Source organism: Psychroserpens mesophilus, from assembly GCF_050617655.1.
Lineage (GTDB): Bacteria > Bacteroidota > Bacteroidia > Flavobacteriales > Flavobacteriaceae > Psychroserpens > Psychroserpens mesophilus_A.
On sequence record NZ_JBODQC010000003.1, the window covers coordinates 57,672 to 288,357 of the forward strand.

The 230,686-nt window shown below is 33.0% G+C and carries 195 protein-coding genes, 1 tRNA gene, 2 pseudogenes and 1 riboswitch (2 of these 199 only partly in view); of the genes and pseudogenes, 86 read left to right on the forward strand and 112 right to left on the reverse strand.

What is annotated here, in order from left to right; genetic code table 11:
- Together ACRHNM_RS07000 and ACRHNM_RS07005 are read right to left on the reverse strand one after the other, a co-directional pair.
- Positions 1 to 1,965 carry the 5' portion of an amidohydrolase family protein gene (locus ACRHNM_RS07000; protein WP_431135053.1) on the reverse strand. It extends 1,014 nt beyond the left edge of the window, so 1,965 of the gene's 2,979 nt are visible here — the first part of the coding sequence; it begins with the start codon at positions 1,963 to 1,965; its stop codon lies off the left edge, out of view.
- A gap of 78 nt (positions 1,966 to 2,043) precedes the next feature.
- Complete coding sequence (locus ACRHNM_RS07005; protein WP_431135055.1) at positions 2,044 to 3,114, reverse strand: DUF3810 domain-containing protein; 1,071 nt, start codon at positions 3,112 to 3,114, stop codon at positions 2,044 to 2,046.
- A gap of 52 nt (positions 3,115 to 3,166) precedes the next feature.
- Here ACRHNM_RS07005 and ACRHNM_RS07010 point away from each other — a divergent pair, with 52 nt between their 5' ends.
- The gene (locus tag ACRHNM_RS07010; protein ID WP_431135057.1) at positions 3,167 to 4,630 is read left to right on the forward strand and encodes an aminoacyl-histidine dipeptidase; all 1,464 of its coding nucleotides are present in this window, start codon (positions 3,167 to 3,169) and stop codon (positions 4,628 to 4,630) included.
- 153 nt (positions 4,631 to 4,783) lie between these two features.
- On the opposite strand, the gene ACRHNM_RS07015 is transcribed toward ACRHNM_RS07010, so the two are convergent.
- Genes ACRHNM_RS07015 through ACRHNM_RS07025 form a run of 3 tightly spaced genes read right to left on the reverse strand, consistent with a single transcriptional unit; the run spans position 4,784 to position 7,567 of the window.
- Positions 4,784 to 6,007 carry a peptidylprolyl isomerase gene (locus ACRHNM_RS07015; protein WP_431135059.1) on the reverse strand — a complete coding sequence of 408 codons (1,224 nt, stop codon included), beginning with the start codon at positions 6,005 to 6,007 and terminating at the stop codon, positions 4,784 to 4,786.
- 7 nt (positions 6,008 to 6,014) lie between these two features.
- Positions 6,015 to 6,551: a gliding motility-associated peptidyl-prolyl isomerase GldI gene (gene gldI / locus ACRHNM_RS07020; RefSeq protein ID WP_431135061.1), complete on the reverse strand. Its 537-nt coding sequence runs from the start codon at positions 6,549 to 6,551 to the stop codon at positions 6,015 to 6,017.
- Entirely contained in the window at positions 6,551 to 7,567 is a 1,017-nt protein-coding gene (locus ACRHNM_RS07025) for a DHH family phosphoesterase (protein WP_431135062.1), read from the reverse strand. The genes gldI and ACRHNM_RS07025 overlap by 1 nt, the downstream gene beginning before the upstream one ends.
- Positions 7,568 to 7,742: 175 nt before the next feature.
- Here ACRHNM_RS07025 and ACRHNM_RS07030 point away from each other — a divergent pair, with 175 nt between their 5' ends.
- The 7 genes from ACRHNM_RS07030 (at position 7,743) to ACRHNM_RS07060 (ending at position 12,209) form a co-directional block, all read left to right on the forward strand.
- Positions 7,743 to 8,162, forward strand: coding sequence for a nucleoside-diphosphate kinase (locus ACRHNM_RS07030; RefSeq protein ID WP_431135064.1), 420 nt, complete (start codon positions 7,743 to 7,745; stop codon positions 8,160 to 8,162).
- 173 nt (positions 8,163 to 8,335) lie between these two features.
- Positions 8,336 to 8,761: a DUF2141 domain-containing protein gene (locus ACRHNM_RS07035; RefSeq protein WP_431135066.1), complete on the forward strand. Its 426-nt coding sequence runs from the start codon at positions 8,336 to 8,338 to the stop codon at positions 8,759 to 8,761.
- A gap of 4 nt (positions 8,762 to 8,765) precedes the next feature.
- Positions 8,766 to 9,389 (forward strand): tetratricopeptide repeat protein, encoded by a 624-nt coding sequence (locus tag ACRHNM_RS07040; protein ID WP_431135068.1) that lies wholly within the window; start codon positions 8,766 to 8,768, stop codon positions 9,387 to 9,389.
- 6 nt (positions 9,390 to 9,395) lie between these two features.
- On the forward strand, positions 9,396 to 10,742 hold the full coding sequence (locus ACRHNM_RS07045) for a histidine kinase (RefSeq protein ID WP_431135070.1): 1,347 nt from the start codon (positions 9,396 to 9,398) through the stop codon (positions 10,740 to 10,742).
- Between the two features lie 12 nt (positions 10,743 to 10,754).
- On the forward strand, positions 10,755 to 11,093 hold the full coding sequence (locus ACRHNM_RS07050) for a 2TM domain-containing protein (RefSeq protein ID WP_431135072.1): 339 nt from the start codon (positions 10,755 to 10,757) through the stop codon (positions 11,091 to 11,093).
- Entirely contained in the window at positions 11,093 to 11,416 is a 324-nt protein-coding gene (locus ACRHNM_RS07055) for a 2TM domain-containing protein (protein WP_431135074.1), read from the forward strand. The genes ACRHNM_RS07050 and ACRHNM_RS07055 overlap by 1 nt, the downstream gene beginning before the upstream one ends.
- Positions 11,417 to 11,453: 37 nt before the next feature.
- Positions 11,454 to 12,209, forward strand: coding sequence for a LytR/AlgR family response regulator transcription factor (locus tag ACRHNM_RS07060; protein ID WP_431135076.1), 756 nt, complete (start codon positions 11,454 to 11,456; stop codon positions 12,207 to 12,209).
- On the opposite strand, the gene ACRHNM_RS07065 is transcribed toward ACRHNM_RS07060, so the two are convergent.
- Entirely contained in the window at positions 12,206 to 12,646 is a 441-nt protein-coding gene (locus ACRHNM_RS07065) for a J domain-containing protein (protein ID WP_431135078.1), read from the reverse strand. The genes ACRHNM_RS07060 and ACRHNM_RS07065 overlap by 4 nt on opposite strands.
- A gap of 63 nt (positions 12,647 to 12,709) precedes the next feature.
- Positions 12,710 to 13,894 (reverse strand): LETM1-related biofilm-associated protein, encoded by a 1,185-nt coding sequence (locus ACRHNM_RS07070; protein ID WP_431135080.1) that lies wholly within the window; start codon positions 13,892 to 13,894, stop codon positions 12,710 to 12,712.
- A 150-nt stretch (positions 13,895 to 14,044) separates the two neighbouring features.
- Between ACRHNM_RS07070 and ACRHNM_RS07075 the strand changes: the two genes are divergently transcribed.
- From ACRHNM_RS07075 to ACRHNM_RS07090, 4 genes are all read left to right on the forward strand, one after another.
- Positions 14,045 to 14,737: a DUF4331 family protein gene (locus ACRHNM_RS07075; protein WP_431135082.1), complete on the forward strand. Its 693-nt coding sequence runs from the start codon at positions 14,045 to 14,047 to the stop codon at positions 14,735 to 14,737.
- 27 nt (positions 14,738 to 14,764) lie between these two features.
- The gene (locus ACRHNM_RS07080; RefSeq protein ID WP_431135084.1) at positions 14,765 to 15,334 is read left to right on the forward strand and encodes a DUF4331 family protein; all 570 of its coding nucleotides are present in this window, start codon (positions 14,765 to 14,767) and stop codon (positions 15,332 to 15,334) included.
- 84 nt (positions 15,335 to 15,418) lie between these two features.
- A complete protein-coding gene (locus tag ACRHNM_RS07085) occupies positions 15,419 to 16,717 on the forward strand; it encodes a tetratricopeptide repeat protein (protein WP_431135086.1) in 1,299 nt (432 codons plus the stop codon).
- Positions 16,714 to 18,948, forward strand: a complete 2,235-nt coding sequence (locus ACRHNM_RS07090; RefSeq protein WP_431135087.1) for a TonB-dependent receptor — start codon at positions 16,714 to 16,716, stop codon at positions 18,946 to 18,948. Before ACRHNM_RS07085 ends, ACRHNM_RS07090 begins: the two co-directional genes overlap by 4 nt.
- Positions 18,949 to 19,086: 138 nt before the next feature.
- Here the strand turns inward: ACRHNM_RS07090 and ACRHNM_RS07095 are convergent, their stop codons facing one another.
- The 8 genes and pseudogenes from ACRHNM_RS07095 to ACRHNM_RS07130 all read right to left on the reverse strand — a co-directional run bounded on the left by ACRHNM_RS07095 (position 19,087) and on the right by ACRHNM_RS07130 (position 26,239).
- Complete coding sequence (locus ACRHNM_RS07095) at positions 19,087 to 19,299, reverse strand: helix-turn-helix domain-containing protein (protein ID WP_431135089.1); 213 nt, start codon at positions 19,297 to 19,299, stop codon at positions 19,087 to 19,089.
- 3 nt (positions 19,300 to 19,302) lie between these two features.
- Positions 19,303 to 19,839, reverse strand: a complete 537-nt coding sequence (locus tag ACRHNM_RS07100) for a DUF2975 domain-containing protein (RefSeq protein ID WP_431135091.1) — start codon at positions 19,837 to 19,839, stop codon at positions 19,303 to 19,305.
- Positions 19,840 to 20,071: 232 nt separating this feature from the next.
- Positions 20,072 to 20,494 (reverse strand): lipocalin family protein, encoded by a 423-nt coding sequence (locus tag ACRHNM_RS07105; RefSeq protein WP_431135093.1) that lies wholly within the window; start codon positions 20,492 to 20,494, stop codon positions 20,072 to 20,074.
- Positions 20,495 to 20,519: 25 nt separating this feature from the next.
- Positions 20,520 to 20,906 carry a hypothetical protein gene (locus ACRHNM_RS07110; RefSeq protein ID WP_431135095.1) on the reverse strand — a complete coding sequence of 129 codons (387 nt, stop codon included), beginning with the start codon at positions 20,904 to 20,906 and terminating at the stop codon, positions 20,520 to 20,522.
- Between the two features lie 54 nt (positions 20,907 to 20,960).
- Positions 20,961 to 24,497: a T9SS type A sorting domain-containing protein gene (locus ACRHNM_RS07115; RefSeq protein WP_431135097.1), complete on the reverse strand. Its 3,537-nt coding sequence runs from the start codon at positions 24,495 to 24,497 to the stop codon at positions 20,961 to 20,963.
- A 282-nt stretch (positions 24,498 to 24,779) separates the two neighbouring features.
- Complete coding sequence (locus ACRHNM_RS07120) at positions 24,780 to 25,034, reverse strand: hypothetical protein (RefSeq protein ID WP_431135099.1); 255 nt, start codon at positions 25,032 to 25,034, stop codon at positions 24,780 to 24,782.
- A 152-nt stretch (positions 25,035 to 25,186) separates the two neighbouring features.
- Positions 25,187 to 25,315: pseudogene (locus tag ACRHNM_RS07125) on the reverse strand (DUF6090 family protein); the annotation flags it as partial.
- Positions 25,316 to 25,483: 168 nt separating this feature from the next.
- Positions 25,484 to 26,239: a DUF6090 family protein gene (locus tag ACRHNM_RS07130; protein ID WP_431135100.1), complete on the reverse strand. Its 756-nt coding sequence runs from the start codon at positions 26,237 to 26,239 to the stop codon at positions 25,484 to 25,486.
- Positions 26,240 to 26,697: 458 nt separating this feature from the next.
- Here ACRHNM_RS07130 and ACRHNM_RS07135 point away from each other — a divergent pair.
- Positions 26,698 to 27,024 (forward strand): annotated as a pseudogene (locus tag ACRHNM_RS07135) (transposase); the annotation flags it as partial.
- A 45-nt stretch (positions 27,025 to 27,069) separates the two neighbouring features.
- On the opposite strand, the gene ACRHNM_RS07140 reads toward ACRHNM_RS07135, so the two are convergent.
- The 4 genes from ACRHNM_RS07140 to ACRHNM_RS07155 form a co-directional block, all read right to left on the reverse strand.
- The gene (locus tag ACRHNM_RS07140) at positions 27,070 to 29,001 is read right to left on the reverse strand and encodes an AAA family ATPase (protein ID WP_431135102.1); all 1,932 of its coding nucleotides are present in this window, start codon (positions 28,999 to 29,001) and stop codon (positions 27,070 to 27,072) included.
- A gap of 106 nt (positions 29,002 to 29,107) precedes the next feature.
- Complete coding sequence (locus tag ACRHNM_RS07145; RefSeq protein ID WP_207778464.1) at positions 29,108 to 29,851, reverse strand: sulfite exporter TauE/SafE family protein; 744 nt, start codon at positions 29,849 to 29,851, stop codon at positions 29,108 to 29,110.
- 12 nt (positions 29,852 to 29,863) lie between these two features.
- On the reverse strand, positions 29,864 to 30,577 hold the full coding sequence (locus ACRHNM_RS07150; RefSeq protein ID WP_093978379.1) for a VIT1/CCC1 transporter family protein: 714 nt from the start codon (positions 30,575 to 30,577) through the stop codon (positions 29,864 to 29,866).
- A gap of 168 nt (positions 30,578 to 30,745) precedes the next feature.
- Positions 30,746 to 32,953, reverse strand: a complete 2,208-nt coding sequence (locus ACRHNM_RS07155; protein WP_431135105.1) for a S41 family peptidase — start codon at positions 32,951 to 32,953, stop codon at positions 30,746 to 30,748.
- A gap of 487 nt (positions 32,954 to 33,440) precedes the next feature.
- Between ACRHNM_RS07155 and ACRHNM_RS07160 the strand changes: the two genes are divergently transcribed.
- A complete protein-coding gene (locus ACRHNM_RS07160; RefSeq protein WP_431135107.1) occupies positions 33,441 to 34,082 on the forward strand; it encodes a DUF6266 family protein in 642 nt (213 codons plus the stop codon).
- Positions 34,083 to 34,226: 144 nt separating this feature from the next.
- Here ACRHNM_RS07160 and ACRHNM_RS07165 read toward each other — a convergent pair whose 3' ends face one another.
- The 4 genes from ACRHNM_RS07165 to ACRHNM_RS07180 all read right to left on the reverse strand — a co-directional run bounded on the left by ACRHNM_RS07165 (position 34,227) and on the right by ACRHNM_RS07180 (position 36,852).
- Positions 34,227 to 34,505 (reverse strand): helix-turn-helix domain-containing protein, encoded by a 279-nt coding sequence (locus tag ACRHNM_RS07165; RefSeq protein ID WP_431135109.1) that lies wholly within the window; start codon positions 34,503 to 34,505, stop codon positions 34,227 to 34,229.
- Between the two features lie 299 nt (positions 34,506 to 34,804).
- Positions 34,805 to 35,602, reverse strand: coding sequence for an anti-sigma factor (locus ACRHNM_RS07170; protein WP_431135111.1), 798 nt, complete (start codon positions 35,600 to 35,602; stop codon positions 34,805 to 34,807).
- 1 nt (position 35,603) lies between these two features.
- Positions 35,604 to 36,134 carry an RNA polymerase sigma factor gene (locus ACRHNM_RS07175; protein ID WP_431135112.1) on the reverse strand — a complete coding sequence of 177 codons (531 nt, stop codon included), beginning with the start codon at positions 36,132 to 36,134 and terminating at the stop codon, positions 35,604 to 35,606.
- 88 nt (positions 36,135 to 36,222) lie between these two features.
- Complete coding sequence (locus ACRHNM_RS07180) at positions 36,223 to 36,852, reverse strand: superoxide dismutase family protein (protein ID WP_431135114.1); 630 nt, start codon at positions 36,850 to 36,852, stop codon at positions 36,223 to 36,225.
- A gap of 199 nt (positions 36,853 to 37,051) precedes the next feature.
- Between ACRHNM_RS07180 and ACRHNM_RS07185 the strand changes: the two genes are divergently transcribed.
- Positions 37,052 to 37,885, forward strand: coding sequence for a universal stress protein (locus tag ACRHNM_RS07185; RefSeq protein WP_431135116.1), 834 nt, complete (start codon positions 37,052 to 37,054; stop codon positions 37,883 to 37,885).
- A gap of 76 nt (positions 37,886 to 37,961) precedes the next feature.
- On the opposite strand, the gene ACRHNM_RS07190 is transcribed toward ACRHNM_RS07185, so the two are convergent.
- The gene (locus tag ACRHNM_RS07190; protein ID WP_431135118.1) at positions 37,962 to 38,381 is read right to left on the reverse strand and encodes a CBS domain-containing protein; all 420 of its coding nucleotides are present in this window, start codon (positions 38,379 to 38,381) and stop codon (positions 37,962 to 37,964) included.
- A gap of 120 nt (positions 38,382 to 38,501) precedes the next feature.
- Here ACRHNM_RS07190 and ACRHNM_RS07195 point away from each other — a divergent pair, with 120 nt between their 5' ends.
- A complete protein-coding gene (locus tag ACRHNM_RS07195) occupies positions 38,502 to 40,364 on the forward strand; it encodes a CBS domain-containing protein (RefSeq protein WP_431135120.1) in 1,863 nt (620 codons plus the stop codon).
- Positions 40,365 to 40,367: 3 nt separating this feature from the next.
- Positions 40,368 to 41,534 (forward strand): aspartoacylase, encoded by a 1,167-nt coding sequence (locus ACRHNM_RS07200; protein WP_431135122.1) that lies wholly within the window; start codon positions 40,368 to 40,370, stop codon positions 41,532 to 41,534.
- Here ACRHNM_RS07200 and ACRHNM_RS07205 read toward each other — a convergent pair.
- From ACRHNM_RS07205 to ACRHNM_RS07255, 11 genes are all read right to left on the reverse strand, one after another.
- Complete coding sequence (locus tag ACRHNM_RS07205; protein WP_431135124.1) at positions 41,527 to 41,988, reverse strand: pyridoxamine 5'-phosphate oxidase family protein; 462 nt, start codon at positions 41,986 to 41,988, stop codon at positions 41,527 to 41,529. The two genes, ACRHNM_RS07200 and ACRHNM_RS07205, sit on opposite strands and share 8 nt — an antisense overlap.
- 18 nt (positions 41,989 to 42,006) lie before the next feature.
- Complete coding sequence (locus ACRHNM_RS07210) at positions 42,007 to 42,837, reverse strand: universal stress protein (RefSeq protein ID WP_431135126.1); 831 nt, start codon at positions 42,835 to 42,837, stop codon at positions 42,007 to 42,009.
- 86 nt (positions 42,838 to 42,923) lie between these two features.
- Positions 42,924 to 43,625: a sulfite exporter TauE/SafE family protein gene (locus ACRHNM_RS07215; protein ID WP_431135127.1), complete on the reverse strand. Its 702-nt coding sequence runs from the start codon at positions 43,623 to 43,625 to the stop codon at positions 42,924 to 42,926.
- Positions 43,626 to 44,072 (reverse strand): FixH family protein, encoded by a 447-nt coding sequence (locus ACRHNM_RS07220; RefSeq protein ID WP_431135129.1) that lies wholly within the window; start codon positions 44,070 to 44,072, stop codon positions 43,626 to 43,628.
- A 266-nt stretch (positions 44,073 to 44,338) separates the two neighbouring features.
- A complete protein-coding gene (gene ccoG / locus ACRHNM_RS07225; protein WP_431135131.1) occupies positions 44,339 to 45,763 on the reverse strand; it encodes a cytochrome c oxidase accessory protein CcoG in 1,425 nt (474 codons plus the stop codon).
- A 52-nt stretch (positions 45,764 to 45,815) separates the two neighbouring features.
- On the reverse strand, positions 45,816 to 46,784 hold the full coding sequence (locus ACRHNM_RS07230) for a cbb3-type cytochrome c oxidase N-terminal domain-containing protein (RefSeq protein WP_431135132.1): 969 nt from the start codon (positions 46,782 to 46,784) through the stop codon (positions 45,816 to 45,818).
- The gene (locus ACRHNM_RS07235; protein WP_431135134.1) at positions 46,781 to 46,966 is read right to left on the reverse strand and encodes a CcoQ/FixQ family Cbb3-type cytochrome c oxidase assembly chaperone; all 186 of its coding nucleotides are present in this window, start codon (positions 46,964 to 46,966) and stop codon (positions 46,781 to 46,783) included. The genes ACRHNM_RS07230 and ACRHNM_RS07235 overlap by 4 nt, the downstream gene beginning before the upstream one ends.
- Positions 46,967 to 46,972: 6 nt before the next feature.
- Positions 46,973 to 49,162 carry a cytochrome-c oxidase, cbb3-type subunit I gene (ccoN, locus tag ACRHNM_RS07240; protein WP_431135136.1) on the reverse strand — a complete coding sequence of 730 codons (2,190 nt, stop codon included), beginning with the start codon at positions 49,160 to 49,162 and terminating at the stop codon, positions 46,973 to 46,975.
- Positions 49,163 to 49,168: 6 nt separating this feature from the next.
- On the reverse strand, positions 49,169 to 49,357 hold the full coding sequence (ccoS, locus tag ACRHNM_RS07245; RefSeq protein WP_431135138.1) for a cbb3-type cytochrome oxidase assembly protein CcoS: 189 nt from the start codon (positions 49,355 to 49,357) through the stop codon (positions 49,169 to 49,171).
- A 76-nt stretch (positions 49,358 to 49,433) separates the two neighbouring features.
- Positions 49,434 to 50,798 carry an oxygen-independent coproporphyrinogen III oxidase gene (hemN, locus tag ACRHNM_RS07250; RefSeq protein ID WP_431135139.1) on the reverse strand — a complete coding sequence of 455 codons (1,365 nt, stop codon included), beginning with the start codon at positions 50,796 to 50,798 and terminating at the stop codon, positions 49,434 to 49,436.
- On the reverse strand, positions 50,795 to 53,173 hold the full coding sequence (locus ACRHNM_RS07255; protein ID WP_431135141.1) for a heavy metal translocating P-type ATPase: 2,379 nt from the start codon (positions 53,171 to 53,173) through the stop codon (positions 50,795 to 50,797). The genes hemN and ACRHNM_RS07255 overlap by 4 nt, the downstream gene beginning before the upstream one ends.
- Positions 53,174 to 53,280: 107 nt before the next feature.
- On the opposite strand from ACRHNM_RS07255, the gene ACRHNM_RS07260 reads away from it, so the two are divergent.
- Positions 53,281 to 53,958 carry a Crp/Fnr family transcriptional regulator gene (locus ACRHNM_RS07260; RefSeq protein WP_431135647.1) on the forward strand — a complete coding sequence of 226 codons (678 nt, stop codon included), beginning with the start codon at positions 53,281 to 53,283 and terminating at the stop codon, positions 53,956 to 53,958.
- A 48-nt stretch (positions 53,959 to 54,006) separates the two neighbouring features.
- Here ACRHNM_RS07260 and ACRHNM_RS07265 read toward each other — a convergent pair whose 3' ends face one another.
- Positions 54,007 to 57,213, reverse strand: a complete 3,207-nt coding sequence (locus tag ACRHNM_RS07265) for a VPS10 domain-containing protein (protein ID WP_431135143.1) — start codon at positions 57,211 to 57,213, stop codon at positions 54,007 to 54,009.
- 211 nt (positions 57,214 to 57,424) lie between these two features.
- On the opposite strand from ACRHNM_RS07265, the gene ACRHNM_RS07270 reads away from it, so the two are divergent.
- From ACRHNM_RS07270 to ACRHNM_RS07380, 23 genes are all read left to right on the forward strand, one after another.
- Entirely contained in the window at positions 57,425 to 57,925 is a 501-nt protein-coding gene (locus tag ACRHNM_RS07270) for a cytochrome c (RefSeq protein ID WP_431135145.1), read from the forward strand.
- Between the two features lie 9 nt (positions 57,926 to 57,934).
- Positions 57,935 to 58,516 (forward strand): fasciclin domain-containing protein, encoded by a 582-nt coding sequence (locus ACRHNM_RS07275; protein ID WP_431135147.1) that lies wholly within the window; start codon positions 57,935 to 57,937, stop codon positions 58,514 to 58,516.
- A 27-nt stretch (positions 58,517 to 58,543) separates the two neighbouring features.
- On the forward strand, positions 58,544 to 60,514 hold the full coding sequence (nosZ, locus tag ACRHNM_RS07280) for a Sec-dependent nitrous-oxide reductase (protein WP_431135149.1): 1,971 nt from the start codon (positions 58,544 to 58,546) through the stop codon (positions 60,512 to 60,514).
- Positions 60,515 to 60,631: 117 nt separating this feature from the next.
- Positions 60,632 to 61,222, forward strand: a complete 591-nt coding sequence (locus tag ACRHNM_RS07285) for a hypothetical protein (protein WP_431135151.1) — start codon at positions 60,632 to 60,634, stop codon at positions 61,220 to 61,222.
- 42 nt (positions 61,223 to 61,264) lie between these two features.
- Positions 61,265 to 61,702: a nitrous oxide reductase accessory protein NosL gene (locus tag ACRHNM_RS07290; protein WP_431135153.1), complete on the forward strand. Its 438-nt coding sequence runs from the start codon at positions 61,265 to 61,267 to the stop codon at positions 61,700 to 61,702.
- A gap of 4 nt (positions 61,703 to 61,706) precedes the next feature.
- Positions 61,707 to 62,942, forward strand: coding sequence for a nitrous oxide reductase family maturation protein NosD (locus ACRHNM_RS07295; RefSeq protein WP_431135155.1), 1,236 nt, complete (start codon positions 61,707 to 61,709; stop codon positions 62,940 to 62,942).
- Entirely contained in the window at positions 62,936 to 63,643 is a 708-nt protein-coding gene (locus tag ACRHNM_RS07300) for an ABC transporter ATP-binding protein (protein ID WP_431135157.1), read from the forward strand. The genes ACRHNM_RS07295 and ACRHNM_RS07300 overlap by 7 nt, the downstream gene beginning before the upstream one ends.
- Complete coding sequence (locus ACRHNM_RS07305) at positions 63,636 to 64,418, forward strand: ABC transporter permease (protein ID WP_431135159.1); 783 nt, start codon at positions 63,636 to 63,638, stop codon at positions 64,416 to 64,418. Before ACRHNM_RS07300 ends, ACRHNM_RS07305 begins: the two co-directional genes overlap by 8 nt.
- A gap of 28 nt (positions 64,419 to 64,446) precedes the next feature.
- Positions 64,447 to 64,842, forward strand: a complete 396-nt coding sequence (locus ACRHNM_RS07310; RefSeq protein WP_431135161.1) for a hypothetical protein — start codon at positions 64,447 to 64,449, stop codon at positions 64,840 to 64,842.
- 112 nt (positions 64,843 to 64,954) lie between these two features.
- Positions 64,955 to 65,818: a hypothetical protein gene (locus ACRHNM_RS07315; protein WP_431135163.1), complete on the forward strand. Its 864-nt coding sequence runs from the start codon at positions 64,955 to 64,957 to the stop codon at positions 65,816 to 65,818.
- A gap of 114 nt (positions 65,819 to 65,932) precedes the next feature.
- Positions 65,933 to 67,933, forward strand: coding sequence for a TonB-dependent receptor (locus ACRHNM_RS07320; RefSeq protein ID WP_431135165.1), 2,001 nt, complete (start codon positions 65,933 to 65,935; stop codon positions 67,931 to 67,933).
- Between the two features lie 193 nt (positions 67,934 to 68,126).
- Positions 68,127 to 69,569, forward strand: a complete 1,443-nt coding sequence (nirK, locus tag ACRHNM_RS07325) for a copper-containing nitrite reductase (protein ID WP_431135167.1) — start codon at positions 68,127 to 68,129, stop codon at positions 69,567 to 69,569.
- A gap of 4 nt (positions 69,570 to 69,573) precedes the next feature.
- Positions 69,574 to 70,347 (forward strand): formylglycine-generating enzyme family protein, encoded by a 774-nt coding sequence (locus ACRHNM_RS07330; protein ID WP_431135169.1) that lies wholly within the window; start codon positions 69,574 to 69,576, stop codon positions 70,345 to 70,347.
- 6 nt (positions 70,348 to 70,353) lie between these two features.
- Positions 70,354 to 71,076 carry an SCO family protein gene (locus ACRHNM_RS07335; RefSeq protein WP_431135171.1) on the forward strand — a complete coding sequence of 241 codons (723 nt, stop codon included), beginning with the start codon at positions 70,354 to 70,356 and terminating at the stop codon, positions 71,074 to 71,076.
- Between the two features lie 21 nt (positions 71,077 to 71,097).
- On the forward strand, positions 71,098 to 71,532 hold the full coding sequence (locus tag ACRHNM_RS07340) for a c-type cytochrome (RefSeq protein ID WP_431135173.1): 435 nt from the start codon (positions 71,098 to 71,100) through the stop codon (positions 71,530 to 71,532).
- 14 nt (positions 71,533 to 71,546) lie between these two features.
- Complete coding sequence (locus ACRHNM_RS07345) at positions 71,547 to 72,890, forward strand: cbb3-type cytochrome c oxidase subunit I (RefSeq protein ID WP_431135175.1); 1,344 nt, start codon at positions 71,547 to 71,549, stop codon at positions 72,888 to 72,890.
- A gap of 18 nt (positions 72,891 to 72,908) precedes the next feature.
- Positions 72,909 to 74,186, forward strand: coding sequence for an alginate export family protein (locus ACRHNM_RS07350; protein WP_431135177.1), 1,278 nt, complete (start codon positions 72,909 to 72,911; stop codon positions 74,184 to 74,186).
- Between the two features lie 85 nt (positions 74,187 to 74,271).
- Complete coding sequence (locus tag ACRHNM_RS07355; protein WP_431135179.1) at positions 74,272 to 75,045, forward strand: CbbQ/NirQ/NorQ/GpvN family protein; 774 nt, start codon at positions 74,272 to 74,274, stop codon at positions 75,043 to 75,045.
- A 71-nt stretch (positions 75,046 to 75,116) separates the two neighbouring features.
- A complete protein-coding gene (locus ACRHNM_RS07360) occupies positions 75,117 to 76,892 on the forward strand; it encodes a nitric oxide reductase activation protein NorD (protein WP_431135180.1) in 1,776 nt (591 codons plus the stop codon).
- Between the two features lie 29 nt (positions 76,893 to 76,921).
- Positions 76,922 to 77,857, forward strand: coding sequence for a quinolinate synthase NadA (gene nadA, locus ACRHNM_RS07365; RefSeq protein ID WP_431135182.1), 936 nt, complete (start codon positions 76,922 to 76,924; stop codon positions 77,855 to 77,857).
- On the forward strand, positions 77,850 to 79,400 hold the full coding sequence (nadB, locus tag ACRHNM_RS07370) for an L-aspartate oxidase (RefSeq protein WP_431135183.1): 1,551 nt from the start codon (positions 77,850 to 77,852) through the stop codon (positions 79,398 to 79,400). The genes nadA and nadB overlap by 8 nt, the downstream gene beginning before the upstream one ends.
- 1 nt (position 79,401) lies before the next feature.
- A complete protein-coding gene (locus tag ACRHNM_RS07375) occupies positions 79,402 to 79,983 on the forward strand; it encodes a cytochrome c oxidase subunit 3 (protein WP_431135185.1) in 582 nt (193 codons plus the stop codon).
- Between the two features lies 1 nt (position 79,984).
- On the forward strand, positions 79,985 to 80,224 hold the full coding sequence (locus tag ACRHNM_RS07380; RefSeq protein ID WP_431135187.1) for a cytochrome C oxidase subunit IV family protein: 240 nt from the start codon (positions 79,985 to 79,987) through the stop codon (positions 80,222 to 80,224).
- 12 nt (positions 80,225 to 80,236) lie between these two features.
- Here ACRHNM_RS07380 and ACRHNM_RS07385 read toward each other — a convergent pair whose 3' ends face one another.
- The 4 genes from ACRHNM_RS07385 to ACRHNM_RS07400 all read right to left on the reverse strand — a co-directional run bounded on the left by ACRHNM_RS07385 (position 80,237) and on the right by ACRHNM_RS07400 (position 83,267).
- Positions 80,237 to 80,701 (reverse strand): hemerythrin domain-containing protein, encoded by a 465-nt coding sequence (locus tag ACRHNM_RS07385; RefSeq protein ID WP_431135189.1) that lies wholly within the window; start codon positions 80,699 to 80,701, stop codon positions 80,237 to 80,239.
- Positions 80,673 to 81,884, reverse strand: a complete 1,212-nt coding sequence (locus ACRHNM_RS07390; protein ID WP_431135191.1) for a hypothetical protein — start codon at positions 81,882 to 81,884, stop codon at positions 80,673 to 80,675. The genes ACRHNM_RS07385 and ACRHNM_RS07390 overlap by 29 nt, the downstream gene beginning before the upstream one ends.
- A 168-nt stretch (positions 81,885 to 82,052) precedes the next feature.
- The gene (ric, locus tag ACRHNM_RS07395; protein ID WP_431135192.1) at positions 82,053 to 82,784 is read right to left on the reverse strand and encodes an iron-sulfur cluster repair di-iron protein; all 732 of its coding nucleotides are present in this window, start codon (positions 82,782 to 82,784) and stop codon (positions 82,053 to 82,055) included.
- Between the two features lie 48 nt (positions 82,785 to 82,832).
- Positions 82,833 to 83,267 (reverse strand): RrF2 family transcriptional regulator, encoded by a 435-nt coding sequence (locus ACRHNM_RS07400; RefSeq protein ID WP_431135194.1) that lies wholly within the window; start codon positions 83,265 to 83,267, stop codon positions 82,833 to 82,835.
- Positions 83,268 to 83,403: 136 nt separating this feature from the next.
- Here ACRHNM_RS07400 and ACRHNM_RS07405 point away from each other — a divergent pair, with 136 nt between their 5' ends.
- Positions 83,404 to 84,531, forward strand: coding sequence for a vWA domain-containing protein (locus ACRHNM_RS07405; protein ID WP_431135196.1), 1,128 nt, complete (start codon positions 83,404 to 83,406; stop codon positions 84,529 to 84,531).
- Position 84,532: 1 nt separating this feature from the next.
- Complete coding sequence (locus ACRHNM_RS07410; RefSeq protein ID WP_431135649.1) at positions 84,533 to 85,999, forward strand: magnesium chelatase; 1,467 nt, start codon at positions 84,533 to 84,535, stop codon at positions 85,997 to 85,999.
- A gap of 17 nt (positions 86,000 to 86,016) precedes the next feature.
- Here the strand turns inward: ACRHNM_RS07410 and ACRHNM_RS07415 are convergent, their stop codons facing one another.
- From ACRHNM_RS07415 to ACRHNM_RS07425, 3 genes are all read right to left on the reverse strand, one after another.
- Entirely contained in the window at positions 86,017 to 86,580 is a 564-nt protein-coding gene (locus tag ACRHNM_RS07415) for a PepSY domain-containing protein (RefSeq protein WP_431135198.1), read from the reverse strand.
- Positions 86,581 to 86,661: 81 nt separating this feature from the next.
- Positions 86,662 to 87,228, reverse strand: coding sequence for a YdeI/OmpD-associated family protein (locus tag ACRHNM_RS07420; protein ID WP_431135200.1), 567 nt, complete (start codon positions 87,226 to 87,228; stop codon positions 86,662 to 86,664).
- 14 nt (positions 87,229 to 87,242) lie between these two features.
- Entirely contained in the window at positions 87,243 to 88,544 is a 1,302-nt protein-coding gene (locus tag ACRHNM_RS07425) for a DUF6265 family protein (RefSeq protein ID WP_431135202.1), read from the reverse strand.
- A 102-nt stretch (positions 88,545 to 88,646) separates the two neighbouring features.
- On the opposite strand from ACRHNM_RS07425, the gene ACRHNM_RS07430 reads away from it, so the two are divergent.
- A complete protein-coding gene (locus ACRHNM_RS07430) occupies positions 88,647 to 89,027 on the forward strand; it encodes a BlaI/MecI/CopY family transcriptional regulator (protein ID WP_431135203.1) in 381 nt (126 codons plus the stop codon).
- Entirely contained in the window at positions 89,027 to 90,439 is a 1,413-nt protein-coding gene (locus ACRHNM_RS07435) for an N-acetylmuramoyl-L-alanine amidase (protein ID WP_431135205.1), read from the forward strand. The genes ACRHNM_RS07430 and ACRHNM_RS07435 overlap by 1 nt, the downstream gene beginning before the upstream one ends.
- A gap of 173 nt (positions 90,440 to 90,612) precedes the next feature.
- Here the strand turns inward: ACRHNM_RS07435 and ACRHNM_RS07440 are convergent, their stop codons facing one another.
- From ACRHNM_RS07440 to ACRHNM_RS07485, 10 genes are all read right to left on the reverse strand, one after another.
- The gene (locus ACRHNM_RS07440; protein ID WP_431135207.1) at positions 90,613 to 92,421 is read right to left on the reverse strand and encodes an acyl-CoA dehydrogenase family protein; all 1,809 of its coding nucleotides are present in this window, start codon (positions 92,419 to 92,421) and stop codon (positions 90,613 to 90,615) included.
- Between the two features lie 28 nt (positions 92,422 to 92,449).
- A complete protein-coding gene (locus ACRHNM_RS07445; RefSeq protein WP_431135209.1) occupies positions 92,450 to 93,640 on the reverse strand; it encodes an acetyl-CoA C-acyltransferase in 1,191 nt (396 codons plus the stop codon).
- A 100-nt stretch (positions 93,641 to 93,740) separates the two neighbouring features.
- A complete protein-coding gene (locus ACRHNM_RS07450; RefSeq protein WP_431135211.1) occupies positions 93,741 to 96,149 on the reverse strand; it encodes a 3-hydroxyacyl-CoA dehydrogenase/enoyl-CoA hydratase family protein in 2,409 nt (802 codons plus the stop codon).
- A gap of 22 nt (positions 96,150 to 96,171) precedes the next feature.
- Positions 96,172 to 96,606, reverse strand: coding sequence for a MarR family winged helix-turn-helix transcriptional regulator (locus ACRHNM_RS07455; protein ID WP_431135213.1), 435 nt, complete (start codon positions 96,604 to 96,606; stop codon positions 96,172 to 96,174).
- A gap of 166 nt (positions 96,607 to 96,772) precedes the next feature.
- Entirely contained in the window at positions 96,773 to 97,174 is a 402-nt protein-coding gene (locus tag ACRHNM_RS07460) for a hypothetical protein (RefSeq protein WP_431135214.1), read from the reverse strand.
- Positions 97,175 to 97,461: 287 nt separating this feature from the next.
- Complete coding sequence (locus ACRHNM_RS07465) at positions 97,462 to 97,908, reverse strand: hypothetical protein (protein WP_431135216.1); 447 nt, start codon at positions 97,906 to 97,908, stop codon at positions 97,462 to 97,464.
- 38 nt (positions 97,909 to 97,946) lie between these two features.
- Positions 97,947 to 99,716, reverse strand: coding sequence for an AMP-dependent synthetase/ligase (locus ACRHNM_RS07470; RefSeq protein ID WP_431135218.1), 1,770 nt, complete (start codon positions 99,714 to 99,716; stop codon positions 97,947 to 97,949).
- Between the two features lie 333 nt (positions 99,717 to 100,049).
- Positions 100,050 to 103,736 (reverse strand): phosphoribosylformylglycinamidine synthase, encoded by a 3,687-nt coding sequence (gene purL, locus ACRHNM_RS07475; RefSeq protein ID WP_431135220.1) that lies wholly within the window; start codon positions 103,734 to 103,736, stop codon positions 100,050 to 100,052.
- A 166-nt stretch (positions 103,737 to 103,902) separates the two neighbouring features.
- Positions 103,903 to 105,807, reverse strand: coding sequence for an endonuclease (locus ACRHNM_RS07480; RefSeq protein ID WP_431135222.1), 1,905 nt, complete (start codon positions 105,805 to 105,807; stop codon positions 103,903 to 103,905).
- Positions 105,808 to 105,813: 6 nt separating this feature from the next.
- Entirely contained in the window at positions 105,814 to 107,028 is a 1,215-nt protein-coding gene (locus tag ACRHNM_RS07485; RefSeq protein WP_431135224.1) for an RsmB/NOP family class I SAM-dependent RNA methyltransferase, read from the reverse strand.
- Positions 107,029 to 107,278: 250 nt separating this feature from the next.
- Between ACRHNM_RS07485 and ACRHNM_RS07490 the strand changes: the two genes are divergently transcribed.
- A complete protein-coding gene (locus tag ACRHNM_RS07490) occupies positions 107,279 to 108,277 on the forward strand; it encodes a YHYH protein (protein ID WP_431135226.1) in 999 nt (332 codons plus the stop codon).
- A 351-nt stretch (positions 108,278 to 108,628) separates the two neighbouring features.
- Here the strand turns inward: ACRHNM_RS07490 and ACRHNM_RS07495 are convergent, their stop codons facing one another.
- The 7 genes from ACRHNM_RS07495 to ACRHNM_RS07525 all read right to left on the reverse strand — a co-directional run bounded on the left by ACRHNM_RS07495 (position 108,629) and on the right by ACRHNM_RS07525 (position 115,645).
- Positions 108,629 to 109,078 (reverse strand): hypothetical protein, encoded by a 450-nt coding sequence (locus ACRHNM_RS07495; protein WP_431135227.1) that lies wholly within the window; start codon positions 109,076 to 109,078, stop codon positions 108,629 to 108,631.
- Positions 109,079 to 109,080: 2 nt separating this feature from the next.
- Positions 109,081 to 109,581: a hypothetical protein gene (locus ACRHNM_RS07500; RefSeq protein WP_431135229.1), complete on the reverse strand. Its 501-nt coding sequence runs from the start codon at positions 109,579 to 109,581 to the stop codon at positions 109,081 to 109,083.
- Positions 109,582 to 109,644: 63 nt separating this feature from the next.
- Positions 109,645 to 110,187, reverse strand: a complete 543-nt coding sequence (locus ACRHNM_RS07505) for an RNA polymerase sigma factor (protein WP_431135231.1) — start codon at positions 110,185 to 110,187, stop codon at positions 109,645 to 109,647.
- 283 nt (positions 110,188 to 110,470) lie between these two features.
- Positions 110,471 to 112,312, reverse strand: coding sequence for an ABC transporter ATP-binding protein (locus tag ACRHNM_RS07510; RefSeq protein ID WP_431135233.1), 1,842 nt, complete (start codon positions 112,310 to 112,312; stop codon positions 110,471 to 110,473).
- The gene (locus ACRHNM_RS07515; RefSeq protein WP_431135236.1) at positions 112,312 to 114,042 is read right to left on the reverse strand and encodes a phospho-sugar mutase; all 1,731 of its coding nucleotides are present in this window, start codon (positions 114,040 to 114,042) and stop codon (positions 112,312 to 112,314) included. Before ACRHNM_RS07515 ends, ACRHNM_RS07510 begins: the two co-directional genes overlap by 1 nt.
- An 81-nt stretch (positions 114,043 to 114,123) precedes the next feature.
- On the reverse strand, positions 114,124 to 115,071 hold the full coding sequence (locus tag ACRHNM_RS07520; protein WP_431135238.1) for a glycosyltransferase family 2 protein: 948 nt from the start codon (positions 115,069 to 115,071) through the stop codon (positions 114,124 to 114,126).
- A 43-nt stretch (positions 115,072 to 115,114) separates the two neighbouring features.
- On the reverse strand, positions 115,115 to 115,645 hold the full coding sequence (locus ACRHNM_RS07525; RefSeq protein ID WP_431135240.1) for a DUF4199 domain-containing protein: 531 nt from the start codon (positions 115,643 to 115,645) through the stop codon (positions 115,115 to 115,117).
- Between the two features lie 161 nt (positions 115,646 to 115,806).
- Here ACRHNM_RS07525 and ACRHNM_RS07530 point away from each other — a divergent pair, with 161 nt between their 5' ends.
- The 3 genes from ACRHNM_RS07530 (at position 115,807) to ACRHNM_RS07540 (ending at position 118,370) form a co-directional block, all read left to right on the forward strand.
- Positions 115,807 to 116,058: a type B 50S ribosomal protein L31 gene (locus ACRHNM_RS07530; RefSeq protein WP_431135242.1), complete on the forward strand. Its 252-nt coding sequence runs from the start codon at positions 115,807 to 115,809 to the stop codon at positions 116,056 to 116,058.
- 213 nt (positions 116,059 to 116,271) lie between these two features.
- Positions 116,272 to 117,453, forward strand: a complete 1,182-nt coding sequence (locus ACRHNM_RS07535; RefSeq protein WP_431135243.1) for a GlmU family protein — start codon at positions 116,272 to 116,274, stop codon at positions 117,451 to 117,453.
- An 11-nt stretch (positions 117,454 to 117,464) separates the two neighbouring features.
- The gene (locus ACRHNM_RS07540) at positions 117,465 to 118,370 is read left to right on the forward strand and encodes a TolB family protein (protein WP_431135245.1); all 906 of its coding nucleotides are present in this window, start codon (positions 117,465 to 117,467) and stop codon (positions 118,368 to 118,370) included.
- A gap of 6 nt (positions 118,371 to 118,376) precedes the next feature.
- On the opposite strand, the gene ACRHNM_RS07545 is transcribed toward ACRHNM_RS07540, so the two are convergent.
- Entirely contained in the window at positions 118,377 to 120,017 is a 1,641-nt protein-coding gene (locus tag ACRHNM_RS07545) for an ABC transporter substrate-binding protein (RefSeq protein WP_431135651.1), read from the reverse strand.
- An 82-nt stretch (positions 120,018 to 120,099) separates the two neighbouring features.
- Between ACRHNM_RS07545 and mtaB the strand changes: the two genes are divergently transcribed.
- Positions 120,100 to 121,422: a tRNA (N(6)-L-threonylcarbamoyladenosine(37)-C(2))-methylthiotransferase MtaB gene (gene mtaB, locus ACRHNM_RS07550; RefSeq protein WP_431135247.1), complete on the forward strand. Its 1,323-nt coding sequence runs from the start codon at positions 120,100 to 120,102 to the stop codon at positions 121,420 to 121,422.
- Positions 121,423 to 121,546: 124 nt separating this feature from the next.
- On the opposite strand, the gene ACRHNM_RS07555 is transcribed toward mtaB, so the two are convergent.
- Positions 121,547 to 121,843: a GNAT family N-acetyltransferase gene (locus ACRHNM_RS07555; RefSeq protein WP_431135249.1), complete on the reverse strand. Its 297-nt coding sequence runs from the start codon at positions 121,841 to 121,843 to the stop codon at positions 121,547 to 121,549.
- Between the two features lie 119 nt (positions 121,844 to 121,962).
- Here ACRHNM_RS07555 and ACRHNM_RS07560 point away from each other — a divergent pair, with 119 nt between their 5' ends.
- The 3 genes from ACRHNM_RS07560 to cls are packed head-to-tail and all read left to right on the forward strand — an operon-like array spanning position 121,963 to position 125,080.
- Positions 121,963 to 122,631: an alpha/beta hydrolase gene (locus tag ACRHNM_RS07560; RefSeq protein ID WP_431135251.1), complete on the forward strand. Its 669-nt coding sequence runs from the start codon at positions 121,963 to 121,965 to the stop codon at positions 122,629 to 122,631.
- Positions 122,632 to 122,671: 40 nt separating this feature from the next.
- Positions 122,672 to 123,625 carry a lytic transglycosylase domain-containing protein gene (locus ACRHNM_RS07565; protein WP_431135253.1) on the forward strand — a complete coding sequence of 318 codons (954 nt, stop codon included), beginning with the start codon at positions 122,672 to 122,674 and terminating at the stop codon, positions 123,623 to 123,625.
- Positions 123,626 to 125,080: a cardiolipin synthase gene (gene cls, locus ACRHNM_RS07570; RefSeq protein WP_431135255.1), complete on the forward strand. Its 1,455-nt coding sequence runs from the start codon at positions 123,626 to 123,628 to the stop codon at positions 125,078 to 125,080. It abuts the gene before it with no gap.
- A gap of 7 nt (positions 125,081 to 125,087) precedes the next feature.
- Here the strand turns inward: cls and ACRHNM_RS07575 are convergent, their stop codons facing one another.
- Positions 125,088 to 125,666, reverse strand: coding sequence for a DUF2892 domain-containing protein (locus tag ACRHNM_RS07575; RefSeq protein WP_431135257.1), 579 nt, complete (start codon positions 125,664 to 125,666; stop codon positions 125,088 to 125,090).
- A 158-nt stretch (positions 125,667 to 125,824) separates the two neighbouring features.
- Between ACRHNM_RS07575 and rpmH the strand changes: the two genes are divergently transcribed.
- The 3 genes from rpmH to ACRHNM_RS07590 all read left to right on the forward strand — a co-directional run bounded on the left by rpmH (position 125,825) and on the right by ACRHNM_RS07590 (position 129,912).
- Positions 125,825 to 125,986, forward strand: coding sequence for a 50S ribosomal protein L34 (rpmH, locus tag ACRHNM_RS07580; protein WP_298903370.1), 162 nt, complete (start codon positions 125,825 to 125,827; stop codon positions 125,984 to 125,986).
- Between the two features lie 99 nt (positions 125,987 to 126,085).
- Complete coding sequence (gene carB, locus ACRHNM_RS07585) at positions 126,086 to 128,938, forward strand: carbamoyl-phosphate synthase large subunit (protein WP_431135259.1); 2,853 nt, start codon at positions 126,086 to 126,088, stop codon at positions 128,936 to 128,938.
- 71 nt (positions 128,939 to 129,009) lie between these two features.
- Positions 129,010 to 129,912: a T9SS type A sorting domain-containing protein gene (locus ACRHNM_RS07590; protein WP_431135261.1), complete on the forward strand. Its 903-nt coding sequence runs from the start codon at positions 129,010 to 129,012 to the stop codon at positions 129,910 to 129,912.
- Positions 129,913 to 129,988: 76 nt separating this feature from the next.
- On the opposite strand, the gene ACRHNM_RS07595 is transcribed toward ACRHNM_RS07590, so the two are convergent.
- Complete coding sequence (locus tag ACRHNM_RS07595; RefSeq protein WP_431135263.1) at positions 129,989 to 130,750, reverse strand: T9SS type A sorting domain-containing protein; 762 nt, start codon at positions 130,748 to 130,750, stop codon at positions 129,989 to 129,991.
- A 174-nt stretch (positions 130,751 to 130,924) separates the two neighbouring features.
- Entirely contained in the window at positions 130,925 to 132,001 is a 1,077-nt protein-coding gene (locus ACRHNM_RS07600) for a hypothetical protein (protein ID WP_431135264.1), read from the reverse strand.
- A 114-nt stretch (positions 132,002 to 132,115) separates the two neighbouring features.
- Between ACRHNM_RS07600 and ACRHNM_RS07605 the strand changes: the two genes are divergently transcribed.
- Genes ACRHNM_RS07605 through ACRHNM_RS07615 form a run of 3 tightly spaced genes read left to right on the forward strand, consistent with a single transcriptional unit; the run spans position 132,116 to position 135,873 of the window.
- Positions 132,116 to 132,640: an RNA polymerase sigma factor gene (locus ACRHNM_RS07605; protein WP_431135266.1), complete on the forward strand. Its 525-nt coding sequence runs from the start codon at positions 132,116 to 132,118 to the stop codon at positions 132,638 to 132,640.
- A gap of 46 nt (positions 132,641 to 132,686) precedes the next feature.
- Entirely contained in the window at positions 132,687 to 133,598 is a 912-nt protein-coding gene (locus ACRHNM_RS07610) for a FecR family protein (RefSeq protein WP_431135268.1), read from the forward strand.
- Entirely contained in the window at positions 133,582 to 135,873 is a 2,292-nt protein-coding gene (locus ACRHNM_RS07615) for a TonB-dependent receptor plug domain-containing protein (protein ID WP_431135270.1), read from the forward strand. Before ACRHNM_RS07610 ends, ACRHNM_RS07615 begins: the two co-directional genes overlap by 17 nt.
- On the opposite strand, the gene ACRHNM_RS07620 is transcribed toward ACRHNM_RS07615, so the two are convergent.
- The 9 genes from ACRHNM_RS07620 to ACRHNM_RS07660 form a co-directional block, all read right to left on the reverse strand.
- Entirely contained in the window at positions 135,870 to 136,421 is a 552-nt protein-coding gene (locus ACRHNM_RS07620; RefSeq protein ID WP_431135272.1) for an acyl-CoA thioesterase, read from the reverse strand. The two genes, ACRHNM_RS07615 and ACRHNM_RS07620, sit on opposite strands and share 4 nt — an antisense overlap.
- Positions 136,422 to 136,429: 8 nt before the next feature.
- Positions 136,430 to 137,827 (reverse strand): DNA recombination protein RmuC, encoded by a 1,398-nt coding sequence (locus tag ACRHNM_RS07625; protein WP_431135274.1) that lies wholly within the window; start codon positions 137,825 to 137,827, stop codon positions 136,430 to 136,432.
- Positions 137,828 to 137,945: 118 nt separating this feature from the next.
- Entirely contained in the window at positions 137,946 to 138,878 is a 933-nt protein-coding gene (locus ACRHNM_RS07630; protein ID WP_431135276.1) for a hypothetical protein, read from the reverse strand.
- A 14-nt stretch (positions 138,879 to 138,892) separates the two neighbouring features.
- Entirely contained in the window at positions 138,893 to 139,849 is a 957-nt protein-coding gene (locus tag ACRHNM_RS07635) for a DUF6175 family protein (protein WP_431135278.1), read from the reverse strand.
- A 21-nt stretch (positions 139,850 to 139,870) separates the two neighbouring features.
- Positions 139,871 to 140,392, reverse strand: a complete 522-nt coding sequence (locus ACRHNM_RS07640) for a hypothetical protein (RefSeq protein WP_431135280.1) — start codon at positions 140,390 to 140,392, stop codon at positions 139,871 to 139,873.
- Positions 140,393 to 140,404: 12 nt separating this feature from the next.
- Complete coding sequence (locus ACRHNM_RS07645; RefSeq protein WP_431135281.1) at positions 140,405 to 141,637, reverse strand: hypothetical protein; 1,233 nt, start codon at positions 141,635 to 141,637, stop codon at positions 140,405 to 140,407.
- 119 nt (positions 141,638 to 141,756) lie between these two features.
- Positions 141,757 to 142,548: an ABC transporter ATP-binding protein gene (locus tag ACRHNM_RS07650; protein ID WP_431135284.1), complete on the reverse strand. Its 792-nt coding sequence runs from the start codon at positions 142,546 to 142,548 to the stop codon at positions 141,757 to 141,759.
- Entirely contained in the window at positions 142,549 to 143,559 is a 1,011-nt protein-coding gene (locus tag ACRHNM_RS07655; protein WP_431135286.1) for a FecCD family ABC transporter permease, read from the reverse strand.
- A 143-nt stretch (positions 143,560 to 143,702) separates the two neighbouring features.
- Positions 143,703 to 144,857 carry an ABC transporter substrate-binding protein gene (locus ACRHNM_RS07660; protein ID WP_431135287.1) on the reverse strand — a complete coding sequence of 385 codons (1,155 nt, stop codon included), beginning with the start codon at positions 144,855 to 144,857 and terminating at the stop codon, positions 143,703 to 143,705.
- Between the two features lie 192 nt (positions 144,858 to 145,049).
- A riboswitch (cobalamin riboswitch) is annotated at positions 145,050 to 145,255 on the forward strand.
- Between the two features lie 66 nt (positions 145,256 to 145,321).
- Between ACRHNM_RS07660 and ACRHNM_RS07665 the strand changes: the two genes are divergently transcribed.
- Positions 145,322 to 147,253, forward strand: a complete 1,932-nt coding sequence (locus ACRHNM_RS07665; protein WP_431135289.1) for a TonB-dependent receptor plug domain-containing protein — start codon at positions 145,322 to 145,324, stop codon at positions 147,251 to 147,253.
- A gap of 48 nt (positions 147,254 to 147,301) precedes the next feature.
- Here ACRHNM_RS07665 and ACRHNM_RS07670 read toward each other — a convergent pair whose 3' ends face one another.
- Positions 147,302 to 148,744 carry a S41 family peptidase gene (locus tag ACRHNM_RS07670; RefSeq protein ID WP_431135290.1) on the reverse strand — a complete coding sequence of 481 codons (1,443 nt, stop codon included), beginning with the start codon at positions 148,742 to 148,744 and terminating at the stop codon, positions 147,302 to 147,304.
- Between the two features lie 269 nt (positions 148,745 to 149,013).
- Here ACRHNM_RS07670 and ACRHNM_RS07675 point away from each other — a divergent pair, with 269 nt between their 5' ends.
- The 4 genes from ACRHNM_RS07675 to ACRHNM_RS07690 are packed head-to-tail and all read left to right on the forward strand — an operon-like array spanning position 149,014 to position 151,165.
- Positions 149,014 to 149,523 carry an RNA polymerase sigma factor gene (locus tag ACRHNM_RS07675; RefSeq protein WP_431135292.1) on the forward strand — a complete coding sequence of 170 codons (510 nt, stop codon included), beginning with the start codon at positions 149,014 to 149,016 and terminating at the stop codon, positions 149,521 to 149,523.
- Positions 149,510 to 150,016: a hypothetical protein gene (locus ACRHNM_RS07680; RefSeq protein WP_431135293.1), complete on the forward strand. Its 507-nt coding sequence runs from the start codon at positions 149,510 to 149,512 to the stop codon at positions 150,014 to 150,016. The genes ACRHNM_RS07675 and ACRHNM_RS07680 overlap by 14 nt, the downstream gene beginning before the upstream one ends.
- Before the next feature lie 23 nt (positions 150,017 to 150,039).
- Positions 150,040 to 150,612: a DUF4252 domain-containing protein gene (locus ACRHNM_RS07685; protein ID WP_431135294.1), complete on the forward strand. Its 573-nt coding sequence runs from the start codon at positions 150,040 to 150,042 to the stop codon at positions 150,610 to 150,612.
- Positions 150,613 to 150,619: 7 nt separating this feature from the next.
- On the forward strand, positions 150,620 to 151,165 hold the full coding sequence (locus ACRHNM_RS07690; protein WP_431135296.1) for a DUF4252 domain-containing protein: 546 nt from the start codon (positions 150,620 to 150,622) through the stop codon (positions 151,163 to 151,165).
- Positions 151,166 to 151,223: 58 nt separating this feature from the next.
- Here the strand turns inward: ACRHNM_RS07690 and ACRHNM_RS07695 are convergent, their stop codons facing one another.
- Positions 151,224 to 151,406 (reverse strand): hypothetical protein, encoded by a 183-nt coding sequence (locus tag ACRHNM_RS07695; RefSeq protein WP_431135298.1) that lies wholly within the window; start codon positions 151,404 to 151,406, stop codon positions 151,224 to 151,226.
- Between the two features lie 2 nt (positions 151,407 to 151,408).
- Positions 151,409 to 152,752 carry an adenylosuccinate lyase gene (gene purB, locus ACRHNM_RS07700; RefSeq protein ID WP_431135300.1) on the reverse strand — a complete coding sequence of 448 codons (1,344 nt, stop codon included), beginning with the start codon at positions 152,750 to 152,752 and terminating at the stop codon, positions 151,409 to 151,411.
- Between the two features lie 184 nt (positions 152,753 to 152,936).
- Between purB and ACRHNM_RS07705 the strand changes: the two genes are divergently transcribed.
- Entirely contained in the window at positions 152,937 to 153,857 is a 921-nt protein-coding gene (locus ACRHNM_RS07705) for a YihY/virulence factor BrkB family protein (protein ID WP_431135302.1), read from the forward strand.
- 1 nt (position 153,858) lies between these two features.
- Positions 153,859 to 154,287, forward strand: coding sequence for a DUF2147 domain-containing protein (locus ACRHNM_RS07710; RefSeq protein WP_431135304.1), 429 nt, complete (start codon positions 153,859 to 153,861; stop codon positions 154,285 to 154,287).
- 1 nt (position 154,288) lies between these two features.
- Here the strand turns inward: ACRHNM_RS07710 and ACRHNM_RS07715 are convergent, their stop codons facing one another.
- Together ACRHNM_RS07715 and ACRHNM_RS07720 are read right to left on the reverse strand one after the other, a co-directional pair.
- Entirely contained in the window at positions 154,289 to 155,026 is a 738-nt protein-coding gene (locus tag ACRHNM_RS07715) for a LytR/AlgR family response regulator transcription factor (RefSeq protein ID WP_431135306.1), read from the reverse strand.
- Position 155,027: 1 nt separating this feature from the next.
- Positions 155,028 to 156,818: a tetratricopeptide repeat-containing sensor histidine kinase gene (locus ACRHNM_RS07720; protein WP_431135308.1), complete on the reverse strand. Its 1,791-nt coding sequence runs from the start codon at positions 156,816 to 156,818 to the stop codon at positions 155,028 to 155,030.
- 172 nt (positions 156,819 to 156,990) lie between these two features.
- Between ACRHNM_RS07720 and ACRHNM_RS07725 the strand changes: the two genes are divergently transcribed.
- The 4 genes from ACRHNM_RS07725 to priA all read left to right on the forward strand — a co-directional run bounded on the left by ACRHNM_RS07725 (position 156,991) and on the right by priA (position 162,192).
- Positions 156,991 to 158,106 carry a hypothetical protein gene (locus tag ACRHNM_RS07725; protein WP_431135310.1) on the forward strand — a complete coding sequence of 372 codons (1,116 nt, stop codon included), beginning with the start codon at positions 156,991 to 156,993 and terminating at the stop codon, positions 158,104 to 158,106.
- Between the two features lie 8 nt (positions 158,107 to 158,114).
- The gene (locus tag ACRHNM_RS07730) at positions 158,115 to 159,104 is read left to right on the forward strand and encodes a T9SS type A sorting domain-containing protein (protein WP_431135312.1); all 990 of its coding nucleotides are present in this window, start codon (positions 158,115 to 158,117) and stop codon (positions 159,102 to 159,104) included.
- Positions 159,105 to 159,108: 4 nt separating this feature from the next.
- Entirely contained in the window at positions 159,109 to 159,651 is a 543-nt protein-coding gene (locus ACRHNM_RS07735) for a hypothetical protein (RefSeq protein ID WP_431135313.1), read from the forward strand.
- Between the two features lie 87 nt (positions 159,652 to 159,738).
- Positions 159,739 to 162,192, forward strand: coding sequence for a replication restart helicase PriA (priA, locus tag ACRHNM_RS07740; protein ID WP_431135315.1), 2,454 nt, complete (start codon positions 159,739 to 159,741; stop codon positions 162,190 to 162,192).
- Positions 162,193 to 162,247: 55 nt separating this feature from the next.
- Here the strand turns inward: priA and ACRHNM_RS07745 are convergent, their stop codons facing one another.
- Complete coding sequence (locus ACRHNM_RS07745) at positions 162,248 to 162,943, reverse strand: LytR/AlgR family response regulator transcription factor (protein WP_040254020.1); 696 nt, start codon at positions 162,941 to 162,943, stop codon at positions 162,248 to 162,250.
- Between the two features lie 199 nt (positions 162,944 to 163,142).
- Between ACRHNM_RS07745 and rpsF the strand changes: the two genes are divergently transcribed.
- The 4 genes from rpsF to ACRHNM_RS07765 all read left to right on the forward strand — a co-directional run bounded on the left by rpsF (position 163,143) and on the right by ACRHNM_RS07765 (position 164,871).
- Complete coding sequence (rpsF, locus tag ACRHNM_RS07750; RefSeq protein WP_230937135.1) at positions 163,143 to 163,481, forward strand: 30S ribosomal protein S6; 339 nt, start codon at positions 163,143 to 163,145, stop codon at positions 163,479 to 163,481.
- A gap of 2 nt (positions 163,482 to 163,483) precedes the next feature.
- Positions 163,484 to 163,780: a 30S ribosomal protein S18 gene (gene rpsR / locus ACRHNM_RS07755; protein ID WP_033961670.1), complete on the forward strand. Its 297-nt coding sequence runs from the start codon at positions 163,484 to 163,486 to the stop codon at positions 163,778 to 163,780.
- A 13-nt stretch (positions 163,781 to 163,793) separates the two neighbouring features.
- The gene (gene rplI, locus ACRHNM_RS07760) at positions 163,794 to 164,255 is read left to right on the forward strand and encodes a 50S ribosomal protein L9 (RefSeq protein WP_431135318.1); all 462 of its coding nucleotides are present in this window, start codon (positions 163,794 to 163,796) and stop codon (positions 164,253 to 164,255) included.
- Positions 164,256 to 164,397: 142 nt separating this feature from the next.
- Positions 164,398 to 164,871, forward strand: a complete 474-nt coding sequence (locus ACRHNM_RS07765; RefSeq protein ID WP_431135320.1) for a DUF6495 family protein — start codon at positions 164,398 to 164,400, stop codon at positions 164,869 to 164,871.
- A 65-nt stretch (positions 164,872 to 164,936) separates the two neighbouring features.
- On the opposite strand, the gene ACRHNM_RS07770 is transcribed toward ACRHNM_RS07765, so the two are convergent.
- On the reverse strand, positions 164,937 to 166,172 hold the full coding sequence (locus tag ACRHNM_RS07770) for an ABC transporter permease (protein WP_431135322.1): 1,236 nt from the start codon (positions 166,170 to 166,172) through the stop codon (positions 164,937 to 164,939).
- A 310-nt stretch (positions 166,173 to 166,482) separates the two neighbouring features.
- Here ACRHNM_RS07770 and hisS point away from each other — a divergent pair, with 310 nt between their 5' ends.
- On the forward strand, positions 166,483 to 167,853 hold the full coding sequence (gene hisS, locus ACRHNM_RS07775) for a histidine--tRNA ligase (protein WP_431135324.1): 1,371 nt from the start codon (positions 166,483 to 166,485) through the stop codon (positions 167,851 to 167,853).
- 92 nt (positions 167,854 to 167,945) lie between these two features.
- On the opposite strand, the gene ACRHNM_RS07780 is transcribed toward hisS, so the two are convergent.
- The 6 genes from ACRHNM_RS07780 to ACRHNM_RS07805 all read right to left on the reverse strand — a co-directional run bounded on the left by ACRHNM_RS07780 (position 167,946) and on the right by ACRHNM_RS07805 (position 192,856).
- On the reverse strand, positions 167,946 to 175,001 hold the full coding sequence (locus ACRHNM_RS07780) for a choice-of-anchor D domain-containing protein (protein WP_431135326.1): 7,056 nt from the start codon (positions 174,999 to 175,001) through the stop codon (positions 167,946 to 167,948).
- Positions 175,002 to 175,176: 175 nt separating this feature from the next.
- Entirely contained in the window at positions 175,177 to 177,573 is a 2,397-nt protein-coding gene (locus ACRHNM_RS07785) for a M14 family zinc carboxypeptidase (protein WP_431135328.1), read from the reverse strand.
- A 341-nt stretch (positions 177,574 to 177,914) separates the two neighbouring features.
- A complete protein-coding gene (locus ACRHNM_RS07790; RefSeq protein WP_431135329.1) occupies positions 177,915 to 187,913 on the reverse strand; it encodes a BspA family leucine-rich repeat surface protein in 9,999 nt (3,332 codons plus the stop codon).
- A 1,077-nt stretch (positions 187,914 to 188,990) separates the two neighbouring features.
- Positions 188,991 to 190,835 (reverse strand): cystathionine beta-synthase, encoded by a 1,845-nt coding sequence (locus ACRHNM_RS07795; RefSeq protein WP_431135331.1) that lies wholly within the window; start codon positions 190,833 to 190,835, stop codon positions 188,991 to 188,993.
- Positions 190,836 to 191,115: 280 nt separating this feature from the next.
- Positions 191,116 to 191,562 (reverse strand): hypothetical protein, encoded by a 447-nt coding sequence (locus ACRHNM_RS07800; protein ID WP_431135333.1) that lies wholly within the window; start codon positions 191,560 to 191,562, stop codon positions 191,116 to 191,118.
- 430 nt (positions 191,563 to 191,992) lie between these two features.
- Positions 191,993 to 192,856, reverse strand: coding sequence for a hypothetical protein (locus ACRHNM_RS07805; protein ID WP_431135335.1), 864 nt, complete (start codon positions 192,854 to 192,856; stop codon positions 191,993 to 191,995).
- Between the two features lie 331 nt (positions 192,857 to 193,187).
- Here ACRHNM_RS07805 and ACRHNM_RS07810 point away from each other — a divergent pair, with 331 nt between their 5' ends.
- The 6 genes from ACRHNM_RS07810 (at position 193,188) to ACRHNM_RS07835 (ending at position 207,365) form a co-directional block, all read left to right on the forward strand.
- The gene (locus tag ACRHNM_RS07810; protein ID WP_431135337.1) at positions 193,188 to 193,361 is read left to right on the forward strand and encodes a hypothetical protein; all 174 of its coding nucleotides are present in this window, start codon (positions 193,188 to 193,190) and stop codon (positions 193,359 to 193,361) included.
- Between the two features lie 34 nt (positions 193,362 to 193,395).
- A complete protein-coding gene (locus ACRHNM_RS07815; protein ID WP_431135338.1) occupies positions 193,396 to 195,060 on the forward strand; it encodes a tetratricopeptide repeat-containing sensor histidine kinase in 1,665 nt (554 codons plus the stop codon).
- A 2-nt stretch (positions 195,061 to 195,062) separates the two neighbouring features.
- The gene (locus tag ACRHNM_RS07820; RefSeq protein WP_431135340.1) at positions 195,063 to 195,728 is read left to right on the forward strand and encodes a response regulator; all 666 of its coding nucleotides are present in this window, start codon (positions 195,063 to 195,065) and stop codon (positions 195,726 to 195,728) included.
- Between the two features lie 429 nt (positions 195,729 to 196,157).
- Positions 196,158 to 200,066 (forward strand): T9SS type A sorting domain-containing protein, encoded by a 3,909-nt coding sequence (locus ACRHNM_RS07825; protein WP_431135342.1) that lies wholly within the window; start codon positions 196,158 to 196,160, stop codon positions 200,064 to 200,066.
- A gap of 518 nt (positions 200,067 to 200,584) precedes the next feature.
- Entirely contained in the window at positions 200,585 to 206,353 is a 5,769-nt protein-coding gene (locus ACRHNM_RS07830) for a PKD domain-containing protein (RefSeq protein ID WP_431135344.1), read from the forward strand.
- A gap of 10 nt (positions 206,354 to 206,363) precedes the next feature.
- Positions 206,364 to 207,365, forward strand: a complete 1,002-nt coding sequence (locus tag ACRHNM_RS07835; protein WP_431135346.1) for a PorP/SprF family type IX secretion system membrane protein — start codon at positions 206,364 to 206,366, stop codon at positions 207,363 to 207,365.
- Between the two features lie 443 nt (positions 207,366 to 207,808).
- Here the strand turns inward: ACRHNM_RS07835 and ACRHNM_RS07840 are convergent.
- Positions 207,809 to 207,882, reverse strand: a tRNA-Met gene (locus ACRHNM_RS07840).
- Between the two features lie 130 nt (positions 207,883 to 208,012).
- Between ACRHNM_RS07840 and ACRHNM_RS07845 the strand changes: the two genes are divergently transcribed.
- Together ACRHNM_RS07845 and ACRHNM_RS07850 are read left to right on the forward strand one after the other, a co-directional pair.
- Positions 208,013 to 208,405: an START-like domain-containing protein gene (locus tag ACRHNM_RS07845; protein ID WP_431135348.1), complete on the forward strand. Its 393-nt coding sequence runs from the start codon at positions 208,013 to 208,015 to the stop codon at positions 208,403 to 208,405.
- A 57-nt stretch (positions 208,406 to 208,462) separates the two neighbouring features.
- The gene (locus ACRHNM_RS07850; protein WP_431135350.1) at positions 208,463 to 209,308 is read left to right on the forward strand and encodes an aminotransferase class IV; all 846 of its coding nucleotides are present in this window, start codon (positions 208,463 to 208,465) and stop codon (positions 209,306 to 209,308) included.
- On the opposite strand, the gene ACRHNM_RS07855 is transcribed toward ACRHNM_RS07850, so the two are convergent.
- The 5 genes from ACRHNM_RS07855 to ACRHNM_RS07875 form a co-directional block, all read right to left on the reverse strand.
- Complete coding sequence (locus tag ACRHNM_RS07855) at positions 209,305 to 209,865, reverse strand: YqgE/AlgH family protein (protein ID WP_431135352.1); 561 nt, start codon at positions 209,863 to 209,865, stop codon at positions 209,305 to 209,307. The two genes, ACRHNM_RS07850 and ACRHNM_RS07855, sit on opposite strands and share 4 nt — an antisense overlap.
- A 148-nt stretch (positions 209,866 to 210,013) precedes the next feature.
- Positions 210,014 to 210,286 carry an HU family DNA-binding protein gene (locus tag ACRHNM_RS07860; RefSeq protein WP_431135354.1) on the reverse strand — a complete coding sequence of 91 codons (273 nt, stop codon included), beginning with the start codon at positions 210,284 to 210,286 and terminating at the stop codon, positions 210,014 to 210,016.
- Between the two features lie 195 nt (positions 210,287 to 210,481).
- Positions 210,482 to 211,435 carry a methionyl-tRNA formyltransferase gene (gene fmt, locus ACRHNM_RS07865; protein ID WP_431135356.1) on the reverse strand — a complete coding sequence of 318 codons (954 nt, stop codon included), beginning with the start codon at positions 211,433 to 211,435 and terminating at the stop codon, positions 210,482 to 210,484.
- Positions 211,432 to 213,336, reverse strand: coding sequence for a RecQ family ATP-dependent DNA helicase (locus ACRHNM_RS07870; RefSeq protein WP_431135358.1), 1,905 nt, complete (start codon positions 213,334 to 213,336; stop codon positions 211,432 to 211,434). Before ACRHNM_RS07870 ends, fmt begins: the two co-directional genes overlap by 4 nt.
- A 2-nt stretch (positions 213,337 to 213,338) precedes the next feature.
- On the reverse strand, positions 213,339 to 213,878 hold the full coding sequence (locus ACRHNM_RS07875; protein WP_431135360.1) for an AAA family ATPase: 540 nt from the start codon (positions 213,876 to 213,878) through the stop codon (positions 213,339 to 213,341).
- A 90-nt stretch (positions 213,879 to 213,968) separates the two neighbouring features.
- Between ACRHNM_RS07875 and ACRHNM_RS07880 the strand changes: the two genes are divergently transcribed.
- The 3 genes from ACRHNM_RS07880 to murA all read left to right on the forward strand — a co-directional run bounded on the left by ACRHNM_RS07880 (position 213,969) and on the right by murA (position 216,330).
- A complete protein-coding gene (locus tag ACRHNM_RS07880) occupies positions 213,969 to 214,262 on the forward strand; it encodes a DUF493 family protein (RefSeq protein ID WP_431135362.1) in 294 nt (97 codons plus the stop codon).
- A gap of 90 nt (positions 214,263 to 214,352) precedes the next feature.
- On the forward strand, positions 214,353 to 215,003 hold the full coding sequence (locus tag ACRHNM_RS07885) for a DUF4290 domain-containing protein (protein WP_431135364.1): 651 nt from the start codon (positions 214,353 to 214,355) through the stop codon (positions 215,001 to 215,003).
- A gap of 10 nt (positions 215,004 to 215,013) precedes the next feature.
- Positions 215,014 to 216,330 carry a UDP-N-acetylglucosamine 1-carboxyvinyltransferase gene (murA, locus tag ACRHNM_RS07890; RefSeq protein WP_431135366.1) on the forward strand — a complete coding sequence of 439 codons (1,317 nt, stop codon included), beginning with the start codon at positions 215,014 to 215,016 and terminating at the stop codon, positions 216,328 to 216,330.
- A 157-nt stretch (positions 216,331 to 216,487) separates the two neighbouring features.
- Here the strand turns inward: murA and ACRHNM_RS07895 are convergent, their stop codons facing one another.
- The 19 genes from ACRHNM_RS07895 to ACRHNM_RS07985 form a co-directional block, all read right to left on the reverse strand.
- On the reverse strand, positions 216,488 to 216,850 hold the full coding sequence (locus ACRHNM_RS07895) for a SnoaL-like domain-containing protein (protein WP_431135368.1): 363 nt from the start codon (positions 216,848 to 216,850) through the stop codon (positions 216,488 to 216,490).
- Between the two features lie 77 nt (positions 216,851 to 216,927).
- Positions 216,928 to 218,232 (reverse strand): cryptochrome/photolyase family protein, encoded by a 1,305-nt coding sequence (locus tag ACRHNM_RS07900; RefSeq protein WP_431135370.1) that lies wholly within the window; start codon positions 218,230 to 218,232, stop codon positions 216,928 to 216,930.
- Between the two features lie 15 nt (positions 218,233 to 218,247).
- Positions 218,248 to 218,715: an SRPBCC family protein gene (locus tag ACRHNM_RS07905; RefSeq protein WP_431135372.1), complete on the reverse strand. Its 468-nt coding sequence runs from the start codon at positions 218,713 to 218,715 to the stop codon at positions 218,248 to 218,250.
- An 86-nt stretch (positions 218,716 to 218,801) separates the two neighbouring features.
- Positions 218,802 to 219,263, reverse strand: a complete 462-nt coding sequence (locus ACRHNM_RS07910; protein WP_431135374.1) for a TspO/MBR family protein — start codon at positions 219,261 to 219,263, stop codon at positions 218,802 to 218,804.
- A gap of 5 nt (positions 219,264 to 219,268) precedes the next feature.
- Positions 219,269 to 219,436, reverse strand: coding sequence for a Lacal_2735 family protein (locus ACRHNM_RS07915; protein WP_431135375.1), 168 nt, complete (start codon positions 219,434 to 219,436; stop codon positions 219,269 to 219,271).
- An 8-nt stretch (positions 219,437 to 219,444) separates the two neighbouring features.
- The gene (locus ACRHNM_RS07920; protein WP_431135377.1) at positions 219,445 to 219,957 is read right to left on the reverse strand and encodes a glutathione peroxidase; all 513 of its coding nucleotides are present in this window, start codon (positions 219,955 to 219,957) and stop codon (positions 219,445 to 219,447) included.
- Between the two features lie 22 nt (positions 219,958 to 219,979).
- Positions 219,980 to 220,663 (reverse strand): SDR family NAD(P)-dependent oxidoreductase, encoded by a 684-nt coding sequence (locus ACRHNM_RS07925; protein ID WP_431135379.1) that lies wholly within the window; start codon positions 220,661 to 220,663, stop codon positions 219,980 to 219,982.
- 82 nt (positions 220,664 to 220,745) lie between these two features.
- On the reverse strand, positions 220,746 to 220,970 hold the full coding sequence (locus tag ACRHNM_RS07930) for a hypothetical protein (RefSeq protein WP_431135381.1): 225 nt from the start codon (positions 220,968 to 220,970) through the stop codon (positions 220,746 to 220,748).
- A 4-nt stretch (positions 220,971 to 220,974) separates the two neighbouring features.
- Complete coding sequence (gene folE / locus ACRHNM_RS07935) at positions 220,975 to 221,670, reverse strand: GTP cyclohydrolase I FolE (protein ID WP_431135382.1); 696 nt, start codon at positions 221,668 to 221,670, stop codon at positions 220,975 to 220,977.
- Positions 221,671 to 221,725: 55 nt separating this feature from the next.
- The gene (locus tag ACRHNM_RS07940; RefSeq protein ID WP_431135384.1) at positions 221,726 to 222,028 is read right to left on the reverse strand and encodes a TIGR03643 family protein; all 303 of its coding nucleotides are present in this window, start codon (positions 222,026 to 222,028) and stop codon (positions 221,726 to 221,728) included.
- Entirely contained in the window at positions 222,000 to 222,425 is a 426-nt protein-coding gene (locus ACRHNM_RS07945; protein ID WP_431135386.1) for a hypothetical protein, read from the reverse strand. Before ACRHNM_RS07945 ends, ACRHNM_RS07940 begins: the two co-directional genes overlap by 29 nt.
- A gap of 127 nt (positions 222,426 to 222,552) precedes the next feature.
- A complete protein-coding gene (locus tag ACRHNM_RS07950; protein ID WP_431135388.1) occupies positions 222,553 to 224,037 on the reverse strand; it encodes a deoxyribodipyrimidine photo-lyase/cryptochrome family protein in 1,485 nt (494 codons plus the stop codon).
- On the reverse strand, positions 224,027 to 225,559 hold the full coding sequence (locus tag ACRHNM_RS07955) for a cryptochrome/photolyase family protein (protein WP_431135390.1): 1,533 nt from the start codon (positions 225,557 to 225,559) through the stop codon (positions 224,027 to 224,029). The genes ACRHNM_RS07950 and ACRHNM_RS07955 overlap by 11 nt, the downstream gene beginning before the upstream one ends.
- Positions 225,560 to 226,870, reverse strand: coding sequence for a DASH family cryptochrome (locus ACRHNM_RS07960; protein ID WP_431135392.1), 1,311 nt, complete (start codon positions 226,868 to 226,870; stop codon positions 225,560 to 225,562).
- On the reverse strand, positions 226,846 to 226,989 hold the full coding sequence (locus ACRHNM_RS07965; RefSeq protein WP_431135394.1) for a DUF2256 domain-containing protein: 144 nt from the start codon (positions 226,987 to 226,989) through the stop codon (positions 226,846 to 226,848). The genes ACRHNM_RS07960 and ACRHNM_RS07965 overlap by 25 nt, the downstream gene beginning before the upstream one ends.
- Positions 226,982 to 228,406 carry an SDR family oxidoreductase gene (locus ACRHNM_RS07970; protein ID WP_431135396.1) on the reverse strand — a complete coding sequence of 475 codons (1,425 nt, stop codon included), beginning with the start codon at positions 228,404 to 228,406 and terminating at the stop codon, positions 226,982 to 226,984. The genes ACRHNM_RS07965 and ACRHNM_RS07970 overlap by 8 nt, the downstream gene beginning before the upstream one ends.
- A 9-nt stretch (positions 228,407 to 228,415) precedes the next feature.
- Positions 228,416 to 229,030: a flavin reductase family protein gene (locus ACRHNM_RS07975; protein WP_431135398.1), complete on the reverse strand. Its 615-nt coding sequence runs from the start codon at positions 229,028 to 229,030 to the stop codon at positions 228,416 to 228,418.
- A complete protein-coding gene (locus tag ACRHNM_RS07980) occupies positions 229,030 to 230,340 on the reverse strand; it encodes an ABC1 kinase family protein (protein WP_431135400.1) in 1,311 nt (436 codons plus the stop codon). The genes ACRHNM_RS07975 and ACRHNM_RS07980 overlap by 1 nt, the downstream gene beginning before the upstream one ends.
- 10 nt (positions 230,341 to 230,350) lie before the next feature.
- A protein-coding gene (locus ACRHNM_RS07985; protein WP_431135402.1) for a TetR family transcriptional regulator C-terminal domain-containing protein crosses the window boundary here: on the reverse strand, positions 230,351 to 230,686 show its 3' portion. It continues 321 nt past the right edge of the window; only the last 336 of its 657 coding nucleotides appear in the window; the start codon falls outside the window, past its right edge; the stop codon is at positions 230,351 to 230,353.

A 230,686-nucleotide genomic window follows, 5' to 3' on the forward strand; every position in this document is an offset into this window, starting at 1 on the left:
GTCTTCGTCATCAATAACATCTTCAATGCTCACTTCTGCTGAAGAATTCTGACCACCTTCATTTATAGATGCCGCAGCAATATGTGAATGTTCATCAATAACTCCAGACGTTAAATGTTTTCCTGTTGCATCAATAATTTGCGCATTTGAATTTGATAAGTCCTTTCCGATTTTTACTATTTTTCCATTTTTAATTAACACATCTGTTTGTTCTAAAATGCCTTCAGCTTCATTAGTCCAAACAGTTGCATTTTTAAATAATAATGTTTCTTGCTTTGGTAATTCTTTAAAACCATAAGCCATATTAGGGTAGGTTACAGGAGCGATGTCTTTAACTTTTAAACTGTCTTCTTCTTTAGAGTTTTTGTCTTGTTCTTTATCAGACTCTAACTTTTTAGCATAAAATGTCATTTCATTACCATTGGGAAACAAGGCTTTTCCATTTAAGTTATCTCCTTGAGCAACATTAGCCATTAATCTAATAAATTCTTGTTGTGTAGAGTCTTTACTCGTCATGGTAATTGATAACCAATCATCATTGTAACTTACTTTTGAACCACGCTTTTTCTCATCACTGGTAATTTCAGAATTTAGTTTGCTCAATTCCCCTTTCAAGGTCATTTTGTAAGATTCACCAGCAAGATTAAACTCATAGTCACCTCTAATGTCTTTGGTGTTCATATCGTTTATAACCATTTGTGTGCCTTGAACCCAGTTTTCATAAACAGTTGTTTTTTTGTCAAAAACATCTCCAGAAGTAATCAAAAAGTTAGCATATGCACCTTTGTTAAGGTTACCAATTTCGGCTTGTTTTCCTAGTAATTTTGCTGGAGTTGTCGTTAAGGCTTCTAAAGCTTTTTCTTTTGAAAGTCCATATGCAATGGCTTTCATTAAGTTGTCTTTAAATTCTTTGGGTGATTTTAAATCGTGCGTCGTAAACGCAAAAGGCACATTGTTATCTGCAAGAATTTTAGGATTTGAAGGTTCTTGGCTCCATGCTCTCATATCACTTAATGCAAGTGATTGAGATAAATATACATTTTCAACATCATAAGCATCTTGAAAGTTTATCGGAATTATAAAAGAAGCATTAGTCGCCTTAACTTCATTTATGCGTTCGTATTCATCACCACCTCCAAGAATAATGTATTGAATGCCAAATTGATCTCCAACTTTATCTGCTCGTAATCCGTTAGCTCTGCTACCAGCATCAAAGATTTGAACCAGATTTTTATTCTTGTTTAAAGCTTCAATAGACAAGTCTTTGGTCTTACTATTTCCTTTTGCATACCAATCAGCGTCAATGTATAACTGACGCAGTAATGCCATACTGCCCATGATAGAGCCAGGATACGACTGACGAGAGGTAACGCTTTTACTAAACGAAAAGTATTGTCCTGAATTCTGCTCAATAATAGCCATGTCATTTCCACCTTCAGTATTAAGAGCTACCAGAGTTCCTGTGCCTCTTACAATACCATCTTGAATATGAGTGTTTACGACACCAAAGCCAGCATTTAGTAATTCTTTCGCACTCTTATTATCAAAATTAAATTTAGAAATGGCATTATTTTCAGGCATCACATGATCGTTCCAATAATAACCTGTTCGAGATGGATTATACTGCGGACTTCTACCACCTCTACTTTCACGCTTCGGTTTTTCTACTCCAAAATCAGAATACATATCTATAAATGAAGGATAAATATGTTTTCCTTCAACATTTATAATTGTCGTGTTTTCTGGAATGGTTACTTGTGCTCCTGAAGCAATAACTTTACCATCCTTGATGAGAAGTGTCCCGTTATCTACAATTTGAGTAGGAGTGATGTAAATCTTTGCATTTGTAAATGCTGTGTAATTGGAGTTAATGGTTTTTACACCATCATTTTTCGGAAAATACTCTTGTGCTAAAAGTGAAAAACTACATAAAAACAACAAGAGTCTTAAAGGGATTTTAAACATATATTACAATTATTAATTAGTTGCTCTAAAGATAAAAATTAAAGGGGAAGCTGAGTTGTAAATAATAGTATTTTAACGTTATTCTAACGCATTAAATTTGTAGTAATTAACTAATAATGCAACAACATAGCTGTAGCTTTTCATTCCTGAAGATTGATTATTAGCTTTTAGAATACGATCAAAAGTTTTTTCGAATATAGGCTCCAGAGGATTTTCATATGAAAACCAAAAGTTCTGGACTTCCTGATAATTTTTTATAACACCAGTATTAACTTTGGAAGACATGGCTTTATAAAGCTCTAAATCTCTTCTGTAAATCTCATTGAGACAATGTCGTAATGCAAACGCATATCCAGAATATTGAAAATAGACATTTGGATGTTGCATGGCAGCCATACTTCCAATAAAATTAGCTTCGTTTTCTGCAGCATAACCTAATTGATGAGCAACTTCATGACTTCCAGTAGTTGGAAACTTGTATAATGGAATCAGTTCGTCAATTTGAGCTTCATTAGTAAACGGGTTTAAGTAGCCCGAAAACCCCATATATGTCAGTGGTAAGCTATATATAGAGGTTTTAATACTTCTTGGATGATACGCTAAATATGGAAACGTTTTTGAAAGTTGGTCATAACCATCAGGAATCATTTGTAATACTTGAGCTTTTGAAAAAGGGATCTCAACTTTTACAGAATCATTGTTTGTAACGCTTAAATGAATGGTGTTGACCTTGGTTATTAATTGTTCGGTTAAATGTACCAATTCCTCAGTGGTGTAATCGTTATCTATGTTTAAAGATTCATGAAGTGGTAAGCGATAATAGTTAAAAGCCCATAATATATGAAAGGCAAAATAACCAATTGATAAAGCTGAAAGAACATCTAAAAACCAGTGTTTTGTATCTTTTATAATCCGCTTTCTGTTCATAATGAGCCACCTAATAATGTACAAACTTAAAACTGTATATAAAATGTCTCCAACCGAAAAAGGTAGCCAGCCAAACACATAACGCATGCCTTTTGATATGTAAATATAAATCCCGTGACTATATACAGATTCCACAAACTCAGGATAGTTTGCCAGTACCTTCAGGAGTAAAATCTGAGGAATGATAGAGAAGGCAATGAGGCTTTTTTTATGTTTCAGCATGACTCAAAAATACTAAAAAGATGTACCTTTGCGAAACTAAAAAACGAATAACATGAGCGCAGAAATAAGAGTACTAGAACCAAAAACACTTTGGAATAAATTTGCAGATCTAAACGCAGTACCAAGACCTTCAAAAAAGGAAGAACGTGTAATTCAATTCATGAAAGACTTTGGAACCAACTTAGGTTTGGAAACGATTGAAGATGAAGTAGGAAACGTCATCATTAAAAAGCCTGCAACATCAGGAATGGAAGATAGAAAGACCATTGTGATGCAATCGCACTTAGATATGGTTCATCAAAAAAATAATGACACTAATTTCGATTTTGATACACAAGGAATTGAAATGTATGTTGATGGCGATTGGGTAAGAGCTAAAGGCACAACTTTAGGAGCAGATAATGGATTAGGTGTTGCAACAATCATGGCTATTTTAGAAAGTTCAGATATTGAGCATCCAGCAATTGAAGCCTTATTTACAATTGATGAAGAAACAGGAATGACTGGAGCAATGGGCTTAAAAGGAGGTCTGCTTTCAGGTGAGATTCTCCTAAATCTGGATACCGAAGAAGATGATGAAATTGGTGTAGGTTGTGCAGGTGGTGTAGATGTGACAGCTACAAGAACCTACGAGCAAGAAGAAACACCAGAATTTAAAATAGGGTATAAAGTCTCTGTTAAAGGGTTGCAAGGTGGTCATTCAGGAATGCAAATTCATGAAGGTTTAGGCAACGCAAATAAAATGATGAACCGTATGTTGTTTGATGGTTTTGAAAACTTCGGATTGCGTATTTCAGAAATTGATGGTGGAAGTTTACGTAATGCTATTCCAAGAGAAAGCAACGCTATTGTTGCTATTGATGCCATAAACGAAGAATCATTTGTTTCAGAAATGAACGATTTAGCAAATGAAATAAAAGTTGAATACAAAACCATAGAACCAGATTTAGTGATAACTATTTCTAAAACTGATACACCAAAATACATTATGGATTTGGGTGTTCAGGAAGGTTTAACAAGAGCTATTTATGCTGCATTAAATGGCGTGTTCAGAATGAGTCCTGATATTCCAGATTTGGTTGAAACCTCTAATAACATTGCTCGTGTAATAGTAAAAGATGGTCATGTTAAAATTGGATGTTTAACTCGTAGTTCTGTTGAAAGTTCAAAATGGAATTTAGCTAATGGTTTAAGAGCAACGTTTGAATTAACGGGTTGTGAAGTTGAGTTTGGTGGTGATTATCCAGGTTGGAAACCTAATATGGATTCTGATATTTTAAAAGTAATGGTGCCATTGTATAAAGAACTAAATAATGGTGAAGAACCTCATGTGGCAGCTTGTCATGCTGGTTTAGAATGTGGTATATTGGGAACAAACTATCCAGATATGGACATGATTAGTTTTGGGCCAAACATCAAGGGAGCACATTCACCTGATGAACGCGCACAGATTTCATCAGCACAAAAATACTGGAACTTTGTTTTAGAGATTCTAAAACGTATTCCGAAGAAATAATGATAGATTCTCTTTACTAATGCATGTCATTTCGAGCTTGTTGAGAACTCTATATTAATTGTAAGTGAGATTCTTTAATTGCTGTAGAAATGACAATTAGTAATATAAAAAAAGCCTTTCAATTTGAAAGGCTTTTTTTGTTTTGATGCTTAATTATTGAGCTATTTCAGTCATTTCTAAAACAAATGTCAAATCTGTATTTGGCGGAATACCACCTCTGCCACGTTCACCATAAGCCAGATGAGAAGGAATGTAGAAAAATGCTTTTTCGCCAACTTTCATAGACGCAATAGCTTCTTTAAATCCGGCAATCATTTGCTCGTCAGGACTTATTTTCATTTTAATCGGACCATAAGCACCAGCAGCTTTACGTTGCGGATTTAACATGCCATATTTCTCTGCTACAGCTTCCAGATTACTGTCAAATAAGCGTCCATCAACAAAATAACCTTCATAAGCAATCATAGCAGATTGACCCGATTTAGGTTTTACTCCAGAACCTTCCTCTATAACGAATTTCTTAAGTCCAGAAGCCAAAGTTGTCGTTTTAGAGGAGTACTCATCAAGTATTGGTTTCATATCTTTGGCAGCAGCAGCAATTTTTTCTTCTCTGATTTTTTGTTCTTCTTCAGCTTTTTTACGTGCTTCTTCTTGAATATCTGCAATGCCTTGTTCGACTTTAGGCAATTCTTCTTCAAATACTTTAGCAGCATTAAATGCTTTAGCTGCAGATCCTTTTCTGATGATATTCAACTTGGTTATAATAACATCTTCAAGAGGTTTATTACCTGGACCTGTTTTTACATTAGAAATAGAGTCTTGTACTTCAATGCCTTTTACTAATTCTCCAAATACTGAATGACAGCTCACTCTGGGTTGATCACATGGTTTTAAAGTGCCATCAGGATTAAAAGCGTCAAGACTAGGATAAGGAACTTCAGTGATGAAAAACTGACTTCCATTAGTGTTAAAACCTCCAGCGTTAGCCATTGATAATATACCAGGTTTATCATGTTTTAATTCTGAACTAAAATCAGCCGTAAATTTATAACCAGGATTTCCAGAACCTGTTGCCGTATGATCACCACCTTGAATCATAAAGTTGTCCATAACTCTGTGAAAGGTTAAGCCATCGTAATATGGCTTTCCTTTAAATTCTTCAGATACCATAGGATGTGTGCCTTCAGCCAAAGCGACAAAATTTGCAACCGTTACAGGTACTTTATTGTAAAATAATTTAGCAATCATCGTGTCTTTAGTTGTAATAAATTCAGCATAAAGACCATCTTCTAAATCAGGATACTCTTCTTTACATGAGGCAGCTGTGATGAGTAAAAACAGCACTAAAAGTTGTAGGGTTTTGCTAATCAATTTCATAAGTTTTCTATTGGTTTTGTATAATTGTGTTTAAAGTTACTTTGCAAATTAATGGAATATTTGTGCCAATGCGATTGGTATCTCCATAATAGCCATAGGCTTTTTGAGAAGGAAATAAAAAGGTAACTACTTCTCCAGGTTTCATGAGTTTTAAACCTTCGCGTAGACCTGTAAATAATTCCTCTTTATCCATAACATAATTTTGAGTTCTTAGGTCATCTTCCGAATAAATGGTGTTCTCATCAAGATCTTTGACATTATATTTAAAACTAATAATATCACCAAATTGAGGTGTGATGGTGTCTTGTTCTACTTTTGTATTGTAATAATACCAAAATCCACTTTCTGAAGCAATATAGTCATGCTCAGGATTACGGTCTATAATGTTTTGTATTAATGCTTGCTCTTTTTTGTTTAATTTAATATTTCTTTCAGCAGAAATTTTATAGAAAGATCCAGACTGAACAGATTCTGGTCGTCTGGCATCTGGAGATTTACAGCTAAAAATTAAACTTATTATGAGTAGAATGAAAATAGGCTTCATTAGATTTTGAGGTCTTGTTTATATTGAGGCAAGATACTAATAAATTTATCAATGGTTTCTTTGAGGTTCAATTCACTTCTTCCACCTGCAGCATTTGTATGTCCACCACCATTAAAATGTGTTCTCGATAATTCATTTACAGAGAAATCACCTTTACTTCTTAATGATATTTTTATAATGTTATCTTGATGACTTTCAATAAAAATAGCAGCAAAGATAATGCCTTTGAGAGATAATCCGTAGTTCACAAAACCTTCGGTATCTCCTTTTTTGAAATCAAATGTATTTAGTTCTTCTTGCGACAAGCTAATATAAGCGGTTCGATATTCAGGAATTACTTTTAAGTTACTTAATGCTCTTCCGAGTAGCTGTAATCTAGCGTAACTGTTGGTATCATAAATTTGATTGTGAATTTCAGAATTGTTTGCGCCTTTCTGAATCAGTTGCCCAACAATATGATGTGTAGCGCTTGTGGTGGAAGGAAAACGAAACGAACCTGTATCAGTCATAATGCCTGTGTATAAACAGGTAGCAATATCACGATCAATTTTATTTGCTTCGTCCAGCATTTCAATAAAATTATAGACCATTTCGCATGTTGATGACATGGAAATGTCAGAATACATGTAAGTCGCATAGTCATCTGGTTGCTGGTGATGATCAATCATGATTTTAATAGCTTCAGAATTAGAAACAATTGTTTCCATATCACCTATGCGGCTTAAGGAATTAAAATCTAAAGTAAAAATAAGATCAGCATGATAAATTACAGCATCACAATCTTCTTTTTGGGCGTCATATTTTAAAATAGAAGACTCTTTAGGCATCCATTTTAAAAAATCCGGATAATCATTCGGAGCAATAATACTTACATTATGATTGTTTTGTTTCAAATAATGATACAATCCCAATGCAGAACCAATAGCATCACCATCTGGATTTTTGTGCGGAATGATTACAATAGCTTTAGGTGAATTTAAAAGCGTTTTTATACTGTTAATATCGTCTTTATTCATAGATGACGAAGATACAATTTTTTAATATTGGATTATATCGAATTATTAAAGAAATATATTACTTTTGCACCAAAATTGCTATAAAGCAAATTTGTTCACACAGATAGTTTTTGATGCAATTTTATGATGACCTGTTTATTAAATAAAATTATCTGAATAAATTTAAAATATACAAATGGCAACAAATAGAACATTTACAATGCTTAAGCCAGATTCTGTTGAAAAAGGGAATATTGGTGCAATTTTAGAGAAAATCACAGCTTCTGGTTTTAGAATCGTAGCTATGAAATTAACTCAAATGACAACTGCTGACGCACAAGAATTTTATGCTGTTCATAGTGAAAGACCATTCTTTGGAGAATTGGTTGAATATATGACACGTGGACCAATTGTAGCTGCAATCTTAGAAAAAGAGAATGCTGTAGAAGATTTTAGAACCTTAATTGGTGCTACTAATCCTGCTGAAGCTGCAGAAGGAACGATCCGTAAATTGTATGCTGCTTCCATTGGAGAAAACGCAGTTCATGGTAGTGATAGTGATGAAAATGCAGCTATTGAAGGTGCTTTTCATTTTTCTGGTAGAGAGATGTTTTAATTAAGATTGACCTCAACATATTTAAAAGCGCAACTCAATGAGTTGCGCTTTTTTATTGCTGTATAGTTCACTTTTACAATTCATCTATAAAAAATTACAATTCGGTAAATCCTTTTTTATAAATAGACACTTCTATTGGATATTTGTTTCATCAACAATTAAATATTTGAACCATGAACACACTAGCCAAAATTTTAGTTTTCATTTTAATTAGTCAAACATTGACCCATGCACAAGAATTAAACGGTCAAGAAATTACTGTGGTAATAGAAAATCTTAATAGTAATAAAGGACAGGTTTACATCTCGTTGTATAATACTGAAAGTTCATTTTTAGATAATGGCTATAAGTCAACCATAAGTAACATTCACAATAAGAGTTGTACAATAAAATTCGAAGATATTCCAAATGGAACTTACGCTATTTCTTTCTTTCACGATGAAAATGAGAATAAAAAAATGGATACTAATTTTTTAGGAATACCAAGTGAAGACTATGGATGCTCTAATAATGCTAGAGGATTTATGGGACCACCAAAATGGGAAGACGCAAAATTTGAAATTAACAATACATCATTAACACAAACTATAACACTTTAATATCATGAAAAACATTATAATTATCGCAATTGTATTAGTTTCAGGAGTAGTAACTGCTCAAACTAATTTTGAAAAAGGAATGGAAAAAGCATTTTCGCTTTGGCAGGAAGGCAATATGGATGAAGCCGAAAACATGTTTGAACGTATCTCAAATGCTGAAACAGACGAATGGTTGCCTCATTATTACATTGCTCAAATTAACAGTATAAAGAGCTGGAAAGAAAAAGACGAAGCCAAGTTAAAAGCACAATTAGACAAAGCTCAGGAACATCTGGATTTGGCCAAGGCTATCAGTAAAGAAAATCCTGAGATTATGGTATTGCAGGCACATGTATTAACCAATTGGGTTGCCTTTGATGGTATGACTTATGGGATGAAATATTCTGGAAAAATTACAGAAATATATAATAAAGCATCTGCCATGGCACCAGAAAACCCAAGAGTTGTATTTAGTAAAGCAGAATGGGGAATGGGAAGTGCTAAATATTTCGGACAAGACACAAAGCCGTTTTGTGCAGAGATCGAAAAATCTATAGAACTTTTTGCTAACTTTAAACCAGAAAGTGAATTTCACCCAAATTGGGGGAAACAACGCGCAGAACAAGTTGTAACATCTTGTAACGAATAAAACACCATGACAAAATCAGCTAAAAATATTATAATCACTTTTATCATTGGATCTATTGTATTCGTAATTGGTAATTTACTTTCAGGAGGATTTGATTTCAATTCGGTTAATGAGTTTTTAGTTGATTTTGGGTTTTACCAACTGTATGCTTTTGTTTTAGGGTATTCAAATATGGCATTCTTCGATTATATGGAACGCCGAACCTGGAAAAAAGGAGACACAATTAAGCGAGTAATCAATGGAATCATAGGTTCTACACTAATAACGTTAATAGGCTTATTCTTTTTAAGAACATTTACATCAGTAATCATATATGACATTCCCTTTGATACATTCATTAAAAATGAAACCTGGAGTGGTTACTCTTTTGGATTGTGGATTACCTTAACCATCGTATCTGTCTTTCATGTTATCTATTTCTATAACAGATATCAGAAAAATAAAATTAAAGAACAAAAGGTTATAGCAGGAACAGCAAGCGCAAAGTTTGATGCTTTAAAAAATCAATTAGATCCACATTTTTTGTTCAATAGCTTAAATGTATTAACCAGTTTAATTGAAGAAAACCCAAAAAATGCACAAAAGTTTACCACATCGTTATCAAAAGTGTATCGATATGTTTTAGAACAAAAAAATAAAGATTTAATTACTGTAGATGAGGAATTAGATTTTGCCAAAACGTACATGTCACTATTAAAAATGCGTTTTGAAGATAGTATTGTTTTCGAAATTCCAGACAAGGCATCAAACCCAGAAAGTAAAGTAGTTCCTCTATCGCTACAATTACTTTTAGAAAATGCAGTAAAACACAATATGGTGACCAGTAGTAAACCTTTGCATATTAAAATTTATGAATCTGAAGGCATGCTCATTGTAGAGAATAATCTTCAGCCTAAGCAAATTGTTAAGAAGAGTAGTGGTGTTGGACTGGAAAATATTAAGCAGCGCTACCAGTTATTATCAAATAAAACAGTATCAATCAATCAACAAGCAACCAGTTTTGCAGTCGCAATTCCAATGCTTACAAAACAAGTATCAATCATGAGACCAATAGAGCCAAAATCAAAATTTGACGACAGTTATGTTAGAGCACGTAAACGTGTTGAAGAAATGAAAGAATTTTATTATAGTTTAATCTCTTACTGTATCATTATACCATTTTTAATCTTTATCTGGTTTAGGTACACGCCACATACCATTCAATGGTTTTGGTTTCCAATGTTAGGTTGGGGAATGGGATTAGCTTTTCATGCCTATAAGGTGTATGTAAACGATGGTGTATTGGGTAGTGGATGGGAAAAGCGCAAAATTGAAAAATTTATGCGTGAAGAGGAAGAAGAGCGTTGGAATTAAAATTTAAATATCATGGAAAATAATATAGAACCTTACGAAAACAATAGTGCTCAAAGATCCTTGAAAAAAGAAGAAGCGTATTTAAGAGCTCAGAAAAGAGTAAAAGCAATTATTGGGTTTTATTGGCATCTGGCTTCTTATGTGATTGTGAATATATTTATAATCATTTTGATCACTAGTAATGGCGTGAAGTTTTTTAGCTTCGGAACATTCTCTACTGCATTTTTTTGGGGAATTGGACTCGCCTTTCATTTCATTGGAGTTTTTGGACCTAATTTGTTATTCGGAAAGAATTGGGAAGAGCGAAAAATTAAAGAGTTAATGGATAAAGATAAAAAACATTGGGAATAATGGATAATAGCAGTTTCAATCACAAAGAACGATACCAGATTGCCAAAAAAAGAGTAAAAAGAATTAAAGGGTTTTACACACATGCATTAATTTTTACCTTTGTTAATCTTGTCTTTGTTTATATTAATATTCAAAATTTAGAGGAAGGTGAAAGCTATTTTCAATGGCGAAATTTTATCACGTTTTCTTTTTGGGGAATAGGTTTGTTATCTCATGCTGCTTCCGTGTTTTTGCCAAGTTTAATCTTTGGTAAGAATTGGGAAAGTAGAAAAATTAAGGAGCTTATGGATAAAGAATCTAATGAGCTTAATCGTTACGAATAATAAAAATAATTTTTACAATTAAAAATAATCTATATAGATGAGTATCATTATAATAGAAGACGAAAAGCCTTCAGCAAGACGACTACAACGCATGTTGACAGAATTACAAATGGAAGCTGAAGTGATGTTGCATTCTGTTGAAGAATCAATAGATTGGTTTCAAAATAATGAACATCCAGATTTGATATTTTTAGATATTCAATTAAGTGATGGTTTATCCTTTGAGATTTTTGAAACTATTGATATAAATTCCGCAGTAATTTTTACTACAGCTTATGATGAATATGCATTGCAGGCTTTTAAACTTAATAGTGTCGATTACTTATTGAAGCCTATTGATGAAGATGATTTGGAAAAAGCAGTTTCAAAATATAAAGAACGTGTTCCCAGCCAGCAACCAGTTACATTAGATTTTAACGACATCAAAAAACTACTGGTAAATCCTATTGAACGAGAATACAAAAAGCGGTTTTCAGTAAAAGTCGGACAGCATTTAAAACTCATTAATATTGACGATATTGAATGTTTTTATAGTGAAAATAAGGGGACTTATGCATACACAACTGAAGGTCGAAATTATTTACTGGATACCACTTTAGAACAATTAGAAGACGAACTAGAACCTCATAAGTTTTTTAGGATTAGTCGTAAGTTTTTTGTCAATGTGAATGCTATTAATGACATGGTAAGCTATACAAATTCCAGATTGCAAATCAAACTAAATACGTTTAAAGAGCAAGATGTGATTGTAGCCAGAGAACGTGTTAAAGACTTTAAAGATTGGCTGGCTTAAAACATGTCTAGGAGATCTTCAAGCGAGTCTTCTAGACCATCAATTAAAGTATTGGTTTCAGAAAATAAGCCACTTACACCTAGATCCAGAAAAAGATCAAGTAGGAGTAAATCAGATAAATCGGTTAGCCTGAAGGTGTCCGATTTTTTCTTTGCTTCTTTTTTCCACTCGGTATATTCTTCTTGCTTTTTTTGTTCAACACTAACAGGCTTGCTAGTTAATGAAGTTTTCAGCATGCTATCATAAGCCTTTCTTTTTTCTGGATTAGATAAAATATCAAAAGCTTCAACCAGTAAGTTAAAGTGTGCTTTTGCACCTTCAGATTTATTTTTGTCTGGATGATATAAGGTAATCTCTTCTCTGAATGCTTTTTTTATGGTATCTAAATCTGCTGATTTATCAACTTTTAAAATGGTGTAATAGTTTATCAGTTCCATAACCTTTAGTTTGTATGTTATGAGTCCATTAGAAAATTAATTTGTTACAGCTTGGTAAAAAAATTACTTTTCAATACGATTATCATCAAATGATGATGGTAGTAAATTAGGAATTAGTTTTGCAAATATTGGTAATAAAATAGCACCTCCAGGAAGCATAAAAATCGCTAAACTAGGAATGGTTTTTAACACATCGATAAGCTGACTTTGCAATTTCTTTTGTTCCTCTTTACTTAAATCAGAATGTGTAGATTTTGTAATAAGTAACATTAGTTCCTTGCTTTGGCGCATTTCTTTTATAATCCGTTTACTATTACGTCTGATTAGTTTTGTAACTAAATGTGACGAATTTTCGTAAAAATTTGAAATAGGATTTTTTTGCTGAAATAATAGGACTTCCTTTTGATGTGCTTTATGAAAATTAAATACACTTACAATAGAGTCTTGAATCTCATCTGCATTAATATCTAATCGCTTTGCTAATTGAATCAAGAACTGATATTCTGTTTTTTCAAGAATTTCATCATCCCAAATAGACAAACACATCAAATCGACCAGGTATTTTTTTTCATTGATATTAATGTCATAATCAATATCGTAAATAAGGTCTTCAATATCTACTTCTAAATCAGATAAGGAGGTTGAAGCTTCAATAATGTCTATAATCTGTTTATCATAATCTGTAATCTTACTTTTTGAATTAAGAGATTGATACAAGGTACCCGTTATGATACTTTCCAGATGAGCTGCATACGATTTTGGTTCTATCTCATGCGTTAAGTAACTGTCAAAGGTTAAAACATCTACAAATAATAAAGAATTGGTAATGGATTTATTGAAATTTCTGGTAATGATATTATCGTCAATTTGAATTCTGTCGTGAATTAAACGTTCTAACATTGAAGATTCACTCTTGCCAATCACTAATTTGTCCCAAAGAGATAAATCTGAAACCTCAAGCGATTTGTAAAAGCCGAGTAAAATCTCAACAAACGCTTTTGCTTTAACTTCTCCTTTTCGGAAATAATAGACGTGATATAATCCTGTGATGAGGTTTATTTTAGCTAATTCATCTTCAGAATACGTTAATGTTTGATCTACTTTATCTGTTATGTTAACATTTACTCCATAAATAAAACCGTAGTCTTTTAAAAAAAGATACATCGATGGGTAATTCTCAAACGGAACTCCCTTTTTAGAAATTTGCGAGCAAAATTTTTCTATCCAGCCAGCAGTAGATGGATTCATACTTTAATTTTAAAGACACTGCAAAGTTAATTTTTTATCTGTTCTGTCAACGATTTTATTTTGTTAACAAAATTTTAACAAAACTGCAATGGTGATTTTCTCGTAAGTGTTACCAGAAACAAATAAATAATTAACAAAAACCTCATTATTATGAAAAAATCAAAAATCTTAATTGGAGCAGCAGTTATTGCAATTGCAGGCTTTCTTACAATTGCAGCCGATCACATCGATGCTCCTGCAGTTGCTGGTGGTTCAAGTGACATCACCGACATCTATGGTTTTCAAGGCCAGGAAACAGACAACGTTGTTTTTGTTGCCAATGTACAAGGACTTATAAGTCCAGCAAATACATCAGCAGCAGCATTTGACGAAAATGTACTATTTGAATTTAATATCGATAATGATGGTGATGCTATTGAAGATTTAGTTATTCAAGCCACTGCAAAAGATGGTAAAATGTACTTTTTTGGTCCAACAGCACCATCACAGACAGGGTTGAACAGTACAATTGTAACTACTGCCACAACCAATTCAGTAGATATTACACCTTATGGAACGACTGCAATTGTAGAATCAAATAACGATATGCGCTTTTTTGCTGGACCTAGGGATGATCCATTTTTTATGGATTTCACACGTTATACACAAATTGTAACACCTGGTGATGATGATGGTGATGGTATGGAAGAAGGTGCGTTTTTGCCTGAAGGAACAGGAGATGGTTTTGCTTCAGACACCTTTGCTGGTACCAATGTACTTTCTATAGTAGTCGAATTACCAAAAGCAATGGTTGGTAGTGGTGACTCTGTAAATCTTTGGGTAGAGTCAAAAAGAAAACAATAAAAATTTAAACTTTTAAAATTAGAAATTATGAAATTCAACACTATAAAATTAGTAGCAATTGCAATGCTTGTATCTTTTACAGCTTACAATTGCAGTAATGACGACGATACAGGAACTATTCCAACGCTACAAACTCCTCCAGATTTTTCAGGAACGTTTGTACAGGAAGATCAAATGGGTAGACCTGCTATAAATACAGTTTTTGTAAGCATGGCAGATAAAAACACATTTAATGTGACAGTACCTTCAAATCAAGATGCAGCTTTTCAAACAAAGTTTCAGGATAAGTTAGAGGCTTTAAATCCAGCACATGCAGATCCAATGTATACAAATGCTTTAGGATTAAATGCAGAGCAATTCACAGGTGCCTTAGCAACAGATGTTTTAACGGTTTCATTAGTTGGAGCAACAACGTTTTTTGATGGTACTAATGTTTTAACTGGTCGTGCTCTAGCAGACGATGTTATTTCAACAGAATTACTTTTAATATTTGGTGGTCCTAATGGTTCTGATAATCCAGGATTAACAAATGATAATGTAAGCTCAAATGACAAAACATTTTCTGCAGCATTTCCTTATCTGGCTTCGCCTTGGTAGATCATTATTCATTCTAAAACAAGGTGTCATAATCTTGTTTTAGAATGTTTTAACAAAAAAACACTCACTCAAAAATACTCTATAATGAACTCAAAATACAATATATTATTTTTCGTATTTGTGGCAGTTCTTTTTATAAACTGTAAAGAAACTACAAAAACACCAATAACGAATCCAGGCGATTATAATGCTTATTTAAATGTTTCAGAGAATGAAGCTCTTAAGCGCGCTAAAGAAAATGAAATGTTTTGGTCTCAAAAACTAGAACAAACTCCTAATCAATATCCTTATATTGGTAAATTAGCATCTACCTACTCTAATTATTTTTCAGCAACAGGTGATGTTAATTATCTTAAAAAAGCGGAAGAACAATTAATCAAGGTTAATGAGATTACCAAGTATAATAATCCGTCTTACCTTAAGAGTCTTGCTTATAATTATATTTCTCAACATAAATTTAAAGAAGCTCTTGTTCATTTAACAAAAGCTGAAATTCTTGGTGAAGATCTTCAGGAGACACGTAAAATGCTATTTGATGTGCATCTGGAACTTGGGAACTACGAAATGGCTCATACTTATCTCTTAACATTTAAAAGCTTTAGTGATTTTGATTATCTTATTCGTTTATCAAAATGGAGTGATCACAAAGGAAATCTTGACGCTGCCATTACCTATATGGAAAAAGCCTTAGCTATAGCTGAAGCTTCCAATTTAAAGCCTTTGAAACAATGGTCATATACCAATATAGCCGATTTTTATGGTCATGCAGGTGATATTGAAAAATCGTATACACATTACCTAAAAGCCTTAGCATTAGATCCAAATGATGCATATGCTAAAAAAGGAATCGCTTGGATTGTGTATTCGTATGAAAAAAATCCAAATGAAGCTTTACGAATTCTTAATGCAGTAACAGATACCTTTTTTGCCCCAGATTATTTCTTATTAAAAGCTGAAATCGCTCAATTTATGAATAATGAAACTTTAGCTGAAGAGCAACTGACATTATATGAAAATGCGATGCAGAATGAGTCCTATGGTGATATGTATAATAAGTATAAAGTGTTATTATACACCGATTCTAAAACTAATTTAGAAAGAGCCATTGCTATAGCTGAAACTGAAGTTGAAAACAGACCTACACCACAATCCTACGACTTGTTAGCTTGGGCTTATTTTAATAAGGGAGATTTAAATAAAGCACTTCAAATTGTAGATCAACATATCATTAATAAAACCTTTGAGCCTGAGACCTTGTATCATATTGCTGAAATTTATAAAGCAGCTGGGAAAAACAAAGCTATGAAACCGTTAAAAGAAGAGTTGTTGAGCAGCATTTATGAATTAGGTCCAGGTATGGAGGTTAAAATTAATAGCTTATGAAAACTTCAAAAGCCATTAGTTTGTTTTTGTTGATAATGTTTTCAAGCGCTGGAATTGCTCAGCAACTAAAAGGCAAAGTTATTAATAATGAAAATCAACCTTTAGAAGCTGCTTATGTTTACAACATGTCATCAAAAAGTCATGCGCATACTTCTGAAGATGGTGTGTTTGTCATTGAAAATACGAAAGTTGGTGATTCATTACAAGTTGGATTAATGGGTTATACATCAAAACTGATTGAGATTAATCCTTCAAACTTCGAAACATTACTTGAGCTTACTTTAGAAGATAAAGCGTATCAATTAGAAGAGATGGTAATTACTGAAGAGCTTAATGCCTTGCATACGATTTCAAGACTTGATTTGAATACAAATCCTGTTAATTCATCTCAAGAAATATTGCGTAAAGTACCAGGTTTAATCATAGGTCAACATGCAGGAGGAGGAAAGGCAGAGCAATTATTTCTTCGTGGTTTTGATATCGATCATGGTACAGATGTCTCAATTACTGTTGATGGTATGCCTGTAAATATGGTGTCTCATGCTCACGGACAAGGGTATAGTGATTTACATTTCTTAATTCCTGAAACCATTCAAAAGATTGATTTTGGGAAAGGACCTTATTATGCTGATCAAGGCGACTTTAATACGGCAGGTTACGTAGACTTTTCAACAAGAGATTATTTAAAAGAAAGCCAGATTAAGATGTCTGTTGGCGATTTTAATTCTATAAGAACTTTAGGGCTTTTTAATTTATTTGAAAAAAGAAAGCGTCAAAATGCGTATGTTGCAACAGAATACATTGCAACTGATGGACCATTTGAGTCGTCTCAAAATTTTAATCGTTTAAATATTTTCGGAAAGTATGTGGCATACTCAAAAGATAACGATAAGTTTAGTTTAACAGCATCACATTTTACAAGTCGTTGGGACGCTTCAGGACAGATTCCGCAAAGAGAAGTTGATAATGGTAATATCACACGGTTTGGAGCAATAGACGATACTGAAGGTGGAGAAACCCAACGAACCAATTTTAATGTAGAGTTTAGTAAATATTTGCCAAATGATATGCGTTTAAAATCTAATGTGTTTTATTCTCATTATGCTTTTGAGTTATATTCTAATTTTACCTTTTTCCTTGAAGATCCAGTTAATGGAGATCAAATTAAACAACAAGAAGACCGACATATTTTTGGAGCTAATACTTCAATTTCTAAAAGCCTATTTTTAGGGGAAACACTGCTAAATGTAGAAGCAGGTTTAGGCTTTAGACATGATATTGTAAATGATGTAGAATTATCAAGAACATTGAATCGTCAAACAACTTTGGAAAATATTCAATTAGGAGATATCAATCAAACCAATATTGATGCTTTTGTCAATGCAGAATTTGATTTTGGAAAGTTACGTATTGCGCCTTCATTACGACTGGATTATTTTAAATTCTTATATAATGATAAACTTCAAACCGCTTATACTTTAGAGTCTGAAACAAAAACTATTGTGAGTCCGAAACTAAATTTCTTTTATGATGTAAAAGATAACTTTCAGGTATTTCTGAAATCTGGTATTGGATTTCACTCAAATGATACCAGAGTTGTAGTGAATAATTTAGGGAAAGATATTTTACCAAGAGCTTATGGTGTAGATGTTGGTACTATCTGGAAACCAGTTAAAAAGATTGTTGTAAATACAGCCTTATGGTATCTCTTTTTAGAACAGGAATTTGTTTATGTTGGTGATGCAGGAATTGTTGAACCAAGTGGAAAAACAGAGCGTTTAGGTGTCGATTTAGGTTTGAGGTATCAGGTAAACGATTGGTTGTATTTAGACACAGATGCGACGTTTACTAAAGCAAGGAGTCTTGATGCTTCAGATGGAGAAGATTACATTCCTTTGGCACCTGATTTTACTATGGCAGGTGGATTGTCTGTTAAAGGCTTAAGCGGTTTTTCTGGAGGTTTACGCTATCGATATATTGATGATAGACCAGCCAATGAAGATAATAGTATCGTGGCTGAAGGTTATTTTGTAACCGATTTTAATGTCAATTACAGTTTTAACAATATCACTTTAGGCCTTACGATTGAAAATGTATTTGATGTGGAATGGAATGAAACGCAATTTGCTACTGAATCTCGATTACAAAACGAGTCGCAACCTGTAGAAGAAATTCATTTTACACCAGGCACTCCTTTTTTTGCAAAAGGAAGTATAAGTTATCGCTTTTAAAGATTGAAATTTTATGAAAAGAACTAACATTAATCAATCTAATAATTTATAAGGGTTTACCATATGGAGATATGGTAGTTTTAGAGTTTTTTTGTTAGTGGAAAGCACTTGTTCATTTTAAAAGGACAGGTGTTTTCTTTATTCTTCTTCTTTTGAATATTCCAAAATATCTCCTGGTTGACAATCGAGTGCTTCACAAACAGCTTCAAGTGTGCTAAATCGAATAGCTTTTACTTTTCCTGTTTTGAGTTTTGATAAATTAGCTAAAGTTATATTTACGGCTTCTGATAGCTCGTTAAGTGACATTTTTCGTGTAGCCATCATCACATCTAAATTTACAATAATACCCATAATTTATACCGTTTCTTCTAATTCTTCTTGATATTCAACTCCTTTTGAAAAAATAATTGCAATCACATAAATTACTGCTGCCATTAAAATAAAGGCTTGACTGTCTGACCAAAAATGGTGTAATGTGTCTACACTATATCCATGGTGTTGTAAATTCTTAGTGATTTGTCGTGCTATGTAACTCAAAAGACCAATAGAAAGTGTGTAGTAACTAAGTAACGAAATTTGTTTTGCAACATAGGTATTGAATGGTTTTTCTAAATTTATTTTAGTTAGTAATCTTATAACGATATAAAAAAGATAGGCTTTTAAAATCGAGATCAACAATATAAAACTATACATGCTGAAAAAAGCCCATTTGTTGCTAATATACATTTGGCTTAAATCTAATTTTTGATATAAATTTTGAATAAACTCAGGATTGTACATGCTGAATATAAAATTTACAATCAAGCTACCAGCTTCAATACATAAACCAACGAAGATGATCCAGGCAACAATTTTCAGGCTTATAAATACAAAGTTATTTGTTTTTGACATCATTATATGAGTTAAAGTTATTTAACAAATATAAATAAAAATTTGTCGATAAACAATAAATAAATGATTCCTTTCAATAAAATTAAAAAAAGATGAGCATACTAAATCCAAAATTATAATAGCCTTTGGTTGATATTGATATTTAAAAAAAAATTGGCTTAAATGATTTTATCCCATGTTATCTTTAACTAGGAGTATAGCATTACCCATCTTTACTTTAACAACGCGTTAATTACCTTACAAACGTTTCTGTTAAGGTGCCTTCTCCACTAATTTCGGTTTCCCATTTTAGTGAATTTTCAGTTAGTTCACTGATTTGTAAAATATAGGTTTCATTGTCTGAGTCGGCGTCATCCCAGATTATGGTTAATGTATTTCCGTTTTTTGACCAATCTCCAAATTCAGATATATCTTCTCCGTTATTTCCGAATCCTTCGTAAATAAATTCAGTTCTGTTATCAGAAGTGAATTTTACAATGTTATTATCAGGAATGCCAGCATTTTGAGAGTTGAATGTACTTGCTGTTCCATTCCATGTACCAATTAATGAAGCATTAGTGCTGTTGTTGCTATTGCTATTGTCATCATCACTTGAGCAGCTTATAAATGGTAAAATAGTGATTAGAATTCCGTAGATTAAGATTCTTTTTTTCATTTGTAATGTTTGATCTTTTATGGGTTTATTGTAATGTTAATATTTCACCATCTAAAGTAAGTTTGTTTCCAGAAATGGTAAAGTTTTGTGTTCCGATGTTGTTATCATCAAATTCTGCGGTTCCATTGCCTTGAGAGTACACATAGGTGAAATCATAAGTTTGGTTAATATTTGTTCCGGCAGCATCTGTTTCAGCTTGTAAATATCCTGTATCAGAAGTTTCAAAAACTAAATAAAAGTCTATTTCAAATGTCTGACCAGATTGAGTCTCAGTGTCTTGCCTGTACCATGTTGTTCCGTTAACACTTTCGGGATAATTTGAACCATTATTGTTGTCATCATCACTACTACAACTAAATGTAAATGCTGTTAAGATTATAACGAGAAGGAATTTTTGGAAAAGAGTTTTCATAAATTTTAATATTTGTTAATTGCTAGAGAAATTATATTCTTTTGAAAATCGTTTTTATTGCTTAATAAATCGTTTGATAATTTGAGTATTGTTAGCACTCTCAATTTTTATAAAGTACAAACCAGTAGATAAGTTCTCTACATTTATAACAGGTTGATTACTTTCTGTCATTTTTTGTCCAAGAAAACTATATACAGTAGCCTTTGTGTAAGGTAGAGTTGTTTTAATTTGGATTTCAGTTGTTGCTGGATTTGGATATAGTCTGAATTTCGACGTTTCAAACTCATCAACAGAAAGGTTGTTTCTATAATGAACAATGCCATCTTCTTCAGTAAAACGAGTGATTAACCCATCTCTTTCATTGGTTAGTGGAATAGGATTACCAAATGTTTCATAACCACTAGCTGCTGAAGGATAATAGCCAATATTCATACTGGAGTAGTAATCATCATCATCTCCTTTAAAAAAATCTATATTTCCATAGTACTGAATGGTGTAACCTGGATTATCACCATTAGTGATAAGACGTTTTAAAACACCATCTTCATCATATATAGAGATGAAATAATCGCCTACTGAAATGGTAAGATCATAATTATTATTATCGCTACTTGTAAACTCGGATGTACAAATAGATTCATTGTTATTCTTTACTATACCTAACACACATATCTCGTCTTCATTTTTAATCACTTTATAACCATAACCGTAATAGGTAGATCTGGCACTTTGAATCCATTGGCAAACACCATTAGAATCAATTTTAGCTACAAAATATGGACCTGCATTTATTTCGGTTGTGGTTCCATCGGTATTTTCAAAAAGATGTATATAATCCATAGAGACAAAAGTATCTCTAACACCATTACTTCCAGAGATATAGGAGTTTCCGTTTTCATCTGTTACCATGGAGCGTGCTTGAGTATCATCTGTAAACTCTGTTTCAGTATAACTCCTTAGTTTCCAAAGTAATTGACCATTTTCATCAAATTTTGTTAGAAATAATTTCTGTCCGTAATTATTGTATTCTCTCCATAAGGTTTCTGGTGTGGTGCTATTTACAGAATATAAATCTATATAAATTTCATAGAAACCAGAGATATATAAATTATTGTTACTATCGAAACCAATATGAACAATTTCTCCACCATTGGTATTATTATTATAAAAAGAGGTATCCCAAATAACGTTGCCGTCAGGTGCAAATTTTATGATGGCATTATTTCTTTGATCGCCATTTACATTATCACTTACAATATGCGAAGGATTTCCGTTTAAGTATATTTGGTTATTTCCATTCGCAATATATCCAGAGCTTACTAGATTGTTGTCTTTATCTATAAATAATCGTTTTGCAACAAATACACCATGTACATACCATAATAATTCACCTTTAGAATTGAGTTTCAGAAGAAAACTATCGTTCGCAGATTGTAAGTTGAGATCAAGTACATTGCCTCTGGTATCATAAAACAGTCCTTCTGAAGCACCACTTACATAGATGTTACCCAGTTGATCTTCTACGGTTGAGAACATTGAATCTCTATCTGAAAAAGTATTAGTGGCTTGAGTTTTAACCAACCATTTAAGCGCACCATCTTTATCATACTTAGTTAAATAACAACCCATTTGACCTTCTTCAAAGGTGAATGAATTTCCAACATTAGATTCCAGAGTTTGATTTTCATTATAATAGCCACATGCCAAAAATCCATCCTGGGTTTTTTCAATATCTGCAATATCATTATAATAATACCCAGACCAAACAGGATCAGTGCCATCATTCAAAATTGTCCAGCTAGTTTGATTAATAGGAGATTCATAAATATACGGACCAGGTTTTTGGACATCATCATAACATCCATTATCTGACCAACATTCAAAATTCACAGTAGTGTTACCTAAATTAGAGAAGGTTACCTGAGGGTTTTCTATAGTTGAATTTAACGGAGTGGCATTTGGTGAAAAATTCCAGCTATAGTTTTGAGCATCTATTGAATAATTACTGAATTCAACCAACTCATTTTGCTTTGCATTTATAAGTGATTGAAAATAAACGGCCTCCGTTTTCTCAACGTCAATATGAAATTGTTCCGTGAAGTTTGCATTGCAATTGGCTAGTTCATGTTCTGCTCTTAAATAATAATCTCCAGTAGAGTCTATAGGTGAGCTCACTAGTGTTATCAAACCACCATTACCTAACGGACTAGTTCCATATGTTCCGCTTTCGCCTACCATTTTTAAAACATATCTAACATTTGGTTCAGAATTCTCAATTTGGATTTCAATGGATTCTTCCTTACAAAGTAAATTGTCTGAGATTGTTGTTGGCTTGTTGGTTTCTGGAGGATTTACAATATGAATTGTTGTGGTTAATGTAGTTTGTTCACTAAAACTGTTTTCAGCAATTACAGTAACATCATAGCTTCCAATAGTGTCAAAAGAATATGAGAAATCATTACAACTAGTGTTAAACTCAGTACCATCAATTGTCCAGCTGCAGGTACTGGAAGAGCCTCTGAAGAAATCAAAATTAACTGATGATCCTACACAATTTCCACGAGCGTCTATAGCTATGTAAGGTTTTGTTGAGCCTCCTAGGTTTGTAGTTTTAAGCAGTACTCCATTGTCTCCACAAGCATAAATTAGTGAACTATCATTTGGGTCTTGCCAAAAACTATTGATGGAAAAAGTATTAGAACTAGGTTGCCATTCTAGAAAGGTATTAGATGAAGTTGATTTAAAAATACCATGATCTGTACCTACCAGGTGTATGTTGTTTGACGTCATTAAAGTTTGAGCATTTAAGTCGCCATAATCATATCTGTTATTATAGGTCACTCCAGTTGAAATAGAATGTTTAGTATAATTATCGCCAACAGAATACATGTTATAATTACTTCGGTAATCTAATCCTATATGGTTGATGTTTGGTGTTAAATAACTTGTTAGATTGATATAATTATTTGAACCATAGTGAGAGCCTGTAAAAATTTTTCCGTTTGTTCCCAGCCATAAGCTATTATAATAAAAACCCACAGTATTGAAATCGTCATTGTTATACTCTGTACTTGAAGGATTAATAATAAAACCAGTTGTACTGGTATCTGAAAAACCAATTATCAACCCATTATTACCTACAGCATAATATGTGTCTGTATAATCATTAAAAGCAATTTTATTTATGGTTGTGTTTACCTCACCACTATAAATGATTTCATATGCCATAGATGGCAAGTTCAATTTAAAAATAACAGCACGATTAGTTAATGTGTTCACGCCAGAAGCATAAACAAATCCCGAATTAATACCATTGTCATCATTTCCGTAGCAATGTGAAAACACTGTGTTTTCATAAATTTCAGAATCACCAGGATTAGAAGTTATTTCAAACCGTGTCCAATCAGAGGCAGTATTACCATAATTAGAAGTATAATACAAACCATCATTACCTGCCAAAAGTCCATTGTTATCTAAAAAAACAACACCAGTAAAATTGTCATCAATATCAGTATTGATAGCTTCCCATTGACTGTATGAAAACTGAATTGAAATTAAAAAAATCAAAGTGGATATGGTTGTAAATTTCATAAAAAAAGTTTTTGCTAAAGTAAGAATTATTATGTTTTATCAGCTGAATTCAGGCTTTTCTTCTTAAATGTCTTGCCCTTAAATAGGGCTACAGGTTAAAATTGAATGTACTCTGTTTTTTCAATCCCATATTTTAATCATTTATTTTCCACAAGCGATTATCTCAGTTCTCTGTTGTGCTTCTGCTGTTCCTTTTAAGCTTATTATACCTATAGACATCTTTTAATCCAACTCAAGCTCAATAAGCGCTTTGACTTCTACTATCATTTCAAGTATGTGTTCTTACAATTCAATTAAAGTGTCTTCTAGACCATACTTATTTAAATAGATGGATTCTACAGCATACATTAAGGTAATTTTCTTTTCATCGTTGAGGATGTACTTATTTGCCAATTCGTTCATGAAAGCGTTTTTTCGTATTCTACGATTTGTTCTATTCCAACCTAACCTACCAATCACTTTTAGCTCTTCTAGATACTGTGCTGTATTTCTCTTAATAATGTGTTCCGCATACACTTGCTCTCGATATAAGTCCATTGCTTTATTTTTTGCTATGGCCTTAGCCCATTCAGTAAAGGTTTGATTTTTTGTACTAAACTTTTATTCAAAGCGCTCATATTCAGTTATATATTCTTTTGCGTAGATGATTCGGTCTTGAATTTTTGCCGAGTCTTGTTCTAAATCACTGTATTGATTTGAAGTGCAATCAAAATACCGATAACGACAAGGATAATTTCGCCGATGGCGTATTTAAAGTACTTTCCAGTTTTGTTTTCCATTAGCAAGTTTTGTCTAATTTTTCTAAAGAATTTAATCATTTCTTAGCGGTTGCTTATAGTGAAGCACAATGTGTTTGTGTTATGGCTAGTTGGGTGGCGAGAACTAATTTAGTAAAAGAAAACAAACCAAAGGAAAATCCTAAGGATTTACCGAGTAGACACAGGCCGTACAATTAATTATATACGTTGTATGTGCTTTCGTTAATTTTATTCGCTTATTTCATTTTTTATCAATACAATTAATTCTCCAATCTCTTTATCAAGATTTTCTCTTCTGTCAATTACATCTTGTGTGAATGTCAATTTCATACCTAAAAGATTCCTAATTCTTTTAATTTTCAACAATTCATAATAATCATTTTCTGTTTCATTTAGAATGTTTATTTCTGGAACATTTGACTTTACTAAAGGAATGAAATTAATGTCTTTTTCTAATATATTGTCAATACGAATTTGATGAACACTTAATCTGTCTTCGAGAATATCATTGAGTCTGTTCAATCGGAATTCCAAATCCGTAAACTTTTCGTTAACGCTTTTGTTTTTTATTAAGCTCAGTTTGTTAGTGTTTTTTAAATTACTGTAAGCATTAAATGTTGGTTGGTCACTTTGTAAATCCCAGACAGCACTTTTAAAAATTGAATCAGGAATGATTTGATTGACATTTACATTTGGATTGGATTCAATTCCAAGAATTCTTATTAGTCTTTTCTTTAATGTGTCTTCTTCAGAAATCAAGAACTCAGATTGAGTTTTGGCTAAATGTAAATTTTCCAACAAACTCCTCAAAACTATTTTTTCTTGAATTGAGTCTTTTCTGTTTTCGTTCCAATTGTTAATTCCAAGTGCTATTAAAATACCAATGACCACAAGGATAATTTCTCCTATAGCATACTTAAAATACTTTCCAGGTTTGTTTTTTTCCATAAGGTCGTATCGTATTTTTCGAAAGAATTTTATCATTTGTCAAGGTTTCTCGTAATGAAGCACAACATCTTGTATATGATTAGTTGTGTTGGCTAGAACTAATTTAGCAAAAGAAAATGAACCAGAGGAAAATCAGTAGGATTTTCCGAGTACAAGTTTTACCAGCAATTAGTTATACACGTCTTAAGTTTGTCTTTTAATACATTTGGTAAAAAATCAGAAAGAACAAAAGAGAGTATTAAGGTTAGTATACACGGTGAAGCTTAAGACTTCGACAACATTGATAATCCACTCTCTTTATCTACCTAAATTTCGTTCAGTTCTGTGAGACCTAGATCTCGATTTTAAGTTGTTGAAATAGAAGTAGAATGTTCTTTCCAAATTCAGTTCTTATGACTAAAGATAAAAAAATTTATGGTATAGACATCAGCAAATCAGTGTTTGATGTTTACAGCGAAGATGAAGGACATTTTCAATTTACAAACAGTGAAAAAGGCTTTAACAAGTTTGAAACATCATCACAATTATGTAGTTATGTTGGTATCACACCAACCATTAGGGGGTCTGGAAGCAGTGTAAGAGGTCGGAGTAAGATTAGTAAAGTAGGTAACAAGAAATTAAGAAATCTCTTATTTTTAGCAGTTTTTTCAGCGTGTAAATACAACAAAGCATGCAAAGCATTATTTGATCGATTGGTGGCTAAAGGAAAGAGTAAAAAACTAGCACTCATTGCAGTAGCAAATAAGCTACTAAAACAAGCTTTTGCTATTGCGAAAAGTGGATTGGCTTACGATGATAATTTTGTTTCTAAATTAAGTTAAAATTGCTTGTTTTTTAACTCAGTTCTTTGTTGACAACTGTATGGTCTATTTCTTCATTCCTTCAAGTGCTAATTGTGCATTTATGTATAGTTGAGTTTGGTTAGCATAACGTCTCCCTTGGTCTATATTTTTTTTCTCTTTTTTAATTTTTTTCAAGTTGTTAAATGAATTTTCTTTTAACTTATTCAAGGCATTTAATATTGATTCACTGTTTGGATTAATATTTTGTTTAGTAAAAGCATTGAATAAAATTCTTTCTTTAAACCTTTCTTCTTGAAGTTTTAATTCTAACACATCACTAGAGTTTAAAAGGATTTTGGTTTCTTCTGTTCCTAATATTAAATAACCAAACTGATGTGCATTTTCACCTTTAGGTAAATACTTATCTTCTATAATTAGCAAATAACCATTATCTTTTAGAGTTCTTTTAATAGTATTAAATGATTTAATCCAGTCAATAGGTGATATTTCATGAAGTACATTACAAAGCAGAATACAATCAAATGTGTTATCAGGAATTTCTTCACTATTTGAATATGTTTTGTTGATGTTAGGAACATTATTTAACTGTTCATAATTACCCTTGTCAGGTTCAAAAGCAGAATATATAATCTGATTTGATACTTCCTCATCTTCTTTAATAGTGTATCCTATTCTACCTTTTCCGGCACCAAAATCTAAAAGTTGTGTTGTCGTTTTTTTTTCTAGAAATTTTTTAAATAACTTGAATTGTGGGTCGTTTGGATCATTACCAAAAATGACGTCAGGTTCTTTAAAACATTGAAGCATAAAGTTTCCATAAGCCCAATCAGATATTGAGTTAATAAATTCTATTAATTTTGAAATATGATGTTCCAAACCCATTAATGAATTGAATGATTTTCCTGGAGTTGTTCTTGAAGGTGGAATAATTTTGTTGTCTTCAACCATCATAATTTCATCATAATCTAAATGTGATAAAATATGTACTGAATGCGTTGCTATCCATAATTGTCCTGATTTTTCAATTATACTTTTTAGTGCATTTATCAATGAAATTTGTGCTTCAGGATGTAAGTGTTTTTCTGGCTCATCAATAATAATTATACTTTCTCTAATATTTGTTTTTGAATTAACATCTAAATAAAAGAACAAAATAGCATAAGCGAATAATGTTTTTTGCCCTGGGGAAAACTGATTTATATTAAAGGGTTGATCGTTATAGTGTAAAGTACTACTTACAGTATTTCCTTGCACAGTTTGTTGATAAGAAAAGTCTTTCCCTAAAAACTTTTTCACGTAATCTTGAAATACAGTAAATAATTGAAATGATTTTTTCTTTTTGATTTCTGGGTTTACTAGTTCTGGAGTTTCTCTATTTTTCAAATATAAATTGAATTCGTCTGTTGCAATTTCGTTAGTTAATTTTGTAAGATACTGGATGGTTGACTGACTATTGAATTCATTAAATTCATTTATAATAGGAATTTGATTTCTTTGAGCAGGATTATTTTGTGTTAAATTGGTAAAGTGTCTGTTGCTAAGAATTTGTTCAAATGATAAGTTATTATTTGTCGCTGCTTTAATGTTTTTTAAATCATCATTATCTACTAGTTTAATATAAGCTTTGCTTAATCTTTGAAAGTTTTTGAAAATAGGATTAATGTTTTGATTTGCTTGAGATTTAAACTGATTTCTTTGTGCGTCATTAATTCGTTTAGAACCAAATTGCCTCATTGACTTTATAGCAGCATCAAGATTTGTTTGATATTTACCTATTATTTCTGAAGGTAACTTTTCGATATGACCATTTAAAAGATTATCTACGGTTATCGTTTGGATATAGTTTTGTACAAATTCCAAGATTCTTGATTTTCCTGCACCATTTTTTCCAACCAATGCCACAGTTGAACCTAGAGGCTTTTTAGTTAAATCAATTTCTTCTAAATTTTTTGATTTAGTAGTTGATTCTGGCACATGAATTTTAGATATTCTCATTTATCTATTGTGTTTTAATATTGTTGCCAACGTCCCCGTATATGCGCCGTGCCGACCGTATGGGAGGGATGGACGTATATACATTGTTGTGTGTAGTTTTTAATTTTTATCCCCAATTCATCAGTTTAGGTAGTACGGTCACTATGCCAATAATTAATATCAAAGTAAGTGAAATCTTTTTAAACTTATCTTGTGGTATATAGGTCAAGATACGCTTACCAATCATTGTCCCGACAAATCCAATTACTATTAGAAATGGTAGGTAAATAATATCGTGCTTGTGGATGTATCCATTTTGGAAATAAACGAAAGTTCTTGTAAAATCGATAAGGAAATCAATAAAGGCTGATGTTGCAATGAAAACACTTTTTTCTAAATTAAAAGCTGCCATTGTTAGCCCTCTTATTGCCCCGCCAGTACCTAAAAGTCCTGCTGAAAAACCGGACAAAATTCCGCCTGTGATGGCATTTTTGTTGTTTGGTTTTATGATTAGATTCTTTTTTATTAAAAATAGCAGGCTAAATCCTACCAAGAAGACTCCAAGAATAATTTCTAAATACTGACTATTAACATATTTTGTTAAAAACCCACCAATAATGACAAATATGACCGACGGTATTCCAATATTAAACAAAAGTCGTTTATCTATTCCCTTTTTAAACAAAACGATTTTACTAACATTACTTGACAAATGATAGATGGCTGTCAAACCTAAAACAGATTGGAAGTCGAAGTAAAAATTGGCAATTGGAACAAAAAAAACGGAGGAACCAAATCCCCCTATAGTACCAAGAATCTCTGCAAGCATTGCCAACAGTAAAAAGATATAACTTATGTCTCTAAAATTCATGTCAGATAGTATTTATACGCTTACCCCAAATAGGTAACCAACTAATGCCGTAAGTCCCATTGCAATTGTTCCCCAAAATGTAATTCTAATAATTGCCCTACCTATACTTGAGCCGCCTGTTTTTGCAGCTAATGCTCCTAAAATAATTAGAAAAATAATTGCGAATACATATAGGTAGTATTCCATGTTTTTTAGTGGTAAAAAGAGGGCTACCAAAAGAGGAAGTATTCCTCCAACAGTAAAGGCTGCACCTGAAGCAAAAGCGGCTTGAATGGGTTTAGCTTGACTTATTTCATTTAGTCCCAATTCATCTCTTATGTGTGCGCCTAATGCATCTTTTTCTGTAAGTTCTTTGGCTACGATTAATGCTGTTTCTTTCTTCAATCCTCTTTTTTCATAAATTTCGGCTAATCGTTTTAATTCTACTTCGGGCATTTCTTTTAATTCTTGTTTTTCCCGCTCAATATCCGCACTTTCAATATCTGTTTGAGAACTTACCGAAACATATTCCCCTGCTGCCATTGATAATGCCCCCGCAACCAACCCCGCCAAGGTTGCCAAAATAATTGGTTCTCGTACATCGCTGGCAGCAGCTACACCAATTGCAAGACTTGCGGTTGATAAAATTCCGTCATTTGCTCCAAGAACAGCTGCTCTTAACCAATTACTTCGATGAATATAATGATTGTCTAAATAATCGTCTATTTCTTCTTTTTTATCTGTCATTATGGATGTTTTTGTTTTTTTTCTAATTACACACAACGGTTAGTATATGAAAAGTAGGCGATTTCGAAGCACGAAACTTTCGGTTACACACAAAGTTTGATATGAGCCTAAACCCTTGAATTTACTACTGTTTCGCCTATTTTTTATATACATTGTTCTCTGCAGGTTTTATTCCTTCACGATGATTTCAATCGCTTTTTCAAGTAATTCATCTTTTCCTTGTCTTATTCCTTCAATGGTTGGATGTACTTCTATGTCTGGAACAATTCCAATTCTTTGCGTTTCACCGCCATTTGGATAGTTAACCCCAATTCCTGAAATCATTGTTCTTAATCCTCCGGGAAGCATTATTTCTGATACGTTTCCGTCTGCTCCTGCTGTTGTACTTCCTATAATTTTAGTATTATCGCCTGCTCGAAATGCCATTGATGTGTATTCTGCCTGACTTTGAGATAATTCATTAACTAAAACCACTAACTTCCCCTTGTAAGTTTTGCCTTTACTTGGAATTTTTAATTCTCTTGCGAAAGAAAATTCGCCTGGATTATCAACATTACCATTAGTAAACTTAACAAATGGTGTCATAGACGAAACAAAATAAGAACCCAAACTAAATGGAACAAAAGTTGACGGATAATTACGTATATCAATGATGATTCCTTTAGTGTTTTTAAATTCATCTTTGATTTGTGCAATATCATCTTCTTTGATTGTTTGAAGTGTAACATAGCCTATATTGTTATCCAACATTTTAAAGGATTTACCATCACTTTTTCTGTACCAACGATAAATGTCAAGGCTATCTTTTGGGTATAGTTTAAGATTCTTTTTCTGAGGTTTGGAATTACCCGAAACAAACTCAATTTCAATATTATTCGAGTTTGAGCGTAAAAGGTCTGCCGAAATATCTCGTAGTCTTGTTGGCTCATTAGAAGCTGGATAATATTTAGATTTTTCATTTACGATTTTGTCTATTGGGTTGCCATTTATTTTGGTAATTACATCACCAATTTTTAATCCAACTTCGTTTTTTAATTCTTGATTATAATAATCTGTGACAACCAAATGATTTTCGATAAAACGAACGTGTATTGGTGGATAGTTTGAGCCTTTCCATTCATCAATTTTGTCCGCTCCACCCCAAAGATTTGCGTGAGTATCTTGTATATCTCCAATTATCTGAACTGTTGCCAATTCATATTCCAACTCATTTTTTGCATTTATGAATAGCGGAATATATTCTTTTAATTTTTTGTTCCAATCTTCATCCATTAAGTGTTTGTAAGGAAAAAAGTAGTTTATCATATTCCAATACCGATAAAGTGATAGTAGTCTAAAGCCATCATCTGGATAAGGAATATTTGAATATGGATTTTCATTTTTAAATTCGGGGTTGCCAACATTTGTAGTCATCCCGATATAATAGTGTTTACCTTGGGAACGGTTGTTGTAAACGTGAAGCAATTTGTTTTTCAAATCTGCACTTTGATTGTTAATCCATTTCATATCGGGTTTTAGAAAAGCATTTTCATCTGTCGGCTGACATTTTGCACATTCTTTTACTTGACCAAATGAGTCAATCCAATCAACAAGATATTTATCTCTTTCAATAGTGTTTTCTGCCTTTATGTATTTTGGTAAAAATCTAAAAAGTTCATAGTCGAAATTGTAGTTCCCTTCTGCAATTTCAGGATGATGATACTTAAGAAAACCCCAAACTCTGCCTAACAATTCAAGGTTCTCAGTATTTTCAGAAGTCAAATTAGAAATCTCTATTAATGTCCCATTATCAAATTCTTTGTCAAGTTGTGCTTTTGATAATTTTTTTTCTACTTCTTTTAAAGTTTGTACATTTTTACCATCAATTGATAAAACAAAATCATCAAACCAAGCTTCGCCTCTGCCTGTAAGTATTCCTGCAATAAATATATTTTCTGCTCCCTCTGGATAGTTGAGAGTTATATTATACTTCTGCCAATCCCTAGTTCCTGTTATATTTTGATTTTGCATATTGTCAAATGCCAAAGAAGTACCATTTCCGTCAACTCTTAGCAACAAACCTGCAAATCCGTTTTCAACATCTTTGATTTTCATAAAACCCTCAAGTCTTATTTCTTTTCCTTCGTAGTTCGCTGGGATTTTGTATGCAATACTTCCAAAAGAACTTCCTGTTTGGTCAGAAGTGATTTTTCCTGATTTTGTGCCTGAATGAGCAACGGAATCTGTTGTTAATTCATAATTACCCCATTTAATCCACCCGTCAGAAAGTGATGCACTCTCGCTCTGTTTTTCAAAACCGAGATTGTATTTTTCAGGTTTTTGGGCTTGACAACCGATTGAAACAATTGTCAGTAATACTATTAGTGTTTTTTTCATCGATTCGTTTTTTTTTTAACTTGCAGAGAACTCGTTATATAAGATATAAATATACTTATATCCATAATATTATAACATATAAACCTATTTTTTTACTGTTTTTAGAGCGGTACTTATTTGTATATTTAGGTTGTATTTAGTGGCTTTTAAAGGCTTTATAAGCTGTGCTTTAACATCGCTTAGGGTGTTCTTCTACAAAATCAAATTTTTAAAAAATACATAAAAGCGTTTCTCGAACAAGTCTCGAACAACACTCGAAGAAAACCTATTAAAATTTGGGTTTTTGCATCAATTTGTGTCAATCTGTGTCAAATTGCGTCAAATTGCGTCAAATTGTGTCAATCTGAATCAAATTGCGTCAATCTGTGTCAAATTGTGTCAATGTGTATCAATATGTATCAATGTGTGTCAATGTGTGTCAAGCATTTGGTAGTTATGGGTTTAGCCATTACTTTGGCACTATTATTAACCCCAAAATCTATGTATTATGGCCACATTTGAAAAAGGCATACTAGGAGGTTTCTCTGGGAAAGTTGGCAATGTTGTCGGCTCTCGCTGGAGAGGTAAAAATGTGATGCGTAGTTTACCACAGCGTGGCAACTACACACCAACTGAACTACAGTTATTACAACGCGAGCGTTTTAAAACTGTCATTACTTTTGTAACGCCTATTAAAGGCTTATTAAGTAAATATTTTGGTAAACCGCAAGGTGATAAGTCTAGATATAATCTAGCAACGTCTTACCATTTAACCGAAGCACTAATTGCTATTCCTGGCGGCTTTACTATTAATTACCAAAAGGTGTTAATTAGTAAAGGCGATTTAAGAGGCTTGCAACAGCCTGTTATTAACGCGGCTCCCAATCATGTGTTAGACTTAACATGGGATGATAATAGTGGGCAAGGTAATGCCGCTGCAGACGATGTACTGTTTATGGTGGTTTTTGCGCCTAACGAGCAATTGTATCAGGTGTTTAATCCTGCTTCTACGCGAGACCAAAGAAGTGTTCAGCTTACTTTGCCGGCTTTTATGGCTGGTTTAGAGGTTGAGATCTGGGCTGGTTTTGTAACTCAAAATGGTAAGGAAGCTGCTGTTAGTAGTTACTTAGGTACACTTACGGTGTTGTAATTGTTAGCCCTTTGTTGGTTTAAAAAGAGACTGTTTAAAAGTTGTAAATATGGCTTTTTTAACAGTCTCTTCTTGGTTTAGTTTTAGGGTGTCGTGTAATGTAATAGGGATTATAAATATAATAGGCTAAACTTATTTAAGTCATTAGTGGTTGTACTCACTTATATCTAGGTCTTTTAACGATTGGTTTTGGAGAATGTTATTGATTAAATGCTTCGGAAACACTAAGGTGCCTCCCAATTTTATACTCGGTATTTTATTGCCTTGTACCAATCGGTTTACGGTACTTCGGCTTATATTTAAATAACGCATAATGTCTTTTATGCTTAGCCACTCTTCGTCTTTTATTATCGATTTGTCTAAGGGTAGTACACTTAAATTTGGGTTTTGAGGGAGGGTAAGGTCGTTTTGCTGTTTCTTCATGGTACACCTGTTTTGTTGATAATACTAAAATAATTAGGATATATAGATTATTTTCTAAATACTTAAATTAGTTATTAACAGACTGTTGTTTATAAGTTGCTGATTGCTAGTGTTTAAAAGTGCTATTTAACTTATAGTGCTCGTCTGGTATATAGAGGTTTTGAAACGGCTTAGAGTTTAAAAAAATAGTCTTTTAAAACGGGTTGTTGTCATCATGGTTCAGTTTTATAAAACCTTGTAATGGCAATGGTGTGTAATTACAAATGCCATTGTAGTGAACGGTAAGTGTTACTATTTATTTACGGGCTAACAACACCTAGGGTATATAACTGTTCCATAGTAGGAGAGTCACTTCCGCCTTCTGGTTCTAGTGTGATCCCAAATGCCTGACTTTCGTTTTGGTTTGCTATGGCAAATATTTTGTTGTCGTCTGTATTAAAATTATCTATGGTTCCTAAACTTGTTGGAGTTAATGGGTTGAGCGTTAACGACCATACTTGCCATACTTTTCCTTCTGGAGCGTCTGGTAAGCCTTGGGCATCCAGATAAATACTGTTATCGGCTTTGTTCCAATATACTTTAGCGTAGGAGTCGGCAAAGTTACCTTGACCACCTAATGGTACGGCAATGATATCTCTGTCACGTAACACATTCAATAAGTTTTCTTTGGCCGCTAAATTGTTTTTTGCTTGTTCTATTTGCGTTTCTAAATAGGCATTTTCAATATCGGCATCAGATAGCTGTACCTCCAATTGTTTGTTTTGGTTGAGTGTCCATAACAATCCTGCTCCAACAAATAAGGCTGCAGCCCAACCTGTGTAAGCAAACCAATTACGTCTTGTGGTTGGCATTTGAACCACTTTGGTATCATTGCCAAATGTTAACTGGTTTTTAATACGTTGTAGTGTGTCTTCACCAGTTTGTGGTGAGGTTGCTGCGGTTAATTTTAATATGGCAGCTTCAATAGATAGTACTTCTTCTAATACTTCGGGATGTTTGCGCATAAGTTGATAGACGTCCTGATTTTCTTTTTCAGAAAGCTGGCCTGCAACATACAGTTCTAAAATTCCAGAGTCTATGTAAGCGTTAACATCCATATTATTGTAGTATCATTTTGCGTAACTCTTTGATACAATTTCTGTTTCTTGTTTTTATAGTTCCTATTGGCATGTCTAATGTTTCAGAAGCTTCTTTTTGAGTGTAGCCTTTAAAGTAAAGGATTTCAATAACTTCAATACATTTTTTAGCCAACTTGCCTACGAAATTCTTAATTCCGATTGCATCAGTTTTATCGTTCAAGTTTTCACTTGTTTCCAAAATATCTACGAAAAATTGTGCGTCGAGGTTTTTTCCAGAGTTTTTAAAGGCTTTAGATCGTGTTTTGTCTATAGCTGCATTTCTTGAAATATTAAGAATCCAGGTAAAAAAGCGTCCTTTACTGGCATCATAACTACTTGAATTATGCCATACTTTTACAAATACATCTTGCATGACTTCTTCTGCAATGTCATGGTCTCTAACAATATTATAAATAACACCATGCATACTATCACTATACATATTGTATAGCTGCTCAAAGGCTTTCTCATCCTTTTGCTGAAATTTAGAAATTAGTGTTTCTAATTGCATGTAGTGTTTTTAAAATAAGATGTTGTAAATATAATAAAGAAAAGAGCTACAGCATGATATTGTAGCTCTTTTTAAAGAATGTTTTATTTTATTCTATAATGCCACCACAACTTATTCTTGTGCCAGCAGCACCAGATGGCTGAGATGTAAAATCGTCAACACCTTCGTGCACTATAATGGCTTTTCCAAGGATGTCTTTAGTGTCATCACCACAACCAATACACCACTCACTAGTCACTTTAGTAATGGTTCCGTGGCCTTTGTCATTGGCTACAAAGTTGCCAATATCTCCTTTGTGATAGCCGTTTGCATCTCCCCATTTACCATGAGGTTGAGCCGTAGGATTCCAGTGTCCACCAGAAGACTTACCATCGTCTGACGTACAATCTGCCTTTTCATGAATATGAATAGCGTGTTCTCCAGGTGATAATCCGTCAAGTACAGCCATCATAGTAACTATGCCATCTTCCTGAGTAAATACTATATTACCATTAGCATTACTACCACTTTTAGATTCTAAACTCAGCCTTACTTTTCGTTTTTCAGAAAAGTAAGCTGGTTTTTCTTTCATTTCTGATGCATCACGTGTTTCTGTGGTGCTATTCGTTTCTTCAGTTACCTCTTCTTCAATAACCGTTTCCTTTTCCTTTTTATCGCTTTTACAGGATACAAACAAACATAACGCAACGAGCGCAAGTCCTAAAATTTTGTGATTCATTGTATAGTGTTTTAATAATTATTTTAAACTGAAAGATAATGATAATTTAATTCGCACTAAAATAAATTACGGTTAAAATAGCTGTATGACAAATGTCATTTTTATTTTAAAGGCTAATCAGTACATTTATAAAATAATAAAACGCAAGATTTATTGATTATATTTAATAGCTTTAAATCAAAACACTAAAACTGAAATTATGAATAAAATAATAGTACCTATCGACTTTTCTAAACATTCAGATTATGCACTTGAAACTGCTGCTATTTTGGCAAAACGCAATAATGCTGAAATTTTGGCATTACATATGTTAGAAATGGCTCAAAATGAGCTTATAGATTCTGATGAAGAACAAGAAATGCAAACCGTATTTTTTATGAAACTTGCTGAAAAGCGGTTTAATGAGTTTTTAGAAAAGGACTACTTACAAGGGGTAACCGTTACACCAGTTGTAAAACATTTTAAAGTGTTTCGAGAAGTTAGTGATGTTGCCAAAGAACATAATGCCGATTTAATTGTTATGGGTTCTCATGGTTCTAGTGGTCTTACAGAAATATTCGTAGGTTCAAATACTGAAAAAGTAGTGCGATATTCTGATATTCCTGTGCTTATTGTCAAACAAGAACCAGTAGATGTAAAATTTGAAACGGTTGTTTTTGCTTGTGATTTTTCTGAAGAAATGGTTCAACCTTATTTGAAAGCGTGCCAGTTTTTTGAAAATTCTTCGTCTACTTTAAAACTTTTATATGTGAATTTGCCAGGTGCATTTTTTAAAAGCTCTACTGAAATGGAAGCTACTGTAGCTAATTTTCTAAAAAAGGCAGATGGAAATTTAGATAAACTAAACGATATACATTATATAGCAGATTATACTGTTGAAGAAGGTGTGCTCAATTTTGCAAATGTTGTAGGAGGTGATTTAATTGCTGTGCCAACTCATGGTCGAAAAGGAATCAGTCATTTTTTTAGCGGAAGTATAGGTGAAGATATTGCTAACCATGCTACCTTACCTGTAATTACATTTAAAATCTAAGTGTGATTATAAATTTAAAGACAAAAAAAAAAGAGTTAGAAAACTAACTCTTTTTTTTTGTGAAAGCCTTTTATAATTAAAACTGTTTCAGTAAATAATTAATTAAATCTGTACTGGTAACAATACCTACAAGCTCACCTTGATCAACAACAGGTAAGGCATGAAATTCGTTTTTAGTTAAAATTTCTGCAACATCTTTAATTGTAGTTTCAGAGTTTACAGTCACTACGTTTTTGGTCATTACTTGGTCAATGCTAAACATGTTATACACAACGGTATCTATTTCTGTTTCATCTTCACTTACAGCATCAGCAAAACTAATGCGAAGTAAATCGGTATAACTTAACATGCCAATAATGACATCTCCAGATACCACAGGAATGTGTCTTATGTGGTGCTTTTTAAATAGTCGTTCTGCAGTTTCTAAATCATCTGTTCTATTTAATGCAATAATATTCTTGGTCATTATAGCTGACACTGGTGTGCGTTTTTTCATAATGTTTTAGTTTTTAATTTCTTTATTAAAGGTAGTTATATACACTATTAGAAACTATGATAAAAGTCATAAAAAATACCTTACTAATGTGTTATATTTGAGCATATTGCACAAAAAATTATGGGAACGCAATCGGTAAAGCCTATTACTAACAAATCACAACGAAAGCAGTTTATAAATCATTTGTTAAATGATGTAGAAGCGCTAGATATGATGATTAAAACAGATGCCTTCGAAAAAGGGATTCAGCGTATTGGTGCCGAACAAGAATTGTGTATTGTAGATAAATATTACAGGCCTTCTTTTAATGCGCTTGAGATCTTAGATACAATTAATGATCCTCATTTTACCACTGAGCTTGGTCTTTTTAATTTAGAAGCCAATCTCGATCCTTTGGAATTGAATGGAAAATGCTTTTCACAACTGGAAAGTGACCTGTATGATTTACTAGATAAGGCTCATAAAGCAGCAGCGTCTATAGATTTCAATAAAATAATTCTTACAGGTATTTTACCAACTTTTAAACGTAAAGATCTCGTGTTTGAAAACATGACACCTTTTCAACGTTATAAGGTATTAAATGATGTGATGAAAAAGGTAAGAGGTAGCCATTTTAGAGTAAAGGTAAGAGGTGTAGATGAACTTATTATAGATCATGAGTCTATTCTGTTTGAAGCGTGCAACACAAGTTTTCAAGTGCATTTACAGGTAGGTTTAGATGCTATTATTGACCAGTATAACTGGTCGCAAGCCATTGCTGGACCAGTATTATCTGTAATGACTAATTCACCTATGCTCTTAGGAAGAGAACTTTGGAGCGAAACACGTATTGCTTTGTTTCAGCAGAGTATCGATTTACGAAATTCATCACAATTGTTAAGAGAGCAAAAGGCACGAGTGAGTTTTGGAAGTGATTGGGTAAGAGATTCTATATTAGAAGTCTTTACAGATGATGTGGCTCGATATGCACCTTTGGTTACAGCAGATTTATCTGGTAATCCTATTGAAGATTTAAAAAATGGTATTAAACCAGATTTAAAAGCGATTGGCTTACATAATGGAACACTTTATAAATGGAACAGAGTGTGTTATGGTGTTCATAAAAACATTGCGCATTTACGAATTGAAAACAGGTACATCCCATCTGGACCAAGTATTAAAGATGAAATTGCCAATGCGATGTTTTGGATTGGTGTGATGGTAGGCATGCCAGATGATTGTAAATCGATATGGAAACGCATGGCGTTTAAGGATGCTAAAGGCAATTTTATAAAAGCTGCCAGAACAGGTATGGACACCTATTTTAATTGGTTTGGAAAAGGTATTTCAGCTAAAAAGTTAGCACGAAAAATCTTGTTGCCAATGGCTCATGACGGACTTATAAAAGCGAATGTTGATCCTGTAGATATTGCCTTTTATCTCAATATTATAAAAGAACGTATTGATAAAAACACTTCTGGAAGTCAGTGGTTAGTAAGAAGTAGTCGTATGCTGCAAGAAACAGTTTCTAGAGAAGAGGCCAATATTTTGATTACTTATCACATGCATAAAAATCAACAGGAAAACCTGCCTGTTAGCCAATGGGAACTGGCAAAGCCTTTAGCAAGAAAAGATGCCAATTCTAATGATAAGATTCATAAAGTGATGTCCACTCAAATTTTTACAGTCGATGAAAATGATGCTATGCGACTCATCAAAAATGTAATGCAATGGAAACATATTAATCACATTCCTGTAATAAATTCTAAACATAAAATTGTCGGAATCATTTCTGCAAGTGACATTTCTAATGTCGACAAGTTTGATGATTATTCGGCTTCTCAGGTGATGCAAAAAGACATCAAAATAGCACATCCAGATATGCTTATTGAAGAAGCCAAAGCCCTTATGATTAAAAACAATATACGATGTTTACCTATAGTAGATCATGACGAATTAGTAGGTATACTCACCAAAACAGATTTAGATAAACTTAATTTATAACCCATGATTAAAGAAGCTACCAAAAAAACTATCTCACATTTATCTGAAGATAGAATTTTCTACAGTCAGAATAATGACGTCAATGGTACGACATTAATCTGTATTGGAGGCATTCATGGCAATGAGCCAGCAGGCGTTTATGGATTGCAAAAAGTCATTAGTGATATCGTTGTAAATGATACTAAAATTAAAGGAAATTTTTATGCTTTAATAGGTAATATAAATGCTTTAAAAGCAAGTGTAAGATACCAGGATTTTGATTTAAACAGACTATGGACTAAAGATGAAATTGAATCTTTATGTGATGAAGATGATTATTATGAATTCGAGGAACAAAAAGAACAATGTGAGCTTTATAATACGATTAAAACTATTTGTAACACGAATCATGGTGACTTTATATTTGTAGATTTACATACCACATCTTCTCCAACGGTTCCTTTTATCACCATTAGTGATTCGCTAAATAACAGAACTATAGCCAGTAAGTTTCATATTCCAATAGTATTAGGTATTGAAGAGTATTTAGATGGACCTTTGTTGTCTTTTATCAATGAATTTGGCCATGTTTCTATAGGTTTTGAAGCCGGTCAGCACGATGATGAAAATTCGGTATTGTATTGTGAAGCTTTTATATGGATGATGATGGAAAAAATTGGAATTGTATCCAAACACGAATTCAATTATAAAGCCATTAGCAAAATATTAAACATCGAAAGCGGGTTTTATGAAATTGTTTACCGACATTCTTTATCAGAATCCAATCAGTTTAAAATGAAACCTGGTTTTAAAAATTTTGTATCCGTAATGAAACATCAATCATTAGCAAATGATGGTATAAGCGAAATTAAGAGTCCGTTTAACGGCTTGATTTTTATGCCATTATATCAAAAGCAAGGAGAAGACGGTTTTTTTATTGTTAGAAAGTTGTCTAAATTTTGGTTGGTTGTTTCAGCGGTATTGCGAAGTTTGAAATTTCATCAGTTTTTGAAACTGCTTCCAGGTATTAGTAGGCATCCAGACAATGATTATTCATTAATAGCCAATCGAAAAATAGCTTTGTTTTTAACAACAAAGATCTTTCATTTATTCGGCTACAGAAAAAAAATTATTGTTGATGATAAAATTCATTTTATGAAGCGTGACAGAAAAGTGATTCCTTTTATTTAGAGCTTTGTTTACGACGCATTTTTCCTGTGATATCTTCAATGTGTATTACAAAAACAATAGGCATATCGTTGGTTGCAATTTTTGCAGAGAACTCGCTGATAAAGTTTAAATCTCTATGTTCTTTATTGAGAATGATGTCTTTAATGCCTAATGAAAAATCATGAAGTAAGGCTTTTGCACTACTGCCTTCAAATTCTTCATAGTTGCCATGTACGGCTATAGACTGCCAGTGGTCTACAGAGGTTATATCTGAAACTTCTAGCGTAATTGGCGCATGTTTTCTCATGGCATCTATTTTATGACCTTCGCCAGAATAGCATATAATTTTATGGTCTTTGTAGAAATAGGTAATAGGTATGACGTAAGGCCTGTCTTTATATATATAACCTAAATGACCAATGTAATTTTGTTTTAAAATGAGTTCGCAATCTGCTTTGTCTAAATTCTTAATCATAACGAATGATGTTTTTAATTAATGTTTTTCATGATGGAAAATCATTAAAGGGACTTTAATAACCTTGCTTAGTTCTATTGTTGGTGATTGAGTAAACAACCGTTTTATAAAAGATTTATCATGAACAATTAGACCTGTCATATCAATGGTATGTGTTTTGAGATAATTAGTGACTGCTTGATAAAAAGTAGTGTCTTGTTCAACTAAATAATTACAATCATATGTTTTTAAGATGTTTTGATCGGTTGTGACATAATGAGTAGATTCATTATTTTTACATACTCTCAATACATGTAATTTGAGATTATAGTGTTTTGTAAAATCATTGATAACATTTAATTGTTCAGTATCAATAACATCATCAAATTGCAATGGCAATAAAAAATGAGTGATGGGTTTAAAAGTATAATCCTTAGGAACCACAAGTGTTTTGCAAATAACTTGCCTGATTACATTTATGGTATTGCTTCCAAAAACAACTTCAATGGCACCTGTAGCACCATTAGAGCCCATAACGACATAATCAATAGCTTTATTTTTTATGGCTTGATTAACAGCATCTGTAAACACGTCAAAATCAACACTGACTTCAAAAGTATGATTAGGATTTTTATAAGTTGCTTTTAAATCTTCAACAATAGCATTCAGTTTTTCTTTAGGAACTTTAGTAAAAGATTCATAAATGTTTTGAGTTGGAGATGTCATTAAATCGTCTGAAATAAATGTGCCAGCTTTATGAATGTTCATAATATGAAACACACAGGTTTCAGATTCAAAAAAACGCATCGCATAATGGATAGCGTTAGTTGCACTCTTTGAAAAGTCTGTTAATAGTAATATCGATTTCATTTACATAGAAGTTATAAAATAAAATTACAGAAATTGACTTAAATAAACTATGATGAATATCACTTTAACACAGAAAGTAACGCAATTTAATGACAATCAATAGTACTGGTAGCTGTATCAACAATTGGAGAAGGAGACAGGTAAGGAATGCCTAAGCCCAATCCACGAATAATAAATAATAATCCGATAAGAATTACAAAAACAGGAATCGCTTTTTGAATGCGTTGTTTAACGGTTGTGTTTAAAAATTTTCCTAAATATATGGCTGTAGTCATTAACGGAATGGTTCCCAATCCAAAAAGCATCATGTATATACTGCTTTCAAAAGCACTCTGCATTGCAAGTGAAGCAAAAACAGCCATATAGACTAAGCCACATGGTAAAAATCCGTTTAAAAAACCAATGGTTAAAAAGGTGTCTGCAGTTTTCTTTTTAAGGGCTTTTCCTAAAGATGATTTTACTTTAGAGATTAGTTTATAAATGGGTTTAGAAAAGTTGTATTTGTTAAAGGTTTGTACTGGAATAAGCACAACGATAATCATTAAAATTCCAATAGCAATAGATAATTGTTGCTGAATTCCAAAGATATAAAGGCTTTTACCAATAAGTCCAAAACATAAGCCTATTAAGGCATAAGCTAATAACCGACCAATATGATACGTTGAAATCTGTGAGATTTTTTTTATAGAATTACTTCGGTCTACAGGTAACATAAAAGCAATCGGACCACACATTCCAACACAGTGGAAACTGCCTAAAAGACCGAATATGACGGCAGACCATAGCATTTAGTAAACAATTTCTTTTTTGTAGAGATACGATTTTCCGTTATATTGCCAGTCGACTTTAATGTTCCAACGACCATCCAACAAACGATTGTCAGGTATGAGCAAATTATGGTCAGACAATGAAATTGAGCTTTCAAAGTCTACTTGTTTGTTAGATGGTCTATAAAGGAACACTTTACCTTCAATATTTTCTACGTTTAAGTCTTTTGGAAACGAAATAACCAATCCTTCATCAGTGCGTTTCCAGCTAATATTTGATGCTAAATCTTTAGCGTTTTTTTCTTTGTTTATATCTGTTTGGTATTCCAGTTCAGCCTTATAATAGTCTTCTGTAACCAAGTCATGATCGTATTTGTCACTTGTATTCATGCGTACCACAAAAAACATTATAAAGCTTATAAAGCCTATAAATGCTAGTACGATTCCTGTTCCCCAATTTATTTTCATAGTCTTGTTTTTTTGGGCATTACCCTTTTTCATTACAATCAAAAGCGTCAGGCTTTCGGTAGTCGCTTTTTATTTTTTAATCTTTTTAGCTTGCTTTATGAGTTAACGTGAAATACATATATTTTTTCTCGAGCAAACTTCAAGTTGCAACATAAAAGAGCTTCAACAATACCTCAATCCTTAATGCGATTTAGAATTAGAAGTAAAAAGGCAAAACTTGTAAGGCATAAACTTACTAATCTCTTATCTCTAATCCTTTTTTGTTATTAATTATAACTTCTAGGACCTAAAAAATTAACTGTTGTTGTTTCAATGAGTTCTTCACCACTGTACACTTCAATCATTAATTTGTTTTTATCGCCTTTAAGTTCACTTTTATCAATTTCAATAAACAAAGTCCCTTCTGCTAATCCTTGTTCGGGAACTTCAACTTCTCCTGTATTAGAAACCAACTTGATTTTACCTTTGTACTTGCGTAACTTAAAATTAACATCTTCAATCTTTTCGTTGGTTTTATTGATGAGTTTGTACGTAAATACATTACTGATAATGGTTTCTCCTTTATGTTCATAAAGTTGTCCTGGTAATCGTAATACTCTGGCTTCAACATCATTTCGTAATAACAACATGCCAATTAAGACACCAATCAAAATAACTAAAACTGCTGTGTATCCTTTTAATCTAGGTGAAAATTCAAATTTCTTTTTCTTTTCAATATTCTCTTCACTGGCATATCTAATCAATCCTTTAGGAAGATTAATACTTTCCATAATGTGATCACATTCATCAATACACGCTGTACAGTTCACACATTCTAACTGTGTGCCATTTCTAATGTCTATTCCAGTAGGGCAAACATGTACGCATTGTAAACAATCGATACAATCACCATAACCCAGTGCTTCTCGGTCTTCATTTTTTCTAAACTTTTTTCTGCCATTTTCAGCTTCACCACGTTTGTGATCATAAGCAACTACTATAGATTTGTTATCTAAAAGCACACCTTGTAATCGACCATACGGACAAGCAATGATACAAACTTGTTCTCTAAACCAGGCAAATACAAAATAGAATACTGCGGTAAAAATAAGCAATGGAAACAGGGTTCCTAAATGCTCAAAAGGTCCATCAGTAATGTATTTTATCAGTTTGTCACTTCCAATCAGATAGGCTAAAAAAATGTTGGCGATTAAAAAGGAAATCACTAAAAAAATAAACCATTTTAAAACCCGTTTTCTAATTTTTTCAGCATCCCATTTTTGTCGCTGTAACTTTCGTTGTTTATTTCTATCACCATCAATCCAGTATTCTATGCGTCTGAATACCATTTCCATGAATATGGTTTGCGGACAAATCCATCCACAGAAAATACGTCCGAATCCTACTGTAAATAAGGTGATGAAAATCACACCAATTAACATTGAAATTACAAACAAATGAAAATCCTGAGGCCAAAACGGAAATCCGAAAATATTAAAGCGTCGCTCTAATACATTAAACATTAAAAACTGATTGCCATTAACCTTAATAAAAGGAGCTGCAAATAAAAATGCTAATAGTACATAACTTACTATTTTACGCTTTTCATAGTACCACCCACTAGGTTTTTTAGGAAAAACCCAGGCACGTTTTCCATCTTCATTGATAGTTCCAATAGAATCTCTGAATGTTTCGTTTTCAGGTGTGTTCATGACAGTTTTGTTTTGAGGCTCAGCAGAAATTAATCTGTAAAGTCAATAAATATCAATCTTCTTTTAATTCAGGCGTTTCAACCTCAATGGTAGAGTTTGTTTTAATCTCCATAGCTTCCGTTGGGATATCTTCAGCTGGAGCATCTTCAGAAACCCAAATATCACCTTCAGGTTCTTTGGGTTCAGCTGGAGTTGTGCCTCCAAATTGAAGTACATAACTTGCTACTTGAGCCATTTCGGAAGGTTTCAAACTTTGTTTCCAGGCAATCATACCTTTACCATCACGACCACCTTCAGAGATGGTTTTAAAGACATTTTTAATACCACCACCTAGAATCCAATGTTTATCGGTTAGGTTTGGACCAATACCACCTCCACCATCGGCTTTATGACACGCTACACAATTCACTTCATATATCGCTTTTCCAGCCTTAATATCACCAGCATCAGTTAAAACTTCAACAGTATTAAAATCTACCAAGTCTTTGGCGGTTTTCTTGTATTCTTCAATTTCAATCTTTGCTTCTGCTAAAGTGGCTTCAAGTTCTTCATATTGATTTTCACCATTGAACACATGGAAACGTACCAGATAAACAGCTCCAAAAATGATACTGGCATAAAATCCGTACAGCCACCATGGTGGAAGATTATTATCTAGCTCTTTAATACCATCGTAATTATGGTCTAAGATAATTTCATGTTCTTCTTCCATAGGTTTGCTACCCAATAACTTGTTGTAAGTCTCAGAAACCCATTTTACAATTTTAGGAGTATTTGTTTTCTGAGCATTAAAACGTGCTTTAGCCTCTTCATCTAAACTTTGGTATAGCACGTTGTTAATTGAAGACACAATAGCTTCAATAGCAATAATGATTAATAATACTAATAGTAAGAATAATAGTACCATTGGTTTTTCAATAAATGCTGGCTTATCACCAGAATCAATTGTGTATTCTACGATACCCATTATCAAAAAGAATACGACAGGTACTCTTATCCAAGAAGGAATTGAATTTCTCATAATTCTGTAGTGTTTTGGTTGTCTAAAGGAAGGCTACTCACCTTGTTAATATAGTCTTTTTTTGCAGTAATAACCCACCAGAAAAGGACGACGAAAAAACTGAAAAATATAAGTAAGGAGATTAAGGGGTAGATTTCTATTCCTGTAATGCTTTCCATATGGTTTTTTACAAATTTTAGCATGATAATTTAGTTTTGAGTTGATGTGACTTCAGCATCTTTGACTTTAATATCTGTACCTAATCGCTGTAAGTATGCAATGACTGCAACAATTTCACGATTACGCATTTCTACGAAATCTTGACCACCAGCTTGTTTGTCGGCTTCATAGGTTGCTGCAAAGTCTGGATCTGAATACAGGTTTTTTTCGATTTGAGTACCTTGCTCTAACATAGATTGCTGTGCATTGGCAATATCATCTTCAGTATAAGGAACACCAAGGGTAACCATGGCTTCCATTTTAGCTTCGGTTAAAGATTTATCAAGTTCATTTTTAACTAACCATTGGTAAGCTGGCATGATAGAACCCGATGACGTACTTTGTGGATCATACATGTGATTAAGATGCCAGTTATCTGAATACTTTCCACCTACACGATGTAAATCTGGTCCAGTACGTTTACTTCCCCAAAGGAATGGATGGTCATACACAAATTCTCCTGCTTTAGAATATTCACCATAGCGTTCAACCTCACTTCTAAATGGTCTTACCATTTGAGAGTGACAACTTACACAGCCTTCTCTTATATAAATATCTCTACCTTCAAGTTCTAAAGGAGAATATGGTTTTACACTACTAATAGTTGGGATATTGGATTTAACCATGATGGTTGGTACAATTTGTACAATACCACCAATTAAAATTGCTATAGTTGCATAAATGGTTAATTTAATAGGCTTACGTTCTAACCAGGTATGCCATCCTTCACCAGCCACACGTTTTTTAGATACGTTTTGTAATGCTGGAGCTTCAGCTAATTCATCAGTAACAGGACTACCTTTTCTAATAGTTACAATTATGTTATATACTAAAATTAGCATACCTGTTATGTATAAAGTACCACCAATAGCACGCATCCAGTACATTGGAATGATTTCAGAAACTGTTTCTAAGAAGTTACCGTATACTAATGTTCCATCTGGATTGAATTGTTTCCACATACTTGCTTGTGTAAATCCAGCAACATACATTGGTAAGGCGTACATAATGATACCAAGTGTACCTATCCAAAAGTGAAGATTAGCTAAGGCTGTAGAATGTAATTTTGTTTTTACTAAACGAGGAATTAAATAATAGATCATACCAAAAGCAAGGAATCCATTCCAAGCTAAGGCTCCAACGTGAACGTGAGCAATAATCCAATCTGTAAAGTGAGCAATGGCGTTTACGTTTTTAAGTGACAACATTGGTCCTTCAAAAGTCGCCATACCATAACCAGTAATCGCTACCACCATAAATTTGAGAACAGGATCTGTACGTACTTTATCCCAAGCACCACGAAGTGTTAGAAGTCCGTTAATCATTCCTCCCCAAGAAGGCATCAGTAACATGACAGAAAAAGCAACACCTAAATTTTGAGCCCATTCTGGTAAAGCTGTGTACAGTAAATGGTGAGGTCCAGCCCATATGTATATGAATATTAACGACCAGAAGTGCACAATAGATAAGCGGTATGAATATACAGGTCTATTAGCTGCTTTTGGTACAAAGTAATACATTAACCCTAAGAATGGTGTGGTTAAGAAAAATGCAACGGCATTATGACCATACCACCATTGTACTAGCGCATCTTGAACACCTGCATACACAGAATAGCTTTTCAATCCGCTTACAGGGACTTCTAAACTATTAAAAATATGAAGTACGGCAACAGTTACAAATGTGGCCAGATAAAACCAAATTGCGACATACAAATGACGCTGTCTTCTTCTAAGAAGTGTTCCTATTAAGTTCCAGCCAAAAACAACCCAAATAACAGCAATCGCAATGTCAATAGGCCATTCTAATTCGGCATATTCTTTAGAGGTTGTATATCCTAAAGGAAGTGTTAATGCGGCTCCAACAATAATTAATTGCCAACCCCAAAAATTAATTTTACTTAAAAGGTCGCTAAACATTCTAGCTTTTAGCAAACGTTGTGATGAGTAGTACACACCAGCAAAAATAGCATTACCTACAAAGGCAAAAATAACCGCATTGGTATGTAAAGGTCTAAGACGACCAAAACTTAGCCATGAAATGCCATCGGTTAAATTTGGGAATAAAAACATAAATGCGAGTAGTAAACCCACTAACATTCCTACAACTCCCCAAAGCATTGTTGCATAGAGGAAATTTTTGACGATTTTGTTATCGTAATGAAACTGTTGGACTTCCATAATAATTTAATTAGTCTTTTTTTGTTTAATAGATGGTTTTGGTTGCTCTTTAACGAGTTCGTCTTCAAAAAGCATTCTAACAGAAGGTGTATAGCTATCATCATATTGTCCGCTTTTTACTGCCGAAATAAAAGCTATAAAAAACACAACAGCTACAATAATGCTGATACTCAATAAAATATATATAACACTCATACCTAATAGAAGTTATGATTCAAAATTACGTTCGTTTTTGTTCATAGAACATGATAAATGTCATGTTTAAAAAAAATTAAATGGTCATCGAAAATACTTGAGTTTCTGGTCGACTTTCGTGAAGTCTTACATCAAATCCCATGCATATATTTCTAATAAATGGTTTAGCCTCTTCAGGAACTTTTAAAGACTCTTTATCGACAATAATTAAACCATCTTTTTGAGCTTCTCTCAAAGCTTCTAAAACAATGTCAATTTTTGAAAATCTAAGATTTTTATTTTCCCATGAGGTTTCTAAATGACACATAATATTAAGGATATGTTGTCTGATTACCAAATCTTCTTCTGTTAAAATATGACCTCTAAAAACAGGAATTTCTCCAGAAGCAACTATAGATTCATACTCCTTTACGGTTTTAACATTTTGAGCAAAACCATACCAACTGTCACTTATGGCAGACATACCTAAGCCTATCATCAGTTGCGTTGTATTGGCAGTATAACCCATAAAATTTCTGTGTAAGGTTTTATTTATAGTAGCTTTATAGAGATGATCTGTTTTTAATGCAAAATGATCCATGCCAATTTCTTCATAGCCTAAATCTGTAAGAAGTTGCTTTCCAGTTTCATATAAAGCTCTTTTTTCATCTCCTTTTGGTAAATCATCTTCATTAAAACCACGCTGACCAACACCTTTTACCCAAGGCACATGTGCATAACTGTAAAATGAAATTCGATCAGGACGCAACAGTTTTGTTTTAGTAATACTTTCGGTCATGGTTTTTATAGTTTGAAAAGGCAATCCGAAAATTAAATCATGACTTATAGATGTATAGCCTATTGCTCTTGACCATTCCGTTACTTTTTGAACCTGTTCAAAAGACTGGATACGATGAATGGCTTTCTGAACGGTTGCATCGTAATCCTGTATTCCAAAACTAACTCTTGTAAACCCTAAATTATAAAGTGTTTGAAGATGCTCTTTTGTGGTGTTATTTGGATGTCCTTCAAAGCTAAACTCATAATCATTATGCAATTCTGAAGGTTCTAATAAACCATTAATTAGTTTACTCAAATTATCACTTGAAAAGAAAGTTGGCGTTCCACCTCCCAAATGGATTTCTTTTATGATGGGTTTTGTTGACATCAAATCAACATATAATTGCCATTCTTTTAACACCATATCGATGTAATTGTCTTCCATAGAATGTCGCTTTGTAATGTGTTTATGACACGCACAAAACGTACATAAACTTTCACAAAACGGAAGATGAATATATAGGCTTATACCTTGTTCAGTATTACTTTCTTCAAATGAGGTTTTAAAAGTTTCCAGCCATTTATTCTTAGTAAATTGAGCCTCATCCCAAAACGGAACTGTTGGATAACTCGTATATCTTGGACCTGGAATGTTATATTTTTGAATTAAAGATGTGTTCATGATTTTGATAATTTTCTACCAACAATATTTGTGGCAATGGTTGTAAATACGACGATACTTATAGAACTTAAAGGCATTAAAATAGCTGCTACAACTGGAGCTAACTGACCAGTGACTGCAAAATAGAGTCCGATGATATTATAAATAAATGATAATGCAAAACTCCATTTTATAATGGTAATAGCACGTTTTGAAGCTTTTATGAATTTGTACAGCTGGTTAAATTTTGAAGCATCTAAAATAGCATCACAAGCAGGAGAGAAGACATTTACATTTTCAGAAAGGGCAATACCAACATTACTTTGTGCTAATGCTCCAGCATCATTGAGTCCGTCACCAATCATAAGTACTTTTGCGCCTTCAGTTTGGTGGTATTTAATGTATTCCAGTTTGTCATCTGGCTTTTGATTAAATATTAATTTTGTTTTTGAAGGCAAAAGTTTCTTTAAATTTTCAAATTCACCTTCATTATCACCAGAAAGGATGACCAAGTCATATTGTTTTTTTAATTTGTTGAATAGTTTAGACAGACCTTTTCTGTAGCTATTATAAAACGTATATTTTCCTTTATATTGATTATTTGTGCTGATATGTACGGTTGTATTCAGCACAGACGATTCTTGAGCACCAACAAAACTTGCAGAACCGATTTTAATGTGTTCATTGTTATGTGTTGCTTCAATGCCTTTACCAAGATGTTCTTCAAAGTGATTTAATGTAACAATATTATGTTCGTCTAATATATCATATAAAGTTCGGCTTAATGGATGGTTAGAACCGCGAAGTGTATTCTTTAGGAGTAGTTCTTCGGAAGGTGTTAACGCAATCCCATCGTAATTGGCCGAACTGCTTTTATTAGAGGTTATCGTTCCAGTTTTGTCAAAAATAATCGTATTTATTGCTGCTAATTGCTCAATAACAGAAGCATTTTTGACATAGAATTTTAACTTTCCAAAGATGCGAAGCAAATTACCAAAGGTAAATGGAGCAGATAAGGCGATCGCACACGGACAAGCAATGATGAGTACAGCCGTAAACACATTCATGGCTTTAGAAGCATCAGTAAATAACCAGAAAGTAGTGGCAATAACAGCAATGCTCAATATAATGTATGTAAAACGCTTGCTAATGGCATTGGTTAAGGTCGTAAAGCCATCTTCTTTATTTTTACTGAATACATCATTACTCCACAATTGAGTGAGGTAACTTTGCTCAACCGATTTGATGGCCTCCATTTCAATAACACCAGAGGTTTGTTTGCCACCAGCATATAATTTATCTCCAGAGATTTTACTAACGGTTTCAGATTCACCAGTTACAAAGCTGTAATCGATTTTTGCTTTTCCGTTAATAAGAATACCATCTACAGGAATTAATTCTTCGTTTCTAATTAATAAGCGGTCTCCTTTTTCAATGTCGTAAACCTGTATTGGTGTTTCTTCACCATTTGCATTTAGTTTTGTGATTGCTATTGGAAAATAGGATTTGTAATCCCGTTCAAACGATAAAAAGGTATAGGTTTTTTGCTGGAAGAATTTTCCGAGTAATAAAAAGAATACCAATCCTGTTAGACTGTCAAAAAAACCAGACCCTAAGTCGAATATAATTTCAACGGTACTTCGTATAAATAAAACAGCGATACCTAAAGCAATAGGCACATCGATATTTAATAAATTAGAGCGTAATCCTTTATATGCTGAAACAAAATAATCACTTCCAGCATAAAAAACCACAGGAATAGAAAAAGCAAACATGAGCCAGCGAAAGAGATGTTTGTATTGTTCTAACCAAAATTCACCAACTTCAAAATATTCAGGAAATGACAAAAACATGACGTTCCCAAAAGCAAAACCAGCAATACCTAATTTATAAATAAGGCTTCGGTTTATATGTTGTGTTCCTGTTTTAAAATCGTCTAATGAAATGTATGGTTCGTAACCGATAGAACTTAAAAGTAATACGACCTCTTTCAACGAGCAGTATTTAGATTTATAAGTTACGCGAATGGTTTTCTTACCAAAATTGACTTGTGATGAGGTGATATGTGGATTTAACTTGTTGAGGTTTTCTAAAATCCAGATGCAGGAACTACAATGAATATGAGGTATGTACAAGGTCGTAATTTGTGTGCTTCCATCATTAAACTCCGTTAGTTTTTCAATTATATTTTCCTGAGAAAGAAAATCGTATTTTCCTTCTATTTCTTTAGGAATAGCTCCAGGAGATGATTCTAAATCATAATAACACGTTAAGTCGTTTTCTGAAAAAATTTCATAAACAGTTTTGCAACCGTTACAACAGAAATTTTTATCATCAAATGCTATTGGTGTTGTTTTGCAATCATCACCACAGTGGAAACAAGTTGTTTGTCCCATAATTATATGCTCATTTATACCTGAGGCAAAGGTTGAAAAAGAGGTTCTTTTAAACTATGATTTTTATCATGTTTTTAGTACTTTTGAATTTAAAGATTTTTTTAGGTATGAGCAAATGCGAGCAATGCATTATTAGGCAGTTTAATTCTCTTAAAGCCTTAACTAGAGAGGAATTGGTCAGGATTTCTGGATGTAAAACATCCAGAATGGTTAAAAAAGGAGAGGTTATTTTTGAAGAAGGAGAGACTGTTAATGGCGTGTTTTGTGTTAAAGATGGTGTTTGCAAATTATCAAAATTAAGTGCGAATGGTAAAGATCAGATTGTAAAATTAGTAGTCAAAGGTGATTTGTTAGGACAACGATCTTTAATAGGAGAGGAGTCGGCAAATTTAAGTGCTGTTGCACTCAATGATATGGAAGTTTGTTTTATCCCTAAGAGTGAGATTATGAATGATCTTGAAAATAATCCAAAGTTCACATTGGATATGTTACAGCAAATGGCTCACGATTTAAAAGAGTCTGACAATATTATAGTGGACATGGCTCAAAAGTCTGTTAAGAATAGATTGGCAGATGTGTTACTTTATATGAATGAGCATTTTGGTGTTGATGAAAATGGCTTTTTGTCTATTACACTTTCACGAGAAGACTATGCAAGTATTGTTGGAACAGCTACTGAGTCTGCAATTAGAATACTTTCACAATTTAAAAAAGAAGGTATGATTTCCACGAAAGGCAAACAAATAAAAATAGAAGATATTGAAGGCTTAAGACGTATAGAATAAAAAAAGCCCTAATTCTTTAGAGCTTTTTTTATTTAATTGAAGTCTTGATTAATCTAGTTTAAAAGTACTAATTTCCTTAAACGGATTTGTTTGAATTGTTGCCATTTTGGTTTGATATTGTTTCCACGAGTCCTTAAAAAATAAATTCGTTTCTTCCAGTGCACCATTTGTAGCATGTTCTGCTTGTTTAAGTAATGTATTTTCTGTTGCTGTTAATCCATTTTGTCTAGAGCTTACATACCAATCTGCAGCTCCTAATCGATCTGAAACAGAAACTACTGACGTATTGGTAATACCTTGACGATCATCTTGTTTTCCAAGGTATATATCAATAAGTGCATCTATCTCTTTAATGATGTCCTTAGACGCTTTGATTTCACCTTTATAAGTTTCTTTATTGAGATTGCTTAAATCGCTTTTATACTTATTAGCGATCTCTTTGCTTTCTACTAATTGCTTAACAGCATCAGCAATAGTTTGCTGCATCTTTTCAAGTCTTTTAGAAGCATTGTAAACTTCATTTATATTGCTTGGTGAGATTTCTAATCTTGGATCTGATTTAACCATTATCATTTCTTCGGAAGTTTGATCTCCAAAATGCAAAACGGCTTTATAAGTGCCAGGTTTTACAGATACACCACTAGGCTCTCTAGTTTGTTTTCTAATCATTCTTGATGGTCTGGAAGCACCTGCTTCATCCATGTTCCATGACCATTTGTAAATACCTGTAGAATCTGGAGCCTTTCTTTTCAATGTTCTCATTAAACGCTCGCCATCATAAATCTGCATAGTTAGCGAATCCCACTTTACTTTTGTTTCATCTTTCATATCGTCATTTTCTGACTCATCTTCATCATTTTCTGTTTTATCGTCTTTTTTCTTTTCATCTATTTTTACATAATATGAAAACACAGCTCCATTGCTTCTATTTTCGCCATGGTACATAGCATCTGCACCAAACCGACTTCCTGTTGGTTGCTGGTAAGCTGCCTGATACGCTGTAGGAGGTGTAAATAATTCTAATTTCTGATTTACAATTTGTTTGTTTTTAGCCATTTCTCTCAGTGGACGAATATCATCTAAAACCCAGGCAGCACGTCCAAAAGTTCCTATGATTAAATCGTGTTCTCTGGGATGAATTACTAAGTCTTTTACAGATACTGTTGGAAAACCTTGGGTCCATTTTGTCCATGTATTTCCAGCATCTATAGAAACATATAAACCATCATCTGTTCCTAAAAACATTAAGTTTTTCTCAATAGGATCTTCTATGATTGATAAAGTATAGCTTTCTACATCAGTAGCATCAACAATGCGTTGCCATGTTTTACCATAATCTTTGGTTCGGTAGGCATAAGGAGTATAGTTGAAGCGTCTGTAATCGTTAGCAATTAAAAGTGCTTCACCTTTATTTTTGTTAGAAGCTTTAATTTGTGGAATCCAGCTTCCAGCTGGTAAACCTTTAATGTTTTTGGTGACATCTGTATAGGTTTGTCCACCATTTTGAGTGTAATGTACTTTGCCATCATCAGTACCAACCCAAAACATGTTCTGTTCTACTGAAGAAGGTTCAATAACTAAAATAGAACAATGATTTTCAGCTCCAGTTGCATCCATAGTTAAGCCACCACTTTCGTTTTGTTTTAATTTTTCAGGATCATTGGTAGTTAAATCATCTGAAATGACTGTCCATGTTTCTCCTTTATCAGTTGATTTATGAACAAACTGACTTCCGAAGTAGAGTGTGTTATTATCGAACGGATCAATATTAATTGCTGAATTCCAGTTAAAACGTAATTCTACGTCAGGATCAGGATGGATTGGTCTTACCGTATAATTATTTCCAGTTTGCCAATCGTATCGGCTCACATAACCTTGCTGACTCATAGACCAGCCATAGCGAGAGTTGTCTTTATCTGGAACCACATCAAAGCCATCACCAAAACTAATTTCCTGCCAATAGCTATTTCTAATCCCTTGATCTCTCCAAACATAAGCAGGTCCTCTCCATGAACCATTATCTTGCATGCCTCCATAAACATTATAAGGAATTTCGTTATCAACATTGATGTGATAGAATTGAGCCACAGGTAAATTACCAATAAAACGCCAGTTTTTGCCACCATCTTTAGTGATATTCATCCCACCATCATTACCATCAATCATAAAATTTCCGTTGTCAGGATGAATCCACCAAGCATGATGATCTGGATGAACACCATTGCTAACACCATAAGCAGGCATCAGCTGTGTAAAGTTTTTTCCACCATCTTCAGAAACATTTACATAGGTATAAATGGAGTATACACGATTCTCATTTTTCGGATCTACGTAAATTTCAGAATAATAAAACGGACGATTCCCAATATCGCTTTTATCATTTATTTTTTTCCAGTTGAAGCCACCATCTTCACTTTTGTAAAGGGCATTTTTTTTAGCTTCAACTAAAGCATAAACTATATTTGGTTTATGAGCAGCAATAGCGACGCCAATACGACCTAATTCTCCATCAGGAAACCCTTCTTGTTCGGTGATTTTTTTCCATGTGTTTCCACCATCATGTGTGATGTGTAGTGCAGAACCCTCACCACCAGATTTAAAAAACCAAGGATCACGTTTGTGTTCCCACAGAGCTGCAATTAATTTATTCGGATTTGTAGGATCCATTACTAAATCGGCAGCACCAGTTTTGTTATTCGCGAACAATATTTTGTTCCAGGTTACACCTCCATCAGTGGTTTTAAAGACACCTCGCTCAGGATGTTCTCCCCAAGGAGATCCAATTGCCGCGACATAAACCGTATTTGGATTTGTTGGATCTATAATGACACGATGAATGTGTCGTGTTTTTTCAAGTCCCATTAAATGCCAAGTTTTACCAGCATCAAGAGATTTATAAATTCCGTAGCCACCATTTAAACTATTTCTAGGATTGCCTTCACCAGTTCCAACCCAAATCACACTAGGATTAGACTGCTGTATGGCAACAGCACCAATAGAAGCCGTTACTTGATTGTCAAAAATAGGATTCCAATTGATGCCACCTGATGTCGATTTCCATAAGCCTCCAGAAGCTGTACCAACATACAGGATGTCTGTATTATTGTGAACAACATCAATAGCTGTAACACGACCAGACATTCCACCAGGACCAATATTGCGTGGTTTTATATTTTTTACTAAATCCATGGATAATTTCTGAGAAAAAAGAGAAAAGGGTACCAGAAGTAACAAAAAGAGAACAGTTTTTTTCATGTGTAAAAATTAACGTTTTTTAAAGTTGCATAAAGATAATCAAAAGTTGTTGGCTTATGATTTTACAGGCAAACCTTTGAAAATATTTAACAAATTTACTAATATATTGTTCTCTGAAATTTTAAATAAGATGTTTTTATCCGAAATATGATAATTATCATATTTATTGTGTTTTTTGATGCATACTTTTGTGGAATAAAATTTAAAAAAAATGAAAACAACACTAAAACTTATGACTGTATTATTTGTAACACTACTAATGAGTTGTGGAGGCAAAGAAGAAAAGAAAAAAGAACCTATCTCTTATGGTAGAAAAGAAGCTCCTGCGAAAACAGAAACTCCGAAGGAAGCAGCAACACCACCATCAAAAAAAGTAGACTTAACCAATAAAGGTGTTGGGCCTATTACATCTGTAACATTAGATGCTGAAATTGATCAGAAAATGGCAGCTGAAGGAGGAGAAGTTTTTAAGAAAATGTGTACTGCTTGCCATAGAACAGATAAGAAATTTATTGGACCACCTCCAACAGGAATTTTGGAGCGTAGAACTCCAGAATGGGTAATGAATATGATTTTAGATCCAGAAGGAATGGTTAAAAATGATCCATTAGCAAAAGAATTATTAATGGAATTTAATGGTTCACCAATGGCAAATCAAAACCTTACTGAGGAAGAAGCTAGATCTGTATTAGAATATTTTAGAACATTATAAAAACATATTATGAAAACAACCAAAACAATCATGTTAGTTTTTGCACTTATGACATTTATATGCTCGTGTAAAAATGAAAGCAAAGAAGATGCCTCAACGAATACTACAGTTTCAGAAACTGAATCTGTTTCAAACGAAAAAAAAGGACAAGCCTTTATCGAAGATGATGAAGGAAAACCAACAGTATTAAGCATCGCAATTGGGTCAAAAGACCATACTACTTTAGTGGCAGCTGTACAAGCAGCTAGTCTTGAAAACGCATTAGTGAATGCTGGACCTTTAATGGTTTTTGCTCCAACTAATGAAGCGTTTGCAGCTTTGCCAGAAGGAACAGTTGAAAATTTACTAAAACCTGAAAACAAAGATGCATTGGCTAATATTTTGAAGTATCATGTAACTCCGGGAAATTATTCAAAAGAGTTTTTAACGAAATTCAAAAAGTTAGGTCAAGCAAATAATCAATATGTTATGGTAGAGGTTGTGGATGGAGAGCCTATGATTGGAGGTGCTAAGATACTTGGAAGTGTAAAAGCTGGTAATGGTATTGTACACGTGGTAGACAAAGTTTTGTTGCCACCAACAGAAGAATAAAAAACACTAATTTAAATTTATAAACTAATGAAAAATATATTAAAATCAACTATTGCAATAGTAGCTGTTTTTGCAGCATTTACAAGTTGTAATAATTCAAAAACAACAAACAATAAATCGGGAGCATTGGCAAGTAATGTCGCTGAAAAAGTATATGTTGCACCAGGTGAACACGATGAGTTTTATGCTTTTATCTCTGGAGGATATAGTGGTAATTTAACTGTTTATGGATTACCTTCAGGAAGAATGTTTAAAGAAATTCCTGTTTTCTCACAATTTCCAACTTCTGGATATGGCTATTCAGAAGAAACAAAACCAATGTTAAATACGTCTCACGGATTTATACCTTGGGGAGATTCTCACCATCCAGACATTTCACAAACTAATGGAGAAATTGACGGACGTTTTATTTTTATCAATGAAAATAACACGCCTAGAATCGCTAAAATTGATTTAAAAACATTTGAAACGACTGAAATTATTGAAGTACCAAATAGTGCTGGTAATCACAGTTCTTCTTTTGTAACTGAAAACACTGAATATGTGGTTGCAGGTACACGTTTTTCTGTGCCAGTTCCACAACGAGATATGCCAATTAAGGATTATAAAGGAAATTTTCAAGGTGCTTTGTCTTTTATTAGTGTAGAACCAGAACATGGTCATATGGATATAAAATTCCAAGTACTTATGCCAGGATTTAATTATGATTTATCGCATCCAGGACGTGGAAAATCTCATGGCTGGTTTTTCTTTACAACTTATAACACAGAGGAAGCAAGCACACTTTTAGAAGTTAATGCATCTCAAAACGATAAAGATTTTATCGCAGCTGTAAACTGGAAAAAAATTGAAGAGTATGTTAATAATGGTGGAGGTACTATGATGCCTGCTGAATATGCTCATAATGTTTATGATGAAGCAACACACTCTGCTACGTCTACCATGAAAAAAGAAGTACGTGTGGTAAAACCATCTGAAGTTCCTGGAGCTGTATTTTTATTACCAACACCAAAATCACCACATGGTTGTGATGTTGATCCTTCAGGAGAGTATATCGTAGGTAACGGAAAGTTATCTGCTAATTTAACGGTTCACTCTTTTACAAAAATGTTAGATGCTATCGAAAATGAAAAATTTGATGGTGAAGCATATGGTATTCCTGTTTTAAAATTTGAAGATGTTTTAGCAGGTTCAGTAGAACAACCAGGTTTAGGACCTTTACATACTGAATTTGATGATCAAGGAAATGCTTATACAACATTCTTTATCTCTTCTGAAGTTGTAAAATGGAAACTAGGTACATGGGAAGTTTTAGACAGACAACCTACATATTACTCTGTTGGTCACTTAACCATTCCTGGAGGAAACTCCAGAAAACCTCAAGGTAAATATATGTTTGCAATGAACAAAATCACAAAAGACCGTTACTTACCAACAGGTCCAGAATTAGAACACTCTGCACAGTTATATGATATTTCTGGAGATAAAATGGAGTTGCTTCTAGATTTTCCTACACACGGAGAACCTCACTATGCAGCAGCAATGCGAGCAGATCTTATTAAAGAACGTTCTCAAAAGATTTACAATTTAGAGGATAACAAACACCCTTATGCAGCTTTTTCTGATGCAGACTCTAAAGTGGTAAGAGAAGGTAATGAAGTACATATTTATATGACAACTATTAGAAGTCACTTCTCACCAGATAATATTGAAGGTATTAAAGTTGGAGATAAGGTGTATTTCCATGTAACAAACTTAGAGCAAGATTTTGATGTGCCTCATGGTTTTGCGGTCTTAGGTCAAAATACTTCAGAGTTATTAATTATGCCAGGACAAACTAAAACTTCAGTTTGGGAGCCTACTAAAGTTGGTGTCTGGCCATTTTACTGTACAGATTTCTGTTCAGCATTACACCAAGAAATGCAAGGTTATATAAGAGTATCTCCTGCAAATAGTGATACACCATTAAAATGGTCACTCGGAGAAGATATTGAGTAAACAATCTAGGGAAATTTTGTTTTAGTGTTTATTTTCCTATAAAAAGGCGAGAGTCAATTTTTCGCTCTCGCCTTTCTTTTTAAAACTAAAACACTAAAATCACTAAATAAAATTAAGATGAAAAAGTCAAATATCATCATGTTGCTCGCAGCAATTCTACCTTTAGGATTATTTCTCTTTCCACTATGGAAAATTACTTTAGAAGCACCACAATATCCTACTCCTTTGGGAATGTATATTCATATCAATGATTTTGCAGATGCCAATCCGCATGACATCAAAAACATCAACTTGATGAATCATTATGTTGGGATGAAATACATACCAGAGGCTATTCCTGAGTTTAAAATATTTCCTTTGGGAATTATCATAACTAGCGTCATAGGTCTTTTAATTGCTTTTAAGGGCAATTATAAATGGTTTTTAGGATGGTTTATTTTAATGATGGTTTTAAGTGCAGCAGGTATGTATGACTTTTATTTATGGGAACATGATTATGGTCATAACCTAGATCCTAAAGCGATTATGAAATTTACCAATCCAGATGGTACACAAATGGGATTTCAACCACCACTTTTTGGTAGCAAAGATATTTTAAACTTTAGAGCACATTCATATCCACAATTAGGTGCATTATTTTTAACTTTAGGCATTATCGCAGGATTTGTAGCCTATATCATTGGAAAGAAAAATTATAAAACGTCTTAGACTATGTAGCAAAAAAAAACAAAACACTAAAACACTAAAATCATGCAAACACTAAAACACTATTCAATCTTAGCATTGCTACTGCTTATCTATAGCTGTAATGTATCACCAAAACCCATCGATTATGGTCATGATGGTTGTCATTTCTGTAAAATGACCATCGTTGATAAAGTCCATGCTGCTGAAATAGTAACTCAAAAAGGAAAAGTCTATAAGTTTGATGCTACCGAATGTATGATCAATTTTATGGATGAGTTTGATACTTCAGAAATAGCATTGTACTTATCAAATGACTACATGACGCCTGAATCGTTAATCGATGCTACAAAAGCCACATTCTTAATAAGTGAAAATATTCCGAGTCCAATGGGCGCTTTTCTATCAGCTTTTAAATCGAAAGCAGATGCTGAAAAAATGCAAGCGGAAAAAGGAGGTACACTATATAACTGGAATGAACTACTGGCACATTTTAAAGACTAGTAGTATGAAAACAATATTAACATTTTTGTCTGTCATTTTATTGACTGGTTCTTGTTATGCATTACAAATTGAGGTTTGTAAAAGTTGTCCTGTTTCTACATTAAAAGAAGCTATTAGTCAGGCTAAAGACTTCGATACAATTTTTGTTAAAAAAGGAACGTATAAAGAGCACAATATTCTGGTCAATAAACCCTTAACGATTATTGGTAAAAACTATCCGGTAATTGATGGTGAGCTCAAAGGAGAGATCATCACAATTATATCAGATCATGTAACGGTTGATGGGTTATTTATCATTAATGTTGGTACAAGCTACACTGAAGACTATGCTGCTATTCGTGTTAGAAAAAGCAAGCATTTTGTGATTAAGAATTTGGTGTTAGAAAAGTTGTTCTTCGGAATATATATCGAAAAATCAAGCTACGGAAAAGTATTTCATAATAAAGTTATAGGAGATGCTGTTGAAGAATATAACTCAGGAAACGGAATACAATTATGGTATAGTAACCATATTGAAATTGAACATAATTATGTTGAACATGTACGTGATGGTATTTATTTAGAGTTTTCAGACGATTGTCTTATTAAAAATAATGTTAGTGCATTAAATGTACGCTATGGTTTACATTTTATGTTTTCAAATGACGATACTTACCAGGATAATATTTTTGAAAATAATGGAGCTGGTGTTGCAGTCATGTTTTCTAAAAAAATTAAAATGTACAATAATACATTCAAAGAAAATTGGGGAACTGCTTCATACGGAATGTTGCTAAAGGAGATTAATGATGCTGAAATCATAGGCAATACATTTGAAGAAAATACAATAGGAATTAACATTGAAGGCTCTAACCGAATCATTTATAAACACAATAATTTCAAAAATAATGGCTGGGCAATTAAAGTGAAAGGTGCTTGTTATACCAATTCATTTATTGAAAACAATTTTTTATATAATTCTTTTGATATTGCCTATAACAGTAAGATTAACGATAATAAATTTGATAGAAATTACTGGAGCAGTTATACAGGTTACGATTTAGATAAAGATGGTGTTGGAGATGTGCCTTACAGACCTGTTAAATTGTTTTCGTACATCGTAAACAGAACACCAGAAACCATCATTTTATTACGCAGCATGTTTATCGATATTATTGATTTTTCTGAAAAAGTTTCACCTGTGTTTACACCAGATAACCTATTGGATAATAATCCACTAACAAAACAAGTCAAATGGTAAGTATTGAAGGTTTACATAAAAAATTTGGAAAAAACCATGTGTTAAGTGGTTTAGATCTAACTATAAATGAAGGCGGAATTTTCGCTGTCCTTGGTCCGAATGGATCTGGAAAAACAACATTAATCAAGTCCATTCTCGGCATGGTAATACCTGATAAAGGCGTAATTCATGTGTTGGGAGAAAACATTAAGAAAAACTCAGAGTATCGACACAAAATTGATTACTTGCCACAGATTGCAAATTTTCCTAGTAATCTAAAAGTGAAAGAGTTGATTAAAATGATTAAAGATTTGCGTCAATATACCAATGAAGAGAGTCGCTTAATCGAACTTTTTAGATTAGAACCGTTTTTAGATAAAAAGTTAGGAAACCTTTCTGGAGGAACTAAACAAAAAGTGAATATCGTTTTAACCTTTATGTTTAATAGTCCGTTAATTATTTTAGACGAACCAACTACAGGATTGGATCCAATTTCGCTCATACGATTAAAAGATTTAATTCAAGCTGAAAAAGCTAAAGGAAAAACGATTTTAATCACGTCACACATTATGAGCTTTGTAGAAGAAGTTTCAGATGAGATTGTCTTTTTGCTAGAAGGTAAAATCTACTTTAGAGGAACAATTTCAGAATTAAGAACCAAGACCAATCAGCCAGATTTTGAACATGCTATTGCGTCTATATTAACCGACAACCATGCTTAAAATATTAAAATATAGTTTTTTCGATTTAATGCGTAGTCGTTGGAGTTACGTCTATTTTGCATTCTATTTATTATTGGGTATTGTACTCCTGTTTCTAAACAACGACTTGTCGAAAGCTGTCATTACCTTAATGAATGTTATTATTGTTTTGGTACCATTAATAGGAACCATTTTTGGTGTGATGTATTATTATAATTCTAAGGAATTTACAGAGTTGCTTTTAGCACAACCTTTAAAACGGTCTTCTATATTTCTCGGACAATATTTAGGTGTGGCTTTATCGCTCTCTATTAGTTTGGTTCTCGGACTTGGAATTCCATTTGTGTTTTATGGACTGTTTGAGAGTAGTGCGATTTGGGATTTTTCATTGTTACTGATTACCGGAACATTTTTGACCTTAATTTTTACGGCTTTAGCTTTTAATATTGCCCTGTCTAATGAGAATAAAATAAAAGGTTTTGGTTATGCAATTTTATTATGGCTGGTACTAGCGGTTATTTATGATGGTTTATTCTTAATGACTTTAATAATGTTTGAAGATTATCCGCTAGATAAACTGTCTTTAATTGGTACCATGATGAACCCAATAGATCTGTCTCGAACGCTTATTCTGTTAAAATTAGATATTTCAGCTCTATTAGGATACACAGGAGCAGTTTTTAAACAATTTTTCGGTACAAATTTCGGACTCATAGTCTCTTTTGTGATGTTAACAATTTGGGTAGTTTTACCTGTTTTGAGAATTGTATTTAAGTCGAAAAAGAAAGATTTTTAATTATGTTTTATCATAAACATATAACAAAATGATACCACTAATAGCCAGGAAAATAACATCTTATGTTTTAGTGTTTATATTATTTGCACATAATATAAATACACTGGCTATTATTGGAGATTTTGTAATCAACCAAGAGTTTATTGCTAAAACCTTATGTGTTCAAAAGGAAGCACAAAAAGGCTGTAATGGTAAATGCCAATTACGTAAAGAATTATCAGAAAGTAATACCACTTCACATTCTGATATACCATTTCAGCAAACTAAACAATTAGTATTAGATGCGTTTTTTATTTCAGATATTAATGAAGTTAATACACCCAGTTTAGAGTTTCAATCTCAAAAACAAAAATCGATTAGTAATGTGCAAAAACTAATCAAAATGTATCTCGAAATAGATACACCTCCACCAAACATTTGTTAATTTTTTAAATAAAAAAAATCAATTAGATTTTTCTCAAATTCTTACTTGAATTTTCAAGTGAGCAAGGCGGTTTAAACCCTATTTTAAACATTATTCATTAAAAATTAACATTATGAAATCTATTAAATTTATATACGTACTGGTACCAATACTATTTTTAGCACTACTAACAACATCTTGCTCTAAAGATGATGACGATGATAATCCCGTAATTACAAGTGAAGTTGAAGGACTTGTGAAAATTCAAGAGCTAACTAATGCAACACATACACTTGAATTGTTTAACGAAGAAGGCGATTTTTATACAGGTTATAATTCTGTTAGTATCAGATTAAAAGATAATGCAACGGATTCATACATTGAAGACGCATCATTTTCATGGATGCCGATGATGCAAATGCCAACAATGCAGCATTCTTGTCCAAGATCTGCTATTTCAAAAGCCTCAGGAAAAAATACAGTTTTTCAGGGCTATATCATATACCAAATGACAAATACAGATGGTTCAGGTTGGTCTTTAACAATTAATTATAGCGTTGATGGTGTAGATTATACTGCTACTGATACCATTGTTGTGAGACAAAATGATAACCAAAACGTCACTAGTTTCATGGGTAACGATGATAACCGCTATATCATTTCATTAATTAAACCAAACAACCCAATTATTGGTATTAATGATTTAATGGTTGGTGTGCATAAAATGGAAACTATGATGTCATTTCCTGTTGTTGAAGATTATACCATTGCATTAGATCCTAGAATGCCTGGTATGGGAAATCACAGTTCACCAAATAATACAGATTTATCGTACAATATTTCAGATCAAATGTATCACGGAAATTTATCTCTAACCATGACAGGATATTGGGTTCTTAATTTAAAATTGATGAATGCCAATGACACCATACTTAAAGGGGAAGACGTAACCGAAGATAATACACAAAGTTCTCTGTATTTAGAATTAGAATTCTAAAATTCTCGCAACTGTTTTATTGAACACAGTCGAAGTGTATCAAAATATATACTCACAATACTTCGACTGTGCTCTATGACAGCTTGTATTCTTTCATTTTTTAATATTGTACTGATGAAAAAAATCATTTTATATAGTTTTTGTATGCTTTTTAGCGGAATTATAGTTGCTCAGGAAGAAGAACCTGAAGTAAAAAAAGATACAACCAGGTTAACTGAAGTCATCGTTTTAAGCAGACGCAAATTGAATAATCACCGACAAGAAAAAACCTTGTCAAGTATTGATGATTATTTAGAAAAATCTAACAAAGTTGCCATGGTAAAACGTGGTAGTTATGCATGGGAACCTACGTTAAATAATATGAATAGTGAACGCTTAAATGTTACTATTGATGGTATGCAAATTTTTGGAGCATGTACAGATAAAATGGATCCTATTACTTCGTATGTTGATGTGTCAAATCTTGAAAAAGTAAGTATTGGCTCTGGGCAAAATGGTACCGAAAATGGACATTGCGTTGGAGGTGGTATTGATTTGCAATTGTCTTCAAGTAAGTTCTATCAATCAGGATTAAAAACCAACGTGGATTTAGGCTATGAAACCAATGGAAACTATAGAGTAGCAGGTTTGGATTTAGAATATTCTGGAAATACATTTTACATGAATGCTGATGGGATTTTTAGAACATCTGATAATTACGATGCTGGAAACAATACTGAAGTTTTGTATTCTCAGTTTCAAAAGTATAATGTCTCATTACAAACAGGCTTTAAACTTTCTGAAAGTCATTCTATTGATGCTAATATTATTTATGATAAAGCGACAGATGTTGGTTATCCTGCCTTACCTATGGATGTGTCGCTGGCTGAAGCTTTAATTACTTCAGTAACACATAACTATACCAATGATTCTACCTTTATAAAAACTTTAGAAACGAAGTTGTATTTTAATACAATCACACATATCATGGACGATTCTAAACGTCCAGACGTGCCAATTAGAATGGATATGCCAGGATGGAGTGATACTTTTGGGTTTTATTCTAAAGCAGCAACAACGTTAAAAAAGCATCATTTACTGTTTAATATAAATGGGTATTATAATCGCTCATTAGCAGAAATGACCATGTATCCAAATGATCCGAATCAGCCAGCAATGTTTATGTTTACCTGGCCAGATATTAGAACATTTTATACGGGAATTTTTGCAAAAGACATCTATGTTTTAAGTGATAAAGAACAACTTTCAACCTCTTTACGTTTTGGATACCAGAATAATACAATAGCAGAAGAAGTCGGTTTAGAAAGTCTCAAAATATTTTATCCTAATCTCGAAGATTCAAAAAATAGATTTTTAACGAGTCTGTCTTCAGATTATGCCTATAAAAAGAGTCATTACGATTGGTCTTTTGGCTTGGGTTATGGTGAAAGAGCGCCTTCTGTAAGTGAAGGTTATGGGTTTTTTCTATTCAATAGCTTTGATAATTATGACTATATAGGAAATCCAACGCTTGACAATGAAAAAGCTGTTGAGATCAATGCTAAGGCTAATTATCACAAAAACGGATTTCATATTGGAGTTGAGGCCTCGTATTTCTATATTATGGATTATATCATTGGTGACATTGATACGACTTTAAGTGCGATGACTATTGGTGCCACTGGTGTTAGAGTTTTTAAAGCCTTGTCAAATGCGTCAATATTTGATGTATATTTAAATTCGTCTTATGATTTATCAAAATCATTTTCTGTCAATGGTACTATAGGTTATAATTACGGTCGAGGTAGCAACGGCAAATCTTTACCACTAATCAGACCGTTTACGTATCTGGCTGAAGTTAACTATAAAGCAAAACAATTTAATGCTGCACTTCAATTACAAGGTAATGCCAACCAAAGTAATTATAGTAGTTTTTATGGAGAAGATGAAACACCTGCTTATGGCGTTTTAAACCTTAATTTTGGTAATGTGTTTTACTCTAAAGACACTAAATTCATTGTGAAATATGGCATTGAAAACCTCTTAGATACAAACTATTCTACATTTGCAGACTGGAATAATATTCCGAGACAAGGACGTAACTTCTATGTGAATATGTCTTTGGTATTACAATAATATATGTAAAAAGAACTTGAGATAAATAAATATCATGTGTTAGGTTGTCTGCTTTAAATAAACAGTATATCTAATTACTATAGTTGGCTTATTGAATCAAAAATTTAATTAAGATAAATTTATCCGAATTATGACATTTGTCATGCTTTTCAACTTCTCTTAACTCTATTTTTGTACCATAAATCAATTAAACATGAAGACAACCCTAAAACTATTAGTAGTATTAATCGCACTATCGATGTATAGTTGTATTGATAACAAAGAAAAAGTATACGAACATGCAGAAGATATTCCTGTAAGTAGAGAAATGACTGCAGAGTTAACATCACCACCTAATGTACCAACACCTGTAGGACGTAGAAAAGCTAAGAAACTTATTGTTGAAATGGAAATTCTTGAGAGAGAAGGCGAAATGACAGATGGTGTAAAATATGTGTATTGGACGTTCGGAGGCACAGTTCCTGGAAGTTTTATAAGAACTAGAGTAGGTGACGAAGTTGAGTTTCATTTACAAAACCATCCCGATAATAAATTACCACACAATATTGATTTACATGCTGTCACTGGTCCTGGTGGTGGAGCAGAATCTTCTTTTGTAGCTCCAGGACATGAAAAGGTATTCTCTTTTAAAACCTTAAACCCTGGACTATATGTCTACCATTGCGCTACAGCTCCTGTTGGGATGCATATTGCAAATGGTATGTACGGATTAATCTTGGTTGAGCCAGAAGGAGGTTTACCACTTGTTGATAAAGAATATTACATCATGCAAGGTGATTTTTATACTAAAGGAGCCAATGGAGAACGTGGTTTGCAACCTTTTGACATGCAAAAAGCAGTTGATGAAAAAGCAGATTATGTGGTATTTAACGGTAGTGTTGGAGCTTTAACAGGCGACAATGCCATAACAGCAAAAGTAGGAGAAACAGTAAGATTATTTGTGGGTAATGGTGGTCCAGGTCTAGTATCTTCCTTTCATGTTATTGGCGAAATATTTGATAAAGTATATGTAGAAGGTGGTGATTTATTAAACGAAAATGTTCAAACCACTTTAATTCCTGCAGGTGGCGCAGCTATAGTTGAATTTAGAGTTGATGTTCCTGGAACTTTTATTTTGGTAGATCATTCCATTTTTAGAGCTTTTAATAAAGGTGCTTTAGGAATGTTAAAAGTTGAAGGAGAAGAAGATAAGAAAATTTATTCTGGTGAAATTCGTGATGACATTTATTTACCTGAAGGACCTGGGATTCAATCCATGCCTACCACAGATGAAATTGTAGCATCTGAAGTTCCCGCAAAATCCTTCGATGAGCAAATGGAATTTGGAAAACAAGCTTATATGCAAACCTGTTTTGCTTGCCATCAGGCTGAAGGTCAAGGCGTACCAAACGCATTTCCACCATTGGCAAAATCAGATTATTTAAATGCAGATGTCGATCGGGCTATTGGAGCTGTACTTAACGGATTAACAGGTGAAATTACGGTTAATGGTGAAAAATACAATAGTGTGATGACACGCCAAATGCTTTCTCCTGATGAAATAGCAAATGTACTGACCTATGTTTACAACAGTTGGGAAAATTCAGGAAAAGTGGTTACAAAAGAAATGGTACTTAAAGTAAAAAACAAGAATTAATAGCATGAAAACCCAAGCCTTTAGACTCGTGTTTGTTTTATTAGTATTTCAAACAATGCTTTATGCACAGTCTGAAGACATGGTTTTTATTAAAGGAAGTCGTTATTTGCCATTATACGGAAGAGATTCTACAGTGGTTGAGGTCAAAGATTTTGAAATGGATATCTATCCTGTAACCAATGCCGAATTTGTTGATTTTGTAAAACGCTATCCAAAATGGGAAAAATCTAAAGCCTTAAAATTATTTACCGATAAAAGCTACCTGACAAATTGGAAATCAGATCAGGAATTAAAAGCCTCTGAAGATCCTAACAGTCCTGTAACTTATATTTCCTGGTTTGCAGCTAAAGCTTATTGTGAGTGTCAAGGCAAACGATTACCAACAGTAGATGAATGGGAATATGTAGCCATGTCTGATGAAACAACTAAAGATGCACGAGTTAAAGCCTCCTACAACGAACAAATTTTAGCATGGTATGAAGCACCTCGGTCTAATGAAAACAGGATTGGTGAAAATGCTAAAAATGTTTGGGGTGTTCATGATTTACATGGCTTGGTCTGGGAGTGGACTCTAGATTTTAATTCAGTTTTAATTACTGGTGAATCACGAAAAGATGTCGATAAAGACAGTAATCTATTCTGTGGAAGCGCGTCTGTTAACGCTACAGATTTAATGAATTATGCAGCTTTTATGCGTTACGCTATCAGAGGTAGTCTTAAAGCAAAATATGCAATGAAAAACCTTGGATTTAGATGCGTAAAAGATATTAATCAATAAAAAAATATGAAATCTTTAAAATATAGTGTCGTATTACTAATTACAGTTATAGCATTTTTAAGTTGTAATTCTGAGAAGAAATCTGGTGCTAATAATAGTGCTGAAATGTATCAGTGTCCTATGAAATGTGAAGATGATAAATTATATAATGATCAAGGAAGTTGCCCAGTTTGTAAAATGGATTTAAAACAAATTGAAACTGTTTCCGAAGCAAATTCAAGTACTGAAATCTCTGAAACTTCAGTTTTTAATTTAACCAGCAAATGGCATACTGAAGAAGGTGATGAGATTCAACTTCAGGATTTAAAAGGAAAAACTTTGGTTATGGTTATGATCTACACCTCTTGCAAAGCTGCATGTCCTAGGTTAGTAGCAGACATGCGAAATATTGAAGCTCAAATTCCAAGGGAGCAACTTCAGGATTTAAATTTTATACTGGTTAGTATCGATCCAAAAACAGATACACCAGAACGTTTAAAAGCATTTGCTATAGAAAACTTAATGGATGATGCACAATGGACTTTTTTACAAGGTTCAGAAAGTGGTGTTCGAGAATTTGCCAATGTGCTGGCTGTAAAATACAAACAAATTTCACCTATAGATTTTTCTCATTCTAATATTATTAGTGTGTTTAATTCAGAGGGTGAATTAGTGCATCAACAAGAGGGATTGGGTGTAGATAATAAAGAAACAGTACAAGCCATTCTAGAGTTAACAAATAAAAAATAATACTAATCAAAACTAAATACTATGTTATCAAAAAAACAAGCACGTGCTTTTTTTCTGGGAGGAACAGTTGTCACTTTTCTGATCTTTATTGTACTGACTATTTTTTCTTTTAGTAAAGCTCAAGACCAATCTAATGATGGAAACATTACAGAAGCAGTTGTAAGAGGAAAACAAATTTGGGAAGACAATAATTGTATGGGTTGTCATACTATTATGGGAGAAGGAGCTTATTATGCTCCAGAATTAACGAAAGTAATTGAAAGAAGAGGTAAAGGTTACATCAAAGCTGTATTAATGACACCTGTTGCTTGGGAACCAAATGGAAGAAAAATGGTGGCTTATGGCTTTTCGGAAGAAGAAGCTTTAGATCTTATTGAATTTTTTGATTGGATAGATAATATTGATTTAAATGGATTTGACACTGTAGTTTCACCATTAGCAAAAGACGATAATTAATTAAATAGATACTCATGAAATATAAATCACAAAAGGTAGCGTATTGGTTTTTTGCCCTTTCAATGTTGTTATTTGGGCTTCAAATTGTATATGGTTTTATAATGGGATTTGCCCATGCAGGATTTGATGGACTGCATAATGCTATTCCTTTTAATACAGCAAGAGCAGTGCACACAAACTTATTAGTAGTTTGGTTGTTATCTGGATTCATGGGAGCGGCTTATTATATCATTCCCGAAGAAGCACAACGCGAATTAGTAAATGTTAAGTTGGCCTATGTACAATTAATTAGTTTAGCATTAGTTGGAGTAGTTGCAATTGTTGGGTATCATTTTAATTATTGGGAAGGACGTAAGTTTTTAGAAATCCCTAGACCTTTAGATTATTTAGTTGTTGTAAATGTCCTTTTGTTTTTAGGACTTATTTTAACAACATTATTTAAAGGAAAACGTAAAACAACAACAGCCTTAGTGCTTTCAATGGGATTATTGTTTGCGGCATTATTATACTTGCCAGGAATGTTGCCTTTTGATAGTCAAGTTAAAGATTCTTTCTTTAGGTGGTGGGTTGTTCACCTTTGGGTAGAAGGTGTCTGGGAATTAATTATGGGTGGTATTTTATCATTCTTATTAATCAAATTAACTGGTGTTGATAGAGAAGTTATTGAAAAATGGCTATATGTTATTGTAGGATTAACATTCTTATCTGGTGTTTTAGGAACTGGACATCATTATTATTATATAGGAGTGAATAAAATTTGGTTAATCGTTGGTGGTATTTTCTCAGCTCTTGAACCTTTAGCTTTCTTGGCCATGGCATTATTTGCTGTTAATATGTACAGAAAAGGTGAGAAGAAACATCCTAACAAATTAGCTCTCTATTGGACACTTGGAGCAGCTATTGTATCTTTTATTGGTGCAGGATTATTAGGATTTGCTCATACATTACCACAAACAAATCTATATACACACGGAACTTTAGTTACAGCAATGCATGGTCACCTTGCATTTTGGGGAGCGTATGCCATGATTGTATTGGCGATTATTAGTTACAGTCTACCAAATATGACTGGAAGAAAACTCTATGAAAGTACCAGAGGACGTATGGCATTTTGGATGTCTAATATTGGGATGATAGGTATGACAGTTGCTTTTGGTGTTGCAGGTGTTGTTCAAGTATATCTAGAAAGAAAGTTGAAAATGGAATTTATGGAAGTGCAAAAAGAAGTTGAAATCCATTTTATTGTACTTATCATTTGTGCCACATTATTTATGACTGGTATTGTTTTATTTTTTGTTGATTTCTATAAACATGGAAGACCAACAGATGAAGCATTAGAAACATCATTTACAGACTAAAAATAAACTTAGAAAAAAATGAACAGACATATTTTTTGTTTCACCATAATAGTGTTAATGGCACTAAGTACTTATGCTCAAACTTTTGATTTGACAGCAGAACTTAGACCACGTTACGAAAACAAACATGGATTCGGAACTTTATTAAATACAGATGAAGATGGTTCAAATTTTGTGTCTCAACGTACACGATTAAATTTTGGATTTGTAAATGAAAAAATGGAATTCAAAGTCGTTTTTCAAAATGTTAGAGTTTGGGGAGATGTCAGTACTTTGTCTAGTGACGACAAAGCAACAGCATTACATGAAGCTTGGGCAACCTATATACTAAACAGTAAGATGTTTTTTAAGTTTGGTCGCCAGGAAATAGTTTATGATGACCATAGAATTTTTGGAAATGTTGATTGGGCACAACAAGCAAGAAGTCATGATGCCTTTTTGTTTAAATATGTGCCTAATGCCAATCATAAAATAGACATTGGTTTGGCTTTAAATTCAGATTCTGAATCGAATATTGACAACCTATATAGTAATGCTGCTGGATACAAATCATTTCAGTACGCATGGTATCATGGACGTTTTAATAAATTTGAATTGAGTGTTTTAGCTTTAAATACCGGAATTGAATATCTTGAGAATGAAGCAATGCCTAATGAAAAGCAAAGTATAGATTATATGCAAACCATTGGTCCAAGATTGACTTATGTGTCTGGTAAATTTAATGCTGATGCAACAGCATATTTTCAAACGGGAAAATCGTTAGACACTAATGTTAGCGCTTCTTATTTTTCAGGTAATTTAGGTTATAAAATAAGTGATAATTTTAATGTTGGTGTTGGAGCAGAATTCCTTTCAGGTAAAGATATGGATGATACAGATACTGATATAAAATCCTTTGCACCTTTATTTGGTACAAATCATAAGTTTAATGGTTTAATGGATTATTTTTATGTTGGTAACCACGCAAATAATGTTGGTTTGACTGATGTTTATGGGTCAATTTCTTATAAAAAGAATAAGTTTTCTGCTAAAATAATGCCTCACTTTTTCTCATCTGCAGGAAGTGTATTTAATGGCTTAGATAAAATGGATAACAATTTAGGAACAGAATTAGACCTGACAATTGGCTATAAATTAGCCAATGATATTCATTTAAATGCAGGATATTCCAATATGTTCGCAACAAATACAATGGAGGTTTTAAAAGGAGGAGATAAAGATGAAAACAATTCTTGGGCTTGGATCATGATTACGTTTAAACCAAAATTGTTTACGCATACAATACAAAAACAATAAATCTAGATAATTACATTTAAAACAACCAGAGTTTGATTTTTAAAAGAAAGTTTGACTCTGGTGTTTAATTCATAATAAACGAAAAATGAGTAAACCATTTTATCAGGCAGTTGGAAAGGAAATCACAGTTTTTGAACATGCCTACACATGTAAGATTCCTTTTTTATTGAAAGGACCAACAGGAACAGGAAAGTCTAGGTTTATTGAATTCATAGCTCACAAATTAGAGACAAAACTAATTACCATTTCATGTCATGAAGAGACCTCATCAACCGATTTAATTGGACGATTTATTATTAAAGGCGCAGAAACAATCTGGTTAGATGGACCATTAACAAAAGCTGTTAAAGAAGGTCATATATTGTATTTAGATGAAATTGCTGAAGCAAGACCAGATGTTATTGTTGCCATTCACTCCTTAACAGATCATCGTAGAGAACTATATATTGATAAGTTGGGTGAAACCATACAAGCGCATGAAAATTTTATGCTTGTAGCGTCATTTAATCCAGGATATCAACGTGGCTTTAAAGAATTAAAACCTTCAACCAGACAACGCTTTGTGGCAATTTCTTTTGATTATCCTGAAGAAAAATTAGAAGCAGAGATATTAGTGTCTGAAACCAGAATTCAATTTGACATTGCAAAAAAATTAGTAAACATAGCAACTAAAATTAGAAACCTTACAGAATTAGGTCTAACTGAAACAGTTTCTACCAGGTTATTGGTGGATGCTGCTAAATTAATTCAAGCAGGTTTACCAAAACGATTAGCAGTACATGTTGCAGTTGTAGAGCCTTTAACAGATGATTTAGAAGTTATTCAGGCTTTAAAAGATTTAAGTGATTTAATGATATAGTATAGCAGCCAGTGCAAATTCTTCAATAGGCAGTAGACTATACGACAAACTGAAAATTAAAAATAGAGGAAATGTTTGAGTTTGAGCCAGATGAATATATTTTTACCAAGTTGGCTTTCTTTTTTAAAAAACGAAAAAGGAAAAAGAAAGCAGAACTTCAACATGCTGTATTTTTAAGTGATCTCAAACCTCGATTGACTATTTTTGCTCGTGCTATTACTGGTGAAGCAATTGAGATATTTGAAGCTGAAAGAGAAGGTGGTTATAGAAACAATAACTTTTTTTTACCTTCAAAATTCTATGATTTTTCTACCATAGACGAGAATGTTTCTTTTCTTCTGTTTAGAATATTGTACCTGTCAATTCAGAAGAATTTAGACTTGAACTGGAAGGATAATGTAGAGCATGATCTTCAGGAATCTCAACAAAAAGCTGAAGAAACGTCTACAAAAGTGCTTCAGAGTTTATTTGAACAATTTCCAATAGCTAAACATCATTACAACACTTTTATTTCGCATTATAGAAGTAAAGAAACCCCTAAGCTACCTGCAGATTATTCCTTTATCTATGGAAAATGGATGAAAGATACTCTTAATAATGATGTTAATAATCCTTTAGAAAACTTTACCGATAAGGTTAAAGAAACTAATCAAAACCTAGCAAAAACAATTATTAAATCTAAGGCGGTTGAAGAAATTATCTCAGTTCAACTAGATCAAAAGCAAATGGATGACGCTGTATTGCAACATCAGTTTGAAAAGGTAGAAACAGCAGAAGAATTTGGTGGAAATTTTAGAGACATGGATGGTGATGATGATCTTGAAGACCATTCAAATGCGTTAGATGAAGTTAATATGAAACATACAGTTCGTGTAGATGATACTGCGCATTCTGTATATCAGGCCGAGTTTACAGAGAATACTACTATTGCAGAAAGTTCTAAACAGGATGGTTCGGGATATCATATCACTTATGACGAATGGAATTATGCTGATAGGCGTTATAAAGAAGATTTTTGTAAAGTTTATCCAAAAACTCAGTCGCAAACAGATGTGAGTTATTATAAAAAAACCTTAAACGATAATAGATCTACCTTAGTTGGTCTACGAAAAATGCTAACAACAGTTAACAATAAATATCAGCAGCAACGACGACAAATGCAAGGTGAAGAGTTTGATATTGATGCCATAACCGATCTGTTTATAGACGTGAAATCTGGACATACACCTTCAGAAAAAATTTACATGTCTAAACGAAAAAAAGAAAAAGACTTATCAATAGTTCTACTTCTAGATGTGAGCTTGTCTAGTGATGGTTATACAGCAGGAAATCGAGTAATCGATGTAGAAAAGCAGGTCTCTATTTTATTTGGTGAAATTTTAAACGAATTTAATATTGATTTTTCTATCAATTGTTTTTATTCAAAAACACGAAATCATTCTACATATTTAACGCTTAAAGGTTTTGATGATGATTGGAGTACTTCAAAATACAGAGTAGGAGCAATACAACCAAGTGGTTACACTAGAATTGGTGTTGCGTTGCGTCATTCTGGAGCTTTGTTAGATAAACGAGATACCAAAAACAAATGGGTAATTTTAATTTCTGATGGTAAACCAAACGATTATGATAAATATGAAGGTAAATATGGCATTAATGATGTTAAGCAAGCTTTACGAGAATTAAATGAACGCCAAATCAACTCCTATGCTTTGGCCATTGAAGCACAAGCTAAATATTATTTGCCGCAAATGTTTGGACAAAATCATTACCAAATTCTTACTACTCCAGTTGAATTGCTTCAATCTTTAGTAAAACTGTATGAAAAAATTAAACATCAAAGTTAAGGTCGTATAATAAAGTAAATAGTTAGAAAATGACATTACAAGAAAAAATTATCAAGCTTAAAAAAGAAAAAAAGGCTGTGATTTTAGCGCATTATTATCAAAACCAAGACATTCAAGATATTGCAGATTACGTTGGTGATAGTTTGGGTTTGTCACAACAAGCTGTTAAAACCGATGCCGATATTATTGTATTTGCAGGTGTACATTTTATGGCAGAAACAGCAAAAATTTTAAATCCAAATAAAATAGTTGTTTTGCCAGACTTAAATGCAGGCTGTTCCTTAGCAGATTCTTGTCCTTCAGATACTTTTGAAAGTTTTACAAAATCACACCCTAATCATACAGTTATTACCTATATAAATTGTAGTGCAGAAGTAAAAGCACTAACAGATATTGTTTGTACCTCGTCTAATGCACTTAAGATTGTAAATTCTATTCCTAAAAATAAGCCAATAATTTTTGCTCCAGATAGAAATTTAGGAAGATATATTATGAGCCAAACAGGTAGAGAGATGTTATTATGGGATGGTAGTTGTGTTGTGCATGAAGCTTTTTCTATAGAAAAGCTAATTGAGTTGCATAAAAAGTATCCAAATTATCTCATTATTGCACATCCAGAATCTGAAGCACATATTTTAAAGATAGCCACCTACATTGGTTCTACTGCTGGAATGATAAATTATGTAAAAAAAAATCAAGACAAAGGGTTTATTGTTGCTACTGAAGCTGGTATTTTACATAAAATGAATCAGGAAGTTCCAAATGCAGAACTAATTCCTGCTCCAGCAAAAGAAGACAATACTTGCGCATGTAGCGAATGTGCTTTTATGAAAGTAAATACATTAGAGAAACTGTACAAGTGTTTAAGAGATGAAAATCCTCAAATACATGTTTCTGAAGAGGTTATAAAAAAAGCATTAGTTCCGATTCAGCGCATGTTAAAATTATCCGCACAAAATGATTAAAACCAGTTTTTTAATAATAGGAGCAGGTGTTGCAGGACTTACTTTTGCTGTTAAAATGGCAGAAAAATTTCCAAATAAAAGAATTATTATCGTAACAAAAGGGAATGAAGATGAATCAAACACTAAGTATGCTCAGGGAGGTGTAGCTGTTGTTTTAGATAATGAAGCCGATTCTTTTAACCAACACATACAAGATACTCTTGTAGCTGGAGATGGTTTATGTGATCCTTTAGTTGTAGAAATGGTTGTAAAAGAAGGTCCTAAACGGCTTATGGAACTTATAAATTGGGGAGCAAATTTTGATCTAAATGCCAAAGGTAATTTTGATTTGGGAAAAGAAGGTGGTCATTCTGTATACAGAGTTGTTCATCACAAAGATATTACAGGCTTTGAAATTGAGAAAACGTTATTACTACGCGTACATCAACTTTCTAATATTAGTTTGATGTCTCATCACTTTGCCTTAGAGTTAATCACAGAACACCATCTAAAAATTAAAGAAACTAAAGTATTATCATGCTATGGAGCTTATGTTTTAAATCAAAAAACAGGAAATATTATTACAATTAAATCTGAAAACACCATATTGGCAACTGGAGGAATAGGAACCGTTTATGGTCATACAACAAATCCTAGTATAGCCACGGGAGATGGTATTGCAATGGCATACAGAGCAAAGGCAAAAATTGAAGATATGGAGTTTGTTCAATTTCATCCTACAGCGCTTTATAATGCAGAAGGAGGAACTTCATTTTTAATTTCTGAAGCAGTAAGAGGTTTTGGAGCGTATTTAAAAAATAAAAGTGGACAGCGGTTTATGTTGGATTATGATGCTCGTGGAGAATTGGCTTCTAGAGATATTGTTTCACAAAGTATCGACTCCGAATTAAAAAAATCTGGTGACTCACACGTCTTTTTAGATTGTACTCATTTAGATAGCAAAGCTTTTAAAAAACATTTTCCAAATATATACAAACACTGTCTTGAAAATCATATAGACATCATTAAAGACTGGATTCCTGTCGTTCCAGCTGCACATTATTTATGCGGAGGAATTGTTGTTGATAAACATGGAAAAACGTCTATTAACAATCTATTTGCTTGTGGTGAGTGTACTAAAACTGGTTTGCATGGTGCAAATAGATTGGCTTCAAATTCATTATTAGAAGCTTTAGTTTATGCTCATAATATTTTTAAATATGTAAGTGTCAACACACCAAAAGCAAATGATTTTTTAATTCCTGTATGGAATGATAAAGGAACACATATTCCTAAAGAACATATTTTAATAACACATAATCTTAGCCAACTTCAAGCATTAATGCGTGATTATGTTGGAATTGTAAGAAGTAATAATCGATTAACAAAAGCTAAAGATCGTTTAGAATTTATTTATAGAGAAATTGAAGATTTGTATAAAAAATCTACTATTACGCCTTCACTATGTGAGTTAAGAAATATGATTAATGTAGCTCACTTAATTATTTGTCAATCAATAGAAAGAAAATATAATAAAGGTGGCTTCTATAAAATTGATAATTAAAATGAAAACAACAACCATTAATTATAAAAACATTTACTATCCTCCAGGAGGAATTTTAATGTGGATTATTATATTCCTTGAGTTATTTACTTTTGGTATTGCCTTAATAGCTATGGCATATTACGGGAATCAAGAGCCTGAAATATTTCATGATTCTAGTTTAAAACTTAATAAAACGATTGGGATGATTAATACCATGTTTTTGTTGACTAGTGGTTATTTAATGGCAATTTCAGTAGCGCAATTAAAGAAAGGTAACCTTAAAAAATTTGAAAAAATTCTGCTTTTAACGATGCTTTTCGGACTCTTGTTTTTAGGATTGAAAAGCTTTGAATATTATGAAAAAATTGGTGATGGACTCGACATTAACTACAATACCTTTTTCTCGTTCTATTGGATGCTTACTTTGTTTCATGTAATCCATGTCATTGTCGGTTTGGTGATTTTAACCTCTGTTTATTTTGGATTAAGAAAAGAAAATTCTCACACAAGCATTGAAGATGTCGAGGCTAGTGCTGCCTTTTGGCACATGTGTGATTTAATTTGGATATTACTTTTTCCTGTTATTTATTTACTGTTTTGATATGAATATAAACACAAACTTAACCTGGATAGCTTTAATCGTACTTACAATAGTTTCAGCTTTGGTTTCTAAACTAAATAGCAATTATATCATGCTGATAATTTTAATATTATCTTCTTTGAAATTCTTAGGTATTGCCTTTCAATTCATGGAATTGAAAAAAGCACATGTCTTTTGGAAAACAACGATTGTAAGTTTTTTAATCGTTTTTGTGACATCAATTGTATGGGTTGTATCTTAGTTGAAGATTTAATTACTTCCAAAATTCATCATCTAGTTTATCTTCGAAACGTTCTTCTGGCTGATGAATGATTTCAATTTGTTTTAATTGTGTTTCAGTGGCTACCTTTTGAATCTCTGGAAAAAGAACACGCTCTTCAAATCTAATGTGCTTTTCTAATTCCTCTTCAATTTTACTAAGTGTTTTAGTGTCATTTTCAGTTTCAGAAAACAAACGTTTTAAACGTCTGTGTTCGGCTAACGCTCGTTTGATGAGTTCATGATCTGGTTTTAAAATAGGAAATATATGAGCTTCTTCAATTTCAAAATGAGGAATGAGATGATTCTCAAAAAACCAGTTGGCATAAGTTCTCATGCGTTCTGGTTCGATGTTCTTATTAAAGCCAGTTCGAATTTTCCATGATAATAATAAACCATGATGATGCTCTCTGCTTAAGGGTTGTAAAGCTTTATGTCGTTTTTGTGGTTTGTGAGGCATGTGTTTTATGTTTAATAGTGTTTAAAAGTATGAGTGAAACTCCAAGAGGTAGAAGAATACTACTTAGAAATAACACCAAATAATAATTTGAAAGTAGTCCGCTTCCGAAGTAAAATTTTATGCCTTGAATTAGCAAAATAGTTTCGGTTAAAACAAATCCTATGAGAAAGCTGTAAACACCTAAGCTTGAAATCTTATTAAAAGTTATCAAATTATTTTTCAGTATAAAAGCAAATAAAAATCCGGTAATAACACCTAACATGAGTAAATGAATAAAACCTATTACAAAATTACGATGAAGGTATAAGTCTTCAGCAAATTCTGGAATGATAGAGACCACTTGCAATATGGATTTAACAACCAAACAAAAAATAGCAAATTTCAAACTATAGACCAAAAGTTTAGAAGACGAATTGTGAAAATCTTTAATTTGAGAAGTTATAAGTTTAAAAAAATAGAAAATGGCAAATACCTGTAAAACTACTCCTAAAGCATTGATTATTATAAGTGCTAAATGTGGAGCAAACCATTGAACAGGCATAGCTAAAGTGAGTATTGTTGAAATCACTAAAAGTTTAAAAAAGCGTCTGAACAATGGACTGTCCTTTATGTTTAGCAAATGAAAAAAGATGGCAATTACAGCACATAAAAACCAACCATTAAACTGAAAATGTAAAAAGTGCTGAATGGCAATCTGATAAAACGCTGAAGCTTTGCCTAAAAGCCCTACTGCTGGACCTAAACACCACACACCCAATGTTGATAAGAGCATCAATAGAAGGGAAGCTCTTAATAGTAAAGTTGTAACTTTAGATTTGGTGTTGTGATGTTTCCATATCAAATACACAAAATAGTAACTGCATAAAATGTGTAAGGTTGAAAATGTAATTGAAACAGCACCATAACCTTGAAACGGGAAACTCAACATCATTCCTATGACAGCAAACTGTGTAAACCAAAATAATCGGTTATATATTGCTTTTTTTTCGGGAACAAAATAGTGAACGATACATACGTAAAGCATTAAATATACCCAACCTAACATAGCAACATGAGAATGTGCATGTGTTAGAAAACGATAGTTAATGCCTATAGCATCTACAAAAGAAAATCGCAATGCTAAACCCATTAAAGCAGCTACTAAAAAATTTAGAAGGCAAACAATGACAAGCTTTTTCTGCATTTGATATCTATATAAATATACGATTAAAGGTATAAAAAAAAGAACACTTCTCCTGGTTTAAAATAATGTAACTCCTGTTGTTTCCCTCGTAAAAAGAACAGTGATTACAGTAGGTTAAGTAACTCAAGAGAAGTGTAACTTCGACTTAAAACCAATCTGCTAAATCTATCAACTAAATAATTTTTCCAGTTTTATAGCTTCTGGAAAAAGAATATTATTTTCTAAATGAATATGTAAGTGTAAATCTTTTTCAAATTCTTCGAGCATTGCAAAAGTAACTTTGTATGTATTACAAGCATCAGCAGGTGGATTGTAATAATCTGTAAGTTCTGCAATTTTTCTAAAGCGTTCACCTTCATTATCATGTTCATCCTTCATCATATCTATCGGGTTTTCTACAGTGCCAAACTGAGGCGGTTTCACAGCACCACAATTTATTTTAGCTTTTACAAGCTGCTTTATAAATGGAAAAAGAATAAGCTCTTCTTTTTTCATATGTGACGCTAAATCACCTGCAGAGCCTGTAAATAACTCATTAATTTTAAATAATTCAGGATGACGTTCACCATGTACTCGACATAATTTGTCTAAAAACTGTCGTAGAACAGGCGTTTTTTCTTCAATGTATCTGTGATGTTTCTTTTCGATATAGTCTATTAACAAATCTAAAGGCCACGATTTATAATCAATAGTTTCACCATGCTTTTCGTTTAAAATGCTATTAATTTCTTCCATGAGCATATTGCTGTCAATGCCTTTTTTATCACAGGCTTCTTCAACAGTTCTGTTACCATTGCAGCAAAAATCAATTTTGTATTTTGAAAAAACTGCTGCTGTTCTGTAATCTTCTGCAACAAAATGCCCAATCTCTTTTTTTGTGTTTTTATCTAATGTTATCATAATATAATTTAATTCGGATATTTTTATCCTATTTATGTTCAATTTTTTTTAAACCTTTAAAAAAGCATCTCCATTTTTAATACCAGTTGACAATTCTTCTAAATTTGTAGTTTCTAACATATGCCTTAAACCGTTTCGTATAGATTTGAATTTATCGTGCATTGGGCACGGATGATCTTCATTACATTCTCTTAAACCCAAACCGCAGCCCAAATAAATATCGTTGCCATCTATGGCTTCAACAATTTGAGATAATTTAATGGTGGCAATTACTTCCTTGTCTATTTCGAAACCACCATAAGCTCCTTGTACAGATTTAATGATTTTATGCCTTACTAAATCTTGTAGAATTTTTGCAGTAAAAGCTTGAGGAGAATCAATTTCTTTTGAAATCTCCTTTGGACTTACTCGTCTTCCTTCACGAGAATTTTTAGCAATAAATATTGATGCTCTAATTCCGTATTCACATGCTTTAGAAAACATAGATTGTTATTTTGTACAAATATCTGAAATTTTTTTTAAATAAGAGTCAATTGTCTTATTTAAAATTAAAATGTTAAGCATAATTTATAATTCCTTAACTATTTTTAAGTTCAAAAAGCAGTATTTTTATATGGCTATGAAACAGATAAAAAACATTAGAAAAGGGTTTATCTTCAAACCTTATGAAATACTCAATCAATCTCCTTTTGAAAAACTCTTTGAAATTTTTAAAGAACTAATTACACATACCTCTGGAGATTTTGATGAAGCTATTTCTTGGCTTCGAGAATTAGATAAAGAGTATGAGTTAACAACTTCAGAGTATACTATCAATGATTTCATCGAAGATCTTAAAAAGAAAGGCTATATAAAAGAAGAAATAGATTCTGAAGGAAACGGAGGAATGGCAATTACAGCTAAAACCGAGCGTGCTATTAGACAGCAGGCATTAGAACATATTTTCGGGAAAATAAAACGTAGCAGACAAGGAAATCACAAGAGTAAAAGTCCTGGAATAGGAGATGAGCATACTGGAGATTTTAGAAGCTATCAGTTTGGTGATGCTCTAGATAAAGTATCTATGACTGAAAGTTTACGTAATGCTCAAATCAATCATGGAATAGGTGATTTCAATATCACTGAAGACGATTTAGTGGTTGAAGAAACTTTACATAAGTCTCAAATGAGTACGGTTTTGATGATTGATATTAGTCATAGTATGATTTTATATGGTGAAGACCGAATCACTCCAGCAAAACGAGTCGCCATGGCTTTGGCAGAATTAATCACCACGCGTTACCCAAAAGATACTCTGGATATTATTGTCTTCGGAAATGATTCTTGGCAGATTAAAATTAAAGATTTGCCTTACCTTAAAGTTGGTCCTTATCATACTAATACAGTTGCAGGTTTGCAATTGGCAATGGATTTACTCCGAAGAAAACGCAACACAAACAAACAGATTTTTATGATAACAGATGGTAAGCCAAGTTGCTTACGATTATCAGACGGACAATATTACAAGGATAGTAATGGATTGAATCCTTACATCACTAATAAGTGTTATGCCATGGCTCAACAAGCCAGAAAATTACACATTCCAATTACCACCTTTATGATTGCTCAAGACCGATACCTGATGCAATTTGTTCAGGAATTTACCAGAGCCAATCAAGGAAAAGCATTTTATACAGGCTTAAAAGGCTTAGGTGAAATGATTTTTGAAGATTATGAAACAAATAGAAAAAAAAGAATTAAAGGATAATATGAAAATAGAAACTATAAAAACTCTAGGAGATTTAAAAAAAGCAGGTTACCAATCAAAACCTATAAAAGATGAATTAAGAGACAATTTGATTCAGAAAATAAAGAATAAAGAAACCGCATTTGAAGGTGTTCATGGTTATGAAAATACTGTAATTCCAGAATTAGAACGCGCCATATTATCCAGACATAACATTAATTTATTAGGCCTTCGTGGTCAGGCAAAAACACGTTTAGCACGTTTGATGCTCAATCTCTTAGATGAATACATTCCTTACGTTAAAGGTTCAGAAATTAACGACGATCCTTTCAATCCAATTTCGCGCTTTGCTACAGAATTGATTTCAGAACAAGGAGACGATACACCTATTGCATGGTTGCACAGAAGTGATCGTTTTGCTGAAAAACTAGCCACTCCAGATGTGACAGTTGCCGATTTAATTGGAGATGTCGATCCTATTAAAGCCGCTAATTTAAAATTAAGTTATGCTGATGATCGTGTGATTCACTATGGCATGATTCCTAGAGCTAACCGCTGTATCTTCGTTATTAATGAATTGCCAGATTTACAAGCCAGAATCCAAGTGGCTTTATTTAATATTTTACAGGAAGGTGATATTCAAATTAGAGGGTTTAAGTTGCGTTTACCTTTAGATGTTCAGTTTCTTTTTACTGCAAACCCTGAAGATTATACCAACAGAGGAAGTATTGTTACTCCTTTAAAAGACCGAATTGGGAGTCAGATTTTAACACATTATCCAGTCGATATAGAAACAGCAAGATTAATCACTGAGCAAGAAGCTAAATTGGTTGAAAGCCAAAAAGCCACTGTCATTGTTCCAGATTTAGCCAGAGATTTACTGGAGCAAATTGTATTTGAGGCTCGAGAAAGCGAATATATTGATGCTAAAAGTGGTGTAAGTGCCAGATTGAGTATAACCGCTTTAGAAAATCTGTTAAGTACTGCCGAACGCAGAGCTTTAATAGCTGGAGATACAACAACAATGCTTCGGTTAAGTGACTTTGTAGGTATTATTCCTGCAATTACAGGGAAAGTTGAATTGGTTTATGAAGGTGAACAGGAAGGTGCAGCTGTTGTTGCCTATAATTTAATTGGTGAAGCTGTAAAAAGTTTGTTTCCAGAGTTTTTTCCGAAGATAGAAAAATTAAAAAAAGAAGATGAAGAAACACCTTATGACGACCTTGTATCTTGGTTTTTTAACCAGAAAGATGGCTTTGAAATCTTAGACGATTTACGTGATAAAGAATACAAGAATTTGCTGGATGCTATTTCACCATTAGACGATTTACTTGGTGAATATCAGCCAAATATTAACAAGGCAGAAAGTTATTTTGTAAAAGAATTTGTGCTTTGGGCTTTAGTAGAATTTAAACAGCTAAGTAAATACAGGTTTACAGAAGGCATTCAGTTTAAAGATCCTTATGGTAGTTTTATAAGTGGATTGTAATTTCAGTAACCTAAGGTTTATTGTTTTGTCATTTTACTTTTGTTCTTTCTGATTTGTTTTGGCTTTAACCACAATAAAAAACCGCTAAAGGATATAAATAATAAGCCTAATGAGATTATTGTAGAGTAAAATAATTTTGTCGATTTCCCATCAGAATTGAAAAGATAGCCTACAATTGAGCCATCGTGAATCATTTCAATAATATCAGCAGTTCTTGTTTTTTTAGAAATAATGGTACCAGTATAGCAATCGATTTGTAATTCGGTAAAGTGGTCTTCAAATCGTACTTTAGCGATGCCTTTTCCAGGTCTGTAATCTATTCTGTTGATTTCTTTCGATAGATTTAAACTGTCAACATAACTAATGGCTTTTTGTTCAATTTCAGCAAGAGAAATTAATGTTTTTCCGTTTGATGTTGCGTGTAAAGCAGATGGTTTTAGTCCTAATTCGTCTTTCCATGTTAGTAACAAACCAGTAACACTCATAATTACAATAAACAAGAGCAATACAACAGCCACAAAACGATGCCATTTACGGTACCAACGTGTAGATTTTGCTAAAGATTTATTTTTGTTTTTCACAGAATTGAATCAGCTGCGAAACTAAAAAAAATGGAGTTGAAATCGTCTTAAAGAGACGTTAATACTGGCAAAATTTTAATGTTATCTACTTTTAATATTAGCATCACAAAGACGAATGATTTCAATAATTCGCTTTTGACGAGTGGTTTTTCGCTTGGCTTGATTAAGCCAATACAAATAAGCTTTTTTGTATGAAGGTGCAAAATTAGTATAGTTATAGAACGCTCTAGGATTTTTATCAAAAGCTTGTTGTAATTCAATGGGAATAATGCCTTTTTCAACATCATCTAAGGCATTCCAGCTGCCATTTTGTTTTGCGATTTCAATTTTTAATAAACCACTTTTGTGCATGAGTCCAGTTTTGCTTAGTTCTGTGATGTAGCTTTTATTTAAAGCACTCCAAACACTTTTATCGTTTCTCTGGCAAAAATATTGTCTGCGCTTTCCGTTGCCTAAACTTTTAACGGTAGAATCAATCCAGCCAAAGCAAAGAGCGACTTTAACAGCTTCTTCCCAGCGCATAGATGGGTTGTTGTGATCAACTTTATAAAATATTAAATGAACCCCTTGTGAGAGCTGATGGTTGTCATGAAGCCATTCTCGCCATTCGATATCTGTTTCAAAATAAAGTGTTTCTAAATCTGGCATGTATTATTTCATTATTATTCTTTCTTATAGTTAAAGGTCACAATTTGAATATCTCCTTCTTTATTTTCGATATCAACATACACATTCATTTCATTATCATTTACTTTTTCAAAGGTCATACCTTCAAAAATAACTCTGTTTTTGGTAATTTCTTTTAAAGGAAAATCGACAGTTTCATTTTTAGTTTCCCAGCCTTTTAAGTCATTATCAAAGTGTTTTAATTGAAGTACTAATGAGTTTTCAATTTCTCTTATGATTTCAATTTCATAAAAAGACACCTTTCCGTCATTGATAAGTTTAAACGTTGCCATCATTGAGCCTCCAGATGGTTCGCTCCAGTTCTCTTCTGTCTGACCACCAAAGGCTTCACCTTTCCAGTTACCTGCAATCCAGGCGCAATTTTCCAGCTTAGGTTCTAGTTTTTCTTCTTTACTGGTTGCATCAAAAGGAGCATTTAAATCACCTGCAATTAATAGTTTATCATTAGTATCATTTGTTGCTAATCGAGTAATTTGAGAGATGTTTTGATGTGATAAATCGGCTACTTTCTCCCAATTAATATTTTTTTGAAGTCTGAATTTGTAGAGTGTATTCCCTTGTCCTGAAAGTATGGTATTTTCATCCAGCCAGCAGATATCTTCTACACCTTCAAGTGTATTTGTAATCACTTTTATCTCTCCAGTTTCGGGATGTAATGATTTAATTTGCCATTGTTTTTCATTTTCTTTTGAAATATAACTCACTAAGTCTGAATTTGGAATTTTATGAAAAGACCTGCCAACGCTCGTCGCATATTTTCTGCTTTTACCATCCAGGAGATTGGTAATATATAAGTTCAGGTCATCTTCTTCAATAACGGCAGAAACGATAGTATATGCATCATACCATGTGTAATAAGCTACAACTAAATCTTTAATGAGTTCAGTAGATGCTCCATTACTTACAGTGTAACTGTATAATCGTTGCTTACCGTCTTTATCTAATCGGACTGCAGAAATGTCATTTTTTTTTGGATTTTTGAGAGGTGTGTATTCTCCACCTTCGGTAGAATTTATCCAAATTTTAGAGTCATTATGTGTGTCGTATTTAACAATATCTGTTTGCCCATTTCTGGTTGAAGCAAAAAGAATGTATCTGTCATTTAGAAAAGAAGGTTGATTGTCATAGCCTTCATTATGAGATATGTTTTTAGGATTTTTAATTTCAATTTTGGAATGATTGGCTTCTAAATCAAATAAAAAAATTTCAGTATTAGGTTGAGCATTGAGAGTAATGAAAACACCACAAAACGTTAGGAGAATAACAATTGATTTCATAAATAATGATTTAGGTTAAAGATATAAAAGATTTAATGGTGATGTATAAAAATTTGCTTAATTAGATTTTATTACTACATTTGTAGTATTAAAACTATAATTGTGGATATAAAACAGTTGAATAAAACAGAATTGCAGATTATGAAATATTTGTGGATTCTCAAAAAGGGATTTATGAAGGATATTGTGGAACAATTTCCTGAACCTCGACCAGCTTATACTACTATATCAACACTTTTAAAGCGTATGTGTGATAAAAATTACATTGGTTTTGAACGATTAGGAAGAGATAAGCAATACCATCCTATTTTGAAGAAAAATGATTATTTCTCAACTCAAGTCAATGGAATGATTACGCATTTCTTTAACGATTCTAAATCACAATTTGCTTCATTTTTTACAAAAAATGCTGATTTATCAATGGAAGAATTAAAGGAACTTCAAGAACTTTTGCAACAGAAAATTAACGAAAAAAAGCACTAATGGTCAATTACTTTTTTTATACAATTATTAGTTTGGGTAGCGCGTATGTTGTGTATTACTTAGTCTTAAAAAAGCAAAAAACGTTTCAATTTAATCGATTTTTCCTTCTAGGAACATTACTTCTCAGCTTCATAGCTCCAATAATGGAGATTGATATTTTAGATACGATGCCGAGTATTACTCAAATTTCCTTTCAATCTTCGGAAGAAGTAATTGTTCCACATGAGATAATGCAAGGTATAACTGTAGCCGAAATTGAAAAGCCTGATTATTCATTATCTAATTTACTATGGTTTGTATATATCATCATATCAATGTGCTTTGTCTTTCGATTTCTAAAAAATGTATTTGAAATTTTTAAGCTAACCAGACAAAGTAATGGATGTATCGGACATCTTAAATTAGTTGACACTAACGATACTAAAAATGTCTCAAGTTTTTTTAATTATCTGTTTATCAATTCTGAAAGTTTAAAAGAAAAACGTTATTCAGATCCTATGATTCAACATGAACTTGTGCATTGCAATGAGTGGCATACCTTAGATATCATACTCATAGAACTAGTATTATGCCTATTCTGGTTTAATCCATTTGTATGGTTATACCGAAAAGTGATGGTTCAAAATCATGAATTTATTGCAGATAATAACACCGTAAGAACTGGAATTAATGTTGAAAACTATTCTCAACTGATTATTAATTCAAGTCATATGGAACACCGTGTTCCACTCACTAGCGGATTTAATTTCATTCAAATCAAAAACAGAATCATTATGTTGCATCAATCACAATCATCAGTATTAAAACGCACGTTAAAAATCACAGTAGCACTGCTCTTATTTTCAGGTATATTTATGTTCAGTTCATTTAAAAATTTAAGCGAACCACTAATAGTTGTTGTGGATGCAGCTCATGGAGGCAAAGATCCTGGTAATTTAAACGAAAAGGATATTGTACTTAGTATTTCAAATGAACTCGCAAAGTTAAGTGACAAAAATATTAAAATTATCACTTTAAGAACGGAGGATACATTTTTGACATTAAAAGACAGAGTTGATTTTGTCAACGCTCAAAATGCAGATTTAATCCTTAGCCTACATTGTAATTCTAGCAATAATACTGAAGCAAGTGGAGTAGAGGCTTTTTATTACGAAAAAAATGAATATCATAAGCAATCTATGAGTTTCAGTGAAATTTTAGTTAAAAATCAATTGCAAACCTTTTCTAACAGAGGAAAGGTTAAAAAAGCAGGCTTTTACATACTCAAAAATGTTAATTGTCCAGCAGTTGTTTTAGAACTTGGTTTTCTTACAAATGAAAATGATAGATCAATTTTAACGAATCATGACTATCAAAAAACAATCTCAAAGGCTATCCATAAAAGTTTAATAGACATCAGAAAGACTAGATAACAAACTTATTTTTAATTATAAAAAAAAGCCAATTCCGTTAGTGAATTGGCTTTTAGTATTTTTAAAATTAGAGCGTATCTAAATTTTAAAAACTAAACTGTCTTGTTGAGTACCAACTAAATATTTATGGCGTAAAGAAAGTGCTCAAACTGACAAATCAACTAAATATAATCTTAAAAGCAATATTTGTTTTCTGCTTTAACTTTTTCAGCAATCTCAATGCGTAAATCAACGATGTCTGGATAATTCTGGTATTTGGTAAAACGCTTAAGCCCCATTAACATCATGCGTTGTTCATCACCTTCAGCAAAAGAAATAATACTTTCTTTTCCTTTTTCTTCCACAATATCAACGGCATGGTATAAATATAATTTTGCCATTGCAATTTGTGCAGATTGTGATTCTTCACCAAAACGTTTCGCATTCTTTTCTGTCCTTAAAATTGCAGACTCAGCCATATAGATTTCAATTAAGATATCTGCAGCAGCTATCAATAATTGTTGGTGATCTTCTAGTTGTGGTCCGTATTTTTGAACAGCTCCACCAGCAACCATTAAGAACGTCTTTTTTAACTTCTTAATCATTTCTTTTTCTTCTGCAAATAATTCAGAATAATCTGGTGTATCAAAAGAAGGAATACCCATAAGTTCTTCTTGAACAGCTTGTGCTGGACCGAGTAAATCGACATGACCTTTCATGGCTTTCTTTACCAACATTCCAACAGATAACATTCTGTTAATTTCGTTTGTACCTTCATAGATACGAGCAATACGAGCATCTCTCCAAGCAGCTTCCATAGGTGTTTCTTCAGAAAATCCCATGCCTCCAAAAATCTGGATGCCTTCATCAGCACAATTTTGAACATCTTCAGAGACAGCTACTTTTAAAATAGAACACTCAATAGCATACTCTTCAACACCTTTCAGTTCAGCTTCTTGATGCGAATTTCCTGAAGCTTCACGAATAGCGATACGATCTTCAATATTTTTTGAAGCTCTGTATGTTGCAGATTCACCAGCATATGCACTAGCAGCCATTTCGGCTAATTTTGTTTTGATAGCACCAAAATCTGCTATAGGAGTTTTAAACTGTTTACGTTCGTTAGCGTAATTAACTGCAGTCGTTAAAATTCGTCTTTGAGAATCTAAACACGCAGCAGCTAGTTTAATACGACCAACATTTAATGCATTCATGGCGATTTTGAAACCTTCACCACGACCAGCTAACATATTTTCAACAGGAACTACAGTATCATTAAAAAACACTTGACGTGTAGAACTCGCTCTAATTCCTAATTTATGTTCTTCTTCACCTAAAGTAATTCCGTTGGGATTAGCTTTATCATATTCTACGATAAAACCAGTAATATTTTTGTCGTCTTCTATACGAGCAAAAACAATCATCAAGCTACAGAAACCTGCATTTGAAATCCACATTTTTTGTCCGTTAATCTTATAAGATTTGCCATCAGCGGAAAGTTGAGCAGTAGTTTTACCAGAATTAGCATCAGAACCAGCTCCAGGTTCAGTTAAACAGTAGGCTCCAAACCATTCACCTGTAGCTAACTTAGGAACGTATTTTTGTTTTTGTTCTTCAGTACCATAAAGTGTGATTGGCATTGTTCCAATTCCAGTATGAGCACCAAATGCTGTACTAAAAGAACCAGTTCCAGATGAAATATAATCACAGGTTAATACTGTCGAAACAAATCCCATTCCCAGACCAGCATAAGCTTCAGGAACAGCAACACCTAAAAATCCAAGTTCAGCAGCTTTTCGCATACATTCTTCTGTATATGCATAATCTTTAGCTTCGAATCTGTTTCTATGAGCTATAATTTCACGGTCATTGAATTCCATAACCGCTTCTTTCATCATTTTTTGTTCTTCTGAAAAATCTTCAGGAGTAAATACGTCTTCGCATTTTGTTTCTTTCACTAAGAATTGACCTCCACGCAGGATATCTTTTTCAGTTGCTTCCATTATATAGTATTTTATTAAGTTCTTTTTATTAGTTTAAAAATTCAAATATTCCACAGGCGCCTTGACCAGTTCCTACGCACATTGTCACTGCACCATATTTATTTTTCATATCGCGCTTGCGCATTTCATCGAATAACTGAACAGATAATTTTGCTCCAGTACATCCTAAAGGATGACCAAGTGCTATAGCACCACCATTAACATTTATGATGTCAGGATTCAAATCTAATTCTCTAATTACTGCAAGAGATTGAGAAGCGAATGCCTCGTTAAGTTCAATTAAATCTAAATCTGATTGCTGTAAACCAGCCTGTTTTAATGCTTTCGGAATGGCTTTTACAGGACCAATTCCCATAATACGAGGTTCAACACCAGCTGCTGCATAGCTTACTAAGCGAGCAATAGGTTCAATATTTAATTCTTTAACCATGTCTTCGCTCATAACCATAACAAAAGCTGCACCATCACTCATTTGAGAGGAGTTACCAGCAGTAACGCTTCCACCAGCAGCAAAAACGGCGCGCAATTTGGCTAGAGCTTCTTTACTGGTTCCGGCACGAGGTCCTTCATCTTTAGTTACAGTGTAGGATTTTGTTGCTTTTTTTCCATTATCATCGATGAATGTTTGATTGACAACGATAGGAACAATTTGATCCTGAAAACGGTTTTCAGCTTGTGCTTTAAGGGCTTTCATATGAGAATTATAAGCAAACTCATCTTGGTCTTCACGAGATACCTTAAATTGTTTGGCAACTGCTTCAGCAGTATTTCCCATTCCCCAATAATATTCCTCGTGACCTGCTTTTACAGTATCATAATTTAATTCTGGTTTGAAGCCTGTCATTGGGACAGAGCTCATACTTTCTGATCCACCTGCAATGATACAATCTGCCATTCCAGCTTGAATTTTAGCCGTTGCGATTCCAATAGTTTCAATTCCTGAAGAACAAAAACGATTTACAGTTACGCCAGGAACATCAACACTATTAAGTCCGATTAGAGAAATAAATCGTGCCATATTTAACCCTTGTGAGCCTTCTGGCATTGCATTACCAACGATAACATCATCAATTCTTGATACATCAAGATTAGGTAATTCTTTCATCATATGCTGAATGGTTTCAGCACCTAACTCATCGGCTCTTTTAAAACGGAACACGCCTTTTGGTGCTTTACCAACTGCTGTTCTGTATGCTTTTACTATATATGCTTGTTTCATGTTTTTAAAGCTTTTGGCTATTAGCTTTTAGCTATTAGCTTATATGGTTATTATATTTTGTGCCAATAGCGAATGGCTAAAGGCGAATAGCTTAGTAAATTTAATTACGTAATGGTTTTCCGGTTTTTAACATGTGCTGAATTCTTTCCAAAGTTTTACGTTCAGTACAAAGTGATAAGAATGCTTCTCGCTCAAGATCTAATAGATATTGTTCACTTACTAAAGTTGGTTCAGATAAATCACCTCCAGCCATTACATAAGCTAACTTGTTTGCTATTTTTTGATCATGTTCACTAATGTAGTGACTTGCTTCCATAGAATCGGTTCCAACCAAAAACATTCCTAAGGCTTGTTTACCAAGAACTTTTATATCTGTTCTTTTAACAGGTTGCGTGTATCCAGCATCTGCCATTAATTGAGCATGTGCTTTTGCTGTTGCTATTTGTCGGTCTTTATTAACAACAACTATATCTTTACCTTTCTGTAAAACACCTAAGTCATATGCTTCATAAGCAGACGTTGCTACTTTAGCCATACCAATGGTTAAGAAGTAATCTTGCAATACGTTTAATTCTACATCTCCTTTTCTGAAAGTGTCCTGAGCTCTTAAAGCCATTTCTTTAGAACCTCCACCACCAGGAATCACACCAACACCAAACTCTACAAGTCCGATATAAGTTTCGGCAGCAGCAACAACTTTATCTGCATGCATTGATAATTCACAACCACCACCAAGTGCCATTCCGTGAGGTGCTGCAATTGTTGGAATAGAAGAGTAGCGCATTCGCATCATACTATCCTGGAAATATTTGATTGCCATATTAAGTTCATCGTATTCCTGTTCTGCAGCCATCATAAAAATCATTCCGATATTTGCACCAACAGAGAAATTAGCAGCTTGATTACCAACAACTAATCCTGCAAAATCTTTTTCAGCAATATCAATCGCTTTGTTTAAACCTGCCAAGACATCTCCACCAATTGTATTCATTTTAGATTGAAATTCTACGTTAAGAATTCCATCTCCTAAATCTTCAACAACAACTCCAGAGTTTTTAAAGACTTCATTAGATCTTCTGATATTATCTAATATGATAAAGCTATCCTGACCAGGAATTTTTTCTTGTGTTTTCTTCGGAATGTCATAGGCATAAGTTGCGCCATCTTTAACTGTATAGAAAGAAGAACTTCCAGAGGCTAACATGTCATTAACCCATGCATTAGGTTCTAAACCTTCAGCTTTCATCATTTCAATTCCTTTTTTAACACCAATAGCATCCCAGATTTGAAAAGGTCCATGTTCCCATCCAAACCCTGCTTTCATGGCATCATCAATTTTGTATAAATCGTCTGTTATTTCTGGAATTCTATTTGAAACATAAGCAAATAATGCAGCAAAACTCTTTCTGTAGAATTCACCTGCTTTATCTTTTCCATTAACTAATATTTTAAAACGGTCAACGACCTTATCAACGGTTTTAGTTAATTCTAAAGTTGCAAATTTTGCTTTTTTAGAAGAACGGTATTCTAAGGTGTTTAAGTCAAGTGATAAAATTTCTGAAGTACCATCGTCTTTTCTAACCTTCTTATAAAAACCTTGTCCAGTTTTACTTCCTAACCATTTGTTTTCTGTCATAGTGTTGATAAAATCTGGTAGTTTAAATAGCTCCAGACGTTCATCTTTTGGGCAGTTTTCCCTAATGCCGTTGGCTACGTGAACCAGCGTGTCCAGACCAACAACATCAACGGTTCTGAAGGTTGCCGATTTAGGACGACCAATTACAGGACCTGATAATTTATCAACTTCTTCTATAGTTAGGTCTAAATCTTTAACGGTATGAAATAAACTCATAATGCTAAAGATTCCGATTCTGTTTCCAATAAAAGCAGGTGTGTCTTTTGCGACAACTGAGGTTTTTCCTAAGAATTTTTCGCCGTATTCATTCAAAAAATCTAAAACGGATTGTTCAGTTTTTGGACCAGGAATGATTTCGAATAATTTTAAGTATCGCGCTGGATTGAAAAAGTGGGTTCCGCAGAAATGTTTCTGGAAATCTTCACTGCGTCCTTCACTCATGAATTTTATGGGAATACCAGATGTATTTGATGTAATTAAGGTTCCTGGAGTTCTGTGTTTCTCCAGCTTTTCAAATACTTGTTGTTTAATGTCGAGACGTTCAACAACAACTTCCATAATCCAATCTACATCTTTAACTTTGGCGATATCATCTTCAAGATTTCCTGTTGTAATGCGATTGGCAAAAGAGGGATGGTAAAGAGGTGCTGGTTTTGATTTAATAGAAGCACTAAGTGCATCATTAACTAAGCGGTTTCTAACAATTTTATCTTCAAGCGTTAGTCCTTTGGCTTTTTCCTTATCATTGAGTTCTCTTGGTACGATATCTAATAAAAGGACATCAACACCAATGTTTGCAAAATGGCAAGCAATACCACTTCCCATAATTCCCGAACCAATAATGGCTATTTTTTTAATTCTACGTTTACTCATCTTATTTTAAAATGTGTTCTTTTTAATTGTATATCTGTTTATTAGAAATCATGTTATTAATGATTTCTGTTACTTTATAAAAGTTTTTAAGCTCTTCTTCTGAAACATTATTTTTTATAGTCTCATTAAATTTGAGTACTTTTTCTTTAGCATATGCTCGTTTTTCTCTGCCAAATTCGGTTAAATAAATCAAGACGCCTCTTCCGTCTTCAGGATTGGGTTTTCGAATGATTAACCCTTTTTCTTCCATGGTCTTTAATGTACGAGACAAACTTGTAGCTTCCATTCCCATTTTCGGACCTAAAGAGGTCGAAGGTGTTCCATATTCAGGATCTATACTTAGCAAAGCAAAACCTGTTGCCATTGTTGTACCAAACTGAGAAGCTTCTTCGTTATACATTTTATTAACAGCTAACCAGGTAGTTCTTAAAATGTAATCAATGGTTTTATCTTTCATTTACAAAATTTGAATTCCAAATATACTAAAAAATACTATGCACGCATAGTATTTAAGAAAAAATTATGCATGCATAATATATGGTTGATAGGTCTTAATATCTTGATATAAAAAAACGCCTCGTATTTAATGAAGCGTTTCTTAAATATTATTAGTTTATAGTATATTATGAACTTTTGTTTAGTATTCCGCTTAAAACTCCAATAACAGCACCTGTGATTGTTGTCATAACAATAGTAATAGCAATATCGGCAGCAAACATTCCATATGTCAATCCCTTTACATAAGCCATGTTGAAAAGATTTTCAATAACGCCCATAAACATACCGATTATAGCACCATATTTGGCTCCAGTTTTTGCAGTTGAGATTTGAGCCCATCTATTAAAAATATAAGAGATAAAAAAACCAACTGCTAAACATCCAAATAAAATTGAAACCATTGTTTTTGTAGATTCTTTGGGTTGTGTGAAAAAGTCATCCGGAAGAATACCATAAAACAGCCATCCTAAAAGCCAATGTATAATACCGCCAACTAATCCAGCAATTAAAAAGGTTTTTGTGTTCATGCTAAAAAAATGTATTGGTTAGTGTGATAAATATACACTTTTTAACATAATATTTAAATAGTTGTTATTTTTTAAAATAAATTATTGAGAATATGATAATATATTTTTTGTGTTTTGAACAATATAATTATAAATAACACCTGTAATTCCTCAATGTTTCAATGTGTAGCAATTAGGTTGAGAAGATACGCTTTATAACACTATGCTTTTAATATTTTAAAGCATAAGCAGAAGTACTTAAGAGGGTATAAACGGTCTGTTACTGTAGTGGTTATTTTATTGATGGGTTAATCAAATGCTACAGATCGAGAATTAATTTCTACTGAAGCAGTAACCTCTTCAGGAATTAGTTTTATAATCCATTTTCCTGCTATTGGGTTATGAATAGTTTTTTCAATTGCTCCTTCAACAATTTCTTTTTCATAGCTACTATTTTCGTCTTTAGGAGTTTCGTCATCCATTTGACTTTCAACATAAAACTCATTTTTTTTAGTGCCTTTAGAATCGTATATCTCAATTTTGAGATTTCCAGAAAACACTTTACAACTGATTAGTAAGTTAATACTGGACGTTTTTTCAGAAACGTTTACTATTATATTTTCCGTTTTGTTATTTTTTTCAAATAAATTTATTGAGCGCTTTAAGTCAAAAGTTGATCTTTCTTCTTGAGCAAAAGTATATTGACAAGTGAGTAATGTAATGACTAAAATTGAAATGCTTAGCAGACGTTTCATAAAAGTTTATTTTAAGTGATTATTCCATTGAATGGATGTTATCTGTAAATTTTATCATAAAGATCTTGGTAAATACCTTTAATGACATCGCGTTTCATTTTCATGGTAGGAGTGAGATGTCCTCCATCGATAGACCAAATATTTGGAGTAAGTTCAAAACGTTTAATTTGTTCCCATTTACCAAAATGTTTATTGTATTTGTCAATTTCTTTTTGGATACGATTAATCACAATTTCAGAATTGGCTATGTCCTCGTTAGATTTACCAACTCCATTTTGTTTATGGTCGATCCAATCACGAATAAAATCAAAATTAGGCTGTATTATAGCAGCAGGCATTTTTTCACCTTCACCAATTACCATGATTTGTTCTATAAAAAGTGATTGCTTCATGTCGTTTTCTAAAAGAGGAGGAATGACATACTTTCCTCCTGAAGTCTTAAACATCTCTTTTTTACGTCCAGTGATTTTTAAAAAACCATCTTGATCAATTTCCCCTTTATCTCCTGTATGAAAGTAATCACCAGACATTACGCTTGCTGTTTTTTCAGGATCTTTATAATAACCCATCATTACATTTGGGCCTTTGATAAGAATCTCTCCATCTTCAGCAATTTTAACTTCTACATTTCTAATTGGTTTTCCAACTGCTCCTACTTTAAAAAGTTTATCCTTATACATCCCAACCGAAACGACAGGAGATGTTTCGGTGAGTCCGTAACCTTCCATAATTTGCATTTTTGCTGCTCCAAAAATTCTTGTCAATCTTGGTTGAAGTGCTGCACTTCCAGAAACCATGGTTCCTAATTCACCACCAAGAGCTTCACGCCATTTATTAAAGATAAGTTTATTTGCTATTTTGAGTTGAAACTCATACCATGCACCATTTGCGCCATATGGTTTCCATTTTTCTCCTAATTTAACTGCCCAGAAAAACAATCCCTTTTTTATGCCTGTTAACTCTTCGCCTTTAAGCATTATTTTATCAAATACTTTTTCGAGTAATCGAGGAACAACACTCATTAAGTTGGGCTTGATTTCTTTTGCGTTATCACCAATTTTATCAATACTTTCAGCAAAGTAAATAGAGGTGCCTGCATATTGATAAACGTAAATTAAAACGCGTTCAAATATGTGGCAAATAGGTAAGAAGCTCAATATTCGGTTTTCACCTTTTATTAGAGGAACTCTTGGAGAACTGTCTAAAGCGTTGCTGGTAATGTTCCAGTGTGATAGCATAACACCTTTAGGTTTTCCAGTCGTTCCTGAAGTATAAATAATGGTTGCTAAATCGCTTGGTTTTACAGCGTCTTTTCTAGATTCAACTTCAGGTTGATTGCTTTCGTCCTTTCCAAGTTCAAATAATTCGGAATAATGTTTACAGCCTTCAATATGATTGAAAGAGTAAATCTCTTTAATTTTAGTTTTAGCTTTGACTTTTTTTACTTTTTCAAGCACTTCTACATCTGAAACAAAGCAGTAAATTGATTCGCTATGATTGAGAACATATTCGTAGTCTTCGGCACTAATGGTTGGATAAATAGGAATATTTTGTGCTCCAACTTGAAGAATTCCAATATCCATGATATTCCATTCTGTTCTGTTTGTGGTTGAAATAACAGCAATTTTATCATTTTTATTAACGCCTAATCTTAAAAGGGCTCTACTTACAGCATTTGCCTTATTGATATATTCTTGAGTGGATGTTGGTGTCCATTTTCCATTGTATTTTGTTACTAAAGCACTAGCATTAGGTTTGTTTTCTAATTGGTAATATGGAAAATCAAAAAGGCGTGTAACTTCTGTCATCAGTAATTTTTTATTAGATATGCAAAATAGTTAATAAATGAAGATATCGCAAATACTAAATGGCATTGATGATACTAAAAAAAAATAGAAATCAGTACAAATAAAAGGCGTTATAATGATAACAGCTCCTCATATTTAAATTTCTCACTATAAAACTTAATAATATCGTATTCATAAATTTCAATAATAACAGATAAATTATTTGTAAAAACACGAAAAAGTATGGATAATGTATTGTAACAACGAAATTAAAACTGATCGAGATATACGTTTGGTAAAGACTTATCAGTTGGGCAATACATTACGTTTTATGAAAGGTTTTTTAACAAAAGCCTAAGTGTTTTCAATCCATTTCTTAGCATTCACAAAAGCTTCCAGCCAAGGTGATACCTCATCCTTTCTGTTTTGAGGATAATTAGCCCAATTCCATTGAAATGTTGAGCGCTCAATATGTGGCATGGTTACTAAATGGCGACCTGTTTTATCACAGAGCATAGCAGTATTAAAATCGGATCCATTAGGATTTGAAGGATAAGTTTCATACCCATACTTAGCAACGATATGATAGTTGTCTTCAGTATAAGGTAATTTAAATTTACCTTCGCCATGACTAATCCACACTCCTAAAGTAGAACCTTCTAATGATGAAAGCATTACAGAAGTGTTAGGTTGAATTTTAACAGAAGTAAAGCTGCTCTCATGCTTATGTGAGTCATTATGAATCATTTTACCATGTATTTCATGTTCTGGGTTAATGAGGTCTAGTTCCATCCAAAGCTGACAACCATTACAAATGCCAACAGATAATGTGTCTTCCCTTTTAAAGAAATTTTTAATAACTTTATTTGCTTTGTCATTGTATTTTATGGCTCCAGCCCAACCTTTGGCTGAACCTAAAACGTCAGAATTGCTAAAGCCTCCAACAGCACCTAAAAACTGAATGTCTTCAAGAGTTTCACGACCTGAAATTAAATCGGTCATATGCACGTCTTTAACATCAAAACCTGCTAAATACATGGCGTTTGCCATTTCGCGTTCAGAATTACTTCCTTTTTCTCTAAGGATTGCTGCTTTAGGGCGAGATTTCTTAGCTGCACTCGAAATAACAGGTAATTTTCCAGTAAAGTGTTCTGGGAATTTATAAGTTAATGGTTGATTTTTGTAATTGTTGTATCGTTCTTCAGCTAAACCATTAGCCGTTTGTTTTTGATCGAGTAGGAAAGAGGTTTTATACCAAACATCTCTCAGTTCTGAAACATCAAAAGAGAAGGTGTCCTCATTGTTTTTAACGGTTACTTGTCCTGAAGTATTAGCAGAACCAATATTGAAAAATTCAATGTTATGTTCAGATAAAATAGGTTCAATTGAAGCATCAGCTTGGAATACAAGTCCTGAGTTTTCAGCAAAGAGAACTTTAATTGAATCGTCTTCGTTTAAAGCGGAAATATCAAAATCAGCTCCTAAATTCACATTAGCAAAACATAATTCTAATAAGGTTGTGATTAATCCGCCTGAAGCCACATCATGTCCAGCAACAATTTTGTCAGCTTTAATTAACTCTTGAATGGTGTTAAAGGTGTTTTTAACAAACGCAGAATTTTTGATATCAGGAGCTTCATTTCCAATTGTATTTAACACTTGGTGAAACGAACTTCCTCCTAATTTAAAATGGTCTTGAGAGATATTGATATAATAAATGTTTCCGCCATTAATTTGCAACATCGGTTCAACAACTTTAGAAATGTTATTGCAATGTCCTGCCGCAGAAATGATTACTGTTCCTGGAGAAATCACTTCGCCATCAGGATATTTCTGTTTCATAGACAATGAGTCTTTTCCTGTTGGAACATTGATGCCTAAATCAATTGCAAACTCCGAAACAGCTTTCACAGCGTTATATAAACGTGCATCTTCACCTTCATTTTTACATGGCCACATCCAGTTTGCAGATAAAGAAACAGATGCTAAATTATCTTTTAAAGGTGCCCAAATAATATTTGTCAATGCTTCAGTAATTGAATTTTTGCTTCCAGCTTCTGGATGGATTAATCCAGAAATAGGTGAGTGACCAATTGATGTTGCAATACCTTCTTTTCCCTTATAATCCAGAGCCATAACTCCAACATTATTTAAAGGAATTTGTAAAGGTCCAACACATTGTTGTTTAGCAACTTTGCCACCAACACAACGGTCTACTTTATTTGTCAGCCAATCTTTACAAGCTACAGCTTCAAGTTGTAACACTTGTTCCAGGTAAATTTGTAAGTTCTTTGTTTTATAGCGCGGATTTTTATATTTTCTGTCAACAGTGATGTCTGTTAGAATAGTTTTTGGAGAAGAACCAAACATGTCTTCTAAGGCTAAATCCATAGGTTTGTCACCTTTGGTTTTAGATTGAAAAGTAAATCGATTATCTTCAGTAACATCACCAACAGTATACATTGGAGAGCGTTCTCGTTCAGCAATTTTTTGTAAAGTGTTAATATGATTTTGGGCAATAACTAATCCCATACGCTCTTGAGATTCATTGCCAATAATTTCTTTTGCAGATAAGGTTGGATCACCAACAGGCAGTTTGTCTAAATCAATTTTACCACCAGTATCTTCAACCAATTCACTTAAACAATTGAGATGGCCTCCTGCGCCATGGTCATGTATAGATACTATATGGTTTTCATCACTTTCTACCATGCCACGAACTGCATTTGCAGCACGTTTTTGCATTTCAGGATTTGAGCGCTGTACAGCGTTTAATTCAATGCCTGAAGCGAATTCTCCAGTATCGGCAGAAGACACTGCAGCTCCACCCATTCCAATTCTGTAGTTTTCTCCACCAAGAATGACGATTTTATCACCTTCTTTTGGAGTATCTTTTATGGCTTGCTCTGCTTTTCCATATCCAACTCCTCCAGCTTGCATGATGACTTTATCATATCCTAATTTTCTAGCTTTTGCTGTACTTGAAGATGAATTTTCTTCATGTTCAAAAGTTAATACAGAACCGCAAATCAGAGGTTGTCCGAATTTATTTCCGAAGTCAGAAGCACCATTTGAAGCTTTTATTAAAATATCCATTGGAGTTTGATACAACCAATCTCTGGCTTTAAATTTTTGTTCCCAAGGTCTGTCATTTTCTAATCTAGAGTAGGATGTCATGTAAACCGCTGTTCCTGCTAAGGGTAAAGAGCCTTGTCCTCCAGCTAACCTATCGCGGATTTCTCCACCAGAACCTGTTGCTGCTCCGTTAAAAGGTTCAACAGTTGTTGGGAAATTATGTGTTTCTGCTTTTAGAGAAATAACAGATTCAAAATCTTTAATCGTGTAGTATTCAGGGATATCGGCACGTTTAGGAGCAAATTGTTCTACTTTCGGACCTTTTATAAAAGCCACATTATCTTTATAGGCAGAAACGATATCGTTAGGATGTTGCTTTGATGTTTCTTTAATCATTTTGAAAAGCGACATGGGCTTTTCTTCTCCATCAATTATAAATGTTCCGTTGAAAATTTTATGACGACAGTGCTCTGAGTTCACCTGAGAGAATCCAAAGACTTCAGAATCGGTTAATGGTCGGCCTATTTTTTTTGAAACTCCTTCCAAATAGTTTATTTCTTCGTCATTTAAAGCTAAGCCTTCCTGTTGGTTATAGCTTGAAATGTCAGCAATATTTAGAATAGAATCTGGTTTGATTTTTATAGTAAAGATCTCTTGGTGCAATCCATTAAACTTTTCAGAAATCATAGGATCATAATCCTTAAAGTCTTCAGTTACAGCTTCAAATTCTTCAATTCTTAAAATGCCTTCAATTCCCATATTCTGAGTGATTTCGACAGCATTGGTACTCCAGGGAGTTATCATTGCAGCTCTAGGTCCAACAAAAAAAGCATCGAGAGATGCTTGTTCTATTTTTGATTGGTTTCCAAAAAGCCATACCAGTTTAGAGATGGTTTCTGTTGATAATTCTTTTGTGGCTTGAACAGCAAATACTTTACTGTTTTGGTTTCCGAAGAAATGAATCATTATGTCTTAGTTTGTATTGTGTTTAGTAAATTACAAATTTACTTTTTTTCAATGTAATTAGCGTATATTATTTGCTCGAATATTTTGAGTTGTTCACGTTTTTATTAACGAAAAAGACCAATATGAAATCACATTCTATTGGTCTTTTTTTATTTAGTATAGAACTTTAATTCTTAATCAATTTTTTACTAATTGTAGTATTGCCTTGTGTTACACGTAAGATGTAAATGCCGTTAGATAAGTTTTGAGTTGATATGGTTTCGGAAGTAGTAATAGTTTTAGAAACAACACGCTTTCCTAAAACGTTATACATAGTAACTTGTGTTTTCTTAGCCGAGCTCAATTCAATGTGTAATCTATTATTAAATGGATTTGGATACACTTTAAACGTCTCTAAAGTGACATCATCAATACTTAAAGTTTGCGTATGATTACCCAAATCGTCACAATTATTAGATGTAAAAGCATTCCATTCGTTAATATCAAAAGTTGTTGTTGGTCTGTCAACAGTTGGCTTTCTTACTAACGTTGTGTTTTGAGCGAAGTTTGAATCGTCTTGAAATACACCAATGATATCGAGAAGAACATCATTTTTAAACAAACCAATAGCATCATTTCCATTAAAAGAAGTCATATCGTTACTTAAATAGTCATCTTCATCTGTACATATGGTTGAGCCTCCATTGGCAATTACATAGACGTCCTCGTTTGTAATAGTTGCTCCACTTGGAAAAGATAATGCTGGTCCCCAAGTACTGACACCATTAACATTAAGTTTTATCGTGTAAGCTGATAAATTAACATCTGCTCCTGTGAAATTTGCAATTTCTAAAGCTTTATTGCTTCCGCTTCCTTCTATATATTCAGAAAAGAAAATATCGATATCACCACCTGAGCTTCCATTATTAGTGGTTGTTTCACAATCCTGATTGCTAAATCCTGATTCGTTACCAGAATTGTCTTTAGCCTTTACAGTAAAACAATAGTTAGTATCTGCTGCTAAACCTGTAGCTGTAAATGAAGTTCCTGTTGTATTAAATGTGTTTGTTCCATCGACATAGATATCATAAGATGCCACAGCAATATTATCAGTGGCAGGTGTCCAGTTTAAATCGATGCTGTTATCTGTTGGATTAGAAGCTACTAAATTTGTAGGGTCTGTTGGCGCTTCAGTATCTGGAGTTGTATCCCAAATTAGGGCTACATATTCAGGGTGATCTACAAACGGATTTCTATTGTTTTGATGGTTGTAGTAAATATTATTATTACGATCTATTTCCTTTTGAGACACAGGATCATTTTGATGCCAAGTAATTAAAATGTTTAAAAAAGGATCTGCTAGAGCTTTATCTGAACTACCATCAAACATGTCATATGATGACCAGGAGGTAATTTGATCTTCATAGCGCGTGACGAAATAAAAGTAGATTCGTGCGATATCGCCTTTAAATTCGTCAATTGGCTCAAAAACGGTATTTGAGTAACCAGCAGAGTAACCGCTGTTTAAGTTATCTCCAAGCTTTGAACCGTTTTGTGTAGGATTTGTAATTCCAGACTGATTTGCAAGCTGGCTATCATCTACACGACCAAATGGAGAATTACCTCTAAATCCGTTCACACGACCATCAGCAGGTATTAAATGATGCGCATCACTATACATAGGCGTTTGCGAACCAAAAACTGATTGTGGAATCACATGTTCTTTGTTGTAACAGTCGCCTTCACTATTATAATTTCCACATTCATCGGAACCTGGTAAAAACGTATAAGGGTCTGCTCCGGTTGGATTTTCAGAATACATATCTAAAATGGTATTATCACCATTGGTTTCATAATAGTAATCTCTTTCGTAAGTGGTATTGAAGTTGTCTAGAGAGTTATAACTTTGAGGGTCATGTTGTTCTTCAATAGTATTGCTAATTTGAGGATCATCAACATCGTTAATAATTCTTTTAAGCTGTGTTTTTAGTGTATACCCAGTTCCAGTTGCATAATCGTAGTAACCTGCAGGAATTTGTGCTGAAGCCGTTAGGGTAATAAGTGAAATTAATAATGTATATAAATGCTTCATTGTGTTTTATTTTTTCTTTTCAAGTAATGCCATGTAAAATCCGTCGAATCCAGATTTGTGGGCAAAAACATTATTTTCTTTTACAAAGGTAAATTCTTTTCCGTGTTCAGATGTTAAAAAAGTGTCAACTTGCTTTCTGTTTTCCGAAGGTAATACAGAACAGGTTGCATACACCAGTTTGCCACCAGGTTTTACAATGCGAGAATACTGTTGCAGAATCTCTTGTTGTGTTTTTTTTATCTCCTCAATAAATTCAGGTTGAAGTTTCCATTTAGCATCAGGATTTCTTCGTAATACACCTAACCCAGAACAAGGTGCATCAATTAAAACGCGATCAGCTTTATCATAAAGTTTCTTGACAACTTTAGTAGATTCAATGGCTCTGGTTTCAATATTAAAAGCACCATTTCGTTTAGCTCTACGCTTTAATTCATTGAGTTTGTTACCATAAATATCTAAAGCGATTACCTGACCTTTATTATCCATTAAAGAGGCTAGATGTAACGCTTTTCCACCAGCTCCAGCACAGGTGTCAACAACTCGCATTCCTGGTTGAACATCTAAAAACTCTGCCACTAATTGAGAAGATGCATCTTGAACTTCAAAGCACCCATTTTTAAAGGCTTCAGTTTGAAATACATTAGCACGCTCTTTCAATCGTAATGCATTTTGATAACCTTTAATAGCTTCAGTTTCTAAACCAAGATCAAACAGCTCTGCTTGCAATTTTTCTTTAGTCGTTTTTAAGGTGTTAACTCTTAAAACCACATCAGCCTGTTCATTTAAAGCAGAAATTTCTTTAGACCAAACAGCTTCACCAAGTTCTTTTACACCAAGTTCATCCATCCAGTCTGCTATAGACTCTTTATATTTTCTTGTTTGAGACAATTCGTCAAAACGTCCTTTTATTTTTCGAGAAGGTGTCGATTCGAAATATTTCCAGTCTGGTAATTTGATACCTCTCAAAGTTGCCCAAACAGCAAAAATTCGCCAAAGATTATCTCTGTCAAAAGGTGTTTTTACTTCAGCAATTTCAGCATATAAGCGCTTCCATCTAACGATATCATAAGTAGTTTCAGCAACAAATGCACGATCGCGACTTCCCCAACGTTTATCACGTTTTAGAAGCTGTTGAATGACTTTATCTGCATATTTTCCTTCATTGAAGATTAAAGTTAATCCATCAATAACTGCAAAGCATAAATTTCTGTGTAAACGCATTATAAAAAATTAAGCATGCAAAGGTACATTAAAAGTTGATATATTGAAGGGTTTATGGGAAAGTGTTATTATTTGGAAAATAAAGAACATTAACATTTTCTATTTTAACGCATGAAACGTCTAAATAACATGAGTTTTAGAATATTTGATGAGTTTTTTCTCTTAAATTGGTCTGTCTTTTATTAGGTATTGTTACCTTAGTGACGTTTTTATGAAGCATATGATACATAGACTAACTAAAATACTTAACATGAAAATTAATAAGGTTGCCTTAGAGAATCTAGAAGCATTTGGTTTTATATTGCTGTTATGTATGTTGCCATTATATGCATGTAATAGTAGTGATGATCGTAATATTAACGATGATGTTAACACTATTAATGACGATCTAATTAAAGAAGCTTTTTTTAATTCAACATCATTGATTTCTTATCAAAAAGTAGACTGTACGTTAGAAGATGGTTCTGAAAGTGAGTGTTACAAATTAGTCTTTTCCAGCAATCCAATAAATAATGGCCCTTTTTGTCCTGAAACACTTGACGATGTTGGCGGATTGGGTATTTATGATGGAGATACAAATCCAGGTTTTCAAGTCCTGAATGCAAGCTTGTTTAATGCTATGGAAGAAGATGGTTATGACATTATAGGTAATAATGGAGAAATTTATATAGATGATTTTACTGGTCCTCCAAATCCTGGTGGATTTTCTTATTGTCAGGAAGCCGTTCCTGATAATAATTTACAATTAACCTTCTTAATACCAACAGTTCCGGTGTTAGCGACCAATAATAATATTATAGATATTATGGAACTAATTGGTGTTTCTATTAATGGAGTCCCAATTAATGGAGATCCACCTTCTGTAGTTGATGGTCCCATGCTTGGCGTAGGAAATATTCCTGCTATAGATCCTTGTGGTGGACACCATGACCCATCAGGATATTACCATTTACATTTTATAGCTGAAACAATGAATCAAGTTCTAATATCTAATGGTATTAATGATCTATCGTGTACCTTAGTGAATCAAGTTTCAGGTCGTAAATTAGTAGGTTTTGCAAAAGATGGTTTCCCAATTTATGCCTATGAAACTGAACCTTCAGGACTGGATGAATGTGGAGGTTTTATTGCTGCTACTACAGAATATCCAGATGGTGTTTATCACTATGTTGCTAGTAATACTGAAGCACCAAATGTACCAAAATGTTTAAAGGGTCTTTCGGCAACTAATAGTTTTACGCTTCAATAAGATGAAATAAAGAGTAGTTCTCTTGTTGATTCTAATCTTTTCAATTTAAACGACACATGCTCGTAACTTATTGTTAGCAATGTGTTTAGGGGTTAAGAATGGTGTGAGTAGTCTAATAATCAATTTAGAGATATTATTCAGTATGGAGTAAAAACAATTCGGAACTAATTATGTAAAGAAAATTTTAATCTCTATGTTAATGGAAGTAAAGTCCATCTCTCGGAAGGTGATATTAAATTAGGTTCTCATTAAATAGATCTGAAATTTATATTTTAGAATTACAAAAAAAATTAAAAACTTCATAAAATATTACTTAGTTTTCTTTAGTGCATATAAGTTTTTATTAAACTTTTAATTTCGAGGTCCTTTTTTTTCTCTTCGTTTTTTTAATTCTTCAAGCATTTGTCTTTTAAATTGTTCTTCAACAAATTTTAGTAAGATGATTTTTTTTGCAGGAATAGCTGTTAATAAGCTTTCTACTAAATCGACTTTGAGTTCTTGCTGTTCTTTTTCAAAAGCCAAAAGGTCTTGTAATGCATATTTAGCTTCTTCTTCGGTAATGGTTTCGAGGTTTAAGTTCTTGCGCTTTTCGCGACCGTTTATTCGCAACATTTCCATCTCTTTCTCATGAGCATTATAAATAGGCCAAAATTTTTGAGCTTCCGTTTCTGAGAGTTCTAATTTTTCAGTTATAAATGCTATTTTTAAGGCCTTTATACGATCTTTTCTTTCCTTTTTTTGAGCAAATCCACTATACGCGAATGCTAAAAATAAAAGGGTTATAATTGTTTTTTTTATCATTTTTATTCTAATATTAAGTCTTGAATTTCAATAGTATCTAATAAATAATCTTCAATTTTACTGACTGATATTTCATTCTCAATGAAATTGGTTTTGTTCAATTCGTCTTCAGTTAAAAGAGCCGCTAAATCATAACTTGTGAAATCTTCTTCCTCTAAATAATGTTCTATGGAAGCTGTTTCAATATCATGAATTGTAATTATTTCCGAAGGGTTGTACAGATAAAGTAGTAATGCTAAAGATGCTGCAATTCCAGTAAGGTAGTAAAACTTACGTTTTGAATGTAATGAAACTACGGGTTTGTTTTCTTCCAACTGATTTAAGATTTTAGTGTCTAAATTTTCAAAATAATTATCAGGAACCTTAAAGCCGGAACCATTAATTTGTTTGATCAAATCGTTGTCAACTAAACGTTCTTTAAGCTTAGCATCAAAAGACTCAAAATAGTGGTCAGGTGTTTTGAAACCAGCAGATTTTATTTCATGTATTGTCTTGTTTTTCATTTTTATAGTTTTGCATTATGCAAAAGCGGCTTTAAGTTTAAGACTATTATTGACCTTAAAGGTTTAATCTTTAGTTAAAAAAGCTTCAATTTTCTTTACAGCTATATGGTATGATGCTTTTAATGCGCCTTCACTAGTCTCTAAAATTTCTGCCATATCTTTATACTTCACAGACTCAAAATACTTCATGTTAAACACCAATTGCTGTTTTTCTGGTAATGTTGCGATTGCTTTTTGGAGTTGTATTTGAATATCTTCTCCTTCAAAATACACATCAGATTTTAAATTATTTATGGCTTGATTTTGATACTCTTCATTGGATAGTTGCAGACGTTTTGAATTCTTATTGATATGTGTAATCGATTCATTTGTTGCAATTCGGTACATCCATGAATACAACTTGCTATTGCCTTTAAAATCATGAATGTTTTTATATACTTTAATAAACGTATTCTGAAGTACATCATCTGCATCTTCGTGAGACTTTACTATATGACGAATATGCCAATACAAGCGTTCTTTATAGAGTTGCAATAATTCTTTAAAGGCAGCATCTTTAGATTCTTTTGTTGTTAATCGTTGTATAAAGTCTTGTTCTTCTTTCAAAAACTCATTTTTTACTTAGACACTTTAAAATACTAAAAGTTTAATCAAATTTATTATTGATATTAACTATTTGATATTCAAAATATTAAAATAAACAATATCGATTAAGTGTTAAAAAAATACGATGAAATACATTTTTTTTTTGTTTGAACCATTTATTTATTATATGTTTGCTTCAGCTTAACCTACAAACATATTACCAGTGTCCCCAAATCTGGTAATAGAATTGAAAAGGACGCAACTTATGTTGTGTCCTTTTCTGTTTCAATAGCTTTTGTATTATTTATTCCAAACTTTGCATGTCTACTAACTTTTTGTAAACACCATTCTTTGATATAAGTTCATCATGTGTGCCTTGTTCTGCAATTTTACCTTTTTGCATGACAATAATTTCATTGGCATTTTGAATGGTAGACAATCTATGTGCTATAACAATTGAAGTTCTGTTTTTCATCATGTTTTCAAGAGCATCTTGCACTAAACGTTCACTTTCGGTATCTAAAGCAGAAGTAGCTTCATCTAATATCATAATTGGTGGATTTTTAAGAACAGCTCTTGCGATACTGAGTCGCTGTTTTTGACCTCCAGATAGATTGCCACCAGAATCTCCAATATTGGTATCTAATACCTCAGGTAATTCCTTTACAAATTCCCATGCATTGGCTATTTTTAAGGCTTCTATAATTTCTTCATCTGTGGCATTTTCTTTACCAATCAATATGTTGTTTCTTACGGTGTCATTAAATAGTATAGAGTCTTGAGTAACGAGTCCTATCAAATCTCTAAGGGAATGAATGTCCATATCTTTAATATTGATGCCATCAATTTCAATAGAACCTTCATTGACATCATAAAATCGTGTTACAAGGTTGGCAATTGTACTTTTACCACTTCCTGACTGTCCAACCAATGCAATTGTTTTTCCTTTAGGAACATGTATAGAAAAATGGTTTAAAACGTCCTCTTCCTGGTACCTGAAGTTTATGTTTTTAATAGAAATTCCATTTGAAACGTCTTGCTTAATAATGGCATTTTCTTTTGTTGGAATTGTATCTTCCTGTTCCAAAATTTCAAACACACGCTCAGCCGCAGCTAATCCGTTTTTAACAGAATAAGACGCTTTAGAAATAGCTTTTGCTGGAGTAAGGATATTGTAAGCTAACATTAAATAGACTAAAAATAATTCGCCATCTAGAGTTTTTTCAACTAAAACCAGATTTCCACCATACCACAATAAGATGGCAATAGTTACAATTCCCATAAACTCGCTCATTGGTGATGCAAGGTTGTTTTTGTTACCAATGCTGTTGGATAATTTGAAGATCTTATTGATTGAATTCAAAAATTTCTGTTTAAAATTTGATTCAGCATTATAGCTTTTTACGACTTTTAAACCTGTTAAACTTTCTTCTACTGTAGAAATGAGTTTGCCGGATTCTTGTTGCAAACGTGTAGATTTAGACTTTAGATTTTTACCAACCCTAGAAATTATAAAACCAGAAATAGGGATAAAGATAAATACAAACAAGGTTAATTCCATACTTATTTTAAGCATGGCAATTATGGTAAATAAAATGGTTAAAGGTTCTCTTACAATAAGTTCTAAAATTAAAAAGAAAGAACGTTGTACTTCTCCAATATCACCTAACATTCTTGCCATAATATCGCCTTTAGTACGCTTAGAATAAAATGGAATAGGCAAACTTATGATTTTATCATACATCTTAGCACGTAAATCTCTTAAAACACCGTTTTTTAAACGTAAGATGTGGTATGATGCTAAATAGTTAAATAGATTTTTAAGCAAAAAAGTCACAATCACAAGAGCGACAGCTAACAATAGAGCATATTGTGGACCTTTAAGTTCTTGTAAGTTTGAAATGTGATAGTAGAACAAATCTTTTGAATAATCTCCAATAGTCCAGATATCTGTGTATATGGGCTTAGTTGTGACTTTTGCTTCTACGTCTTCCCCTTTTTGAAATAAAACTTCCAAAAGAGGAAACATGGTTATAAACGAAAGTGTACTAAAAAGTGCAAAAAGAATATTGAAAATAATGTTCCATACAATATTGGCTTTGTACCGTTTTGCATATGGAATTATTTTTTTAAGATTTTGATCCATTAGTTTAAATTCATATCCTTAAGGATAGCGTCAATTCTAGCTTCCAATTGTTGTTCCGTAGCTTCAAATGCTGACATATTGTCTAAAGTTGTATTAACGCTAATATAGAACTTAATCTTTGGTTCAGTACCACTCGGACGCAATGCAATTTTGCTTCCATCTTCGGTATAGTAGATTAAAACATTGGATTTTGGTATGTGTATAGAAGTGTCTTTTCCAGTGATAAAGTCTTTTACAGTAGATAATTGATAATCTTCTATGCGAACAACTTTAGAACCATTAACGACTTGTAACGGATTTTCACGTGCATTAATCATCATTTGTTTGATGTCTAGAGCACCTTCAATTCCTTTCTTAGTAATAGAGACCAAACGCTCTTTGTAAAAACCATGTTTTATGTAGAGTTCTATTAATTCTTTATACATTGAAATGCCTTTTTCTTTTGCTTGAGCTGCAATTTCACAAGCTAGTAATGTAGATGTTACGGCATCTTTATCTCTGACAAAATCGCCAACCATAAAACCAAAACTTTCTTCTCCACCACCAATAAAATCCATAGCAGGAAAGTCTTTAATCATCTTGGCAATCCATTTAAAACCCGTTAAACCAATTTTACATTCTACACCATAAGAATTGGTTAGAACTGGCATCATTGGAGTAGATACAATGGTAGAACCTACGAACTGATTGCCATTAATTTTGTTTTCATTCTTCCATTGTTTTAAAAGAAAATTGGTCATTAGCAACATCGTTTGATTTCCATTGAGAATTACTAATTTTCCTTCTAAATTTCGGACGGCAACTCCTAAGCGATCACAATCAGGATCTGTACCAATCACAATATCTCCATCAACTTTATTGGCTAATTCAATTGCCATTTTTAAGGCTTCAGGCTCTTCAGGATTTGGAGATTTTACTGTTGGAAAATCACCGTTTGGTTCACGCTGTTCTTCAACAATATGAACATTGGTATAACCAGCTCTTTTAAGAGCTTCAGGAATTACAGTAATTGATGTTCCGTGTAATGAAGTGAAAACGATTTTTAAGTTTTCTTTGGCTTTAGCTGAGGTGTTAAAGCTTCCGTTTTGTACAGATTTATTGATAAAAACATCATCGATGTCTTTTCCTATGTATTCAATTAAATCTTCATTAGCTTCAAATTTAATTTCAGAATAATCTAATCGGTTAATCTCTGTGATAATTTCAGCATCTTGAGGCGGAACTAGTTGTCCGCCATCTTGCCAGTACACTTTATAACCATTGTATTCAGGAGGATTATGAGATGCTGTTAGTACAATTCCGCAGTGACAATTTAAATGTTTTAAAGCGAAAGATAATTCTGGTGTCGGACGTAAGTCTTCAAAAAGGGACACTTTAATTCCGTTAGCAGAAAACACATCTGCAACAACTTTAGCTAAAGTTTTACTATTGTGTCTGCAATCAAATGCAATGGTGACTTTAAGGTTGTCATTTGGAAAAGATTGCTTGATGTAATTGCTCAGACCTTGGGTATTTTTTCCAAGGGTAAATTTATTGATACGGTTAGTACCAATTCCCATGACACCTCGCATTCCACCAGTACCAAACTCAAGATCTTTGTAAAAACTTTCTTTAAGTGTTTTGGTGTCGTTCGCGATTAAATTTTTAATATAGTTGTGAGTATCTTTATCAAAAGTAGGAGTTAACCAGGTGTTAACCCGTTCTAAAAGTTGAGGTTCAATATGTTTCATGAATTACAAAGTATGCTACAAAAATAAGTATTTTATAAGGTGTTATATCTATACTTGGCGTTAATTTTAGAGTGTTTGTATTTACAAGTTTAATTCTTGCTTAATAAGGTAACGTTGTTTGTTTTCTTTGGTTCTTAAAATGATTTCTCCTAAAAAACCAGCAACAAAAAACTGTGTTCCAATAATCATGGTTACGAGCGCTATATAAAATTGTGGTCGTTGAGTAATTAATCTTCCAGTTGGGTTTAAGAATAATTTATCGACACCTAAATAAATGGCAAAAGCAAAACCAATTCCAAACATTAAAACACCTAAGGCTCCGAAAAGATGCATCGGACGTTTACCAAATCGTGAAATAAACCAAATGGTTATTAAATCTAAAAAACCATTGATAAAGCGATCCATTCCAAACTTAGTTTCACCGTATTTCCTCGCTTGATGTTTTACTACTTTTTCAGTAATATTTGTAAAACCAGCATTTTTAGCAAGAACTGGGATGTAGCGATGCATTTCACCACTGACTTCAATATTTTTAACCACTTTATTATCGTAAGCTTTTAAACCACAATTAAAGTCATTGAGTTGAACACCTGAAGTTTTTCTTGCTGCCCAGTTAAATAGTTTTGAGGGTAAATTTTTGGATAGGATTGAGTCGTATCTTTTTTTCTTCCATCCAGATACAAGGTCATATTTTTCAATAATAATCATGTTGTAAAGCTCAGGAATTTCATCAGGATTGTCTTGTAAATCGGCATCCATCGTAATGACGACATCACCTTGAGCTTTTGCAAAACCTGCATGTAAGGCTTGTGATTTTCCAAAATTTTTCAAAAACCGAATGCCTTTAACATTCTCATTTTTTTGAGAAAGTTGCATTATGGTTAACCAAGAATCGTCTGTGCTTCCATCATCTATAAAGATGATTTCATACGAAAAACGATTGGATTGCATGACTTTTGCAATCCAATCGTGTAATTCTTTTAAAGAGTCTTGTTCGTTAAGTAGCGGTATGACTACTGATATATTCATTCAATAATTTTAAATATTTAATATTCAAAAGTACTGATTTTTTTTAAGCTTGATTTGGGTCGCTCTTTTTTAATGAAACGCCAACAATTAAGCCAATAACAGACAAAATTAATAGTCTAATAACATAAGATTGAAATTGCATTCCGGCAGAAAAGTTATTCTTACCTTCCATACCAGCTATAGCTTCATTAATACTGGCTTGAGGAGCACCAAAACTTTCCATCGTTTGCATTGTCATTTCAATAATTTTCTCATTTAAATATTGAGCAGCATCTGGATCAATAACTGCAAAAATAACAACACCAACAATTGTACTTATGAGTGTGCCAACTGCAACTGTTATAAAGTAAGAAGTAAAAGCCTCTTTGAAAGTCATAAATCCGCCTAAAGCTTTTCTGGATTTTACAGCAGCAATGATTCCAAAAACGAGAATGACTAGAAATAATAAAATACCGAGCCACCATTTCGTAAACATATCGATGCTAAATGCATAGATTAATACAGTTATGACTGTTAGGATAACACCTAGTATTATTCCTTGATTTAGACTGATTGACTTAAGTGATTTTTCCATAATTGAGTTTGATTGTTTAGTTAATGTGATTAGTTAGTGTAATATTGATTAAATTTGTTACAATTCTTTAGTAAATAAAAAAAGAAATAAATTATTGGTAATTTACAAAAATTACTTAAATTTGCACCTCCAAAATAGTAAGGATTTTAAAGAATAAAGCGATGAAAAAAGGAATACATCCAGAAAATTATAGACTTGTAGCATTTAAAGATATGTCAAATGATGATGTGTTTTTAACAAAGTCAACAGCAGATACTAATGAAACTATTGAAGTTGATGGTGTTGAATACCCAGTAGTTAAATTGGAGATATCAAGAACATCTCATCCATATTACACAGGTAAATCTAAATTAGTAGATACAGCTGGTCGTATTGATAAGTTCAAAAATAAATACGCTAAATTTAAAAAATAAGCGTTTTACAATCATATATAAGAAGCCTTCAGGATTTATCTCGAAGGCTTTTTTGTTTTTTTAATTAGTACTATTTTTGATTGAATTCACATTTCATTCATTAGAGATAAGAGTATAGATTAAATTATGTGTTATTTGAATAAAATATTCGATAATTGTGTTAATTTCAACAATAGATAACTATGTGTATTATCTTGATAAAAAAATCATTTTATGAACTACATTCTTTTTGACGGTCCTTCACGTAATAATTTATTACCTTTTACATTTACCAGACCTGTAGCAGAAATAAGAGTTGGGATTTTAACCATCAGAGAAAAATGGGAAAAATTTTTAAATTCAACCACAACTACTTTAACTGAAGATTATCTTTCAGAAAAATATCCAATGGTTGAGATGGATGTTAATGTTATGATTAATGCATCATACCTTCCTAATAATGAATTGGTCGCTATGGTGAAGAATCTTAAAGACAATCAAGCCATTTTTAAGGATGAAGATGTAATTGCTTTCTTTTCGAAAGAGACTCAAAATGAAGTTGATTTTGATACCTACGAAGCTATTGAGTATGATAAAGATCTTATTAAGATTGAACACACTTGGGATATTTTTTCAAAAAACGGAGCAGCCATTCGAGACGATTTTGAATTGGTAACTCATAATCGTAAATCGCAACCCATTCCAGATTCAAACAATTGCATAAATAAACAACATATTTTTATTGAAGAAGGTGCAAAACTGGAATTTACAACGTTAAATGCAAGTTCTGGTCCAATTTATATAGGAAAGGACGCCGAAATTATGGAAGGCAGTATCGTAAGAGGTCCTTTTGCGCTCTGTGAACATGCAACACTTAAATTAGGTGCAAAAATTTATGGACCAACGACTGTTGGACCACATAGTAAGGTTGGAGGAGAGGTAAATAACTCCGTATTATTTGGTTATTCTAACAAAGGTCATGATGGCTTTTTAGGAAATTCAGTGTTAGGTGAGTGGTGTAACCTTGGCGCAGATACTAATAATTCTAACTTGAAAAACAATTATGCTGAAGTACGTCTGTGGAATTATGAAACCCAAGGTTTTGCCAGAACAGGGTTACAGTTTTGTGGATTGATGATGGGAGATCATAGCAAATGTGGAATTAATACTATGTTTAATACTGGTACAGTTGTTGGAGTAAGTGCTAATATATTTGGAAGTGGTTTTCCTAGAAATTTTGTTCCTAGTTTTAGTTGGGGCGGAAATTCTGGATTTACAACATATCTCACAAAAAAAGCATTTGAAGTTGCAGAAGTCGTTATGAAACGAAGAGATATTCAATTTTCAAATGTGGATAAAGCAATTTTAGAACATGTCTTTGAAGAAACCAAACAATGGAGAAAAAAAGACGAATAAATTTATATGCTATGAAAATATACCTACTTATACTAGTCTCAATTATTACAATTTCGGCTGGTTCACAAACTGAAACTTATACCTTAAAAAACATTTCTCTCAACGATGAACTGAGTCAATATGGCCTGGTGCACGCAGGAGATGGTATCGTGTATTATTCGAGATATAAAGTCAATAGTTTTGGTTCTGTTGAACGAAATAGTGCAGATCAGCAAATTTTTACGGTATATCAAGGTAAAATGTCTGAAAATGGAGAAGTTATTAATACAAAAGAATTTATTTCAGCAGATAGATTTGTGTTTAATAGTTCTACAGCTGGTTTTAGTAAAGATGGTAAATTTATGTATGTCACTACCAACGAAAGAAAACGTGGAGATGTTTATAAATATGACGAAACTACCAGAAATTTAAGAATTGAAAGAGGTGAATATGTTGAAGGTAAAGGTTACATGAACTTCAAGCCATTGCACTTTTGTGATGGACGCTATTCATATGCACATCCATCTGTTAGTCCAGATGGTAAGTATTTATACTTTACATCAAATATACCAAGTGCTAAAGGGCCAACAGATATTTTCAGGGTAGAAATTCTTGGAAATGACAAATACGGAAAGCCCGAAAACCTTGGTGTAAAATTAAACTCTCCAAGAAAGGAAATGTTTCCATTTATAAGCTTTGATAATACGCTTTATTTTTCTTCAGATCGTGCCAATGGTATTGGTGGTTTAGATCTATATAAGGCTGAAATAGGACCAGATGGGAAGTTTGGAACACCAGAATTAATGCCAGCTCCAATTAATAGTGAGGCAGATGATATGTGTTTTGAAGTCTTACCAGGCGGAAAATCAGGTTATTTTTCTTCCAACAGAGCAGGAGGAAAAGGAGAAGATGATATTTACTACTTTACAAAAGAGTAAATAAAATTAGTCCTTAGTCTTTTTAACACGCTTTAAATCTAACATATTGATAGGGTTTATACCCAAACCAGATATTTGCTTTCTGGTGAATCTTAAAACTTCATCATAGAACAAAGGGATGACAGGTGTTTTTGCCATCACCAGGCTGTCCATTTTTGTGTATAGTTGTTCGCGTTTTTTTGTGTCGGTAATGGTAAAGGCTTCTTCGTACCATTGATCAAATAATTCATCTTTAAAATGCGTGTAATTCGGACCATCAGGTGCAAAATTTTTACTGTAATACAACGATAAGTAATTCTCGGCATCAGGATAATCGGCAACCCAACTTGCTCTAAATATATCTAATTTGCCGTTTGCTTTAGCGTCTTTTAATGTTGCCGCAGGAATAACATCTACATTAACACTAATCCCAATTTTTTGAAGTTCTCTTTGAATGTATTCACAAAAGCTCAGGTAATTACTGGTTGTCGTAATCGTAATTTCAGGATTTGTAATGCCAGTTTCAGTTTTAAATTGTTGAACTAATTGTTTTGCGTTTTCAGGTTGAAAATTGAAACCTATGGTGTTATCATGACCAGGAAGCCCTTTTGGGATAAAACCTCCATAAGCAGGAATACCAATGCCATTACGTAAATAAGTCATCATTTTTTTACGGTCAAATCCGTAATTGATAGCTTTTCGGAGTATCTCAGATTGTATTTCTGGTAAATCGGTTTCCATAAAAAATGCCAGATATTCTGTGTTGAGGTAAGGGCCACGAATCATATTAACCTCAGTTTCATATAAAGACCTCAATGTGCCGCTAGCAGTTAAGATTTCATCCTTGTAAGAAGCATCTAAGCCTGAAACAAAATCAATATTGCCTTGAGCAAATTGTAAAAATTCACTTTGTTTATCAGGTAAAAATGTAATAGCAACGGCTTCCAAATATGGTAATTGTTGTCCGTTAGAATCCGTTTCAAAATACTGTGTATTCTTTCGGAAAACAAGTTTTAAATTTTCTTCCCAACGCTTGAATTTAAAAGGACCAGTTCCTATAGGATGCGATCTGAAATCAGCATTGTAATGCTCCACAATTTCCTTGGGAACCACAGAGCAATACTTCATCGTCAAAAGTCCGAGAAAAGCAGGAAATGCTTGTTTTAATCGAATTTGAAATGTGGTATCGTTAAGAGCGGTAAAAGATGCCACTTTATTGAGAGTCCAGCTTCCTGGAGACGCAATTTTTTTATCTAATAAGCGATTGAAACTGTATTCAAAATCATTGGCTTTTACAGTTCTTGTTGAATCGTTTCCAAACAATTCATGGTGATGAAACTTTACGTCATTACGAAGCGAAAAAGTATAGGTGAGTGCGTCTTCTGAAATCGACCAGCTTTTTGCAATACAAGGTTGTACATTTAAATTTTCATCCATTTGCACTAAGCCATTGAACAACTGATTAATTGCCCAATTATCAGCATTGTCTTTTGCAAATGCAGGATCTAATGATCCAATATTTTTATGTTCATTGTATCTAAAAACAAGGTGGTTTTTGTTGGAATTTGAGGTGTTTTCACAAGAAAAGAGAATAAAAGCAGTGAAAATACTCAAAATCACTATTAAATGTGAATATTTGCCAGAAACAGGTTTTAAGATATTGCTCATTAATTGTAAATTTGCCTTTTCTAAATTAGAAACGAGTAAATATAAATAGATTTCTGTGCTCACGGAAATACTAATTCAGGTTATGAATAAAAAAGTCGCATTTTATACCTTAGGTTGTAAACTCAACTTTTCTGAAACTTCAACTATTGCCAGAAATTTTTCCTCTGAAGGGTTTGAACGTGTTGATTTTAAAGAAAAAGCAGATATTTATGTAATAAATACGTGTTCTGTGACCGAAAATGCAGATAAGCGTTTTAAATCAATCGTGAAGCAAGCGCAAAAAATAAACCCTGAAGCTTTTGTAGCTGCAGTTGGATGTTATGCTCAATTAAAACCAAGTGAATTAGCTGATGTGGAAGGTGTTGATCTCGTTTTGGGAGCCACTGAAAAATTTAATATTACAAGTTATCTCAACGATTTGACCAAAAATGATATGGGAGAAGTCCATAGCTGTGAGATTCAAGATGCCGATTTTTATGTAGGTAGTTATTCTTTTGGTGATCGCACTAGGGCATTTTTAAAAGTTCAGGACGGTTGTGATTATAAATGCACCTATTGTACCATTCCATTAGCCAGAGGGATTTCAAGGAGTGATACATTAGAGAACGTGCTACAAAATGCAAAAGAAATCTCTGAAAAAAATATAAAAGAAATTGTACTTACTGGTGTTAATATTGGCGACTATGGAAAAGGAGAATTCGGAAACAAAAAACATGAACATACGTTTTACGAATTGGTTCAGGAGTTAGATCAGGTTGACGGAATTGAGCGTTTACGTATCTCTTCAATAGAGCCTAATCTTCTTAAAAATGAAACCATTGAATTCGTGTCTCAAAGTAATTCTTTTGTACCCCATTTCCATATTCCATTACAAAGTGGAAGTAATGAAATTCTTAAATTGATGCGTCGTCGTTATATGAAAGAATTATATGTAGACCGTGTTACTAAAATCAGAAAAATGATACCTCACGCATGTATCGGTGTGGATGTGATTGTTGGCTTTCCCGGAGAAACAGATGATTTATTTTTAGAAACTTACAATTTTCTAAATGAGTTAGATATTTCGTATTTACATGTGTTTACCTATTCTGAGCGTGATAATACGGTTGCAGCTTCATTACAAGGTGTGGTTTCAAAAAAGGTGAGAGCTAAACGTAGTAAAATGTTACGTGGACTTTCAGCAAAAAAACGAAGAGCATTTTACGAACAACAATTAGGAAGTAACCGAACGGTACTCTTTGAAGGTGAAAACAAAGAGGGTTATATTCATGGCTTTACTGAAAATTATGTAAAAGTAAAATCGCCTTGGAATCCTGAACTGGTCAATACATTGCATGAAGTGGCATTGACTGAAATTGATGATGATGGGTTGGTGAGATTTGATTTTGTAAGTGAAGCGTATTAATATCTTTGTCGTGTAGTAATTATCATATGCTGTATGTTACGATATAATCAAATAATAAAAATTGAACCAAAAAAAACTGAAACTCTTTAAAGTTTCAGTTTTTTTGGTTTGTTAATACTGGGAATTAGATTCTAATTCCAACGGGTAACATTTTTTTGTATTTTCTATGTCGTCTAATAAATTTTGCAATTTCAGGACTCGTAGGGACTACACTTATATTACGTTCTGCAATATTTTCGAATACTAGAGTTAAAAACTCTTCTTCAAAACCTTCAGAATTAATAGTATCTGGAATAATTAGTTTTGTTAAGAAAATTTTCCGGTCTTGAAGTGCGTATTCAATTTTGGCAAGTTCATCTTCAACCTTAAGCTCAAATTGACGTAAAAAGTCATTGTCAGTCAGTTCTGCTGCATCAATCATAATAATTAGTTATTTAATTCAATGGTTGGTAGGGTAGAAACTATAGATTTATATAGTTTTGTAATACAAATTTACAAAAAAATTAGCACATACTAAAAATAACTGGTTTTTAAATACTTATGTCTCAGGAAATCATACATGTTTACCTTATGCCAGGAATGGCTGCAAACCCAACTATTTTTGAATATTTCAAATTACCTAAAGATCAATTTAAAATACATTGGCTAGAATGGATGATACCAGAAAAAAATGAACCTTTATCTTCTTATGCTAAACGCATGATTGCCAAAATAGAACATGAAAATGTTGTATTATTAGGTGTTTCTTTTGGTGGAATCCTTGTTCAGGAAATGAGTAAGTATATGAATCTTAGAAAGCTTTTTGTAGTATCTAGTGTGAAGTCTAAACATGAACTACCAAAGCGAATGAAGCTCATGAAGATAACAAAAGCCTATAAAATATTACCTACTCAATTGATTAGTAATGTCGATGTTCTTGCAAAATATGCATTTGGAGAAACTGTTACTAAACGTGTAGAATTGTATAAAAAGTATCTTTCAGTAAGTGACAAGCGTTATTTAGACTGGGCTATTGAAAATGTAATTGAATGGAACCAAGACCAGCCTCATCCTGAAGCCATCTATATTCATGGAGATAAAGATGCTATTTTTCCTCATTCCTGTAACGGTAATTGTATCATTATTAAAGGCGGAACACATATTATGGTTATAAATAAGTACAAATGGTTTAATGAAAATTTACCAAAACTTATATTAGAAGAGGCTTGAACACCATGATTATATTTTATACATTTATAAAAAAACAAATATGAAGACGATTAAAAATATGTTAGCAACGATTGGTTTAGTTGCTGTGTCTGGATTGTTCATTTTTGCAATGCAGAAAACTCCAGTAGAAGTGCAAACTTCAGATAAATTCAATTCAATTAATGAATCAAAATCTACTAATAATTATAATGTTTATGCATTATCTGTTCCAGAGTCATTAGATTTTGCTGGTGAAAAAGTACCTCTTAATAATCCAGATATTTTAGAACGAATGGATCGGGAACTATTGGTTAATACCTATTGGCAATCTAATGGCTTGTTAATGTTTAAACGGGCTGCAAAGTATTTTCCAATTATAGAACCAATTTTAAAAAAGAATGGAGTGCCTGACGATTTTAAATACTTGGCCGTAATTGAGAGCGGACTTACAAACGCAGTATCTCCTGCAGGAGCCAGAGGTGTTTGGCAAATTATGAAAGCAACAGGAAGAGAGAATGGTCTTGAGATTAATGATAATGTAGATGAACGTTACCATTTAGAAATGGCCACAGAAGTCGCTTGTAAATATTTGCTTAAGGCTAAAGAGCAATTAGGTTCTTGGACATTAGCTGCAGCTGCTTACAATGCTGGTAATGCCGGAATTTCAAGACGTTTGGAAGAACAAGGAGTAACCGATTATTACGATTTATTACTAGGTGAAGAAACTGGTCGCTATTTGTTTAGAATCGTAGCCTTAAAAGAAATTTTAAACCATCCGGTAAAATATGGTTTTAATTTTAATGAAGAAGATTTATATACTTCTGTACCAACATATAAAGTAGAAGTAGATACAGCAGTGACAAATTTTTCTCAGTTTGCTAAAAAATTTAGCATCAACTATAAAATTCTAAAACTTCACAACCCTTGGTTGAGAGAACCTCATTTGAATAACAAATCAGGAAAAAAATACAATATAGACATTCCAAAAGATGGATTCTATTCTATAAAACCTTAAATGATAACATTTGTCAAGGATAATATTGGGTGGATATTACTAGTTTTAAATTATTTACTGGCAGTATCGGCATTGATTACTATTTTACTAAAAAATATTAATCCTTCTAAAACGGTTGCTTATATATTAGTTTTAGTCTTTTTTCCTTTTTTTGGGTTAATTGTATATTATCTCTTCGGACAAGAATACAGAAAAAATAAACTGTTTAACAGGAAAGATATTTCAAACACAAAAATCATCAAATCTGTTGGAGATAACTTACGTGTTGAAGAAAAAAAATTTGATAGTGTAAGTATTGAATTAGATGATAAAATTAAACTGATAAAACTACTCAAAGCAAGCGAAAAAACTCCGCTCACCATAAAAAATGAAGTAGAAATACTTATCAATGGAGAAGTAAAGTTTAATAAGTTATTTGAGGATTTAAGGCAAGCCAAAACTTATATTCATTTAGAATATTATATCGTAAAAGATGATATAACAGGTACAGAATTACTTGACATTATTTGCGATAAAGCCAAACAAGATGTTGAGGTAAAACTTACTTATGATGATGTGGGTAGTAAATTGTCTTCTAAAATGAAGCATAAACTCGATGAAAGCGGAGTAGAACATCATCCGTTCATGCCTGTTTTGTTCTCCAGTTTTACAGGAAAGTCCAACTACAGAAATCATAGAAAAATTGCTATTATTGATGGTTTAGTAGGCTATATTGGAGGAATAAATGTGTCTGATAATTATGTAAATTCTAGAACGTCAAAAAAGTATTGGAGAGATACACATTTGAGAATAAGAGGAGAAGCCGTTAAAGTACTTCAATTTCATTTTTTAACAACATGGGATTTTGTGACTGAAAATACTGTAGAGATTAAAAAAAGCTATTTTCCAGATGTTAAATGTGATAAAGATGTAGCCATTCAAATAGCAGCCAGTGGTCCTGATACAGATTGGGCTAATATCATGGAAGCTCTGCTAACTGCTATTAATAATGCTGAAGATTATATCTATTTGACAACACCTTACTTCATTCCTAATGATCAAATTATAACAGCATTACAAATCGCATCAAAAATTGGTGTAGAGGTGAAATTACTTATACCAAAAAATTCAGATTCATGGGTAGCAGAACATGCAACCAACTCGTATTTAGATGATTTAATGGAAGCTGGAATTGAAGTGTATCGTTACAATAAAGGGTTTATACATGCGAAAACGATGGTTGTAGATGACGTGTTTTCAACTATTGGAACCTGTAATCTCGATAATAGAAGCTTCAATATTAATTTTGAAATTAATGCTCTTATTTATAATAAAGAACAAAGTCAGATATTAAAATCACAATTTTTAGAAGACCTTAAAGACAGTGATTGTATAGATTTTGAATCCTGGAAAAACCGTTCTAATTTTTCAAAACTCAAAGAATCTTTCGCTAGGCTTTGGTCTCCTTTGTTATAAAAAGAACTTATCGTCTGCTGCGTTTATTTTGTCTTGCAGATGTAGGCTGACCATAATGTTGCTTCGGTATAGAGGTCTTTTTCATTTGCTGTTTAAACATCTTTATTTGGTCTGCTAACATGTCTCTTTTATCAAGTTTTTGCGCTTCAGCTAATAATTTTTGAGCCTCTTGCGGACGACGTTTGCTAAAAGCTATTCCTGCTAAGTTTAATTTAGCCATTGCAAGATCATGATCCATAGACAAACCAAGTCCTATTGCTTTTTTGAAATGTTTTTCAGCAGCATTCATATCAGTTTGAGCGACCATAATGCCATGCAAATAATAATAATAGCCTTCTTGCTTTTTTACTAGTGCACTTGAAGGGTTTTTAATTTTGTTTAACCAGTTTTTTGCACCTTCAAAATCTTGCTTTCTCAATTTTAAAAAAGCCAGAAGGATAAATTCATTTTTAAAATACAGAAATATAAAAATGAGTGATAATAATATAAACATGATTCCATTACCAATATAGCCTTCAATAAACTGATATATGGCATAGGCAAGTATTAAAAATGCGATTACTAATTTTATGTTTTTATTGAACATTTTTTGAAATTAAAATTTAGGCTGCAAAGTTAATAAAAACAATTATAAATATTTTTAATATTACATTTGGCAAACTAAAAACTCTTTGTATATTTGCACGCAGTTTTAAGAACAGCTTAAGACATCAAAAAAGACATTAGATTTAAAGATATAAGACAATGAGCAAAAGAACGTTTCAACCGTCAAAAAGAAAAAGAAGAAATAAACACGGTTTTAGAGAAAGAATGGCTTCTGTAAACGGAAGAAAAGTTTTAGCACGTAGAAGAGCTAAAGGAAGAAAGAAATTGTCTGTATCATCTGAAACTAGACATAAGAAATAATGATTAACAATTGTTAATATTTTAAAGGTGTTACTTAGGTGTAACACCTTTTTTTGTACCTATTTGTTATCTATTTTTGCAACTATTAAAAAAACAAACATGCCAAAAAGCGAAAAATTAAAATCCATCCTTATCATAGGTTCTGGTCCAATAATAATTGGTCAAGCCTGCGAATTTGATTATTCAGGAACTCAAGCTTTACGTTCACTTCGTGAAGATGGAATTGAAACCATTCTTATCAATTCTAATCCAGCGACAATTATGACAGATCCTACAATGGCAGACCATGTGTATCTGTTACCTTTAACGACTAAGTCGATTATCAAAATATTAAAAGAGCATCCGCAAATTGATGCTGTTTTACCAACAATGGGTGGACAAACAGCTTTAAACCTTTGCATTGAAGCTGATGAAAAAGGAATTTGGGGAGATTTTAATGTGGATATAATTGGTGTAGATATTGATGCCATTAATATTACAGAAGATAGAGAGCAATTTAGAGAGCTTATGCTCAAAATTGGAGTAGGAATGGCTCCACAGGCAACCGCTAATTCATATTTAAAAGGAAAAGAAATAGCTCAAGAATTTGGTTTTCCATTAGTAATCAGAGCAAGTTATACCTTAGGTGGAGCAGGAGCATCGTTCGTTTATAAAGAAGATGAATTTGACGAATTACTCACACGTGGTTTGGAAGTATCTCCAATTCATGAAGTCATGATCGATAAGGCTTTAATCGGTTGGAAAGAATACGAATTAGAACTGCTAAGAGATAAAAATGATAACGTTGTTATTATTTGTGCGATAGAAAATATGGATCCCATGGGCATCCATACAGGCGACTCGATTACGGTTGCTCCAGCCATGACACTTTCTGATAAAACCTACCAAAAAATGCGTGATATGGCGATTCATATGATGCGTAGTATTGGCGATTTTGCTGGTGGTTGTAACGTGCAGTTTGCTGTAAGTCCTGATGAAAATGAAGATATCATTGCCATTGAAATTAATCCTCGTGTATCGCGTTCATCAGCATTAGCAAGTAAAGCCACAGGATATCCTATTGCAAAAGTAGCAGCTAAATTAGCCATTGGGTATACATTAGATGAATTAAGTAATCAAATTACAGGTTCCACTTCAGCCTTATTTGAACCCACTTTAGATTATGTGGTTGTGAAAATACCACGTTGGAATTTTGATAAATTCGAAGGTTCCGATCGTCGATTAGGACTGCAAATGAAAGCTGTAGGTGAAGTGATGGCTATAGGACGCTCGTTCCAGGAAGCACTTCATAAAGCGACCCAATCTCTGGAAATAAAACGTAACGGATTAGGCGCAGATGGAAAAGGATACAAAGATTATCAGCAAATTATAGATAAGTTAACTTACGCTAGTTGGGATCGTGTGTTTGCGATCTATGATGCCATTCAAATGGGAATTCCGTTGAGTAGAATTCATGAAATCACTAAAATCGATATGTGGTTCTTAAAACAATATGAAGAACTGCACGAACTGGAGAAAGAGATTTCAAAGTTTACTATCGATACAATTGAGCGTGAATTGCTGTTAGAAGCTAAACAGAAAGGTTATGGTGATCGTCAGATTGCTCACATGTTAAAATGTCTGGAAAGCCAGGTGTATAATAAACGAGATGAGTTTAACATCAATCGAGTGTATAAGCTGGTAGATACGTGTGCTGCTGAATTTAAAGCGGAAACACCATATTACTATTCCACATTTGAAAATGAAGTTGAAACTCCAAACGGACAAAAGTTTTCTACTAATGAAAGTCAAGTTTCCGATAAGAAAAAAATTATTGTTTTAGGTTCTGGACCAAACCGAATTGGTCAAGGAATTGAGTTTGATTATTGCTGTGTTCATGGTGTTTTAGCAGCTTCAGAATGTGGCTATGAGACCATTATGATTAATTGTAATCCTGAAACGGTTTCAACAGATTTCGATATTTCAGATAAATTGTATTTTGAACCTGTGTTCTGGGAACACATCTACGATATTATTCGCCATGAAAAACCTGAAGGAGTCATTGTTCAGTTAGGTGGTCAAACCGCTTTAAAGTTAGCTGAAAAGTTAGATCGCTACGGCATAAAAATTATTGGAACAACTTATGAATCTTTAGATTTAGCTGAAGATAGAGGACGATTTTCTAATCTTTTAAAGGAAAACAATATTCCATATCCTGAGTTTGATATTGCAACCACAGCAGATGAAGCATCAGCAATTGCAGATGTTTTAGATTTTCCAATTTTGGTGAGACCTTCTTACGTTCTAGGTGGTCAAGGCATGAAGATTGTGATTAATAAAGAGGAACTTGAAGAACATGTTGTTGATTTGCTTCGCAGAATGCCTGGAAATCAATTACTTCTTGATCATTACCTCGATGGAGCCATCGAAGCTGAAGCAGATGCCATTTGTGATGGCGAAAATGTCTACATCATTGGAATTATGGAGCATATCGAACCATGTGGAATTCACTCTGGTGATAGTAACGCAACACTACCACCTTTTAATCTAGGTGAATTTGTAATGCAGCAGATTAAGGATCATACTAAAAAAATTGCTTTAGCTTTAAATACTGTAGGTTTAATCAATATTCAGTTTGCCATAAAAGACGATATGGTATATATTATCGAAGCCAATCCAAGAGCATCACGTACTGTTCCGTTTATTGCTAAAGCCTATGGAGAACCTTATGTCAACTACGCTACTAAAGTGATGCTTGGAGATAAAAAAGTAACCGATTTTGAATTTAATCCACAATTAGAAGGTTATGCTATTAAACAACCTGTATTTTCATTTAATAAATTCCCTAATGTGAATAAAAAATTAGGACCAGAAATGAAGAGTACAGGAGAAAGTATCTTATTTATTGATAGTTTAAAAGACGACGAGTTTTATAATTTATATTCAAGAAGAAAGATGTATTTAAGTAAATAATCTGTTTTTTCGATGAACCGCATAGTCTACTTAACTAAAAATTACTAATTTAGCTTTATTAAAGTCTGACTATGAAAACAAAACTACTTATATTATCCTTATTACTAATGACTTCGGTTTCTTTCGCTCAGGTTGTTGCCAATCAGGTTGATGATTTTGAAGACAACACACCACAAAGTTGGACTGTTGGAAACCCATTTGTAGCACAAAATCAGATTAGTTTACCTACTGATGGCGGACCAGATGGATCAGGAGATCAATTTTTCAGATATACGACTACTGGAGCACCTAATGGACAAGGAAGCAGATGTTTGGTCTTTTCTACTGGAGCACAATGGTCTGGTGATTTTATAGGACAAGGTATTGTTGCTATAAAACTTAACGTTCGTGCTAATGTACGTGATTTGAGTTTGCGTGTTGGGTTTAGTGATGAAACAACAGAAAGTTTTTTGCCTACAACTCAGGTCGTAACAGATCCTATCACTATTACAGCAGGTTCTGGTTGGCAAGAAGTAATTATTTCTATTCAACCTTCAGATTTAAATGTTTTGGCTTTTGGAGATGGAGCCACTCCAGCAGAAGTTCTTGCTAATGTCGCAGAAATGAGAATTTTTAGTCAAACACTTGAGGATTGGACTGGAGAAGCAGGAATTCCTGGTGACCCTACACCTCGTAGTATGGATTTAGATAATGTTACAGCATCGACTACATTGAGTACAACGGATATTTTATCTGCTGATGAATTTTCAATATCACCAAATCCTGCAACATCTAAGTTAAATGTATATTTACCTAAAAATTCAAAGAATACTACCATTTCTGTGTATGATGTTTTGGGTAAACGTGTGTTTTCAAAATCTCTTGATGTGTTGGCATCAACTTCAATAGATGTTTCCAACTGGAATAGTGGAGTTTATATCATAAGAATTTCATCTGATAATACAACGCAAACTAAGCGATTTGTAAAACAATAAATGTTTAAACTTTTTATAAAAAAACCATCAGAGCAAACTGATGGTTTTGTTCTTTTATAGGAATCTATTTAAATGTTCAATTTTTGATGAAACGTTTTGTTTCGGTTTTGTCTCCTGTAACTATTTTAATAAGGTACAATCCATTTTCTAAATTTGAAACATCAATATTTGAGAATCCTTCAGAATCAGTAATTCTATTTAAAACTTGTTTACCAAGAATATCAAATACTTCTAAGGTTAGATTTGTTTCACTGGAATTAAATTCAATATGTAATATCGAATGGGTTGGATTAGGGTAAAGATGGATACCTAAACTACGATTAAAATCGTTAATACCTAATAGTGTATCCCAAAATTGAAAACCATTTTGAGCTCCATTTCCAATATACTCATAAGGTGGTGGAGCACTAATGAAAGTATTGGCAGTCCAGATACCTTTAGTGACTGCTACATTTTCTCTTCCGTTGCCACCACTTCCCCATTGTGTGAAATCTACCATACTGGCTGCAGATCCAAAACTTCCAGTAGGAAGATAAAGTCCTAAATCTGCAGCTGTATCGTTTAAAAACCCTGGAGCAGATAAAGTAACTTCAGCGTTGGGAGCTAAGTCCAGCGATCCGTTAACAACTGTTGTTTGTGATGATAGTGTTCGATAACCAAAAAGAGAGCATAATCTATATGCTCCTATATTTTGTGTTGAAGCATCAAAACTTTTAATAGTAACTGTATCAGCCACAGGATCAACCTCGATGATTCTAAATTGAGCATAAGCTTGCTGAAATGTAAAAGAAAGTAAGCCTAGAAATAAAATGGCTTTCATTGTGTAATGTTTTTTCATAATAATATATATTTAATTGGTTAATAATTCATTGTTGTTGGTATAAACTAGTATGTGACTAAATTTTGAGTTAGAGTTTTAAACTGCTTCAACTTGTTTCAGTTAAAGCAGTTTAGTTTAAAAAACTCTAAGGGTTAATGACTCTCCTAATTTTTCTTTTTCATAATATGGTTTTTAATTGCAATTATTTCTATATCGCAATCTGTCATCTAAATCAAGTTTTAAATCAATTTTTGTTAAGTCTGGACTGGTATTGATTTCCTGTAATTCCCAGTTATTATTACACAAGGTCAAAGCTGGAATATCTATAGCTATCATAATGTTATTTGCAGTTCCTGATGTAGACCAAGTGCCATAAACAGTGATGGAATTCCAATACACTGAAACTGTTCCATCCATGAAAAAATTAAAATCATAGCCCTCATAAATAGAATTATAATCGGTATTTTCTCTTTTTAATTTATCTACATACCAGTCTTGGCAGCCAGTTAAAAATTCAGCAACTAACTCTTGCGTACAATGATTGCAATCGTCATCATCATAATCATAATCATCATCTTCATCACAGTCGTTTTGATGATTTTCAATACTAGTTCGCAGTTCTAACATTGAATTAATTTGAAGTAATGTACTATCAGAAAGTTCTATTGAAATAGGAAAATTTATAGTGACAATATCTCCAGGTATAATGGCTTTGATAAAATTGTATAGTTCTTTGTCTTCTGTAAAAACTTCGGTAGATAGGAGTTCATTATTAGTGTTAAATATTGAAGCAGAAATGGGATATACAAAATCAACACATTCAATGTCATCATCTAAACTGTTTTCACCATTGCAATTTTCAGCATAACTGTTTAACTCACTATTAGAATTGATAATAACTTCAGAATAGTCACTTAGTACAATCGTAACAGGAAAAGTAATCTCTAAGGTGTTTACATCATCATATTCCTCATCAAAAATGGATTCTACTTTATCATAATCTGCATTATTATTTATAACGACTTCAGTAGAATTAGCACTAACGGTTACTGGTAATTTTATACTGAAGCAATTGGCTAAATCTAAAATATTATCATTTGAACCATCATTTGTAACTGTACGAAGCATTAAATCAGCTATAGAAGAGTTGGACTCTAAAATATCTTCAGAAGGTGTTTCAATAAATTCAGATTCTTCTTTTCTGCATGATGTAAGGACAAATGCAAAAGAGAAGAATAAAATAAAAACAGATTTAAATGATATGTTCATGGTATTGCATTTCTATAAGTTGTAATGCTTTTAATATATAACAACTGAAATTTAAAAACTCCTGAAAAAGAATATAAAATATTTATATACCTTTAAAAAATTAAAAGCATAGCCTTGTCAAAAGATTTTAAAAAGAACATCTGTGAAGCAAAAGTTTTTGAACATGTCTATAATACATATTCAAAAGATGTGCATGATTTTTTATATTATAAATTTGGAGCACAGTTCAATCCAAAAGATAAAACTCAAGAAGCATTTATTAAACTATGGAATAACTGTAAGAATGTGACATTGAGCAAAGCAAAATCATTTTTATTTACTGTTGCCAATAATATGGTACTCAATGATATCAAGCATCAAAAAGTAGTACTTAATCATCAAAAAGTACAGCCTAAATCTCATACCAATGAAACACCTGAATTTATCTTAGAACAAGAACAATTTTATGAACACTATAAAAAAGTGCTTGCCAGTTTAAGTGAAGAACAGCGTGTTGCATTTTTATTAAATAAAGCAGAAGGAAAAAAACACAGTGAAATTGCTGAGTTTTTGGGTGTTACTCAAAAAGTTGTTGAATATAGAATTTACAGTGCTTTTAGTATTCTTAAAAAGGAACTGAAAGGTTTTAAAATAAAATAATCAGGAGAATTACAATTGAAGTTGTTATATAGATAGATATCGATTTATGAATAAAGAAAATCTAACCAAAAAATGGTTAAATGATGCGCTAACTCCTGCCGAAAAAGAAATATTTGAGCAAGGAGAAGATTTTCAATTACACCGAGCAATTGTTGATGGTGCTCAGCACTTTAAAGCCTCTAATTTTTCAAGTCCAAATGATTTTGAAGATTTAAAATCTTCTCATCAAGCAAAAAAGTTAGCTTTAAAGCAGTTGTACTGGTTTAAGCCCTTATTAAAAATAGCCAGTGTTGTGGTAATAACACTAGGTATTTATTTTATGTTTTTTAATACTAATCAAGTAGCTATTGAAACATTTGTAAGTCAACAAACTAGTATTGAACTGCCAGATCATTCAAAAGTTACTTTAAATGCCAGCTCAGAAATTACCTACAGTAAAAGTGACTGGAAAAACCACAGACAATTACATCTTAATGGTGAAGCATATTTTAAGGTTGCTAAGGGCGAAACTTTTGAGGTTTTTACATCACTGGGATCAGTTACTGTTGTTGGTACAGCATTTAATGTTTTACAGCGTAAAGATTATTTTGAAGTACAGTGTTTTGAAGGTGTGGTAAAAGTGACCTCAGGAACTGTGTCTAAAACATTAATGGCTGGTGATACGTTCAGGCTGTTAAATAATGAATTTAGTCAAGATAAACTAACAGTTTTACAACCTGAATGGACCCAAAACCAAAGCCAGTTTAAATCCATTCCTTTTAAAATAGTTATGGCTGAATTGCAACGACAATACGACATTAAAATTGTAGTTCAAAATGTAAATGAAGACCGTTTATTTACAGGTGGATTTGAACATAATAATATTGAAAATGCACTGCTTTCAATCACGCAACCAATGGGTTTAAACTACAAAACCAAAGCATCAAATGAGGTTATAATTTATGGCAATTCAAACTAAACCATATTTTATATATTGCCTATTCTTGCTTTTTTGTTTTGAAGTAAATGCTCAGAAGACTCCATTAAAATTACCATTAACTGACATATTCCAGACACTTCAAATCCAATATCACATTCAGTTTAATTTTGCAGAAGATCTTCTGGAAGAGGTTAGCATTATTCCTCCTTCTCAAGACTTATCATTAGATGATGTTCTGTTGTATTTAGAAGAGCACACCATATTTTCATTTGATAGTCTGGATGGCCATTATATTCTGGTTCGTACTAAGATTAAAAGTTTTAAGACGCAACAGTTGTCTGAAATTATCTTATCCAAATATATTGTTAGAGGAATCAATAAGTTAAACAATGGATCCTATGAGATTGATTTTACAACATTTGATATCCTGCCAGGATTAATTGATACAGACGTTTTACAGGCTGTTCAGGCTTTTCCAGGAATTCAAAGCAGTAATGAAACGGTTTCAAATATCAATATAAGAGCTGGAACTCATGATCAGAATTTGATACTTTGGGATGGTATTAAAATGTATCAATCTGGACATTTTTTCGGTCTAATTTCAATGTTTAATCCACAAATCACACAACAAGTTAATGTGCTTAAAAACGGAACTCAAGCAGCACTTACAGATGGTGTTTCTGGTACCATTTCTATGGAAACCAGTTCGCAGATTAATGCCAAATTTAAGGGGAGTTTAGGTGTGAATTTTATTGATACTAATGGGTTTGCAGATATTCCATTGGGAAAAAAATCATCGCTCCAGATTGCTGCTCGAAAATCAATTAGTGATTTTGCAAAAACACCAACTTACACAAATTTTTTTAATCGGATTTCACAGTATACTGAAGTTGAAAACAATACCAGTAATATTAGTAATTCTGAACAGGAATTCGACTTTTATGATACCTCGTTACGATGGATTTATAACCTTTCAGATAAGGACCAAATCCGAGTTAATTTTTTAAATACGTATGATAAACTTCGGTTTAATGAAAGTTCATTAATAAGTACAACGGAAACGTCACGACAGAGTAGCTTGAGTCAAAATAGTATTGCAGGAGGTCTTCAATACCATCGAAAATGGAATGATAAATGGCAAACAGCTTTTGAGATTTATGAAACGGACTATAAATTAAAAGCAATTAATGCCAATGTATTGGATCAGCAACGTTTTCAACAGGAAAATATAGTGTCTGAAACAAGCTTGAAACTCATTGCAAATTATAAATTATCAGATAAGATTAAACTTTTAAACGGCTATCATCTTGTGGAAACAAAAATCACAAATCTGGATGATGTTGATAGTCCAAGGTTCAAGTCGTTAGTCTCTGAAGTGCTCATTACACAAGGTTTGTTTTCACAATTGAATTATAAAACCTTAAATAAAAAAACCAACTTAAACTTTGGTGTGAGGTATACTTATATCGACAAATTTAAAAAGCATATTCTTGAACCCAGATTGAGTTTTATGCATAAATTTTTGCATGATTTTTCTTTTGAAGCTTTAGCTGAATTCAAACATCAAAATACGTCCCAAATTATCAATTTTCAAAATGACTTTTTAGGCATTGAAAAAAGACGATGGCAATTATCTAACGACAGTACTATTCCTGTAATAAGAAGTAAACAGGCATCCATTGGACTAAGTTACAGTAAAAAAGGATGGTTGGTAAATGTTGATGGTTACTATAAAATTGTTAATGGAATTACAACACAGAGTCAAGGGTTTCAAAATCAATATGAGTTTGTAAAAGCTAAAGGAAATTATGAAGCTTATGGTTTAGATTTAATTTTACGAAAGCAGATTGAAAAACTTAATACATGGCTGAGTTATTCTTACCTGGCAAGTGATTACGAATTTAATGCATTACCACAACACACGTTTTCAAGTAATTTTGACATTAGACATGCCATTACCTTTGGTGCGGCTTATACTTTAGAGCATTTGAAACTTTCTGCTGGACTCAATTGGCATTCAGGAAAACCTACAACGCATCCTATTTCACGAAATCAGATAATGAATAATACTATTAATTTTGAAAGGCCTAATTCCAGTCGCTTAAAAGAGTATTTTAGAGTGGATGTTTCTGCGTTATACGATTTTAAACTCGGAAAAAAAACCAACGTGTATTTGGGTATTTCAGTTTGGAATTTACTAGATTCAACCAACGAAATTAATAATTTTTATCGTGTTAATAACGGAATAGTTAATCAGAACTTACAGAATGCACTGGGTGTTACACCAAATGCTGTTTTACGAATTCACTTTTAATAATTTTCAGGAAGCTCAATTCTAACGCGATACGTTTGTAAATCTTCAAGGTAATCTATGTGACTAAAGTCTTCACTGTTAAATTCAGACTGTCTCAATGCTTTAGTTTCTTTTCGTTTTATAGCTTTTAAGAAGCGTTTTATTTCAGATTTATCATTGATAATTAAACCCGGAACTTCAACAGATTCACCAAAATTATTCTTGGCTACCATTGTAAAGTAGGACGAATTACAATGTTTTATTTCTCCTGTTGTAATAGTTTCAGACTCAACACGAATACCAACTACCATAGAGGTTTTTCCAACATAATTGACTGATGCTTTCATGGTTACCAAATCGCCAATTTCAATTGAATTTAAAAAATCTACGGTATCTACAGAAGCTGTCACACAATAGGTTTCAGAATGTTTTGATGCACAGGCAAATGCAATCTGATCCATTAAATTTAAAATATAACCACCATGAATCTTACCACTAAAATTTGAATGTGATGGTTGCATTAATTGTGACATGGTAATTCTTGAAGAATCAATCGTTTTGTAATTCATAAGTCGTGTTATTCGTCATCATCATTACCATCCAGAGCACGCTTAATAATAGCTTCAGGTAGCGCTTTTTTAGCTTTTGCACCCATTTTTTTAAGCTTCTCAACACTGGTAATCAAATTGCCTCGACCTTCCACTAATTTATTCATGGCAGAAGAGTAGTCTTTTTTAGCATCATCAATTTTTTTGCCAACACCAGTTAAATCTTTAACCAAGCCTTCAAATTTATCATACAGCGCTCCAGCTTGTCTTGCAATTTCAATGGCATTACGCTGTTGTTTTTCGTTATTCCACATAGTGTCAATCGTGCGGAGTGTTGCCAGTAGAGTAGAAGGTGTGACTATCACTATATTTTGCTCAAATGCTTTGTTGTATAACGAATTGTCCTCATTAATAGCGACAGCAAAAGCAGGCTCAATAGGAATAAATAACAACACAAAATCAGGCGATTCTATGTCATACAAATCCTGATAATTTTTTTCTGAAAGTTGATCGACATGTTTTCTGATTGAGTTGATATGAGCCTTTAAGTACATCTGTCTTTCCTCTTCATCTGCATTGACATAACGTTCGTAATCAGTTAAAGATACCTTACTGTCAATAATCATTTTTTTACTGTCTGGAAGGTGTAAAACCACATCAGGAAGTACTCGAGTGCCATCTGGTAAATTAAAACTTTGCTGAACGTAATATTCTCTGTCTTTTTCCAGCCCAGATTTTTCGAGAACGCGTTCCAGTACCAATTCGCCCCAATTTCCTTGCATTTTACTATCGCCTTTTAAAGCTTTAGTTAGATTGGTGGCTTCTTTTGTCATTTGTTGGTTAAGATCTTTTAAGCCCAGTAATTGCTCCTTTAAAGCTGAATGCATGCTAATACTTTCCTTTTGTGTGTCATCAACTTTTTTTTCGAATATTTGGATTTTCTCTTGCAACGGATTTAAAATATTCTTGATATTTTCCTTATTCTGAAGGGTGAATTTCTCAGATTTTTCATCTAATATTTTTGTTGCTAGCAATTCAAAATCTTTTCTTAATTGTTCTTGACGTTCCTCTAGTTCCTCATCACGTTTTAGGTTTAATTGCTGGAGGTTTTCAAAATCTGCATTTTTTCTAGCCAATTCTTCATTTAACAAGTCTTTTTCACGACGAATATGTTCTCTTTCACTTTCAATTTTAGAAATAGTGTCTCTAAGTTCATGTAACTGTGTGTTAAAAATTGTGTTTTGCTTTTCATTTTCAGTATTGTGAAATTCTTTAAATTCGGTTAGCTGTTGTTGTAAATTGGTGTTTCGTTCTTCCAATGTGCTTTGTTCGCTTTTACTTTTCAGTTTAATAAAAAGCATGCCTAAATAGCCACCAATAGTTGCTGAAATTAGAATAGCTAAAATGAGAATGATACTGTCGTTCATTTAAAATTATTGTGTTTAAACCAAAGATAAAAATAGTATTATTATAATGTATAAAAGAAACAGAAATAATAAAAAAAGCACTCAATTTGAGTGCTTTTTTTATTATTTGTCTTTAGGATTAATACCAGCCTCTAACATTGTACATCACTGTACTTGGCTGATTTTTAGCTCTTGCCATACTGACTTCAAAAGCTGAGTCGTAATAGGATTTAGTTGCGTCTAAAACCTTAAGCTTATAATTCCAGTCTCTATCCTGCAAATCTTTAGCTCTCGCTTCAATTTTGCTAAATAATGCTTTTACTTTGCTAAAACAATCTGCTTCAGGTTGCACTGAAGACAAAATTCTCGCGGCTTCATTAGCGGCTTCAATATCTTGATTCGCACTCCAGATTGCTTCTGCTTCATTAAGTCTTAGTTTACAATCTCTGTTAACCGCTTTTAGGTAAAGTGCTTTTGTTTTGCTTTTAGATTTATCAAAACAAGAACTTGAGGCAGGTATGCTTAACATAATAGCTAAGGCTTCTTCTACTTGACCAGAGTTTTCTAATACTTGAGATTCTTTCGTGATTTGTTCACAATTAGAATTATAGTAATCAATAATTTTGTCTTTTCCTCTGGAAATAAAACTTTGCATAGCTTCGTTTTTAGGTTTTAAACCTTTTAGTGCTTGCATATAAGCTTTGGTCTCTGTAGTTCCTACACCTTTTACATTAAAAGATTCACTGGCATATAAAGTTCCTGCGATGCCATCTCCTATGTATAAGGTTACATCTAAAACCAGAACAACTTTTACAGGTGATGTAGGCATGATTTCCTTTGTGGCAACTACAATATTAGGTGTAATGATAAATCTTGAATTATATTGATTGTCACTAATGCCATTAGCAGTAACTAATTGGCCTAATTTATTAATGAGCATCTTTTTTGCTGATGCTGGTACGTTTTCAATTTGGTCAGGAACATAAGCACCTAAGTTAATTGCGTAATCTTTATTTTGTCCGAATGTTACTATTGACGCTAGACAAAATAGTATTGCTAAAACTTTTTTCATGTTGTTGTTTTTTATTATTTACCTCCTAATATTATTGTAGCTCTTCCAAGTCCTTTCATGACCAATTTATTTGGAATAGAAAAAGGAGCATCTTTTAAAAACTTACTTAGTTCTCTTACAAAACCTCTTGCATCTATAGCTCTTCCTCTGTCATTGTAAAGAGGAATTCTTACTTGTTCAAAAAGTGCCATGTTTTCGGTGTAATCTGTAGTACTGAATCTTCCTTTTACAGTATTGTCTGCCAGCCAATCTTCAATAACATAAATTAATTCGTCTTCTCCACCATATTCAGTTTCTAAATCACCATCCCAATCATCCCATGTCTGGATTCTTACGATGATTTCACGTCCGTTTTCAAACATATCATCAAAATGTTCCTGAAGCGACAAGGTAAAATTATCCATATGAGAAATCACAGCTTCAGATAGTAATACTGGTGTTTCAGCTGAAAATGAAGGTGCACCAGTACCTGTAGCAGTTGCTATTTGTTTATCTGTATAAGCATCTAAGCCTTGGAGATTAAAATTTATGGATTTCTTAGGGCCAGTCTGGTTAACTGTCCATGTTAATTGAATAATAATATCTGCTTTAGCGGCTTTCTTAATGGCATCGATAGGACTTTCATCTATTGAGGCTCCTGAATCTTTAGAGCTTCTTAAATTGTCTTCAACAGCATTAGATTCCATGGTTTTAATAGCAGACTCCATGTTTTTAAGAGGAAAACCTCTTTCTGCCATCATGCCATTAATTTGACTAATGACTTGTAATACTTCTGCATTTTCCTGAAATGCTCTTTTGTAATCAGGAATTCTTATTGTAGATCCTTGATTGTCAAAATTTAGCATGTATCCATTTTGATTGCACCAAACATCACTAGGCACTACCATTAAAGTAGGCTTCTTTGCTTGACCAAAGCTTGATAAACAGAATAAAGTAAAAGTGATGAGGGTAAATAGCTTATGTATTTTCATTTTGATTTTTTTTTTTATGAATTAGAAACCAGAGTCAAGTGATTTAATAATACCTTCTTTTTCTAGAAGTCTTCTTAATTGATCAGTAAGGACATTAACTACAATTCCAATTTTATATTCACGTCTACTAATCTTTAATCGGTCACCAGGAGCAATGCTGCCATCAGTTGCAGAACTTACATATCTTAAGTAGGCTCCTCCATCTGCAAAGAAACTATCAAAAAATTCTTTGTGCTTTTCTTCCATTGCAGGATCATTTACTAAAGCTCTAAATTGAGTACAACCTTGACCACCTCCAGCAAATCCTTTGAAAATAATTCCGTGAACAGCATTTTTCATTCCGCGGGAAATGGCATGTTTAGGATTTTTTGAATACGACCAGACTTTAACAAGTTTTGATCCTTGTTTAGCAATGCCTTCACATTCTAAATCATATCTCCAGATTTTAGTATCTTCGTTGGCTTTGTTTTTTTTCCATTGTGCATTTACACTAGTACAAAAACCTATAAAAAGTACTGATAATAATAAATGTTTTAATTTCATAATTGTATATTTTTAATTAATTTGACGAATTAGCATTCCTGCATAATATTTCTTTTTATTACCAGTAAATACGGTGTATTCGAGAGTTTCATCTGTGTTTTCTTCATCAGCATTAAATCGATTATCCCAAATTTGATTTTTATCGACTTTAATAACTCCAACACGTTTATACTCTGTTTTACCTTCTTTATTCAATACTTGTTCAAGGACTTCGTATTTATCTCCTTTTTCGAGACCTTCTTTCAAGCCTATTTTAGCAGATAAAGGCTCAGTACTCATCAAAGGTGTTTTTGTTCTAAAAACTTCATATTCTCTTTGTAATTTAGCAGTTACAGCATCAGAAGCTTTTATAGTTGCGATAGTAATTAACTCTTCATCCGTTTTTTTTGTAAACGACGTGCTTTGTAAATCTGCCCAAGCCATTTGTGTCCCAATATATTCTAATTCAAATACATCAGACTCGTTAAATGCTTTTACTTTTTCTTCATCAATCTGCCCATCTTCAGTCCAATAATCATTGTAAAAAATACTGGCAACTTCCTCATTCCATTTAAGTCTGTATAAATGTGCATCAGTCTTGATGACGTATCCTTTACCTAAGACACCAATGCCTTCACCAGCAGCATCACTCACTGTTGCTACATCGCCAGCACCTGCTAAAACGGCAACATCAGATACCATTGATAGTAAGCCTTTTGCTTTTTTTGCAACTTCTTCCTTATTTGTGTATTTAAAATTGTTAACGATGACAAATGTGTTTTTAATGAGTTCCTCACCAGCATCTGCTAACATAGCTGTTCCTCTTTCACTGTTTTTAGCAATTTTAACATCCAGATCACTAGCGTTATAAAAACCTCTTTCAGATATTAAATCCATGTTGAATCCACCTTGCTCACTTCGGGTGAACCATTTTGCAATCATCGATTTTGCTATGTCATGTGTCGATAAATATTCTGAAATAGCAACTTTTTGGGCTTCTTTTAAATCGGCTTTAGAGAGTGTATCGTTATATAACTTGGGAATACTTCTTTCGCTTACGATATGATTATTAAATTTTTCAGGTATTTTTGAGTTAACAAATGTCTCTTGAATTAATTGACTGAAATTTCGAGTGGAATCTGCCACCATTAATGTGTAGAGTGAACTTCTTCTGTACTCATCAGTTTTACTGTCGTTTTGGGAATATCCTGCGAGCATAAAGCAGACGCAAAATATAAGAATGAAAGGGTTGGTTAATTTCATCATTTTTAGTTGGTTAGTGTAATGCAAATTATAACTTTTAATTTGCTTTTAAACCGTGTTTTTTTGCAGTATATCGAATTGTATACATGAGATGCAAACTCTTTTACTCAGTTTTAAATTAATTATTTAACTCTGAAATTTCCGGTTTTTTTGTTAAAACTTATTAAGTCTTTTGGAAACAGTGTTTCAAAAATTCCTCTTTCAATGAGGTTACATGGAGAATTAGAAACAACCGAATTAGTAGTCATTACAATTATAGTATCACATAATTGAATGGCTAAATCAATTTCATGAGAAGAAAACAGGATTGTTTTATTCGTGTTTTTTGCAAGTTTTTGAAGTAATTTTAAGATGTAAGCTTTGTGATACATGTCTAAATGTGTGGTAGGCTCATCTAGTATAATAAGATCTGTATCCTGAGCTAAAGCACGTGCAATCATTGCTTTTTGAAGCTGGCCATCACTTAATTCGAAACATTTACGGTGTTTTAAATCTGATATATTAGTATGTTCAATGGCTTTATTAACGGTGGAAATATCATTTTCTGAAAGATTACCAACCCAATTGGTATAAGGTTGTCGACCAAGAGCAATAAGCTCAAAAACAGATAAGTTTTTAGACATGAGTTGTTCTGCTAAAACCAAACTCATGGTTTTTGCCAGTTCAACCGAAGCGTAGTTTTCCAAAGACTTATCATTAATGTAGATAGTTCCTGATAATGGTTTTTGAATAGCGGTTAAGGTTCTTAATAATGTAGATTTTCCAATACCATTTGCACCAACAAGTCCGATGAGTTCACCTTGCCTAAGCTGAATATTTATGGAGTCTGCAATAACCGATGATGCTTTCTTAGAGTTATAACCAATAGAAAGATTTTCGGTTTTTAGAATGGTATGTTTAGTGTTTTTTTTCATTTAAAATACCATTTTACGTTTTCTTACCAGCAACCAAACAACAACAGGAGCTCCAATTAAAGATGTAATTGCATTAATTGGTAACGTGTAATCACTTGTTGGTAATTGAGCAATACTATCACAGATGAGCATTATTATCGCTCCAAACAGGAAAACTGCTGGTAATAATATTTTATGATTTGACGTGTTGAACAACTGCCTTGTCATGTGTGGAATTGCTAGTCCGATAAAAGCTATAGGTCCAGCAAATGCAGTGATTGTGCCAGCAAGTAAACTCGTTGCTAAGATGATGATTAAGCGACTTTGTTTGATGTTTAAGCCTAAACTTTTAGCATAGTTTTCACCTAACAGAAAAGTGTTAAGTGCTTTTATAGAAAAAATAGTTAATACAATACCTAAAATATAAATACAGAAAAATATTAAAACTTCATTCCATGATAAATTACCTAAACTTCCAAAACCCCAAAAAATGTATTGTTGTAATTCTTCTGCAGAACTAAAATAAGATAACACACTTACTATAGCAGCTGTAATACTTCCAAACATTAAGCCTATAATTAAAATAGCCATAGTGTCTCTAACTTTAGAGGAGACTAATAGTACAGCCAGCAGGACAAGAAAACTACCTAAACTCGCTGCAATAACGACACTCCATTTTGAAATTAATAGTGTTGCTAACATGCCTCCAAACAATCCTGAGCCTAAAATAATTAAAGCAACGCCAAGGCTTGCTCCAGAACTAATCCCTAAAACAAATGGTCCAGCTAAAGGATTTCTAAATAATGTTTGCATTAAAAGTCCTGAAATTCCTAAGCCAGAACCAACTAGTATTGCTGTTATGGCTTTTGGTAATCTGTAATTTTGAATGATATAATTTTCCGTAATACCAAAAGCACTACTCAACACCTCTCTGGTTGGTATACTCACAGAACCTAAACTGATATTAGTAAAAAAACACAGTAGAAGTAATATGGATAATAAAACAAATGGATAAGTGAATTTAGTCGTCATTTTATTTATTGTTATTCCGAGGAACATGGAATCTCATCATTGGATATAGCAAATTTAATCTAAAAAAGATTCTTTGAACGTTGTTTCAATATTTTCAATCAAAATACATTTTGATTTCAATACAGTTCTAACCGACATTCATATCATTTTAGAGGTTTGAAAAATGTGGGTTCGTATTCAACCAGTAATTCTGGATGGCATATTTTTATCATATCTTTTAAAACTAAATCGGGTCTTGAAATGCCGAGTTCGTAATAAGTGACACCTCCAGTTTGTCCTGTTGTATTAGAAAAAGTGAAAATATTTTTTTTCTGAAAGGCATCGAATTTCGTGTAGTGATTGCTTGATGTTTTTAAATCTTCATAACTTTTGTAGTACGACGGACTTAACCATAAGTTGGCGTCTTTAGCTTTTTCATAAACTGCTTCAAAACTTAAGGCTAAACTTCCAGATTCTTTGGTGTTACTCCATAAATAATTAGTATTAGCATCCTTTAAGAATTGTGCTTCAGGACTTGTGCCACTGGGTAAATACCAGACATCTTTATACATCGCTCCACACAATACAGTTGGTTTTGATGTGGCTTCAGAAGCTATTTTTTTTGCTTCAGTGTAATCGGCTTCAATTTGGTTGAAGATGGTTTCAGCTTCTTTTTCTTTATCATATAAAGCACCAAAACATTTAATCCATTCAGCTTTGGCCAGAGGTGATTTTTCTACCCAATCACCATTATAAATGATAGGGATACCAGCTTTTTCTATAAGTTTCATACTTTTATTAGTGCCATCAACTCCAAAAGCAACAACGACATCTGGGCGTAACTCTAATAATACTTCAGTATTTATACCTTCATTGTTTCCGAGTTCTCTCACAAAGTCATTATCAATTCGTTCTCTTGTTTTTTTTGATGAAACGTAATCTGTTCCTGGAAAACCAACCAGAGTTTGCTCTACACCTAAAAGTTCAAGCGCAGGAATATGAGTTGTTGATGTAACCACTATTTTTTGAACAGGAGTCGTAATAAACCCATTAAATTCATTTTTGTTTAAAGTCAATGTTGAAACATTTTGTTTTGGTATTAAGGCATATTTATAGCTGTTTTCAGATTTTGGCCAAGGGTTATTTATATGTAACACGTTATATGTTTCATTTTTTTCTATTGAAAACCCTTCTGCATGTTTGTTTTTAACAGGTGTTTCTAAAGTTGAAGGTTTTTTGTTTAGTTCTTTTTTTTCGTTACAGCCTGTTACTATAAAAAGTAGTAAACTGACTCTAAATAAGTATTTGTTATGTAACATTTGTAGCTGTTAGAATAAGATTTTATCTCTAAGTTTGATTAAAAATTACGACGATGCATGATAATTCAAATTTAACAATATATATAGTAGGAGGAATAGTATTGCTTCATTTTTTAATAGGTTTTATTTATCTCATTTATATGATGAATAAGAAAAAGTAAACTTTATTAGTTTCCATTCAAAAAAAGTATCTACTTTTACTGCGAATTTAGGTTCCATTCGTCTCACCGAATGGATTAAAAGGGAATCTGGTGAGAATTTCATTTTCAAGTCCAGAACTGTTCCCGCAACTGTAAGCTAATAAGCTTGTTATTACCTTCATTGTCACTGGAAAATTTTTCCGGGAAGACCAATAGCAAGACGCAAGTCAGGAGACCTGCCAAATTCAAACAAATAAGTCAAACTTTCGGGATAAAAGTTTTGGTGTGAATTTTCATGCTATTCCGAGTAATTTTTAAGTTACAATGAACACAAAAACTATGGTTTTTGGTATGCTGTTTACAAGTATATCAGCCTTAGGTATTGCACAACAGCAAACCGACTCGTTAAAAATTGAACAATTAGATGAAGTTGTGATAACCGATTCTAAATTCAAATTAAGACGAGAAAATTCTGGTAAAGTCATTACCAAAATCACTCAAAAAGACCTTGACAATCTTCAAGGTAAATCTGTAGCAGATATCATTAATAACACTGCTGGTATTGAAATTAACGGTTCACGAAGTAATGCAGGTCAAAATTTAAATTATTTTGTTCGTGGCGGACGAAATCGTCAGGTTCTTATTTTAATTGATGGTGTTGCAGTTACTGATGCCTCACAAATTGCAAATGATTACGATTTACGTTTGTTAAATGCAGATCAGGTTGAAAGTATTGAAATTTTAAAAGGTGCGTCAAGCACACTTTATGGTACAGGAGCAGCGTCTGCAGTTATTAATATTAAACTTAAGAATGCTTCAAAAGATCCAATAACATTTAATCTGAGAAGTTCTTTAGGAACCAATCAGTCGCAAAGCGATAGTGATTACGCTGTCGAAAATTTTATGAATAGTGTGTCAGTTAATGGAACGCTTCAGAAATTTACCTATTTGGCTAGTTTTAGTCATCAATATACTGATGGCTTATCTGCTGTTTCAGTTGGTGAGGAAGCGGATGTATTTAATACGCATAACGGCTATTTGAAGTTAGGTTATCAGTTTTCAGGTCATTTTAAAATACATACATATACAAGCTTTGATAAATTTAAAGCAGAATTTGATGATGGTTTTGATTTTGCTGATGCAGCTAATTTATCAACGACAAATCAATACAGAATTGGAATTTCCCCTGAGTTTAGTTACAAAAAAGGAAGCATTACTTTAAATGCAGCTTACAATAGTATAGAGCGACAAATTCAGTCGAGTTTTCCAACACAGTTTGAAGCTAAAAGTTTTATTGGTGATATTTTCAATAGATATAATTTTAATGATAAGTTTTACACTGTGTTAGGACTAAATGCTCAGCAAAACGAAATTAAAAGTTTTTCTATTCCTTTTGGAGAAACAAATTTTGTTCAGGATATCAATTCTGATGACGCTTCATTTACCATTATTGATCCTTATGCTAATGTGGTTTATAGATCAGATTTCGGGTTGAATGTCAATGCAGGTTTACGGTTAAATAATCATAGTGAATCTGGAAATCATCTGGTGTATAGCTTAAATCCGTCGTTTAAAAAGACATTTAAATTTGGTTATATAAAAGGTATAGCGAGTTATAGTACAGCATTTATTGCGCCTTCATTATATCAGTTGTTTGAACCTTCTTATGGCAATATCAATTTAAAACCTGAAGAGAACAGAACGATTGAGGTTGGAACAGAATTACATATTAAAGATAGAGTAACTGTAAGTGTTGTTTACTTTAATCGTTTTGAAGAACATTTTGTTGATTTTGTTGATCAAGGAAATTTTGTGTTTCAATATGCTAACATAGACGAAAACTTTACAGCAAGTGGTATTGAGCTCGTTGCAGATTTGAAACTGACAAAGAAACTTAAGTTTTTAGCAAACGGAACCTATACTAAAGTAGATGAGGACTTAAATCTTAGAATTCCAGAAATTAAAGTAAATGCAGCTATCAATTACCAATGGAATGATAAAACGTTTATGAGTTTAAATTATCAATATAATGATGAACGTGATGATTCATTTTTTAATAACACAACGTTTATGAGCGAAACAGTAAACTTAAAACCTTTCAGTTTAGTCGATTTTTATATTAGTCATAAAGTGGTTCATAATCGCATGACCATATTTGCAAATATGAATAATATACTAAATGAAGACTATGAAGAGCTATTTGGATATTCTACCAAAGGACGAAATGTTAATATAGGCTTTACACTGAGTTTATAAATTGAAAAAGCCACTTTTAAAGTGGCTTTTTTATGTTTAGATTCTGTTTTAATTAAATTGAAGTTTGTCAATCAAAATGTCGTCTGTTGTGATGTACATTTGATCTTCAAAGGGTTTTAAATTGATGTCTTTCTTAATAGGTCTGTATTCAATTTGTGGCTGTGGATTACGACCAAGACCTTGAATATCTAAAATAGCTGCAGCTAATAAAGGTTCGTTAACATCGCCTAGTGTACTATAATTTCTTGGTGTTTCATTTAAAACAATATCTGGCGTTAACCCATTTGCTGGCACTGCTTCATCATTGACATTTATAGAATTGGCAACTAAGGGTTGTATAGCATACGTATGGGTTGGATTAATGTCTTGAGGTTGTAAATTTGGAGAATCATAAAGCGTTATTGAAGCCTGAGTTTTTCCTGTGGTATTATCTCCAATCTGAACCACATCTATATATTCATCAAGACTGTTAATCACCAATTCACTTGCAGAAGCAGAGCGCGACGTAGTAAGTACATAAACTTTATTTAAGTTTAAGCTGTTAATTGGGTTTTCGTCATAACTGTTCACAAAATTATAATTTCTATTTGCTGCCTGTTGGGTTTCATTATAAACCAGTTTCGAAAATACTTGTCCGTTAAATTGCCCTGCAATCATGCTACCTAAAGCTGCAGCAACATCAACTCTTCCTCCAGGATTGTACCTCAAATCTAAAACCAAATGTTGCACATTATTCGCTTGAAATTGTGTAAAAGCGGTATTAAGTTCTTCAACAAAACTCGCATTAAACCCATTGTAAACTAAATAGCCTACATTTTGGCCGTCAACATCAATGATGTCAACCTGATGAACAGGGTTTTCTGTATACACCTGTTTGGTCAAACTAATGCTATTGGTCGTAGATTCAATACTATCATCTTCAACTTCAGGAGTGCCATTATCATTATAATTGGCAAAATTTAAGGTGTAAGACGTTTGATTCAGTAGATTACTTAGGTTGTTTTCGGTTAAAGGTGTTCCGTTAACTGCATCAAAGATTTGTCCGCGTTGCAAGCCTTGATTATCAGCCACACTGTTATTTAATACCAATCTTATGATACCGAAAACTTCAGTTTCGCTTCCAGGTTTGAAGTAAAAATTAAATTCTAATCCATTTGAAAGCGAAGTTCCCTGTAGCGATTGTTGAAATTCAATGTAATTAGGAATGATAAAGCTAAAACGATCTACTACATCTCTGTCGTAAATAAGGCTTTCAAAAATACTTTCCGGTGAAGAAAAATTATTAAGGTAAGCACTGTATTCTTCATCTGAATTAAAACGGTTATTAGCTAAATCTGGGACTTCAGACTTGTACAGATAAGTTGCATTCATTGCTTTCCATATAAAATCATTGATTTCACTTGCTGCAACGACATTGTCGTCTCTATCTTCAAAGCAATTAGTAAATGTAAGCGCTACCACAAGAAGTAGGCATAGTTTTATAAGTCTCATATATTTTTCTTTTTCAATTTGTAGTATAAACTAACTCTACTTTAGTCTACTAAACTATAAATTTACTTACATTATTGTAAATTAAAAAATTTAATACGAACCTTATTTTAGTCTGTTCGAGTGTAGATGAGTACTATTCATAGACATCTCGACTGCGCTCGATGTGACAGAGATTAAATATTTTTTATTTGATTGTAACAAAACGTATTGATGTTCGTCGTAATAATAAGAAGCAGAATAATCACCTGTTTTGAACTAACAACCAAACCATGACACAGACTGATTTTGTGAAATTAGTAATGCCTTTTAAGGATAAAGTCTTTCGCTTAGCAAAACGACTGCTAGTTTCTAATGAAGAAGCAGAAGATGCAACACAAGAGATTTTAATGAAACTGTGGCGAAACAAACAGAAAATTAGTGACTACAAAAATGTAGAAGCATTTTCGATGACAATGACAAAGAATTTTTGCTTAGACCGATTAAAATCAAAGCAAGCACAAAATTTAAAAATTGTTCATAGTAATTACCAAGACAACAATACGTCTTTACAGAAAGAAGTAGAACATCGAGACAGTGTTGATTGGGTTTCAAAAATTATTGAAGAATTACCAGAACAACAAAAAATAATATTACAGCTCAGAGATATTGAAGACTATGATTTTGAGGAAATAGCCAAAGTCGTTGATATGAATCCTACAGCAATTAGAGTCGCATTATCAAGAGCAAGAAAAACAATACGAGAAAAATTAACAAATACCCACAGTTATGGTGTTAAATAGTATAGAAAAACTACTGGAAAAGTACGACAATGGTGAGACATCGTTAAAAGAAGAGCAGCAATTAAAAGCTTATTTTGCTCAAGATAACGTAGCACCTCATTTAGAATCATACAGAGTGATGTTTCAATATTTTAAAACAACAAAACAAGAACTATATACCAAAGACGTTCCATTAAAACCTAAGAGAAACAACGTGTATCAATGGATTTCTGTCGCAGCAGTAGCAGTTCTAATGTTGGGAATTTTAATTCCTAATATATTGGGAGGAAATGATAATTTAACGCTTGCAGATTTATCTGATGAAGAGCGTAAAATGTATTACCAAACCAAAGAAGCTCTGGCAATGTTAGGATCAAATTTTGATAAAGGAACTTCTAGCTTTAACGCTTTAAGTTTAGCATCAGAAAGTTTTAATGTTGGAGCCAAAAAAGCGAGTCATGTAAACAAACTTGCAACAACAACAAACAAATTATTAAAAAACGAAAACAAGTAAACAATTTAAAAAAACAAGTAATTATGAAAAATTTAATCTTAATAGTAACTCTCATGGTGTCTTCAATGGTAGTGTCAGCACAAAGTGTATTTGATAAATATGAAGACCAAGCTGATGTGACTTCAGTTATTGTCAATCAAAAAATGTTTAAAATGTTAGCTACGATGGGAATTGATGCTGATGACCCAGAAATGCAAGGCTATATTGATATGGCAGAAAGTATCACGAGCTTTAAAGTATTTACAACTGGAGATGAGAAAATTTCTTCAGATATGAATACTACAGTATCGAAATATTTGAAAAATTCTAGTATGGAAGAATTAATGAGAGTGAAAGATGGTGATCAAACAGTGAATTTCTATGTGAGAGAAGGTAAAGATGAAAATCATGTTAAAGAACTATTGATGTTTATTAATGGTATAAAAGAATTTACTCAAGGACAAGACATCACAATTAATGGCAAGAAAAGAGAAATTGAAACTGTATTATTGACCTTAACTGGAGATATTGATTTAAGACAAATCTCTAAATTAACGAGTCAAATGAATATGCCAGGAGGTGATCAGTTGAAAAAAGCAGGAAAAGATCAAAACTAATATAACTATGAATTCATCAATCAAAACCATAATCATGATGTTGTTCTTGGTTGTAACCTTACAAAGTTGCAACCAAGATCCAACATTGCAAAGTTTCTATGTAGATAGTGAACTTGCTCCAGGATTTACTTCATTAGATGTGCCAGTAAGTTTACTTAAAATAGATGAAACTGTATTAGATGAGGAGCAAAAAGAGGCTTACGATTCTGTAGATAAATTAAGTCTTATAGCATTTATTGCCGAGGAAGGTAACAAAGAGCAAATGGATATCGAATATGCTAAGGTAAAAACTATTTTAAAGAATCCTAAATATGAAGAATTAATGCGTGGCGGAAACTCTACAGATGGAAAATTCGTCATAAAATGCATAGGAGATGGAGATAATGTAGATGAATTTATTCTCTTGGGAAATTCTAATGAAACAGGATTTGCAGTCATAAGAGTTCTTGGTGATGACATGAATTTCAATAAAATAATGAAATTAGCTTCTGTTTTAGAGGAAGGGAATATTGAGCAAACACAATTAAAAGAAATCACTAAATTTTTTCAATAACTGATCTTTATTGAAAATGTTAATGTTAAATCACCTTGAGTTTTCTTGAGGTGATTTTTTATTTTGAGTAAGAGTCTTTAATGACAATCCAGATAAGTATAAAAACAAGTAATGCAAAGCCTGTAAATAAAAGGAACTTTACGATAATATAGTCTAACACATCAAAAATTCCTGAAATGAAAAATCCGAATAACAGAATTCCAGTATAAATAAGCGCTAAAGTATTTTTGCTGAAGGTCATGTTTAAATTCCAGTATAGTTACTTGGGTTTATGGCTTTCAATTCGTCTTTGATTGCATTTGAAACATCTAAAGTATCAATAAAATTTGAAATAGATTGTTCATTAATTGTCTCATTTGTTCTGGTAAGTCCTTTTAAAGCTTCGTACGGATTAGGATAGGCTTCACGACGTAAAATGGTTTGTATTGCTTCTGCAACTACAGCCCAATTGTTTTCTAAGTCTTCAGCAAATTTAGATTCGTTTAATAATAACTTATTCAATCCTTTTAAAGTCGATTTAAATCCGATTAGTGTATGTCCGAAAGGCACACCAACATTACGTAAAACAGTGCTGTCTGTCAAATCACGCTGTAATCTTGAAATGGGAAGTTTTGCTGAGAGATGTTCAAAAACAGCATTGGCAATACCAAGATTACCTTCTGAATTTTCAAAATCTATCGGATTTACTTTATGAGGCATGGCACTGCTTCCAACTTCACCCTTTTTTATTTTTTGTTTAAAGTATTCCATAGACACGTAAGTCCAGATATCACGATTTAAATCTATGATTATAGTGTTAATACGTTTTAAAGCATCAAATAAAGCAGCCATGTGATCGTAATGCTCAATTTGTGTGGTTGGGAACGAATGTTGTAAGCCTAATTTTTCCTGAATAAACTTTGTTCCAAATGCTTTCCAATCAATATTGGGATATGCCACTTTGTGTGCATTAAAATTTCCAGTTGCACCACCAAATTTTGCTGCACTTGGGACATCATCCAGTAAACTAAACTGCTCTTTTAAACGTACAACAAACACTTGTATTTCTTTGCCTAATCGTGTTGGAGAAGCAGGTTGACCGTGTGTTCTTGCCAACATTGGAACGTCTTTCCATTCTGTAGCAATTTCTTTAAGTTTCTTCAATACTTCAACGTATTCAGGAACATACACATCATTCATAGCATCCTTAATACTTAACGGAATTGCTGTGTTATTAATGTCTTGTGATGTTAATCCAAAATGAATAAACTCTTTATATTTTGAAAGTTGTAAGGCATCAAATTGTTCTTTTATAAAATATTCAACCGCTTTTACATCATGATTGGTAATGGCTTCAATATCTTTAATGGCTTGCGCATTTTCTGAAGTAAAACCAATGTAAATTGCTCTTAATTTTTCAAATACTGAAGTGTCAATATCTAAAAGTTGTGGTAACTTTAATTCGCAAAGCGCTATGAAATATTCAATTTCTACTAAAACACGATATTTAATAAGTGCTTCTTCAGAAAAATATGGAGCAAGATGATTTACCTTATTTCTGTAACGACCATCTATTGGTGAAATGGCATTTAATGATGATATCGACATTGGTTGTATTGTTTTTTTGTGCTAAAACTTTAAGTTGGCTAAGATAATTGTTTTCGGTGGAAGCAAGGCATAAGTCGTTGTAAGTTTTTTTGATTTTCTTAATTTTGTAGGTATAAGTTTTCTACTTTTACGAGGATTCAAATCAGTTTGATGTCTGTGTAAAAATCAATACAAAATCCTTTGCATGTCTAAATCTATTGAAGATAAATTAGAGAAAATTCCAATCATTAATTTGTTGGTAAAATTCTTTAAGAGCATTAAACTAAAAGTTTTAGAAGGTTTATCACTTTATGATTTGTTAGAACTGTACGGAATTGGTATTTTAAAAGGAGCTCTGAGTACCAGAGCCAGTGCCATTGCTTATAGTTTTTTTATGGCATTATTTCCGTTTTTATTGTTTGTGATTATTGTTATTCCTTATGTGCCTATTGAAGGTTTTGAAGCTGAATTTTTAGATTTTCTACAATCTTTTTTACCACCAACAACAACCGATTTTTTTTATGAAAACATTTTTGAAAATATTACAGGAGGAGGTCTCATTTCTTCTGTGTTTTTGGTGTCCATTTTATTGATGGCTAATGGTGTAAATGCTGTGTTTTCTGGCTTTGAAAGTTCTTATCATGAACAGCTTACCCGAAATATCTTTAAGCAATACATGTATGCTCTTGGAGTGGCTTTAATTCTCGCATTTTTATTAATTCTTACAGTTGCAGTTTTAGGCTTTTTTAACATCTATGTTGTAGAAAATATTGCTCAATTAGCACAAGTAGAGAATGATGGGAATGCTACACTTTTGCTGTTGTCTCAGTCGCTATTTTTTATAATTATGGTGTATCTGGCAACAGCAACATTGTATTATTTTGGAACCAAAGAAGGTAAACAGTTTAAGTTTTTTTCTGTAGGAGCTTTGTTTACAACGCTTCTAATTATACTAACTTCGTACCTGTTTGGGATCTATATCGAAAATTTTGCGCAATACAATAAACTATATGGCTCTATTGGAGCGTTATTAATACTCATGTTCTATTTTTGGCTCAATGCAAATATATTATTATTGGGTTTTGAATTAAATGTGTCATTAACAAGGCTTAGAAAACATAGATAATATGCGTTATTACTTTTTATTGATTTTTTGCTTCGGAATAAGTTTTTCTTCAACAGCTCAAGATATCCTTGGCCAGTGGAAAACCATTGATGATGAAACTGGTATAGAAAAATCTATTGTTGAAATTTATAAAAAGGATGGAAAAATCTACGGTAAGATTATTGAAATATTTGATGAATCTAAACGTGATTTGCCATGTAAGTTTTGTGAAGGCGACGATTATAACAAGCCAATTCTGGGTTTAGATATCATAAAAGAAATGGAAAAGGTAGACGAAGGGATTTATAAAGAAGGAACTATTACAAATCCTGAGGATGGAAACGTATATTCTTGTCGGCTTAAACTTGACGATGCCAATCCTGACCATTTACAAGTAAGAGGTTATGTGGCCTTTTTTTATAAAACCCAATATTGGTTGCGAATAGGATAAACTATTTGAAAAGTTTTAAAAAATCTTCTTTTTTTCTTGTTGAGACATCTACATTAGAATTGTCAGACATTGTAACATAACCACCTTTGCCTTTAGTATATTTTTTAATATGATCAATGTTTACTAAATGAGAATTATGAATTCTAAAAAAGTTGGCGTCTTTTAAAAGGTCTTCATAAAAACGAATGCCTTTTGAAACCAGAAACTTATTGTTTTTTGTAAAAATATGTGTGTAACTAGTTTCAGCCTGACAATGAATAATATCAGATATTTCAATAATTTCAAATCCATCAGTTGTAGGGATTCTAATTGTTTTTTTATGATTTTCTTTTTTTAGATTATTTAAAAGTAATTTAATTTGAACTTCAGTATCTGTAGCAGAAATTCGCTTATTTAATCTTTTTATAGCTTCACTAAAATCATCACTGTCTATAGGTTTAAGCAGATAATCCATCGCACTATATTTAAAAGCTTTTATGGCATAATTGTTAAAAGCAGTGGTAAAAATAAGGTTGAAATCAAATTCACCTAATTGCTCAAGATAATCAAACCCAGTCTTGTCATGTATTTCAATATCTAGAAAAACAAGATCTGGATTTAATGAATTTGTCTTTTTTAATGCTTCATCAACTGTTGAGCAAGCTCCAACGATTTTAAGATTATCTCCATAGTCATTAATTAGTTTTTCTATTCTGTCAATGCAATGCTGTTCGTCATCAATAATTAACGTTCTAATCATTTTAATAGGCGAGGTTTAATGGTAGTTTAACTTCAATTTTAGTGCCATCAGATTTGTCTATAATTTTTACTGAACCACTGGTGTTTCTTTTTTTATTTAGTATTTCAATTCTACTTTTAGTAATAGACATTCCTAAAGATTTTTTATGGGAAGCGGTTTTCAACTCTGAAGATTGCTTTCTGCCAATACCATTGTCTTCAACAGTACAAATTATCATGTTTTCGTTCTTTTTATATGATATAGTAATCTGACCATTTTTTTTAATGTTTCTTAGACCATGTATGATACTATTTTCTATAAATGGCTGAAGAATCATTGGAGGTATTAATGTATTTTCTGGATCGATAGATTCGTCAAGATTAATTGTATAAGTAAAACTATCATGTGAACGTTTGTTTTCAATATCTATATAGGTTTTCAAAATCTGAATATCATCTTCCAATAAAATTTCATTATATGTTGACTTTTCAAGAGTTTCTCTCATGAGTTTTGAAAACTTGGTAAGGTAATTTGTAGCACTTTCTGTGTCATTATTTGAAATGTACTCATTAATTGAATTTAATGAATTAAAAATAAAATGAGGATTCATTTGTGCTCTCAAAGCTTTTAGTTCTGTGTCAGATACTTTTTGGTTGAATTGTGCTTCCTTTTTTTGAAAAATAGCATCACGTTTGCGTCTGTACAATATAAATCCAATTAATGAAGCTAATGCTAGTCCACTTCCACCAAGGATACTCGAATTTTTCAAAAGCTTTTGACGAGCAATTTCTGCGTTAGCAATTGTTTTTTGTTTCTCAATTTTAAACTGCATTTCCTTTCTGGTGAGTTCTGCAATTTTTTTTTCGGCATAAACACTATCTCTAAGTTTTATATGATTTTTATAAGCGATTAATGCTTCAGTATAATTATTGTTATGTTCATGAATTTTAGAAAGTGTTTCAAAAGCATCAGCTTGCCATTCGATAGCACTAATTTCTTTAGCTAATTGTAGACCTTGGTTACTGTAAATTTTTGCTAAGTCGTAATCTTCAAGAATAAGACTAACTTTTCCTAAACTATTTAGGGCTGTTGCTTGAGTGTATTTGCTGTTAGCTTGGACTGCATAGTCAACAGCTTCTTGATAATAATTTAATGATGTTGCATATTCTTTTTTGCTTTTATAAGCCATGCCTAGGTTATTCAAAATGGCAGCAATATAAAAGTTGTTCTTTTTTTCTTTAGCTAATGTTAGAGCTTTGTCTAAATTCTTTATGCCATTATTAAAATCTTTTATTTCTATTTCAACAGTACCAATATTTACCAATGCAATTATTTCTTCATTTTTATTGTTTAATTTTTTAGCAATAGATAGGTAAGTATTATAATTACTTAGTGCTTTGTCGTAAGATTTTAAATCGGCATAAATACTGCCTAAGTTGTTGTGTAAACTTGCTTTAATTAGTTCGTTATGTGGCATTTTGGAACTAATTTTTAAAGCGTCTTGATAAGCTTCCATAGCATTTAAGTTGTCAGACAAGCTATAATAAACGACACCTTTAGATCTTTTACTTAAAACCAGTCCCTTAGTCCAGTTTATTTGGGTGGATATTTCTTTGGCTTCTTCAACAAGTTTAAATGCTTGATTTGGATTGTTATAGGTGATATGGTTTCCCGCATCAAGTAAAAATTTTACTCTAATAGAGTCTTTTGTAGTATAAGTTTCTAGTTTTTTTAAGATAGAATCCTGTGCGGTTTTTTGAGCATAAGTATGACATGAAAAACTTATTACTAAACAAAGTAAGAGTTGTCTCATTGTATTTTAAATGGTTAATTAATAGCTGGTTAAATTTAATTTAAAAATTTAACAAACACAATGATAATTGCGCGAAAATAAACTCAAAGTACACAGATATAAATTCTAGGTAGTATAAATTAGAGATGTAATGTTAATTTATAGGAGTTATTAATCATTAAAACTAAAACAAATGAAAGCAAGACAATTACTTTTAAGTGTAGCAGTATGTGCTACTTTTTTATTGACCTCAATCACAGAGGCTCAAACAATATGGAGAGTTAACAATCAGTCTAACTACAATGGTTCAACTTTGTTTGGCGATAATTATGGCGGCACACCTACATTTCCTGTTTTTAAGGAAATTAATGAAGCTGTAGCTAGCTCAAATGTAACAGCAGGTGACACTTTGCACATAGAAGGCTCAACCATGGATTATGCTAATGCAATTATAACAAAGCAGTTAACCATAATTGGTCCAGGATATTTTTTAACTGAGAACCCAAATGTCTCTAACGATACATATGATGCTAGAATAGATAGAATTACTTTTGATGCAGGTTCAGAATTCTCTCAAGTTATAGGAATGAATATAATTGACGATGGATTTTCTGATGGAACAATTTTTGTCAATACAAATGAAATTACTATTAAGCGATGTAGAATTGAGGTAACTGTTGATATTGCTTCAGAAATATCTAACGTGTATATATTACAGAATTTTTTTCCGAATATTATTAATACCAATGCAATTACTGGAGGAGGATTTAATTATGTACCTCCTCAAGATGTTATTTTTAACAACAACATTTGTGAGAAAAAACTGATATTTTCTGATAATAATTTTACAGGTACACTTCTAGAATGTAACAATAACATTTTCAATGGTCCAGAGAACGAGTTGAATTTAGAGTTCAACACAAGCTCCTTTCAAAACAATATTTTAAGAGCTGCAGGCATAACCGCAAATATAAATAGTGGCACTAATAACAATGTGCAATATAATACAGTCTCAGATGCAGGTATTTTTACTGGAACTACAGGAAATCTTTGGGTGCCAGATATGAGTACACTTTTTGTGGCTAGTGGTACTATGGATGGTAAATATCAATTACAAGAAGGCGTTTCAAATAACGTTGCTGGTAGTGATGGGTCAGAACGTGGTGCTTATGGTGGTGTTGTACTCACAAATCGTTACAACCTTTCGGGTTTAGGTGCTATACCAGTAGTTTATGAGGTATCTACAACTGGTGTTTCTGAAGCAGGTGACCAATTGCCAGTTACAATTCAGGCAAGAACCAATAACTAATTGTAATTATGAAACGATTTATATTAAATGCTATGCTCGTGGCTATAGCTATAAGTTCTTATTCTCAATCAAATGTAATAGAAGTAGAATATTTTTTGGATACTGATAACGGTTTTGGCTCAAACAATACTGTTGCAATCACATCTCCAGATACAGACATAACTCAAGTGGTTTTGGCAGATATTCCTGCTTCAACATCTATTGGTTACCACAAACTTTATATTAGAACGAAAGATAGTGATGGCAATTGGAGTCATACAACAAGAAAAAATATTGAAGTATTTACACCTGTTGTTGAAAACAACATTGTTTTAGGAGAATATTTCATAGATGAAGATCCGCAATTTGGAGTAGCTACTCCATTTACAATAAATCCAGAGTCCGATGATATCCTACAACAATTTGCTGCTCAAATTGCAGCTAATGAAACCCTTGGTTATCATAAACTTTATGGTCGAGTACAAGATAGTTATGGTAGATGGAGTCATACCTTTAGAAAAAACATAGAGGTCTATTTGAATCCTGACTCTAATGTTGTTGAAGTCGAATATTTTTTTGATGAAGATTTAGATCAAGGCTTTGGCAATAATCTTAATGTAGTACTGTCTTCACCTGAGTCTGATGGTACATGGAGTTTTGATGTATCATATCCAACTGGAGCTTATAATTTTGATGACGTACTTTTTGTAAGAGCTAAAGACTCCAACGGAAAATGGTCTATAACGACTATTTTAGATGAAGTTAGTTTAAGTACAGATGAGGTTTTGTACCAATCCACCAAAATTTTCCCAAATCCGTTTACAGATGTCATTCAAATTGAATCTACATTAAATCATGAATTCAAAAGCATTCAGGTAATTGACTTAACAGGAAAAGTTGTGTTTGAAAGTGCTAGTAATTTCAATACTATTTCTCTCGGTAATTTAAGTAAAGGTGTTTATATACTCAGGCTTGTCACTAATAAATCTGAAGCCAATTTTAAGATTGTAAAAAAATAAAACTATGAAAAAAATATGTAAAATAATGAAAATTGTTGTCATCACTTTACTCGTAATGGGTTGTTCAGACAGTGACGATAATTCCGAATCAGATGATGACAATACAGTATTAGGAACCATTCAATTATCTGGCGAAGATACTGCTTGGGTTGGTACTTCATTAAGTGTAGGGAATATTGATCCTGATGCATTAAATACAACAGGAACTTCAAGTTCTGTAGTGTTGCTTGATGAAAACACAATAGTTCAAAATGGAGAACTAATACCAACCGACTTTATGAATGCTTTTGTTATTGTCGTTGCTCAATTTAGTGCAGATGATAATGCTACTGTCAATAAAACAATATCAATGACTATCGTTACAAATGGAGAAGAGTTTCGTTATGTATGCTCAACACCTCCAACGAGTGCTGCTGATGATACCGATTGTGGCACAGGTTTTAGTGTTGATAAAGTTGCGAAACAAATTGTCTTTGATGATACTACAGTTATCAATGTGGATTCAGAAGCAATTTTAACAATGAATGGAATCATCAATTATAATTAGTAATTGTACATTTAACATAAATATTTATTTGCAAAAACCATCTCAATTCGAGATGGTTTTTATGTGCAAACCAATTACCTTTGAAGCATGAATTACTTCATCAATGTCATATTACCAATTCCTTTAGAAAAAAGTTTTACCTATGCCATTACGAAGGCAGAAGCAGAGTTTCTAAAGCCTGGAATGCGTGTGTCTGTACCTTTCGGAAAGAGTAAAATTTATACTGGTTTGGTTGAAAGTATTCATCAGGAAAAGCCTTTGGTTTATGAAGCGAAACAGATTCATCAAATTCTTGATGATACACCTTTAGTGACCTCCATTCAGATGAAACTTTGGCAATGGATTTCAAAATATTATATGTGTACTGTTGGAGAAGTGATGCGAGCAGCTTTACCAAGTGCATTTATTTTAGAAAGTGAAACAGTTATTAGTAAAAACAACGAGGTTCAAATTAATGATGAAGATTTAAAAGATGATGAGTTCATAATTTATGAAGCTTTACATCATCAGTCGTCACTAAAGATTCACGATTTAATGACGATTTTGGATAAGAAGAATGTGCTTCCAGTGATTAAGCGACTTCTAGAAAAGGAAGTGATTAATGTTCAGGAGGAAATTTATGAAAAATATAAGCCAAAACTAGTTAGATATGTAAAATTAGCTACTGCTCATACATCTGAAAAAGCACTACACGATTTAATGGATTCTTTAAGTCGAGCACCAAAACAACGCGAGGTAATCATGACGTTGTTTTCGGTTTCTGCACAAACAAAAAAACCAGTTAAAGTTTCAGATTTAATTACCGAAAGTGGTGCTTCTTCTACCATTATAAAAACCTTAATTGATAAACATATTTTAGAGGAATACCACATTCAAACCGATCGTGTACTTTATGAAGGTGACGATAATGAAGCGTCTAAGCATTTAAATGAACATCAGGAAATTGCTTTAAGCGAAGTGATTCAATCATTTAAAAAACAGAATATTACGCTTTTGTATGGTGTGACATCTTCTGGAAAAACAGAACTTTATGTAAAACTTATTGAAACGCAATTAACTCAAGGAAAACAAGTCTTATATCTGCTGCCTGAAATTGCATTAACCACACAATTGGTAGAACGGCTTCAGAATTATTTCGGAGAGCAAGTAGCTGTATTTCATAGTAAATACTCATCTCATGAACGTGTTGAAGTTTGGAATAATGTATTGAATAATTTGCCAAAAGCACAGATTGTTTTAGGAGCGCGTTCTTCGGTATTATTGCCATTTCAAAATTTAGGATTAGTGATTGTAGATGAAGAACACGAGTCGTCTTATAAACAATTCGATCCAGCGCCAAGATATCACGCAAGAGATACGGCAATTGTCTTGGCGAGTTTATTTAATGCTAAAACGTTATTAGGCTCAGCGACACCAAGTTTAGAGAGTTATCATAATGCTAAACAAGGTAAATATGGACTTGTAGAACTCAAGCACAGATACAACAATGTATTGATGCCAGATATTGAGCTTATCGATATTAAAGATAAACACAAACGTAAGCGAATGAATGGTCATTTTAGTGATCGTTTAATTGAAGAAATTCAAGAGACCTTAAAAGAAGGTCGTCAAATTATTCTGTTTCAGAACAGACGTGGATTTTCACCAATTGTAGAATGTAATGCCTGTGGTCATTCGCCTCAATGTCCAAATTGTGATGTGAGTTTAACCTTTCATCAATACAGAAATCAATTACGCTGTCATTATTGTGGTTATAATTCTGTGATGCATAAAACATGCGAAGCTTGTGGAAGTGTTGAACTCGATTCTAAAGGATTTGGAACAGAGCAAGTGGAGCAGGAGGCTAAGTTGTTGTTTCCTAATCATAATGTAGCTCGCATGGACTTAGATACGACTCGTGGTAAGTATGGCTATGAAAAAATCATTACAGCATTAGAACAAGGTGAAATTGATATTTTAGTTGGAACGCAAATGTTGACCAAAGGCTTGGATTTTAGAAATGTTAAGCTCGTTGGTATTATGAATGCTGATAATATGCTCAACTTTCCAGATTTCAGAGCACATGAACGAAGTTATCAATTAATGGCTCAGGTATCAGGAAGAGCTGGTCGTACCAAAGAACGAGGCAAAGTCCTGATTCAAACCTATAATCCGTTTCATCGTATTTTACAACAAGTATCTACAAATGACTATGAGCACATGTTTGAGGAGCAAATGGAAGACAGACGCATTTATAAATATCCTCCAATTTATAGAATGATAAAAATAACACTAAAACATAAGGATTATCAAAAAGTTAATATTGGAGCAGACTGGTATGCAAAATCGTTAAGAACGGTTTTTGATAAACATGTATTAGGACCAGAATTTCCACCAGTAGCCAGAATTCGTAATCAATATTTAAAACATATTTTGGTAAAGATTCCTCAGAAACAATCTTTAGCAAAAACGAAAGAAGCTATTATTAAAATAAATAACAGCTTCTTAAGTGTAAAAGATTTTAGGGCAGTAAGAGTAATTTTAAATGTCGATAATTATTAAAGTTAAGTTAGGTTAACGGTTATATCTTCAAACGAAATAATCTTATAATGCCTTTTTAAATATTATTTAAAGCGTCAACAAGCTGGGTTTTCTTGTTTCTACTAAGTGGAATCTCATAAGCGCCAACTTCAACATTTTTACTGTTAAATCGATCAACCTTGTCCAGATTGACAATATACGATTTATGGATTCTCAAGAATTTACCCTCAGGTAATTCATGTTCAAAAGCTTTCATTGTAGATAAAACGACCAAGCTGTTTTCTTCAGTTACTAATTTTACGTAGTCACCAAGAGCTTCAATCCATTTAATATCTTTAATGTAAACTTTACGTTTTTTCAGGTTACTTTTCACAAAAATGTGTTCACCATCGGTTTCATTAAAATCAAGCTTAAGTTTATGTTGCTCAAGTGCTTTTTCTACAGATGTGTTAAATCGTTCCCTAGTTATAGGTTTTTGTAGATAATCGGTTGCATCATAATTAAAAGCTTTAAATGCGTATTCAGTTTTACCTGTAACGAAAATAATTTGGGGTTTGTTGTTCAGTACGTCGAGCAGTTCGAAGCCGTTAAGAACAGGCATTTCAATATCTAAGAAGATTAAATCTACTTTGTGTGTATTAAGTCCATTCTTGGTTTCTAATGCACTACTGTATTCTGCAATAAGGTTAAGTGAGGAATGATTCTCAATTAACTTTACAATCGATAATCGTTGAATCGCAGAATCATCAACTACTACACAGTTTAAAGTCATAACATTATTATATTTTAGGTTAAGATATCGACAATAGTACAAAAAATTCGGATAAAAACCAAAAAACATCGGTAAACCGTGATTTTTAACATTTCATTAACATTGTTAATCTCTTCAAAATTTAATAAGCAAAAACATTGCCAGAAATAGAAATAATAGTTATTTTTGCACTCATTTTTAACACAATAAATAGTATTTTATGAATCATTATGAAACTGTTTTCATCTTAAATCCCGTTTTATCTGACGATCAGATAAAGGAAACAGTAAAGAAATATGAAGATTTTCTTGTTTCTAGAGGAGCGAAGATGGTAGCCAAAGAAGATTGGGGCTTAAAAAAATTAGCGTATCCAATCCAAAACAAAAAAAGTGGTTTTTACCACTTATTTGAATACACTGTTGATGGAGAAGTTATAAATCCATTAGAAGTAGAGTTTAGACGTGATGAGCGTTTCATGCGTTACTTAACAGTAAAATTAGACAAGCATGCGATTGCTTGGGCTGAAAAGAGAAGAAACAGAGATAAACAAAAAGCGTAATTATGTCTTCAATTGAACAACAAGCAAAAGGAAAAAAAGATGGAGAGATTAGATATCTTACTCCATTAAATATCGATACAAGCAAAACTAAAAAGTATTGCCGTTTCAAAAAATCTGGAATCAAGTATGTTGATTACAAAGATGCAGATTGGTTACTAGGTTTTGTAAACGAGCAAGGTAAATTGTTACCAAGACGTTTAACAGGAACTTCTTTAAAATACCAAAGAAAAGTATCTGTTGCTGTAAAAAGAGCTCGTCATTTGGCATTAATGCCTTACGTAGCAGATTTATTAAAATAAAATACCAATAACTATGGAACTTATATTAAAACAAGACGTTGATAATTTAGGATTTAAAGACGATATTGTAACAGTAAAGAACGGTTATGGTAGAAATTTTTTAATTCCTCAAGGTCAAGCTGTGATGGCTACACCTTCTGCTAAAAAAGTTTTAGCAGAAACTTTGAAGCAAAGAGCTTACAAAGAGAAAACTATTATTGCTGATGCAGAAAAAACGGCTGAAGCTATCAAGTTATTAGATATTAAATTAACTTCTAAAGCTGGTACAGGAGCAACTGCTGGAGATAAATTATTTGGTTCTATTACCAATATGGATTTAGCTAATGCACTTAAAAATGAAGGCCATGAAGTTGATAAGAAATACATATCTATCGTTGGTGGTAACATTAAACGTTTAGGTCAGTATGAAGCAGCTATCAGACTACACAGAGATGTACAGGTAGATTTAACTTTTGAAGTTATAGCAGAAGCTTAAAACTCAATCGTATTATAAAAAAAGCCTCAGCGTTTCGTTGAGGCTTTTTCAATTTAAAATTTTAAAAGGATTCTATATCTACACAAAATAATATGAATCCGTTTGCGGTAACATTTGTCCGCTAAAACACTAAAAGTATCAAATGAAATATTCAAGACTCACAAAAGAGCAATTTGAAGAATTGCATCAGGAATTTATTAATTTTTTAGCAACTCAATCTATTACTGCAGAGGAGTGGACAGATATTAAGACAAATAAACCAGAAGTTGCAGAGCAAGAACTTGACGTGTTTAGCGATTTAATTTGGGAAGGTGTATTGTCTAAAGTAGACTATTTAGAGCATATTTCTCCGCAACAAATGCATTTATTTCATTGTACGCCAAAGGAAATGCGACTCATTGCTTTAAAAATCAAAGCGTCTGATATTAATATTACCACAACTGAAGGTTATGATTGGTTTAGAAACAATTTATTATCTGATGATGTAGAGTTTTTTACAGCTAAAAAAGAGTATTCAGAACATAAAAATCAAGATAAGTTCAAACTTATTCAAGAAGGTGCAAACATTACCAAAGGACAATTGTATCAGTATTTTGAAAATTTAGTGAGTAAGTAAGTTGTAAAGTTGTATTTTGTTAAGTCGTATGTGGTTTAGTTGAAGCTCTTAATTGACGTTATAAATTACTCATAACGTAGCGATTCAATAGGATCGAGTCGTGCAGCTTTGTTTGCTGGATAAGAACCAGAAATGACAGCAACAACAAAGGTGATAATGGTCGCGGAAATCATGGCTGTCCATGGAATGACAAATTTAAAGTCTACAATAGCTGCAAATCCGAATCCCAGAAGGATGCCTAATATAATTCCCAGAATTCCGCCTAACTGACCAATAATGATGGTTTCAATAAAAAACTGAAACGCAATGGTACTGCGTTTAGCACCTAATGCTTTTCTTACTCCAATTTCACGAGTACGTTCAGTAACAGATACAAGCATCATGTTGAGTAAGGCTATTGTAGATCCAAAAATAGTAATGATACTGATGATCCAGGCAGCAGTTTCTAAAATTCCAGTAATAGAACCAATACGATTAATAAGGTCGTCGCTACGTTCTAATCCGAAGTTGTTCTTTTCAACAGGATTGAGTCCTCTAATATTTCTAAAAAGTAAGATGGCTTCATCCTGAGCACCAGCTAACATGTCTTTTTTATCTGTTTTTACACTTAAGCTGTAATTTATATTAGGATTTGTAAAAATAGTACGAGCTTTTTGAAGCGGCAAAAACACTCTGAGATCTTGGTTGTTTCCAAAAGTGGCACCTTTTTCTTTTAGCACACCAATGACTTTAAATTTAGCACCTCTAATGCTTATGGTTTTGTTTATTGGATTAACATCAGCTAGTAGTGCTTTTCTAAGATCGCTACCAATCACACATACATTATTGCTGTTTTGTACATCAAAATAGTTAAGCTCTCTTCCTAATTCTACTTCCAAACCAGAATTGGTAATGTAATTTTCATTAACCCCTAAAACCTGAACTTCAGGATCTGTTTTTTCATTTTCGTGTTTGACTTCCGCAGTAAACGTTCCTAAAAAAGATATAGATGTTTTAGTAAAAGGGAATGTATAGTTTTCTTCAAATTCTTTTACATCCCGATAACTGATAATCGGATTTATTTTTTGTTTTTCCCCTTGTCGTTGTGTATTGAATTCATAGCGCTGAATATTAAAGGTGTTTGCTCCCATGGAAGAGAAATCACTTGAAATGGTATTTTCAAGAGCCGAAACAGCACTTAAAATTCCAACCAAGGCAGTGATGCCAATGGCGATGATTAAAACAGTAAGAATGGTACGAAGTAATTGACTTTTGATAGAGTCAAAGGCGATTCGGATATTTTCTCTAACTAATGAAACCATAGAAAACTTTAAAAGTTGGTTGTGTTATAATGTAAGACTATAAAACATCCATAAAGTTACTATAAAAATGAAATAACTTAGGATTCCCTCTGAAAATTATAATATTTTTGTGAAAAGTTATAATCTAAGATAATAGGTATTCGATTTTTTATATCAAGTTTTGATTTGTCAATTCGACAGAGCGAAGTTGGAATGACGAGAAATCTCATTATGAGTTTATGTATGTATTTTAGTTGTTTTTTAGAATTTGTTATAAAATATCAACCTGTTATTATTAAAAAAGAGATTCCTGCTTTTGTAGGACGTAAACATGGCACAAAAACCAAGCATACCAAAAGGCACGAGAGATTTTAACCCTGAAGAGGTTTCAAAACGTAATTATATTTTTAATACAATTAGAACACAATTTGAGATCTTCGGATTTCAACCCATTGAAACACCGAGTTTTGAAAATTCAGATACCTTAATGGGGAAATATGGTGAAGAAGGCGACCGTTTGATTTTTAAGATATTGAATTCTGGAGATTATTTGAGTAAAATTAATGATGACTTATATCAAACTAAAGATTCTAATCAAATAACTTCTAGTATTTCTGAAAAAGCCCTTCGTTACGACCTTACCGTTCCATTTGCGCGTTATGTGGTACAACACCAGAATGAGATTGATTTTCCATTTAAACGCTATCAAATTCAGCCGGTTTGGAGAGCAGATCGACCACAGAAAGGACGATTCAGAGAGTTTTACCAATGTGATGCCGATGTGGTTGGTAGTAATTCTTTATGGCAGGAAGTAGAATTTGTTCAGTTGTATGATGCTGTGTTTTCTGCTTTAGGCTTAAACGGAGTGACGATAAAAATCAATAACCGTAAAATTTTATCAGGCATTGCTGAAGTTATTGGCGCACAGGATAAACTTATCGATTTTACAGTTGCTTTAGATAAGCTTGATAAAATAGGAGAGGAGAAGGTAAAATCCGAAATGTCATGCAAAGGGATTCCGCAGTCTGGAATAGATAAATTGCAACCGTTATTCAGTTTGCAAGGTGATTTTGGTTCTCAAATAAAGGAATTAAAGTCTATTTTAAATGCTTCTGAAGAAGGACAAAAAGGCATTGAAGAGTTAGAATTTATTAATCAAGGGATTGAAACACTTGGTTTGAAAACAGCAAAACTACAATTAGATGTGACGCTTGCTCGAGGCTTAAACTATTATACTGGAGCTATATTTGAAGTATCAGCACCTGAAGGAGTAAATATGGGATCGATTGGAGGAGGAGGTCGTTATGACGATTTGACTGGTATTTTCGGGTTAAAGGATATGAGTGGTGTAGGTATCAGCTTTGGTTTAGATCGAATTGCTTTAGTGCTTGAAGATTTAAATTTATTTCCTGAAACCATAAGTACTACGGTAAAGGTCTTGTTTATCAATTTTGGAGATGCAGAAGCAATGGCTAGTTTGAAAGCTATAAAACAGTTACGTGAACATGGGATTAGTGCAGAATTGTTTCCAGATCATAAGAAAACCATCAAGCAATTTAACTATGCTAATAAGCGTAATATTCCTTATGTGGTTCTTTTAGGTGAATCTGAAATGAATGCGAATACATTCACTTTTAAAAACATGAAAACTGGAGATCAGGAATCGCTTTCATTTGATACAATGCTGAAGCGTTTACAATAAGATATTCAACAACTATTCGTTATAAAAGTAAAAGCCTCAAATTTCTTTGAGGCTTTTTACATAAGTTAAGTTTAAGGTAGATTTGGGATCTATTATTTTACTAAAACTTTCTTGGATACTGAACCGCTTGCAGTATTTATTTTTACAATATAAGTTCCAGAACTTAAATGCTTAACTTCATATTCAGAATAGTCCAGTTCTGAAATATCTTTTATAGTATGAATCGATTGTCCAACAATATTGAATAATTCGATAGACTTCACTTTTTTATAATCAGGATTTAATAACACTAAACTTTCAATGTCATTAGAGTAATAAATCTCTAATGTGCTCAATTCGTTATCAACAGTACTAAGCGTATCATCTGCGTCTCTAAATGTCATTTCAAATCTATCTAAATACTCTCCAGCATCCAGATATATTTCGTAATCACTTTCTCTAAGATTGTGATAGATGTTATTTTCGATGTCGTGTATGAAAATATTCATACTATCCGGAACATTTTCAAGACCATTAATACTAATAATGTTTAACCCTTGAGAATCCGTTTTAACACCTAGTGGATATGTTGTGTCAATTTCAGCATCATTACTACCTTGAATAATGTACTTATCGCCATCAATCATCCAGAACATGTCATCCATTTGTTCTTCATTTAGTACACCATCGTACCCTAAATCTACAGCAGTTGTAGCATTTGGGTCAATAGTTAATAATAATTGACGTTGAATGGTATTAACTGTGTAAATACCAATTCTGAATTTCATTCTTGGATCTCCAGAAGATTGAGATTCATCAGCATTTGCTGCAGCTTCACTATTTCTAATAAATACTGAACTACTACTTAGTGAACCATCTTCTTTCTGAAATTGACGTTGGTCATTTTCAAAAACAATAGGTCCTCCAGCATCTGCAACTACAAAGAATCCTTGACTAACTGGGATGTATCTGCCTGGAGTTTTTCTTGCAGTTCCAGTGTTACTAACACCAGCTACTGGTTGACCAAGTGTTACAGAAGGTGTACCACCAGATAAGTTCATTAATGCATAACCTCCTTGGTAATCGGCTAACACATGATTTCCTCCGCCCCAATGCTCCCAGAAATATAGAGTTCCTGTAGTCACACCAAGATTGTCATTTATGAATTCTACTGCGTCTATTGCAGAAGCATAAGGGTTACCAACTAAATAGTTATTACCTGCATTTATGCTTAAGGCTATATCTCCATTATTAGGTTTACCTCTAAAGATATAATTTTGATCATCAGTTAATAGACCAGAACCAGGTCCTTTCATAGTAAAACCTTCACCAGCTAAAATAGTTCCTGTACTTCTTGTTTGTTGCCATGCAGAATAATCACCATTAGCTAAGTTGGAGAAAGTCCATACCCAGTAATCTGCGATTTGTAAAGGAGATGCTGTACCATTATAGCCACCTTTAAAACCAACATTCTGGATGACATTCGTTAAGTTATATCTAAATTCATTTGTTTCCATATCAGTTTGACCAACAGGAGAAGACCAGTAATTATAGGTAAAAGTGTCTGCAGTACCTTGTTGATCGCGTTCTAGTCGTCCTGAATTAGCAACTACCAAGTCACTACGATCTGTTTGAATTAATTGTGATTCTCCTTCAAGGTCAATAGTACCCGTTAAGTTTAAATAATGAGACACTGTAAGTCCGTAACCTGTATTTGTTGTAGCATCAGTCATACCACTAATTTCTAATTCATTACTATCTACCATTAATCCTAGAACTGTTCTGTTTCCATTTTTACCAGAAGGTAAATCAGAGTCATCATCTATTGTGACGTTGTGATTCGTTCTAATAATATTCCAATCTACAGTAAGATAGTTTTTAACAAGCGAAGTCGTTCCAGGAATGGTTTGAACATTTCCATTTCGCCAAGTATTTTGTGAATCCCAATTTCCATTTTGAGTGGATTCGTATGGTAAAGGAGCTGTTTGTCTATCAACAGTGTTTAAGTTTCTTAAAGCACCTTGGTTACCTTTTCCGGAAGCATCCTCTGTATTTGTATAAGTATATACAGACATTGGATAGTATCCTGCAAGGTCATTCCAAGGAATTGTATCTACATCATTTTTGCTGATAGTAGTCGGTAAAACTTTACCAGCAACTATTGAGGAGTTGTTTTCAATTTCCTGATTCATAATAAATCTTAACTGGCTAGGAGTAAGCATTCTGTTCCAAACTCTAACTTCATCAATATTCCCTCTGAAATGTTGAACAGGAGTTCCTTTACCTGCAGCAGCAATATAGAACGATTCATCAGTATTAACAGGAGCTGATCTACTATCTGAACTATCCTCTATACCATCTATAAATATTTTTGTAGTTGAACCACTGTAAGTTACCGCTACATGATGCCATTCCTCATCAGGAATAGCTGTAGAAGATGTAAGAACCTGATCACTGGCATTTTTCCAATATATTTCAACTCTGTTATCGTCTAAAATTCTAAAATCATAACCTCTTGTAAACGCAGTGTTTCTTTTTGAGACAATTGATTTTGTTCCACTATCAGCAGCATCTCTTTTAATCCATGCTGAGATCGTAAATTCACTAGGATTCAAATCTAGTGCATCTTCCATGTCAATATAGTCAACAGCACCATCAAAATAAATAGAGCGTTCAACAATCACTTGAGGTGCATAACCAAAAGTGATGTATTTGGTATTGTCAAAATCATATTCAGTTTCAAGATTTCCGAAACCATCATCTTTCATCACTCTGTAATCGGCAGTAGGATCAAAAACACCAGTACTAGATATAAACATATAATAGCTTCCTGGAGGTGTAATGTTTCTTATAGCATTTTGAGGTATTCTTACTTTAACTTTTGGAATGTCTCCACCGTTTTCAACGACTTTCCATACACGTTGCATAGCTGTAAAAGTTACATTGGTAGTAAGCGCAGGTGTTATGCCAGCACTCATGTTGACTGAAACAGTTGATGAAGCAAGCTCAAGATCAGCACCATTATTACCCCAAACTAAATATTCTTTATCGTTTAAGATCGTTGCATTATTTGATTGATTTAATTTGTTAGTATCATAGATGTCAGTTAGTCCAATAGTTAAAATACCTTCTGTACGACCAGATCCATCAGAAGCATTATTGACACTTCTAGATTGTTTTTGATTTAATTCTGAAGCATCATCTCTACCAATACCAGCTATATCATAGTTGTAACCAACATTTGCAGATTGATCCCAAATGACTGTGCCATCGCTATTAACATAGTCTTGTGTAGTTCCATTTACCCCAAGTGTAATACCATACTTAATGCCTAAATAAGACTGTATTCTATTACGCTCTTGAGTTAAGTTGGCATCAGCTTTTCTAGATGAATATGTAATAACTTCAGCAACTCTCGCATTCAAAGACGCTTCCCAGCCTTCACTTCGTCCAATCCACCACCTTGAGTCGTTAGAATTCATGTATTCAGCAATATCATTCTGAGTATTTTCAATATCATTAGCATTATAATATAATTCTTGTCTTGTGTTGGCTGTATTATTTCTTGTGTTAATAATACCAACATTATTGTAGCTTGCAGATCCGGTTTGAGCTACACCATATCCATCACTAGGATCATTATCATATGAATCATGAGCATAACAAATAACTTCGTTACTAACTCTGCCTGTGTAATTTCCAAAACCTAATCCGGTTGCATCTGTTGAATTTACATCTAAATGAGCATCACTACAAAAGACATCCATAAATCCGAATGATCTATTAATAGGTGTGTCGTCAGGTATCACCACAATAAACACTTCTTGAGTATAGAAACCATAGTCTCCAGATAAAAACTCTGAACTTGTGCTATCATGAGAATAATCGCTATCAACTGAAGGAGAGGCATATGAATTGTCAAACTCAATCACAGGGTTGAAATTTACATTTTTTGTGACATTATCATAATAAGTAGGCGCTTGAGAAGCTCTATTTACTCTTGCGTCACTTCCTAGTCCTTGGTCTTGCCAAGAGGACACATTTTGTCCTGAAGTATAGCTCAATCCGTCATCAGCTTTTAACCAAAGTGCTAAGCTAGAAGTTACACCACCTGGAGCAACAGTTGGAGTTGGCTTATCTACTAAAGTTACCATATCAATAGCCATATCACTTCTGTAGTCTCCACTTGTTTCTCCTCTGATTCTTAATTTTACAATTTGACCAATATAACTATTTAGGTTAATACTTATAGGAATAAACGCTGAATCACTATCTTCTTGAACATAGCCAGATTGAGTAAATAGTATACTACTATATGTAAGTCCATTATCTGTACTTACTTCAATATGTAAATCTCCCATATAGTTTGTTGTAGTAGGAGTCCATCCACCACTGGTTACACTACCTCGCATATGGAAGAAAAATGTAAATCTAGGATTGCTAGCACTGGTTAAGTCAAAACAAGGGCTTACCAGTTGCGCAGTGCTATTAGGGTTGCCTGTAGCTTCCGTGTACATGTAGAAATTACCATCCTGAGCTCTGCTTGGACCTGTTCCATTTGATGAGGTGCCACCACTTAATCGAGTCCAATCAATATCATCATCAACACCATTAATATCTTGCGTCCAGAGACCAATTCCAGAATCAAAACTTTCAGAATAAGGATACGAAGTTACAGTCGATGTACATATGCCAGGTGTGATTCCAAATCCCTGAATGTTAAAGTAATACGTGTTTTCGTCACTGTCATTATTGACAATTGTAATATTAGCAAGTCTAGGACCAGCTGCACTTGGGTCAAATGTAATGTCAAATGTTGTTGATCCTGAAGGGGCAACAGATGCAGCAGGTGGTGAACTTACGGTAAAATCTGAAGCATTGGCACCAGCAAATGATATGGCTCCAATTGATAATGCGGCAGTTCCTGTATTTTCTATTGTAAATGTATTGGTATGTGTTGATCCAGCTATAGAAACAGCAGGGAATTCAGTATCATCAGCAGGTGTAGGAAATATATCTCCATCGCTAATGGTGATTCCGTTTCCAGTGATATTTATTTCGGGAGTTGCAGTAAATCCTGTTCCTTGAATGTTAAAGTTATATGGGTTTTCATTACTGTCACCATTTACGATAGTAACATTAGCTGTTCTAAGGCCATTTGCACTTGGATCAAAGGTAATATCAAATGTTGTTGATCCAGAAGGAGTAACAGATGCTGCAGGAGGTGAACTTACTGTAAAATCTGATGCATTCGTTCCACCAATAGAAATTGTTCCAATTGATAATGCAGCCGTACCAGTGTTTTCTATAGTGAATGTATTTATGTTTGTTCCTGAAGGCGTATTAACAGTTCCAAAGTCTGTATCATCAGAGAGATCTGGAATTACATCACCATCAGTAATATTTTGACCAAGACCAGTAATATTAATTTCTGGAGTTGGTGTGCCTACAGCAGTTAACGTTATATTGTCAATAGCCATATCACTTCTATAATCGTAACCTGTTTCTCCTCTAAAACGAAGATTTATAGTTTGCCCTAAGTAAGCTGCTAAATTTATGTCTACCAATTCCCAGGCCTGAGCACTGCTTGTTTGATCCTCAGAGATCTGAGACCATAATGTTGTGGAGTAGGTAAGTCCTCCATCTGTACTTACATCTACAAAAAGATCTCCCATTGCTGTACCATACATGTGGTAATAAAACGAAAATGTTGCAGAAGTTTCAGCCGTTAAATCAAAACACGGACTGTCTAAATAAAAATCTTTATTGTCATCGCCAAAGCTTGCTTCGGTAAACATGTACCAGATTCCTTCATTAGCACTAGAAGGTCCTGTATTGTTTGAAGGTGTACCTCCTGCATCTCTTGTCCAGTCTCTATCATCATCTAAACTCTGAGTCCAAGCACCAAGTCCAGATTCAAAACCTTCTGAATAAGGAAAAGTACTTATAGTGGATATACAACCAGTTGAAGATGAAGTTAAACCTGACAAGTCTACAATTTGAATTTCATGCTCCATTGTATTACCACTTCTATGTGACCAGTGAGCAGCTTGTGTTGTTGATTTTAAATAATAATTTCTCCAACCTCTAGCATAAGCTGTACCACCACCATTTGTGATAGAGTTGCCTACTATTAAAGCTTCATTAATGCTTGATAACCCAGATGAACTTATATCAATTGTAGTTTCTCCTGCTGAATTATCTGTATTTTGATATCTCGTTACATTTAAATCGGGATTTACAAGTACATGAACAAATTGTCTGTTAGTTCCGTTTGAGTCGTGATTAGCGTCAAATGTCCAATCAACACGCTGATTATTTGAACCTGGTTCTGCTAGTGGCCAGTTGTCTGCTATAGCTTCATTTAAACGATTATCATTATTATCACCTCTGTGGTGGGTAAAAATTATAGCTTCATTCCAGCTAGAAACATTAGTTGCTGTACCAGTTCCATCTGATCCATTGCGAAGTGTAATTGTTCCATTATCTCCCGAAGTATTTCCAGAATCACCATGTAATACTGTCCAATTGCTTCCTGTATATTCTACAACAGTTACGTATACAATAACATCATTAGAATTTGTACCTTTTTCTACTCTTAAGGTAGAGGCATCTTCTAAATAAGCTATAGCTGTACCAGAATCTGCGCCTGAAGAGGCTGCATCAGTTCTTATACCAGTAATAAAAGGAATGCATTTATCAGCATTGCTTATTCCTGTAAGTACTCGTGTGACACTATTTGTACTTCCATTTAAATTTACTGCATATCTTCCTCTAATTATCATTTCATTGTCACCACCAGGAGCACCAACATACTCCCAAATAGAAGTATTGAACCTCATGTCTGAGGCGTTAGATCCAGATTCTCGGTAATACGATAATGTATTTGTAGCGGTTAACACTCTGGCACCAGATAAATCATCTCCATTAAATGAGCTAGATGAACTGTTTGGTCCAGCATTAGATTTTCTGTTATTATTTGCTAAAGCTACAGCATTGTTTAATGAACCAACTGGAGAGAAACTAGTGGTTGTGCCTCCTGAATTTCCAATATCATCTTGTAAATGTTGTACATTGAAATCAGCAGTTTGGGCAAGGGTTACGTTTGTTATAAAAAGGATGCCTACTAAGAGTGCATACTTTCTAAGCGAAAGTGTAAAAATTTCCATAAGCGGTTACATTTTAGTTTGGGACTAATTAAGGCATCAAATATATGTTTGTACTCCATGAAATGCAAATAAATTCGATGAAATGCATATTTAAATTTTAAAATACTGATATTCAGAAAATTAAAAAGGCTAAAATTTATTAAAATTTTAGCCTTTTTATCATTTTGAAGATTTATTATTGTTTAATTAACTGTTTCACAGATGATTTACTTGTTGTGTTATTGGTAATTTTTAAAAAATATGTGCCTTTCGATATGCTTTGGGTGTTATCTAGTTTGAACTGATTATTATTTGAATTGACGTCAGACATATTTAATATGGATCGTCCGCTTACATCAAATAATTCAATAGTTATACTTGAGTTTGAAGATTGATAAGGAAGTTTTATGGTAATAGAGTTGCTAAATGGATTTGGAAAAACACTCATATCCTCAAGAGCTGCATCATCGACAGTAAGAGTTTCCTCTACATTAACTACAATTTCTTTTCTGGCACTTTTGATGTCCTGAATTTTCCAATCATAGAAAAAATAATAATAATTTAGATCGTTAATATTATTTCCTTTTATTGTAACAGGGCCATTAGTATAGGGATAATTAGTTCCAGTTCCTGTGTTGTTTCTCCATAATTTAAAACCTGATGATAATTCAGCACTAGCTAATCTCAAGTTATTGGCTATTGGAATCATAAAGTTGAGTTCGATTTGTTGAATACCAGTGTTTTCAACTAAAATAAGTCTTGAATCTAATACATTTCCAGAACTATCTTGTAATTGAACCTCCATTTCGCCAGTTTGTTCGGCATTAATTGTGACTTCTTTTAGCATGACAGATTCAGTAGCATCAAAAATCAAATAGCGATCTGTAGTTCCGCCAGCAAAATAACTACCATTTGTAGAGTAATTAGTGGAACCAATATTACTCCATGAAATCACATCTTCAACAAAATAAGATCTTGTATTTGTTAAATTTGGTGTGGTATAGCTGGCTCCTGTTGAAATAGGAGTATCATCGTTACTATGTTCATACCAATTTAGAGTTCCTAAACCTGAAGCGGTTAGTGTTGCTGTTTCATTTTCGAAAATAAATACATCATCAGCGTCAGGTAAACCTGTAGAAGCTATCATTGTTACGTTTTGAACAGTTTGTACGTTGTCTGTTATGGTAACATTAATAGTTTGAGTAGCATAACCAGGAGCTTCAAAAGTTACATTGTAATTGCCACCTTTGAGTAACCTGTAATAATCTCCTAAATCTTCGTTTGAAAATACAAATGAATTTAGGGCGTCATGACCAGCAATAGAAATTTTTGCAACAACTGGGTTTCCGGATTCATCAGAAACCGTGCCTTGTAAACCGTAGTTTACTTGTTTCATAAAATCTAATAATGCTTGTTTGTTATATGTCCAATGATTATTAATAGCGTTACCCTGAATCCATTTCGTATCAGATAATTCTACAACAACTTCTCTTCCTCCTCTGTAAAAGTTCATATAATCTTGACGACCACCATAAACACGATACCATTCAGCGCCATGAGTTACACCTGGACTTGGGTATACATCTGAATCTTCATCAACCATCATATAACCTGAAGGGCTATTATTCTGAGCATGAGTAGCATATTCAACTGAAATATATTCAAACCAATCATGATCTGCATGTTGGTCGTACGTGTTATCATAAGGATAGTTAACTAACTCTGTGCCTCCATGAAAATTGGCAGATAGTACGATATTATGAGATTCCTCAAATTTCATGAATGCCAGTGTTTCAACTTCATAAAGACCACTATCGTGAAGACCAGCAACATTATCGGCATAGTTTCTATTCAAATCCTGACCGTTTGCATTTGCTCTAATTGGATTGGTAATCGTATTGTTGCCAGCATTTCTATAAGTTCCATCAGGATTTGCTAGTGGATTAATATAAATGACTGTATTATTTACAATTCCATCAACTTCAGGATCTGATCCGTAATTACTTAATAGATATTCGGCTAATCTTATCATTAAAGGAAAACCAGCTAATTCATCACCATGCATCGATGAGGTATACATAAATTCAGGTTCAGCTTCGTTGCTTGATACATTGTCAGATATTTTTAACATTAATAATTGTCTGCCATTATTTGTGTTACCAATAGATTCAAGAGAGCATAGGTTTGGGTATGTAGCTGCAAAATAATTCATTTTGTCAACGTATTGTGTGTAGGTTGGATATGAGTTCCAATCAACATCCCATGTTTGAGCATTTTCATTTGAATTGATACTTGGTGTAAATTCATTGTCATTTTGATTAACTGTAAAGGGAAGACCGTAAGACAAAAATTGCTGAAAAGTATCTTGATTAGCAAAAGCTTCGACCTCTAAAGTTTCGTGGTTAACATTATGACCAATAGAAAGAAATTGCGAAATTTCCTGTACTTGTTGCTCGCTATTAGCTGTAAAGACTAAACAAACTTCACCTCTAGATTCAATATATTCTTGAGCTTTTTGGAGATTAGTTGTTTGTGAATTTCCATTAAAAAATAGGAGTAATAGTAGTACATGTAGAAATGTAATGTTTCTCATCGGTTTGGGTTTAGATAGATTTGGGGCTATATTATTTGTCGCTAATATATTATTTATTTTGAAAATTATCCACAAAATGCTTAAAAAAACCGACGAAATGCATTATTGTTTATGAATTAGACTTCAAGTAAAGAAACTTGTGATAAATAAAACGTTACAATCTTAGCGTGTTATAGCGTATTCTATTTATGAAAACTAAAAGTATTAAATACGGATATTTTTGTTATAAATAACAGTAAAGCATCTATTGAAATTACCTTTCGGATCTTAAAATAGATGCTCTTTTTGTTTATGCTATATAGGTTATCTTCTAAATAACCTTTTCAATACCATAAATGGTATTAATATTTGATAATAACTTTTTTGTTAAAAGTCGTATAGTTTGTTTCTATTTTTATGAGATAACTGCCTTCTGAAATCGACTTAACAGGTATTCTGATTGTATCAGATAATGGTAAGTTAACCGCATTCCATGAAGCTACAGTTTGACCAGCTATATTAATGAGGTATACTTGTTTAACCTGAATAGAGCTTGGTGTATTTATGTAGATTTCATTAGTTGTTTGAAGATAGTTAACCATAATGTCTTTAAAGTCAGTATCTACTGTTGATAATGTAGTGTCCTCTTGGAAGACCAAGAAAAATCTATTACTATAATGACCTGCTTCCAAAGTGATTTGGAAACTTATATCGTTGAATTGTGTATAAGTACCGTGAAGCGCATCGTAAATAAAGATCTCTATATCTTCTTCAAAATTTTCTAAACTGTCGAGTTGAATCTCAATGGTACCACCATATGTTAAATCTATATCTAAAGGATATGATTTTGTTTCATCAAAACTACCTACACCTTGAATAATGTATTTTTCACCTTCAATATTAAATGACATATCATTGGAGAACGTGTCATTATTTAAAGCATCATAACCGTAATCTACAGCATCAGTAGCTACATTATTATCCATAAAACCAAGTAATAAGTGTCTTTTAGCATTTTCAGGAGAAACAAAATCGATTCTAATATACTTATTAGAGTTTTCGGTTTCAATATTTGTATTAGTAGTCCTCATAAAGATAGAGTTTCCTCCAGACTCCTTAACGAAAGCACGCTGATTATTATTAAACTGAATGGTTCCACCAGTTGCATTACCTGTCACAAAAAATCCTTGTCCAACAGGTACGTATCGTCTAGGAATCTTATTAGCATCTCCCACACCATTTATATTTGGAGGTGATACAGCAGCTGTGCCACCTGTTAAATTTAAGTAGGAGTAACCGCCTTCATAATCTGCTAAGTAGTGTGATGCACTCGTTGAAGATTGTTCCCAAAAATAAAGCGTTCCATCTAAAAGTACAGCACTATTATCAGCAATAAAAGTATGTGCGTCAATTGCCGATGGATATGGGTTTCCAACTAAAGCTTGATAATCAGGAGTCACAGGAGAAGAGATTATTCCATTGTTTGGTTGACCTACAAATGTATAATTTTGAAATGAACCACTATTCCCACTTCCTTTCATTGTAAATCCTAATCCAACAGATATAGGTGTTGTTTCAGAAATTACATTCCAATCTGCATAAGATGCTTCAGGATAATTTTCATAAAGATAAAGCCATCTTCTACTCATTGTTACAGGCGACGTAGAACCATTTGCATTTGGACTGCTGGTCCATAGTACAGGTTGTGGGTTGTTAACAATAGTACCATCTTGTAAAATGCTACCAATAGAATAAGTGTTACCATCGCTGCTAACTGGACTTCCCCAATAGTTATAAGCAAAAAGATTGGCTGTTCCTTGTTGATCTCGCTGAAGATTACCTGTTCCGCTATAATCAACAATACTGCTTGAAGTTTGGAGTAATTGTGATTCACCAACTAGATCTAAAGTTCCATTAATATTTAAATATTTAGTAATGAGTAACGATTGGTCATTGGTTATACTGTACGTATTAGTGTCAACAAGTAGTCCCATTAAAGTTGTTGTTCTGTTGCCAGAATTAATGTTATGGCTTGTTCTGACAATATTCCAATTGACATTATTGGTATTAGGAATCATTTGAACGTTTCCGTTTAACCAAGTATTGACAGAATCCCAATTACCATTATCAGCACTTATATATGGCAATGGTGCAGATTCTTCTTGCAATGAAGTTATATTAGATAAACGTCCTGATACACCAACATCACCAACTAAATAACCAGCAGCAATGTCTGATGTGCCTTGATTCATCTGATAATAAGCATCTAAATTGCTCCAGTTTAATCCAGTAATATCTAATCCAAGAACAGAACCTCTAACAGTAGTATTGTCTTCAATTTCTTGATTCATCATTTCTCGAATTTGTTCGGAACTTAAAGCTACGTTCCAGAAACGTAATTCATCCATCCAGCCATTAAAATAATTCGCAGGTATATTATTAGGTCTGCTCATCGCTCCTAAAAGCATGTCGTTTGCATTAGCGGCTGGATTAGGCCCAGCAGAACTATTTCTTTGAATTCCATCAACATACAATGTATAAGACGTGCCATTGTAAGTTATAACCACATGATACCATCGGTTAGATGTTATTCCATTGGCTGAAATATTATAACCATTAGCATGAAATGAAATGGTATTATTTACCAATCGTAAATCGTAACCTGTTGCAAAATTATTAGCATTACGTTTTGATAATATGGTTTGAATGTTGCCATTGATAGTGTTTGGTTTAACCCAAACCTCAATACTAAATGAACCAGACAGACTATTATTGTTATTAAAGTTAACAAAGTCATTATTTCCATCAAAATCAATATAGTCGCCACAAACAGGGAATGATACATTAAAAGTAGATGTGTCATCAGCACATGGAGCAGCGTTGTCTAAGGTCCAGGTAATATCATAACTAACACCACTTTCTCCTGTAAATGTAGCGTTTGGATCGTTTATGTTTGAAAAACTAAATGAACTTCCGCTAGGCACAGATACAGCAGTCCAGTGACCAGTCATATTACCTGATAGATTTATAACGGTATCGTCACAGTCGGTAATAGTTGTTGTAGTGCTGGCAGAGGCATTTACAAAAGGAATGACATTAATTAATATTGAATCTGAAGCCATACCACAAGGACCAGTGCCATCAGGATCATTTGTTGTATAAGTAAGGGTCACTGTTCCTGAAGTTTCACCAGGACCAATTGTATAAATAGCGTTTGGTAGTGAACTATTATCAAAACTTCCAGTACCACCAGACCATATACCAGGAGTATTTGATGAAGCATTTAATGCGACAGTATTTGAGCTAGAACATGCTGTAATATCAGTTCCAGCATTAACAGTTGCTGCTTCATTAATGGTTACAATCATAACATCAGAAGCAAAACTACAGACACCAGCAGGATTATTTGTTGTATATGTTAGGGTTACTGTGCCGTTTGCAATATCTGCAGCACTAGGTGTGTAAATGTTTCCAGCAAAGTTTCCTGTTCCACTTGTAGACCAGCTTGCAGAACTAGCACTGCCACCAAATGAAGCTGGCGTTAAATCTACAGTATCGTTAGAACAAATAGTTTGATTACCACCAGTAGTCACTGTTGCTGCAGGATTAACTGTAATAGTTACTGTGTCAGTCTCTGAAGCACAAGGACCAGCTGGATTATTGCTTGTTAAGGTAAGTGTGACAGTACCACTTGTAATACTAGGTGTGTAGCTAGCATTCAAATCATTTGGATTTGAGAAACTTCCACTAGGAGCACTCCAAGTAGCTGAACCAGCACTACCACCAATACTTCCGTTTAGCACAATGTTTCCATCGCTACAAATAGTTTGATTTACTCCAGCATACACGGTTGGAGCTTCATTAATTGTGACGACCATAGAATCAGATACTGATGAGCATATGCCATCACTAGGATTATTTGTATAAGTGAGCGTAACAGTACCATTAAATATGTCTGCGGCACTAGGTGTATAAGTGTTTCCACTAAACGTACCGTTCCCAGAAGTGGACCAAGTGGCTACAGCATTAGTTCCCCCAAAAGAACCAGAGGATAGGTTCACGGTTTCTCCTTCACAAATTGTAATATCTGATGGAGCTACAATAGTGGGTGGTGTGTTAACATTTATGGTAACAGATTCATTTAATACTACAGGACAATTATTGTTGCTACCAGGATAAGCTCCATTAGTATATCTTACTCTGTTGAGTGTGTAGGTAGTTGTAACTGTTGGTGAAACACTTAGTGTATAGTTACCACTGGCATCAAGTATTGCTTGAGTATTTCCACTACCATCATTATATCTTATTTGAGCATTTGGTGTTCCTGAAAAGGTAATATTAGTAGAATCTCCTTCACACAGAGTGACTTCTGAAGATGTTATTTCAGCTTCAGGTTCTTCTAAAATATGAATTTGCATAGTGCTTTCTAAAGGTGAGCACCAAAACCAGCTATCTGCAATTAAAGACACGGTAATGACATCGCCTGGTTGAGCAGAAGGAGGTATTGTATACGTACTAGTTTCTGTATAATCGTAAATATCAGTATATATAAAGCACCAACATCCCCAAGACCAACTTCTTGTTTGACCAATATAATGAGTTGAAAAACTTCCTCCAGCACCATTATCGTCCCAGGTCCATTCATTATAATTTAGGCCACCATCATCACCAGCCATAGTTACTTGTGTAGTTCCTGCACAAACATAAATGTCTGGACCAGCATCAATATCACTAATCGTAAAGTTAAATAATACTGTTTCACTAATACTCGAAGATGTGCCACAAGCATTTGTTGCAGTAACAGTGATGGTTTCTAAAAAAGCCAAACCATTGACAGATAATATTACTTCATTTGTGCCTTGACCAGATTGGATTGAAAAACCACTTGTTGTGGTCCAATTATACGTTTCTACATTAGGATCTAAAGGAACAGAATATATTGCTTCTGTTACTGGACAAAAAAATGAAGATGGACCATTTATGTTTGATGGAGTCAAAGGCACACCATTATAAACTGTGATAATTCCGCTAATCGAATCTCCAGGACCACATCCTGTAGTCGTAACGGTATAGTTATAAGTTCCAGAACTCGTTGTTGAACCACTAATTGTATAAACACCAGTTCCTGCATTAAAGGAGCCATTTATCCCAGTAGGTAAAGCAGGTGTACTAGTTAATACAGCTCCTGTTGCACCTGAATTTAATTGGAATTCTAAGTTCAGATTGTCTACATTATCATTACAAATGCCATCGTCCTCTGAGGCTGATATTAGATTAATAGTAGCATCTGGTCCTACAGAAATCGTACCTGTAGCTGTAGCTGAGCCACACCCAATTGGTGTAACTGTATAATTGAAAACACCTATTTGCGTTGGAGTACCACTTATAGTGAAAGATCCAGCCGTATAAGTACCTGTAACTCCCGTTGGTATTCCTGTAATTGAAGCATTTGTGGCGTCACTGATATTGTAAATAATATCAGTTAAAGAATCTCCATTACATACAGTTTGTATGTTATTTCCGGTTGTTAAATTGAATGTAACATCTGGATTAACTGTCATCGTTATACTTTCACTTGCCGGTATTGGATCAGCACAGGCTAAACTTGAAGTTATATCTACAGTAATAACTTCTCCATTTGTAACAGTAGTGGAAGAGTAGGAATTTGTGTTTCCACCAACAGCAACACCATCTTCGTACCATTGATAAGTAGGTGAGCCTCCTCCATTAGTTAAGCCTGTAACAAAAAATGTTAAGTTATCTCCTGAGCATGCAGGATTTGCTGATGCATTTAGGGTAAAAGATACAGGTAATAGAGGGTTAACAGTCATAATAACTGTATTACTTACAGTAAATGTATCACATGAGCCAGAGGTAATTTCTGCATATATATCGTCACCATTGTTTAATCCAGTAGTAGTGTACGTTGCACTGTTATTTCCAACTGAAATACCATTGACAAACCATTCGTATTGAGGATTAGTGCCTAAGTTAGTACCTGAAGCAGTAAAAGTTACAGATTGGCCTTGACATATTGGAGACGCTGGAGTTGAAGTAATAGTAGCTGTTGCATTTTGAACATTATCTAAGACTGTAACGGTTGTATTACAAGTAGATGAATTTCCATAACTGTCAGTAACAGTAAGAGTGACATTGTTTGTACCAATATCTGAACAATCAAAATCCGTAATATTTGTGTCAAAACTTAAACTCCCACAAGCGTCTGTAGAGCTATTGTTAATAGCATCCTCAGCAATACTCGCATTTCCAGAAGCATCGAGTGAAATTGTTATAGGTTGACAAATAGCAATTGGAGCTTCATTATCTTCAACAACAACATCAAAACTGCAGGTTGATGTTGAACCATTTCCATCATCAGCAGTTACATCTACTGTGGTTGTTCCTATAGGAAAATCATAAGGAAAGCTAATAGGTGTTCCACTTACTTCATAACTTATAATTGGTGAAGCATTACAAAAATCTGTTGCCGTAACGGTAAATGATAAGGTTGCGTCACACTCTCCAGCATCTGTATTGTAAATAGGATTGGGTGTCGGACAAGTTATCACAGGTGCTGTATTGTCAATAACAGTTACTTGTTGAGTACATGTATTAGTTAAGCCAGCATTATCTGTTACAGTCCAAATAACAGTATGATTTCCAACAGGTAATGGTAATTGTGCTGCTAAATTATTTGTAACTGTTGCAATACCACAATTATCATTTGTAGTTGGTGTTCCTAAAGTAACACTGGTAATTTCACAATTTGTATCAGCATTAACCACTACAGCTGAAGGACAAGTTATTGTTGGAGCTTCATTATCAATAACTGTTATTGTGAAACTACAAACAGAAGTATTACCAAGTCCGTCATTTGCAGTATATTCTAAGGTTGTTGTCCCAATAGGGAAGAAATCACCACTGGTTAGTCCTGTAATATCTGTTTGAGTTACTGTAGTTGTTCCACAAATATCAGTAGCCGTTGGTATTGTATAGTTTACATTGGCACCACAAGTCCCAGGATCATTATTAACAGAGGTACTCGATGGACAAGAATTAAATGTTGGCGCTGTCACATCATCAATAATAATATCTTGATTTTGAGTAGCCGTATTTCCGTAGCCATCATCATAAGTCCATGTAATGGTAGTTGTACCTTGAGTTGTAATAGGAAGTGTTGCGTTATGTGTTACAGTAACTGTTCCACAGTTATCAGTAGCCGTAGGAGGTGTTAAGCTAGTGACTTCACATTCCGCAGTGATATCTGCTAAAGTGGCAATATCTGGAACTGGTGCTGTCACATCATCAATAATAACATCCTGATTTTGAGTAGCTGTATTTCCATTTCCATCATCATAAGTCCATGTGATGGTAGTTGTACCTTGAGTTGTAATCGGTAATGTTGCGTTATGTGTTACAGTAACCGTTCCGCAGTTATCAGTAGCTGTAGGAGGTGTTAAGCTAGTGACTTCACATTCCGCAGTAATGTCCGCTAAAGTGGCTACATCAGGAAGAGGTGCTGACACATCATCAATAACAATATCCTGATTTTGAGTAGATGTATTTCCGTTTCCATCATCATAAGTCCATGTGATGGTAGTTGTACCTTGAGTTGTAATCGGTAGTGTTGCATTATTGGTGACAGTAACTGTTCCGCAGTTATCAGTAGCTGTAGGAGGTGTTAAGCTAGTGACTTCACATTCCGCAGTAATATCTGCTAAAGTGGCTACATCAGGAAGAGGTGCTGACACATCGTTAATGATAACATCCTGATTTTGAGTAGCCATATTTCCGTTGCCATCATCATAAGTCCATGTGATGGTAGTTGTACCTTGAGTTGTAATCGGTAATGTTGCGTTGTGTGTTACAGTAACTGTTCCGCAGTTATCAGTAGCTGTAGGAGGTGTTAAGCTAGTGACTTCACATGTTGCAGTGATATCAGCTAAAGTTGCTACATCAGGAACAGGAGCAGACACATCGTTAATGATAACATCCTGATTTTGAGTAGCCGTATTTCCGTTGCCATCATCATAAGTCCAGATGATGGTAGTTGTACCTTGAGTTGTAATCGGTAGTGTTGCATTATTAGTCACAGTAACCGTTCCGCAGTTATCAGTAGCTGTAGGAGCTGTCAAGCTAGTGACTTCACATTCCTCAGTAATGTCCGCTAAAGTGGCTACATCAGGAAGAGGTGCTGACACATCATCAATAACAATATCCTGATTTTGAGTAGATGTATTTCCATTTCCATCATCATAATTCCATGTGATGGTAGTTGTACCTTGAGTTGTAATCGGTAGTGTTGCATTATTTGTTACAGTAACCGTTCCGCAGTTATCAGTCGCTGTAGGAGGTGTTAAGCTGGTGACTTCACATTCCGCAGTGATATCCGCTAAAGTTGCTACATCAGGAACAGGAGCTAACACATCGTTAATGATAACATCTTGATTTTGAGTAGATGTATTTCCATTTCCATCATCATAAGTCCATGTAATGGTAGTTGTACCTTGTATGGTAATCGGTAGTGTTGCATTATTAGTCACAGTAACCGTTCCACAGTTATCAGTAGCCGTAGGAGGTGTTAAGCTAGTGATTTCACATTCCGCAGTAATATCCGCTAAAGTGGCTACATCAGGAACAGGAGCAGACACATCGTTAATGATAACATCCTGATTTTGAGTAGCTGTATTTCCGTTTCCATCATCATAAGTCCAGATGATGGTAGTTGTACCTTGAGTTGTAATCGGTAGTGTTGCGTTATGTGTTACAGTAACCGTTCCACAACTATCAGTAGCTGTAGGAGGTGTTAAGCTGGTGACTTCACATGTTGCAGTGATATCAGCTAAAGTTGCAACATCAGGAACAGGAGCAGACACATCGTTAATGATAACATCCTGATTTTGAGTAGATGTATTTCCATTGCCATCATTATAAGTCCATGTAATGGTAGTTGTACCTTGAGTCGTAATCGGTAGTGTTGCATTATGAGTCACAGTAACCGTTCCACAAGCATCAGTAGCTGTAGGAGGTGTTAAGCTAGTGACTTCACAAGTTGCAGTGATATCAGTTAAAGTTGCTACATCGGGAGTTGGTGCAAGGTTGTCAACAACATTAACTGTTGCTGAACACGAATCCGTATTTCCATTCCCATCATCAATGGTTAAAGTTACTGTATGACTTCCTAAATCTGCACAAGTAAAAGCGGTTTGAGATAAACTTAGTCCTAATGTACCACTACCACAAATAATAGACCCATTGTCAATATCACTTCCTAATAGAGTAGCATTTCCACTAGCATCTAATGCTAAGGTAAAAGGAGTTGCAATGCAAGTTGCTGTTGGAGGATTTGTACCACCATCAATAATGGACCAACCATCTGAAGCGATCATATTAGCTCTGGCAGCAGTCGCGGCAGCAGAGCAGTATTTACTATTACCACCATGAAAATTCACACCATTTTGCAGCGTTAAACTATTCCAAGCAATTAGAATATTCTCATAATTAGAGGTAGAGAGTGTAACATCAAGGAACATATTTATCATATTGGTAGCATTAGATATATCCCAATTGCTTAAGTCTTGATCAAAGGAAGATGCACTCCTAAACATGCTTCTCATATTGGTAGCATTAGACACATCCCAACTACTTATATCTTGATTAAATGCATCTGCTTCAAAAAAAGTACCTTCCATAACAGTTACGCTAGACACATCCCAACTATTAATATCTTGATTAAAAGAATCTGCAGAGTAAAACATCCTTACCATATCAGTTACATTAGAAACATTCCAACTACTGATATCTTGGTTAAAAGCGTTTGCATTAGCAAACATATCTGACATGTTAGTCACAGTAGAAACATCCCAATGGTTAATAGGGCTATTGAAGCTGTTGGTAACAGAGAACATTAGTCGCATCGACGTCACATTACTTAAATCTGGAGCATCAAAAGGTAGAATGGTATTGAAATTTAGATTACTACATCCAAGGAATGACCTTTCCATAGAACTCCAAGCAATAGTTCCCCATTGATTGACTTCAAGAATTTTGTCTTTATCTCCACTATTATTAAAATAAATTCTTGGAAAGGCACCTTGAATTCCTATGGTGTACGTTCCAGCAACTCCAAAGTCATGAGTCACATCACCAGTAATTCCAAATTGATCGAAGGTACCATCATTATCCCAATCTACGTCATAGTTATAGCCTACTCCAATAGTAGGAATGGTTATAGACGTTGCATTAGAAGTACCAGGATTATCCGTTTTCCAAGTTGTAATAAACTCGTTTTGAGCATCTAAGCTTACGGAAAAAGTTAAGGCAATTAAAAATTGAATTAACAGGATGTAACTTTTTTTCATGATAATAATAGTTTATCGTAATAGGCAATAATTTAGTCCTTAGGTGCTTAGTTATTAATTCAATTTGGATTAAAAAATAATTCTATTATAAACTATTGAGGGACGTCAAATATATGATGATAAAAACTGTTTTCAAAATAAATATCCGACAAAATGCACTAAAAATACGATAAAACGTATTTAATCTTCGTTAATATGTATTTTTAATAAATTTATGTATGAATAGGATTACTTTTTAAATGATTAAATTTAAAATTGTTAAAACATTGTAAATTAAATAGTTAAAATTAAGAAGTTTATATTTTTTATTAAAATAAAAACGATTAAATGCAATTATAAACTTTGAAAAAATAATAAATACGACAAACAGCTATCTTAATGGTTAAAAGGAGTTTAAAGGCTTGTTTTTTTATGATAAATACTAATAAATCTAAAGATTAACACGAAGAATGTATAATTACTAAAAACAGTGTTTATAAGTTGTATTTAATGCAGCAAAATAGCATCTCCTTTAAGAGATATAAAAACAGTAAATTCAATGTAGTGGATGTCCTAACAGTTTTAGTATTAAATGATTCAACAGTAACCAATCAGCCAGAGATGTCTCAAAAACTCTGTCAAAATTTAATTCCTAACAACCTAAAAATTGTGAATACAACAGGAGTTCATAAATTTTTCCTAACTTATCTTTTTAGATGTCGAAGATAAAATATAGCTTATAGTAAAAAACAATAGTAATCATCATATTAAAATGAAATTATCAGTTCTAATATATAAAATTGATACAGCTTAAAATTCTAATAAATTTAAGCAAATCTGTACCATAGATCTTAAAAACGCTAAACCTTTGTTAATTGTTAATAAGGTGTTTGTGGCATAGGTGTAGCGTGTATATAACGTGTCAAACCCGTATAAACTTCGGGTCTACTTTGGGTCGATCTTGTACCCAACTCATATTATATACATAATGAATTAAACTACAAGTTAAGTGAAGTATATCACTTATAATTTTTTTTAAAAATAAGCATGATAAAATGCAAAGACTAAGGTGTTAATTTCTTAAGAGTTTAAAGCAAATTAAATACGTTTAACAAAATCTAAAAAGATGCTTTTATGACGTTCTAAATCCATATCAGGAGACAATGCTACACGAGCAATATAATCTTTATCACCTTCTTTAGTGGTTCCTTGAGTTGATGTTGCAGGTATGGTCCAGTAGCAGCCCTTTAATTGTCCGTAGCTTACACAGTACTTGCTTTCATTAGGAATTTCTGTAATCATTAAATTGATCAGTTTATGATTTAATGCTCTTTTATAAGATTCTTTTTCTTCAGCAGTATGTCCTTTTGTAGGAAGGTCTAACGAAAATACAGAAGGCATAAATCCTTCATTCGCTAATGCTTCGGAAACAAAATTGATTTTTGCTGTTGGTAAAACATCGTGGATAAAATTCACAAATTCACGTGTATTCTTATAAGCATCATAAATTCTCTGATTCATCGAAGGCAATTGTTTTGCCAGAATATTATACTGAAAATCTGTAGCTTCATTATCACAAAGCATCAGATGTTTTTCTATCTTGTCCATCAAACCCTCTGCTTTTTTGTTTCCTACGCAATAACCAGCAGTACATTGTCCACCACTTGGAAATTTCGATCCACTAGCATAGGAGATGGTTCTAACTGTTGAGAGAATATCTTCTTCACCTAAAAAGTGTACATTAGGACAGAAGGTTTGATCTAAAATAAAAACAGGATCTATAGCAATATCATTAGATGATGTTTTACGTTCAAGACTTAAAACATGTTTTAATTTGACAAGATCAGGAACTTCAACTCTGGGATTTGTTGGGATTTCAGCAATGATAAAAGGAACTGCATCTTCTGCAGCAATTTCAGCTAAAACAATTTCAATACTTTTAACCATATCATTGTCACCATCAACTGGTAAGTCTACTATGTTAACATGATTCAAGCAGGCAGCAACACGTCTTGCTTGATCATTTGTCCCTCCATAGCAATTTGGAGGAACAACAAATTTAATAGCTTTGCCTTTATAGTTTTTTTGAGCATAATCAATGAGTCCCATCATGATGGCATATTGAACCGATAGTCCACTAGAACCAACTAACGCCTTTGTGTGCGCATTTGTAATTGAGGCAATTGAGTCTAATACTAACTTTTTATCTGTATCTACAGTACTGTTTTTAGCTTTAAAAGACGATTGCTCTACTAATGACTTTAAAACTGAAAAGCAATTGGCTGGTGTCATTGAGATTGTTTCTCTTCTTCTGACATGTTGAATTTCTGAAATGTATCTTTCATTGTCTTCACCATTTACTAATAGGATGCTTCCAAGGTGAGCATAAGTATGTACCAGGAAATCAATATTCGGATTAAGGTCTACAGCAGATATTTCATATTGCTGGGAAATAAAAATAGTACTACCATCAAACCTTGAAATATCTGAAGTTTTATCAATCTGCTTTAAATCAAATGTATAACCATATATTTTTCTTAAAGTTTCAGCATCAAAAGCATCTGGCAATTCACCAATATAATGAATCTGGGTTTTTCTGTTGTCTAACAAATTTTTTCTTAAAATAGCCAAGACAGGAATTGTTTGTGAAGAAAAGCTAATTACATTTTCTGGCTTTACATTATTTATATTGGAGATTGCCCATTCGAGTACACACGATAGTGGGTGACCTAATCTGATGTAATCATAAGCAGTTGGCAGCTCATTTAAAGCTGAAGACTCAGAATTATGATTATTAAATAAGATATTAAACTCATCTAAAAATTGAGTCTTAGCTAATGTTTCATTATAGATGTCAAGTCGATGGGTTGTTAAGTTGAGCCAATCGACTGGCATATTGTTTAGTACGTTACCAATGTAATTCAGCATTTTATTGTCCTTCATAATACTTCCTGTTAAATAGGTAGGCAAGATACATTAATTTGATTTTTTTTTTAAGGTTATAAGAGGTTTTATTGCCTTATCCTTACATATGATTACACATGAAAATTAATGCTATATGCATATAAGAATAACGAAGACGCATCAAAGGGAAAATCAATAAAATTTAGTAGAGCAATACTTATTATAGACTAACATGTTTGACCCTCAAGCAAGCTCATAACTAATAATTTAGATATAACTAACAATTAAAGTAAAAAACTTATTTACATCCATCTGTTATTTACCGTTTATCATTATTATCTGCCCAAGCTTTATAACGTTCATATTGTTCATCTTCAAGAAGGTGCTTCATCACATCATTTTCAAATTCAATACGTTTATCTGTTGACATTTTATCATAAGGATTATTATCATCAGAAGTCCACCAATCCTGAAGTTCCTTTTCGTATCGTTCTTGCTGATTTTTAGTCATATCAAATCTAGAATACAGGCGCTCTTGTCTTTCAGGATTATCAAGATTCCAGTTTTCATTTATACTATCAGTTTTATGTTCAAATGTATAAACGTCTTCTCTAAAGTTGCCGTCATCCTCATAATTACGAGTATTGGTTAATTCTTCATTCATAGGGTTTTTAGTGCCAGATGTTGTCTGCTCAGAAGACTTATTCTTACAAGAGAAGGAAAATATTAATACAGTTAAAGCTAAAATTCTATACATAGTTTTCATAATTTCAATATTTATAGTTCACATCAATATAGCTTCTAAAAACTAACTTTATTAGCTCATTTCATATAAAAGTTAATCTTATTTAGGTGATTTTCCGTGTTAATATAAATTAGACTAAAACATCTGTAAAAAAAAACGGTTTAGAATGAACTAAACCGTTTATTGTCATACAATTAAAATGTTGTAGCGAGAAGGAGATTTGAACTCCTGACCTCTGGGTTATGAATTTCAAATAAATCAATTTTTAGCTTTTAAATAATTGATTTACAATGTTTTAAAAATTCATTATATGCTTAATTGTGTCTAAACTTTGTGCGGTTTATGTTCACTGGTTAATGAAATATTTTAATCAAATTTAAAGAAAAGAAATTAAAAATATAATATACTAAATTATTTTATAAAATTTATTTCTAAAGCTTAAAGTTCTTATTCAATCACAGATATATTTGTCAATCATATACTGTGTAATTGGTTTAAGTGTTTTTCCAGTTTCAGGATGTAATCCTAAAGCTGTAAAGTATTCTAATTCTTTACCTCTGTTCTTTCCATACCAGATGTTCACACTACCATCCTCATTAAAAAAAATAGTTGTATCACAAATAGGTGTTGTTTTTTTGAAATTCTTTATTCTTTCTTCTTTATATAATTTAAGTTGATTCAGCTTGTATTTTTCTGTGTCGAATCCAACTTCGATATAATGATCTTCTTGCCATATCATCCATCGAGCTTCTTTTTTTAAGATATGTTTAGTGGAAATACCACCAAAAGTTATAAGGGTTATTATTCCAATATATAACAGAACTTTATTTGTAGCAGACATAGTACTATACCAAAGAAAGAATTTTTTATTCTTTGGTTTGACAACGATTGTTGATTTTCCATTTTCTAAATCAGAAATGTATTCAACACGTTTAATTTTTTCATTTTCAATTTTCCCATTTCGATATTTTTTAAAAGGTCTTAGTTGAAAATCAATAATTACAGCTGTCAATTCAAGAGCATCAAAGGATTGGATCGATCCTGTATCCCCTTTTAAAAAATTATAAATTGGTCTAAAACCCTCTATGTCGTAGTTTTCAACTTGTCTTCGTAAGTCTTTGTTTTCTCCAACTTTAAAATAATTATTAAATACTAATAAATCATCAGCAGATAAGGTTTCGTCTATTAAGTTTATGCAGACAGTTCTTAGAGTTCCACGTGTTAAATTAAAAAGATTTGGCCTAAGCTCTCCAGAACTTTTATCACTAAGATATTTTTCTCTTATAGCATTCTCATAAGTTTTGATGGTTTTCATAAGCGGTTATTTCGGATTTTAAAGGAATAGCTAGGAATGTTCGGAATGTTCGGAATGTTCGGTTTTTCAGAATGCATTAACCTCTATATCAATATATTTTTGTTTCAGGATCAATTTAAGCTATGCCCAGCTAACATAGCTAAAGTACAAAATTGTTTCGTACGGAAAACCGTAAAGTAATATACTGATTGTTGAACATGGGAAGCAATTTTTAGTAATTACTGTACGCTTTTCCTCTTCCCAAAATAACAGAAGTATAATCTGAAAGGATGCCTTTAAAATGAATCTGAGAATTCTCGTACGGCCATCTTTTTGCAAAATTTTAAGAATCATGAGGAAACTAGCGTATTTATTTGCCTTACTTTTTATTGGTGTAAACTACACATCTTGTACACCTGAACACATAGCTGAAGAAATAGAATCTCAAGCTTGCTGTGGAGAAAGTGGAGAAATTCCACCACCTCCGCCACCACCACCTGGAGGAGGTGATCTCAATGGAGGATAATTAATATATCAAAATTTGTTAGTAGATTAGAGGAATGAAATCAACCAATACTTCATTCCTCTTTTTTTATTGTATTTGTAGTCTATTCATTATTGTTATTAATACCGAAGTTTTAGCTCAAGAACTTGAAGACGATTTAGATTATTATTCCAAGTTAGCATTGAAACCACAAAATGCAGATGACTTTTTTACAACATATAATTATTTTGAAACTAATTATAAAAAAGCATTGGAAAACAATGATACTTTTTCTGCTGTAAATAGTTTGTATTATTTAGCAAGTTTGCAGTATAAAAGTGGTTCATATTATGAAAGTGAAACAACTATTGTAAAGGCTTTAAAACTTTTAAATGAAACTAAGAACATTAAATATATTAAAGGTTATAAAAAAAGCTTTGATAATCTTCTTGGGATGATTTATGTTGAGCAAAATAATAAAGAAAAGTCGCTTGAATTATATAATATGGTACTATCTTCATCTGAGTCTTCTAGTGATAGTGCATTAGTCTATAATAATATTGCTGTTGTATATAAAGATCACGATGAATTTGTAAATGCTCAAGATGCTTTATTAAAAGCGAAAGCAATTATATCTAGAGTAAAAGATTCACTTCAGAAAGCACTCATTTTAGACAACTTAGGTGTTGTTAAATCTAATATGAATACTAGTGATGGTTTATCTTTGATGTTGAGAGCTTTAGAAATTAGAGAATCCTTGAAAGATACTTCAACGATTTATACTAGTTATTCTCATTTAGCAGAATATTATTTTCGAATAGGAAATAATATAAAATCGAAAGAATATGCTTTAAAGGCCTATGAATTATCCAATAGCATTAATTCTGCAACTTATAAAAGAAATGCTCTTAGTTTATTAACAGATATGAGTGACGATAATTATGCCATTGCATATAAAAAACTAAATGATAGTTTATACAAAGCTCAGAAAGAAAGTACTAATAAGTTTGCGCTATTGAAATATGATTTATCAGAGTCTAAAAGAAAAGCTATTCAGAGCAACCTAAGAGAAGAGGAACAACGATACTTAAAGATCATATACTTATCTATTGGTATTATTATTTTATTAGTATCCGTTTTTTTATATTTTATAATTACTTCAAGACACAAAAAAGAAAAGCTTCAAGAAGTCTATAATACCGAATCTAGAATTTCAAAAAAGTTACACGATGAGGTAGCTAATGATGTCTTTCAATTAATGACTAAAGTAGAACATGAAGATCAGATTGAGACTCATGTGATTAATGAATTGCAAAGTCTATATTATAGAACCCGAGATATTTCAAAAGAACACGTCGCCTTAAATGATGCTTATCCTTTCAATGAACACTTGGCGGAGTTGATAGAAAATTTTCAAGATTCACAAGCGAACATTATTGTCAAAGGTATTTCTGAGATACATTGGGATGAGTTTCCTGAGATTCATAGAACGACAATTTATAAAGCAATTCAAGAATTGTTGATCAATATGAAAAAGCACAGTAAAGCTTCGATTGTTGCTCTAGTGTTTCATAAAGACAAGAAAAAACTACATATTACTTACAATGATAATGGTATAGGAAGCTCATTAAAATTAGGCAACGGACTTCAGAATACGGAAAACCGTATTCAAGCAATTAATGGAACCATTATTTTTGATACAAAACCAAATAAAGGCTTTAAAACTAAAATCACTATTTAATAATGTTCCAGAGAGTTTTAATTAATGACGATCATGATGCCATATTAAGCAGTATTGCTCAAATCTTATCTAAGCTTAAAGTAAGTTCTGTTGAGCGATCTCAGTACTGCGATGAGGCTTTTTTAAAAATTAAAAGAGCAGAATTAGACAATGAAGCATTTGATTTACTAATCACTGATTTGTCATTTAAAAGAGATCATCGTAATATAGACCTTGATTCAGGCGAAGAGTTAATAGAAAAGCTAAGGCTAGAGTTTCCTGATATGTCTATCATTGTGTATTCGATGAAAGATCAACTTCAAAAAGTACGTCAGCTTGTCAAAAACTTTAATGTTAATGCTTATGTCTGTAAAGATCGTAAAGGGTCTAGAGAATTAGAAGAAGCTATAATGGCAGTATCTAAAAAACAATGCTATTTATCACCACAAGTTTCAGGAGCTTTAAGTCCGAGAGTAGATTTAGAAATTGAAGACTATGACATTCATCTTTTGAAACTATTATCAAAAGGGTTGTCACAAGAAGAGATTAGTAGTAAATTGAAATCAAATGATGTGTCTCCAAATAGTTTAAGCACCATTGAAAAACGATTAAATAAATTACGCATACAATTTAAAGCGAATAATGCCATTCATTTAGTCTCTACAGCTAAAGATTTAGGATTGATATAAAAACTAGCATTAAGTAAAAACAACACAAAGAGTTTTTTACTGGTTTCAAAAAAAAGCAACAATACATTCATTTTTAGTACTTAAAAAATGAGTTTAGCTCAATTATACTTCAAAAATTAAATAAAGAAAACAATTTTAAAAAGATAAAACAAATCATAGAAGGTTATCAAATTAGCTTTTATTTGGCTACTGTTATCTAGTTTAGTTGGTCTTATTTTCCTAATAAAATTGAGTGAGATTTTTTATAATTTAATCAGCATTTGTTCAAAGCATACAACGCATTATTCGTAATTACTTTAAAGTAATTTCTAAGCTAAAATACATAAATAAATTTCATGTTTTTACATGAGTTATGGTTTCCCGTAAGCTATGACTTACAAAAAGATTTAGGTTTGTGATTTTAAGAATTACAACCAAAATTAATTGATAATGAATAAATTAGTTTTATTTTTTGTTTCTGTTTTTATTTTTCTACAACCTATAAAAATAAAAGCCCAAGGAATTGATAATACAGATATCGAAGGACAAGTTTACATCAATAACTTCGATGACTTAACAGGATTAATATTAAATGAAACCAATGGCACAGTAACAGTTTCTCCAATTATAGGGACGATAACACCAGAAGTCACAAATGCTTTAACGATAGATCATGTTGAAGGTGGTTCGGTAACTGCTGCTATCGATTTAGGGCAAGCTTATGATAAGCTATATGTTCAATGGTATTCGTCTATTATTAAAGATGCTGGTGCTACTAGTTATACACATCATTTAGAAGTTGGATCAGCTATTGAAGCAAATGAAGCAGCTCAAATACTATTTAATCATAATGCCTCAACTTTGAGGTGGAAACCATACGGAAATTCACAAGGAGGTTATCAAGATATGAGTAATTGGACAAATGCAGGCACATGGTATAAATATGGGATGATATTAGATAGAGTTAATCTAACTGTAGAGTTTTTTGTAAACGGAATTTCTTATGGTCAAATGACAGCTAAAAATCAAGATTTAAGATATATTACATTGGGAGGTGCTGGAGATAACGTTGTAGGTTATAAGGTTCAGTATTCAGCATTAAGTGTTAACACAAATCACTTTCAAGATATTGTAACTAATTCAAATGGGATAGGAACTTATGTTACTCAGTTTGTTGATTATAGTTCAATAGAGAATACTAATTATAATGGTGTAAATTTATCCGCTTTAGATAAAAGTAATTGGACAGGGAGACATTCTGAGCCTTTTGATCCTGATGGTGCTACTAATTATATAGATGGACCAACACCTTATACTTATAACCTGATTGATAATAATAATCTTTTTGGTAAAGGCGATAAAATATTATATAAAAAAGGGGTTACTCATAAGATAGAAAGGTTATCAAGGCCACATAAAACGGCTTTAAATGGAGCATATATTCCAACACTCTTTAATATAATAGATGCTTATGGTGAAGGAAGTATGCCAATTATAGATTCTAGTATGAAAGTTAATCCTTTAGATTGGGAAATTTATGATGCTTTAAATGGGATATATAGAATGTCATTAAGTAATGTGAATTATGCAACTGGTGCCTGGCAAGAAGGTTATAATAAAGCAATGCGAGAAACTTTTTTACTTGCCAATATGGAGAATCAAAGTGGTTGTTGGTTTGAAGATGGAACTTATTTTTACATTAGACTATGGGATGACACTAATCCTGCTTTACAAAACATAAGTATAGGTACAAATCAAATCCCTTCTTTTGGAGATTATACAGAAATTAGAAACCTACATTGGAGACATGCAAATATATTAGTCAATAATGAAATGCTAGTTGAGCATTGTGAATTTTCAAAATCATCAGGAGCAACTGTTACAAATGCAATCTTTAGAGACAATAAACTTTATGACAATTGGAGTGGTGTAGATTATGGTACAACAGAGGCTAGTAATCCTGGATTGGGATTAGGAGGTTCTGGGTTAGGAGGAGCAATAGGTTTAAAAGAGAGAGCTTTAGTTTATAGAAATACAATAGAAGATAGTTATTTAGCAGTCAGTATTTTTTCTGATGCACATGATGCTGTATTTGCTTTTAATGAAATTAAGAATACAATAGTTAATACTATTAGTATTTTAAATGGTCAAGGTGATTATGACGCAACTAGACCAATTTTAATTGCTAACAATACAGTTTTCGCTAGTCCTAGACATATAGATAATGACCCTTATCCGTTATCTAGAGACCAACCAGGTCATGCCTTTGTGCATCAAAATGGCGATGGAGGTAATTTTAAATTTGTTAATAATTTAATGTTATTACATTATAATCAAAATATTAGTACAACTTCAGTAATGAACATAATGAGTTTTACTAATTTATCATTAACCAATGCTAAAGGAATAATAGGGTATAATAGATATTATATAACGCCTATAAGTAATTCACCATCTGCAATATTTAATTTAGGAGCAGGAAATAATATAGCAACTTGGAGAACAGTGTTAGGGAATTCTGGCGATTTTACCGATTTAGATGGTGTTTCAAATCCAGATAGCACTTCAGAAGTTGTAAATACATTGCCTGTACTTGTGGCTGAATTTACAGATACAAGTGGTAAATGGTTAGAAACTGACGCAACGCCTGTGTTAACAGATGAAGGCTATTATATAGATTATGCTTCTCTAGGAATTACACATGACTTATTAGGAAATACATTAGGAAATAGCTTAAGCATAGGAGCTATATCCAATGTGACTTCTACAACTTATACCTACAGCGATTCTTGGTTACCAAGTGATCCAAATGGAATCTCCACTTCTAGTGATGATATTGTTATTGTTTCAGGAGATGCGACTATTAATACTTCTACAATTTGTAATAGCGTAAACGTAAGTGTAGGAGCAAGTCTTACAGTTGACACTGGAGTAGAGCTTACTGCTGTTAATGGGCTAACATTTGAATCTAACTCAACAAGTTATTCGAGTTTAATACGCAATGGGTCAATTATAGGTGTTTTAGAATATAAGCGCCATGTTAATATTAATGGTTCTGGAATAACAGGAGGTAACGATCTTATATCTGCACCATTAGTAGGTCAACCATTTAACGAATTTGCTAGTTCTAATTCTAATATTTTAAGAAATAATGACGATACATTATACTTATTCGGACCATTTGATAAAGGAACGGGGTCTTATGTAATGTACAGTAATACAGAAACTTCTATGCTTAATCCTGGTATAGGTTATAGATCAGCTTCTACTAATAACGATACATTTACATTTACAGGAGAGGCAAATTCAGAAACTGTAATTATAGATATTGAAAATTATGGAACTCATGAAGCAGAATGGAATCTTATTGGTAATCCATATCCTTCTTATTTAAATGTTCAAGCATTTTTGAATCATGATGTAGGTGGTGTTACTAATTTAGAATTATTCGACACAGGAACCGCTGCTATTTATGGATATGATGGAAGTGCTCTTGATGGTTGGACTATTTATAATTTGGCAAATACAAACGCATCAACAGTTGTAACGCCAGGGCAAGGGTTTTTTGTGAGTGCTCATCCAGATAAAACAGCACTTTACGATTTAGAATTTACTCCAGCCATGAGAACTACTGGATCAGAAGATGACTTTATAGAAGGTCGTAATGCAGAATTGATGTATTTAAAACTAAAAGCAAGTACTTCTAATAATTCATATACTACTGATTTTTACTTTAATAATAATTCAAGTTTGGGTTTCGATTTTGGATATGATGCTGAAATTTGGGGAGGAGTTGCACCTAATTTTGCTCTCTATTCGCATTTAGTAGAAGATAATAGCGATAATGCTATTGCTTTACAAGCTCTTAATGTATCAAATCTATCAGATATAACAATACCATTAGGTGTTACTGCAAACCAGGGTGAACAGTTAACCTTTAGTATTTCAGACTCAACTTTGCCAGCATCAGTTAATATATATCTTGAAGATACACTAACAAACACCATAACATTGTTAACTGAGCTGGATTACATAATTACTCCTTCAATAGCATTATCTGGTACAGGTCGTTTTTTTATAAGAATTTCAGAAGATGTTTTATCAACGATCCATAATAATCTAGAAAAATTAATTGTTTTCACTTTAACTACACCTAAAGAAATAGTGGTAAGTGGACAGTTAATAGAACCTACAGTTTTAAATCTTTATGATTTACAAGGTAGAAATGTAATGTCAATTCAACTTAATAATGCTGAGGTTGAAAACCGTATTGATGTTTCTGCGGTTAGTGATGGTGTTTATATTATAAATCTTAATAATACTTCATATCAAAAAACACAAAAAGTAGTTATTAACTAAAGTAATAGATATAAAAGCCTAGTTTAAACAGGGAGATGTATTTTATAATAGCAATCTTAGATTAAGGATTTTAGTATTAATACAGGTAAAACTAGATCAAACGTCCTAGGTTTTAATGTTGTAGTGAGAACAAAATTGGAACTTGTAACTTCTGGGTTATGAATTTTTGAAAAGTGTAATTTTAAAATCATAATAATCTTATTTGAAAAATTACCCAGTAGAAGGTGTTGAATGGATTATAAGTGTTTGATACATTGTAAACTGGTAATTAAACCAATCATATCATTTTTGAAAAGTTTGTACATACAGTATTGAGTGTATTTAACATGTGAATAGGTCAGTTTTATCTTCAAACAATAGAAAAAATGATTATTTGATCTTAATATTTTTCAGAAAAGAATCAAATAATGAATTTACCGATAATTAGATGCGTTCATCGAAAAAGGGCAATTCGTAGATTTAATTAGTATAAATTGACAAAAATTAAAATTCTTTAAATAATTAACCACCATTAAGTTATGAGGAATAATAAATACGTTTATTTAGGGATAACCTTTTTTATTATAATAACTTCTGCAATTGCTTTTAATAAAATTAAATTTGATGAATTTTTATTTGCTCCTCCAGTAGTAGATTTTACGTTTAACAATAATAATGTTTGCTCAGGTCAAAGTGTGTCTTTTACTTCTACAGTAACAGGTGATGGTCCTTTTGATTATGCATGGAATTTTGGAGATGGTTCAACGTCCACACAACAAAACCCTAATCATGCATTTCAGGCTTTTGGATGTGGTGGAACTCAAAATTTTAATGTAACGCTAACAGTAACTGATGACAACGGAGTTTCAAGTAATATTTCACATACTGTAACTGTCATAAGAAAGCCAAACATTAGCTTTGTAGATCTTAATGCAGGGTTTGGTGTACCATTTGAAAATTGTAATGCCGCAAGTATTGATTACAATGTATTAGTTGGTATTGATCCAAGTTCTGATAGTTGTGTGACTTCCTATTCTATAAATTGGGGAGATGGAAATTCTGAAAGTAATGTGTCCTTTCCATTAGCGCATACGTATACAAGTTTAGGTTCATTTAATATGGTTATTACTGCTGTAGGCGACAATGGCTGTCAATCACAAGTTAGATATACGGTAAAAAACTCGAGTAACCCAACAGGTGGAATAGTTACTCCTGGATCTACAGTAGATTTATGTGCGCCTATAAGTCCATTAGCATTTGCAGTTAGTAATTGGGGTTTAAATCCTCCAGATACTGTCTATGATGTCGATTTTGGAGATGGAACAAATTTTATATTAACACAAACTGAATTAGAATCATCTTCATATTATAATAGTTCAAATCCTGAAAGTTCATTGGATTATCCAATTCCACACGCTTACACTGAGTCTAATTGTCCGAATGCAAGTTATACTGTTCTTTTAGATATTATAACATCATGTGGAACTTCTAATTTAACGGCAGGTCCAATCACTATTCTTGAAAAACCAGAAGTGAGTTTTGATGTTGAAGAATCAACTTGTGTCAATGAGAACATACAAATAAATAATACATCTAGTAGTGGTTTTAATCCAGGTTGTACTACTAATGCTAATTGGTTTTGGGATATGGGTGACGGAACAACTTATACTGATTTTGAACCAGTTCATTCTTATTCTACTTCTGGAACTTATACAATATCGTTATATGCAGTAAACTATTGCGGACAAACAGATCCTGTAACTCAAGAGATATGTGTTGAGGAGCCTTTAACTCCTGAGTTTATAGTTAATAATCTTGAAGGCTGTGCGCCTTTTACTAGTACTTTTAGTAATACAACTAATATTGTAAACCAATGCGGCGTCCCAACTTTTGAATGGATTATTAATTATTCACCAAGTTTTTGTGGAACAACTAATGGGGCTAATTTTATTAATGGAACAAACACTAACTCTGATTCTCCTGAAATTGAATTTACAACCCCAGGAACTTATGAAATCATCCTTCAAGGAACAAATTCATGTGGAATTACAGCTAGTGTTCCACAAGAAATATTAGTAAAAGCACCTCCTCAAGTAGAAATTTCTGAAATAGTTGATTTTTGTGGGTCTTCAGCCTTGGTTTCTCCTACACCCACAGTAAATGGTTGTGGGCCTGATGTAGTAACTTATAATTGGAGTATTGATGTTGGAGTATCACCAACAGATTGGGAATTTATAAATGGTACAGATGCAACTTCTGAGTTTCCTGAAATTACTTTTTATACGTCTAATAGTTATGTTTTAAGCTTAGAGGTGTCTAGTAATTGTGGTACAAATATAGATACTGAAGCGTTTGTAATATCACCAGTTCCTACAATCACTAACACAGACACCAGTCAAACCATTTGCTCTGGTGCAGACACAGTTGCTGTAAATTTAATGTCTGACACAGCTAACACAACCTATACATGGACATCTAATAACCCTTCTGGTTTAACTGGGTATTTACCTTCAGGTACGACAGATGAAATACCAGTACAGACATTAATAAATACAACAAATGGGCCTATAACACTTACATATACAGTTGTACCACAAATTGGTAGTTGTGTTGGAGATGCTCTTAATTTTGATGTTTTAGTGGAGCCAGCTCCTATAATAACAGTACAACCTTTACCTGACGAAGTTTGCCTTAATGGTACAACTCCAGATTTAACAGTGTCTTATCAAGGTACAGGAACACCAATTTATCAATGGTATGAAAATACTATTGATAATACAACTACAGGTACTGCTATTGCGGGTGCTACATCTCAAACATTTTCTCCTCCTACAGATACAGTAGGAGATACGTATTACTATATTATCATTACATTTTCAACTGGTGGTTGTAATGAAATCATTTCAGATACAGCATTAATTGGAGTGAAAGAGGTATCTCAAATAGATACACAACCTACTAACACACAATCCATATGTGTTGATGGTCTCGCTGAAGAATTATCAATAACGACTTCTGGAGGAGCAGGTACTCCAACTTATCAATGGTACAGTAATTCAACAAATACTAATTCTGGTGGAACCCTCATTTCAGGAGCTACAAATGCAACATTTACACCTCCTGCTTTTACTACATCTGGAACTTATTATTTTTATGCAGAAATTAATTATGGCGTGAGCGGTTGTTCAAATCTAATAAGTGATGTCGTAGAAGTTATCGTTGTAGATGATCCAACAGTAACCAATCAACCAGAAACGTCTCAAAGTTTATGTCAAAATTCATTACCTATTGATTTAGAAGTTACTATTTCAGATGGTTTGGGTAACATATCCTATCAATGGTACGTAAATACAACCAATACCACTGTTGGAGGAACACTCATTGCAGGAGCTACTTCTAACATGTACACACCTCCAACAACAGTTGTTGGAACTTTGTTTTACTATTGCATCATCACTCAAGATGTTTCAGGTTGTGAAGTAACTAGTTCAATAGGAGCGGTTGAGGTTACAGCAGCAGCACAATTTACAAGTCAGCCCATATCAGATGAATTATGTCTAGGCGAAACTACTGCCGATTTATCGGTGTCTTACACTAACGGTTCTGGTGCGCCAACCTATCAATGGTATGAGAACACCATAAATAACAATACTTCAGGAACTGCTATTATAGGTGCCACAGCTTCTACATATAGTCCAAATGTCACTATGGTTGGAACAACCTATTACTATTGTATTATTACTTTAAATTCAGGAGGTTGTTCCGAAATTATTTCAGAAACTTCAGAAATCATAGTCAATGAAACTCCTAATATTAGTGATGCAGATTTTTTAATTTGTAGCGACAATACTTTTCAATACATACCAAATAATTCCAATGGAGACACTGTCCCTGCTAATACAACTTATACATGGTCAACACCAATAGTCAATCCTGCTGGTAGTATTACAGGAGCTACAGAGCAATCAACAAATACATCAAACATTTCTCAACTCTTAATTAATACAACTACAAACCCTGCAACTGTTACATATACCATAACACCAACTTCAGGTGATTGTGTAGGAGCCAATTTTCAAGTCGTTGTAACTGTTAATCCTTCAATATCAGTAACATCTATACCTACAAATAATAACTGTTTTCAATCTAATAATGCATCTGTCCAAATTACAATAGTTGGTGGTGTACCATTTACAAACGGGAACCCTTACAATGTCACATGGACTGGTCCAAATGGATTTACTAGTTCAGATGAAGATATCTTTAATCTTGAAGTAGGAACATATACATTAAATATAGAAGATGATGGTGGTTGCCCTTATTCTGAAACATTTATAGTTTCAGAACCTGAAGATTTAGTTTTTGGTACCATAGATTTTGACCCACAAACCATTTCCTGCTTTGGCGCTAACGATGGTGAAATTAATATTTCTGTTGAAGGAGGAACGTTACCATATACTTATAATTGGACTTTAAACGGACTGCCATTTTCCAACGATCAAGACATTTCAAGCTTAGCACCAGCAACTTATGAAGTATCAGTTACAGATGCTAATAATTGTGGTCCAATTACACAAAGCTTTTTAATTCAAGAACCTCCATTATTACAAGTCTCTTTAAATACACAAACTAATGTACTATGTTACGGGCAATCTACAGGCACTATAGAAATTAATGTAGCTGGAGGTAGACCAAATTATACATATTCCTGGATAGGTCCTAACGGATTTACAAGTGCCAATCAAAATATTAATAACCTAATGGCAGGTACATATACTGTAACAGTAACCGATAACTCTGGATGTACAGATACACTTGATCTCACAATAATTCAAAACAATGAAATTACTATCGACGTAACCGCTACAGAAATCGAATGCTATGGAGATAATGACGCATCTATTACAATCAACAATATTTCTGGAGGAGTTTCACCTTACACTATTGCTTGGAGTAATTTCGGAACAGGTAACAGCCAAAACAATTTATCTGGTGGAACTTATACAATTACAATTACAGATGCCGAAAATTGCTCTAGAGCATTCCCAATTGTTATTGAAGAACCACCAATATTCTTAATTGATCCTGTAGTAACTCAAATGTCTTGTTCTGGGGAAAATGATGCCAGTATCACCCTTAATTTTCAAGGAGGAATAGATCCTGTTACTGTTGTTTGGGATGATGATGCTTCAGCAGGAGTAGAACGTAATAATTTAGCTCCAGGCACCTATTCCGTTACTATAACAGACGGAACCCCTTGCGTCATTCAAGATAGTTTTACCATATTTAATATATTACCACTAACCGTATCCGCTAATGTTACAAATGCCCTCGATTGTGAGGATACAAATAGTGGTGCTATTAATTTATTGATTCAAGGTGGCACGCCTCCTTTTGATGTGGTTTGGTCTAACGGAACTATAACCGAAGATTTAGTTAATGTTCCACCTAACAATTATACTGTTGTCGTTACTGATGCCAATGGTTGTGATATCGAAGGAAGTTGGAATGTCAGTAGGTTTGAACCTTTAGTGCTCCAAGTCGATACACAATCTGAAGTAGATTGTGAGGCGCACACAGTAAATCAAACCTTTGTAGCTGTGGCAAGTGGTGGAGTTCCTCCTTTTGTGTATAACTGGTCAAGCGGAACAGTTAGTGGTTTAAATAATGAATTGATGACCACTGATGTAAACGGTCTAGTCATACTTGAAGTTACAGACAGTTTAGGCTGTTCTATTAGCTATGATTTTAATGTAGAAACACCTGTGCTTGGAGATCCCGACTTTGAAGCATCGTCGTTCGGTTCTACTAATTATGGCATTTTTGCGATTCAAGATCCTATTCAATTTACAAATACAGCAACAGGGGATTATGTGAGTGTGTTATGGGATTTTGGTGATGGTAGTTTTACAGGAGAGGAAAACCCAGTACACACCTATCTACAAGTAGGAAGCTATGTCGTTACGCAAACAGTAACCTATCCTTTTGGCTGTGTATATACAAAAGTAGTCACACTTATTGTCGAGAAAGGATACAAACTTATTATGCCTAATGCCTTTACGCCAAATGAAGATAATCTTAACGATTTTTTTGGTCCTGAGTATATTGGATTAAACAGATTAGAACTTAATATATACGATACATGGGGAAGCCTTATTTATTCCGAATCTGGTGACGATTTACGAGGTTGGGATGGTAAAGTAAATGACGAAGAAGCTGAAAATGGTAATTATTATTACACCTTTTCTGCTAGTACATTCTATGAAGATGTAATTAAACAACAAGGAGCTTTTGTATTTATTAAATAATCGAATCAGAATGAATTTTAAAACAATCCTCATTATAGCATGCTTTGTAAGCATATATACTGCAAAAGCTCAAGATCCTATTTTTACGCAATCTAATTATGTCCAGGAAACTTTAAACCCAGGGTTTTCTGGTTTTGAGGATAACGAAAGAATTTATGCAGGTGTCTTAAGTCGATTACAATGGCCAAGTTTAGACCTAAACTTAACTACACAATACGCATTCGTAAACAAATCTTTTGATTATGGTCCAAGTTTAGGCTTTGGTGTGGGAGTTAATGCAACATGGCAACATGAATCCTTTAATAATTACAATTACATTCAAATAAATGCAAATTATGCTCATCGGGTTAACTTAAACGGAGGATGGTTTTTTAGACCTGGTATAGAAGTAGGTGTTGGAAGTAAAAGTAACAGATTTGGTAACCTTACATTAGCAGACCAAATTAATATTAATACAGGTGTTGTTAACCCAGTTTCTGTAGATCCTTTAAGTAATAACACAGGCAATCGGTATTTTATAGATTTCTCAACCGGAATTGTATTTGAAAAAACCGAATTTAATGGCATTACATATTGGTTTGGAGCCTCAGTTAAACATCTTAATAGACCCAATATTTCATTTGTTGAAGGTGAAAAAGTACCACTAAATATATTTTACTCAATACATGGTAATTTTAGGTTTCCTTTTTTAAACGATTATAGTATTATGATGACTGCTAATTACATGCAACAAGGTCAGTATAATAGATTAGACATAGGAACACTATTTCAAGTAAACCAATTTCTTGTTGGTCTCACTGCCGCTACAAACCCAGCACGTAATGACAATAATAGCCACTTATTAACATCTGTAAATGCATTTCTAGGTTTAGAATATACCCAATTTAGATTCGGTATGTCATATGATATGAACACTTCCAAAATTGGAAACACAAGAGGAGTTTATGAGTTCTCCCTAACTTACCTTTCTAGATGTCGCAGATGCAATACCGATAGAAGTAGAAAACGATAGTCCATAAACTATAAATAAAACCCAACTAAAAAAAATGTTGCAAATCTTATTTCATACAAAACAGTCAACAGACTAATCAAACAATTAAAATCACATTAAAATAAAAGTAAATCAATCAAAAATCTGTTTCAACAATATACATAACCATTAACAATTTAAAAATTAACAGCCTTTAAAGTTATAGTAATCTCAATCAAACCTTTCAATTAATCCTTTTTAGTGTTAACTCTCTGCTTAATAAGTCTTTATAAAAAAGGTATAGCGTGTATATAGCGTATCATATCCATATCTAATTCGGGTATATCCCGTATCAATTCAATATTAAAAGCGTATCACAATGCAACAATATAAAAGCCCTAATAGCATGACATCATAGCAATCAAAGCAAAATCAAGCATAAAAAAAGTCTTGCATTTTCATACAAGACTTTCACTGTTGTAGTGTAGCGAGAAGGAGATTTGAACTCCTGACCTCTGGGTTATGAATCCAACGCTCTAACCAACTGAGCTACCTCGCCATAATTTCGGCTGCAAATATAAAAACAAAATCTATGGCAACAAACATTAAATGATTAAAATATTTTTTTACGGTTTCGTTTTATACTCAACAATTAATTGTATATATTGAGCCTCATAATAAAAATACAAATGGAAGATAAAATTAAGTTCGAAATGGAGTTTCCAATACATGCTTCTCCTCAGCTTTTATACCAATATATATCTACACCTTCAGGATTATCTGAATGGTTTTCTGATAATGTAAACTCAAGAGGAGAACTGTTCACTTTTATTTGGGATGGCTCTGAAGAAACAGCAAAGTTAGTGAGTAAAAAAAGTGGCGAACGGATTAAATTTAGATGGCTTTCAGACGAAGAAGAAGATAATAATTATTTCTTTGAGATTAGAATTCAGGTAGATGAAATCACTAAAGACGTCTCTGTAATAGTGACTGATTTTACAGAAGAAGATGAGTTAGAGGAAGCCAAAATGCTCTGGGATAATCAAATTTCTGGTTTAAAACAAGTTTTAGGTTCAGCTTAAGCCTTGTAACTTATATAAGTTTTATATTTGTCTCGATGTTTAATCGAGACTTTTTTTATGACAAATCTCAATGGTAAATTAATAGAAGATTCAAGTTTTATTACTAGTGAAAATAGAGGTTACAAATATGGTGATGCTGTATTTGAAACTATAAAAGCGGTTCATGGTAAATTATTATTCTGGGAAGATCATTACTTTAGACTTATGGCTTCAATGCGCATCATGCGTATGGAAATCCCAATGAACTTCACGATGGAATTCTTAGAAACAGAAGTATTAAAAACCCTTGAAGCCAATTCGCTTTTGAACTCTTCAGCAAGAGTTAGATTAAATGTCGATAGAGGAGACGGAGGGAAGTACCTTCCAACGAAAAAAGGCATCAGTTATAATATTTCTGCTGAAACCTTAGCGTCAGATTTTTATTCGGTTTCTAAACAAGAGACCTATACTGTAGACTTGTATAAGGATTTTTTTGTCGCTCCAGGATTATTATCAACCCTTAAAACAAATAATAAGGCAATACATGTTTTGGGGAGTATCTATGCTGAAGAAAATGGCTGGAATAATTGTTTGCTTTTAAACACGAATAAAAATGTTGTAGAAGCCTTAAATGGCAACCTTTTCTTAGTTTCCGGTGAAACGATAAAAACACCTCCTTTAGAAGATGGTTGCTTAAAAGGAATCATGAGAAAACAACTTATTGAAGTAATCGTGAATTCAGGAGACTATGTTATTGAGGAAGGATCAATCACACCTTTTGAACTTCAAAAAGCAGATGAATTATTTATTAGTAACGTGATTACAGGAATACAACCTGTATTAAAATATCGTAAAAAAGAATTTGCAACGACAATTTCTGAAGATATCATCAGACGTTTAAATATAAAATTAAGAGTCTCTTAATTATAACTCGGATTTTCTGGAGCATTAGACCATAATTGATAGTTGCCACCTAGTTCTAGCATTTTTTCTTTCCAGAACGAATCACAAGATTTTTCCATAATTTCTTTTTTGTAGATATTCTCGGTTACAATCCATGAGTTCGATAGTAATTCTGTTTCAAGCTGTTGTGAATCCCAACCTGAATACCCAAGAAAAAAGCGAATGTCAGAATTAGAAAGTTTTTTTTCCTCAAGTAACTTTAAAACAACATCAAAGTCTCCTCCCCAAAAAATACCTAGTGAGATTTCAATGCTATCAGGTATTAAATCGGGAACTTGATGAATAAAATATAAATTGTCTTGTTCAACAGGTCCACCGTTAAATACTTTAAAATCTGCTTGAATTTCAGGGATTAAGTCCTGAAGTTTATATTCCAGTGGTTTATTTAAAATAAAACCAATTGAACCTTGGCTGTTGTAGTCAGCAAGAAGAATAACAGATCTATTAAAAGATAAATCGCCAATTATTGATGGTTCAGCAATTAATAAATCACCTTTTTTGGGCTTTATGGTAATCATAGTGTATGCTTTATATACTAAATCTAAAACATATTTCTCTAAAAAACAAATACTTGAATTCAAATTTAGTGATAATGAAGTAAGATATTTAATAGAAAAAGCCCTCTTTTTTTCAAAAGAGGGCTTTTTAATCTATTTTAAGGAGTGCTTAGTTTACAGCGCTGCTTAAATCAGAACCAGCTTTAAACTTTACTACGTTTTTAGCTTTGATTTGTATCGTCTTACCAGTTTGAGGGTTTCTTCCTTCTCTTGCAGATCTTCTAGAAACTGACCATGAACCGAATCCTACTAAAGAAACTCTTTTTCCTTTTTGTAAAGCTCCTTCGATGTCAATTAATAATGAATCTAATGCTTTTTTAGCAGCTGCTTTTGTGATTCCAGCGTTTTCTGCCATTCCATTGATTAAATCTGTTTTGTTCATAAAAATTAAATTTTAAATTATTAATAAATAGTTGGGTTAAACATTTTGTTAAATCCTCCTACAAATTTATATGTAAAATCCACCTACGCAAGTAATAGCAAGGGAAATACAGTTATTTGTTGATAACTTAGGTGATTTGTTAATAAAGGATGTGCATTTTATCGGATTTTTTATAATATCAATGGCAATAAGGGTTTAGAGCAGTTTTGCGTTTTCTTCAAAATGATATCCATTTAATAAAGATTTTACATCCATTTTTCGTTTACCAGGTAATTGTATTTCCTTAATATTTATAAACCCATCAGTTACAGCAACTTTTAGTTCATTTTTGTCACTAATAAGAGCTCCGATATCTAAATCATGCTTTTCGACTGTTTTGTCGACTTTAAAAATCTTTACAGGTAAAGTTTCATTTCCATTTTTAAGATTGCACCAAGCACCAGGAAACGGATTTAACCCTCTAATTTTATTATAAACAGCATCAATAGGTAAGTTCCAGTCAATTTTACAGTTGTCTTTATGTAACTTATAGGCTGTTTTTAAATCTTCAGTTTTAGGCTGAATTGTCGTTTTAACAGCTCCTTTTTCAATCAATTCTACCGTTTTTAATACCAATTCGCTACCAATCGTCATTAATTTGTCATGAAGAGTTCCTACAGTTTCATTTGTTTCAATAGGAATTTCAGCTTGAAGAATCATGGCGCCAGTGTCAATCTTTTCATCAATAAAAAAAGTTGTTACACCAGTCTTGGTTTCTCCATTTATAATAACCCAGTGTATAGGTGCTGCTCCTCTATAGTCAGGTAATAGTGATGCATGAAGGTTAAATGTTCCGTATTTAGGCATGCTCCAAACTACTTCTGGCAACATTCTAAACGCTACAATAATTTGTAGGTTAGCGTTTAGAGCTCTTAATTCTTCAAGAAAAGACGTTGCTTTTAAATTGGTAGGCTGTATGATAGGAAGTCCTTCAGATTGTGCATATGTTTTAACTGCAGATTCATTGAGTTTTCTACCTCGTCCTGCTGGTTTATCTGGAGCTGTAATAACACCTACTATGTTATACTTAGCTTCAACTAACGTTTTTAAAGTGGCAACAGCAAAATCTGGAGTGCCCATAAATACAATTCTTAATCTTTCGTTGCTCATTGTTGTTTTATTTTATAGGTATTTGAAGATGTCATTTCAATAATTTGATGTTCTAATAATAGTTTTAAAACTTCAAATAGTTCGGTATCTTTATATGGTAACGCTTCTGTAAGTTGTCTTGAATTATAACTTTGATTTGTTAATGCTGTAAGAATGTCATTCTGAATGGTTTTAAAATCAGCTGATTTTGGATCTTCTGAATGTGCTAGGCATACAGAACATTTTCCACAAACTTCAACAGCGTCCTCTCCAAAATAGTTTAATAATTGCAATTGTTTACAAACCGAATCATTTTCGATGTACTTTAATACAGCATTCACCTGAAGCTTTTTCAGTTCTTGTTGGTGTTCTACAGTAGATACAATCCGATTGATGGTTTTATCATCTTCTCTGGGTTGTAAGAATACAATTTCAGAATCAGTATTAGAATAATTAAATTCGACAATACCATCTTTATCTAATTGCTGTAAAATGGCAATAATTTGTTTTTCGGTCATAGCTATTTTACCTGCAATAAGTGTTAAATTGATAGCTAGAGCATGTTCAAAAATACCACCATAAGTTCTTAGAATAGACTTAACAGCTAATTCCACATGTTTGTGTCGCTCTAAATAAGAAAATAACGAAGAACTGCTAATAATAAATTGTAATGTTGTTTTATAATTAAACTGTTGTGAGAGCTTAATGATACTGTTTCTATCTAAAATTTGAAGTGCATTAAAAGTTTGTGTAGTGTTAAAATCGTAAGTTTTACAAAAGGTATTAAAGTTAAATTGATGTGCTGAAAATTCACCTTCACCATAAGAAATCTGAAAATAGTTACAAAGTTTTCTGTAGATCTGTTTAATGAAATCTATAGAAGGTAAAGTGTTTATAAATTGATTTTTAAGTCGTTGTTCGTCAGATTTGTTAGTTAATAAAATAGCGTAAGCATTTTCATTATTTCTGCCAGCACGTCCAGCTTCTTGATAATAACTCTCAAGACTTTCGGGCAAGTTGATATGAAACACTGTTTTTACATCAGGTTTATCAATTCCCATTCCAAAAGCCGTAGTAGCAACCATAATTTCTTTTTGGTTATTCATCCATTGATCTAGTCGTTCTTGCTTATCTTTTGTTGGAATGCCTCCATGAAAAAATGTCGAACTAAATCCGATTTTTTCTAACTGCTCATGAATTTCAATTGATAGTTTTCTGCTTCTTACGTAAATTATAGAAGCGCCTTTATGCAGTTTTAAAAAGCGTTCTAAATCGTAAAATTTATCTTCGCTATACACAACATTATAAGAAATATTAGGTCTGCTAAAAGATGCTTTAAATATCTTAGGCGCAATAAAATCTAATTCAGCTATGGTTTCTTCAATTACTTTAGGTTTAGCAGTAGCTGTTAATGCAATGATGTTAACACTCGGTTGTAATTCTCTTAAAATGGTAATGTTTTTATAAGCAGGTCTGAAATCATTTCCCCATTGACTTATACAATGCGCTTCATCAACAGCAATGAGATTGACATTCATTTGCTGAATGCGATGTTGCACGAGATCTTGTTGCAAGCGTTCTGGAGAAAGGTATAAAAATTTATAATTACCATAAATACAGTTGTCTAATAAGGTGTCGAGTTCGTTATAACTAATTCCGCTGGTTATAGCCATAGCTTTGATACCTTTCTCCTTGAGATTTTTGACTTGGTCTTTCATTAAAGCAACAAGAGGAGATACTACAATACAAATACCTTCTTTGATTAAAGCTGGAATTTGAAAACAAATTGATTTTCCACCTCCAGTTGGCAGTAACACAAATGTGTCTTCATTATTTAAAACAGCATTGATAATATCTTCTTGAAGCGGTCTGAAAGAAGTGTGATTCCAATAGCGCTCCAGTATGTTTATAGGATGTGACATCGCTACAAATTTAAAGTATCTATAATGAAATCTGCGCGTTTTTCAATACTATCAAAAGGAACATCAATCAACTCGTACCCAAAGCGAACATAAGTGTCAAGTAAAGCATGATGGATTTTTACAGCCTGATCAAAGTTTTCATAACGTTCACTATCACTAACAAAAATCTCTTGCCAAGGTGCTAATACAAATACTTTATCATAAACATGTGTTTTGCAGATGTCGACAAAGTGTTTCGGATAATCACTGTTAGCATAATCCATATAAGCCAAAACATCTGGTAAACCTCTGTCTAAAAACACAAGGTGTTCGTTTAAAGATTCGGCATCAATGTATTGCTTGGTTCTGGCCTCTAAAAGCAATTCACTAAAGAGGAGTGGTTTGCTTAAAAAAAGTTGATCAATACCATCTTTTCTGGCGTCAAGGGTAACTTGTCTTGAGATTTCTTCAAAACAAATATAATCACGTTTAAGAAGTTCATTTATAATAGACGATTTTCCTGTTCCTGGTCCACCAGTAATGACAATTTTGCGTGTATTCAATTTGGCAAGGTTTTGGTTGTAAATTTAACAATTAATTATGCAAAGCAAAAAGGAAGTAAAACGTATATTTGCTTTTGAAGAAGAAATACTATGAGTTTAGATAAAAAAACAGAAGAATTTTACAACAAACTAAGAAGTCAACTATATGAAACTGCAAGTTGGCCTTCAGAATACTTATACAAATTTATTGTACCTACAGATCAAAAAAAAATAAGTCAAATTGAAGACTTGTTTAATAATCTTGGTGCTGTTATTACGACGAAAGAATCAGGTAAAGGAACTTATACAAGTGTCTCTGTAAATGTAGATATGAAAGATCCTGATGCTGTAATAGCAAAGTACAAGAAAGTTGCAGAAGAAGTAGAAGGTGTTATTTCTCTTTAATTTTTAGATTACTAACTATTTTTTTGTATTTTGCATCCATATGCAGAAATACTTCATGCATGATTTACAAACACTACACAATTATATATTTTGATTGACGATATAGAATACAACACAGAACGTGAACATCTGATTATTCCTGAATATGGAAGACATCTACAAAAAATGGTTAATTACTGTAAAGAATTACCAACAAAAGAAGAACGTAACAAAGTTGCAAAATCTATCATTAATGTGATGGGTAATTTACAACCACATTTACGAGATGTGCCTGATTTTCAGCATAAACTTTGGGATCAGCTTTTCATCATAGCAGATTTTGAATTAGATGCAGATTCTCCATATCCAACACCGACTAAAGAGGAGTTGAATGAAAAACCAGAACCCTTAAAATACCCTCAAAATCATCCTAAATATCGCTTCTATGGAAACAATATCAAAACGATGATTGATGTTGCTAATACCTGGGAAGATGGTGATTTAAAAGAAGCTTTAGTTTATACGATTGCTAACCACATGAAAAAATGTTTCCTTAACTGGAATAAAGACACTGTAGAAGATGATGTGATTTTTAATCATTTATTCGAGCTGTCTGGTGGTAAAATCAATCTCAAAGGAGGTGAAGAGGATTTGTCAGATGCTACAAGTTTGATGAGAAATAAAAAGAAATACTCCAACACTAATAATAAAAAATCACATCACAAAAAAAATAATTCTAATCGCAACAGAAAACGTTACTAAAATTTAGTGCATGTCAACATTTATTATTGAAGGAGGTCACCAGTTAAAAGGTAAAATTCAACCTCAAGGTGCAAAAAACGAAGCTCTACAGATTTTATGTGCAGTGCTCTTAACTGCTGATGAAGTTAAAATCGATAACATTCCAGATATTATTGATGTCAATAAATTAATCGCTTTACTGAAAAAGTTAGGTGTAAAAATCAAACAACTCGATAAAGGTTCTTATTCTTTTAAAGCCGATGAGGTTAACCTAAACTATTTAGAGTCTGCCGAATTCAAAGAAGACGGAAAAGGCTTACGAGGGTCTATCATGATTGTTGGTCCTTTATTAGCGCGTTTTGGTAAAGGATACATTCCAAAACCTGGTGGAGATAAAATTGGTCGTCGTCGTTTGGATACGCATTTTGAAGGTTTTATAAATCTTGGTGCTAAATTTAGATACAATAAAGAAGATTATTTTTACGGTGTTGAAGCTGATAGATTAAAAGGAACATATATGCTTCTTGATGAAGCTTCTGTTACTGGAACTGCTAACATTGTTATGGCAGCTGTTTTGGCTGAAGGAACCACAACTATTTATAATGCTGCCTGCGAACCATATTTACAGCAACTTTGTAAAATGCTCAATAGAATGGGAGCAAAGATAAGCGGAGTTGGATCTAACATGTTAATTATTGAAGGTGTTGATGAGTTAGGCGGAACAGAACACAGAATGCTTCCTGATATGATTGAAATTGGAAGCTGGATTGGTTTAGCAGCCATGACAAAAAGTGAACTGACTATTACGAATGTGAGTTGGGATGATTTAGGTCAGATTCCTAACGTATTCAGAAAAATAGGAATTACCGTAGAGCGTCAAGGCGATGATATTCATATTCCAGCGCATACTGATGGTTACGAAGTACAAAGTTATATTGATGGATCTATATTAACGGTTTCTGATGCACCATGGCCAGGATTTACACCTGATTTGTTGAGTATTATTTTAGTCGTTTTAACGCAAGCCAGAGGAAGTGCATTGGTACATCAAAAAATGTTTGAAAGTCGTTTGTTTTTCGTTGATAAGCTCATTGATATGGGAGCAAAAATTATTCTTTGTGATCCACATCGAGCGACTGTTATTGGTCACGATTTTAAATCGAAACTCAAAGCAACAACAATGACCTCTCCAGATATAAGAGCAGGAGTATCCTTACTTATAGCTGCCTTATCTGCAAAAGGAACATCAACCATTCATAACATAGAACAAATTGATCGTGGTTACGAAAATATAGATGAACGATTACGTGCTATTGGCGCTAAGATTACCAGAGTAGAAGGTAATTAGTTTTTCTAAGTAGACATTTAATAATTATTAGTAAGAAGACGTCATTCTGAATTTATTTCAGAATCCCTTAACAGCATTTTTTAAATGCTATGAGATCCTGAATCAAGTTCAGGATGACATCATCAGATTTTTGATTATCTTTTTTGAGTTATTATAATTATTCCATCGAATAAAAAAACTGCTCGCTTGTAATTTTACCATCTTTAACTCCATAAACGGCAACTTCTTCCATTTGCTGTCTGCCACGATCTTTAAAAGTGACGTCAAAATTCATTTTTGAAGTGAAATGATTCCCAGCAATCATGGGATCGCTAATGGTTCCTCCATGCCATTCTTCAACGTTATCAAGCCATTCTTTGTTTTTATTCCATACATTTTGTTTTCCTGAAATAATTTCTCCTGGCATTCCTGGCATTTCTTTGCTGACTACATTTTCAGCATAAAGTTCGTTAACGCAGTCTAGGTTTTTACTTTCTCTGCACATTTGTACCCATTTTTGAGCAACGTCATTTGTGTCCATTTTAATTGATTTTTAGATTGTTACTTAAAATTAACTAAAAAAGCAGGATAATCGTTTAAAAGAATGTTAATCTTATATTAGCTAACAGCTTCTTTATAAGTTTTTAAACAGCGTTCGCGAGCCTCTTTGTGATCCACCATTTTTTCTGCATAATCGTCAGTATCAAATTCTGAGACATACGTTTTTATATAGGTTTTGTTTTTATCAAACTTATCAATTTGGGTGGTAGGATTAAAAATTCTGAAATAAGGTGCAGCATCAACACCAGAACCAGCAACCCATTGCCAGTTTCCAACATTGCTTGCCATTTCATAATCGTGAAGTTTTTCAGCAAAATAAGCTTCTCCCCATCGCCAGTCAATTAATAAATGCTTGCATAAAAAACTCCCAACCAACATTCGTACTCTGTTGTGCATAAATCCTGTTTCATTAAGTTGTCTCATGCCTGCATCCACTAAAGGATATCCTGTTTGTCCGTCACACCATTTTTTAAATTCGGCTTCATTATTTCGCCATTCTATTCGATCATATTTAGACTTGAACGAATCTTTAGCTGTATGTGGAAAGTGCCATAAAATTTGCATAAAAAACTCTCTCCATATTAATTCCTGCCAAAAGATTTCATTGTCTTCTGCAATAGCTTTCTTTGCCATTTTCCTAATGCTAACCGTTCCAAAACGAAGATGAGGTCCCAAACGCGAGGTCGCGTCTTTTGCTGGAAAATTTCTCTTAGCTTCATAGTCCTGAATGAGTGATGGAGTTACCGTATAATCTGCAATACTCTGGCTTGATTTTTTAAAACCGATATCGGAAAGTGTTAAATTTGGTAATCTGGAATGCTTTACTACATTATTCAGAAACGAATTGGTATAAAAAATCTCTAGGTCATGTGTTTTAAATTGTTCTTTCCAGACTTTCATATAAGGTGTATAAACCACATAAGGATCTCCATCTTTTTTGACCACTTCATCCTTTTCAAAAATAACCTGATCTTTAAATGTTTTGAATGTGATATCGTGTGTTGACAAGAGCTTTTTTATGTTAGAATCCCGATCTCTGGCATAAGGTTCGTAATCGTGATTTGTATAAACAGAATGAACATCATACGCTTCAATTAATTGTTTGTAAATATCTACAGGTTTGCCATAAAACATTGCAATGCTGCTGTCATACTCCCTTTGAAGGGTATCTCGCATGTTTTGAAGTGTTTCATAAATAAATGTGACGCGAGCATCATCTTCAGGGAGTTTGTCTAATATTTCGGAATCAAAAATAAAAATCGGTAACACTGGATAATCACTTTTTAAAGCCTGATAAAATCCAACATTATCATCTAATCGTAAGTCACGTCTAAACCAGAAAATGTTTAGTGGTTGCTTCATAAGAAATTTATTGTTTTATGTGTTGTAAGTTCCGAATAATTCTTCCAGTTTTTTTGTGCGGTAATTGAAAATTTCTTCCAGTTTTGGTTTTACTAAAATAGGGTGTACAAGCTGACCTAAAATTCCAAAAGGGACTTTGTAATCAATAATATCTTCCATTTCAACTCCTCCATCAATTTCCTTTATAAAATGCTTATGATGCCATAAAGCATAAGGTCCAAACCGCTGTTCATCAACAAAATACTGTTTATCTATACTGTGTGTGATTTCGGTAACCCATTTGGTTTTAATCCCTAAAACAGGAGTAACGATATACTGAATGATTTGTCCTGCATACATTGGTCTGTCAGCTCCAGATAAGATATGAAATCCCATGTAATCTGGTGTGATTGTTTTTAGATTTTTAGGATTTGATAAAAATTCCCAAGCTGTATCAATGGAGATCGGTAAATTTTGTTTTTTATGTAATCTGTATATTTTCATGTAGTGATCATATTGTTTTTATAAGTCAGATATTATTCATTATTTATGGTTGCTTGAGTGATGATATGTTTATATGTTGTTTCAAGTTAGTTATATATTGAAATGTATAAATTGAGAGACGTAGCAATGCATAACCAAACTAAGTAAGGTACTATCAGTAGCGATTTGATTTTTAAATCTTTGAGGTATGTGAATAGAAATACGGCAACAATTAATGTTAGAAAAGCAATATTAACTAATGCTAAGTCTATGAGTTTCTGATTAAAAAACAGAAAGTTCCAACTGACATTAAGAATACATTGTATCACGAATAGAAGCTGTACTTTTTTTGTAAATCGCTGTAAATATAAATACGCCATATACACCGAAAAGCAAATCATGATGGTAGTCCACGTAGCTCCAAAAACCCAGCCATCTGGCGTCCAAGGTGCTTTTTGTAATTGTAAATACCAAGAACCCTTTGGACCATCAGCCATAAACATAGACCCAATACCTAATGCACTAGAATTAATGATTAGAAATATAATAAATGGCTTAAAAAACTTCATGGATGTTAGTTTTGTAACTGCTCTATTTGCTTTTGAATCATTTCGGCTTCAGCATATTTCTTATCGCTTTCAGACCTGTTTGTAGTAGATAAAGCATGCCATTCTTTCATTAATTTTTCATATTTCTTTTGTAGTTTATCAACTTCAGATGTTTTTTTAAATAGTCCGAACATAACTTTAATTATTTTAAGTGTTTTGTGATTTTTGAACTTGTAGGTGAGGTCATCGAATAATAATAATCGATTAATTCGCCTTGAGGACTAACTAAATATTTTTGAAAATTCCATTTGACTTTAGAATTAGAACTGCCATTTTTTTGTTTTTGAGTTAGCCACGCATAAAGAGGATGCTGATTGGGACCTTTTACATCGGTTTTTTCAGTTATTGGAAAAGTGACACCATAATTAAGCTCACAAAATGATTCAATATCCTTAGCACTTCCTGGTTCTTGTTTTCCAAACTGATTACAAGGAATGCCAATGATGACAAGATTGTCTTTGTGTGTATCATAAAGGTGTTGCAAGGTTTTGTATTGAGGTGTAAAACCACATTTTGAAGCAACATTCACAAACAGCATATATTTTCCTTTGAAATCAAATAACGCTATTGGTTTTCCATCGAGACTATTAATTTTAATGTCGTAAACTGATGTTTTTTCAGCCTTGTCAGATGATTTTGAAAATAGTGTGGACATAAATATTTTAAATGGATTCATGTTACATTTTAAACGTTACAATACCGCAGTCCATTTCAAAAACTTGACCAGATATTGAACTCGATTTTTCAGATAATAAAAACTCTGCCATTCCAGCAACGTCTTCAGGTTGCAAAAATTTCTTCATCGGATGGCGTTCTTTTATATTTTCAATCATTTTGTCATTTCGCAATAATTTTGATGCTAAATCTGTGTTGGTCACAGTAGGAGCAATGGCATTTATTCGTAAAGTTGTTGCCAGTTCGGCTCCTAATGATTTCACTAAACCTTCTACACCAGATTTAGCAGCAGCAACACTGGCATGAAACGGCATTCCTAATTTTGCTGCCACTGTACTAAATAAAACGATAGATGGATTAGCTCCATTTTTGATTACATTCATGTACTTTTGAATTGCTTTTACAGCACCAATGACATTGATTTCATAATCGTCTCTAAATTCTTCTAAACTGAATCGTCCTATTGGTTTGAGGTTGATACTTCCTGGACAATATACTAATCCGTCGGCTGCATCAATTTCTGGTAATTCGTTTTTAAGAATATCACATTCAAAGTGTTTCAAGTTTTCGTGTGATAATTCCGGTTTCGTTCGACTTATGTTTACAACCTTGTGGTTTTTAAGTAAGATTTGCACTATGGCATTTCCAATTCCGCGACTACCACCAATAACGATAAATGTTTTCATGTCAATTATTTTTTATTAAAAGAGCGTAACAGAATTACGCAAAACGATTTCCACTACGCTCTTGGTAAATATTTGGATGAGTTTAAGCTGTTAAAGGTCTTCCGTTTAGCCTCTTTTCTACTTTTTGTTTGATTTTAGTAAGTCGCTTCATTAAATCCATAATGGACTCATCTTTTTTTTCTTTGTAAATTTGGTTTAATGCTAAGATTAAACGTTTTGCTTCACGAGAAATTTTAACACGATCGCTGGTTGACAGCGATTTCATCTTTCTCTGTTCAAATTCTAGTGCTCTGTTTATTACTTCCATGATTTTAATTGTTTATATAGTTGTGTAATTCTGATATTTTTTCTGACTTGTTAAATTGTCCACCATAATACGATGTAACTGTAGCAGATGTATCATCTTTAATTCCTCTTGACGATACGCATAAATGCTTCGCATCAATAATTACGGCTACATCATCGGTTTCTAAAACTGATTTTAACTCTTCAGCAATTTGATTTGTAAGACGTTCTTGAACTTGAGGTCTTTTAGCATAATATTGAACAATTCTATTAAGTTTTGAAAGTCCGATAACTTTACCTGAAGAGATATAAGCGATATGAGCTTTCCCTATAATTGGAACAAAATGATGCTCACAATTAGAATAAAAGGTCATGTTTTTTTCTACCAACATTTGATTATACTGATACTTGTTATCAAATAATGCCACCTTTGGTTTATTGGCTGGATTTAATCCAGAAAATATTTCGTCTATATACATTTTAGCCACACGTTTTGGTGTGCCTTTGAGGGAATCGTCTGTAAGGTCTAAGCCCATAACATCCATGATTTCTTCAAATAAAATAGAAATACGCTCTTTCTTTTCCTCATCACTCAGTTTAAAAGCATCAGCTTTCATTGGTGTTTCTAAACCAGTATATAAATGGTCATCGCCAATTTCTGAAGTAGAAAAATCATTTAATTTATGACCGTTTCGTTTTAGATGTAAAGTGTTTGTACTCATATGTTGTCTTTTTAGTGTGCTGTCCTCAGGAACTCATCTCCTCAGTCAAAGCACGTTATCGTTTTGATATCGAGTTATGGGTTATTTGTTTTTGCCTGGAACACTTAAATCTACCCTCTGTAAATGTTCGTAATTTTTCATGTTTTGTTTTTCGACCTTGAACTCGCTTTCGCCACATTTTGAAACTTTTTGGTTTCATCTCATTGCGCATGAGATCAATGACATCTTGCTCCTTTAATCCAAATTGAAATTCTATGGCTTCAAAAGTCGTTCGGTCTTCCCATGCCATTTCAATAATTCTATCAGTCGCTCTAATATCTAATTCCATACTAAAACTGAAATTTGAATCGTTCGTCATATAAAACTTTTTTATTAAGAAGCTTGTCTAAAAAAGACTTATTTTCCTTAAAGGATGTATTATTTCTAAAACGGATAAACTTACCTTGAGCATGAATACTGGCTCCATTAGTTTTGTAAATTACCAATTGGTAGTAAGGAATAATCCATGTGAAATTCTTAAGCCCTTTGTTGATATAAACTAAGATACCATCTGATCTCATTTCGATATTTGCATAATTTATATCTGAAACAGCATTTAAATATTGTTGCATATTAGGACTTGCTTCGTCAATAATCATGCGTTTTGAGCCAACACCTCCCATTTTAAGAGATTCAATAAAGGAGTAAGGCTTACCAATTAAATCATTGATTATTTTTTTATGCTCTTTGTTGGGATGTGTGGAATCTAAAATCAATTTTATACTATCTTAATTATTCAAATTTACAAAATGTTTAATTTTTTAAATATATCTTTAAACAAAAATTAACATAATACAAAGAGCTTAATTAGTTTGGTTTTTTAACTAATTGTATTTCAACAACTTATTGTTTTGATTTATTGCCTCTTAGCGTGTGTGTGTTAAATATTCTCTGACTTTCTTCTTTGACCTTTTTGTTTTTGCGAAGATTCCATAAGATTTCAGTTGCTTTTTTTCGGGTTTCATGTATTTCAACAATTGGATATGGGTAATCCTTACCTAAACGAAAATTATAAAGTTGTTGTTCCATTTCTGTCATTATATAAGGTTCATGAGCAAAAGGCGTGTTTAAATCTCTAAGTTCAGGAACCCATTTTTTTATGAAACGTGCCTCAGGATCGTGTTCTAAACTGTTTTTTACAGGATTGTAGATTCTTAACATATTTGTACCTGTTTCTCCAGCTTGCATTTGTAGTTGAGGAAAATGGATTCCTGGTTCAAAATCTAAAAACATTTGTGATAAATGTTGAGAAGCGTCTTGCCAAGGTTGCCATAAATTGTGTGTAAAAAATGATACTACAAGGGCACGCATTCTGAAATTTAAATAGCCAGTTTCATTTAAGCAACGCATAGAGGCATCGACTAATGGATAGCCTGTTTGTCCTGTTTTCCAAGCCATTTGATACTGTTCGGAAATCTCTTTTTTTAATTTTTGAAACCCTTTGTTGATACTTTCCTGTTCCATAGTGTGTTCCATCTCAAACTTCTGAATAAAGTGAGCCTGCCATCTTAAACGAGACATAAATGCTTCTAAGGCTTTTTTGTTCTCGTCTGTTTTCTTCTGAAAAAAAGCTTTTCTATACACTTCTCTTATGGATAAATTTCCCCACGCGATGTAAGGTGAAATTCTGCTGCATCCTGTTCTTGCGAGTTCTGGTTTTGAAATATGAACCATATAATTCACATAACGTTTGTCAAGAAATGAATCTAAATATTTCATTCCTGTTGAGCGACCGCCTTTTTGAAATAAAGTGTCTTCTGGTGTTTCTAACGATGGAACAGTAAGTAGTTCTTCTAAAGCTTCAATTTCTTTTAAGTTCAACAATTGGTTTTGAGAAGGATTAAATGGAAGTGGTTCAGTGTTAAAATAGGCATTACACATGTCTGTCCATTGCTCGCGATCTTTCAAACCACGTTGCACACCATTATTAATAGATTCATACCAGGTGATTAAATTGTTTTTGCAAAAGCGTTTGAAAGTTTTGTCTCGATTATACGTGATAAGAATTCCGGTTTCCTGATGTGAATAAATATCTTTAATGGTATAAAATTCCATGAGTTGATTCATAGCTGAAATGATATCGGCTTCCACAGTTAAAACCTTTGTTTGATAAGGCTTAAGTTGTTGATTTATATCTCTTATTGATTCTTTTACAAAATTCCAATGACGTTCGCTGTAATGGTTGTCTTCCATAAGCATCGTTTCAAAAGCATAGAGCAGGAGTGTGCGTTCTCCAGTTTTTAGAGCTTCAAATATAGCTTCGTTATCGTCTAATCTGAGATCACGTTTTAGCCAAACCACGTTTATTTTTGGAGCCTTAGTAATCATCTTGGTGTGCTATGATATGTTGTGCTTTTTCTTTTATACTCTGAAGTTGTTGTTTGTCCATTTTATCCAAAAGGCTGTACATCATTCCCATTCTGTAATTGTTCCCAAGCTGTTCGCGTTTTTCATCAAGGAAATTCCAGTACAGACTGTTAAACGGACAAGCATCATCACCAGTTTTTTTACTTTTATTATAATGGCAATCACTACAGTAATTGCTCATTTTATTAATATATGAACCAGAAGAGACGTAAGGTTTAGTTGCAATTTTTCCACCATCGGCAAACTGACTCATACCTCTTGTGTTTGTGAGTTGAACCCATTCAATAGCATCAATATAAATCCCTAAATACCAATCGTCAACCTCATCTGGATGTGTTTGAGTTAACAAGGCATAATTACCAGTAATCATTAAGCGTTGAATGTGATGTGCATACCCATTGTCTAACGAATTATTAATGGCATGTTTTAAACAATTCATTTTGGTATTACCAGTCCAGAAAAACTCAGGAAGTTTGTTATGATTATCTAATTCGTTTTTAGTTTTATAATCTGGCATAAAAGCCCAGTACATACCTCTCATGTACTCGCGCCAACCTATAACTTGCCTAATAAATCCCTCTATTTGAGAAATGTGAATCTCATCGTCATGTTTGCGGTAATAATTCATGACAGTCGTTACAACATCTTTGGGAGAAATCAATTTTAAGTTCATGGCGAATGACAATCTCGAATGAAAGAGGTAGTCTTCATCAGTATGCATGGCATCCTGAAAATCCCCAAAATGTATGAGTAAAGCTTTACAAAAATATTTAAGTTGTTCTAAGGCCTGAACTCTTGTTATAGGATAGGAAAACGTCTTGGTTTCAAATCGTCCTATGGTTTTAATTTCAGCGTTTTGGATGTCTTCAACAACTTCAGATACCTCATTTTTAAACCACTTATAGGTTGGGATGTTAACATCGCCTTTCCATTTGTTTCTGTTGCTTTTGTCGTAATTCCATTTGCCACCTTCAGGTTGATCAGCAATCATTAAAATATCGTGTTTCCTACGCATATCTCTGTAGAAGTTTTCCATGAGATATTGCTTTTTACCTTTGAAAAAGTTTGTTAAATCATCTCGATTGGTATAAAAATGTTCTGCAGAAACAGCTTTTGAAGTGATACCTAAGCCTTTACAATAAGAACTCAGTTGATGATCTAATCGGTATTCATCCGGATAGATGTATTCGAAGTGTTGAATGTTGTGGTCTTCAATAAGTTTTGAAAGATTATCGGTTAGCTTCTGTTTGTTTTCTTCAGAATTAATTTTGATGTAAAAAACGGTATGACCTTCAGCTTTTAGGTCTTCAGCAAACTGTCGCATGGCAGCAAAAAAGCCAATCACTTTTTGAATGTGATGTTTTACATAATCGGTTTCCTGACGCATTTCAAAAAGACAATAGTAAACCTCATCACTTTTCTCTTTAAACCATGAGTGTTTCTTGTTGAGTTGATCGCCTAGTATGAGTCTGAGTGTTTTCATTTAAAACAGGGTTTCTTGTAACCATAACTTTTGAAAATTGCCATTGGCATCGTAGCGTGCAGCTTGTAAATCAACATTAAATTTTCGATCTCTGGGATCATTACCAACACCAGCAACATACATCCAGTTGCCGTAATTACTATGAACGTCATAATCAATTAGCATAGCTTCAAAATAGGCAGCTCCAATTCTCCAGTCTAATAACATGTCTTTTGCAAAAAAGGAAGCCACATTTTGGCGACCTCGATTACTCATCCAACCTGTTTTTTTGATTTCTATCATGTTTGCATTTACAAAGGAAGATCTGGTTTTTCCGTCTATCCATTTCCGGATTTCATGGTCATCAGTCTTCCAATCGTAATCTTTCTTTAAAATGCCTCCAACTTTGAAAATATTGTTTTGATGTTTTAGTGAAATGTATTTAAAATAATCTCTCCAAATCAATTCAAAAATCAACCAGTAGGTAGATTCATTTTTAAAATGTTTGTTTTCAAATTCTTTGATTTTATTATAAATCGTTCTTGATGAAATGCTTCCATTAGCCAGCCATGATGAGAATTTTGAACTAAAACCAGTTCCTGCCAATCCGTTTCTGGTCTTTTTATAAATGCCTAATGTTTTAGTTTCAAAAAAGTAATTATTAAGTCTGTTTAAAGCATTTGTTTCACCTCCTGTAAAAGGAAAAGCTGAATTTGGATAGGTTTCAAAGGTTTCAAAACCTAAATCTTCAAGTGTTGGAATTTTAGTATTATTAGTTAAGTCAACTGTTTTTTCTGTGGAATGATTTACTACTGGTGGTCTGACTTCACTATACTTTTCAACTTTTTTTCTGAAATTGGTAAAAATCTGAGGAATCTCTGATAATGACATGTTGATGTCTTTTGGATGATACAGAAACTGGTCATAATATTCATGAATGTTAATTTCTGAAGGTAAGGAGATCCTGACATTGTTTGAAGTTTCTACTTCTTCGCTTGTCCATTCTTTCTGCATATACATCGACTGGATGTTGAATCTTTCAACTAGTAATTTTATAAAAGTTTCAGGAGATTCATGAGCGACAAGCAATTCTATATTACATGCTTTTAGATTATGTTTTAAGTCGTGAATGGTTTCAATTAAAAATTTAGCTCGGAACTTTTCTGTTTTTTTAAAGCCATATTCAGAGATTTGGTAATGTTTGGGATCAAAACAATAACAGGCAATAACCGATTGATGGTTACGAATGGCGTTGTTCAAAACCGTATTATCCTGAACTCTCAAATCGTTTCTAAACCATACTAATGCTATGTCGTTTTGTTTCTCCTGCATTTTTTACTACAATATTTCACTTCATCCCAGTTTTTTTTCCATTTTTTTCTCCAGCTAAAAGGTAAACCACAAGTGTGACACATTTTTTCTGGTAAGTGTATTTTTTTGTGATTAGACATCTACAAGCTTATTTATCATACCTCGAAAAATAAATCCATGAAAAGGCAATACACTATACCAGTACAATCTGCCCCAAAGTCCGCGTGGTCTGAATGTCGCGGTTTGTTTTAGTACACCATCTTCAATTTTAAACTCTAACCAAGCTTCACCAGGAAGACGCATTTCAGCATAGAGTAGAAGTTTTTGTTGTTCTTTATCGGCAAAAATGACGCGCCAAAAATCTAGAGCATCACCAACATCTAAATCAGTTGGACTCGTTCGTCCACGTCGTAAACCGATACCTCCAAAAAGTTTATCAATATAACCTCTAATTTTCCATAGAAACGTACCATAATACCAACCGTTAGTTCCTCCAATACTCCATATTTTATCAATTGTTTTTTCTGCATTTAAGACTTGTCGTTCTTTATAATCTGTGAAACAGCCAAATTTTGGAACATTGATGTATTTATGAAGATTATTGCGAAGCCTGCCACTACTCACCATAGAATCTTTCCAGCTAGATACAATGCTATTTTGCTCTATTTTCTCAAAAGCCAGTTCAACAGCTTGTTTGTAAGTCAGTGGATTTACTTTCAGTATGTTATTGATATCACTCTTCTTGCCTATAATTTGTACTCCCATACTATCAACTAATGAGGAAGCAAGTTTGTAAGAAGTAGAAGTGACAAAGTATAACCAGTAAGATGATAATTTGGGTGTCATTACAGGAAGGGTCAAAATGTAGCGTTTTAAGCCTCTTACTTCTGCAAATTGCAAGAGCATTTGTTTGTAGGTTAAAACTTCAGGTCCAAAAACGTCATAAGATTGATTATATAATTCTTCTCGTCCTGCACCTCTGTGCAAAAATGCTAAAACATCCCTTACCGAAAGTGGTTGTGTTTTAGTATTCAACCATTTTGGAGCTATCATAAACGGCAATTTTTCAACAAGATCTCTAATGATTTCAAAGGAAGAACTTCCAGAGCCAACGATTATTCCGGCTTTAAAAATTGTGAGTGCGTAAGCCTTAGATTCTAAACGTTCTTCAACATTTTTGCGAGATTGTAAGTGTTTAGATAAATTCTCTTCGTTTGTAATTCCGCTGAGATAAATGACTTGTTTGACATTTGTGGTTTCAATGTAGTTTTTAAAATTGACAGCACAACGTTCTTCAAGGGATTCGAAGTCTTTTGAAGAATTAGACATAGAATGAATCAGGTAATAGGCAATATCAATATCTTTTGGAATATTATGAAGTGTTTCAGGTTTCAGGAAATCAGCTTCAACCACATCAATTAAATCTTCCTCAGCATAGTTTTTATCTGCACGAAGTTTATCTCGAACAGCGCACACAACATGATGTTCATCATTGGCCAATAACGGAATTAATCGTTTACCAATGTAACCTGTTGCGCCTGTTACAAGAATTTTCATAGGATATAATTATTTAGGTCTTTGATAGCTAAAGCGTTTGTTTTGTAAAGGAATAGCGTAAGCATCCAATCCATTAATGGCAGCCACATTTGCTTTAGACAAATTGATGAATCCATCGTCTTCCAGAAGTCCCTCATTAACATGTAAATCAACAATTTTACCAACAATCAAAATGGTATTGTTGGCTTTGATGTTATATTCTTCAACATATTCCATAGCTAACTGTAAAGGAGCATCTTTAACGAATGGCGCTTGAAAACTATTCTTATATTCTGAAATTAACCGTGTTTTATCAAATTCTGAAATGTCTGAATCGTATTTGGCAGACGTATGATGTGCATCTTCTAAAATAGATTCATGAATATGATTTATGGTAAATTTTCCAGTAGCTTTTAAGTTGTCATAAGTATTCCTAGTGACAGTTGTTGGTCTTAAAAAGAACCCTAACATTGGAGGATTAGACCCTAAATGCGTTACTGAGCTAAAAACTGCCACATTTTCAATGCCATCGAGAGATTTGGTTCCGATTAAATTAGCAGATTTGTAACCAGAACAACTATTTATTAAATTGATTCGGTATATATGGTGAAAGTTGTCAATATCTTCATGGCTTATATGAATCATTATAAGGTTTGAAAGTTATTGATTTGAATGTCTTTTGCTTTTAAATCAAACATTAAATTGTACAAACCAAAGAAGGTTCTGTTCATGTAGATAAAATGTTTCGATCCTCTGTTACCATTCATTTTTCTGAGTTCCGTGTTTTTTGAATACTTTTCTCCTAATGCAGCAATTTTTCCGAAGAATTTATCATCTGAAAAATCAAAAATTTCTGCATGTAATGGTTGTGTGAACAGGCTTAGCATCTCATGAAACATTTCTGTAAAAAATGCTATCTCTTGTTCTGAATCATCTTCACGTAAAATTTCAAGTTCGTAAAGCTTATTCTTAAAATACGTTTTATTAGTAATGTTTTCTTTTTCTGCTAATTCAAAATAAGGTGTATAGAATTCTTCAGGAATGGTTTTCATACAACCAAAATCTAATACGATGAGTTGCGCATCTTCGGAAATTAAAAAATTTCCAGGATGTGGATCTGCATGTACTTTTTTAAGATTATGAATTTGAAACATGTAGAAATCCCATAATGCCTGACCTAATTGATTTGATATGTCCTGATTCGTATTGTGAGAAACAAACTCCGAAAGGTGTTCACCAACCATATAATCCATAGTAATGATTCTTTCATTTGAAAGATTTTCGTAATAGTTTGGGAATTTCAGATTTGGAATATGCTTACAAGCATTAACAATTTCTTTACTTTGCTTTACTTCAAGAATGTAATCGGTTTCTTCAACCAGTTTACTTTCAACTTCTTTAAAATATTTATCAGACCCTTTTCCTTTAATGTTGAACATGCTCATGGCAATTGGTTTTACCATGGCAAGATCTGATGCGATACTTTCTGCAACGCCTGGATATTGGATTTTCACAGCAAGTTTTTTCCCATCCTTAGTTGCCACATGGACTTGTCCGATGCTGGCAGCGTTTACAGACGTTGCGTTAAAAGTATCATATAGTTCATTTGGAAGTTTTCCAAAGTATTTTTTAAATGTTTTCTTCACCAAAGGAGGTGATAGTGGTGGTACTGAAAATTGAGCCAATGAGAATTTTTCAACATAGGCTTGTGGCATGATGCTTTTTTCCATACTAAGCATTTGAGCCACTTTAAGCGCACTACCTTTTAATTGTTTTAATCCATCATAGATATCAGAAGCGTTACTTTCATTCAAACGCTCTTTAGCTTCCAATTCCGTTTTGGTAATCTTATCTCCGTAATATTTGAGATAGTTGACACCAACTTTCGCACCAGTAGAAACTAATTTGGTAGCACGCTGTATTTTGGACGTTGGTATTTTATCTATGGTTTTCATTTGAAATCGTTTAGTTCATGTGGATTTTTTCCTTGTAAATAAATTTCCCAAAGTCGATCAAACTACGAATAGGAGCAACATCTAAAACATCAAAGCAGGTATTGACTGACTTTTCGATAAAGATGTCTGTTTTTTCAAACCCAGCAGACGTGTCATCTATCCAAAATTTCATCGTTAATAACAACTGTAACCATGCCGACTCTTTTAGTCCACGACGTTGAATTCTATCAATTTGCTCTTGTTTAATTTCGATTAAATCAATGTCTAAATGCTCGATGTAATTTGTAAAAGCGCCTTTTAATTCTGAAAGAGATTGTAGCCCTTTTAAACTAGTTTTGTGTTTATC

Bases quoted from the DNA above. Each gene is read 5' to 3' on its own strand.
- ACRHNM_RS07860 (WP_431135354.1), bottom strand. From the start codon at position 210,286: ATGAACAAAACAGATTTAATCAATGGAATGGCAGAAAACGCTGGAATC.
- ACRHNM_RS07515 (WP_431135236.1), bottom strand. From the start codon at position 114,042: ATGAAACATATTGAACCTCAACTTTTAGAACGGGTTAACACCTGGTTA.
- ACRHNM_RS07055 (WP_431135074.1), top strand. From the start codon at position 11,093: ATGGATAATAGCAGTTTCAATCACAAAGAACGATACCAGATTGCCAAA.
- ACRHNM_RS07790 (WP_431135329.1), bottom strand. From the start codon at position 187,913: ATGAAAAAAAGTTACATCCTGTTAATTCAATTTTTAATTGCCTTAACT.
- mtaB (WP_431135247.1), top strand. From the start codon at position 120,100: ATGAATAAAAAAGTCGCATTTTATACCTTAGGTTGTAAACTCAACTTT.
- ACRHNM_RS07485 (WP_431135224.1), bottom strand. From the start codon at position 107,028: ATGCGTTTACACAGAAATTTATGCTTTGCAGTTATTGATGGATTAACT.
- ACRHNM_RS07010 (WP_431135057.1), top strand. From the start codon at position 3,167: ATGAGCGCAGAAATAAGAGTACTAGAACCAAAAACACTTTGGAATAAA.
- ACRHNM_RS07305 (WP_431135159.1), top strand. From the start codon at position 63,636: ATGCTTAAAATATTAAAATATAGTTTTTTCGATTTAATGCGTAGTCGT.
- ACRHNM_RS07420 (WP_431135200.1), bottom strand. From the start codon at position 87,228: ATGCCAGATTTAGAAACACTTTATTTTGAAACAGATATCGAATGGCGA.
- ACRHNM_RS07825 (WP_431135342.1), top strand. From the start codon at position 196,158: ATGAATAAATTAGTTTTATTTTTTGTTTCTGTTTTTATTTTTCTACAA.
- ACRHNM_RS07785 (WP_431135328.1), bottom strand. From the start codon at position 177,573: ATGAGAAACATTACATTTCTACATGTACTACTATTACTCCTATTTTTT.
- ACRHNM_RS07645 (WP_431135281.1), bottom strand. From the start codon at position 141,637: ATGATGAAATTAACCAACCCTTTCATTCTTATATTTTGCGTCTGCTTT.
- ACRHNM_RS07870 (WP_431135358.1), bottom strand. From the start codon at position 213,336: ATGTCACATCCTATAAACATACTGGAGCGCTATTGGAATCACACTTCT.
- ACRHNM_RS07850 (WP_431135350.1), top strand. From the start codon at position 208,463: ATGACAAATCTCAATGGTAAATTAATAGAAGATTCAAGTTTTATTACT.
- ccoG (WP_431135131.1), bottom strand. From the start codon at position 45,763: ATGAACACACCTGAAAACGAAACATTCAGAGATTCTATTGGAACTATC.
- ACRHNM_RS07530 (WP_431135242.1), top strand. From the start codon at position 115,807: ATGAAAAAAGGAATACATCCAGAAAATTATAGACTTGTAGCATTTAAA.
- nadA (WP_431135182.1), top strand. From the start codon at position 76,922: ATGACATTACAAGAAAAAATTATCAAGCTTAAAAAAGAAAAAAAGGCT.
- ACRHNM_RS07160 (WP_431135107.1), top strand. From the start codon at position 33,441: ATGGCCACATTTGAAAAAGGCATACTAGGAGGTTTCTCTGGGAAAGTT.
- ACRHNM_RS07390 (WP_431135191.1), bottom strand. From the start codon at position 81,884: ATGCAGAAAAAGCTTGTCATTGTTTGCCTTCTAAATTTTTTAGTAGCT.
- ric (WP_431135192.1), bottom strand. From the start codon at position 82,784: ATGATAACATTAGATAAAAACACAAAAAAAGAGATTGGGCATTTTGTT.
- ACRHNM_RS07385 (WP_431135189.1), bottom strand. From the start codon at position 80,701: ATGCCTCACAAACCACAAAAACGACATAAAGCTTTACAACCCTTAAGC.
- ACRHNM_RS07455 (WP_431135213.1), bottom strand. From the start codon at position 96,606: ATGAAAGATAAAACCATTGATTACATTTTAAGAACTACCTGGTTAGCT.
- ACRHNM_RS07150 (WP_093978379.1), bottom strand. From the start codon at position 30,577: ATGACAGATAAAAAAGAAGAAATAGACGATTATTTAGACAATCATTAT.
- ACRHNM_RS07445 (WP_431135209.1), bottom strand. From the start codon at position 93,640: ATGAAACAAGCATATATAGTAAAAGCATACAGAACAGCAGTTGGTAAA.
- ACRHNM_RS07350 (WP_431135177.1), top strand. From the start codon at position 72,909: ATGAACAGACATATTTTTTGTTTCACCATAATAGTGTTAATGGCACTA.
- ACRHNM_RS07205 (WP_431135124.1), bottom strand. From the start codon at position 41,988: ATGATTAAGAATTTAGACAAAGCAGATTGCGAACTCATTTTAAAACAA.
- ACRHNM_RS07175 (WP_431135112.1), bottom strand. From the start codon at position 36,134: ATGCAATTAGAAACACTAATTTCTAAATTTCAGCAAAAGGATGAGAAA.
- ACRHNM_RS07960 (WP_431135392.1), bottom strand. From the start codon at position 226,870: ATGCAGGAGAAACAAAACGACATAGCATTAGTATGGTTTAGAAACGAT.
- murA (WP_431135366.1), top strand. From the start codon at position 215,014: ATGTCAACATTTATTATTGAAGGAGGTCACCAGTTAAAAGGTAAAATT.
- ACRHNM_RS07600 (WP_431135264.1), bottom strand. From the start codon at position 132,001: ATGAACATATCATTTAAATCTGTTTTTATTTTATTCTTCTCTTTTGCA.
- ACRHNM_RS07075 (WP_431135082.1), top strand. From the start codon at position 14,045: ATGAAAAAATCAAAAATCTTAATTGGAGCAGCAGTTATTGCAATTGCA.
- ACRHNM_RS07375 (WP_431135185.1), top strand. From the start codon at position 79,402: ATGAAAACAACAACCATTAATTATAAAAACATTTACTATCCTCCAGGA.
- rplI (WP_431135318.1), top strand. From the start codon at position 163,794: ATGGAACTTATATTAAAACAAGACGTTGATAATTTAGGATTTAAAGAC.
- hemN (WP_431135139.1), bottom strand. From the start codon at position 50,798: ATGAACACATCTTTAATTCAAAAATATAACATTCCAGGTCCAAGATAT.
- ACRHNM_RS07830 (WP_431135344.1), top strand. From the start codon at position 200,585: ATGAGGAATAATAAATACGTTTATTTAGGGATAACCTTTTTTATTATA.
- rpsR (WP_033961670.1), top strand. From the start codon at position 163,484: ATGTCTTCAATTGAACAACAAGCAAAAGGAAAAAAAGATGGAGAGATT.
- ACRHNM_RS07275 (WP_431135147.1), top strand. From the start codon at position 57,935: ATGAAAACAACCAAAACAATCATGTTAGTTTTTGCACTTATGACATTT.
- ACRHNM_RS07110 (WP_431135095.1), bottom strand. From the start codon at position 20,906: ATGAAAACTCTTTTCCAAAAATTCCTTCTCGTTATAATCTTAACAGCA.
- ACRHNM_RS07235 (WP_431135134.1), bottom strand. From the start codon at position 46,966: ATGCTAAAATTTGTAAAAAACCATATGGAAAGCATTACAGGAATAGAA.
- ACRHNM_RS07930 (WP_431135381.1), bottom strand. From the start codon at position 220,970: ATGGAAGTAATAAACAGAGCACTAGAATTTGAACAGAGAAAGATGAAA.
- ACRHNM_RS07720 (WP_431135308.1), bottom strand. From the start codon at position 156,818: ATGAGACAACTCTTACTTTGTTTAGTAATAAGTTTTTCATGTCATACT.
- ACRHNM_RS07560 (WP_431135251.1), top strand. From the start codon at position 121,963: ATGTCTCAGGAAATCATACATGTTTACCTTATGCCAGGAATGGCTGCA.
- ACRHNM_RS07120 (WP_431135099.1), bottom strand. From the start codon at position 25,034: ATGGACTTATATCGAGAGCAAGTGTATGCGGAACACATTATTAAGAGA.
- ACRHNM_RS07675 (WP_431135292.1), top strand. From the start codon at position 149,014: ATGACACAGACTGATTTTGTGAAATTAGTAATGCCTTTTAAGGATAAA.
- nosZ (WP_431135149.1), top strand. From the start codon at position 58,544: ATGAAAAATATATTAAAATCAACTATTGCAATAGTAGCTGTTTTTGCA.
- ACRHNM_RS07480 (WP_431135222.1), bottom strand. From the start codon at position 105,807: ATGAAGCATTTATATACATTATTAATTTCACTTATTACCCTAACGGCT.
- ACRHNM_RS07090 (WP_431135087.1), top strand. From the start codon at position 16,714: ATGAAAACTTCAAAAGCCATTAGTTTGTTTTTGTTGATAATGTTTTCA.
- ACRHNM_RS07015 (WP_431135059.1), bottom strand. From the start codon at position 6,007: ATGAAATTGATTAGCAAAACCCTACAACTTTTAGTGCTGTTTTTACTC.
- ACRHNM_RS07800 (WP_431135333.1), bottom strand. From the start codon at position 191,562: ATGAAAACTATGTATAGAATTTTAGCTTTAACTGTATTAATATTTTCC.
- rpsF (WP_230937135.1), top strand. From the start codon at position 163,143: ATGAATCATTATGAAACTGTTTTCATCTTAAATCCCGTTTTATCTGAC.
- ACRHNM_RS07380 (WP_431135187.1), top strand. From the start codon at position 79,985: ATGAATATAAACACAAACTTAACCTGGATAGCTTTAATCGTACTTACA.
- ACRHNM_RS07765 (WP_431135320.1), top strand. From the start codon at position 164,398: ATGAAATATTCAAGACTCACAAAAGAGCAATTTGAAGAATTGCATCAG.
- rpmH (WP_298903370.1), top strand. From the start codon at position 125,825: ATGAGCAAAAGAACGTTTCAACCGTCAAAAAGAAAAAGAAGAAATAAA.
- ACRHNM_RS07980 (WP_431135400.1), bottom strand. From the start codon at position 230,340: ATGAAAACCATAGATAAAATACCAACGTCCAAAATACAGCGTGCTACC.
- ACRHNM_RS07730 (WP_431135312.1), top strand. From the start codon at position 158,115: ATGAAACGATTTATATTAAATGCTATGCTCGTGGCTATAGCTATAAGT.
- ACRHNM_RS07745 (WP_040254020.1), bottom strand. From the start codon at position 162,943: ATGACTTTAAACTGTGTAGTAGTTGATGATTCTGCGATTCAACGATTA.
- ACRHNM_RS07270 (WP_431135145.1), top strand. From the start codon at position 57,425: ATGAAAACAACACTAAAACTTATGACTGTATTATTTGTAACACTACTA.
- ACRHNM_RS07715 (WP_431135306.1), bottom strand. From the start codon at position 155,026: ATGATTAGAACGTTAATTATTGATGACGAACAGCATTGCATTGACAGA.
- ACRHNM_RS07915 (WP_431135375.1), bottom strand. From the start codon at position 219,436: ATGTTCGGACTATTTAAAAAAACATCTGAAGTTGATAAACTACAAAAG.
- ACRHNM_RS07615 (WP_431135270.1), top strand. From the start codon at position 133,582: ATGGCAATTCAAACTAAACCATATTTTATATATTGCCTATTCTTGCTT.
- ACRHNM_RS07955 (WP_431135390.1), bottom strand. From the start codon at position 225,559: ATGAAAACACTCAGACTCATACTAGGCGATCAACTCAACAAGAAACAC.
- ACRHNM_RS07195 (WP_431135120.1), top strand. From the start codon at position 38,502: ATGGGAACGCAATCGGTAAAGCCTATTACTAACAAATCACAACGAAAG.
- ACRHNM_RS07345 (WP_431135175.1), top strand. From the start codon at position 71,547: ATGAAATATAAATCACAAAAGGTAGCGTATTGGTTTTTTGCCCTTTCA.
- ACRHNM_RS07535 (WP_431135243.1), top strand. From the start codon at position 116,272: ATGAACTACATTCTTTTTGACGGTCCTTCACGTAATAATTTATTACCT.
- ACRHNM_RS07085 (WP_431135086.1), top strand. From the start codon at position 15,419: ATGAACTCAAAATACAATATATTATTTTTCGTATTTGTGGCAGTTCTT.
- ACRHNM_RS07695 (WP_431135298.1), bottom strand. From the start codon at position 151,406: ATGACCTTCAGCAAAAATACTTTAGCGCTTATTTATACTGGAATTCTG.
- ACRHNM_RS07465 (WP_431135216.1), bottom strand. From the start codon at position 97,908: ATGAAACGTCTGCTAAGCATTTCAATTTTAGTCATTACATTACTCACT.
- ACRHNM_RS07880 (WP_431135362.1), top strand. From the start codon at position 213,969: ATGAGTTTAGATAAAAAAACAGAAGAATTTTACAACAAACTAAGAAGT.
- ACRHNM_RS07595 (WP_431135263.1), bottom strand. From the start codon at position 130,750: ATGAAAAAACATTACACAATGAAAGCCATTTTATTTCTAGGCTTACTT.
- ACRHNM_RS07770 (WP_431135322.1), bottom strand. From the start codon at position 166,172: ATGGTTTCATTAGTTAGAGAAAATATCCGAATCGCCTTTGACTCTATC.
- ACRHNM_RS07320 (WP_431135165.1), top strand. From the start codon at position 65,933: ATGAAAAAAATCATTTTATATAGTTTTTGTATGCTTTTTAGCGGAATT.
- hisS (WP_431135324.1), top strand. From the start codon at position 166,483: ATGGCACAAAAACCAAGCATACCAAAAGGCACGAGAGATTTTAACCCT.
- ACRHNM_RS07620 (WP_431135272.1), bottom strand. From the start codon at position 136,421: ATGAATTACAAAACGATTGATTCTTCAAGAATTACCATGTCACAATTA.
- ACRHNM_RS07300 (WP_431135157.1), top strand. From the start codon at position 62,936: ATGGTAAGTATTGAAGGTTTACATAAAAAATTTGGAAAAAACCATGTG.
- ACRHNM_RS07735 (WP_431135313.1), top strand. From the start codon at position 159,109: ATGAAAAAAATATGTAAAATAATGAAAATTGTTGTCATCACTTTACTC.
- ACRHNM_RS07670 (WP_431135290.1), bottom strand. From the start codon at position 148,744: ATGAGACTTATAAAACTATGCCTACTTCTTGTGGTAGCGCTTACATTT.
- nadB (WP_431135183.1), top strand. From the start codon at position 77,850: ATGATTAAAACCAGTTTTTTAATAATAGGAGCAGGTGTTGCAGGACTT.
- ACRHNM_RS07910 (WP_431135374.1), bottom strand. From the start codon at position 219,263: ATGAAGTTTTTTAAGCCATTTATTATATTTCTAATCATTAATTCTAGT.
- ACRHNM_RS07100 (WP_431135091.1), bottom strand. From the start codon at position 19,839: ATGTCAAAAACAAATAACTTTGTATTTATAAGCCTGAAAATTGTTGCC.
- ACRHNM_RS07795 (WP_431135331.1), bottom strand. From the start codon at position 190,835: ATGAAGGACAATAAAATGCTGAATTACATTGGTAACGTACTAAACAAT.
- ACRHNM_RS07155 (WP_431135105.1), bottom strand. From the start codon at position 32,953: ATGAAAAAAACACTAATAGTATTACTGACAATTGTTTCAATCGGTTGT.
- ACRHNM_RS07315 (WP_431135163.1), top strand. From the start codon at position 64,955: ATGAAATCTATTAAATTTATATACGTACTGGTACCAATACTATTTTTA.
- ACRHNM_RS07220 (WP_431135129.1), bottom strand. From the start codon at position 44,072: ATGAAAATAAATTGGGGAACAGGAATCGTACTAGCATTTATAGGCTTT.
- nirK (WP_431135167.1), top strand. From the start codon at position 68,127: ATGAAGACAACCCTAAAACTATTAGTAGTATTAATCGCACTATCGATG.
- ACRHNM_RS07520 (WP_431135238.1), bottom strand. From the start codon at position 115,071: ATGAATATATCAGTAGTCATACCGCTACTTAACGAACAAGACTCTTTA.
- ACRHNM_RS07035 (WP_431135066.1), top strand. From the start codon at position 8,336: ATGAACACACTAGCCAAAATTTTAGTTTTCATTTTAATTAGTCAAACA.
- ACRHNM_RS07260 (WP_431135647.1), top strand. From the start codon at position 53,281: ATGAGCAAATGCGAGCAATGCATTATTAGGCAGTTTAATTCTCTTAAA.
- ACRHNM_RS07925 (WP_431135379.1), bottom strand. From the start codon at position 220,663: ATGAAAACATTTATCGTTATTGGTGGTAGTCGCGGAATTGGAAATGCC.
- priA (WP_431135315.1), top strand. From the start codon at position 159,739: ATGAATTACTTCATCAATGTCATATTACCAATTCCTTTAGAAAAAAGT.
- ACRHNM_RS07545 (WP_431135651.1), bottom strand. From the start codon at position 120,017: ATGAGCAATATCTTAAAACCTGTTTCTGGCAAATATTCACATTTAATA.
- ACRHNM_RS07095 (WP_431135089.1), bottom strand. From the start codon at position 19,299: ATGGGTATTATTGTAAATTTAGATGTGATGATGGCTACACGAAAAATG.
- ACRHNM_RS07440 (WP_431135207.1), bottom strand. From the start codon at position 92,421: ATGGAAGCAACTGAAAAAGATATCCTGCGTGGAGGTCAATTCTTAGTG.
- ACRHNM_RS07060 (WP_431135076.1), top strand. From the start codon at position 11,454: ATGAGTATCATTATAATAGAAGACGAAAAGCCTTCAGCAAGACGACTA.
- ACRHNM_RS07080 (WP_431135084.1), top strand. From the start codon at position 14,765: ATGAAATTCAACACTATAAAATTAGTAGCAATTGCAATGCTTGTATCT.
- ACRHNM_RS07040 (WP_431135068.1), top strand. From the start codon at position 8,766: ATGAAAAACATTATAATTATCGCAATTGTATTAGTTTCAGGAGTAGTA.
- ACRHNM_RS07510 (WP_431135233.1), bottom strand. From the start codon at position 112,312: ATGGATCAAAATCTTAAAAAAATAATTCCATATGCAAAACGGTACAAA.
- ACRHNM_RS07360 (WP_431135180.1), top strand. From the start codon at position 75,117: ATGTTTGAGTTTGAGCCAGATGAATATATTTTTACCAAGTTGGCTTTC.
- ACRHNM_RS07425 (WP_431135202.1), bottom strand. From the start codon at position 88,544: ATGAAATCAATTGTTATTCTCCTAACGTTTTGTGGTGTTTTCATTACT.
- ACRHNM_RS07725 (WP_431135310.1), top strand. From the start codon at position 156,991: ATGAAAGCAAGACAATTACTTTTAAGTGTAGCAGTATGTGCTACTTTT.
- ACRHNM_RS07920 (WP_431135377.1), bottom strand. From the start codon at position 219,957: ATGTCCACACTATTTTCAAAATCATCTGACAAGGCTGAAAAAACATCA.
- ACRHNM_RS07045 (WP_431135070.1), top strand. From the start codon at position 9,396: ATGACAAAATCAGCTAAAAATATTATAATCACTTTTATCATTGGATCT.
- ACRHNM_RS07940 (WP_431135384.1), bottom strand. From the start codon at position 222,028: ATGACGAACGATTCAAATTTCAGTTTTAGTATGGAATTAGATATTAGA.
- ACRHNM_RS07230 (WP_431135132.1), bottom strand. From the start codon at position 46,784: ATGAGAAATTCAATTCCTTCTTGGATAAGAGTACCTGTCGTATTCTTT.
- ACRHNM_RS07180 (WP_431135114.1), bottom strand. From the start codon at position 36,852: ATGAATCACAAAATTTTAGGACTTGCGCTCGTTGCGTTATGTTTGTTT.
- ACRHNM_RS07065 (WP_431135078.1), bottom strand. From the start codon at position 12,646: ATGGAACTGATAAACTATTACACCATTTTAAAAGTTGATAAATCAGCA.
- ACRHNM_RS07555 (WP_431135249.1), bottom strand. From the start codon at position 121,843: ATGATTGATGCAGCAGAACTGACTGACAATGACTTTTTACGTCAATTT.
- ACRHNM_RS07410 (WP_431135649.1), top strand. From the start codon at position 84,533: ATGAAAATAGAAACTATAAAAACTCTAGGAGATTTAAAAAAAGCAGGT.
- ACRHNM_RS07165 (WP_431135109.1), bottom strand. From the start codon at position 34,505: ATGAAGAAACAGCAAAACGACCTTACCCTCCCTCAAAACCCAAATTTA.
- ACRHNM_RS07335 (WP_431135171.1), top strand. From the start codon at position 70,354: ATGAAATCTTTAAAATATAGTGTCGTATTACTAATTACAGTTATAGCA.
- ACRHNM_RS07540 (WP_431135245.1), top strand. From the start codon at position 117,465: ATGAAAATATACCTACTTATACTAGTCTCAATTATTACAATTTCGGCT.
- ACRHNM_RS07190 (WP_431135118.1), bottom strand. From the start codon at position 38,381: ATGAAAAAACGCACACCAGTGTCAGCTATAATGACCAAGAATATTATT.
- ACRHNM_RS07905 (WP_431135372.1), bottom strand. From the start codon at position 218,715: ATGAAAATATACAGATTACATAAAAAACAAAATTTACCGATCTCCATT.
- ccoS (WP_431135138.1), bottom strand. From the start codon at position 49,357: ATGAGTGTTATATATATTTTATTGAGTATCAGCATTATTGTAGCTGTT.
- ACRHNM_RS07950 (WP_431135388.1), bottom strand. From the start codon at position 224,037: ATGATTACTAAGGCTCCAAAAATAAACGTGGTTTGGCTAAAACGTGAT.
- ACRHNM_RS07025 (WP_431135062.1), bottom strand. From the start codon at position 7,567: ATGAATAAAGACGATATTAACAGTATAAAAACGCTTTTAAATTCACCT.
- ACRHNM_RS07780 (WP_431135326.1), bottom strand. From the start codon at position 175,001: ATGGAAATTTTTACACTTTCGCTTAGAAAGTATGCACTCTTAGTAGGC.
- ACRHNM_RS07105 (WP_431135093.1), bottom strand. From the start codon at position 20,494: ATGAAAAAAAGAATCTTAATCTACGGAATTCTAATCACTATTTTACCA.
- ACRHNM_RS07710 (WP_431135304.1), top strand. From the start codon at position 153,859: ATGCGTTATTACTTTTTATTGATTTTTTGCTTCGGAATAAGTTTTTCT.
- ACRHNM_RS07805 (WP_431135335.1), bottom strand. From the start codon at position 192,856: ATGAAAACCATCAAAACTTATGAGAATGCTATAAGAGAAAAATATCTT.
- folE (WP_431135382.1), bottom strand. From the start codon at position 221,670: ATGAGTACAAACACTTTACATCTAAAACGAAACGGTCATAAATTAAAT.
- ACRHNM_RS07400 (WP_431135194.1), bottom strand. From the start codon at position 83,267: ATGTTTTCTAAAGCATGTGAATACGGAATTAGAGCATCAATATTTATT.
- ACRHNM_RS07495 (WP_431135227.1), bottom strand. From the start codon at position 109,078: ATGATAAAAAAAACAATTATAACCCTTTTATTTTTAGCATTCGCGTAT.
- ACRHNM_RS07590 (WP_431135261.1), top strand. From the start codon at position 129,010: ATGAAAACAAAACTACTTATATTATCCTTATTACTAATGACTTCGGTT.
- ACRHNM_RS07265 (WP_431135143.1), bottom strand. From the start codon at position 57,213: ATGAAAAAAACTGTTCTCTTTTTGTTACTTCTGGTACCCTTTTCTCTT.
- ACRHNM_RS07130 (WP_431135100.1), bottom strand. From the start codon at position 26,239: ATGATAAAATTCTTTCGAAAAATACGATACGACCTTATGGAAAAAAAC.
- ACRHNM_RS07200 (WP_431135122.1), top strand. From the start codon at position 40,368: ATGATTAAAGAAGCTACCAAAAAAACTATCTCACATTTATCTGAAGAT.
- ACRHNM_RS07295 (WP_431135155.1), top strand. From the start codon at position 61,707: ATGAAAACAATATTAACATTTTTGTCTGTCATTTTATTGACTGGTTCT.
- ACRHNM_RS07655 (WP_431135286.1), bottom strand. From the start codon at position 143,559: ATGACGACTAAATTCACTTATCCATTTGTTTTATTATCCATATTACTT.
- ACRHNM_RS07625 (WP_431135274.1), bottom strand. From the start codon at position 137,827: ATGAACGACAGTATCATTCTCATTTTAGCTATTCTAATTTCAGCAACT.
- ACRHNM_RS07610 (WP_431135268.1), top strand. From the start codon at position 132,687: ATGAATAAAGAAAATCTAACCAAAAAATGGTTAAATGATGCGCTAACT.
- ACRHNM_RS07470 (WP_431135218.1), bottom strand. From the start codon at position 99,716: ATGACAGAAGTTACACGCCTTTTTGATTTTCCATATTACCAATTAGAA.
- ACRHNM_RS07435 (WP_431135205.1), top strand. From the start codon at position 89,027: ATGGTCAATTACTTTTTTTATACAATTATTAGTTTGGGTAGCGCGTAT.
- ACRHNM_RS07810 (WP_431135337.1), top strand. From the start codon at position 193,188: ATGAGGAAACTAGCGTATTTATTTGCCTTACTTTTTATTGGTGTAAAC.
- cls (WP_431135255.1), top strand. From the start codon at position 123,626: ATGATAACATTTGTCAAGGATAATATTGGGTGGATATTACTAGTTTTA.
- ACRHNM_RS07690 (WP_431135296.1), top strand. From the start codon at position 150,620: ATGAATTCATCAATCAAAACCATAATCATGATGTTGTTCTTGGTTGTA.
- ACRHNM_RS07640 (WP_431135280.1), bottom strand. From the start codon at position 140,392: ATGAAATTAAAACATTTATTATTATCAGTACTTTTTATAGGTTTTTGT.
- ACRHNM_RS07340 (WP_431135173.1), top strand. From the start codon at position 71,098: ATGTTATCAAAAAAACAAGCACGTGCTTTTTTTCTGGGAGGAACAGTT.
- ccoN (WP_431135136.1), bottom strand. From the start codon at position 49,162: ATGGAAGTCCAACAGTTTCATTACGATAACAAAATCGTCAAAAATTTC.
- ACRHNM_RS07140 (WP_431135102.1), bottom strand. From the start codon at position 29,001: ATGAGAATATCTAAAATTCATGTGCCAGAATCAACTACTAAATCAAAA.
- ACRHNM_RS07500 (WP_431135229.1), bottom strand. From the start codon at position 109,581: ATGAAAAACAAGACAATACATGAAATAAAATCTGCTGGTTTCAAAACA.
- ACRHNM_RS07635 (WP_431135278.1), bottom strand. From the start codon at position 139,849: ATGAAAATACATAAGCTATTTACCCTCATCACTTTTACTTTATTCTGT.
- ACRHNM_RS07355 (WP_431135179.1), top strand. From the start codon at position 74,272: ATGAGTAAACCATTTTATCAGGCAGTTGGAAAGGAAATCACAGTTTTT.
- ACRHNM_RS07490 (WP_431135226.1), top strand. From the start codon at position 107,279: ATGAAAATTAATAAGGTTGCCTTAGAGAATCTAGAAGCATTTGGTTTT.
- ACRHNM_RS07460 (WP_431135214.1), bottom strand. From the start codon at position 97,174: ATGAACACAAAAACCTTTTTAATTGCTGGATTAGTTGGCGGTATTATA.
- ACRHNM_RS07290 (WP_431135153.1), top strand. From the start codon at position 61,265: ATGCAAACACTAAAACACTATTCAATCTTAGCATTGCTACTGCTTATC.
- ACRHNM_RS07665 (WP_431135289.1), top strand. From the start codon at position 145,322: ATGAACACAAAAACTATGGTTTTTGGTATGCTGTTTACAAGTATATCA.
- ACRHNM_RS07650 (WP_431135284.1), bottom strand. From the start codon at position 142,548: ATGAAAAAAAACACTAAACATACCATTCTAAAAACCGAAAATCTTTCT.
- purB (WP_431135300.1), bottom strand. From the start codon at position 152,752: ATGTCGATATCATCATTAAATGCCATTTCACCAATAGATGGTCGTTAC.
- ACRHNM_RS07685 (WP_431135294.1), top strand. From the start codon at position 150,040: ATGAAAAATTTAATCTTAATAGTAACTCTCATGGTGTCTTCAATGGTA.
- ACRHNM_RS07050 (WP_431135072.1), top strand. From the start codon at position 10,755: ATGGAAAATAATATAGAACCTTACGAAAACAATAGTGCTCAAAGATCC.
- ACRHNM_RS07705 (WP_431135302.1), top strand. From the start codon at position 152,937: ATGTCTAAATCTATTGAAGATAAATTAGAGAAAATTCCAATCATTAAT.
- ACRHNM_RS07660 (WP_431135287.1), bottom strand. From the start codon at position 144,857: ATGTTACATAACAAATACTTATTTAGAGTCAGTTTACTACTTTTTATA.
- ACRHNM_RS07145 (WP_207778464.1), bottom strand. From the start codon at position 29,851: ATGAATTTTAGAGACATAAGTTATATCTTTTTACTGTTGGCAATGCTT.
- ACRHNM_RS07005 (WP_431135055.1), bottom strand. From the start codon at position 3,114: ATGCTGAAACATAAAAAAAGCCTCATTGCCTTCTCTATCATTCCTCAG.
- ACRHNM_RS07835 (WP_431135346.1), top strand. From the start codon at position 206,364: ATGAATTTTAAAACAATCCTCATTATAGCATGCTTTGTAAGCATATAT.
- ACRHNM_RS07285 (WP_431135151.1), top strand. From the start codon at position 60,632: ATGAAAAAGTCAAATATCATCATGTTGCTCGCAGCAATTCTACCTTTA.
- ACRHNM_RS07185 (WP_431135116.1), top strand. From the start codon at position 37,052: ATGAATAAAATAATAGTACCTATCGACTTTTCTAAACATTCAGATTAT.
- gldI (WP_431135061.1), bottom strand. From the start codon at position 6,551: ATGAAGCCTATTTTCATTCTACTCATAATAAGTTTAATTTTTAGCTGT.
- purL (WP_431135220.1), bottom strand. From the start codon at position 103,736: ATGATTCATTTCTTCGGAAACCAAAACAGTAAAGTATTTGCTGTTCAA.
- ACRHNM_RS07820 (WP_431135340.1), top strand. From the start codon at position 195,063: ATGTTCCAGAGAGTTTTAATTAATGACGATCATGATGCCATATTAAGC.
- ACRHNM_RS07575 (WP_431135257.1), bottom strand. From the start codon at position 125,666: ATGTTCAATAAAAACATAAAATTAGTAATCGCATTTTTAATACTTGCC.
- ACRHNM_RS07450 (WP_431135211.1), bottom strand. From the start codon at position 96,149: ATGAGTAAACGTAGAATTAAAAAAATAGCCATTATTGGTTCGGGAATT.
- ACRHNM_RS07215 (WP_431135127.1), bottom strand. From the start codon at position 43,625: ATGCTATGGTCTGCCGTCATATTCGGTCTTTTAGGCAGTTTCCACTGT.
- carB (WP_431135259.1), top strand. From the start codon at position 126,086: ATGCCAAAAAGCGAAAAATTAAAATCCATCCTTATCATAGGTTCTGGT.
- ACRHNM_RS07405 (WP_431135196.1), top strand. From the start codon at position 83,404: ATGAAACAGATAAAAAACATTAGAAAAGGGTTTATCTTCAAACCTTAT.
- ACRHNM_RS07565 (WP_431135253.1), top strand. From the start codon at position 122,672: ATGAAGACGATTAAAAATATGTTAGCAACGATTGGTTTAGTTGCTGTG.
- ACRHNM_RS07680 (WP_431135293.1), top strand. From the start codon at position 149,510: ATGGTGTTAAATAGTATAGAAAAACTACTGGAAAAGTACGACAATGGT.
- fmt (WP_431135356.1), bottom strand. From the start codon at position 211,435: ATGAGCAACGAAAGATTAAGAATTGTATTTATGGGCACTCCAGATTTT.
- ACRHNM_RS07330 (WP_431135169.1), top strand. From the start codon at position 69,574: ATGAAAACCCAAGCCTTTAGACTCGTGTTTGTTTTATTAGTATTTCAA.
- ACRHNM_RS07255 (WP_431135141.1), bottom strand. From the start codon at position 53,173: ATGGGACAAACAACTTGTTTCCACTGTGGTGATGATTGCAAAACAACA.
- ACRHNM_RS07975 (WP_431135398.1), bottom strand. From the start codon at position 229,030: ATGATTCATATAAGCCATGAAGATATTGACAACTTTCACCATATATAC.
- ACRHNM_RS07815 (WP_431135338.1), top strand. From the start codon at position 193,396: ATGAAATCAACCAATACTTCATTCCTCTTTTTTTATTGTATTTGTAGT.
- ACRHNM_RS07895 (WP_431135368.1), bottom strand. From the start codon at position 216,850: ATGGACACAAATGACGTTGCTCAAAAATGGGTACAAATGTGCAGAGAA.
- ACRHNM_RS07070 (WP_431135080.1), bottom strand. From the start codon at position 13,894: ATGAATCCATCTACTGCTGGCTGGATAGAAAAATTTTGCTCGCAAATT.
- ACRHNM_RS07965 (WP_431135394.1), bottom strand. From the start codon at position 226,989: ATGTCTAATCACAAAAAAATACACTTACCAGAAAAAATGTGTCACACT.
- ACRHNM_RS07115 (WP_431135097.1), bottom strand. From the start codon at position 24,497: ATGAAATTTACAACCATATCCACTTTGATTTTTTTAATTTCAATTCAG.
- ACRHNM_RS07310 (WP_431135161.1), top strand. From the start codon at position 64,447: ATGATACCACTAATAGCCAGGAAAATAACATCTTATGTTTTAGTGTTT.
- ACRHNM_RS07970 (WP_431135396.1), bottom strand. From the start codon at position 228,406: ATGAAAATTCTTGTAACAGGCGCAACAGGTTACATTGGTAAACGATTA.
- ACRHNM_RS07030 (WP_431135064.1), top strand. From the start codon at position 7,743: ATGGCAACAAATAGAACATTTACAATGCTTAAGCCAGATTCTGTTGAA.
- ACRHNM_RS07210 (WP_431135126.1), bottom strand. From the start codon at position 42,837: ATGAAATCGATATTACTATTAACAGACTTTTCAAAGAGTGCAACTAAC.
- ACRHNM_RS07630 (WP_431135276.1), bottom strand. From the start codon at position 138,878: ATGAAAAAAGTTTTAGCAATACTATTTTGTCTAGCGTCAATAGTAACA.
- ACRHNM_RS07525 (WP_431135240.1), bottom strand. From the start codon at position 115,645: ATGGAAAAATCACTTAAGTCAATCAGTCTAAATCAAGGAATAATACTA.
- ACRHNM_RS07845 (WP_431135348.1), top strand. From the start codon at position 208,013: ATGGAAGATAAAATTAAGTTCGAAATGGAGTTTCCAATACATGCTTCT.
- ACRHNM_RS07170 (WP_431135111.1), bottom strand. From the start codon at position 35,602: ATGGATGTTAACGCTTACATAGACTCTGGAATTTTAGAACTGTATGTT.
- ACRHNM_RS07855 (WP_431135352.1), bottom strand. From the start codon at position 209,865: ATGATTACCATAAAGCCCAAAAAAGGTGATTTATTAATTGCTGAACCA.
- ACRHNM_RS07900 (WP_431135370.1), bottom strand. From the start codon at position 218,232: ATGAAGCAACCACTAAACATTTTCTGGTTTAGACGTGACTTACGATTA.